The 230,686-nt window shown below is 56.6% G+C and carries 192 protein-coding genes, 5 tRNA genes, 3 other RNA genes and 10 pseudogenes (1 of these 210 cut by a window edge); 151 read left to right on the top strand and 59 right to left on the bottom strand.

Annotated elements, in window-relative coordinates; genetic code table 11:
• The 24 genes and pseudogenes from ravA to N5J69_RS17155 form a co-directional block, all read left to right on the top strand.
• A protein-coding gene (gene ravA, locus N5J69_RS17270; protein WP_279771797.1) for an ATPase RavA crosses the window boundary here: on the top strand, nucleotides 1-42 show its 3' end. Its footprint begins 1,455 nt before the window's first position; 42 of the gene's 1,497 nt are visible here — the last part of the coding sequence; its start codon lies off the left edge, out of view; it ends in the stop codon at nucleotides 40-42.
• Nucleotides 39-1,499, top strand: a complete 1,461-nt coding sequence (viaA, locus tag N5J69_RS17265) for an ATPase RavA stimulator ViaA (protein WP_279771795.1) — start codon at nucleotides 39-41, stop codon at nucleotides 1,497-1,499. Before ravA ends, viaA begins: the two co-directional genes overlap by 4 nt.
• Nucleotides 1,500-1,570: 71 nt before the next feature.
• A complete protein-coding gene (gene ovoA / locus N5J69_RS17260; RefSeq protein WP_279771793.1) occupies nucleotides 1,571-3,709 on the top strand; it encodes a 5-histidylcysteine sulfoxide synthase in 2,139 nt (712 codons plus the stop codon).
• A gap of 103 nt (nucleotides 3,710-3,812) precedes the next feature.
• On the top strand, nucleotides 3,813-4,274 hold the full coding sequence (asnC, locus tag N5J69_RS17255) for a transcriptional regulator AsnC (protein ID WP_003849496.1): 462 nt from the start codon (nucleotides 3,813-3,815) through the stop codon (nucleotides 4,272-4,274).
• 154 nt (nucleotides 4,275-4,428) lie between these two features.
• Nucleotides 4,429-4,869, top strand: coding sequence for an FMN-binding protein MioC (mioC, locus tag N5J69_RS17250; protein WP_279771791.1), 441 nt, complete (start codon nucleotides 4,429-4,431; stop codon nucleotides 4,867-4,869).
• 432 nt (nucleotides 4,870-5,301) lie between these two features.
• Nucleotides 5,302-7,191, top strand: coding sequence for a tRNA uridine-5-carboxymethylaminomethyl(34) synthesis enzyme MnmG (gene mnmG / locus N5J69_RS17245; protein ID WP_279771790.1), 1,890 nt, complete (start codon nucleotides 5,302-5,304; stop codon nucleotides 7,189-7,191).
• A 47-nt stretch (nucleotides 7,192-7,238) separates the two neighbouring features.
• Nucleotides 7,239-7,856 (top strand): 16S rRNA (guanine(527)-N(7))-methyltransferase RsmG, encoded by a 618-nt coding sequence (gene rsmG / locus N5J69_RS17240; RefSeq protein ID WP_279771789.1) that lies wholly within the window; start codon nucleotides 7,239-7,241, stop codon nucleotides 7,854-7,856.
• Nucleotides 7,857-8,567: 711 nt separating this feature from the next.
• Nucleotides 8,568-8,948, top strand: coding sequence for a F0F1 ATP synthase subunit I (gene atpI / locus N5J69_RS17235; RefSeq protein WP_279771788.1), 381 nt, complete (start codon nucleotides 8,568-8,570; stop codon nucleotides 8,946-8,948).
• 8 nt (nucleotides 8,949-8,956) lie between these two features.
• Entirely contained in the window at nucleotides 8,957-9,775 is an 819-nt protein-coding gene (atpB, locus tag N5J69_RS17230; protein WP_275766247.1) for a F0F1 ATP synthase subunit A, read from the top strand.
• 105 nt (nucleotides 9,776-9,880) lie between these two features.
• Nucleotides 9,881-10,120 (top strand): F0F1 ATP synthase subunit C, encoded by a 240-nt coding sequence (atpE, locus tag N5J69_RS17225; RefSeq protein WP_003849523.1) that lies wholly within the window; start codon nucleotides 9,881-9,883, stop codon nucleotides 10,118-10,120.
• A gap of 107 nt (nucleotides 10,121-10,227) precedes the next feature.
• Nucleotides 10,228-10,698: a F0F1 ATP synthase subunit B gene (gene atpF / locus N5J69_RS17220; protein WP_003849528.1), complete on the top strand. Its 471-nt coding sequence runs from the start codon at nucleotides 10,228-10,230 to the stop codon at nucleotides 10,696-10,698.
• 14 nt (nucleotides 10,699-10,712) lie between these two features.
• The gene (atpH, locus tag N5J69_RS17215) at nucleotides 10,713-11,246 is read left to right on the top strand and encodes a F0F1 ATP synthase subunit delta (RefSeq protein WP_003849530.1); all 534 of its coding nucleotides are present in this window, start codon (nucleotides 10,713-10,715) and stop codon (nucleotides 11,244-11,246) included.
• A 14-nt stretch (nucleotides 11,247-11,260) separates the two neighbouring features.
• On the top strand, nucleotides 11,261-12,802 hold the full coding sequence (atpA, locus tag N5J69_RS17210) for a F0F1 ATP synthase subunit alpha (RefSeq protein ID WP_279771786.1): 1,542 nt from the start codon (nucleotides 11,261-11,263) through the stop codon (nucleotides 12,800-12,802).
• A 52-nt stretch (nucleotides 12,803-12,854) separates the two neighbouring features.
• On the top strand, nucleotides 12,855-13,721 hold the full coding sequence (gene atpG / locus N5J69_RS17205; RefSeq protein ID WP_003849534.1) for a F0F1 ATP synthase subunit gamma: 867 nt from the start codon (nucleotides 12,855-12,857) through the stop codon (nucleotides 13,719-13,721).
• A 30-nt stretch (nucleotides 13,722-13,751) separates the two neighbouring features.
• On the top strand, nucleotides 13,752-15,149 hold the full coding sequence (gene atpD / locus N5J69_RS17200) for a F0F1 ATP synthase subunit beta (protein ID WP_009088209.1): 1,398 nt from the start codon (nucleotides 13,752-13,754) through the stop codon (nucleotides 15,147-15,149).
• 24 nt (nucleotides 15,150-15,173) lie between these two features.
• Nucleotides 15,174-15,593 (top strand): F0F1 ATP synthase subunit epsilon, encoded by a 420-nt coding sequence (locus N5J69_RS17195; RefSeq protein ID WP_008926374.1) that lies wholly within the window; start codon nucleotides 15,174-15,176, stop codon nucleotides 15,591-15,593.
• A gap of 160 nt (nucleotides 15,594-15,753) precedes the next feature.
• Nucleotides 15,754-17,124 (top strand): bifunctional UDP-N-acetylglucosamine diphosphorylase/glucosamine-1-phosphate N-acetyltransferase GlmU, encoded by a 1,371-nt coding sequence (glmU, locus tag N5J69_RS17190; protein ID WP_279771785.1) that lies wholly within the window; start codon nucleotides 15,754-15,756, stop codon nucleotides 17,122-17,124.
• Between the two features lie 153 nt (nucleotides 17,125-17,277).
• On the top strand, nucleotides 17,278-19,107 hold the full coding sequence (gene glmS, locus N5J69_RS17185) for a glutamine--fructose-6-phosphate transaminase (isomerizing) (protein ID WP_279771783.1): 1,830 nt from the start codon (nucleotides 17,278-17,280) through the stop codon (nucleotides 19,105-19,107).
• Nucleotides 19,108-19,252: 145 nt separating this feature from the next.
• Nucleotides 19,253-20,080: a TnsA endonuclease N-terminal domain-containing protein gene (locus N5J69_RS17180; RefSeq protein ID WP_279771782.1), complete on the top strand. Its 828-nt coding sequence runs from the start codon at nucleotides 19,253-19,255 to the stop codon at nucleotides 20,078-20,080.
• Nucleotides 20,067-22,154, top strand: a complete 2,088-nt coding sequence (locus N5J69_RS17175; protein ID WP_024014938.1) for a Mu transposase C-terminal domain-containing protein — start codon at nucleotides 20,067-20,069, stop codon at nucleotides 22,152-22,154. Before N5J69_RS17180 ends, N5J69_RS17175 begins: the two co-directional genes overlap by 14 nt.
• Nucleotides 22,147-23,757, top strand: coding sequence for an ATP-binding protein (locus tag N5J69_RS17170; RefSeq protein WP_180246356.1), 1,611 nt, complete (start codon nucleotides 22,147-22,149; stop codon nucleotides 23,755-23,757). The genes N5J69_RS17175 and N5J69_RS17170 overlap by 8 nt, the downstream gene beginning before the upstream one ends.
• Nucleotide 23,758: 1 nt before the next feature.
• Complete coding sequence (locus N5J69_RS17165; RefSeq protein WP_233985787.1) at nucleotides 23,759-25,261, top strand: TnsD family Tn7-like transposition protein; 1,503 nt, start codon at nucleotides 23,759-23,761, stop codon at nucleotides 25,259-25,261.
• Nucleotides 25,254-26,876 carry a Tn7-like element transposition protein TnsE gene (locus N5J69_RS17160; protein ID WP_094988650.1) on the top strand — a complete coding sequence of 541 codons (1,623 nt, stop codon included), beginning with the start codon at nucleotides 25,254-25,256 and terminating at the stop codon, nucleotides 26,874-26,876. The genes N5J69_RS17165 and N5J69_RS17160 overlap by 8 nt, the downstream gene beginning before the upstream one ends.
• A gap of 91 nt (nucleotides 26,877-26,967) precedes the next feature.
• Nucleotides 26,968-27,066: pseudogene (locus tag N5J69_RS17155) on the top strand (ATP-binding protein); the annotation flags it as partial.
• A 293-nt stretch (nucleotides 27,067-27,359) separates the two neighbouring features.
• Here the strand turns inward: N5J69_RS17155 and N5J69_RS17150 are convergent.
• Nucleotides 27,360-27,512: pseudogene (locus N5J69_RS17150) on the bottom strand (transposase domain-containing protein); the annotation flags it as partial.
• Complete coding sequence (locus N5J69_RS17145; RefSeq protein ID WP_001446199.1) at nucleotides 27,469-27,732, bottom strand: transposase; 264 nt, start codon at nucleotides 27,730-27,732, stop codon at nucleotides 27,469-27,471. The pseudogene N5J69_RS17150 and the gene N5J69_RS17145, both read right to left, overlap by 44 nt.
• A 14-nt stretch (nucleotides 27,733-27,746) precedes the next feature.
• Between N5J69_RS17145 and N5J69_RS17140 the strand changes: the two genes are divergently transcribed.
• From N5J69_RS17140 to N5J69_RS17025, 24 genes and pseudogenes are all read left to right on the top strand, one after another.
• Nucleotides 27,747-28,010 carry a hypothetical protein gene (locus N5J69_RS17140; protein WP_141228731.1) on the top strand — a complete coding sequence of 88 codons (264 nt, stop codon included), beginning with the start codon at nucleotides 27,747-27,749 and terminating at the stop codon, nucleotides 28,008-28,010.
• Nucleotides 28,011-28,233: 223 nt separating this feature from the next.
• Entirely contained in the window at nucleotides 28,234-28,515 is a 282-nt protein-coding gene (locus N5J69_RS17135) for a helix-turn-helix domain-containing protein (protein WP_016782886.1), read from the top strand.
• A 34-nt stretch (nucleotides 28,516-28,549) separates the two neighbouring features.
• The gene (hsp20, locus tag N5J69_RS17130; protein ID WP_034126243.1) at nucleotides 28,550-29,119 is read left to right on the top strand and encodes a small heat shock protein sHSP20; all 570 of its coding nucleotides are present in this window, start codon (nucleotides 28,550-28,552) and stop codon (nucleotides 29,117-29,119) included.
• 105 nt (nucleotides 29,120-29,224) lie between these two features.
• Nucleotides 29,225-32,074, top strand: a complete 2,850-nt coding sequence (gene clpK / locus N5J69_RS17125; RefSeq protein ID WP_233985786.1) for a heat shock survival AAA family ATPase ClpK — start codon at nucleotides 29,225-29,227, stop codon at nucleotides 32,072-32,074.
• A gap of 146 nt (nucleotides 32,075-32,220) precedes the next feature.
• The gene (hsp20-GI, locus tag N5J69_RS17120) at nucleotides 32,221-32,679 is read left to right on the top strand and encodes a small heat shock protein sHSP20-GI (RefSeq protein ID WP_016782889.1); all 459 of its coding nucleotides are present in this window, start codon (nucleotides 32,221-32,223) and stop codon (nucleotides 32,677-32,679) included.
• A gap of 21 nt (nucleotides 32,680-32,700) precedes the next feature.
• Entirely contained in the window at nucleotides 32,701-33,609 is a 909-nt protein-coding gene (gene yfdX1, locus N5J69_RS17115) for a heat resistance protein YfdX1 (RefSeq protein ID WP_233985785.1), read from the top strand.
• Between the two features lie 102 nt (nucleotides 33,610-33,711).
• Nucleotides 33,712-34,599, top strand: coding sequence for a YfdX family protein (locus tag N5J69_RS17110; protein WP_016782891.1), 888 nt, complete (start codon nucleotides 33,712-33,714; stop codon nucleotides 34,597-34,599).
• An 85-nt stretch (nucleotides 34,600-34,684) separates the two neighbouring features.
• Complete coding sequence (locus N5J69_RS17105; protein WP_000993372.1) at nucleotides 34,685-35,296, top strand: DUF308 domain-containing protein; 612 nt, start codon at nucleotides 34,685-34,687, stop codon at nucleotides 35,294-35,296.
• Nucleotides 35,297-35,394: 98 nt separating this feature from the next.
• Nucleotides 35,395-36,540: a hypothetical protein gene (locus N5J69_RS17100; RefSeq protein ID WP_029611654.1), complete on the top strand. Its 1,146-nt coding sequence runs from the start codon at nucleotides 35,395-35,397 to the stop codon at nucleotides 36,538-36,540.
• Nucleotides 36,530-36,970: a heat resistance system thioredoxin Trx-GI gene (gene trx-GI, locus N5J69_RS17095; protein WP_180246352.1), complete on the top strand. Its 441-nt coding sequence runs from the start codon at nucleotides 36,530-36,532 to the stop codon at nucleotides 36,968-36,970. The genes N5J69_RS17100 and trx-GI overlap by 11 nt, the downstream gene beginning before the upstream one ends.
• A 3-nt stretch (nucleotides 36,971-36,973) precedes the next feature.
• Nucleotides 36,974-38,680, top strand: a complete 1,707-nt coding sequence (locus N5J69_RS17090; RefSeq protein WP_034113490.1) for a cation:proton antiporter — start codon at nucleotides 36,974-36,976, stop codon at nucleotides 38,678-38,680.
• A 20-nt stretch (nucleotides 38,681-38,700) separates the two neighbouring features.
• The gene (locus tag N5J69_RS17085) at nucleotides 38,701-39,594 is read left to right on the top strand and encodes a GGDEF domain-containing protein (RefSeq protein WP_176464243.1); all 894 of its coding nucleotides are present in this window, start codon (nucleotides 38,701-38,703) and stop codon (nucleotides 39,592-39,594) included.
• Between the two features lie 28 nt (nucleotides 39,595-39,622).
• Nucleotides 39,623-39,706, top strand: a complete 84-nt coding sequence (locus N5J69_RS17080; protein ID WP_193759561.1) for a hypothetical protein — start codon at nucleotides 39,623-39,625, stop codon at nucleotides 39,704-39,706.
• A gap of 11 nt (nucleotides 39,707-39,717) precedes the next feature.
• Nucleotides 39,718-40,206 carry a phosphate-starvation-inducible PsiE family protein gene (locus tag N5J69_RS17075; RefSeq protein WP_047290147.1) on the top strand — a complete coding sequence of 163 codons (489 nt, stop codon included), beginning with the start codon at nucleotides 39,718-39,720 and terminating at the stop codon, nucleotides 40,204-40,206.
• Nucleotides 40,193-41,156, top strand: a pseudogene (locus N5J69_RS17070) (zinc metalloprotease HtpX). The gene N5J69_RS17075 and the pseudogene N5J69_RS17070 overlap by 14 nt, the downstream one beginning before the upstream one ends.
• A gap of 19 nt (nucleotides 41,157-41,175) precedes the next feature.
• A pseudogene (locus N5J69_RS17065) lies at nucleotides 41,176-41,430 on the top strand (2-alkenal reductase); the annotation flags it as partial.
• A 70-nt stretch (nucleotides 41,431-41,500) separates the two neighbouring features.
• A protein-coding gene (locus N5J69_RS17060) for an IS5 family transposase (protein ID WP_180246351.1) occupies nucleotides 41,501-42,354 on the top strand; the annotation gives its coding sequence in 2 pieces (ribosomal slippage) (nucleotides 41,501-41,842 and nucleotides 41,845-42,354; 852 coding nt in all).
• A pseudogene (locus N5J69_RS17055) lies at nucleotides 42,327-43,250 on the top strand (trypsin-like peptidase domain-containing protein); the annotation flags it as partial. The gene N5J69_RS17060 and the pseudogene N5J69_RS17055, both read left to right, overlap by 28 nt.
• 667 nt (nucleotides 43,251-43,917) lie before the next feature.
• Nucleotides 43,918-44,961, top strand: a complete 1,044-nt coding sequence (pstS, locus tag N5J69_RS17050; protein WP_279771778.1) for a phosphate ABC transporter substrate-binding protein PstS — start codon at nucleotides 43,918-43,920, stop codon at nucleotides 44,959-44,961.
• Nucleotides 44,962-45,048: 87 nt separating this feature from the next.
• On the top strand, nucleotides 45,049-46,011 hold the full coding sequence (gene pstC / locus N5J69_RS17045; protein ID WP_279771776.1) for a phosphate ABC transporter permease PstC: 963 nt from the start codon (nucleotides 45,049-45,051) through the stop codon (nucleotides 46,009-46,011).
• The gene (gene pstA, locus N5J69_RS17040) at nucleotides 46,008-46,898 is read left to right on the top strand and encodes a phosphate ABC transporter permease PstA (protein WP_013359567.1); all 891 of its coding nucleotides are present in this window, start codon (nucleotides 46,008-46,010) and stop codon (nucleotides 46,896-46,898) included. Before pstC ends, pstA begins: the two co-directional genes overlap by 4 nt.
• 44 nt (nucleotides 46,899-46,942) lie before the next feature.
• A complete protein-coding gene (gene pstB, locus N5J69_RS17035) occupies nucleotides 46,943-47,716 on the top strand; it encodes a phosphate ABC transporter ATP-binding protein PstB (RefSeq protein ID WP_279771775.1) in 774 nt (257 codons plus the stop codon).
• 17 nt (nucleotides 47,717-47,733) lie between these two features.
• Nucleotides 47,734-48,468 (top strand): phosphate signaling complex protein PhoU, encoded by a 735-nt coding sequence (gene phoU / locus N5J69_RS17030; protein WP_003849553.1) that lies wholly within the window; start codon nucleotides 47,734-47,736, stop codon nucleotides 48,466-48,468.
• Between the two features lie 107 nt (nucleotides 48,469-48,575).
• On the top strand, nucleotides 48,576-49,814 hold the full coding sequence (locus N5J69_RS17025) for an MFS transporter (protein ID WP_279771774.1): 1,239 nt from the start codon (nucleotides 48,576-48,578) through the stop codon (nucleotides 49,812-49,814).
• A 353-nt stretch (nucleotides 49,815-50,167) separates the two neighbouring features.
• Here the strand turns inward: N5J69_RS17025 and N5J69_RS17020 are convergent, their stop codons facing one another.
• The 7 genes and pseudogenes from N5J69_RS17020 to xylA all read right to left on the bottom strand — a co-directional run bounded on the left by N5J69_RS17020 (nucleotide 50,168) and on the right by xylA (nucleotide 57,045).
• Nucleotides 50,168-50,410, bottom strand: coding sequence for a hypothetical protein (locus N5J69_RS17020; protein ID WP_279771773.1), 243 nt, complete (start codon nucleotides 50,408-50,410; stop codon nucleotides 50,168-50,170).
• 402 nt (nucleotides 50,411-50,812) lie between these two features.
• Nucleotides 50,813-51,522: pseudogene (locus tag N5J69_RS17015) on the bottom strand (FGGY-family carbohydrate kinase); the annotation flags it as partial.
• Between the two features lie 381 nt (nucleotides 51,523-51,903).
• Nucleotides 51,904-52,152 carry a hypothetical protein gene (locus N5J69_RS17010; RefSeq protein WP_279771772.1) on the bottom strand — a complete coding sequence of 83 codons (249 nt, stop codon included), beginning with the start codon at nucleotides 52,150-52,152 and terminating at the stop codon, nucleotides 51,904-51,906.
• 385 nt (nucleotides 52,153-52,537) lie between these two features.
• Nucleotides 52,538-53,247: pseudogene (locus N5J69_RS17005) on the bottom strand (FGGY-family carbohydrate kinase); the annotation flags it as partial.
• Nucleotides 53,248-53,628: 381 nt separating this feature from the next.
• Nucleotides 53,629-53,877, bottom strand: coding sequence for a hypothetical protein (locus N5J69_RS17000; protein WP_279771772.1), 249 nt, complete (start codon nucleotides 53,875-53,877; stop codon nucleotides 53,629-53,631).
• Between the two features lie 385 nt (nucleotides 53,878-54,262).
• Nucleotides 54,263-55,705 carry a xylulokinase gene (xylB, locus tag N5J69_RS16995; protein ID WP_279771771.1) on the bottom strand — a complete coding sequence of 481 codons (1,443 nt, stop codon included), beginning with the start codon at nucleotides 55,703-55,705 and terminating at the stop codon, nucleotides 54,263-54,265.
• 17 nt (nucleotides 55,706-55,722) lie between these two features.
• Nucleotides 55,723-57,045 (bottom strand): xylose isomerase, encoded by a 1,323-nt coding sequence (gene xylA, locus N5J69_RS16990; RefSeq protein ID WP_279771769.1) that lies wholly within the window; start codon nucleotides 57,043-57,045, stop codon nucleotides 55,723-55,725.
• A 344-nt stretch (nucleotides 57,046-57,389) separates the two neighbouring features.
• Here xylA and xylF point away from each other — a divergent pair, with 344 nt between their 5' ends.
• The 6 genes from xylF (at nucleotide 57,390) to N5J69_RS16960 (ending at nucleotide 64,475) form a co-directional block, all read left to right on the top strand.
• On the top strand, nucleotides 57,390-58,382 hold the full coding sequence (gene xylF, locus N5J69_RS16985) for a D-xylose ABC transporter substrate-binding protein (RefSeq protein WP_279771768.1): 993 nt from the start codon (nucleotides 57,390-57,392) through the stop codon (nucleotides 58,380-58,382).
• A 28-nt stretch (nucleotides 58,383-58,410) separates the two neighbouring features.
• The gene (locus N5J69_RS16980; protein ID WP_279771767.1) at nucleotides 58,411-59,931 is read left to right on the top strand and encodes a xylose ABC transporter ATP-binding protein; all 1,521 of its coding nucleotides are present in this window, start codon (nucleotides 58,411-58,413) and stop codon (nucleotides 59,929-59,931) included.
• Complete coding sequence (gene xylH, locus N5J69_RS16975; protein ID WP_279771766.1) at nucleotides 59,924-61,108, top strand: xylose ABC transporter permease XylH; 1,185 nt, start codon at nucleotides 59,924-59,926, stop codon at nucleotides 61,106-61,108. The genes N5J69_RS16980 and xylH overlap by 8 nt, the downstream gene beginning before the upstream one ends.
• A 93-nt stretch (nucleotides 61,109-61,201) precedes the next feature.
• A complete protein-coding gene (gene xylR, locus N5J69_RS16970; protein ID WP_279771764.1) occupies nucleotides 61,202-62,380 on the top strand; it encodes a D-xylose utilization transcriptional activator XylR in 1,179 nt (392 codons plus the stop codon).
• A 335-nt stretch (nucleotides 62,381-62,715) separates the two neighbouring features.
• Nucleotides 62,716-63,612 (top strand): sce7726 family protein, encoded by an 897-nt coding sequence (locus N5J69_RS16965; protein ID WP_279771762.1) that lies wholly within the window; start codon nucleotides 62,716-62,718, stop codon nucleotides 63,610-63,612.
• A complete protein-coding gene (locus N5J69_RS16960) occupies nucleotides 63,564-64,475 on the top strand; it encodes a sce7725 family protein (protein WP_279771761.1) in 912 nt (303 codons plus the stop codon). Before N5J69_RS16965 ends, N5J69_RS16960 begins: the two co-directional genes overlap by 49 nt.
• Nucleotides 64,476-64,570: 95 nt before the next feature.
• On the opposite strand, the gene N5J69_RS16955 is transcribed toward N5J69_RS16960, so the two are convergent.
• The 5 genes from N5J69_RS16955 to N5J69_RS16935 all read right to left on the bottom strand — a co-directional run bounded on the left by N5J69_RS16955 (nucleotide 64,571) and on the right by N5J69_RS16935 (nucleotide 68,798).
• Complete coding sequence (locus N5J69_RS16955) at nucleotides 64,571-65,701, bottom strand: ROK family transcriptional regulator (RefSeq protein WP_279771760.1); 1,131 nt, start codon at nucleotides 65,699-65,701, stop codon at nucleotides 64,571-64,573.
• Between the two features lie 267 nt (nucleotides 65,702-65,968).
• Nucleotides 65,969-66,709, bottom strand: coding sequence for a DNA replication protein DnaC (gene dnaC / locus N5J69_RS16950; RefSeq protein ID WP_033734618.1), 741 nt, complete (start codon nucleotides 66,707-66,709; stop codon nucleotides 65,969-65,971).
• Nucleotides 66,709-67,245, bottom strand: a complete 537-nt coding sequence (gene dnaT, locus N5J69_RS16945; RefSeq protein ID WP_279771759.1) for a primosomal protein DnaT — start codon at nucleotides 67,243-67,245, stop codon at nucleotides 66,709-66,711. The genes dnaC and dnaT overlap by 1 nt, the downstream gene beginning before the upstream one ends.
• A 111-nt stretch (nucleotides 67,246-67,356) precedes the next feature.
• Nucleotides 67,357-68,037: a hypothetical protein gene (locus tag N5J69_RS16940; RefSeq protein WP_279771758.1), complete on the bottom strand. Its 681-nt coding sequence runs from the start codon at nucleotides 68,035-68,037 to the stop codon at nucleotides 67,357-67,359.
• Nucleotides 68,038-68,111: 74 nt separating this feature from the next.
• Complete coding sequence (locus tag N5J69_RS16935) at nucleotides 68,112-68,798, bottom strand: autotransporter (protein WP_279771757.1); 687 nt, start codon at nucleotides 68,796-68,798, stop codon at nucleotides 68,112-68,114.
• 153 nt (nucleotides 68,799-68,951) lie between these two features.
• Here N5J69_RS16935 and N5J69_RS16930 point away from each other — a divergent pair, with 153 nt between their 5' ends.
• The 9 genes from N5J69_RS16930 (at nucleotide 68,952) to N5J69_RS16890 (ending at nucleotide 78,142) form a co-directional block, all read left to right on the top strand.
• Nucleotides 68,952-69,518, top strand: a complete 567-nt coding sequence (locus tag N5J69_RS16930) for a DNA-3-methyladenine glycosylase I (RefSeq protein ID WP_279771756.1) — start codon at nucleotides 68,952-68,954, stop codon at nucleotides 69,516-69,518.
• Nucleotides 69,519-69,628: 110 nt separating this feature from the next.
• Nucleotides 69,629-70,291, top strand: a complete 663-nt coding sequence (locus N5J69_RS16925; protein ID WP_279771755.1) for an OmpA family lipoprotein — start codon at nucleotides 69,629-69,631, stop codon at nucleotides 70,289-70,291.
• Nucleotides 70,292-70,425: 134 nt separating this feature from the next.
• A complete protein-coding gene (locus tag N5J69_RS16920) occupies nucleotides 70,426-71,409 on the top strand; it encodes a LacI family DNA-binding transcriptional regulator (protein ID WP_279771754.1) in 984 nt (327 codons plus the stop codon).
• A 65-nt stretch (nucleotides 71,410-71,474) separates the two neighbouring features.
• Nucleotides 71,475-72,500 (top strand): LacI family DNA-binding transcriptional regulator, encoded by a 1,026-nt coding sequence (locus N5J69_RS16915; RefSeq protein WP_279771753.1) that lies wholly within the window; start codon nucleotides 71,475-71,477, stop codon nucleotides 72,498-72,500.
• Between the two features lie 139 nt (nucleotides 72,501-72,639).
• Nucleotides 72,640-73,389 carry a sugar phosphate isomerase/epimerase gene (locus N5J69_RS16910; RefSeq protein WP_279771752.1) on the top strand — a complete coding sequence of 250 codons (750 nt, stop codon included), beginning with the start codon at nucleotides 72,640-72,642 and terminating at the stop codon, nucleotides 73,387-73,389.
• Between the two features lie 9 nt (nucleotides 73,390-73,398).
• Entirely contained in the window at nucleotides 73,399-74,364 is a 966-nt protein-coding gene (locus tag N5J69_RS16905; protein ID WP_279771751.1) for a sugar kinase, read from the top strand.
• A gap of 32 nt (nucleotides 74,365-74,396) precedes the next feature.
• Complete coding sequence (locus tag N5J69_RS16900; RefSeq protein WP_279771750.1) at nucleotides 74,397-75,677, top strand: MFS transporter; 1,281 nt, start codon at nucleotides 74,397-74,399, stop codon at nucleotides 75,675-75,677.
• Between the two features lie 158 nt (nucleotides 75,678-75,835).
• Nucleotides 75,836-76,810, top strand: coding sequence for a glyoxylate/hydroxypyruvate reductase GhrB (gene ghrB, locus N5J69_RS16895; RefSeq protein ID WP_279771748.1), 975 nt, complete (start codon nucleotides 75,836-75,838; stop codon nucleotides 76,808-76,810).
• Nucleotides 76,811-76,891: 81 nt separating this feature from the next.
• The gene (locus tag N5J69_RS16890) at nucleotides 76,892-78,142 is read left to right on the top strand and encodes a valine--pyruvate transaminase (protein WP_279771747.1); all 1,251 of its coding nucleotides are present in this window, start codon (nucleotides 76,892-76,894) and stop codon (nucleotides 78,140-78,142) included.
• Here N5J69_RS16890 and N5J69_RS16885 read toward each other — a convergent pair.
• Nucleotides 78,139-79,590, bottom strand: a complete 1,452-nt coding sequence (locus N5J69_RS16885; RefSeq protein WP_279771746.1) for a PLP-dependent aminotransferase family protein — start codon at nucleotides 79,588-79,590, stop codon at nucleotides 78,139-78,141. The two genes, N5J69_RS16890 and N5J69_RS16885, sit on opposite strands and share 4 nt — an antisense overlap.
• 169 nt (nucleotides 79,591-79,759) lie before the next feature.
• On the opposite strand from N5J69_RS16885, the gene N5J69_RS16880 reads away from it, so the two are divergent.
• From N5J69_RS16880 to N5J69_RS16855, 6 genes are read left to right on the top strand one after another with little or no spacing between them, the layout of a single operon-like run.
• Nucleotides 79,760-81,226: a hypothetical protein gene (locus tag N5J69_RS16880; RefSeq protein ID WP_279771745.1), complete on the top strand. Its 1,467-nt coding sequence runs from the start codon at nucleotides 79,760-79,762 to the stop codon at nucleotides 81,224-81,226.
• Between the two features lie 17 nt (nucleotides 81,227-81,243).
• Nucleotides 81,244-82,518, top strand: a complete 1,275-nt coding sequence (locus tag N5J69_RS16875; RefSeq protein ID WP_279771744.1) for an ATP-grasp domain-containing protein — start codon at nucleotides 81,244-81,246, stop codon at nucleotides 82,516-82,518.
• Nucleotides 82,506-83,213 (top strand): class II glutamine amidotransferase, encoded by a 708-nt coding sequence (locus N5J69_RS16870; protein ID WP_279771743.1) that lies wholly within the window; start codon nucleotides 82,506-82,508, stop codon nucleotides 83,211-83,213. The genes N5J69_RS16875 and N5J69_RS16870 overlap by 13 nt, the downstream gene beginning before the upstream one ends.
• Before the next feature lie 5 nt (nucleotides 83,214-83,218).
• The gene (locus N5J69_RS16865) at nucleotides 83,219-84,019 is read left to right on the top strand and encodes a hypothetical protein (RefSeq protein WP_279771742.1); all 801 of its coding nucleotides are present in this window, start codon (nucleotides 83,219-83,221) and stop codon (nucleotides 84,017-84,019) included.
• A gap of 29 nt (nucleotides 84,020-84,048) precedes the next feature.
• Nucleotides 84,049-84,549 (top strand): YbaK/EbsC family protein, encoded by a 501-nt coding sequence (locus tag N5J69_RS16860; RefSeq protein WP_279771741.1) that lies wholly within the window; start codon nucleotides 84,049-84,051, stop codon nucleotides 84,547-84,549.
• Between the two features lie 21 nt (nucleotides 84,550-84,570).
• The gene (locus N5J69_RS16855) at nucleotides 84,571-85,482 is read left to right on the top strand and encodes an EamA family transporter (RefSeq protein ID WP_279771740.1); all 912 of its coding nucleotides are present in this window, start codon (nucleotides 84,571-84,573) and stop codon (nucleotides 85,480-85,482) included.
• Between the two features lie 292 nt (nucleotides 85,483-85,774).
• Here N5J69_RS16855 and ibpA read toward each other — a convergent pair whose 3' ends face one another.
• A complete protein-coding gene (gene ibpA, locus N5J69_RS16850) occupies nucleotides 85,775-86,191 on the bottom strand; it encodes a small heat shock chaperone IbpA (protein WP_003849623.1) in 417 nt (138 codons plus the stop codon).
• A 290-nt stretch (nucleotides 86,192-86,481) separates the two neighbouring features.
• Between ibpA and N5J69_RS16845 the strand changes: the two genes are divergently transcribed.
• Nucleotides 86,482-86,850 (top strand): YceK/YidQ family lipoprotein, encoded by a 369-nt coding sequence (locus N5J69_RS16845; protein ID WP_347882078.1) that lies wholly within the window; start codon nucleotides 86,482-86,484, stop codon nucleotides 86,848-86,850.
• Here N5J69_RS16845 and N5J69_RS16840 read toward each other — a convergent pair.
• The 7 genes from N5J69_RS16840 to dnaA all read right to left on the bottom strand — a co-directional run bounded on the left by N5J69_RS16840 (nucleotide 86,825) and on the right by dnaA (nucleotide 96,046).
• Nucleotides 86,825-88,084, bottom strand: coding sequence for a DUF3748 domain-containing protein (locus N5J69_RS16840; RefSeq protein WP_279771738.1), 1,260 nt, complete (start codon nucleotides 88,082-88,084; stop codon nucleotides 86,825-86,827). The two genes, N5J69_RS16845 and N5J69_RS16840, sit on opposite strands and share 26 nt — an antisense overlap.
• Nucleotides 88,085-88,200: 116 nt before the next feature.
• Entirely contained in the window at nucleotides 88,201-89,010 is an 810-nt protein-coding gene (gene yidA, locus N5J69_RS16835) for a sugar-phosphatase (RefSeq protein ID WP_279771737.1), read from the bottom strand.
• Between the two features lie 99 nt (nucleotides 89,011-89,109).
• Entirely contained in the window at nucleotides 89,110-89,589 is a 480-nt protein-coding gene (locus N5J69_RS16830) for a YhcH/YjgK/YiaL family protein (protein WP_279771736.1), read from the bottom strand.
• Nucleotides 89,590-89,781: 192 nt separating this feature from the next.
• Entirely contained in the window at nucleotides 89,782-92,190 is a 2,409-nt protein-coding gene (gyrB, locus tag N5J69_RS16825) for a DNA topoisomerase (ATP-hydrolyzing) subunit B (protein WP_279771735.1), read from the bottom strand.
• Nucleotides 92,191-92,208: 18 nt separating this feature from the next.
• A complete protein-coding gene (gene recF, locus N5J69_RS16820) occupies nucleotides 92,209-93,294 on the bottom strand; it encodes a DNA replication/repair protein RecF (RefSeq protein ID WP_279771734.1) in 1,086 nt (361 codons plus the stop codon).
• A gap of 231 nt (nucleotides 93,295-93,525) precedes the next feature.
• Complete coding sequence (gene dnaN, locus N5J69_RS16815; protein WP_279771732.1) at nucleotides 93,526-94,626, bottom strand: DNA polymerase III subunit beta; 1,101 nt, start codon at nucleotides 94,624-94,626, stop codon at nucleotides 93,526-93,528.
• 4 nt (nucleotides 94,627-94,630) lie between these two features.
• Entirely contained in the window at nucleotides 94,631-96,046 is a 1,416-nt protein-coding gene (gene dnaA, locus N5J69_RS16810; RefSeq protein WP_279771731.1) for a chromosomal replication initiator protein DnaA, read from the bottom strand.
• Nucleotides 96,047-96,643: 597 nt separating this feature from the next.
• On the opposite strand from dnaA, the gene rpmH reads away from it, so the two are divergent.
• The 6 genes from rpmH to N5J69_RS16780 all read left to right on the top strand — a co-directional run bounded on the left by rpmH (nucleotide 96,644) and on the right by N5J69_RS16780 (nucleotide 101,341).
• On the top strand, nucleotides 96,644-96,784 hold the full coding sequence (gene rpmH, locus N5J69_RS16805) for a 50S ribosomal protein L34 (protein WP_003849659.1): 141 nt from the start codon (nucleotides 96,644-96,646) through the stop codon (nucleotides 96,782-96,784).
• A 14-nt stretch (nucleotides 96,785-96,798) separates the two neighbouring features.
• Nucleotides 96,799-97,158, top strand: coding sequence for a ribonuclease P protein component (rnpA, locus tag N5J69_RS16800; RefSeq protein ID WP_008926396.1), 360 nt, complete (start codon nucleotides 96,799-96,801; stop codon nucleotides 97,156-97,158).
• Nucleotides 97,122-97,379, top strand: a complete 258-nt coding sequence (yidD, locus tag N5J69_RS16795) for a membrane protein insertion efficiency factor YidD (RefSeq protein ID WP_008926397.1) — start codon at nucleotides 97,122-97,124, stop codon at nucleotides 97,377-97,379. The genes rnpA and yidD overlap by 37 nt, the downstream gene beginning before the upstream one ends.
• A 2-nt stretch (nucleotides 97,380-97,381) precedes the next feature.
• Nucleotides 97,382-99,028, top strand: a complete 1,647-nt coding sequence (yidC, locus tag N5J69_RS16790; protein WP_013359606.1) for a membrane protein insertase YidC — start codon at nucleotides 97,382-97,384, stop codon at nucleotides 99,026-99,028.
• 92 nt (nucleotides 99,029-99,120) lie between these two features.
• Complete coding sequence (gene mnmE / locus N5J69_RS16785) at nucleotides 99,121-100,485, top strand: tRNA uridine-5-carboxymethylaminomethyl(34) synthesis GTPase MnmE (protein ID WP_279771729.1); 1,365 nt, start codon at nucleotides 99,121-99,123, stop codon at nucleotides 100,483-100,485.
• A gap of 265 nt (nucleotides 100,486-100,750) precedes the next feature.
• On the top strand, nucleotides 100,751-101,341 hold the full coding sequence (locus tag N5J69_RS16780) for a malonic semialdehyde reductase (protein ID WP_279771728.1): 591 nt from the start codon (nucleotides 100,751-100,753) through the stop codon (nucleotides 101,339-101,341).
• Nucleotides 101,342-101,411: 70 nt separating this feature from the next.
• Here the strand turns inward: N5J69_RS16780 and N5J69_RS16775 are convergent, their stop codons facing one another.
• The 5 genes and pseudogenes from N5J69_RS16775 to N5J69_RS16755 form a co-directional block, all read right to left on the bottom strand.
• Nucleotides 101,412-101,879, bottom strand: a complete 468-nt coding sequence (locus N5J69_RS16775) for a helix-turn-helix domain-containing protein (RefSeq protein ID WP_279771727.1) — start codon at nucleotides 101,877-101,879, stop codon at nucleotides 101,412-101,414.
• 119 nt (nucleotides 101,880-101,998) lie between these two features.
• A complete protein-coding gene (locus N5J69_RS16770; protein WP_347882079.1) occupies nucleotides 101,999-102,319 on the bottom strand; it encodes a DUF4440 domain-containing protein in 321 nt (106 codons plus the stop codon).
• Between the two features lie 131 nt (nucleotides 102,320-102,450).
• Nucleotides 102,451-103,351 (bottom strand): annotated as a pseudogene (locus tag N5J69_RS16765) (IS3 family transposase).
• 261 nt (nucleotides 103,352-103,612) lie between these two features.
• Complete coding sequence (locus N5J69_RS16760) at nucleotides 103,613-104,593, bottom strand: helix-turn-helix domain-containing protein (protein WP_279771725.1); 981 nt, start codon at nucleotides 104,591-104,593, stop codon at nucleotides 103,613-103,615.
• Nucleotides 104,594-104,718: 125 nt separating this feature from the next.
• Nucleotides 104,719-105,498 carry an MBL fold metallo-hydrolase gene (locus N5J69_RS16755; RefSeq protein ID WP_279771724.1) on the bottom strand — a complete coding sequence of 260 codons (780 nt, stop codon included), beginning with the start codon at nucleotides 105,496-105,498 and terminating at the stop codon, nucleotides 104,719-104,721.
• 258 nt (nucleotides 105,499-105,756) lie between these two features.
• On the opposite strand from N5J69_RS16755, the gene N5J69_RS16750 reads away from it, so the two are divergent.
• From N5J69_RS16750 to N5J69_RS16740, 3 genes are all read left to right on the top strand, one after another.
• Nucleotides 105,757-106,269, top strand: coding sequence for a GrpB family protein (locus tag N5J69_RS16750; RefSeq protein ID WP_279771723.1), 513 nt, complete (start codon nucleotides 105,757-105,759; stop codon nucleotides 106,267-106,269).
• Between the two features lie 305 nt (nucleotides 106,270-106,574).
• The gene (locus N5J69_RS16745; RefSeq protein ID WP_279771823.1) at nucleotides 106,575-106,901 is read left to right on the top strand and encodes an NIPSNAP family protein; all 327 of its coding nucleotides are present in this window, start codon (nucleotides 106,575-106,577) and stop codon (nucleotides 106,899-106,901) included.
• Nucleotides 106,902-107,439: 538 nt separating this feature from the next.
• Nucleotides 107,440-107,874: a DUF3916 domain-containing protein gene (locus tag N5J69_RS16740; protein WP_279771722.1), complete on the top strand. Its 435-nt coding sequence runs from the start codon at nucleotides 107,440-107,442 to the stop codon at nucleotides 107,872-107,874.
• An 84-nt stretch (nucleotides 107,875-107,958) separates the two neighbouring features.
• Here the strand turns inward: N5J69_RS16740 and N5J69_RS16735 are convergent.
• Nucleotides 107,959-108,544 (bottom strand): annotated as a pseudogene (locus N5J69_RS16735) (tyrosine-type recombinase/integrase).
• 104 nt (nucleotides 108,545-108,648) lie between these two features.
• On the opposite strand from N5J69_RS16735, the gene N5J69_RS16730 reads away from it, so the two are divergent.
• On the top strand, nucleotides 108,649-109,458 hold the full coding sequence (locus N5J69_RS16730; RefSeq protein ID WP_279771720.1) for an alpha/beta hydrolase: 810 nt from the start codon (nucleotides 108,649-108,651) through the stop codon (nucleotides 109,456-109,458).
• 288 nt (nucleotides 109,459-109,746) lie between these two features.
• Nucleotides 109,747-110,496: a 4'-phosphopantetheinyl transferase superfamily protein gene (locus N5J69_RS16725; RefSeq protein WP_279771719.1), complete on the top strand. Its 750-nt coding sequence runs from the start codon at nucleotides 109,747-109,749 to the stop codon at nucleotides 110,494-110,496.
• A 40-nt stretch (nucleotides 110,497-110,536) separates the two neighbouring features.
• On the opposite strand, the gene N5J69_RS16720 is transcribed toward N5J69_RS16725, so the two are convergent.
• Nucleotides 110,537-111,850 carry an NCS2 family permease gene (locus tag N5J69_RS16720; protein WP_279771718.1) on the bottom strand — a complete coding sequence of 438 codons (1,314 nt, stop codon included), beginning with the start codon at nucleotides 111,848-111,850 and terminating at the stop codon, nucleotides 110,537-110,539.
• Between the two features lie 154 nt (nucleotides 111,851-112,004).
• Between N5J69_RS16720 and yieH the strand changes: the two genes are divergently transcribed.
• Nucleotides 112,005-112,664: a 6-phosphogluconate phosphatase gene (gene yieH / locus N5J69_RS16715; RefSeq protein WP_279771717.1), complete on the top strand. Its 660-nt coding sequence runs from the start codon at nucleotides 112,005-112,007 to the stop codon at nucleotides 112,662-112,664.
• An 11-nt stretch (nucleotides 112,665-112,675) separates the two neighbouring features.
• Nucleotides 112,676-113,608, top strand: a complete 933-nt coding sequence (locus tag N5J69_RS16710; protein WP_279771716.1) for a helix-turn-helix domain-containing protein — start codon at nucleotides 112,676-112,678, stop codon at nucleotides 113,606-113,608.
• On the opposite strand, the gene N5J69_RS16705 is transcribed toward N5J69_RS16710, so the two are convergent.
• A complete protein-coding gene (locus N5J69_RS16705; RefSeq protein WP_279771715.1) occupies nucleotides 113,593-114,588 on the bottom strand; it encodes an acyltransferase in 996 nt (331 codons plus the stop codon). The genes N5J69_RS16710 and N5J69_RS16705 overlap by 16 nt on opposite strands.
• A 221-nt stretch (nucleotides 114,589-114,809) precedes the next feature.
• On the opposite strand from N5J69_RS16705, the gene glyQ reads away from it, so the two are divergent.
• Complete coding sequence (glyQ, locus tag N5J69_RS16700; RefSeq protein WP_003849680.1) at nucleotides 114,810-115,721, top strand: glycine--tRNA ligase subunit alpha; 912 nt, start codon at nucleotides 114,810-114,812, stop codon at nucleotides 115,719-115,721.
• Nucleotides 115,722-115,730: 9 nt separating this feature from the next.
• Complete coding sequence (glyS, locus tag N5J69_RS16695) at nucleotides 115,731-117,800, top strand: glycine--tRNA ligase subunit beta (RefSeq protein ID WP_279771713.1); 2,070 nt, start codon at nucleotides 115,731-115,733, stop codon at nucleotides 117,798-117,800.
• Between the two features lie 303 nt (nucleotides 117,801-118,103).
• Here glyS and N5J69_RS16690 read toward each other — a convergent pair whose 3' ends face one another.
• Genes N5J69_RS16690 through fdnG form a run of 5 tightly spaced genes read right to left on the bottom strand, consistent with a single transcriptional unit; the run spans nucleotide 118,104 to nucleotide 124,263 of the window.
• Nucleotides 118,104-118,715, bottom strand: coding sequence for a glutathione S-transferase (locus N5J69_RS16690; protein ID WP_279771712.1), 612 nt, complete (start codon nucleotides 118,713-118,715; stop codon nucleotides 118,104-118,106).
• A 21-nt stretch (nucleotides 118,716-118,736) separates the two neighbouring features.
• Nucleotides 118,737-119,660 (bottom strand): formate dehydrogenase accessory protein FdhE, encoded by a 924-nt coding sequence (fdhE, locus tag N5J69_RS16685; RefSeq protein ID WP_279771710.1) that lies wholly within the window; start codon nucleotides 119,658-119,660, stop codon nucleotides 118,737-118,739.
• Nucleotides 119,660-120,301: a formate dehydrogenase cytochrome b556 subunit gene (fdoI, locus tag N5J69_RS16680; protein ID WP_279771709.1), complete on the bottom strand. Its 642-nt coding sequence runs from the start codon at nucleotides 120,299-120,301 to the stop codon at nucleotides 119,660-119,662. Before fdoI ends, fdhE begins: the two co-directional genes overlap by 1 nt.
• Entirely contained in the window at nucleotides 120,301-121,200 is a 900-nt protein-coding gene (gene fdxH / locus N5J69_RS16675) for a formate dehydrogenase subunit beta (RefSeq protein ID WP_279771708.1), read from the bottom strand. The genes fdoI and fdxH overlap by 1 nt, the downstream gene beginning before the upstream one ends.
• Before the next feature lie 12 nt (nucleotides 121,201-121,212).
• Entirely contained in the window at nucleotides 121,213-124,263 is a 3,051-nt protein-coding gene (gene fdnG, locus N5J69_RS16670) for a formate dehydrogenase-N subunit alpha (RefSeq protein WP_279771707.1), read from the bottom strand.
• A gap of 391 nt (nucleotides 124,264-124,654) precedes the next feature.
• On the opposite strand from fdnG, the gene fdhD reads away from it, so the two are divergent.
• A complete protein-coding gene (gene fdhD, locus N5J69_RS16665; RefSeq protein ID WP_279771706.1) occupies nucleotides 124,655-125,479 on the top strand; it encodes a formate dehydrogenase accessory sulfurtransferase FdhD in 825 nt (274 codons plus the stop codon).
• Here the strand turns inward: fdhD and N5J69_RS16660 are convergent.
• Nucleotides 125,476-126,252, bottom strand: coding sequence for a DeoR/GlpR family DNA-binding transcription regulator (locus N5J69_RS16660; RefSeq protein ID WP_279771705.1), 777 nt, complete (start codon nucleotides 126,250-126,252; stop codon nucleotides 125,476-125,478). The two genes, fdhD and N5J69_RS16660, sit on opposite strands and share 4 nt — an antisense overlap.
• 206 nt (nucleotides 126,253-126,458) lie before the next feature.
• Here N5J69_RS16660 and N5J69_RS16655 point away from each other — a divergent pair, with 206 nt between their 5' ends.
• The 3 genes from N5J69_RS16655 to N5J69_RS16645 all read left to right on the top strand — a co-directional run bounded on the left by N5J69_RS16655 (nucleotide 126,459) and on the right by N5J69_RS16645 (nucleotide 129,869).
• A complete protein-coding gene (locus N5J69_RS16655) occupies nucleotides 126,459-127,799 on the top strand; it encodes an aspartate aminotransferase family protein (protein WP_279771704.1) in 1,341 nt (446 codons plus the stop codon).
• A gap of 282 nt (nucleotides 127,800-128,081) precedes the next feature.
• Complete coding sequence (gene sodA / locus N5J69_RS16650) at nucleotides 128,082-128,699, top strand: superoxide dismutase [Mn] (RefSeq protein ID WP_279771703.1); 618 nt, start codon at nucleotides 128,082-128,084, stop codon at nucleotides 128,697-128,699.
• Nucleotides 128,700-128,900: 201 nt separating this feature from the next.
• Nucleotides 128,901-129,869, top strand: coding sequence for a VirK/YbjX family protein (locus tag N5J69_RS16645; RefSeq protein ID WP_279771701.1), 969 nt, complete (start codon nucleotides 128,901-128,903; stop codon nucleotides 129,867-129,869).
• Nucleotides 129,870-129,877: 8 nt separating this feature from the next.
• Here the strand turns inward: N5J69_RS16645 and N5J69_RS16640 are convergent, their stop codons facing one another.
• The 6 genes from N5J69_RS16640 to N5J69_RS16615 all read right to left on the bottom strand — a co-directional run bounded on the left by N5J69_RS16640 (nucleotide 129,878) and on the right by N5J69_RS16615 (nucleotide 137,119).
• Nucleotides 129,878-130,240: a YibL family ribosome-associated protein gene (locus N5J69_RS16640; protein ID WP_279771700.1), complete on the bottom strand. Its 363-nt coding sequence runs from the start codon at nucleotides 130,238-130,240 to the stop codon at nucleotides 129,878-129,880.
• 103 nt (nucleotides 130,241-130,343) lie between these two features.
• Complete coding sequence (gene mtlR, locus N5J69_RS16635; RefSeq protein ID WP_279771822.1) at nucleotides 130,344-130,937, bottom strand: mannitol operon repressor MtlR; 594 nt, start codon at nucleotides 130,935-130,937, stop codon at nucleotides 130,344-130,346.
• Between the two features lie 16 nt (nucleotides 130,938-130,953).
• Nucleotides 130,954-132,102: a mannitol-1-phosphate 5-dehydrogenase gene (gene mtlD / locus N5J69_RS16630; protein ID WP_279771699.1), complete on the bottom strand. Its 1,149-nt coding sequence runs from the start codon at nucleotides 132,100-132,102 to the stop codon at nucleotides 130,954-130,956.
• Between the two features lie 96 nt (nucleotides 132,103-132,198).
• Entirely contained in the window at nucleotides 132,199-134,133 is a 1,935-nt protein-coding gene (locus N5J69_RS16625) for a PTS mannitol transporter subunit IICBA (RefSeq protein ID WP_279771698.1), read from the bottom strand.
• 433 nt (nucleotides 134,134-134,566) lie between these two features.
• The gene (locus tag N5J69_RS16620) at nucleotides 134,567-135,283 is read right to left on the bottom strand and encodes a DUF3053 domain-containing protein (RefSeq protein WP_279771697.1); all 717 of its coding nucleotides are present in this window, start codon (nucleotides 135,281-135,283) and stop codon (nucleotides 134,567-134,569) included.
• Between the two features lie 237 nt (nucleotides 135,284-135,520).
• Nucleotides 135,521-137,119: a gamma-glutamyltransferase family protein gene (locus N5J69_RS16615; RefSeq protein WP_279771696.1), complete on the bottom strand. Its 1,599-nt coding sequence runs from the start codon at nucleotides 137,117-137,119 to the stop codon at nucleotides 135,521-135,523.
• A 731-nt stretch (nucleotides 137,120-137,850) separates the two neighbouring features.
• On the opposite strand from N5J69_RS16615, the gene N5J69_RS16610 reads away from it, so the two are divergent.
• The gene (locus N5J69_RS16610; protein ID WP_010257438.1) at nucleotides 137,851-138,147 is read left to right on the top strand and encodes an HTH-type transcriptional regulator; all 297 of its coding nucleotides are present in this window, start codon (nucleotides 137,851-137,853) and stop codon (nucleotides 138,145-138,147) included.
• A gap of 38 nt (nucleotides 138,148-138,185) precedes the next feature.
• Here N5J69_RS16610 and N5J69_RS16605 read toward each other — a convergent pair whose 3' ends face one another.
• On the bottom strand, nucleotides 138,186-138,782 hold the full coding sequence (locus N5J69_RS16605) for an HD domain-containing protein (RefSeq protein WP_279771694.1): 597 nt from the start codon (nucleotides 138,780-138,782) through the stop codon (nucleotides 138,186-138,188).
• A 63-nt stretch (nucleotides 138,783-138,845) separates the two neighbouring features.
• Here N5J69_RS16605 and N5J69_RS16600 point away from each other — a divergent pair, with 63 nt between their 5' ends.
• The 17 genes from N5J69_RS16600 (at nucleotide 138,846) to N5J69_RS16520 (ending at nucleotide 161,725) form a co-directional block, all read left to right on the top strand.
• Entirely contained in the window at nucleotides 138,846-139,310 is a 465-nt protein-coding gene (locus tag N5J69_RS16600) for a MarR family transcriptional regulator (protein ID WP_279771693.1), read from the top strand.
• A gap of 95 nt (nucleotides 139,311-139,405) precedes the next feature.
• Entirely contained in the window at nucleotides 139,406-139,834 is a 429-nt protein-coding gene (locus N5J69_RS16595) for an organic hydroperoxide resistance protein (protein ID WP_013359635.1), read from the top strand.
• A gap of 317 nt (nucleotides 139,835-140,151) precedes the next feature.
• Nucleotides 140,152-141,843, top strand: coding sequence for a kdo(2)-lipid A phosphoethanolamine 7''-transferase (eptB, locus tag N5J69_RS16590; RefSeq protein ID WP_279771691.1), 1,692 nt, complete (start codon nucleotides 140,152-140,154; stop codon nucleotides 141,841-141,843).
• A gap of 125 nt (nucleotides 141,844-141,968) precedes the next feature.
• Nucleotides 141,969-142,045: transfer RNA gene (locus N5J69_RS16585), tRNA-Pro, on the top strand.
• A 33-nt stretch (nucleotides 142,046-142,078) separates the two neighbouring features.
• Nucleotides 142,079-142,194, top strand: a non-coding RNA gene (locus N5J69_RS16580) — RtT sRNA.
• Nucleotides 142,195-143,640: 1,446 nt separating this feature from the next.
• Nucleotides 143,641-145,251, top strand: a complete 1,611-nt coding sequence (gene dppA, locus N5J69_RS16575; RefSeq protein ID WP_279771690.1) for a dipeptide ABC transporter periplasmic-binding protein DppA — start codon at nucleotides 143,641-143,643, stop codon at nucleotides 145,249-145,251.
• Between the two features lie 171 nt (nucleotides 145,252-145,422).
• Nucleotides 145,423-146,442 (top strand): dipeptide ABC transporter permease DppB, encoded by a 1,020-nt coding sequence (gene dppB / locus N5J69_RS16570; RefSeq protein ID WP_279771689.1) that lies wholly within the window; start codon nucleotides 145,423-145,425, stop codon nucleotides 146,440-146,442.
• Between the two features lie 9 nt (nucleotides 146,443-146,451).
• Nucleotides 146,452-147,354 carry a dipeptide ABC transporter permease DppC gene (gene dppC, locus N5J69_RS16565; protein ID WP_279771688.1) on the top strand — a complete coding sequence of 301 codons (903 nt, stop codon included), beginning with the start codon at nucleotides 146,452-146,454 and terminating at the stop codon, nucleotides 147,352-147,354.
• A gap of 12 nt (nucleotides 147,355-147,366) precedes the next feature.
• Nucleotides 147,367-148,353, top strand: a complete 987-nt coding sequence (gene dppD, locus N5J69_RS16560; RefSeq protein WP_279771687.1) for a dipeptide ABC transporter ATP-binding protein — start codon at nucleotides 147,367-147,369, stop codon at nucleotides 148,351-148,353.
• Entirely contained in the window at nucleotides 148,343-149,365 is a 1,023-nt protein-coding gene (dppF, locus tag N5J69_RS16555; protein ID WP_279771686.1) for a dipeptide ABC transporter ATP-binding subunit DppF, read from the top strand. Before dppD ends, dppF begins: the two co-directional genes overlap by 11 nt.
• A gap of 524 nt (nucleotides 149,366-149,889) precedes the next feature.
• On the top strand, nucleotides 149,890-150,489 hold the full coding sequence (bcsO, locus tag N5J69_RS16550) for a cellulose biosynthesis protein BcsO (protein WP_279771685.1): 600 nt from the start codon (nucleotides 149,890-149,892) through the stop codon (nucleotides 150,487-150,489).
• Nucleotides 150,480-151,283: a cellulose biosynthesis protein BcsQ gene (gene bcsQ / locus N5J69_RS16545; protein ID WP_279771684.1), complete on the top strand. Its 804-nt coding sequence runs from the start codon at nucleotides 150,480-150,482 to the stop codon at nucleotides 151,281-151,283. Before bcsO ends, bcsQ (N5J69_RS16545) begins: the two co-directional genes overlap by 10 nt.
• A 48-nt stretch (nucleotides 151,284-151,331) precedes the next feature.
• The gene (gene bcsA, locus N5J69_RS16540; protein WP_279771682.1) at nucleotides 151,332-153,443 is read left to right on the top strand and encodes a UDP-forming cellulose synthase catalytic subunit; all 2,112 of its coding nucleotides are present in this window, start codon (nucleotides 151,332-151,334) and stop codon (nucleotides 153,441-153,443) included.
• A complete protein-coding gene (gene bcsB, locus N5J69_RS16535) occupies nucleotides 153,440-156,439 on the top strand; it encodes a cellulose biosynthesis cyclic di-GMP-binding regulatory protein BcsB (protein ID WP_279771680.1) in 3,000 nt (999 codons plus the stop codon). Before bcsA (N5J69_RS16540) ends, bcsB (N5J69_RS16535) begins: the two co-directional genes overlap by 4 nt.
• Nucleotides 156,440-156,450: 11 nt before the next feature.
• Nucleotides 156,451-160,269, top strand: a complete 3,819-nt coding sequence (locus N5J69_RS16530; protein WP_279771679.1) for a cellulose biosynthesis protein BcsC — start codon at nucleotides 156,451-156,453, stop codon at nucleotides 160,267-160,269.
• Nucleotides 160,266-160,709 (top strand): cellulose biosynthesis protein BcsD, encoded by a 444-nt coding sequence (gene bcsD / locus N5J69_RS16525; RefSeq protein WP_279771678.1) that lies wholly within the window; start codon nucleotides 160,266-160,268, stop codon nucleotides 160,707-160,709. Before N5J69_RS16530 ends, bcsD begins: the two co-directional genes overlap by 4 nt.
• Before the next feature lie 8 nt (nucleotides 160,710-160,717).
• On the top strand, nucleotides 160,718-161,725 hold the full coding sequence (locus N5J69_RS16520; RefSeq protein ID WP_279771677.1) for a glycosyl hydrolase family 8: 1,008 nt from the start codon (nucleotides 160,718-160,720) through the stop codon (nucleotides 161,723-161,725).
• A 128-nt stretch (nucleotides 161,726-161,853) separates the two neighbouring features.
• Here the strand turns inward: N5J69_RS16520 and bcsG are convergent, their stop codons facing one another.
• Genes bcsG through bcsE form a run of 3 tightly spaced genes read right to left on the bottom strand, consistent with a single transcriptional unit; the run spans nucleotide 161,854 to nucleotide 165,240 of the window.
• Nucleotides 161,854-163,521, bottom strand: a complete 1,668-nt coding sequence (gene bcsG, locus N5J69_RS16515) for a cellulose biosynthesis protein BcsG (protein WP_279771676.1) — start codon at nucleotides 163,519-163,521, stop codon at nucleotides 161,854-161,856.
• Complete coding sequence (locus N5J69_RS16510; RefSeq protein WP_279771674.1) at nucleotides 163,511-163,708, bottom strand: cellulose biosynthesis protein BcsF; 198 nt, start codon at nucleotides 163,706-163,708, stop codon at nucleotides 163,511-163,513. Before N5J69_RS16510 ends, bcsG begins: the two co-directional genes overlap by 11 nt.
• A complete protein-coding gene (gene bcsE / locus N5J69_RS16505) occupies nucleotides 163,708-165,240 on the bottom strand; it encodes a cellulose biosynthesis protein BcsE (protein ID WP_279771673.1) in 1,533 nt (510 codons plus the stop codon). The genes N5J69_RS16510 and bcsE overlap by 1 nt, the downstream gene beginning before the upstream one ends.
• Nucleotides 165,241-165,441: 201 nt before the next feature.
• Here bcsE and bcsR point away from each other — a divergent pair, with 201 nt between their 5' ends.
• The 8 genes from bcsR (at nucleotide 165,442) to N5J69_RS16465 (ending at nucleotide 180,088) form a co-directional block, all read left to right on the top strand.
• A complete protein-coding gene (gene bcsR / locus N5J69_RS16500) occupies nucleotides 165,442-165,639 on the top strand; it encodes a cellulose biosynthesis protein BcsR (RefSeq protein WP_279771672.1) in 198 nt (65 codons plus the stop codon).
• Nucleotides 165,639-166,358, top strand: a complete 720-nt coding sequence (gene bcsQ / locus N5J69_RS16495) for a cellulose biosynthesis protein BcsQ (protein WP_279771670.1) — start codon at nucleotides 165,639-165,641, stop codon at nucleotides 166,356-166,358. The genes bcsR and bcsQ (N5J69_RS16495) overlap by 1 nt, the downstream gene beginning before the upstream one ends.
• Complete coding sequence (bcsA, locus tag N5J69_RS16490; RefSeq protein ID WP_279771669.1) at nucleotides 166,355-168,952, top strand: UDP-forming cellulose synthase catalytic subunit; 2,598 nt, start codon at nucleotides 166,355-166,357, stop codon at nucleotides 168,950-168,952. Before bcsQ (N5J69_RS16495) ends, bcsA (N5J69_RS16490) begins: the two co-directional genes overlap by 4 nt.
• A gap of 9 nt (nucleotides 168,953-168,961) precedes the next feature.
• Nucleotides 168,962-171,253 (top strand): cellulose biosynthesis cyclic di-GMP-binding regulatory protein BcsB, encoded by a 2,292-nt coding sequence (bcsB, locus tag N5J69_RS16485; protein WP_279771668.1) that lies wholly within the window; start codon nucleotides 168,962-168,964, stop codon nucleotides 171,251-171,253.
• Nucleotides 171,246-174,713: a cellulose synthase complex outer membrane protein BcsC gene (gene bcsC, locus N5J69_RS16480; RefSeq protein WP_279771667.1), complete on the top strand. Its 3,468-nt coding sequence runs from the start codon at nucleotides 171,246-171,248 to the stop codon at nucleotides 174,711-174,713. Before bcsB (N5J69_RS16485) ends, bcsC begins: the two co-directional genes overlap by 8 nt.
• 116 nt (nucleotides 174,714-174,829) lie before the next feature.
• Nucleotides 174,830-176,836, top strand: coding sequence for a biofilm formation regulator HmsP (gene hmsP / locus N5J69_RS16475; RefSeq protein ID WP_279771666.1), 2,007 nt, complete (start codon nucleotides 174,830-174,832; stop codon nucleotides 176,834-176,836).
• A gap of 225 nt (nucleotides 176,837-177,061) precedes the next feature.
• Nucleotides 177,062-178,351 carry a dicarboxylate/amino acid:cation symporter gene (locus N5J69_RS16470; protein ID WP_279771665.1) on the top strand — a complete coding sequence of 430 codons (1,290 nt, stop codon included), beginning with the start codon at nucleotides 177,062-177,064 and terminating at the stop codon, nucleotides 178,349-178,351.
• A 246-nt stretch (nucleotides 178,352-178,597) separates the two neighbouring features.
• Complete coding sequence (locus tag N5J69_RS16465; protein WP_279771664.1) at nucleotides 178,598-180,088, top strand: pitrilysin family protein; 1,491 nt, start codon at nucleotides 178,598-178,600, stop codon at nucleotides 180,086-180,088.
• Nucleotides 180,089-180,091: 3 nt separating this feature from the next.
• On the opposite strand, the gene N5J69_RS16460 is transcribed toward N5J69_RS16465, so the two are convergent.
• Nucleotides 180,092-180,964: an alpha/beta hydrolase gene (locus tag N5J69_RS16460; protein WP_279771663.1), complete on the bottom strand. Its 873-nt coding sequence runs from the start codon at nucleotides 180,962-180,964 to the stop codon at nucleotides 180,092-180,094.
• 519 nt (nucleotides 180,965-181,483) lie between these two features.
• The gene (locus N5J69_RS16455; protein WP_279771662.1) at nucleotides 181,484-182,416 is read right to left on the bottom strand and encodes a sugar kinase; all 933 of its coding nucleotides are present in this window, start codon (nucleotides 182,414-182,416) and stop codon (nucleotides 181,484-181,486) included.
• 280 nt (nucleotides 182,417-182,696) lie between these two features.
• On the opposite strand from N5J69_RS16455, the gene pdeH reads away from it, so the two are divergent.
• A complete protein-coding gene (pdeH, locus tag N5J69_RS16450) occupies nucleotides 182,697-183,470 on the top strand; it encodes a cyclic-guanylate-specific phosphodiesterase (protein ID WP_279771821.1) in 774 nt (257 codons plus the stop codon).
• A 63-nt stretch (nucleotides 183,471-183,533) separates the two neighbouring features.
• Nucleotides 183,534-185,594, top strand: coding sequence for an AsmA family protein (locus N5J69_RS16445; protein WP_279771820.1), 2,061 nt, complete (start codon nucleotides 183,534-183,536; stop codon nucleotides 185,592-185,594).
• Here N5J69_RS16445 and ppiC read toward each other — a convergent pair whose 3' ends face one another.
• Nucleotides 185,595-185,876, bottom strand: a complete 282-nt coding sequence (gene ppiC, locus N5J69_RS16440; protein WP_279771661.1) for a peptidylprolyl isomerase PpiC — start codon at nucleotides 185,874-185,876, stop codon at nucleotides 185,595-185,597.
• Nucleotides 185,877-185,951: 75 nt separating this feature from the next.
• Here ppiC and rep point away from each other — a divergent pair, with 75 nt between their 5' ends.
• The gene (gene rep / locus N5J69_RS16435; protein WP_279771660.1) at nucleotides 185,952-187,973 is read left to right on the top strand and encodes a DNA helicase Rep; all 2,022 of its coding nucleotides are present in this window, start codon (nucleotides 185,952-185,954) and stop codon (nucleotides 187,971-187,973) included.
• 41 nt (nucleotides 187,974-188,014) lie between these two features.
• Here rep and gppA read toward each other — a convergent pair whose 3' ends face one another.
• Together gppA and rhlB are read right to left on the bottom strand one after the other, a co-directional pair.
• Complete coding sequence (gene gppA, locus N5J69_RS16430) at nucleotides 188,015-189,499, bottom strand: guanosine-5'-triphosphate,3'-diphosphate diphosphatase (protein WP_279771658.1); 1,485 nt, start codon at nucleotides 189,497-189,499, stop codon at nucleotides 188,015-188,017.
• 6 nt (nucleotides 189,500-189,505) lie between these two features.
• Nucleotides 189,506-190,798 (bottom strand): ATP-dependent RNA helicase RhlB, encoded by a 1,293-nt coding sequence (gene rhlB, locus N5J69_RS16425; RefSeq protein ID WP_013359670.1) that lies wholly within the window; start codon nucleotides 190,796-190,798, stop codon nucleotides 189,506-189,508.
• Between the two features lie 117 nt (nucleotides 190,799-190,915).
• On the opposite strand from rhlB, the gene trxA reads away from it, so the two are divergent.
• From trxA to N5J69_RS16335, 18 genes are all read left to right on the top strand, one after another.
• On the top strand, nucleotides 190,916-191,248 hold the full coding sequence (trxA, locus tag N5J69_RS16420; protein ID WP_003851963.1) for a thioredoxin TrxA: 333 nt from the start codon (nucleotides 190,916-190,918) through the stop codon (nucleotides 191,246-191,248).
• A gap of 355 nt (nucleotides 191,249-191,603) precedes the next feature.
• Entirely contained in the window at nucleotides 191,604-192,863 is a 1,260-nt protein-coding gene (gene rho, locus N5J69_RS16415; protein ID WP_003851960.1) for a transcription termination factor Rho, read from the top strand.
• A gap of 280 nt (nucleotides 192,864-193,143) precedes the next feature.
• Nucleotides 193,144-194,223 carry a UDP-N-acetylglucosamine--undecaprenyl-phosphate N-acetylglucosaminephosphotransferase gene (wecA, locus tag N5J69_RS16410; protein WP_279771657.1) on the top strand — a complete coding sequence of 360 codons (1,080 nt, stop codon included), beginning with the start codon at nucleotides 193,144-193,146 and terminating at the stop codon, nucleotides 194,221-194,223.
• A gap of 5 nt (nucleotides 194,224-194,228) precedes the next feature.
• Complete coding sequence (wzzE, locus tag N5J69_RS16405) at nucleotides 194,229-195,302, top strand: ECA polysaccharide chain length modulation protein (RefSeq protein ID WP_279771819.1); 1,074 nt, start codon at nucleotides 194,229-194,231, stop codon at nucleotides 195,300-195,302.
• A 10-nt stretch (nucleotides 195,303-195,312) separates the two neighbouring features.
• Nucleotides 195,313-196,443: a UDP-N-acetylglucosamine 2-epimerase (non-hydrolyzing) gene (wecB, locus tag N5J69_RS16400; RefSeq protein ID WP_279771656.1), complete on the top strand. Its 1,131-nt coding sequence runs from the start codon at nucleotides 195,313-195,315 to the stop codon at nucleotides 196,441-196,443.
• Nucleotides 196,440-197,699, top strand: coding sequence for a UDP-N-acetyl-D-mannosamine dehydrogenase (gene wecC, locus N5J69_RS16395; protein WP_279771655.1), 1,260 nt, complete (start codon nucleotides 196,440-196,442; stop codon nucleotides 197,697-197,699). The genes wecB and wecC overlap by 4 nt, the downstream gene beginning before the upstream one ends.
• 172 nt (nucleotides 197,700-197,871) lie before the next feature.
• Nucleotides 197,872-198,579: a dTDP-4-amino-4,6-dideoxy-D-galactose acyltransferase gene (gene rffC, locus N5J69_RS16390; protein WP_279771654.1), complete on the top strand. Its 708-nt coding sequence runs from the start codon at nucleotides 197,872-197,874 to the stop codon at nucleotides 198,577-198,579.
• Nucleotides 198,566-199,696 carry a dTDP-4-amino-4,6-dideoxygalactose transaminase gene (gene rffA, locus N5J69_RS16385; RefSeq protein ID WP_279771653.1) on the top strand — a complete coding sequence of 377 codons (1,131 nt, stop codon included), beginning with the start codon at nucleotides 198,566-198,568 and terminating at the stop codon, nucleotides 199,694-199,696. Before rffC ends, rffA begins: the two co-directional genes overlap by 14 nt.
• Nucleotides 199,696-200,946: a lipid III flippase WzxE gene (gene wzxE, locus N5J69_RS16380; RefSeq protein ID WP_279771652.1), complete on the top strand. Its 1,251-nt coding sequence runs from the start codon at nucleotides 199,696-199,698 to the stop codon at nucleotides 200,944-200,946. The genes rffA and wzxE overlap by 1 nt, the downstream gene beginning before the upstream one ends.
• Nucleotides 200,943-202,010 (top strand): TDP-N-acetylfucosamine:lipid II N-acetylfucosaminyltransferase, encoded by a 1,068-nt coding sequence (locus N5J69_RS16375; protein ID WP_279771651.1) that lies wholly within the window; start codon nucleotides 200,943-200,945, stop codon nucleotides 202,008-202,010. The genes wzxE and N5J69_RS16375 overlap by 4 nt, the downstream gene beginning before the upstream one ends.
• Nucleotides 202,007-203,350, top strand: coding sequence for an ECA oligosaccharide polymerase (wzyE, locus tag N5J69_RS16370; RefSeq protein ID WP_279771650.1), 1,344 nt, complete (start codon nucleotides 202,007-202,009; stop codon nucleotides 203,348-203,350). Before N5J69_RS16375 ends, wzyE begins: the two co-directional genes overlap by 4 nt.
• Before the next feature lie 25 nt (nucleotides 203,351-203,375).
• The gene (gene wecG / locus N5J69_RS16365) at nucleotides 203,376-204,116 is read left to right on the top strand and encodes a lipopolysaccharide N-acetylmannosaminouronosyltransferase (RefSeq protein WP_279771649.1); all 741 of its coding nucleotides are present in this window, start codon (nucleotides 203,376-203,378) and stop codon (nucleotides 204,114-204,116) included.
• Nucleotides 204,117-204,274: 158 nt separating this feature from the next.
• A tRNA-Arg gene (locus tag N5J69_RS16360) sits at nucleotides 204,275-204,351 on the top strand.
• Nucleotides 204,352-204,449: 98 nt separating this feature from the next.
• Nucleotides 204,450-204,525 (top strand) — tRNA-His (locus tag N5J69_RS16355).
• A gap of 16 nt (nucleotides 204,526-204,541) precedes the next feature.
• Nucleotides 204,542-204,628 (top strand) — tRNA-Leu (locus N5J69_RS16350).
• A 20-nt stretch (nucleotides 204,629-204,648) separates the two neighbouring features.
• A tRNA-Pro gene (locus N5J69_RS16345) sits at nucleotides 204,649-204,725 on the top strand.
• A 32-nt stretch (nucleotides 204,726-204,757) separates the two neighbouring features.
• A non-coding RNA gene (locus N5J69_RS16340) (RtT sRNA) lies at nucleotides 204,758-204,873 on the top strand.
• 32 nt (nucleotides 204,874-204,905) lie between these two features.
• Nucleotides 204,906-205,021: non-coding RNA, RtT sRNA (locus tag N5J69_RS16335), on the top strand.
• A 1,808-nt stretch (nucleotides 205,022-206,829) separates the two neighbouring features.
• Here N5J69_RS16335 and hemY read toward each other — a convergent pair.
• Genes hemY through hemC form a run of 4 tightly spaced genes read right to left on the bottom strand, consistent with a single transcriptional unit; the run spans nucleotide 206,830 to nucleotide 210,851 of the window.
• A complete protein-coding gene (hemY, locus tag N5J69_RS16330) occupies nucleotides 206,830-208,026 on the bottom strand; it encodes a protoheme IX biogenesis protein HemY (protein WP_279771648.1) in 1,197 nt (398 codons plus the stop codon).
• A gap of 2 nt (nucleotides 208,027-208,028) precedes the next feature.
• Nucleotides 208,029-209,159, bottom strand: coding sequence for a uroporphyrinogen-III C-methyltransferase (gene hemX / locus N5J69_RS16325; RefSeq protein WP_279771647.1), 1,131 nt, complete (start codon nucleotides 209,157-209,159; stop codon nucleotides 208,029-208,031).
• Between the two features lie 25 nt (nucleotides 209,160-209,184).
• Nucleotides 209,185-209,913, bottom strand: coding sequence for a uroporphyrinogen-III synthase (hemD, locus tag N5J69_RS16320; RefSeq protein ID WP_279771646.1), 729 nt, complete (start codon nucleotides 209,911-209,913; stop codon nucleotides 209,185-209,187).
• A complete protein-coding gene (hemC, locus tag N5J69_RS16315; protein ID WP_279771645.1) occupies nucleotides 209,910-210,851 on the bottom strand; it encodes a hydroxymethylbilane synthase in 942 nt (313 codons plus the stop codon). The genes hemD and hemC overlap by 4 nt, the downstream gene beginning before the upstream one ends.
• A 317-nt stretch (nucleotides 210,852-211,168) precedes the next feature.
• On the opposite strand from hemC, the gene N5J69_RS16310 reads away from it, so the two are divergent.
• From N5J69_RS16310 to N5J69_RS16270, 9 genes are all read left to right on the top strand, one after another.
• A complete protein-coding gene (locus tag N5J69_RS16310) occupies nucleotides 211,169-213,727 on the top strand; it encodes a class I adenylate cyclase (protein WP_279771644.1) in 2,559 nt (852 codons plus the stop codon).
• A 147-nt stretch (nucleotides 213,728-213,874) separates the two neighbouring features.
• A complete protein-coding gene (locus N5J69_RS16305) occupies nucleotides 213,875-214,075 on the top strand; it encodes a lipoprotein (protein WP_150013253.1) in 201 nt (66 codons plus the stop codon).
• A 28-nt stretch (nucleotides 214,076-214,103) separates the two neighbouring features.
• Nucleotides 214,104-214,928, top strand: a complete 825-nt coding sequence (gene dapF, locus N5J69_RS16300; RefSeq protein WP_279771642.1) for a diaminopimelate epimerase — start codon at nucleotides 214,104-214,106, stop codon at nucleotides 214,926-214,928.
• A complete protein-coding gene (locus N5J69_RS16295; RefSeq protein ID WP_279771641.1) occupies nucleotides 214,925-215,629 on the top strand; it encodes a DUF484 domain-containing protein in 705 nt (234 codons plus the stop codon). The genes dapF and N5J69_RS16295 overlap by 4 nt, the downstream gene beginning before the upstream one ends.
• Nucleotides 215,626-216,531 (top strand): tyrosine recombinase XerC, encoded by a 906-nt coding sequence (gene xerC / locus N5J69_RS16290; protein WP_279771640.1) that lies wholly within the window; start codon nucleotides 215,626-215,628, stop codon nucleotides 216,529-216,531. Before N5J69_RS16295 ends, xerC begins: the two co-directional genes overlap by 4 nt.
• Complete coding sequence (gene yigB / locus N5J69_RS16285) at nucleotides 216,528-217,244, top strand: 5-amino-6-(5-phospho-D-ribitylamino)uracil phosphatase YigB (RefSeq protein WP_279771638.1); 717 nt, start codon at nucleotides 216,528-216,530, stop codon at nucleotides 217,242-217,244. The genes xerC and yigB overlap by 4 nt, the downstream gene beginning before the upstream one ends.
• Nucleotides 217,245-217,397: 153 nt before the next feature.
• Nucleotides 217,398-219,560 (top strand): DNA helicase II, encoded by a 2,163-nt coding sequence (uvrD, locus tag N5J69_RS16280; RefSeq protein WP_013359691.1) that lies wholly within the window; start codon nucleotides 217,398-217,400, stop codon nucleotides 219,558-219,560.
• A 302-nt stretch (nucleotides 219,561-219,862) separates the two neighbouring features.
• Nucleotides 219,863-220,816 carry a magnesium/cobalt transporter CorA gene (corA, locus tag N5J69_RS16275; protein WP_279771637.1) on the top strand — a complete coding sequence of 318 codons (954 nt, stop codon included), beginning with the start codon at nucleotides 219,863-219,865 and terminating at the stop codon, nucleotides 220,814-220,816.
• 164 nt (nucleotides 220,817-220,980) lie between these two features.
• Nucleotides 220,981-222,033 carry an AbrB family transcriptional regulator gene (locus N5J69_RS16270; RefSeq protein WP_279771636.1) on the top strand — a complete coding sequence of 351 codons (1,053 nt, stop codon included), beginning with the start codon at nucleotides 220,981-220,983 and terminating at the stop codon, nucleotides 222,031-222,033.
• Here the strand turns inward: N5J69_RS16270 and rarD are convergent.
• Both rarD and N5J69_RS16260 read right to left on the bottom strand, forming a co-directional pair.
• Nucleotides 222,004-222,903 carry an EamA family transporter RarD gene (gene rarD, locus N5J69_RS16265; protein ID WP_279771635.1) on the bottom strand — a complete coding sequence of 300 codons (900 nt, stop codon included), beginning with the start codon at nucleotides 222,901-222,903 and terminating at the stop codon, nucleotides 222,004-222,006. The genes N5J69_RS16270 and rarD overlap by 30 nt on opposite strands.
• Nucleotides 222,904-222,923: 20 nt before the next feature.
• Nucleotides 222,924-223,394, bottom strand: a complete 471-nt coding sequence (locus N5J69_RS16260; RefSeq protein ID WP_279771634.1) for a thioesterase family protein — start codon at nucleotides 223,392-223,394, stop codon at nucleotides 222,924-222,926.
• A gap of 194 nt (nucleotides 223,395-223,588) precedes the next feature.
• On the opposite strand from N5J69_RS16260, the gene pldA reads away from it, so the two are divergent.
• The 4 genes and pseudogenes from pldA (at nucleotide 223,589) to N5J69_RS16240 (ending at nucleotide 227,996) form a co-directional block, all read left to right on the top strand.
• Nucleotides 223,589-224,467 carry a phospholipase A gene (gene pldA, locus N5J69_RS16255; RefSeq protein ID WP_279771633.1) on the top strand — a complete coding sequence of 293 codons (879 nt, stop codon included), beginning with the start codon at nucleotides 223,589-223,591 and terminating at the stop codon, nucleotides 224,465-224,467.
• Between the two features lie 24 nt (nucleotides 224,468-224,491).
• Nucleotides 224,492-226,321 carry an ATP-dependent DNA helicase RecQ gene (gene recQ / locus N5J69_RS16250; RefSeq protein ID WP_279771632.1) on the top strand — a complete coding sequence of 610 codons (1,830 nt, stop codon included), beginning with the start codon at nucleotides 224,492-224,494 and terminating at the stop codon, nucleotides 226,319-226,321.
• Between the two features lie 12 nt (nucleotides 226,322-226,333).
• Entirely contained in the window at nucleotides 226,334-226,957 is a 624-nt protein-coding gene (gene rhtC / locus N5J69_RS16245) for a threonine export protein RhtC (RefSeq protein ID WP_279771631.1), read from the top strand.
• Nucleotides 226,958-227,181: 224 nt separating this feature from the next.
• Nucleotides 227,182-227,996 (top strand): annotated as a pseudogene (locus tag N5J69_RS16240) (DUF1460 domain-containing protein).
• 60 nt (nucleotides 227,997-228,056) lie between these two features.
• Here N5J69_RS16240 and rhtB read toward each other — a convergent pair.
• Complete coding sequence (rhtB, locus tag N5J69_RS16235; RefSeq protein WP_279771630.1) at nucleotides 228,057-228,680, bottom strand: homoserine/homoserine lactone efflux protein; 624 nt, start codon at nucleotides 228,678-228,680, stop codon at nucleotides 228,057-228,059.
• Nucleotides 228,681-228,792: 112 nt separating this feature from the next.
• On the opposite strand from rhtB, the gene pldB reads away from it, so the two are divergent.
• Nucleotides 228,793-229,785, top strand: coding sequence for a lysophospholipase L2 (gene pldB / locus N5J69_RS16230; RefSeq protein ID WP_279771629.1), 993 nt, complete (start codon nucleotides 228,793-228,795; stop codon nucleotides 229,783-229,785).
• 52 nt (nucleotides 229,786-229,837) lie between these two features.
• The gene (gene yigL / locus N5J69_RS16225; protein ID WP_279771818.1) at nucleotides 229,838-230,638 is read left to right on the top strand and encodes a sugar/pyridoxal phosphate phosphatase YigL; all 801 of its coding nucleotides are present in this window, start codon (nucleotides 229,838-229,840) and stop codon (nucleotides 230,636-230,638) included.
• The last annotated feature ends 48 nt before the right edge of the window (nucleotides 230,639-230,686 follow it).

The following is a 230,686-nucleotide window of genomic DNA, read 5'->3' as shown; positions in this document are numbered from 1 at the left end:
CTTCAGGATGTGGCGGAACAGCTGAAACAGGCGCGTAAATGATCTCAGTTGAGACGCTCAGCACACTGCTTTCAGTGGGTGAGACCGAACTGATTGAAGAGCTGATTATTGCTCTGCTGGCATCCCCACAGCTGGCGCTGTTTTTTGAAAAGTTTCCCGGCCTGAAAAAAGCGCTGCTGCGCGATGTGCCACGCTGGCGGGCAGAGATCACAGCCGATCTCAAAGCCACGCCGGTTCCGGCCACGCTGGCCGAAGAGTTTCAGCTGTTTCAGCGAATACAGCTCCTCAGCGATCGTGAATTCAGCCATCAGCTGAATACAACCCTTCAGGCACTTGAAAGCCTGCCATCCCCCTTCATTGATGAAGCTAACCGGCTACTGCAGCACACTGATGTCAGCCATCTCAGCAGCGCGCAGCACCAGCTTTTTTTACAGCGCTGGCGGCTGAGCCTGACCTTACAGACCCTGACCCTGAATCAGGCGTTGCTGGAGCAGCAGCGTGAGCGCCTGCTGGCGGAACTGCAGCAGCGCATGGCGCTGAGCGGGCAGCTGGCACCGATTCTCGGCGACGATGACGAAGCCGCCGCTGGCCGGCTGTGGGACATGAGCAAAGCGTCACTGCAGCCTGGCGACTATCAGCTGATGCTGCAATATGGCGACTTTCTGGCACAGCAACCGGAATTACTGAAACTGGCCCAGCAGCTGGGCCGCAGCCGTGAGGCAAAGTCGGTGCCCTCGCAGGATGCCCCGATGGAAGCGTTTCATCATCTGGTGCAGGAGCCTGCGACCGTGCCGGAAGAAGTCAGCGGCATTCATCAGAGCGATGACGTGCTGCGTCTGCTGCCGCCGGAGTTAGCCGCACTGAGCATCAGCGAACTGGAGCTGGAATTTTACCGGCGGCTGGTAGAGAAACGGCTGCTGACCTATAAGCTGCAGGGCGATGCCTTGCATGAAAAAGTGACGATGCGTCCGGCCAGCCACCAGCAGCATGAAGAGCAGCCGCGCGGGCCGTTTATCGTCTGCGTTGATACCTCTGGTTCGATGGGGGGCTTCAATGAGCGCTGCGCCAAGGCATTTTGCCTGGCACTGCTGAAGGTTGCGCTGGCCGACCGCCGTCGCTGCTACATCATGCTGTTTGCTCATGAGGTGATTGGCTATGAGCTGACCGGTGATGACGGGCTGGAACAGGCGATTCGCTTTCTGAGCCAGCGTTTTCGTGGCGGCACCGACCTGGCAGCCTGCCTTTCTTCCGTTGTCACCCGAATGGAAGGCGCTCTGTGGCAGGAAGCTGATGCGGTGATCGTCTCCGATTTTATTGCCCAGCGTCTGCCGGAAGAGGTGATAGGTGCGATTAAAACGCGCCAGCGACATAATCAGCAACGTTTTCACGCCGTCGCCATGTCGGCCCACGGGAAACCCGGTATTCTGCGGATCTTCGACCATATCTGGCGCTTCGATACCGGTATGAAAAGCCGCCTGCTGCGCCACTGGCGCCGTTAAGTCATCTGACAGAAAAGCTTCTTTGCTATAGTGAATTACCGTTTCACTTACTCAGCAATCTGGAGCTTCCTGTGACGCTTGCTCAACCCCATCACGATCTGCCTGCACCGACGCGGACGTTATTGCTCTCCGGCCAGAACATAGAACAAAAACGTGCCGAATTGCTGGCCTATTTTCATCAGACCTGGGAACAGTATGAAAGTCTGTTCACCTGTCTGGCCGATTCACAGGCCTGGTTTACCAAAGCCATTCCGCTGCGCCATCCGTTAATCTTCTATTTTGGTCACACCGCCACCTTCTACATTAATAAGCTGATGGCCGGACGTCTTATCGACGCGCGTCTGGACGATCGCATTGAAGCGATGATGGCGATTGGTGTGGATGAGATGAGCTGGGATGACCTCAACGACAGTCATTATGACTGGCCCACCATTGACGAAATCCGCGACTACCGCGGACGTGTTAAAGCGCTGGTCAGCGATCTGATCCAGACCATACCGATCACGCTGCCGATCAACTGGGAGAGCCCGGCCTGGGTGATCCTGATGGGCATAGAGCATGAACGTATTCATCTGGAAACCTCCAGCGTGCTGATCCGCCAGTTACCGGTTGAATGGGTCAGGCCACAGGCCGCATGGCCAGTCTGTCCGATGGCGCGCCACCAGCGCGAAGCTGTTCCGGCCAACACTCTGCTGCCGATGCCGGGCGGCACCGTCACGCTGGGTAAAACCGACGATACCTACGGCTGGGATAACGAGTATGGCCGCCAGCAGGTTACGCTGCAGCCGTTCCAGGCGAGTAAAATGCTGGTCAGCAATGCGGAATTCCTGAGCTTTGTTGAGGCAGGCGGTTATCAGGATGCACGCTGGTGGGATGATGAAGGCTGGGGCTGGTGTCAGTTTGCTAAAGCAGAGATGCCCACGTTCTGGGTCGGCACGCCTGCGATGCCCGATCAGCTTAAACTTCGCCTGATGTGTGAAGAAGTGGCGATGCCGTGGGACTGGCCTGCCGAGGTTAATCAGCTCGAAGCGGCCGCTTTTTGCCGCTGGAAAGCGGAACAGACCGGCATGAGCGTTCAGCTTCCCTGTGAAGCTGAGTGGGCTCAGCTGCGCGAGCAGGTTGCGGGCGATCAGCCAGACTGGGAGCGGGCACCGGGCAACATTAACCTGGCCTACTGGGCTTCCTCTTCACCGGTCGATCTCTTCGCCCAGGGCGCGTTCTTCGATATCGTCGGTAACGTCTGGCAGTGGACCACCACGCCAACCAACGGCTTTGAAGGTTTTAAAGTCCACCCGCTCTACGACGATTTCTCTACACCGACCTTTGATGGCAAACATTCGCTGATCAAAGGCGGCAGCTGGATATCCACCGGCAACGAAGCGCTGAAATCGGCACGCTATGCTTTCCGCCGCCACTTCTTCCAGCATGCCGGTTTCCGCTACGTGGTTTCCAGCCATCAGGAGACCATGGCGCTGAATCCGTATGAATCTGACGCGATGGTGTCGCAATACCTGGATTTCCAGTATGGGCCGCGCTATTTCGGCGTGGATAACTACGCCGAAAGCCTGGTGAAGCTGGCGCTGAATTACACCACGGCGCGTGGCGATGCACTGGATATCGGCTGTGCCACCGGACGAGCCAGTTTTGAACTGGCACGCCACTTTGAACGCGTCACCGGGATGGACTACTCGGCGCGCTTTATCGATGTGGCGCTGCAACTGGCCAGCGGCGAAGACTTCCGTTATCTCCTGCCACAGGAGGGCGATCTGGTTGAGTATCGCCAGGTGCGTCTGAAAGATTTCGCCCTGGAGAGCGAACTGGCGCAGCGGATTCATTTTGTTCAGGGCGACGCCTGTAACCTTAAGCCACAGCCAGGCCGTTACGATCTGGTGCTCGCCTCCAACCTGATCGACCGCCTGCGTCAGCCCGCCCGCTTCCTGCGGGATGTCACGCCGATGCTGCGCCAGGGCGGCATTCTGCTGCTCTCATCGCCTTACACCTGGCTGGAGGATTTCACGCCGAAGGAGAACTGGCTGGGCGGCGTGCGTGAAAACGGTGAGGCGCTGACGACACTGCAGGCGCTGCAACGTCTGCTGGCGGCCGACTTCGAGCTGGTCGATGAACCGCAGGATAAACCGTTCGTGATCCGCGAAACGGCCCGTAAGTTCCAGCACACGCTGGCGCAGGTCACCGTCTGGCGCAAACGCTAAGTGAACCGGCAGCGACGCCCGTCGCTGCCGGTAGTTGCCTGAACCGCTGTTTTGCTGCACATTCACCCTTGTTTACTCAAGCAGACCAATAACGAGGATGGCCATGGCCGAACATCTGCAGCTCGATAACCTGGATCGTGGCATTCTGAATGCCCTGCTGGATAATGCGCGCACCGCTTACGCCGAGCTGGCAAAACAGTTTAATGTCAGCCCCGGCACCATCCATGTGCGCGTGGAAAAGATGAAGCAGGCGGGCATTATCCTGGGCACCCGGGTGGATATCGATCCGCGCCAGCTGGGGTTTGATGTCTGCTGTTTTATCGGCATTATCCTTAAGAGCGCACGGGACTATCCGGCGGCGCTGAGCAAACTGGATGCGCTGGATGAAGTGGTTGAAGCCTGGTACACCACCGGCCACTACAGCATCTTTATTAAAGTGATGTGCCGGTCAATCGACGCCCTGCAACAGGTGCTGATCAACAAGATCCAGACCATTGATGAAATTCAGTCGACCGAAACCCTGATCTCGCTGCAAAACCCGATCATGCGCACCATCAAGCCCTGATCCTTCCCGCCTTGTGCATAAGCTTATCCCTGACGAATGTGGCGGCTGACAACGGCTACGTTCGCATCTCCTGATCTATTAACCCTGTTTTCCACAGGTGGATCACTGCTTGATCACAGCGTACAATGCTCGCCTCAATCTCCGGGAGAGCAAGATGGCCGATATTACCTTAATCAGTGGCAGTACTCTGGGTAGCGCAGAGTATGTGGCTGAACATCTGGAAGAAAAATTACAGGAAGCGGGCTTCTCAACGCAGATGCTGCATGGCCCGGAGCTGGATGAGGTGCCGCAGGAGGGCATCTGGCTGGTGGTCTGCTCAACCCACGGAGCAGGGGATATTCCCGACAATCTGCTGCCACTGTTTGAAGCCATCCGTGACAGTCAGCCCGACCTCTCTCAGGTTCGCTTTGGTGCGATTGGGCTCGGCAATCATGAATATGATCTCTTCTGTGGCGCGATCCGCCAGATTGAAGCGCTGTTAATTGCTCAGGGTGCCCGCCCGATCGGCGATCGTCTGGAGATTGACGTGCTTGAGCATGAAATCCCTGAAGATCCCGCTGAAGCCTGGCTGGAAAGCTGGAAAAAGACGATCTGAATGGGGTCGGGGATCGCGAAATAGTGACGATCCTCAGTAGAAGATGCTGATTTTATCCTTATCATCTCTTTTATTTTGTGGATAACTACCCTCTTTTACTGCGTATAACCGGTAGTTATCCAAAGAACAACCGAAGTATGATTTTTGAGCTGTGGATAACAGCGCTTTTTGATCCCAGCTTATACGGATCAGGATCACCGATCACTCACAGCTAGTGATCGTTGCCATCCTGTTGTTTCTGTTCTGGTTCTGCCACATATCCACAGACCGGCGGGATCCTAATAAGAGATCTAACAGAAAGATCATATACAGATCTAAGATCCTTTCTTTTAAAACCGGACGATCCCGCGGCTTTCACCCCAGACGGAATTTGAGTAGAATCCACGCCCCAGGACGACGATCCTGCACGTTCATCAACCGAGGTACCACTTCATGTTTTATCAGGATCCTTTTGACGTCATCGTAATTGGTGGTGGTCATGCGGGCACCGAAGCCGCAATGGCGGCAGCCCGAATGGGTCAGCAAACCCTGTTACTCACCCATAACATTGATACGCTTGGACAAATGTCCTGTAACCCGGCGATTGGTGGTATTGGCAAAGGACATTTGGTGAAGGAAGTGGATGCCCTGGGTGGTCTGATGGCCAGTGCGATTGACCAGGCGGGTATCCAGTTTAGGATACTAAACGCGAGCAAAGGCCCGGCCGTACGGGCGACCCGTGCTCAGGCCGATCGCGTGCTTTATCGGCAGGCGGTGCGAACAGCACTGGAAAACCAGCCCAATCTGATGATCTTCCAGCAGGCGGTCGACGATCTTATCGTGGAAAACGATCGTGTGGTGGGTGCCGTCACCCAGATGGGACTGAAATTTCGTGCCAGAACCGTCGTTCTTACCGTCGGTACTTTCCTTGACGGCAAAATTCATATCGGTCTGGACAACTACAGCGGCGGTCGCGCTGGCGATCCTCCGTCCATTCCGCTGGCAAAACGCCTGCGTGCGCTGCCGTTGCGGGTAAACCGCCTCAAGACCGGTACGCCACCGCGTATCGATGCGCGCACTATCGATTTTTCAGTGCTCAGCCCGCAGCACGGCGATAACCCTATGCCGGTGTTCTCGTTTATGGGCAACGCCTCTCAGCATCCGCAACAGGTGCCGTGCTGGATCACCCACACCAATGAGAAAACGCATGAGGTGATCCGCAATAACCTGGATCGCAGCCCGATGTACGCCGGGATCATCGAGGGGATCGGGCCACGCTACTGTCCGTCGATCGAAGACAAAGTCATGCGTTTTGCCGATCGTAACTCGCATCAGATCTTCCTGGAGCCGGAAGGGCTGACCAGCAATGAGATCTACCCGAACGGCATCTCGACCAGTCTGCCGTTTGACGTGCAGATTCAGATCGTCCGGTCAATGCAGGGTATGGAGAATGCGAAGATCGTGCGTCCGGGTTATGCCATCGAATATGACTTCTTCGATCCACGCGATCTCAAACCGACGCTGGAGAGTAAGTTTATTCACGGTCTGTTCTTTGCCGGACAGATCAACGGCACCACCGGCTATGAAGAAGCAGCAGCGCAGGGGATGCTGGCGGGTCTTAACGCTGCCCGTCAGTCTGCCGACAAAGAGGGCTGGGCACCGCGTCGTGACCAGGCTTATCTCGGCGTACTGGTGGATGACCTCTGCACGCTCGGCACCAAAGAGCCGTACCGCATGTTTACCTCGCGTGCGGAATACCGTCTGATGCTGCGCGAAGACAATGCCGATCTGCGTCTGACCGAAACCGGCCGTGAACTGGGGCTGGTGGATGATGTGCGCTGGGCGCGTTTCAATCAGAAGCTGGAAGCAATTGAACAGGAGCGTCAGCGCCTGCGCGATATCTGGGTTCATCCGAAGTCAGAGCACGTGGCGGAAGTGAACACGGTACTCAGTGCGCCGCTGACCAAGGAAGCAAGTGGCGAAGATTTGCTGCGCCGTCCTGAGCTGACCTATCTGAAGCTGATGACGCTGGATGCCTTTGGTCCGGCGCTGGCTGATGAGCAGGCCGCTGAGCAGGTTGAGATTCAGGTCAAGTATGAAGGTTACATTGCGCGTCAGCAGGAAGAGATCGATCGCCAGCTGCGTAACGAGAATACGCTGTTACCGGTGGAGCTCGACTACCGTCAGGTAAACGGCCTCTCAAACGAAGTGATCGCCAAGCTGAACGATCACAAGCCGGTATCGATTGGTCAGGCAACGCGCATTTCCGGCATTACCCCGGCGGCCATCTCAATTCTGCTTATCTATCTGAAAAAACAGGGTCTGCTGCGCAAAAGCGCCTGATCTGAAACGGGGCGAGGCAACTCGCCCCCGCTGAATGGACTTATGCTGTGATCAACACACTCACGTCGCTGCTGAAAGCAGCCAGTATTTCCCTCTCCGATCAACAAAAACAGAAGCTGGTTGCCTATGTCGGCCTGCTGGATAAATGGAACAAAGCCTACAATCTGACATCCGTACGCGATCCGCAGCAGATGCTGGTACGCCATATCCTCGACAGCATCGTGGTGGCACCGCATCTGAAAGGCTCCCGTTTTATTGATGTCGGCACCGGACCCGGACTGCCAGGCATTCCGCTGTCTATCGTGATGCCGGATGCGCACTTTACGCTGCTCGACAGTCTGGGTAAGCGAGTGCGTTTCCTGCGCCAGGTTCAGCATGAGTTAGGACTCACTAACATCACTCCGGTCCAGAGCCGGGTTGAGGATTTCCCCGCTGAGCCACCCTTTGATGGCGTAATCAGTCGTGCCTTTGCCTCGCTGAACGACATGGTGAGCTGGTGTCACCATCTGCCGGGCAGGGAAGGGCGCTTTTATGCACTTAAAGGGGTTCGCCCGGACGATGAAATCGCTGAGCTGCCGGCTGGCTACCTCTCCGATGAAGTAATAAAGCTGCAGGTGCCGCAGCTGGAAGGTGACCGCCACCTGGTCATCATTCGTCATCAGTAGCCCTTCAGTTTCCAGGGGTATAGCGCTTGTCTGCCAGGGTTTTGATCGGGGCACTGATCAAAAAAGTGCAGATGATGCGCTATCAATAAAAGATTTTGATTAAGCCCTGGCTGACGGAAGGTTAAAAACGGCGACGGAAATTATCCGAAAAGCTCTGTTACATTTAACGTTTAATTCACATTCGGTTATCAGAAATATCACTTGTATAGGCGGGGCGCGGAATAAAAGTAGTCACGCCGGAAAATATATCTTGGTAATAACTTTGCGTGCGTAATATCAATTTCACGATTCTTAAGCACAGTTCGATGTCAATAGCGTGTTTCCCGTGCAAATAGTCTTGCAGGGACATTTTTAAAATTATAACTGTATGATTTTACGGCTTTAATCTGTTTTGCGGATTATTCTTAAATAGGTCAATGATAAAATTCAGTGACGTGCGAATGCTTATTATGTGATCTAAAGCACGCTTTAAAAGCAAGATTCGAGTGAATTTTCAGTCAGATTAGGGTGAATCTCTGCAGGGTAATCTTTGGAAAAATAGCCCTCCGGAAAGAAATTTAAATAATTGTTCACCTTTTCGCTACTTACCGATTGAAATCGCAGGTGCGGCCCGTATAATTTGCACGGCTTTTGCTGCTTGACTCAACTGCGCAAAGGCAGTCTTATACGACACGCGACATACCCCTAACGGGGCAGGAGAGTATCAGCGTCATGTCAGTGTCTCTTTACAGTGTAAAATTCGCCCGAACGGTGCTGATGATTCAGCTGGTGACGATAGTCATCATCGGCGCACTTTTTGCTGTTAAAGACGTCACCTGGGGTGCTTCTGCTCTTGCTGGCGGCGCGGCAGCCTGGCTGCCAAACGTATTGTTTTTGTTTTTAGCCTGGCGCCTGCAGGGGCAACCCCCCGCTTCGGGGCGAGTCGCGTGGAGCTTCGCTTTAGGTGAAATTGCTAAAGTGTTTGCGACCATCATTTTGCTCATTGTGGCGTTGGGTCTATTCGGAGCGGTCTTCTGGCCGGTCGGAATAACCTGGTTATCGGTGCTGGTGGTTCAAATGCTGGCACCGGCGGTAATTAACAACAAAGGGTAAGAGGCATCATGGCTGCAGGAGAAATCTCTACTCCGCAAGAGTACATTGGTCACCACCTGACTCATCTTCAGTTGGACCTGCGTACCTTCGAGTTAGTGAATCCGCACGACGCTCCCGCGACGTTCTGGGTATTAAATATCGATTCCATGTTTTTCTCTATGGTGCTGGGAATCATCTTCCTGGTGTTGTTCCGTAGCGTAGCGAAGTCTGCTACCAGCGGTGTACCAGGGAAAATGCAGGCGGCTATCGAGCTGGTTGTCGGTTTCGTTGATAGTAACGTGCGCGACATGTATCACGGTAAGAGCAAACTTATCGCCCCGCTGGCTCTGACAATTTTTGTCTGGGTCTTCCTGATGAACTTCATGGATCTGCTGCCAATCGACCTGCTGCCGACAATCGCTGAGAAAGGTTTAGGCCTGCCGGCGCTGCGCGTCGTACCGTCTGCAGACGTGAACATCACGCTATCAATGGCGTTGGGCGTATTTATTTTGATTCTGTTCTACAGCATCAAAATGAAAGGCATTGGCGGCTTCACGAAAGAGCTGACGCTGCAGCCTTTTAACCACCCGATCTTCATCCCGATCAACCTGATTCTGGAAGGTGTGAGCCTGCTGTCTAAGCCTGTATCACTGGGTTTACGACTGTTCGGTAACATGTATGCGGGTGAACTGATCTTTATCCTTATTGCCGGTCTGTTGCCGTGGTGGTCACAGTGGGTGCTGAATGTGCCGTGGGCCATTTTCCACATCCTGATCATTTCGCTACAGGCTTTCATTTTCATGGTCCTCACGATCGTCTATCTGTCGATGGCATCTGAAGAGCATTGATTTTTTTCTCAACACTACTTTCCCTCTTGATTCCGGGTGGCGGCGTACTCCGCTGAAGCCCGGAAGATGAAGGGAGCATTTAACTGAAACAAACTGGAGACTGTCATGGAAAACCTGAATATGGATCTGCTGTACATGGCTGCCGCTGTGATGATGGGCCTGGCGGCAATCGGTGCTGCGATCGGTATCGGCATCCTCGGAGGAAAATTCCTGGAAGGCGCTGCTCGTCAGCCTGACCTGATTCCTCTGCTGCGTACGCAGTTCTTTGTTGTAATGGGTCTGGTGGATGCAATCCCGATGATCGCTGTTGGTCTGGGTCTGTACGTGATGTTTGCTGTCGCCTAAAGCCCTGTGTTCACTCAACGCACAATGTGCAGGGGTGAACGGATTCTGCCGCTTATCACACCGATAACGGCAGAAAAGTTAAATACTCAATCTAGAGGCATTGTGCTGTGAACATTAATGCAACAATCCTCGGCCAGGCTATCGCGTTCATCCTGTTTGTCGCGTTCTGCATGAAGTACGTATGGCCGCCGCTCATGGCTGCTATCGAAAAGCGCCAGAAAGAAATTGCTGAAGGCCTTGCTTCTGCTGAACGTGCAAAGAAAGATTTGGATCTCGCGCAGGCTAATGCGACCGACCAGCTGAAAAAAGCCAAAGAAGACGCTCAGGTCATTATCGAGCAAGCGAACAAGCGTCGCGCGCAGATTCTGGACGAAGCGAAAACCGAAGCTGAAAACGAACGTAACCGTATCGTGACCCAAGCGCAGGCTGAAATTGACGCCGAACGCAAGCGTGCACGTGAAGAACTGCGTAAGCAGGTTGCGTTGCTGGCTATGGCTGGCGCCGAGAAGATCATCGAACGCTCCGTGGATGAAGCTGCTAACAGCGACATCGTTGATAAACTGGTCGCTGAACTGTAAGGAGGGAGGGGCTGATGTCTGATCTGATTACTGTAGCTCGCCCCTACGCCAAAGCAGCTTTTGACTTTGCTGTTGAGCATCAAAGTATTGAACGCTGGCAACAGATGCTGGCGTTTGCCGCAGAAGTGGCTCGCAATGAACAGATGGCTGATCTTCTCTCAGGTGCATTAGCACCTGAAGCGCTGGCAGCGTCGTTTAACGCAGTCTGTGGTGATCAACTGGATGAACCCGCGCAGAACCTGATTAAGGTGATGGCGGAAAACGGACGTTTGACAGCGCTTCCGGCTGTACTGGCTCAATACATCGAACTGCGCGACGCTCATGAAGCCACCGCTGAAGTAGATGTTATCTCCGCCAGTACGCTGAGTGACGACCAGCTGAATAAAATCAGCGCCGCGATGGAAAAACGTCTGTCACGCAAAGTTAAGCTGAATTGCAAAATTGATAAGTCTGTGATGGCAGGCGTGATCATCCGTTCGGGTGATCTGGTTATTGATGGCAGCGTACGCGGCCGTCTTGACCGTCTGGCTGACGTCTTGCAGTCTTAAGGGGACTGGAGCATATGCAACTGAATTCCACCGAAATCAGCGAACTGATCAAGCAGCGCATTGCTCAGTTCAATGTCGTGAGTGAAGCTCACAACGAAGGTACGATTGTTTCTGTAAGTGACGGTATCATCCGCGTACACGGCCTGGCCGATGTCATGCAGGGTGAGATGATTGCCCTGCCGGGTAACCGTTACGCTATCGCCCTGAACCTCGAGCGTGACTCGGTTGGTGCAGTGGTGATGGGCCCTTACGCTGACCTCGCCGAAGGCATGAAGGTTAAGTGTACTGGCCGTATTCTTGAAGTACCGGTAGGCCGTGGCCTGCTGGGCCGCGTCGTGAACACCCTGGGTGCACCTATCGACGGTAAAGGCGCAATCGACAATGACGGTTTCTCACCAGTCGAAGTGATTGCACCTGGCGTTATCGACCGTCAGTCAGTCGACCAGCCGGTCCAGACCGGTTATAAGTCGGTCGATGCGATGATTCCAATCGGCCGTGGCCAGCGTGAGCTGATCATCGGTGACCGTCAGACCGGTAAAACCGCGATGGCGATCGATGCGATCATCAACCAGCGCGACTCAGGCATCAAGTGTGTCTATGTTGCGATTGGTCAGAAAGCCTCAACCATCTCTAACGTGGTTCGTAAGCTGGAAGAGCATGGCGCACTGCAGAACACCATCGTTGTTGTGGCATCTGCTTCTGAATCTGCTGCACTGCAGTATCTCTCTCCGTACGCAGGCTGTGCGATGGGTGAATACTTCCGTGACCGTGGTGAAGACGCCCTGATCGTATACGATGACCTCTCCAAGCAGGCTATCGCTTACCGTCAGATCTCCCTGCTGCTGCGCCGTCCACCAGGCCGTGAAGCTTTCCCTGGCGACGTGTTCTATCTCCACTCTCGTCTGCTGGAACGTGCATCACGCGTAAGCGCTGATTATGTTGAGCGTTTCACCAATGGCGCAGTGACAGGACAGACCGGTTCACTGACCGCGCTGCCGATCATCGAAACTCAGGCGGGCGACGTTTCTGCGTTCGTTCCGACCAACGTAATCTCGATTACCGATGGTCAGATCTTCCTGGAGTCGAACCTGTTCAACTCCGGTATTCGTCCGGCTGTTAACCCAGGTATTTCGGTATCCCGCGTAGGTGGTGCTGCACAGACCAAGATCATCAAGAAACTGTCCGGTGGTATCCGTACCGCGCTGGCACAGTATCGTGAACTGGCGGCGTTCTCGCAGTTCGCATCTGATCTGGATGATGCAACCCGCAAACAGCTGAGCCACGGTCAGAAAGTGACCGAGCTGCTGAAGCAGAAACAGTATGCGCCGATGTCTGTCGCGCAGCAGGGTCTGGTTCTGTTCGCTGCAGAGCGTGGCTACCTGAACGACGTTGAACTGGCAAAAATTGGTAGCTTTGAAGCTGCACTGCTGGCCTTCGCCGATCGCGACCACGCTGAGCTGATGGCTGAAATCAACCAGTCGGGTAACTTTAACAACGATATCGAAGCGAAGCTGAAAGGCCTGATCGATACGTTCAAAGCAACCCAGTCCTGGTAATGTCTGGCGGCTTGTCTGAAAAGGCAGGCCGCAAGGCTTTGAGGAGAAGCTAATGGCCGGCGCAAAAGAGATACGAAGCAAGATTGGAAGCGTGAAAAACACGCAGAAGATCACCAAAGCGATGGAAATGGTCGCCGCCTCCAAGATGCGTAAAACGCAGGAACGCATGGCGGCCAGCCGTCCGTATGCAGACACCATGCGCAAAGTGATTGGTCACCTTGCGTTGGGTAATCTGGAATACAAGCACCCTTACCTGGAACAGCGCGACGTGAAGCGCGTCGGCTACCTGGTCGTTTCTACAGACCGCGGGCTTTGTGGTGGTTTGAACATTAACCTGTTCAAAAAATTACTGGCGGATATGAAGTCCTGGTCCGATAAAGGCGTACAGAGCGATCTGTCGATTATCGGTTCAAAAGGGGCGTCATTCTTCAGTGCTGTGGGTGGCAACATTGTGGCGCAAGTCAGCGGCATGGGCGATAAACCTGCCCTGTCTGATCTGATTGGCCCGGTAAAAGTGATGTTGCAGGCTTATGATGAAGGCCGCATCGACAAGCTGATGATCGTCAGTAACAAATTCAATAACACCATGTCTCAGACTCCGACCATCACCCAACTGCTGCCGTTAGCGCCAGCGGAAGGTGAAGAAGAGATGAAGGCGAAGACCTGGGATTACCTGTACGAACCCGATCCGAAAGCGCTGCTGGATACCCTGCTGCGTCGTTATGTCGAATCGCAGGTTTATCAGGGTGTGGTGGAAAATCTGGCCAGTGAGCAGGCCGCACGTATGGTGGCGATGAAAGCCGCAACCGACAACGGCGGAAATCTGATCAAAGAGCTGCAGTTGGTGTACAACAAAGCTCGTCAGGCCAGCATCACCCAGGAACTTACCGAGATCGTCTCGGGGGCCTCCGCGGTTTAACCAGGTTTGGAATTAGGTAGAGGATTCAAGATGGCAACTGGAAAGATTGTCCAGATTATCGGCGCCGTTGTTGACGTCGAATTCCCTCAGGACGCGGTACCGCAAGTGTACAGCGCCCTTGAGGTGATGAATGGTGATGCGCGTCTGGTGCTGGAAGTACAGCAGCAGCTGGGCGGCGGCGTAGTGCGTACCATCGCAATGGGTACGTCTGACGGCCTGAAGCGTGGTCTGAACGTCAACGACCTGCAGAAACCGATTCAGGTTCCAGTCGGTAAAGCGACCCTGGGCCGTATCATGAACGTTCTCGGCGAGCCAATCGATATGAAAGGCGAGCTGAAAGAAGAAGACGGCAGCGCAGTAGAGATCGCCTCTATTCACCGCGCAGCGCCTTCTTATGAAGATCAGTCTAACTCACAGGAACTGCTGGAAACCGGCATCAAGGTTATCGACCTGATGTGTCCGTTTGCTAAAGGCGGTAAAGTGGGTCTGTTCGGTGGTGCGGGTGTAGGTAAAACCGTCAACATGATGGAACTGATCCGTAACATCGCGGCTGAACACTCAGGTTACTCTGTGTTTGCTGGTGTGGGTGAGCGTACTCGTGAGGGTAACGACTTCTACCACGAAATGACTGACTCAAACGTTATCGATAAAGTTGCGCTGGTCTATGGCCAGATGAACGAGCCGCCGGGTAACCGTCTGCGCGTGGCACTGACCGGTCTGACCATGGCGGAAAAATTCCGTGATGAAGGCCGCGACGTTCTGCTGTTCATCGATAACATCTACCGTTATACCCTGGCCGGTACAGAAGTATCTGCACTGCTGGGTCGTATGCCATCTGCGGTAGGTTACCAGCCAACGCTGGCAGAAGAGATGGGTGTGTTGCAGGAGCGTATTACCTCCACCAAAACCGGTTCAATCACTTCCGTACAGGCCGTTTACGTCCCTGCGGATGACCTGACTGACCCGTCACCAGCAACCACCTTTGCGCACCTGGACTCAACCGTTACGCTGAGCCGTCAGATCGCCTCTCTGGGTATCTACCCGGCCGTTGACCCGCTGGACTCTACCAGCCGTCAGCTGGATCCGCTGGTTGTTGGTCAGGAACACTATGATGTTGCGCGTGGCGTTCAGTCACTGCTGCAGCGTTATCAGGAACTGAAAGACATCATCGCCATCCTCGGTATGGATGAGCTGTCTGAAGAAGACAAACTGCTGGTGGCACGTGCGCGTAAGATTCAGCGCTTCCTGTCTCAGCCGTTCTTCGTTGCGGAAGTATTCACCGGTTCACCGGGCAAATACGTTTCCCTGAAAGACACTATCCGTGGCTTTAAAGGCATCATGGAAGGTGAGTTTGACCACCTGCCAGAGCAGGCCTTCTACATGGTTGGTGCCATCGAAGAAGCCGTGGAAAAAGCGAAGAAACTGTAATAACGGTTTCCCGGGAGGAAGATTATGGCTATGACTTATCACCTGGATGTGGTCAGCGCAGAGGAGCAGTTGTTCTCTGGTCTGGTACAGAAAATTCAGGTGTCAGGTAGCGAAGGTGAACTGGGGATTTTCCCTGGCCATGCGCCGCTGCTGACTGCCATTAAGCCTGGAATGATCCGTATCGTGAAACAGCACGGCGAAGAGGAGTATATCTACCTCTCTGGCGGCGTGCTGGAAGTGCAACCGGGCAGCAGCACCGTTCTGGCCGATACCGCAATTCGCGGTACCGATCTGGACGAAGCGCGCGCTCTGGAAGCAAAACGCAAAGCAGAAGAGCACATGAACAGCAGCCACGGCGACGTGGACTATGCTCAGGCCTCTGCCGAGCTGGCGAAAGCCATTGCTAAACTGCGCGTGATCGAACTGACCAAAAAAGCGATGTAATCCAGCTTTATGCGTCACGAAATGCCAGCCCTCGGGCTGGCATTTTTTTTGTCTGTGGCGACCAGACAGCCTCTCCGCCTAATTTCGGCCTGAGAAAAATGTAGTAATCTCAACCCCAAACCGTTTTACTTTCACCCGTAAAAATTCACTCAGGATAGTTATGTCTAACAGTGCGATGAGTGTGGTGATTCTTGCCGCTGGCAAGGGCACCCGTATGTATTCCGATCTGCCTAAAGTTCTGCATACGCTGGCAGGCAAACCGATGGTTCAGCATGTGATTGACGCCGCCAAAGGGCTGGGTGCGCAGCAAATCCATCTGGTTTATGGTCACGGCGGCGATAGTCTGAAGGCCACCCTTACTGACAGCACGCTTAACTGGGTGCTGCAGGCCGAGCAGCTCGGCACCGGCCACGCCATGCAGCAGGCCGCGCCTGCCTTCGCAGATGATGAAGATATCATGATGCTTTACGGCGACGTGCCGCTGATCTCGCAGGCGACATTACAGCGTCTGCGCGAAGCAAAACCGCAGGGCGGCATTGGCTTACTTACCGTGGTACTGGACGACCCGACCGGCTATGGCCGCATTGTGCGTGAGAACGGCATCATCACCGGCATCATCGAACAGAAAGATGCCAGCCCGGCACAGCTCGCCATTAACGAAATCAACACCGGTATCCTGATTGCCAACGGCGGCGATTTAAAACGCTGGCTGGCGCAGCTTACCAATAACAATGCGCAGGGTGAGTACTACATCACCGATATCATCGCGCTGGCACATCAGGAAGGTCGGGTCAACAGTGCGGTCCATCCGGCACGCATCAGTGAAACGGATGGCGTAAATAACCGGCTGCAGCTGGCGACATTAGAGCGCACCTGGCAGGCTGAACAGGCGGAAAAACTGCTGCTGGCTGGCGTGATGCTGCGCGATCCGGCCCGCTTTGACCTGCGCGGAACGCTGACGCACGGGCGGGATGTTGAAATCGACACCAACGTCATTATTGAAGGTCAGGTCACGCTGGGCGCGCGCGTTAAAATCGGCGCAGGCTGCATCATCAAAAACAGCGTGATTGGCGATGACTGTGAAATCAGCCCCTATACCGTGATCGAAGATGCCACGCTCGCCACCGCCGTTACCGTCGGGCCGTTTGCCCGTCTGCGTCCCGGCAGCGATCTGGCGCATGCCGCCCACGTGGGCAACTTTGTCGAAATGAAAAAAGCACGTCTGGGCAGGGGATCGAAAGCGGGTCACCTCTCTTATCTTGGCGATGCGGAGATTGGCGACAACGTTAACATCGGTGCAGGCACCATCACCTGCAACTATGATGGCGCGAACAAGTTTAAAACGGTGATTGGCGATGACGTGTTTGTAGGCTCGGATACGCAGCTGGTCGCGCCGGTCAGCGTCGCGTCAGGTGCCACCATTGCGGCAGGCACCACTGTCATGAAGGATGTGACCGGGGCGGGACTGGTCTATAACCGTAAAGAGCAGAATCACAAAGCAGACTGGCAGCGTCCGGTGAAGAAAAAATAATTTTTTTACGGCCCGCTTTTTGCGGGCCGATGCAGTGCAGTGCCAAAACTATAATCCCCACTCTCTACAAGGCTCGGGGAACCGGCAACGCCGGATATCAGGTCGCATGACAACAGAAGTGGCGAAAAGCCATGTAGTCAGGAAAACATCATTATGTGTGGAATTGTTGGTGCAGTAGCGCAACGCGATATCGCAGAGATTCTGCTGGAAGGTCTGCGTCGTCTTGAATATCGCGGATATGATTCGGCCGGTCTGGCCGTGGTCGATCGTCAGGGGCACGTCACGCGCCTGCGGCGGTTAGGGAAAGTGCAGAAACTGGCGGAAGCCGCTGAACAGCAGCCGCTGATTGGTGGCACCGGCATCGCGCATACGCGCTGGGCAACCCATGGCGAGCCGTCGGAAGCGAATGCGCATCCGCACGTCTCAGAGCACATCATCATTGTGCACAACGGCATCATTGAAAACCATGAGCCGCTGCGTGCAGAGCTGATCGCACGCGGCTACGTCTTTGCTTCTGAAACGGACACCGAAGTGGTGGCGCACCTGGTTCACTGGGAGCAGAAGCAGGGCGGTTCGCTGCGTGAAGTGGTACTGCGCGTGATTCCGCAACTGCGCGGTGCCTATGGCATGGTTATCATGGATAGCCGCGATCCGTCGCTACTGGTGGCGGCCCGTTCCGGCAGCCCGCTGGTCATTGGTCGCGGTATGGGCGAAAACTTTATCGCCTCGGATCAGCTGGCTCTGTTGCCGGTGACCCGCCGCTTCGTCTATCTGGAAGAGGGAGATATCGCCGAGATCAGCCGTCGCGATGTGACGGTGGTTGACCGTGAAGGCAACACCGTGAACCGTGCCGAGATCGAGTCGAACCTGCAATATGATGCCGGTGACAAAGGCATTTACCGTCACTACATGCAGAAAGAGATCTACGAACAGCCGATGGCGCTGAAAAGCACCCTGAGCGGTCGCTTTAGTCAGGGTCAGGTTGACCTCAGCGAACTGGGCGCGGGCGCAGAAGCGCTGCTGAGCCAGGTGGAGCACATCCAGATTATCGCCTGCGGCACCTCCTACAACTCCGGCATGGTGTCACGCTACTGGTTTGAGTCGCTGGCTAACATTCCCTGTGATGTGGAGATCGCCTCGGAGTTCCGCTACCGCAAGTCAGCCGTTCGCAAAAACAGCCTGCTGATCACCCTGTCGCAATCGGGTGAAACGGCCGATACCCTGGCGGCGCTGCGCCTCTCTAAAGAGCTGGGCTACCTGGGTTCGCTGGCGGTCTGCAACGTTGCCGGTTCGTCGCTGGTGCGTGAGTCTGACCTGGCGCTGATGACGAAAGCAGGCACCGAGATTGGCGTCGCCTCGACTAAAGCGTTCACGACCCAGTTAGCCGTGCTGCTGATGCTGGTGGCGAAACTGGGCCGTCTGAAAGGGATGTCTGCTGACACTGAGCATGAGATTGTTCATGCGCTGCAGGCGTTGCCGAACCGGATTGAGCAGATGCTGGCGCAGGATAAGCTGATTGAGAATCTGGCAGAAGGCTTCTCTGACAAACATCACGCTTTGTTCCTGGGCCGTGGCGATCAATACCCGATCGCTATGGAAGGCGCGCTGAAGCTCAAGGAGATCTCCTACATTCATGCGGAAGCCTACGCCGCTGGTGAGCTGAAACATGGCCCGCTGGCGCTGATTGATGCGGACATGCCGGTGATCGTGGTAGCGCCTAACAACGAACTGCTGGAGAAACTCAAATCCAACATCGAAGAGGTACGCGCACGCGGCGGCCTGCTCTATGTGTTTGCCGATCAGGATGCGGGCTTCAGCGACAGTGACGGGATGAAGATTATCCCGCTGCCGCACGTCGAAGAGGTGATTGCGCCTATCTTCTACACCGTGCCGTTGCAGTTACTGTCCTATCACGTCGCCCTGATAAAAGGCACTGACGTCGATCAGCCTCGTAACCTGGCAAAATCGGTTACCGTGGAATAACCTGGTGGGCCCCGTCGCGGGCCCATGTGGGATGCAAATAAAGGTTCATCCGTATAAATAAAGTATCATCCGTATAAATAAAGTTTCATTCTGAGCCTGCATCCGCTATGTTGAGGTCATCGACACAGCGGGGGCAGGCTTTCTCATGTCTGGAACATTCAAGGGGCTGACCCAGGCCCAGATCGATAGAAGGCTCAAGGACGGGCGTGGCCAAGGCCAGGGATCAGACTACAAGCCGTTCATCTACACCAGGGACGTGTCCTCGCTGGGTCGCTCCCACCGCCTGCCTGGCAGCAAGACCCGGCGTTTACACCATCTTCTATCCGATCTTGAACTGGCCATCTTCCTGACCTTGGATCGGTCTCCCCATGTCACCGATATCCGTGAACAGTTTCCGATGCGGGTCGAAGATACGGTGCGCATCGCCGAGGAGCTTGGCCTGCCCCACGGTTGTTACAAGGGTACCCAGCAGGTACTGACCAGCGACTTTCTGGTGGATTTCGAAGATCCTCAGCGCCCGAGCATCGCGATTCAGGCCAAGTACAGTACCGACCTGCAGAAGCCTGAAGTTATCGAGAGGCTTGAACTTGAAAGGCGCTACTGGCAGGAAAAAGGTATTCCCTGGGTCATCGTCACTGAGCGCGAGGTATCCAGGGTGGCATTTGCCAATATCCAATGGCTCTATCCTGCCCATGCTGAAGGCGACATCGCTCAGGACGATCTCGCCCATTACCAGCAGCTGTTTCTGCTCGAGTTTCAGCGTCACCCAGACCGGAAGCTGACCGCTATTGCCCAAGGACTGGATACCTCCGGCCAGCTGGAGGCCGGTCAGGCGCTCTATTGGCTACGCCAGTTGCTGGCCCGGCACTGTTTCCTTTTCGATCTTGACACTCCTTACCGGGAGCTGAAGCCGAAAGACCTGGTTGCCAACTCTCATCAAATGCATCAGGAGCTGAGCAGTGTTGCCCGTTAATCAGGTGTTCCGGATGGGGGAACTGCGAAAGCGCCTGCTTTGGTCCGGTACCGAGCAGGCAATCTGGATCGATATCGATTCGGACACGGCGTTGCCCGAACCGATATCGATTGTAGAGCTGGAGCGTCTGATCATGGAGCGGGAGCTGGAGAGCATTGCCGATCCCTTCGAGGAAACAGTCCTACGGGAGGTTGAGGAAGGTTCCCTTGATCAGCAGAAGCGTGATGAAGCTTGGGGAATGCTGGCGGATTTTGTGCACGACCCCCAGCTTTTCGTGCGGCGCCCCAGAGGGCTCATTGTCAGAGGCATCATGGAGCGCCATGGTGTCACCAATCAGACGGTGTATAGGTTACTGAGGCGCTACTGGCAGCGAGGCATGTGCAGGAATGCCCTCTTGCCGGACTATGTCAACTCGGGCGCCCGTGGCAAGCGCAGAAAGCCGAACCAGGCCAAGCTGGGCAGGCCCAGAGTGGTGATGGAGGGGAAAGGGAGCAATGTCACGCCGGACATCGAGCGCATTTTTCGCCGGGTCATCGAGGAACGTTTGCTCAAGGAAAAACATCCGTCCATTCCTGATGCCTACGCCGCCGGGCTGAATCTGCTCCGTGCTGTTCTGACGGAGCTGCCGACCTTCGAACTGCCTACATTGGGGCAGTTCCGTTACTTCTATGGGCGCGAATATCACTTCACCGACACCTTGCCATGCAGGGTGTCCGCAGTGGATTTTGCCAAGGACTTCCGACCGCTCAGCAGTACATCGACGACCGAGGCACTGGGGCCCGGATACCGCTACCAGATCGATGCCACCATCGCCGATATCTATCTGGTTTCAGAACATGATCGCAGCCTTATCGTCGGCAGGCCTGTCGTTTACATGGTGATCGACGTGTTCAGCCGCATGGTCGTTGGTATGTACGTCGGATTCGAGGGACCTTCCTGGGTCAGTGCCATGGTGGCATTGGCCAACACGGTCGCCGACAAGGTTGAGTATTGCCGCCAGTATAGCGTGGAGATCGATGCCAGCGACTGGCCGGTCAAAGGCTTGCCGGATGTGGTGCTGGCCGATAAGGGCGAACTGAATGGCACCAAGGTGGAAGCATTTTCCCAAGCCTTCGGCGTTCGCATCGAGAATGCACCGGCCAGGCGAGGAGATGCCAAGGGGATCGTCGAGCGTTATTTCCGGACGGTGCAGGAGCGTTTCAAGCCCTATGCCAGCGGTGTGGTCGAGGACACCACCAGCCGGAAGCGGGGTGGCCACGACTACAGACTTGATGCCAGTCTGACCTTGCCCGAGTTCACCCAGATCATCATTGCCGGCATCCTCTACCACAACAACTTTCATACCTTGAGCAAATACGACAGAACCTCTGGTATGCCGGGCGATCTGCCAGCCATCCCGGTCATGCTGTGGAACTGGGGCTTGGCCAACTTGACCGGCCGGTTACGTACTGCGCCCGAGGAGCTGGTGCGGATAAATCTCTTGCCCCATGAGTCGGCCACGGTTTCGGAGCTGGGAATCAGGCTGTTCGGCTGCTTCTACACCTGCCAGGAAGCAATCAGGGAGGGTTGGTTTCACCGAGGCCAGGGGCGCCGGCCGACAGGGGTAACGGTCGCATACGATCCGCGTAGCGCCGACCACATCTACCTGCGGCCGTCCAATAGTCTCAAGGACTACTGGGTTTGCGATCTTGCCGACCGCAGTCGACGCTTCAGGGGGATGACCTTCTGGGATGTCTGGCTGCTGTCCAGAGAGGAACGGCGTAGCGATACCAACGCGGCGGCGGAAGCTTTGGTAGAGAGAGGCAATCTTCTGAAGCAGATCGAGTCCATCGTTGCCCAGGCAGAGGATGCCAGTCCGGTCAAAACGGGTATGACCACGAAGGATCTGGGAACCCAGATCCGCGAGAACAAGCAGCAGGAAAAGCGCCAGGAACGCCAGAAAACAGCATTCAAACCGGATAAAGCACAGCAGGAAAAGCCAGCCGAGGTGATCCCACTGCGGGGTGAGAAGCAGGAAGATTATGCCTTCCCAGATCTCAGTGACCTGATATTCAAGGAGGAAGAGGATGACTGAAGAATTCCAGCGCGGAGTCATTCCCCTGGCGCGTTACCAGGAGCAGCAGCTTCCCGAGTATCAGGACAATCCGCTCATCAGCGCATTGCCTCCGATTCCTGATCTGCAGGAGGTGGTCGATCTATTGCAGCAGCTTCCCGGTTTCGAGCCGCAGGAGGCGCTTCTGGATGGTCGGCTCAGGGCACATGCGATTGCCCGCCTGTTGCACGGCTTCTTCCAGCCGCTGAGCCATCACTTGGAGCTGGAGAGCAAGATCAGCCTGATGATCCGTCAAGGGTACATCGGTCGGAATCCGGCCAGCGGTGCCTGGTATGCGCACCTGCAGAATGGCTATCGCCGTGTCGAGGAGGAGGATCTGGATGCGGCGGTGTACCAGAGTGTCTCCTCTACGGCCAACAGCCTGTCGCTGTTCGGCTGCTCCGGTTGCGGCAAGACGCGCACGCTGGAGCGGATTCTGGGCATGTACCCCCAAGCTCTCCATCACCCTGATTACAACATCACCCAACTGGTCTACCTGAAGATCGACTGCCCAATTGACGGTGACTTGGATGAGCTGTGCCTGAGCTTCTTCAACGAAGTAGACAAGATCCTGGGTACCCACTACAGCCGTAGCCACGGACGCAAGAAGCTGGGTACCAAACGTCTGCTGGCATCCATGTGCCAGGTGGCCAATCTGCACACGCTCGGAGTGCTGATCATCGACGAGGTTCAGAACCTCAACGAGGCACGCTCCGGTGGTGCCGAAAAAATGCACAATTTCTTCGTGTCGCTGGTGAACACCATCGGTGTTCCGATCATTCAGGTCGGCACCCACCGGGCCAGCAAGTTCTTCCAGCGCACGTTCCGGGCTGCTCGGCGGGTCTCCGGGTTGGGCAGCATCCGCTGGGATAGGTTGCCTCGGGACGAGCATTGGAAGCGTCTGTTGAAGCGGCTTTGGAAGTATCAGTGGCTGCGAAATGCGGCGCCGCTGGATGATGAACTGGAGGCTACGATGTACGACCTCACCCAAGGGGTCATGGACATCGTCATCAAGCTGTTCGCGCTGGCGCAGATCCGGGCGATAGTGACAGGTGTCGAGTGCATTAAGCCGCTGTTGCTGCGCAGGGTTTTCGAGGACGAGTTCAAACCGGTCCATCCGATGCTGGCGGCCTTGCGGAGCGGTAGGCCCGAGCTGATCGCCAAATATGACGACCTGCTGATGCCAGAGATCGAGGGACGGTTGCTGACCCTGACTCGCTCTCTGGATAGCGTCCCCCAACCTAAACCATCGGCCCCTCCGGCTGATGACAAGGCAAAGCGGTTGGCCGCCCTGCTCGAAGGTATGGAAATCCCGAGGGACATCGCCATTCCCATGGCCGATGAATTGTTGGCGGAGAATCCGGACATCCCGCTGGCGGCCCTGATTCACAAGGCCACGGCCTACCTCGCGCAGGACGCTCCCAAGAGGCCCGGCATTTCCAGAGTTAAGCGGACGGAGTGGGGGTGCCTATCCGAGGAGGATCTGCGCCGACGTTATGCCGATGGGCCTGAAAGCGAGGCCTATGACAGATTCAAGCAGGCTGGCTTGATCCTCGATCTGCGGCCTCTGCTGAGAGCGAGCTGACATGTACTTCCCCAGGCTCTACCCGGACGAACTGCTTTACAGCGGTATTGCCCGGTGCCGGGTACATCTGGGGATAGGCAGCCACAAGACCTTGCTGCACATGCTTTTCGGTGACAGCAAGGTTGCCGCGATCACCGATCTGCCCACACACCTGACTGCGTTGGCGATCAACACGGGCTTGGATGCGGAAGGCATGATCCTGAATCACACGCTGTTCCCGCTCTATGCCCCTTTCATTCCGCCGGAGCGCCGTACCGATCTTTTTCAGGCCATGCTTGCTCCCGACCGGCCGACGATTGGTCTGTCTGGGGCCTCGACGGCCTTGGTCAAGTGGCCCGATTGGCTGCGTTACTGCCCGATCTGCTTTGAAGATATGTCTGCGCGCTACGGTGAACCCTACTGGCGGCGTAGCTGGCAGATTCAAGGGATAGATGCCTGTCCCGAGCATGGCTGTCAGCTCCTGAACTCACCTATCCCGTTCCGTCGAGCGCAGCGGCACGAGTTTCATACAGCCTCTCCACTGTTTCTGCCCCGTGATCTTCGCGTGAGTCCCGTGGGCGAAGAGGCTATCAGGCTCGCCAAGGCTGCTATGCAGCTGCTGGCGCTCGAAGAGGTGCAATCGCCTGGCTACGGACGCTGGACCAACCTGTACCGGTACCTGGCTACAGAGTGCGACGCCAGGCGAGGCCGGCAGGTCAGGGCTGAAGTCATCTGGGAGAAGATCCTGGCATCCCATCAAAGGGATTGGCTTGCTGCGAACGGTCTGCTGACATCCGGAGAGCCTCCACCTTGGCTGTTGGCGATGTTCAGGAAGCATCGCAAGGGATTCAGTGCGCTGCAGCATCTGATCGTCTGGACCAGCCTGCGCCCTGGCCAGCATGCTGGCGAGCTGATCAGCGAGGCGAAGACTCGCCAGGTCGACCTTGCCTCCGAGCGGTCAGTGCAGCTGCTCCCTGCTGAGTTTGAGCAAAAGCAGCAGTACCGAGCCATTTGGCTGCAAGCACTGGCTAATCACGGTGGAGCCAAGGCAGCCAGGCAAGACGGAGCAGGGGCATGTTACGCCTGGCTCTATCGTCATGACCGACACTGGCTGATGGTTGCGAACCAGGTCAGGCAGCGCCGACAGGGCAACAACAGCCACATCGACTGGCGAGCGCGTGACATAAGGTGGGTGCGCCTGCTGATCCGGATTGGTAGAGGTAGCGAAGAAGACCTGGGCCTTCCGCGCAGGAGTCGCAACTGGTTCCTGCAGCAGCTACCCCATCGGGCATCAGTCGAGCACCGTCTCGATCAATTGCCTCTTTGCTGCACCTTCCTGGATCGCTATGCCGAGTCCGTCGGCGAGTATCAGATCCGTCGCCTGACTGCAGCGATGCTGAAGGATGTACAGACAGGCATAACGTCTAGGCGCTGGGAGCTGGAAAAGCGTTGTGGATTGGAAAAAAGCAGGGTGGCACCACTGACCACTGCGTTCATTCGATTGATAGGAAGATGGATTGAATAGGACAGTATTTCGTCAGATCCCGAACGGATCCAGGTTGCTGGCCGTTGGAAATTTTTTCAGGGCCAAGACTCCGGCGGCCCAGTGGCAGTTGGCGGCTCTCTTTGAGCGTAACGGTCAGCTGCAGCTGCAGCGGTTCGCACAGGAGATGTCGTGTGTCTTGGCCGTTGGTCGCGAGTTTCTTGGCGAAGAAGGGGCTCCTTATCGTCCCAGTGGTTTCAAGAAGACGGTGGTGCTTCCTGCAATAGATACCTGGCGGGAAAGGCAGTTGGGTGAGTGCCCACGTCTGGCCAGAAGGCTTGCTGCAAATCCTGAGATATCTGGACAGCGATGCTTTGTGTTCGAGGTCGATGGTCTGACCGTCTGGCTGCCGAAATTCGAGCTGGCACGAAAAATGTTCTTCCACGCAGCCTTCGCCGTTCGTGCAGCCTTCGCACCGAATGGCTTGGACATGGCCTTCACGATCTACAGAGAGGGCGATGTTGTTCATATCCATACGCCCCCGAAGACGGGGGCCCCAAGTCAGCTTCTCAAAATCAAGGGATACAGAGACCATTTCAGTTGGCTGCTGCTGAATCAGGATGTGAGGCGATCCTTCGAGTCAATCTGGCAAAGCCTCAATCAAAGGCAAGAGCGGGTACTGCAAGAGTTGGCGTATGCCAGGTGGCAGTTCGACTTTCAGGCACCCACTTCCCTCGCGGGTACCACCATGGATGTGCGAGGCCCCTTTGATCCGGAAAGCAACGAATTGCTGGTCTGGGAGATCGAAAAGCTTCAGGGGCTCCGGTTTAGCCATCGCGGTGATATTTTTTTCCATCACCCTGCTCTCAAGTTACCCGTCAGGGGAGAGAACACAGGCTGTGTATCCGTGCCATCGGGAGCGAAAGAGTTGGAGGTGGATGCTGACGAAGAGCCGACTGCTGCCAAGGAGCAGAGGTTGATTCATCTGCCCGTTGAGGGAGTCACGTTTGATGCTCAGCTGCGCACCAAGATCGCCTACAACGGGGAGCGTGCCAACGGTCATGGCAAGAAGGTCGACGACGAGCAATGCCCGAGCAGAGAAAGCCAACTCTTCGGCGTGGCTGATCCTGTGAGCGAGGGCAGCATAGCGTCAGGAGAATTCCAACAATTGGGTGAGGGAGAGGGTGATGGGGACGAGCATGAACGGCTTGCAGATCGCTTCTCGCTGCTCCGAGAGATTCTTGAACAAATCACCCAAGAGTCTGGAGTTGCGCTGGTAGCACTGGAAGTGAGGCCTCTGCCGCCCGTTCCACGTTGCAGCTACCACATGATTGATCACGAAAAATCACGCTGCTATCTGCTGGCAAGGTTCAAGCTGCAAAACGGCGATCAACGCTACCTTCTAGAAATAGATACCTCAGACAACCGGAAGACCATGTCAACGCGGATCATGGGCTTCAAAGCAGGTGTTGAGGCAGGAAAATGCATAGACAGGATCTTGAGGGAGACAGTGAAAGGCTCGTTGCGTTGGCCAGGCACCATGGCGAAGTACTGTGAGCCTTTGCACTCTGTGCATCACCCGAAAGAAAGCTCATCTGGGGCCAACCATGCCCGGGTGTTCGACTGGAAGCAGCGGATACGCGCGGCCCTAGGCTGATTGCAGAATACACCGCAGTTCGGCTGCGATACATCTTGTCGCGCACTGCGTGCAGCCTCCCCGAAACTGCCCGGAGCCGTGCCAAGGCGATATAGGCCCCTTGGGAGTCGGCAAGACGCATCTGGCCATCGCACTGCGCTATCGGGCGGCGCAGTGCGGCATCAAGACCCGCTTCATCACTGCGGCCGACCTTGGTGCTGCAACTGGGCGCGGACCAGCGTAACCGTCCGGGCATCCCGGCTGGCTTGACCCCGCCAAGCTAAGAGATGGTGGCAGTTCGTGGATGCCGTTTCCCGGGTGCACGCGATCCGAGACCACGCGATCAAGCAGGAAAACGAGCACCTGGGCTTGCCTGACTGACCGCAGGCCGGCGACGACAAGGTGGAAAAGTTCGGCGTGTGGCTCTGGCGGCAACGATCCCGCGAAGGGCGGACGGTGCTTGAGCTGTTGAACGTAAGCGTGCGGGCAAACCGTCTTGCGCGACTATGCCGGATGCCACCTATGCGGCAGCAGCTCTGCAATCTCACTCGCCCGCTGCGTCGGCAACCGTGTCAGCACATCCTTGAGATAGGCATACGGATCGTGCCCATTATTACGGGCCGACTGGATCAAACTCATGATCGCAGCAGCGCACTTGAGCATGCGATCCCGCGCCGAGCATTTGAGAAGGCAACGGGATGAACGCTGGCTGGATAGCCGTGGTTTTCTGGGTATGCAGCCGAATCCATTTGTGGACGAGGTTGGCATTGAGGCTGTAGCCCAAGGCGATGTTTGCGATGGAGGCACCGGGTTCAGAACACTCCTGAATGACCTGGGCCTTGAAAGATTTGCTGTAGGTACGGCGCTGAGGGGGCATGGAAAATCCGCTTGATGGGCCATGGCCTTCGGCGGCGGTGTCGGGAAGGTGTGTTGGACGGACGGATACTGTTGAACTACGCTGTCTGGGGCAACGGAAGTGTTTCGGCCCGACTCTGGAACGCGATCCGCAGCGACGACTGGGCAATTCCGCACGTTGGCCTGAGCAGCCTCGGGGAAAGCGTCGGCTGGGCGCGCCCAGACGAGTTTCCGCCAAGGAACATGCAGACGAGCAAGGGGCTGCGGGCACTCGGCTACAACGTGAGGATCGGTGTTTGATCGAGGCGCCTGTGGCACACGCAGGCTGACGAGCCAGGCGCTGTCCATGGCCTGATCAGGCCGCCCCGCTGCGCCTTGCCTGAGCAGTTGACCTGCATCAATGGGGCGGGAGATCGCTGTACATTGACTCTTGAAGTTTGTCCTGGTAAGCGCAATATCTTGCAAAGTCTTGCAAGGATTTCCTTGGCCGGAACCGCAAAGCGACGCGATTGGAGAGGGTGAGATGAAAGCGCACCTACAGGTGATTTTCACGCTCGATGAATTGGCTGCGTACTTGAAAGTCGGCAAGCGGACGCTTTATCGGCTCGCCGCGCACGGGGAAATTCCGGCTTTCAAGGTGGGCGGGACGTGGCGGTTTCGTCAAAGTGAAATCGATCAGTGGATCAATGATCAGACCCGAGCCGGAGCAAAGAAGGAGGTGATGCGCAAGCGTGAACAGCAGAAGTCATCCGAGCAGCCCGTGTCGCCTGGGCGCACTGCCCGTCGCAGCAGGCAAAGGGCTTGAGTAACTCGTTTTTCAATTTTTCTGGAGGTATGACATGGACATCGATTTCAAGAAGTTGGCTCCCTGGAACTGGTTCAAGAACGAGCAGCAAGAGCAGCAGACCGCCTCTTCCCTGCCGGTGCAGCGCAATGACCTGCCAGCGGCGAGCGGGCCAGTCAGCCCGATCCTGCAACTGCATCGCGAGATCGACCGGCTGTTCGATGACGCGTTCCGGGGCTTCGGTTTTCCGGCGCTGGCCATGCCGCGGCTGCCATCCGATTGGTCGGGCATGCTGAAGCCGGCCCTGGACATCCAGGAAACCGACAAGCAGTACAAAATTGCCCTGGAAGTGCCCGGTGTCGAGGAAAAGGACATCCAGATCACCCTCGACAACGACGTGCTGGTGGTGCGTGGCGAGAAGCGCCAGGAACAGGAGAAGAAGGAAGGTGGCTTCCACCGTGTGGAGCGCACCTACGGCAGCTTTCACCGCGCCTTGAACCTGCCTGACGACGCCAATCAGGATTCGATCAAGGCATCGTTCAAGAACGGGGTGCTCACGGTCACGATCGACAAGCGCGAGGTCAGCGCGCCGAAGCAGGGACGTTCGATCCCGATCAACAGCTGACGTCGCCGGCTCGTTCGTCACAAGAAAAACCCGGTACGAGACGAGGTGTCGCGGCTCGCGATGCCTCGTCGCCTCAACCTTGTCAACCTTCTCAGGAGCATCAGCATGGCCAGAAAACAATGCCAGGTCTGCGTCCAACCCGCCACCGTGCGGGTGGAAGCCAATCTCAACGGGCGTCACAGCACCATGCTGTTGTGCGACGACCATTACCGCCAACTGGTGCGCCAGCAAAAACGCACCGTCTCGCCGCTGGAAGCCTTGTTCGGCTCGCGCAGCGGCCTGTTCGAGGACTTCCTCGGCAGTGACTTCTTCCGCATCGGCGACGACGCGACGCCCTTTGCCGCCGATACCGATGACGTGGTCGATGCCGTGTTTGGCGAACCCGCCGCCGCAGGTTCGGGTGCACCGCGCCGGCGCGGCAGTGGGCTGGCCAGCCGCATCAGCGAACAGTCGGAAGCCCTGCTGCAAGAGGCCGCCAAACACGCTGCCGAATTTGGCCGCTCCGAGGTGGATACCGAACATCTGCTGCTGGCGCTGGCCGACAGCGACGTGGTCAAGACCATCCTGGGTCAGTTCAAAATCAAGGTCGATGACCTCAAGCGGCAGATCGAGTCCGAGGCCAAGCGCGGGGACAAGCCGTTCGAGGGCGAGATCGGCGTGTCGCCGCGCGTGAAGGATGCGCTCAGCCGCGCCTTCGTGGCCTCCAATGAACTCGGCCATTCCTATGTCGGTCCGGAGCATTTCCTGATCGGTCTGACCGAGGAAGGCGAAGGGCTGGCCGCCAACCTGCTACGCCGCTACGGCCTGACGCCGCAGGCGCTGCGCCAACAGGTCAGCAAGGTGGTCGGCAAAGGCGCCGAGGATGGCCGCGCCGAGACGCCGACCAACACGCCAGAACTCGACAAGTATTCGCGCGACCTCACCAAGATGGCGCGCGAGGGCAAGCTCGATCCGGTCATCGGCCGTGCGCAGGAGATCGAGACCACCATCGAGGTGCTGGCCCGGCGCAAGAAAAACAACCCGGTGTTGATCGGTGAGCCCGGCGTCGGCAAGACCGCCATTGTCGAAGGACTGGCGCAGCGGATGGTCGCCGGCGAAGTGCCCGAGACGCTGCGCGACAAGCGTCTGGTGGAACTCAACATCAACGCCATGGTGGCCGGCGCCAAGTATCGCGGCGAGTTCGAGGAGCGCGTGCAGAAGGTGCTCAAGGAAGTGACCGAGCACCAGGGCGAGATGATTCTCTTCATCGATGAAGTGCACACCATCGTCGGTGCCGGCCAGGGTGGCGGCGAAGGCGGGCTGGACGTGGCCAACGTGTTCAAGCCGATGATGGCGCGCGGCGAGCTGAACCTGATCGGCGCCACCACGCTCAACGAGTATCAGAAGTACATCGAGAAGGACGCCGCGCTGGAGCGTCGTTTCCAGCCGGTGATGGTGCCCGAGCCGACGGTAGCGCAGACCATGATGATCCTGCGCGGCCTGCGCGACACCTTCGAGGCGCACCACAAGGTCAGCATCACCGAGGATGCGATCATCGCCGCCGCCGAGTTGTCGGACCGCTACATCACCGCGCGCTTTTTGCCTGACAAGGCCATCGACCTGCTTGACCAGGCGGCCGCACGCGTGAAGCTGTCGGCCACGGCTCGCCCAGTGGCCGTACAAGAGCTGGAGTCCGAACTGCACCAGTTGCGGCGTGAGCAGGACTACATGGCCTCGCGCAAGCAGTACGACAAGGCCGCCGAGCTGGGCAAGCGCATCGAGGCAAAAGAGGCCGAACTCAAGAAGCTCATCGAAGATTGGGAGCGCGAGCGCGCCTCGGGCAGCGCCGAAGTCAAGGCCGAGCATGTCGCGCAGATCGTCTCGCGCCTGACCGGCATTCCGGTCAACGAGCTGACGGTGGAAGAACGCGAGAAGCTGTTGCATCTGGAACAGCGGCTGCACGAGCGCCTGGTGGGCCAGGACGAAGCGGTGCGCGCGGTGGCCGATGCCGTGCGGTTGTCGCGCGCGGGGCTGCGCGAAGGCGGCAAGCCGGTGGCGACTTTTCTGTTCCTCGGGCCGACCGGCGTGGGCAAGACCGAGCTCGCCAAGGCGCTGGCCGAGTCCATCTATGGCGATGAAGGTGCGCTGCTGCGCATCGACATGTCCGAGTACGGGGAACGCCATACCGTGGCACGCCTGGTGGGCGCGCCTCCGGGTTATGTGGGCTATGACGAGGGCGGCCAGCTCACCGAGAAGGTGCGTCGCAAGCCCTACAGCGTGTTGCTGCTGGACGAGATCGAGAAGGCTCACCCCGACGTCTACAACATCCTGCTGCAGGTGTTCGACGACGGGCGGCTCACCGACGGCAAGGGCCGGGTGGTGGATTTCACCAATACCATCATCATCGCCACCTCGAACTTGGGCTCGGACATCATCCAGCGTCGGCTGAAGGCCCGTAGCGCCGCCGGCGAGGAATACGAGAAGACCAAGTCCGAGGTGATGGACGTGCTGCGCGGACACTTCCGCCCCGAGTTCATCAACCGCATCGACGAGATCATCGTCTTCCATGCGCTGGGCAAGGAGGAGATCCGCCATATCGTCGGCCTGCAGCTCGATCGTGTGGCCCGCAACGCCGCCAGCCAGGGCGTGACGCTGACCTTCGATCAGACCTTGATCGACCACTTCGCGGAGGAAGGCTACAAGCCCGAGTTCGGTGCGCGTGAACTCAAGCGCCTGATCCGCAGCGAGCTGGAAACCGCGCTGGCACGCGAGATGCTCGGCGGCGGAATCGGCAAGGGCGATCACGCCAGCGCACGCTGGGACGACAAGGCCGAACGGGTGGTCTTCGAGCGCCAGGAGCCACCCGCAAAGCCGGCCGAGCCTGAGAAGCCCGATGCCGCGAACGTGGCCGAGACGCCGCCGAGCGAGGCGAGCAAGCCTGCGCGCAAGAAAAAGTCAGCGGGCGGCGAATCTTGAGTCATGGGGAGGCTGTCGTGATCCTTCAATTGACCCAAGGACTTGTTCTTGATGGAAACGAAAAGTAGCAGGCGCTATTCAGAGTGCGCCGGCGGCTCTGTTCGGTGCGTCATCCAATTCGCCGGCATTGTTCAAGGAGAACCGATATGTCTGCATTGACTCCGTGGGACCCCTTCCGGGAACTGGATGAATTGCAAAACCGCCTGGCGACGATGTTGGGACGGCCCCCCCAGCGACAGGGCGCCCGTACCGGCAACGAAGCCATGACCACGGCGGACTGGGCACCAATGGTGGACATCAGCGAGGATGAGAACGCATTCCTCCTCAAGCTGGATCTGCCGGAGGTCCCCAAGGATGCCGTGCGCGTCAGCGCGGAAAACGGCGTACTCACCATCAGCGGCGAGCGCAAACTGGAAAAAGAGGAGCAGGGCAAGAAATTCCACCGCATCGAACGTGCGTATGGCCGCTTTGTGCGCAGCTTTGTCTTACCTGACAACGTTGATCCGACCAAGGTGACGGCTTCGATGAAAGACGGCGTGCTGGAAGTGCGGCTTGTCAAGGCCGAGCAAGCCAAGCCGAAGCAGATTGAAATTTCAGTCAATTAACTTCAATTGGAGTCCAACATCATGAATATCAAACAGCCCCAATACATCCGTTCCGCACTTGCCCTGGCGGTCTGCATCGGACTGAGTGGACCGGTTTTGGCCCAATCGGCGGCAAGTCCAAGCGCTGCAGCGCCCTCTGTCGCACCCAAGGCGGCGCAGCCACAAGTAGACGACAAGGCCGCCCAGGAAGCCGAAAAAAAGCGTTCCGAGCTCACTCAGGACGCCATCACGGCGCTCACCAAGACCCAGGAGGCTTTGACCCTCCTTGATGCAAATAAGACCAAGGAGGCGCTCGCTGCGCTGGAACTGGCCACCGGAAAGCTGGAACTGGTATTGGCACGCGACGCCAAACTTGCTTTGGCGCCGGTCGATGTACGCGTCATCACCCATGATATCCACGCCAACGTGGAATCGGTAAAGAAAGCGGTCAAGTTGTCTCGGGAGTTGTTGGGTGATGGCGAGGTGCAAAAGGCCCGGCCCATCGTTGCCAATCTGGCCAGCGAAATCGTGATCGAAACCGACAACCTGCCCATGGCAACGTACCCGGCAGCGATCAAGTCGGCTGCACGGCTCGTCGACAGCGGCAAGATCGACGAAGCCAAAGCAGAGCTCGCCCGAGCACTGAACACGCTGGTGGTCATCCAAGTTGTACTCCCTCTGCCCGTGCTACGGGCCGAGGCCACGATAGCAAAAGCTGAAAAGCTGGCCGAGACTGACAAGCGCGATGCCAAGCAGAACGAGGAGCTCAGCACCTTGCTGTCGTCCGTGCGCACGGAGATCGAGCTGGCGCAAATCCTGGGTTATGGCAAGAAGGAGGACTTCAAACCCATCTTCGATCAGGTGAAGTCCATTGAGCAAAAGTCGGCTGGTGGCAAAAGCGGCAATGGATGGTTCGACGAGTTGAAGACGCGCATCCAAAAGCTGTTTTGAGGTGATGAAGGGGCCGACTGCTCCATCGGTCAGTCTCGCGATATTCGCAGTCGGCCCCAATAGATTCCCCTATTTTCACTATCTCATACGAGGCATATCACCATGAATGAGCAAACATCGAATCCCAACGCGATCAACGAAGGCACGAACGAACAGGCCGCGGTAAGCAGCCTTCCTGCCAGACCAGAGCCCAAGCCTGAAGTCGTCACGGAGGTACAGCCTGAGGTTCAGAAGGAAACGGACTCGCAAGCGGCAGACAAACGTAAACAAGTCCTCGATGAGGCCGTCTCGGCCTTGGCGCTGACCAAATCAGCGCTGGCGGCCCTGGACGAAAAAGAATCCGCGCGAGCACTGGCAACGCTGGCCGAAGTGACGGGAAAGCTGGAGCTGATCGTTGCACGCGAACCCACGCTCGCCCTGGCCCCCGTTGATGTGCGCACCATCGTGCACGACTTGTTCGCCAACACGGAAACCGTTGAGGCGATGACTGACGAGGCGCTGGATGCCCTCAAACATGGCGAGGTGCAACGCGCTCGTCGCGTGTTGGCATTGCTGGCCAGCGAAATCGTGATTGCGGTCACCAACATCCCTCTGGCGACTTACCCGGCAGCCGTGAAATCCGTCGTGCCGCTGATCGATCAGGGCAAGATCGAAGAGGCCAAGGCCGCGCTGCAGTTGGCGCTCGGCACGCTCGTCGAGACACTCAGCGTCATCCCGCTGCCCATCCTGCGCGCCAAACTGCTCGTCAAGCGCGCCGAGACCTTGACAGAAGATGGCCAGCGCAGCGAGGCGTCCGGTGAACGCCTGCAGGACTTGTTAAACGAAGCCCGGCAGCAGTTGGAAATGGCAGAACTGCTGGGCTATGGCAAAAAGAAGGACTTTGAGCCCCTGTACTCTGAACTCAAGAAAGTCAAGGAAAAGACGGCCGGAGGCGGGAGCGGAAAAGGCTGGCTCGATGAAATCAAGGCGAGACTGTCAAAGCTGTTCTAAAACCGCAAGAGAGGGGCGAATAGCCCCTCTCTTCGCCATGAAGGCTTGATTTTCCTGATCTCATGATCCATCAAGGAGATATCGCATGAATGCAAATACCATCGCCGATTCGAATGCGGATAACCCTGCCGATGCCGTGTGTTCACTGACCCAAAATTGGTGGTTGTTTGCGCTGCGCGGCATATTCGCGTTGATTTTTGCAGTCCTCGCATTCTGGATGCCACACTCGGCTTTGTTCGCCATGACGATAGTGTTCGGCGCATTTTCTTTGGTCAATGGTGCGTTCAACCTGGTTGCAGCGGTGCGGCAAATGCGGCAAAAGCAGCGCTGGGGCTGGCTGTTGTTCAGCGGCATCGTCGGCATACTCACCGGTGTCGTTGTGGTAGTTGCCCCTCTGGCTGCCACTTTGGCGTTGGCCTATTTCTTGTGGGTAAGCGTGGCATTCTGGGCAATTTTCACCGGTATGCTGGAGATATCCGCCGCCGTTCGTCTGCGCCGGGAAATCAAGGGCGAGATCTGGCTTGCCCTCAGCGGGCTGCTTTCCGTGCTCCTCGGTGCGATCATCCTATGGATGTTTTTTACCCGCCCGATCGAATCATTTCTGGCCGCGGGCTGGGTATTGGGTTTCCATGCTGCGATCTTCGGTATGACTCTTTTGCTTCTTAGTTGGCGTTTGCGCAAAGCGCGTCAGCGGTAAGGGCGTGAAAAACCAAACCGTAAGATCATCTTTGAAAATCAACATATCCAATCACCCGGGTCCACTCACCTGGGCGGACAACCCTAAAGGGCTTGAGCATGCGTATACAATATAGCTATCGACTCGTCGAAAAAGAATTTCATGAACCTTGGCGAATGTCTGTAGAAAAAGCGGTTGAACCCGCTCTCAAGCCGCTGATCGAAAAGCGCTCCGAAGATTCGGTACGTCTTCAAATCGTCCTCGAACGCGCGAAAAAAGGATCTCGCTTAACGGCCAGTGGCCACATGCACTTGCCGGGCAAAAAAATCGTCAGCGTCACTGCATCGCATAACGATCTGACGCCTCTCGCGCACATGCTAGCGCAGGCGTTGTTCCGGCAGGCCAAGAAGCACTTTGATCGGCTGAGCGCTCAGGATCAAATCAAGCGTAAGGCGCGTCGTGAACGCTTGCGCGAGCTCAAGGCGCGGATCGACACTCAACCTGCCTCTGTCGTCCAGCAAGCACGCGGGATAATCGAGACGCTGCTGCCGAAGGTTGAGGCCGTTGCGCAACGCGAGTTGGCTTATCTGCATGCCGCCGGTGATTTGCCTCGCGATTATCCGACGCTGCACGACGTGGTGGACGAAGCGATTGCTCTGGCTGAATCGGTATGGACATCCGTTCCAGAAGAAAATGCCGCTTACCTCGATCTTTTGAAACATCTTTTTGCCGTCATTGATCGCGAAGTGGCAAACAGCCGGCAATATGGCGAGGCCGTTTCGCTGGATGCGCCGGTCGAAGCGGATGCGCAGGACATGGCGGAGGCCATGGTAGAGGAAGAGTTCTACGAGTTTTATCAGCCTGATGACGCACTCAGCCTGGCCGACGTCATGGCTGATAGTCGGCTTCCCGACCCAGCAGCAATCGCCGAACAGGAGGAAATTGGTGACAGATCGAGCGAATTCGCATTTGCATTCGACCTGATGAAGGGTATGCCGCACTTGTGGCGCCGCATTTTTCTGCTTATCCGGGTGGATGGGCTGGATGCAGGCTGCGCTGCTGAAATCCTGCGGATGCCTAATAAGATAGATGCTGTCAGAGCGGGGCTCATTCAAGCCGAAGCCTTCATTGCGGCTCACGTGGAAGATGCCGGCGTGAGCGAAGACGGGAACGATTGGATCAAAGGCGTAAATTGGTCGGCGATGTCGGTGATCCGAAGCGAGGCAACCTCACCGCAGTCCAAGGAAGCGAACCATGAAAAATGAACTCCACATCGTCTGCCCACATTGCCAGTCCATCAACAGCGTGCCGGCCGCCAAGCTCGCGGATCGTCCCAACTGCGGCCGCTGCCAGCAGCCCTTGTTCACCGGCGAGCCCATCGAGTTGACGACGGCGACGTTCTCGCACCACGTGGAGCGCAGCGATCTGCCGCTGCTGGTCGATTTCTGGGCGCCCTGGTGCGGGCCGTGCAAGATGATGGCGCCGCAGTTTCAACAAGCCGCGCGCCAGCTCGAACCCGGGATCAGGCTGGCAAAGGTGAACACCGAGGCTGAGCCCCACCTGGCCGCGCAGTTCGGTATCCGCAGCATTCCGACGCTCGCCCTGTTCCAGGGCGGACGTGAGATCGCCCGCCAGGCAGGCGCCATGGGCTCGCAGGACATCGTGCGCTGGGCCTCTGCACAGGTGGGACGCTGACCGATGCAGGATTTGCTCGGCACTACCCTGATCCTGCTGGCGGCGTGCAGCCTCGCGGTGGTGGCGACGGCGGCGTTCAGAGTACCCGCCTTGCTGGGTTACCTCGCCGTCGGCGCCTTGCTGGGCCCCTCGGTCAGCGGTGTGATCGCGCCGGGAGAGGCGTTGACTTTCATATCCGAACTGGGTGTGGCCCTGCTGCTGTTCATGGTCGGACTGGAATTCTCGCTGGGGCACTTCTGGCTCACTCGCAAGACCGTACTGGCGTCCGGCAGCTTGCAGATGGTCGTCGTGGCCGCGCCACTGACCCTGGTGCTGATCGGGTTGGGTCAGCCAGCTCAGAGCGCTGCACTGCTCGGCGCCGCAGCGGCCATGTCGTCCACGGCGCTGGTCAGCCGACAGCTGGCCGACCAAGGCGAGCTCACCACCCGCCACGGCCGCAGTGCCATCGCCGTGCTGGTCTTTCAGGACCTGGCCAGCGTGCCCCTGCTGGCCCTGCTGGCGATCTGGGCGCGCGGCGACTCGCCGAAGATCGAGAGCGTGCTGCTCGAAGTGTTGGGCGTGCTGGTGTTGTTCGCGGCAGCGGCGGTTGCCTCGCGTCGTCTGTTGCATGGCCTGCTGGGCTGGGTGGCGCGGCAGGGCCACGAAGAATCCTTCGTGCTGGTCTCCTTGTGCGTGGTCGTGGCGGCAGCCGCTGCTGCACACGCCGTCGGCGTATCCGCCGCCCTGGGGGCCTTTCTCGCCGGCATGGTCCTGGGCGAGAGCGACTTCCGGCACCACATGGAAAGCCACCTCAAGCCCTTTCGTGATGTGCTGTCGGGCCTGTTCTTCGTGACCATTGGCCTGCAGCTGGACACCGCGCAGATCGTGGCCGCACCGCTGGCGGTACTGGGTTGGCTGTTGGCCTTGGTGCCTCTCAAGATGGGGCTGAACTTTCTGGCGCTGCGCGCAACCCGCCTGTCGGCGCTCGACGCCTGGCGCGCAGGCATCGTGCTGGGTCATGGCGGCGAGTTTGCGCTGCTGCTCCTGGGCATGGTCATGCAGCAGCACCTGATCGCCGCCACCATGGTGCAACCGATGCTGGTGGCGCTGGTGTTGAGCATGGGGTTGGCACCGCTCCTGATCCGACACCATGACCGATGGGCGCGGGCTTTCAGCCGCTCGGGCGCACTCGGTCAGCCACCGCAGGCCGAAGAAGGCGAAGTCGCCGAGCGGGCGCGGTCGTTACGCGACCATGTGATCATCTGTGGGGCGGATGACGTCGGGCTGCTGCTGAGCCGAACGCTGCGCCTGGCAGGCATACCGCATTTGCTGCTGGAATCGGACCGCCAACGGGTCGAAGCGGGGCGTGCGATGGGGGCGCCGGTGTCGTATGGCGATGCCAGTCGGCTCGACACCCTGGCCGCCGCCGGATTGGCCCATGCCCGCCTGGTGGTGCTGACGTTTGCCCGTCCGCAGACGGCCCTGCGTATCGCTCAGGCGGTTCTCGACCGCCGCCTGAGCTTGTCCGTGGTGGTGGCCACTGAGCGCGTAACGGATGCCCAGCTTTTGCGTAATCTGCCCAATGTCAGACTGTACCCGTTGTACCTGGCTGCGGGACTGGGACTGGCCGAGCAGGTACTGTTGATGTTGGGCATCAACGCCGACCAAGTCGACCACCGGATCGAGGAATTACGGCAGACACTCAGTGAGTCAGGTGGGGATAGACCATGAACGGGCCGACCATTTGACTGATGGTGTCGCTACTTGCCAATATTGGCATGGCGGTTGCGCTATGGCGTTTTGTTCGTACCAATCGCCAGAGGCGTGACGAGCTGAAGCATCGCCAACAAGCGCAAATCGATGACAAGGAACGGATCGCCATCGCCCTGGAGGGCGCAGGGCTGGGATTCTGGGAGTGGGATATCGCTACCGACAGCTTCAGGCTTTCTGCCCGCAGTCTGGCGATGTTCGGCTTGACCTCCGACGAGGAGGTTGGCGCCACCCATGCCGCATGGCAAGCGCGTACTCACCCGGAGGATTTGCCGGTCGCTCTGGCAAAGGTGCGCGCTTACCAAGAAAACCCGTCGGAGCGATTGGAGTGCGAGTACCGCGTTCGTCATCGATCTGGCGTTTGGATTTGGGTGCTGGATCGCGGCCGTTGGCTGGGTGGCGCGGGCAGGCAACTGATAGTCGGCACTCTGCTCGACATCTCTTCTCGCAAGGAAATGGAGCAGCAGTTGCTGCGTATGGCGATCACCGACCCCTTGACCGGCTTGTCGAACCGGCGGGCTTTTAACGAACGATTACAGCTGGAATGGGAGCGCCTCAAACGCAGCACCGAGATACAAGCAGCACTTGTGCTCTGCGACATCGATCACTTCAAGCGTATCAATGACACCTATGGACACGGATGCAGCGATGAGGTGCTCAAGCACTTTGCTTCACGGTTGAGGGAACATGTTCGCGCAACCGACATGGCTGCCCGGATTGGGGGGGAGGAATTCGCTGTGTTGTTGGAAGCGGCATCGATAGAAGACGCCCAAGTATGGGCGGAGCGATTTCGTCAGGACACTGCGGCGACAGCGGTGGTGTGTGGAGAGGTGTCGATCAGCTATAGCGCCAGCATGGGGGGAGGCTCTCCTTGACCCCCGTTTGCACTCTGTCGAGCAGGTGATGCAGCAGGCGGACAGCGCGCTCTACCAGGCAAAAAGACAAGGGCGCAACCAAGTTGTGGGTGCACAAGTATTTCAGAATTGAGAGGAGTGGCGATGAAGGAAAAGCAAGCAGACCCGATCAAAACATTTCGCGCCCAATGGGCAGTGATGACGTTCTACGAGCGCTTCGAACAGGTGATCGCGCTCGCGCTGTCCGCAATCATTGCCGTGATTATCGTGGTCTCGCTGCTGCAGCTGATCTCGATCGTCTTCAGCCTGCTGATCATTGATGCGTTCAATCCGCTCGATCACAAGGTCTTCCAGACCGTGTTCGGCATGATCATGACGCTGCTCATCGCCATGGAGTTCAAGCATTCCATCGTGCGGGTGGCCTTGCGGCGCGACAGCATCATCCAGGTCAAGACGGTGATCCTGATCGGGCTGATGGCCCTGGCGCGTAAATTCGTGATCCTCGACCCGGAGACCGGCCCCGCCAAGGTCGCGGCGCTCGCAGGCGCGACACTGGCCCTCGGGGCGACTTACTGGCTGCTGCGCGAGCGCGATGACCGGACAGCCGGGGAAAGCTCAGATGATCAGTCGTGATCTGCGCCACGCGCAGAATGTCGGCGCGCGGCATCGCTGGCTCAATCGCCTGCAAACCGCGCTGTTGGTGCTGACCCTGCTCGGGATTGCCGCCGTCGCTGGCAGCCTGCTGTTGGGTGACGGCGGGCTTTGGCTGGCGCTTGCGGCCGCGGGGTTCACCCTGCTGCTCGAACCGGCGGCCGCCTCCGGGCTGACCTTGCGGCTGTATGGCGCACGCCCCCTGCACCCGGATGAAGCGCCCGATCTTTGGGCTGTGTTGCGCGGAACTGGCGGCGCGGGCCGGGCTGCCTGCCGTGCCGGTACCGCACTACGTGCCCAGCGGGGTCGTCAACGCCTTCGCCACCGGTTCGAAGCATCACGCGGCCATCGCGCTGACCGACGGCCTGTTGCGTAGCCTCACGCCCCGCGAGTTGACCGGCGTGCTCGGCCACGAAATCGCGCATATTGCGAACGAGGATTTGCGTGTCATGGGCTTGGCCGATTCCATCAGCCGGCTCACCCATCTTCTAGCCTTGTTGGGGCAGCTTGCGATCGTGCTCAGCTTGCCAGCGCTATTGCTTGGAGTCACGGAAGTCAATTGGCCCGCGTTGCTTCTACTGGCGGTCGCGCCACAGCTGGCCTTGCTGGCTCAGTTGGGCTTGTCCAGGGTGCGCGAATTCGACGCCGACCGGCTCGCTGCCGAATTGACCGGCGACCCGCACGGGCTGGCCTCGGCGCTCGCCAAGATCGAGCGGGTGAGCCGCTCCTGGCGCGCCTGGCTGCTGCCCGGATGGGGCAATCCGGAACCCTCCTGGTTGCGCACGCATCCGGCGACGGCTGAACGCATTGAGCGCTTGCTGGAACTTGCTCCGCCGCCCGCGATGCCGCCGTTTCCATCGGCCCGTTTCGTCCCCGAGGTGACCGTATCACCACGTCCGCCACGCTGGCGCACCGGCGGCCTTTGGCGCTGATTTCAACATGGAGAATGACGTGACCTACCCCGACCCCTACAGCCGCCCGGCGCCGGATCGATTCATCCGGCGCTGGCTCGTCATCACTGGCTGCATCGCCGCACTCATGCTGCTGTGGCAGTTCCTGCCCGCCATCGAAGCCTGGTTCAGTCCCCACGAAACGCAGGAGCGCACGGTGACGCCGCGCGGCGACCTGGCCGCCGACGAAAAAACCACCATCGAGCTGTTCGAGAAATCGCGCGGGTCGGTGGTTTACATCACCACGGCACAACTAGGCTCTGTACGTAAACCCAAGAAATACGATTTTCTGTAAAATACACCGCCATTAAAGCCAGGAGGCCAAGATGGCAAAGCGGTATGAACTCCCCGACGCAGCCTGGGATCTGGTTGCAGATATCTTCACCAAAAATCAGCGCACCGGGCGCCCTCGGGCCGATGATCGCCTGATGCTAAACGGTATTCTCTGGGTGCTTTGCTCTGGCGCAGCCTGGCGAGACATGCCCGAACGATTCGGCCCTTGGTCAACGATCTATCAACGGTTCCGGGGATGGCGTGATTGCGGAGCTTTTGATCAGATGCTCAAGCGTCTTCATATCCGATTGAATGAGCAGGGTTTGATTGACTTGGAAACATGGATGATCGACTCCACTGCCGTACGAGCAACCCGGGCCTCATCAGGTGCCGGGAAAAAAGGGGATTTGAAGAACCGCAAGACCACGCGCTCGGGCGCAGCCGGGGTGGCCTGACGACCAAGATTCACATGCTGTGCGACGCCAATGGTGTGCCTCTGCGTTTCCTGTTGTCAGGCGGACAAGCCAGCGATATAGCCTATGCCCAACCGCTACTCGATCAGGCTTGCATACCCAGCCTGCGCGGTCGCCCACGCAAGCGTTGCCGCTGGTTGCTGGCTGACAAGGGTTACGACGCTGAAGCGCTGCGCCAGTATTGTGATCGTTATCGCATGCAGCCAGTCATTCCGTTGCGAAGCATGAAGCGCAAAACCAAGCCAGGATTGCCTCGACTTTTTGATCGCCCCAAATATCGGCAGTGCAACATCATCGAACGCATGTTTGGCTGGCTGAAGGAGAACCGTCGCATCGTGACGCGCTTCGACAAGCTCGCAACAAGTTTTGCGGCGATGGTCTCATTGGCCTGCGCTATGCGGTGCTTGCGACAATACTTTACGTACAGAGCCTAGTGCGTGACGTCTGGTCGCGCAATGTCTTTTCCGTGCCGCGCGGCACCGGCTCCGGCTTCATCTGGGACGATGCCGGCCACGTGGTGACCAACTTCCACGTGATCCAGGGGGCATCGTCTGCCACGGTCAAACTGGCCGACGGTCGCGATTATCAGGCTGCGCTCGTTGGCGCCAGTCCTGCGCACGACATCGCGGTACTCAAGATTGGCGTCGGCTTCAAGCGCCCGCCGGCGGTGCCGGTGGGCACCAGTGCCGATCTCAAGGTGGGGCAAAAGGTCTTTGCCATTGGCAATCCCTTCGGGCTCGACTGGACGCTCACCACCGGCATCGTCTCGGCGCTTGACCGCACCCTTTCCGGCGACGCCAGTGGCCCGGCCATTGACCACCTGATCCAGACCGACGCCGCTATCAACCCCGGCAATTCCGGTGGCCCGCTGCTCGATTCGGCTGGGCGGCTGATCGGCATCAATACCGCCATCTACAGTCCGTCTGGCGCCTCGGCCGGCATCGGCTTTGCGGTGCCGGTCGATACCGTCATGCGCGTGGTGCCGCAACTCATAAAGACCGGCAAGTACATCCGTCCGGCGCTGGGCATCGAGGTGGATGAGCAGCTCAACGCGCGTCTGCAGGCGCTGACCGGCAGTAAGGGCGTATTCGTATTGCGCGTGACGCCGGGCTCGGCGGCGCACAGGGCCGGGCTCGTCGGCGTCGAGGTCACCGCAGGCGGCATCGTGCCCGGCGATCGCGTTATCAGCATCGACGGTATCGCCGTCGACGACGTCACCACATTACAGGCCCGGCTAGACGACAAGAACGTTGGAGATGTTGTGGTCTTGTTAGTGGAGCGGGCCGGCAAGACTCGCGAGATGCTTGTGGAACTACAACCGGGAGTTTGATGGAAAGTGGGTCATGGATCTGCACAGCGAAGCAGCCAAGCGACTTCAGCCTTGCGCCGAACTACGAGCCCTAGCTAGTGCAGTGGGGGGAAGGCTGTTTAGGTTAAATGGATATAAGGGAGTCATTTTTGATTGTGTTTTTAAAAGAAGGTGTTGATTTTTTTGGGTAAGCATTTAGGGCGTCCAAGGGTTGGAGCAGTTGGCACGGATGAGAGAGCTCAATGCTCGCTAGGGATTGGATCTATGTGTTTTTTCTGACTGACTGCTTACATGTTGGAACGGGCAACATCGGAAAAGGATGAATCTTTATTTTCACCATTTACCGTATTTTTCGAGCCTGGGCGAAAATTAGGATGATACTTTAGCGCCCTTAATCACTCTCCCATGAAAGGCAAAACGATCCAGTCTCGGGTGTAAGTGCTCACAACATACTGATATAAAAGGGATTTTTTATGAATAGGAGAGCGCGCGACGTTTCTCTCTGTTTTTAGGGTTAGGATGAAACTTTATTTGCATCCCACAGCCCACTTCATTCTGGCCCTCTGTCACATAACTGTCATATTTCGTACATTTCACTGTCATCAAACTGTCCTATTTTCCCTCCTGCAGCAATCACAGACTCTTACTAAAACGGCCCCGAGCCTGACTTTTCTCCCCTGGAGGGAACATGACACTGATGCGTAGCACCGTAGCCCGAATCCTCGCCACCACCTTCGCCGTAAGCGCGGTATCTGCTTTTGCGGCCACCGATCTCACTGGCGCTGGCGGGACGTTCCCGGCACCGGTTTATGCCAAGTGGGCAGCAGAATATCAGCAAGCCACCGGTAGCAAAATTAACTACCAGGGTATCGGTTCATCTGGCGGCGTGAAACAGATCATCGCCAAAACCGTCGATTTCGGTGCATCGGATGCGCCAATGAAAGATGAAGATCTGCAGAAAAATGGTCTGTTCCAGTTCCCTACCGTGATTGGTGGCGTGGTGCTGGCAGTTAACCTGCCCGGTATCAAGTCAGGTCAGCTGACGCTGGATGGCAAGACCGTCGGTGATATCTACCTGGGCACCATCAAAAAGTGGAACGACCCGGCGATCGCTAAACTTAACCCAGGGGTAAAACTGCCTGAAACCAACATCAACGTGGTGCGTCGCGCTGATGGTTCTGGCACCTCGTTCGTCTTCACCAGCTATCTGGCAAAAGTGAACCAGGACTGGAACAGCAAGATTGGTAAAGGCAACACGGTTAACTGGCCGGTGGGTCTGGGCGGCAAAGGCAACGACGGCGTCGCCGCCTTTGTTCAGCGTCTGCCGGGTTCAATCGGCTATGTGGAATATGCCTATGCCAAACAGAACAACCTGACCTACACCAAACTGATGGATGCGGATGGCAAAGCGGTTGCACCAAGCGAAACCAGCTTCAGTAATGCGGCGAAAGGCGCTGACTGGAGCAAATCGTTCGCACAGGACCTGACCTTCCAGAAGGGCGCGGATGCCTGGCCAATCTCCTCAACCACCTTCATTCTGATTTATAAAGATCAGGCGAATGCGGCGAAAGGCGCTGAAGTACTGAAGTTCTTTGACTGGGCGTACAAAAGCGGCAGCAAAACGGCCACCGCGCTGGACTATGCTGCGCTGCCAGAGAGCGTGACACAACAGATTCGTGCCGCCTGGAAAGCGAACATCAAAGACAGTTCTGGTAAAGCGCTTTATCAGTAATTGACCGACCCTGACCGGACAGCGGTTTGGTCAGACCCTACGGGCGGCGTCCTGCCGCCCTGATAACCTCTGAAGACTGAGACTTCTATGGCTGCAACGAAGCCGGCATTCAAAGCCCCGGGCAAACAAGGTGACAGAATTTTTGGCGCGCTGGTCAGGCTGGCTGCGCTGATTGTGCTGTTACTGATGGGTGGCATTATTGTCTCCCTGATCATCTCCTCGTGGCCCAGCATCCAGAAGTTTGGTTTCGCCTTTCTGTGGACCAAAACCTGGGATGCTCCCAACGAACAATTCGGCGCACTGGTTCCGATCTACGGCACCCTTGTGACGTCTGTCATCGCCCTGATTATCGCCGTGCCGGTGAGTTTTGGTATCGCGCTGTTCCTGACGGAACTCGCGCCAGGCTGGCTGCGTCGCCCGCTGGGCACCGCCATTGAGCTGCTGGCTGCTATCCCGAGTATCGTGTATGGCATGTGGGGCCTGTTTGTTTTCGCGCCACTGTTTGCCGAATATTTTCAGACGCCGGTTAACGACGTGATGTCGGGCATTCCGATTGTCGGCGAGCTCTTCTCCGGTCCCGCTTTTGGTATCGGCATCCTCGCAGCGGGGGTGATTCTGGCAATCATGATCATCCCTTACATCGCCTCGGTCATGCGCGACGTCTTTGAGCAGACCCCGGTGATGATGAAAGAGTCAGCCTACGGCATCGGCTGCACCACCTGGGAAGTGATCTGGCGCATCGTCCTGCCCTTTACCAAAAATGGTGTGATTGGTGGCGTAATGCTGGGACTGGGGCGTGCGCTGGGTGAGACCATGGCCGTGACCTTTATTATCGGCAACACCTACCAGCTCGACAGCCCGTCGTTGTTTATGCCGGGTAACAGCATCACCTCGGCGCTGGCCAACGAGTTCGCGGAAGCGGAATCGGGTGTGCATGTCGCTGCGCTGATGGAGCTGGGGCTGATCCTGTTTGTGATTACCTTTATCGTACTGGCGATTTCAAAGCTGATGATTATGCGGCTGGCGAAAAGTGAAGGAGCGCGCTCATGACCACGATTGAAATTCAGGCGCGCGCCGAACTGGACGCATCACGCCGTAAAATGCAGTCCTGGCGCAGCACGAAAAATAAAATTGCGCTGACGCTGTCGCTGCTGACCATGGCGTTTGGCCTGTTCTGGCTGGTGTGGATTCTGTTCACCACCGTGTCGCGCGGCGTGGACGGACTCTCCTGGTCCCTGTTCACCGAATCAACGCCACCACCGAATACCGCAGGCGGCGGTCTGGCGAACGCCCTGGCGGGCAGTGGCTTACTGATTTTCTGGTCGACCTTCTTCGGCACACCGCTGGGCATCATGGCGGGCATCTATCTGGCGGAATATGGGCGTAAGTCGGCCCTGTCAGAAGTGATCCGCTTTATTAACGACATTCTGCTTTCGGCACCCTCCATTGTGGTCGGGCTGTTCGTTTACACCCTGGTGGTGTCGCAGATGCAGCACTTCTCTGGCTGGGCCGGGGTGATTGCGCTGGCGTTACTGCAGGTGCCGATTGTGATTCGTACCACCGAAAATATGCTGCGGCTGGTGCCAGACAGCATGCGTGAAGCAGCTTATGCGCTCGGCACGCCCAAGTGGAAGATGATCTCGGCCATCACCCTGAAAGCGTCGGTCTCCGGCATCATCACCGGCGTGCTGCTGGCGATTGCCCGCATCGCCGGGGAAACGGCCCCGCTGCTGTTTACGGCGCTGTCGAACCAGTTCTGGAGCACCGACATGATGCAGCCGCTGGCGAACCTGCCGGTGACCATCTTCAAATTCGCCATGAGCCCGTTCGCCGAATGGCAGAGCCTGGCCTGGGCGGGTGTGCTGATTATTACCCTCTGCGTGCTGCTGCTGAACATTGTGGCGCGGGTCATTTTCGCCAAAGGTAAACACGGTTAACTTCCGGCGCGGCCCTGTGCGGCGCCGTATAAGAGAGATGAATTATGAGTATCGCGACGGCATCAGCCGATAAAATTCAGGTCCGTAATCTGAACTTCTATTACGGCAAGTTTCATGCGCTGAAGAACATCAACCTGGATATCGCTAAGAATCAGGTCACCGCGTTTATCGGGCCATCGGGCTGTGGTAAGTCAACCCTGCTGCGGACCTTCAATAAAATGTACTCGCTCTACCCGGAGCAGCGGGCCGAAGGGGACATTCTGCTGGATGGCGAAAACATTCTGGCGACACAGCAGGATATTGCGCTGCTGCGTGCCCGCGTCGGCATGGTGTTCCAGAAGCCTACGCCGTTCCCGATGTCGATCTATGACAACATCGCCTTTGGTGTTCGCCTGTTTGAAAAGCTGTCGCGGGCCGATATGGATGAGCGCGTACAGTGGGCGCTGACCAAAGCGGCGCTGTGGAATGAAACCAAAGACAAGCTGCATCAGAGCGGTTACAGTCTCTCCGGTGGTCAGCAGCAACGCCTTTGCATTGCCCGTGGCATTGCGATTCGTCCGGAAGTCCTGCTGCTGGATGAGCCCTGCTCCGCACTGGATCCCATCTCTACCGGCCGTATTGAAGAGCTGATCACCGAGCTGAAACAGGATTACACCGTGGTGATTGTGACGCACAACATGCAGCAGGCGGCGCGCTGCTCTGACCATACCGCTTTCATGTATCTGGGCGAACTGATTGAGTTCAGCGACACCGACACGCTGTTCACCAAGCCCGCACAGAAGCAAACCGAAGACTACATTACTGGCCGCTACGGCTGATCTGACAGGAGATCGACATGGATAATCTGAATCTGAATAAGCACATCTCCGGTCAGTTCAATGCCGAACTGGAGCACATCCGCACCCAGGTAATGATCATGGGTGGCATGGTCGAGCAGCAGCTGACCGATGCGATTACCGCGATGCACAACCTGGACGGGGAACTGGCGCAGCGGGTCATCGACGGCGACCAGAAGGTGAATATGATGGAAGTGGAGATTGATGAAGCCTGCGTGCGCATCATCGCCAAACGCCAGCCAACCGCGATTGATTTGCGTCTGGTGATGGCGATCATCAAAACCATTTCTGAGCTGGAACGCATTGGTGACGTGGCCGAGAAGATCAGCCGCACGGCGCTGGAGAAGTTTGGTCAGCAGCATCTTCCGCTGCTGGTTAGCCTTGAGTCGCTGGGTCGTCACACCGTGCAGATGCTGCATGACGTACTGGACGCCTTTGCACGGATGGATCTCAATGAAGCGATCACTATCTACCGTGAAGATAAGAAGGTGGATAAAGAGTACGAAGGTATTGTGCGTCAGCTGATGACCTACATGATGGAAGATCCGCGCACCATTCCCAGCGTGCTGACGGCGCTGTTCTGTGCCCGCGCCATCGAGCGCATCGGCGATCGTTGCCAGAACATCTGCGAAATCATCTTCTATTTCGTTAAAGGTCAGGATTTCCGTCACGTTGGCGGTGACCGGCTTGATGAATTACTGTCGGGCGATGACGGCAGCAACAAACCTTCCTGATACAGGGCTTCCCTGCGCCCGACTGGCGCAGGGATAAGCCTTTTCAATTGGTCACATCCTGAACTCTCTTTATAATTGCGGCACTTTTCTCTCAGAGGTGCGCAACGATGTCCCCTTCTCCCCAATCTGTGCCGGGCGTAACGCCGGGCAAAGCGATGCTGGCTGCGGTCAGCGGTTATGCCATGGATGGATTTGACCTGCTGATACTTGGCTTTATGCTGCCAGCTATCAGTGTTTCGCTGGCGCTCAATCCTTCACAGGCGGGATCGCTGGTGACCTGGACGCTGATTGGCGCGGTTGTCGGTGGCATTGTTTTCGGTCATCTCAGCGACCGTTACGGGCGTATCCGCATGCTGACCGTCACCATTCTGGTTTTCTCAATCTTTACCGGCCTGTGTGCGGTGGCGCAGGGCTACTGGGATCTGCTCGCCTGGCGAACGCTGGCGGGCGTCGGGCTGGGGGGCGAATTTGGTATTGGCATGGCGCTGATTGCTGAGGCCTGGCCTGTTGAGAAGCGCAATCGCGCATCCGCGTGGGTCGGTATTGGCTGGCAGCTGGGGGTGCTGATGGCCGCGTTTATCACGCCGCCGCTGCTGGAAATCATCGGCTGGCGCGGCATGTTCCTGGTCGGTTTATTGCCTGCACTGGTCTCGTTTGCCATTCGTCGCGGCATGGGCGAACCGGAGGCGTATCAACGGCAGGTTAAACATGTGCCGTCACTCTCTTTCCCGGCGCGCCTGAAGCTGCTGGTGCGCGATCGCGCTACGGCCAAAGCCAGTCTCGGTATTTTTATTCTCTGTTCAGTCCAGAACTTTGGTTACTACGGGCTGATGATCTGGATGCCGAGCTACCTCTCTTCCAGTTTTGGCTTCAGTCTGACGAAGTCGGGCCTCTGGACTGCGGTAACGGTTGTCGGGATGACCTTTGGCATCTGGCTGTTTGGCGTGCTGGCCGACCGCTTTGCGCGCTGGAAAATCTTCCTGCTCTATCAGTTCGGCGCTGTGGTGATGGTGGTCGTTTATGCGCAGCTGCGCGACCCGACTGTCATGCTGTTTACCGGCGCGATTATGGGGATGTTTGTTAACGGCATGATTGGCGGCTACGGCGCGCTGATTTCCGATACCTTCCCGCCACAGGTGCGTGCCACTGCGCAAAACGTCCTGTTTAATCTTGGACGAGGCGTGGGCGGCTTTGGCCCGGTGGTAATCGGTCTGCTGGCGAGCCAGTTCTCATTCACGGCGGCGATTACCCTGCTGGCACTGATTTATCTGCTGGATATTGCCGCGACGCTATTTCTGCTGCCGAAAAAGCAGGGTCAGGAAGATACGCTGGGTGCCATTGGCTGACGCTGCTGAAAACAGTGCGCTGACCTGTATCGCCGGGATAAATGTTATCCCGGCGATGAGCGTCAAATAAGACAGCATTCATCATGCTCACTGTTTTACCTTATTCGTTAATTGCTTTTTTACGGTTAAGTGCATAGCGCTATTGTATTTTTGCTATTAGGATTAACTGATTTAACTGGCAATTAAAATATATTTAACGCGTTATTTTATTATTAGGGATCAGCAGGGTTATGCGTGCAGCACTACAGGAAGGCTAAGCTAAAAGATAAAGCAGTGGGGGAGTGTAAACAGGGGATTAAAAAAGGTTGCTATAAACCTATAGCAACCCCGACATTTAGTTTTAAAACTAAGATTTACTTAGCGAAAACAGACAGAAAGCTGGAGATGCCAGTCATCAGATAAGAGACAGCACTCAGGCCAAACTGCTTATAAGACAGAAAGATAGTTTTACCGTTGCTGGTAGAGTTTTCCAGCGCTGCGCTGGTTGCTACTAATTCGGTGTTTACCTGACTGATAGCGGTATTCAGACCGGCCAGAAACGCAGTCAGACCAGCGCCGCTTACCATTTCGATTTCATTGGTTTTTAATTCTTTCATTGTCATATCCTTATTTACATTTTTACATTAAGCCCCGTGTCGGGAGGGCTAATTTATATCGGCAAAAAGTCAAAGTAAATAGAATTTAAATAGAGATTAATCATTTCAGTGCTTCAGGCTTAATAATAAATAAATCAATAGTAAAAAGGCCATAATTAAATTTCTAATCCTGCTCAGGGGTTTTAATTCAAGTCAAACGGTTATAATTAGGGTGTTGGCGGGATGTTATTTCCGGGCAGGCTTGTCTGTTGCTGGTTTTATTCTGACTGCGTGGTTTTCAACAATGTTAATATAAAGCTGGCGTCTCGTTGTTGTGTGTTTTACCGCGCAAAGCACCGTCAACGCCATGAGCCGTTGCAGAGCGGTAAAGGTCAGGATGCCGTTCCGGGCATCCTGTCGGGTTCAGTTCATCAGCGGCAGGAGCTGCTGAAAGAGCGTGGCAAAAGTCTCCCGACGCGTCTGGTAGTGCGCCAGCCTGTCCGGATCGGGCTGATGTCGCTGTATCCGCGCCGGGGTCGGAATAACGACCTGTGCATCCCGTGCCTGCTGCGCCAGCCTTGCGGCACCCAGGGCCGGACCCACGTCACCGCCGTGGCAGTAATCCAGTGTCTGACCGCTGATATCTGCCAGCATCTGACGCCACAGGGCACTGCGTGCGCCACCACCAATCAACATAATGCTCTTTGGCTGCACGCCACACTCATGCAGCACGTCCATGCCCTGCGCCAGGGCAAACCCTACGCCCTCCAGTACCGATCGTGCCAGTTCAGGACGGCCATGCTGGTGGGTGAAGCCAAAGAAAGCGCCTCCCGGGATTGTTATGCGGCGTGCGTTATACGGAAAGATCACAGCGCGGGCACATCCTCCCAGGCACGCTCCGCTTCCGCCAGCAGCTCAGTCGCTGTGAAGCCAGGCATCATCAGGTTGCCGGTGATCAAACGTGAATCCGGCACCTTCTGCTCCAGCTCACGACACTGTGCCTCGCTGTGCCCGTCATTCCAGAGCATGGCCGGACGTAATACCTGGTGAGCGCTGTCGGGCAGCATTGCACCAGGCATCTGCCCGCTCAGTCCGATAGCCTGCAGCGTCCGCAGATCCTGCTGCCGAAGAAGCAGGGCCAGGAAGATACGCTGGGCACAACTGGCTGATACTGTAATAAGAGCGATGCTGGGATGTGTATGCTCCCTGCATTTAAGAATCTGAGACTCTCTGTGCTGACTTTGTTCATCACCTGAATGTCTGAAATTATGCGGGAGATCTTAGGCTGTATGAATGTAACCTGAAATATTCAGGATTTAACGCAATAAAATGCAGAGGAGTAATATCAATCCTCCCGATATACAGAGGATAAATACTTTACGTTTTAAAATAGGCTCAGTGAAGCACTAAAGATGTTTAATATGATATTTAATGAAAGATAAGGTTGTTATAGTCAGCCTGTAACAACCTTAATGTTCATTATCATCATGAAGACAATAGTGAAAGTTTATTTATTATGCTGCGGTATTCAATGAAGACAGGGCGTTATACAGACCTGTCATATGACCAGAAGCGATACTCAGGCCAAATTTCTTATGGCTCAGGCCGATGGTCTGACCGATGCTGGTTGAAGCCTCTAGCGCTGTGGTAGTGTCAGTCAGTGCAGTATTAACATTGCTAATTGCCTTATTCAGGCCAGCCAGAAACTCAGTCAGACCTGCACCGCTCACCATGTCGATTTCGCTGATATTTAATTCTTTCATTGGTGTGTCCTTATTTAGTTTATCTCCTGAAGTGGAGTGGCTTATTTATATCGCAATGAAAAAATATGTAAACCGAAGATAAATAAACTTTAAGGGAGTCAGCATCAATTGCTAATTAATCGGCAGGTGGGATAGTAAATTATCCATTTTTAAAACCAGGCTGCTCAGATATTTTAAGTTAAGTCAATATTTCCTGCCTGACGTATGCAGTCCTGAATATAGAACAGTAGAAATATTAACGCTTTCTTTGCGGGAAGGAAATTATTTAATTTTCTTTTTTCAGTTCTCATAAATAAAAGAATTACCTGTTTACAACAGAATAAGCTGCAAGAGCCGGACGCTATACCACGCAAAGCCTGTTATCAGGCAGAGCGTCCGGGCCTCTTTACTTCATCAGTGGCAGGAGTTGCTGATAGAGCGTGGCAAAAGTCTCCCGACGCGACTGGTAGTGCGCCAGTCTGTCCGGATCGGGCTGATGTCGCTGTATCCGCGCCGGGGTCGGAATAACGACCTGTGCATCCAGTGCCTGCTGCGCCAGCCTTGCGGCACCCAGGGCCGGACCCACGTCACCGCCATGGCAGTAATCCAGTGTCTGACCGCTGATATCCGCCAGCATCTGACGCCACAGGGCACTGCGTGCGCCACCACCAATCAACATAATGCTCTTTGGCTGCACGCCACACTCATGCAGCACGTCCATGCCCTGCGCCAGGGCAAACCCTACGCCCTCCAGTACCGATCGTGCCAGTTCAGGACGGCCATGCTGGTGGGTGAAGCCAAAGAAAGCGCCTCCCGGGATTGTTATGCGGCGTGCGTTATACGGAAAGATCACAGCGCGGGCACATCCTCCCAGGCACGCTCCGCTTCCGCCAGCAGCTCAGTCGCTGTGAAGCCAGGCATCATCAGGTTGCCGGTGATCAAACGTGAATCCGGCACCTTCTGCTCCAGCTCACGACACTGTGCCTCGCTGTGCCCGTCATTCCAGAGCATGGCCGGACGTAATACCTGGTGAGCGCTGTCGGGCAGCATTGCACCAGGCATCTGCCCGCTCAGTCCGATAGCCTGCAGCGTCCGCAGATCCTGCTGCCGAAGAAGCAGGGCCAGGAAGATACGCTGGGCACAACTGGCTGATACTGTAATAAGAGCGATGCTGGGATGTGTATGCTCCCTGCATTTAAGAATCTGAGACTCTCTGTGCTGACTTTGTTCATCACCTGAATGTCTGAAATTATGCGGGAGATCTTAGGCTGTATGAATGTAACCTGAAATATTCAGGATTTAACGCAATAAAATGCAGAGGAGTAATATCAATCCTCCCGATATACAGAGGATAAATACTTTACGTTTTAAAATAGGCTCAGTGAAGCACTAAAGATGTTTAATATGATATTTAATGAAAGATAAGGTTGTTATAGTCAGCCTGTAACAACCTTAATGTTCATTATCATCATGAAGACAATAGTGAAAGTTTATTTATTATGCTGCGGTATTCAATGAAGACAGGGCGTTATACAGACCTGTCATATGACCAGAAGCGATACTCAGGCCAAATTTCTTATGGCTCAGGCCGATGGTCTGACCGATGCTGGTTGAAGCCTCTAGCGCTGTGGTAGTGTCAGTCAGTGCAGTATTAACATTGCTAATTGCCTTATTCAGGCCAGCCAGAAACTCAGTCAGACCTGCACCGCTCACCATGTCGATTTCGCTGATATTTAATTCTTTCATTGGTGTGTCCTTATTTAGTTTATCTCCTGAAGTGGAGTGGCTTATTTATATCGCAATGAAAAAATATGTAAACCGAAGATAAATAAACTTTAAGGGAGTCAGCATCAATTGCTAATTAATCGGCAGGTGGGATAGTAAATTATCCATTTTTAAAACCAGGCTGCTCAGATATTTTAAGTTAAGTCAATATTTCCTGCCTGACGTATGCAGTCCTGAATATAGAACAGTAGAAATATTAACGCTTTCTTTGCGGGAAGGAAATTATTTAATTTTCTTTTTTCAGTTCTCATAAATAAAAGAATTACCTGTTTACAACAGAATAAGCTGCAAGAGCCGGACGCTATACCACGCAAAGCCTGTTATCAGGCAGAGCGTCCGGGCCTCTTTACTTCATCAGTGGCAGGAGTTGCTGATAGAGCGTGGCAAAAGTCTCCCGACGCGACTGGTAGTGCGCCAGTCTGTCCGGATCGGGCTGATGTCGCTGTATCCGCGCCGGGGTCGGAATAACGACCTGTGCATCCAGTGCCTGCTGCGCCAGCCTTGCGGCACCCAGGGCCGGACCCACGTCACCGCCATGGCAGTAATCCAGTGTCTGACCGCTGATATCCGCCAGCATCTGACGCCACAGGGCACTGCGTGCGCCACCACCAATCAACATAATGCTCTTTGGCTGCACGCCACACTCATGCAGCACGTCCATGCCCTGCGCCAGGGCAAACCCTACGCCCTCCAGCACCGATCGTGCCAGTTCAGGACGGCCATGCTGGTGGGTGAAGCCAAAGAAAGCGCCTCTGGCTCCGGGATTGTTATGCGGCGTGCGTTCTCCTGAAAGATAGGGCAGAAACCACAGCGCGGGCACATCATCCCGGGCACGCTCCGCTTCCGCCAGCAGCTCAGGGACATCCCTGCAACCGGTCAGCGCGGCTGCCCAGTCCAGACAGGAGGCCGCACTGAGCATCACCGACATCAGATGCCAGCGCTGCGGCAATGCGTGACAGAAGCTGTGAACGGCACGCTGCGGATTGCTGAGATAGCCGTCGCTCACCACAAAGTAGACGCCGGAGGTGCCCAGCGACAGCATGCCCTGGCCCGGTTCAGTCATGCCGACGCCAACTGCGCCTGCGGCATTATCGCCTCCGCCTGCCGCCAGCGGCACCGCGTTCATCTTCCAGCGGGCGGCCAGTCCGGCATGCAACGTGCTGGTCAGGGCATTGCCCTCATAGAGCTGCGGCATCTGATCGCGGCTGAGATCGCAGGCGTGAAGCATCACATCGCTCCAGTCACGCTGCGCCACATCCAGCCACATCGTGCCTGCGGCATCTGACATATCGGTGGCGAAGTCGCCACTCAGTCGCCAGCGCAGATAATCTTTGGGCAGCAGCACGTGAGCAACCCGACTGAAGATGTCCGGTTCATGTTGCTGCACCCACAGCAGCTTAGGCGCCGTGAAGCCAGGCATCATCAGGTTGCCGGTGATCAAACGTGAATCCGGCACCTTCTGCTCCAGCTCACGACACTGCGCCTCGCTGCGCCCGTCATTCCAGAGCATGGCCGGACGTAATACCTGGTGAGCACAGTCGAGCAGTGTTGCACCATGCATCTGTCCGCTCAGTCCGATAGCCTGCACCGTCCGCAGATCCTGCTGCGCGCTCATAGCCTGCATGGCTGAATCCAGTGCCTGCCACCAGCTTTCGGGATCCTGCTCGCTCCACAATGGCTGCGGCCGCGAAACCTGTAGTGGCGATGTTTCTGTCGCCACCACGTTGCCTTGTGCATCCATCAGCACCACTTTGACGCCAGAGGTGCCTAAATCGATCCCGATAAACATGCTCTGCTCCTGAAGGGTTAAAAATCAAACAGGTAGTGATTGACCAGGTTTTCCAGCTGCTCCTGACGTCCGCTCTGATGCTGCGGATTGAGCTGATGCTGCTGAGCATGCGCCGCCAGCGCCTCCAGTGAAAACTCACCTTTTAAAATTTGCTGGCCGAACTCACCATTCCAGCCGCTGTAGCGCTGTGCCACACGCTTATCCAGCTCGCCATCGCCTATCATGCGAGCCGCCACCTTCAGCGCCAGCGCCATGGTGTCCATTGCGCCGATATGCCCGTAAAAGAGATCATATTTATCCGTGCTCTGACGACGCACTTTGGCATCAAAGTTTAAGCCGCCGGTGGTAAAGCCGCCCGCCTTAAGAATTTCGTACATCACCAGCGCATTCTCTTCCACGCTGACCGGGAACTGGTCGGTATCCCAGCCGCACTGCGGATCGCCGCGGTTAGCATCCACGGAACCAAAAATACCCAGCGCAATGGCCGTCGCGATTTCATGATGGAAAGAGTGGCCGGCCAGCGTGGCGTGGTTCGCCTCAACGTTAACCTTGATCTCTTTCTCCAGGCCGAACTGTTTCAGGAAGCCATAAACCGTGGCGACATCGTAATCATACTGATGTTTAGTCGGCTCCTGCGGTTTCGGTTCAATCAGCAGCGTCCCCTGGAAACCAATTTTATGCTTATGCTCGACCACCATCTGCATAAAGCGGCCAATCTGCTCGCGCTCCTGGCGCAAATCGGTATTCAGCAGGGTTTCGTAGCCTTCACGGCCGCCCCACAGCACATAGTTTTCGCCGCCCAGCGTTTTCGTCGCCTGCATGGCGTTGCAGACCTGCGTCGCAGCCCAGGCAAAGACGTCCGGATCGGGATTAGTGGCAGCACCGGCACCGTAGCGCGGATGGGTAAAGCAGTTGGCCGTGCCCCACAGCAATTTCACGCCGGTTTCCTGTTGTTTCTCCAGCAGTTTATCGGTCATGGCGGCAAAGTTTTCTTTGTAGCTGTGCAGCGAATCGCCTTCTGGTGAGACATCAACGTCATGGAAGCAGTACCACGGCACATTCAGCTTGTGGAAAAACTCAAAGGCCACATCCGCTTTCAGTTTTGCCTGCTGCAGCGCATCGCCGTTTTTCTGCCAGGGGCGATCGAAGGCACCGACACCAAACATGTCCGCGCCATTCCAGCAGAAGGTGTGCCAGTAACAGGCGGCAAAGCGCAGATGCTCCGCCATGGTCTTGCCGAGAATCACCTCATCGGGATTGTAATGGCGGAAAGCGAGAGGATGCGTCGACTGGGTGCCTTCATAACGAACCCGATCGATCTGATCGAAATAAGCGTGCATGGTTTGCTCCTTAGCATCAGTACCCGGATGGTCTGCGTTGAAGCAATATTTGATATTGGCTGTTACCCCGGCTCAATTACGATATTTCATTACCGGTGTCAGATAATTATTATTTGTGCGCTGGCTCGCAAAATATTGTTATTTACCTGTCGGTTTTTCATTGCCACTCTCTTGTCCGAAAAAGATGAAACCTCGATCGCGCTCATAAAAAAAGAAATAAACTAAAAAACATAATAGCCAGATAAAAATCAGTAATTGCTGCAACAGGAAAAGAAGGGCAACAATTCATCCGCCTGGTTTATCGGCCTGCGATAACAATAGCCTCCACCTACAGGATGATCACAATGAAGATGAAACATGCACTGTTCGCCGCCTGCGCGGCACTGGCGCTGTTCAGCCAGACCAGCGCGGCAAAAGAAGTGAAGATCGGCATGGCAATTGACGATTTGCGCCTTGAGCGCTGGCAGAAAGACCGCGATATTTTCGTTAAACAGGCAGAGACGCTGGGCGCTAAGGTGTTTGTTCAGTCAGCCAATGGCAACGAAGAAACACAGATGTCGCAGATTGAAAATATGATCAACCGCGGTGTCGATGTGCTGGTGATTATTCCCTACAACGGTCAGGTATTGAGTAACGTTGTTGCTGAAGCGAAACGGGAAGGCATTAAAGTGCTGGCCTATGACCGGATGATAAATAATGCTGACATCGATTTTTATATCTCTTTCGATAATGAAAAAGTCGGTGAATTGCAGGCCGAAAGCATTGTGAAGCAGGTGCCTGAGGGTAACTATTTTTTAATGGGCGGATCGCCGGTGGATAATAACGCCCGTCTGTTCCGCGCCGGACAGATGAAAGTGTTAAAACCTTATATTGATAAAGGCAGCATTAAAATTGTCGGCGATCAGTGGGTCGATGCCTGGCTGCCAGAAAATGCCCTGAAAATTATGGAAAACGCCCTGACCGCTAACAGCAACCATATTGATGCGGTCGTGGCCTCTAACGATGCTACCGCAGGCGGTGCGATTCAGGCCCTGAGTGCTCAGGGGCTGGCAGGAAAAGTGGCAATCTCAGGTCAGGATGCTGACCTGGCCGCAATTAAGCGTATCAAAGCGGGCACTCAGACCATGACGGTTTACAAACCGATCACCGAACTGGCCACCGAAGCGGCGAAGATTGCCGTCGAGCTGGGCGATGGCAAAACACCCGCCAGCAACAGCAAGCTCAATAACGGCCTGAAAGAGGTGCCATCACGGCTGCTGAAGCCGATTCCGGTTAACAAAGACAATATCGAAAGCACCGTGGTCAAAGACGGTTTCCACAAACAGAGCGAACTCTGACCGCGCATAGCGTGAGGGAGAACAGTCGATGCTGCTGGAAATGAAAAACATCACCAAGCGTTTTGGTGCCGTAAAGGCGCTGAATGATGTCAGCCTCCAGCTGGAGGCAGGCGAAGTGATGTCGCTGTGCGGTGAGAATGGATCGGGCAAATCGACGCTGATGAAAATCCTGTGCGGACTCTATCCGCACGGCGATTTTGACGGGCAGATTCACTTCTCTGGCGACGAGATTCAGGCGCAGACCATTCGCGACACCGAGCGCAAAGGCATTGTGATTATTCATCAGGAGCTGGCGCTGGTGCGGCAACTCACGGTGATGGAGAACATCTTCCTCGGTGCCGAACTGAGCCGTTTCGGCATCGTGGATGATGAATCCATGACCCTGCGCTGCCAGCAACTGCTGGCGAGGGTCGGGCTGAACGTCTCTCCGGCGACGCGGGTGGGTGAGTTAGGCCTGGGCCAGCAGCAGCTGGTTGAGATCGCCCGCGCCCTCAACAAACAGGTCCGGCTGCTGATTCTGGATGAGCCAACCTCATCCCTGACCGAGCAGGAGACCGATGTGCTGCTGGGCATCATCCGTAATCTGCGTGAACACGGCATCGCCTGCATCTATATCTCCCACAAGCTGAATGAGGTTAAAGCGATCTCCGACACCATCTGCGTGATCCGCGACGGTCAGCACATTGCCACCCGTCCGGCGGCGGGCATGAGCGAAGATGACATCATCACCATGATGGTCGGACGCGAGCTGACCGCGCTTTATCCTCACGCACCGCATCAGATTGGCGATGTGATACTCAGCGTCGATAACCTTACCGCCTGGCATCCGATCAACCGCCACATCCGCCGCGTCAACAACGTCTCATTCACGCTCAGACGCGGTGAAATTCTTGGCATCGCCGGGCTGGTGGGGGCGGGCAGGACCGAAACGGTGCAGTGCCTGTTTGGCGTCTGGCCAGGGCGCTGGCAGGGCGATATCCGGGTCAATGGCCAGCAGGTCAGCATCACCGATTGCCGCGCCGCCATTGCGCATGGCATCGCGATGGTGCCGGAAGATCGCAAAAAGGATGGCATCGTGCCGCTGATGGCGGTGGGCAAAAATATTACCCTGGCGGCGCTGGACCAGTTCAGCCACCGGCTCTCTACCCTCGATGAAGCGCAGGAGCAGCAGGCGATTAATGATGCGATCAGCCGGCTGCGGGTCAAAACCTCCTCATCAGAACTGCCGATTGGACGGTTAAGTGGCGGCAACCAGCAGAAAGCGATTCTGGCGAAGTGCCTGCTGCTTAATCCCAAAATCCTGATCCTGGATGAACCCACACGCGGTATTGATGTGGGCGCACGTCAGGAGATCTACCTGCTGATCAATGCGCTGGTGCAGCAGGGTATCGCGGTGATTGTGATTTCATCTGAGCTACCGGAAGTGCTGGGCCTGAGCGATCGGGTGCTGGTGATGCATGAAGGGCAGATCAAAGCCGATTTGATTAACGATAACCTGACTCAGGAGCAGGTGATGGAAGCTGCCCTGCGGAGTGAACATTATGCTTAAAAGTGAAAGTACCCAAAGCCGCCTTACCGGCACGCCGGGCAAACCGTCACCGGGCAGGTTCACGCTGCCCAATCTGCAGGTCATGGTGATGCTGGGCGCGATTGTGCTGATTGCGCTGTTCTTTACCTGGACCACCGACGGCGCGTGGCTCAGTGCGCGTAACGTCTCCAACCTGCTGCGTCAGACCGCGATCACCGGCATCCTGGCGGTTGGCATGGTGTTCGTGATTATCTCGGCGGAGATCGACCTGTCAGTGGGCTCCATGATGGGCCTGCTGGGCGGCGCAGCAGCGATATTTGACGTCTGGCTCGGCTGGCCGCTGCCGCTGACCATCGTGGTGACGCTGGTGATGGGGCTGCTGCTCGGCACCTGGAATGGCTGGTGGGTGGCCTACCGTAAAGTGCCGTCGTTTATCGTGACGCTGGCGGGAATGCTGGCTTTCCGCGGCATTCTGGTCGGGATTACGGATGGCACCACGGTTGCGCCGATTACGCCGGGCATGTCGCAGATTGGTCAGAGCTATCTGCCGGGCGGGGTGGGTTTTGGCTTTGGCGTTGCCGGTCTGGCGCTGTTTATGCTGTGGCAATGGCGGTTACGCCTGCGTCGTCAGCAGCTCGGGCTGCCGCAGGGCGCAGCCAGCGGTACTGTGGGGCGTCAGGCGATCACCGCAATCTTAGTGCTGGGTGCCATCTGGCTGCTCAACGACTATCGCGGTGTGCCGACCCCGGTATTGCTGCTGGCCGTGCTGTTGCTGGCGGGCATGTTTATGGCCACCCGCACCGCCTTTGGCCGGCGTATTTATGCTATCGGCGGCAACATTGATGCTGCGCGCCTCTCGGGTATTAACGTGGCGCGCACCAAACTGGCGGTCTTTGCCATCAACGGTGTGATGGTGGCGATTGCCGGGTTGATCCTCAGTTCGCGGCTGGGCGCAGGCTCGCCGTCGGCGGGCAACATCGCCGAGCTCGACGCTATCGCCGCCTGCGTCATTGGCGGCACCAGCCTGGCGGGAGGCGTGGGGTCGGTGGCGGGCGCGGTGATGGGAGCCTTTATCATGGCCTCGCTGGATAACGGCATGAGCATGATGGATGTGCCGACCTTCTGGCAGTACATCGTCAAAGGCGCGATCCTGCTGCTGGCGGTGTGGATGGATACCGCAACGCGGCGTCGGGTGTAATCGCGCGGGCGATCACATTGTGGCGCAAACAATTTTTTCGCCCCTTTCAGCCGTGTTATGCAATGCGCTGAGGATTTAAGGGAACGCGCCACTATGCATGATAAACGTTACCGCATTACGCTGTTGTTTAACGCCAATAAAGTGTATGACCGCCAGGTTGTGGAGGGCGTCGGTGAGTATCTACAGGCGTCGCAGACGGACTGGGATATCTTCATCGAAGAGGATTTCCGCTGCCGCATCGACAACATCCGTGAGTGGCTGGGCGATGGGGTGATTGCTGATTACGACGATCGCTCCATCGAAAGTCTGCTGTCGAATGTCTCAGTGCCGATTGTCGGCGTTGGCGGCTCTTACCATCGGCAGGAAGATTACCCTCCGGTGCATTACATCGCCACGGATAACGCCGCGCTGGTGGAGAAGGCCTTTCTGCATCTGAAAGAGAAGGGCATCAACCGCTTTGCCTTTTATGGTTTACCGGCCTCCAGCGGCAAGCGCTGGGCACAGGAGCGGGAACAGGCATTCCGTCAGCTGGTGGGGCGCGAGCGCTATCAGGGCGTGGTTTATCAGGGCATGGAGACCGCGCCGGAAAACTGGCAGCATGCCCAGAACCGGCTCGCCGACTGGCTGCAGACGCTGCCGCCGCAAACCGGCATTATCGCCGTGACAGATTCGCGGGCGCGGCACCTGCTGCAGGCGTGTGAACACCTGAAAATACCGGTGCCGGAGAAGCTTACGGTGATCGGGATTGATAATGAGGAGCTGACCCGCTATCTGTCACGCGTGGCGCTCTCGTCCGTGGCGCAGGGCTCACGACAGATGGGCTATCAGGCGGCCAAGCTATTGCATCGGCTGCTGGATAAGCAGCCCCTGCCGCTTCAGCGCATTCTGGTGCCGCCGGTAAAAGTTATCGCCCGGCGCTCGACAGATTTCCGCTCGCTGCGCGATCCGGCGGTGATTCAGGCGATGCACTACATCCGCTTCAACGCCTGTAAGGGCATTAAAGTGGAGCAGGTACTGGATGCGGTTGGATTGTCGCGATCTAACCTGGAAAAACGCTTTCGCGATGAGACCGGCGACACCATTCATGCCATGATCCACCGCGAAAAACTGGAAAAAGCCCGCGAACTGCTGGCGTCGTCGTCGCTCAACATCAACGAGATCTCACAGATGTGCGGCTATCCTTCCCTGCAATATTTCTACTCCGTGTTCCGCAAAAGCTATGACACCACGCCGAAAGAGTATCGCCAGCATTATGGCGAGAATGTGTTGTAGGGGTGAGGTTGTTTACTGTGAGGCTTTAATGTGCATGCCTTAAAAGTGGGTAGAAGGCAGGCCGCAGCTGAGTAAAAATATTAAAATGGGGATGTATGCATGGCTTCTTTGAGCGTTCGCTAATTATCATCCACAGACAGTCACATAACTATCTCCCTCACGTTTATCTAGAGATAATAGGTTACAAGCACGAGTTAAGCATGAAAAAGTTTGAGTTAGGACTCTCTATGTTGCTTACATATTAGTCTTGAGAGTATCAGACAAATTACGCTAATCTTAACGTTTGCTCATGCTGTTTTTTTGACTAAAGGTTTACCAGCGAGATTGATGTTAAAATGAAGAAATATAGAGATATCGGACAACTATTCACGAGTCAGGCTATAAATGCTGTTGCAGATGGTGACTTTTCCTTACTCCATGAGTTAGCTGCGAATACTTTAACTCCTGAATTTTTTCCTGTTAAGGTTTCAGAAATATTCGACATTGCTTTTAGAAAGCTTTCTCGTGAATATAAATCAGAGTATTTTTTCAAAAACATCATAGCAAATGAAGTGTTTTTGAAAAAACATAAGAAAAATGAATCTGTAATGCTCTCTGAGTTTAGAGTTGGTACAAGTAAAGCAGATTGCGTAATACTTAACGGGTTATCAATTTGCTATGAAATAAAAACGGAATTAGATAATTTAAAGAGGCTTCCTGAGCAATTAAACTCCTATGTTAATTTATTCGACAAGGTTTATGTTGTGGCGGCTAAAACTCACTTGGAAAAAATAAGGCTTATCATTCCAGCATCTGTTGGGATCATTCAATTAACAGAAAAAAATAGGCTGGATGAAATAAAGCCTGCTTTAGTCATCGATTCAGAAATAAATCCAAAGCTAATGATTAGTTCTATGAGAGTTGCTGAGTACAAGTACATGGCTGAAAAAATAACTGGGATTAGAATCGATCTTCCAAATATGGATATATATAATTTTTGCCTCAATGTCTTTGAGAAGACCGAATCTCAAACCTTAAGAAAGTACTTCCGTGAATCAATAAAAACTCATAGAGAAAATGATATTAGCTTCATTAATACGCTACCTAGATCACTAAAATCTTCACCAATTAGTTTTAGTATCACTCAGTCTCGTCAGAGATCACTGACCAAAATACTATCAAGCTACATTGAAAAGGATGACATATGTACTTCCCTTTACTCAGAGGTAAACAGTTCGAGCTTACAGCATTAAGAGAACTATCCGCTGTTTTACAAAGCAGCCATTTCAGACCAGTTATTGAGCCCGTTCGAGAAAGCACTAAGCAACTTGAGACTACGATTAAGTCTTTGAATAAGATAAATATTAAGCCAATTATTATTATCAACTCAGAGATAGGAAAACTCAAAGGAAAGACGGACAAATTTATTGATGAATTATATGGAATTAAAGATATATCTTTCATACCATGTGTTAAATATATTGATAACATTCATGAATTCGATAGGTTAAGAAATCGTATAGATGGAGAAAAAGCATCATATGTCGAAAGTGGAGTAAGCCGAGATTTACTTTCCCGGCTAAGTGAATTTTCTATTAATATCATTCCCGAAGGTTCTCCAAAGATAGTACTACAGCAATTATCTAACATTGTACTAATGAATGATCCTTTTAAAAAGAAAAAAAGGAATGCTGATTATCCATCAAATTCTTACTTCTCTGACCTACATGTCAGATATAAAGGTATCCACGATTCAGTAATAGGGTTTGGGGATTTTAATATTGCGGGTTCAGATTATGCTGAATCTGGTGGTCCTGCATATGTGGTTACTATTCATGCAAGTTATTTGGATGGTAATGAATTTGATGCAATGTCTATCAAACATTTTTCATCAATCGATGATGGTACCCCATCGAATCAAACAGGTAAATTCCAACAAGCTCTAGAAAAACTCGTAGTACATCATCAAACTTACCCCGGTTTCTTTGATGATACATTAGGTCTGCGTGAGTTCAGTAAACTTCATTTACGCAGACATTTTCCTGGGCTAGGTCAAGTTAAGCAATTTTCTATGCAACATCACATCGAAACAATCTGCAACTATATAGCAATCTAGTATAAAAATATAAATAGAAGTGCAAAGCTTGGCGGTTATCACTTAGATTGAAAAAAATATTTCATTGGGGTAGCCGCCAATAACGTTTTCTAACATCACACCCGCTGCTCACTCTGCTCCAGTACCGCCAGCGCCAGCCCGTTAGCCGGATCAATCCGGTTTTCCGGGAAGTGCAGCTGGGTATGCGCGGCGGTAAAGGCCAGCGCGTTGCCATGCGCCGTATCGCGCACCGCCTTGCAGAAGCGCTCACTGGCGTTCCACGGACAATCAATGATGATGGTGGCGGGATTGAGCAGCAGCATAATCTGACTCAGCGCCGCGCCAAGATAGCCCCCTGCCTGCGCCATCACCTCATCCACGACGCGCGGCGCGCTGTCGCGGTTCTGCCAGTTCAGGCCAGGCTGACGCTGCGCCAGCTGCTGATTCACTGCGGGCTTGCTGACCAGCACTTCCAGACACCCCCGGCGGCCGCAGCTGCAACGTGGTCCTTCAGGCTGGACAACAAGATGTCCTGCCTCGCCCGCCGTCCAGCTGTGCCCGGTAAATACCTGCCCCTGCTGTACCAGTGCGCCACCTATCCCTTCGGAAATACGCAGATAAAAGTGACCGCTCTCCGCCGACAGGCCACGCTGCTCAACAGCCAGGAGTGCAGCAGCTTTAACGTTGTTCATAATGCGAATGGGCAGACGGACGTGCTTGCGCAGTGTGGTCAGCAGATCAACATCCTGCCATTCCAGCGGCAAAGAAATATGCATCCAGCCGCGCCGGGGATCGACGATACCGGGGAAGCCAAGGCCAATGCCGAGCAGATCGGGATAATGTTCGATCAGTTCCCGGCACAGCATGGCCAGTTCAGCCAGCAGGCGGGTCGGGTTACTGGTATCGGTGCGGAGCGTCGCTTCAGCCAGCACCTGTGAAAAGTAGTCGCATACCCGCCAGTGAATCACGTTGCGTTCTACCATGATGCCGGCGCTCTTAAGCTTTTCCGGCCGCAGGGTTATCCCGATTTTGGGCCGCCCGGCGGCCGCGACGCTGACCGGGCCCAGCTCCTCAATCAGACCCTGTTCCAGCAGATCATCAATGATTAATGAGACCGTGTTTTTGCTGAGGGTCAGCGCCTCCGCCAGATCCTGACGCGACGTCACACGCAGCTTACGCAGCTGACTCATCACCCGTTTCTGATTATTCAGGCGCAGTAGTGCAGGGCCTTTGCCGTTCGTTTTCATCACGGATTCACCCAACTGAGGAGTAATAACTGAGTGTATCAGCCCCGGCGTATTCGTCATCCCACACTTTTGCGGGCTGTTTCACACAACCCGATCGCCTGTGGCTGAGATCGTGACGGCGATCAGATCGCCGGATGACTGCCGGGATTACTGGCAGCGGCGGTGGCTCAACGTGGGCCACCGCTGCTGTGCGTCCGGCTGCGCCGGGCAGGGTGGAAAGGCAGAGGCTGGATAGCTGATGGCAATAAGGTGCCCGGCAATGGCGGGTTAATATTCGTCGCCACGCACCCGACTGCGATAGCTTTCCCAGTCGAAACGCACCCACAGGCTGTTGCCCAGGCGCATACGGTCCATCACGCGTTCGCCCAGCAGCGCATTCATGCCTGCATGGTCGAGGTTGGATAACATGCCGGTCGGGCGCTTCGACGAAGAACGGCGATCGACAATCTGATTGATAATCACCTTTTCGTAGCGCGATTCGCTCTGCATACCGATTTCATCAATCACCAGCAGATCAACACTGCTGAGATCCTGAATCAGCCGTTCTTCGGTGATGCCGCTGCTGCCGCTGAAGGTGCCTTTCATGCTCGACATCAGGTCGGCGACTGTGACAATCAGTACGCTTTTACCGCGCAGGATCAGGTCATTACCGATCGCGGCAGCCAGGTGGTTTTTACCGGTGCCGGGACGGCCTGAGAAGACAAAGCTGGCGATGCTGCCATCAAATTCGGCGGCATACTGACGTGCCAGCTCCAGCGCTTTGCGCTGTCCCTCGTTCTCTACCCGGTAATTATCAAAGGAGCAATTCATGTGCAGCTCGCGAATGCCGGAACGGCCCATCACGCGCTGCATTTTCATGGCGCGGTTCTCACGCACAATCGCCTCTGATCGCAGGCGGCCCTGCTCCTGATTCCACGCCAGCAGCTCTTCGCCATTGGCAAATTTAGGGCGGGTGCCCGCAGGCATCATTCTTTTCAGACGGTTAAAGAGATCATCTGGCGTTTTCATCATTCACCTCGGAAACCATCGGGAATGGTACGGTCAGGATCAGGCAACTGCGTGATGTCACGCTTCGGTTGCCCGCCATTTGCGGCACGGTTCATCTGAATACTGCGCGCCAGCTTCTGTTGCCACTGTACATGATGGAACATCCGGCCTTCTGCCTGCCAGTAGGCGACAAAGGCCGCCAGCTCGCCAGGCGTAACCGGTTCACCCAGCGCCACGCCCCAGATGGCAGCCTGGCGCGTAAAATCGGCATCCGGCTGCCAGCCCTGATACATCGCGAACTTGCCTGCCGGTGTGTGGATCGCGGCGGGCGCATCGTCATACAGGCTGTCATCCAGCGCCACATCATTCGGCTGCCGTGCGGCGGCTTCCAGCGCCAGCAGCTCAGCCAGACGCGCCGGGGTGATGGCGTACATCACCGGCGCATAATTATCTAACACTGCCAGCGTACCCTTTTCTGCCTGCTGCAGGGCAGTCAGCGGGTCCTGTCGGAAGGCATCCAGGCCAATGAGCGTTGAAGTTAAGATTTTAGCTGACATGAAAAGACCTGAGGTTAACGAACACCTTGCGCCGGGAACCTGTCGCCAGCGCAGAAGTATTTATTGTACCTGTTTTAAGAGTGCGGATCGCTTAAAAAGCAAGACTGCGGATCAGTGCGAGGTGACCGGAGAGGGGATGTGGCGGGCCGGTGCAGAGTCGGTGGCACGCTCGCTGACGACAGCGGCGGCCGGACGGGTCTGCCATAAATAGCGAACCGAGGCGAGCCAGCACAGGCTGTATCCCAGAAGCTCGGTGCCCTCTTCGGCCATGTTTTTCACCACGCGGTTGTAATCTCCCAGCATCAGATGCTGCCACAGCGCATGAATACCGAACAGTCGTGAGAAGACCAGCACCACCAGAAAGCCGGAGGCCATTACCGGCCAGCTGCGGTGCTGCACGAGGGCAGCCAGCGCATGCACGGTTTTTTTCGGCGTGCGCAGCGAAACGGCCAGCGAACCTGCCGTGACGGCCAGCGCAAACCAGATCCAGCTGCCGTGCTGGATGGTATCAAAAACGAAGTCGAGTTCCCGAATCAGCATACAGCTGTAAAAGCCTGCGACTAAGGTCAGTGCGCCGCGCTGGGCGGGACGGCGGCGGGCCGCAATGAAAAACAGGGCGGCGGTCATCGCCAGCATGATTTCCTGGGTGGTTTCGGTAAAAGAGGTTTCGTGCAGCGCGTCGTTCATCCAGGCCACATCAATGTAGACGGGGACGATCGTTAACGCGAGAACCAGGGCTGCCAGCAGGAAGACCGCTATTTCGTGGCCAATAATTGTCAAATCGTTGCGCATTTTGTTACCAGTATAATGATTAGCGGACTCATTATATTTTAAATACCCGATTCCCTTTCTCTTTTTATGCCCCGCTAGAAACTGGCGCTGAAGCCAAAGGTGTAAAGTTGCTGCGCCTGATTATTCAGCGCTTCGTTTTGTGAAAATGCGGCAAAAGCCGCCAGATTCGCGTTCAGGGGCATTTGCGCACCGATGCTCAGGTCGATGCCGTCGGACTGATCCGAGCCGTTCGTTACCTCGCGCCGGGGAGTCTGCGGCGTGTCCGCCACCAGATAGTAATAACTCAGCTGCGCCCAGGGGGATATCCATCCCTGCTGCGAATCGATGCGCCAGCCTACACTGGCGCTCTGCTCACGGCTCTGCTGATCGCTGTAGTCACATTGCAGACAGTTCATCTGCTGCGGATCGACTGCATACTGCGCCACCGGTCCGGTAGTCAATGACCCGGCAATGGGCAGGTCAACGCCCGCCCGATAGCGTTTTCCCAGCGGGGTGGTGCCTGTGCTGCCGGTTTCACTGTGCAGGGCGATGGGGGACGCGGTGGGTGAGTTGATTGCCGCTTCAAACAGGGCACGGCTTTCATCGCTGAAGGCAAGTGGGGTCAGGGCGATCTTCTCCGCCAGAATCGTGTCGTAGTCGGGAAGAAAGTCAGCGTGCTGAGGCGCAGAGGTGCCGCCGCGGGCAAACGTCGGTTGCGTTAAGAGTAACAGCCCTAAAGCACAGCAGGTCCGCAGACCTTTCCAACCGCTTCTCGGCAACATCGCTTCTCCAGGCACGGCTGAAGTTATTATCCGGCGTCTTAATTAAATGTTCGGCCCGTCTCTGATATTTAACCGCTGATCGTTTAACTATCAACCGATTAATTCTAAGATCAAGCGGACCGCTAAAATATTCTCGTGATTAAAGGAAAAACGATGCAACGATGTGGCTGGGTAACGCAGGACCCTCTCTATCTGGCTTATCACGACAGGGAGTGGGGCGTGGCGCAGAGAGACCCCCGTGCGCTGTTTGAGATGCTCTGTCTGGAAGGACAGCAGGCGGGATTATCCTGGATTACCGTGCTGAAAAAGCGCGAAAATTATCGGGCTGCGTTTCATCAGTTTGATCCGCAGTCTATTGCGCAGATGCATGCTGCCGACATCGACGCGCTGATGCGCAACAGCGGCATTATCCGCCACGCGGGTAAAATCGCGGCCATTATCGCGAATGCCCGCGCTTTTCTTGAGATGGAAGCGAAAGGCGAGGATTTCAGTCACTTCGTCTGGCAGTTTGTCGATAACGTGCAAATTGTTCACCGTTACCCGGATTACAGTCAGGCACCCACCACCTCAGAGCAGGCCGTTGCGCTCTCGAAGGCGCTAAAGCAGCGTGGTTTCAAATTCATCGGCCCTACAATTTGCTACGCGTTTATGCAGGCCTGCGGGCTGATAAACGATCATCAGAGCAACTGTTTTTGCCACCCTGACAATCAAAAGGGGTGATTCCCGGTAAATCAGGATTTTTCCGTACTACATTCCCGGTCACCAGGCGGCATAATCGTGCCACTTATGGGAAAGGTTTTTCCCTGTGTGTCGAATGTAAGGGAACAAAAATGCAGAAGAAATTAATCGCCATCACCTTGTTATTAAGCGGCAGTCTGGCCCTGCCAGGCTGTACCACCAATCCTTACACCGGCGAATCGCAGGCGGGTAAGTCAGGCGTTGGCGCGGGCCTGGGGGCCTTAGTGGGTGCCGGTGTCGGCGTGCTCTCTTCGTCGAAGAAAGATCGTCGTAAAGGTGCGCTGATTGGTGCCGCAGGCGGCGCGGCGCTGGGCGGTGGCGTGGGTTACTACATGGACGTGCAGGAAGCCAAACTGCGCGACAAGATGCGCGGAACCGGCGTCAGCGTGACCCGTAATGGCGATAACATCGTCCTGAATATGCCAAACAATGTCACCTTCGACTCCAGCAGCAGCAGTCTGAAACCTGCCGGTGCGAACACCCTGACCGGGGTTTCAATGGTGCTGAAAGAGTATCCGAAAACAGCGGTAAACGTTGTGGGTTACACCGACAGCACCGGCACCCGTGCGCTGAACATGCGTCTGTCACAGCAGCGTGCTGAAAGCGTCGCCAGTGCGTTAATCGTGCAGGGTGTCGCCAGCGATCGCCTGCGCACGCAGGGTGCAGGCCCGGATAACCCGGTTGCCAGCAACAGCACGGAAGCAGGCAAAGCGCAAAACCGCCGTGTTGAAATCACGCTCACCCCGCTGGGATAATCGCGGTCGCCCCCGTCAGGGGGCGTGCCTTTTCTGTAAAGCTTCACGTTAAAGGCGCCAGTAATGTCTCTGCAGATAGAGCCAGCAGAGGCCTTATGGTAGTCTGATCAAAAATTGATCAGTGGACTTGTCCCATGTCTCTTAAAGCCATCGCTGCAGTTTTAGGCCTTTCCGTCACCACTGTCAGCCGCGCCCTCAACGGTTACCAGGATGTCGCTCAGGAGACGCGTAAACGCATTGAAGAGGAAGCGCAGCGGCGCGGCTACCGGCCTAATGCGGCGGCCCGGCGTCTGAAAACCGGACGCGCTAACGCAGTGGGGCTCGTTTATCCGGTTATTGACTCTTCCCTGAGTGGCAGCGACTTCAGCGACATGCTGCTGGCGCTGGATCATCACCTTGCCCGCCATGAAATCAACCTGCTATTGCTGGCGGATAAGCAACAGCAGAGTCAGGCGACCCTGACGCGCCTGTTGCGCAGTGGGGCGGTCGATGCCCTGATCGTCGGTCACACCACGCCGGAAGACAGCCGGCTTCATGCACTGCTCCAGACCAGCTTTCGTTTTCTGGCGCTGGGCCGCAGCAATCTGCCATCCACCTACGCCTGGTTTGATGTTGATCACTTTGCCGGTTCACAACTGGCGGTGGGCTGGTCGCTGGCGCAGGGACGGCAGCGGATAGCCTGGCTTGGCAGCAATGAGAACAGCACGCGGGTGCGCGACCGGCGTCAGGGGTATCTGACGGCGCTGGGGGACGTTGCGCCTTATGCGATGGCGGCGGTCCCAGCGTCGCGCCGCGCGGGCTATCACCAGACGCGTGAGTGGCTGGCAGAGGAACCCGCGCCGGAAGTGATTATCACCGACTGCGCCGCCCTGGCTGAAGGCGCCGCGCTGGCACTGCAACAGGCGGGACGGTCTGCGGGGGAGCGGGCCATTCTGCTGGCGGGCTGGGAGGGATTGCCGCGGGATGCGATTCTCGATCACCCCATTGCGGCGATTCGCCAGGCAACACCGCATCAGGCCGGTGAACAGGTGGCTGAAATGGTCATGCAACTGATCAATGGCGCACCGCCAGAAACGTTACAGACCCTGTGGCAACCCTGGCTGCAATTACCGGCGTAGCACTTTTTGCGCCAGGCTTCGCTTGTGCTAGTCTCTGCCTGGTTTCTAATTTCGCAGGATATCTCATGAAAATCAGGCCGCCTCGCGCCACCATCAGCGATGTTGCTCACGCGGCACGAACCGGTAAAACCAGCGTTTCACGCTACCTCAATGGGGAACTGCATCTGCTCTCTGCCGATTTAAAAGCGCGGATTGAACAGGCCATTGCGGATCTCAGCTATCGTCCGAGCCAGATGGCGCGCGGCCTGAAGCGCGGACGGACCCGACTCATCGGGCTTATTATCGCCGATATCACCAATCCCTATTCCGTTGATGTGATGAGCGGCATTGAAGCCGCCTGCCGGGAGCAGGGTTTCACGCTGCTGATGTGTAACACCAACAATGAAGTGGATCTTGAGCAGCATTATCTGCAACTGCTGAGCAGCTATCAGGTAGAGGGGATCGTGGTTAACGCGGTCGGGATGCGTGAAGAGGTGCTGAACCATCTGCAACAGTCCCTGCTGCCGATGGTACTGATTGACCGCAAAATTCCTGACTTCCCCTGTGATGTGGTGGGCCTGAACAATGCGGAAGCAGCCGAAACGGCCACCCGCCATCTGGTCGACAATGGCTATGACGCCCTGCTGTTTCTCAGTGAGCCACTGGGCAGTGTTAACACACGCCGCGAGCGTCTGCAGGCTTTCCGCCAGCTGCTGTCGGCGCATCCGCAGGTTGAACATGAGAATGTGGAAGTGCCGCTGCATCAGCCCGCCGCACTGGACCAGGCGCTGCTGGCCTTCCATCAGCAGTACAGCGGCAAACGCTGTGCGGTAATGGTCGCCAACGGAGCACTGACGCTGCAGGTTGCGCGATCGCTGCAACGCCTTAACCTGCACTGGGGCCGTGATATCGGCCTGCTCGGTTTTGACGAACTGGAGTGGGCAGCGCTGGCCGGGGTCGGGATCACCACGCTGAAACAACCGACGTGGCAGATTGGCTTTAGCGCGCTGGAGCGATTGATTGCACGCATCGAGGGCAGCGAATTACCCGTTGCTGAGCAGGTATTCTCTGGCGAACTGATTGTTCGCGGCTCCAGCCAGCCTCTCGCCTGAATTTCAGATTTAACCTTCCGTTTACGTGCTCGCTTCGTGAGCACGATCATAATTTCACAGATTGCTGCTTTGCTTTGGAACCGGTTCCATTTAGGGTTTTTCTATTCGTTATGGGCAGAAGACTGCCGTGGAGTAGAACATGAAACCTGACATCATCGTGGTGACCGCCGCTTATGGCCACGCACAGATTGCCGCACTCGGCGGTCAGCGTGCGCTCTTGCCGATTATCCAGCAGGCGGGCGCTGACGGGGTCGAAATCCGCCGCGAACTGCTTGATGACGCGGCGCTGGCCGATCTGCCTGCGCTGGCCGGGGCGATAGCTGAGCATCAGTTGCAGGCCAGCTATTCCGTGCCGGATACGCTGTTTTGTGACGGCGGCGAAATCAATCCACGCATAACCCACTACGTTGAAGAAGCACGCCAGCTAAACGCTCAGCGGCTGAAGCTGGCGCTGGGAGACTTCCCGGGCGTGCTGCCTGGCGAAACGTTGCAGGCGCAGCTGTCGGATCTGCCGTTTCAGCTGACGGTGGAAAATGACCAGACCGAACAGGGCCGCCTGGCACCGTCCGTCGCGTTTTTCACGGCGGTCAGGGAGGCCGGACTGCCGATCAGCATGACCTTTGATATGGGTAACTGGTGCTGGACCGGCGAAAACGCCGACGAGGCCGCACAGCAGCTGGCTGCGCAGGTAGGCTATGTGCATGTCAAAGCCGCAGTGCCCCATCATGACAGTTTCCGTGCGATTGCGCTGGATGAGGCTGACGACCACTGGCGCACCCTGTTGCAACAGCTGCCCGCCCGCGCGCCGCGCGGTATTGAGTTTCCGCTGGAAGGCGACGATCTGACTGCGGTGACACGCCACTATGTGTCGCTGCTGCGTAACGTGTAAGGAGTGAAGATGACGACGCATCACACTATGCATCACAACGGTCCGCTTGATGTTGTCACCATCGGTGAAGCGATGGCGATGTTCATCGCCCGTGAAACCGGCGACCTCGCCGCAGCAGAGACCTTTGTTAAACGCGCGGCGGGCGCTGAACTCAATGTGGCGACCGGCCTGGCCCGTCTTGGTTTGAAAGTGGGCTGGGTCAGCCGTATCGGCGATGACGCTTTTGGCCGGTTTATCTGCCAGCAGCTGGAAAAAGAGGGTGTCGACCACGCCCGCGTAACGGTTGATAAGCGCTATCCCACCGGTTTTCAGCTCAAGTCAAAAGTTGATGACGGCTCGGATCCGCTGGTGGAATATTTCCGTAAAGGCTCTGCCGCCAGCCATCTGTCGGTTGATGATTTTGATGCGGACTATTTTGGCTCGGCGCGTCATCTGCATCTGAGCGGTGTGGCGGCGGCGCTGTCAGAGAGTTCGCTGGAACTGCTGAAGCACACCGCCAAAGAGATGCGCGCACGCGGTAAAACCATTTCGTTTGACCCTAACCTGCGGCCGGTGCTGTGGCGCAGCGAAGAGGAGATGCGTAAGCAGCTCAATCTGCTGGCGGAGTATGCCGACTGTGTACTGCCGGGTGAAAAAGAGGGGCTGATTCTGACGGGCTATCGTCAGCCGGAAGCGATCGCGGATTTCTATCTCGACAGGGGAGTGAAAGCCGTGGTGATCAAAACCGGTTGTGACGGTGCCTGGTATAAAACCGCACAGGGCGAACAGGGTCAGGTTGCGGCGGTGAAAGTCGACAATGTCGTGGACACCGTCGGTGCCGGTGACGGCTTTGCCGTTGGTGTGATAAGCGCCCTGCTGGAAGGTCAGTCGCTGCCGCAGGCGATTCGTCGTGGCAATAAAATTGGTTCGATGGCAATTCAGGTCATTGGTGACAGCGAAGGTCTGCCGACGCGTCAGCAACTGGGCGACGTGTAGTTCGCGCCCCTCTACAGACACAGGAGTTCCCGATGAAAAAGCAGACAATCGCGCCAAAACGCTGGTGGTTCATCATGCCCATCGTGTTTATCACCTACAGCCTGGCGTATCTCGATCGTGCAAATTTTAGCTTCGCTTCTGCTGCCGGGATTAATGACGATCTCGGCATCACCAAAGGCATGTCCTCGCTGCTGGGTGCGCTGTTCTTCCTGGGTTACTTCTTTTTCCAGATCCCGGGTGCGATTTACGCCGAACGCCGCAGCGTGAAAAAACTGATCTTCGGCTGCCTGATCCTGTGGGGTGGCTGCGCTTCGCTGACCGGCGTAGTCAGCAACATTCCCATGCTGGCGGCTATTCGCTTTGTGCTGGGCGTGGTGGAAGCCGCGGTGATGCCTGCGATGCTGATTTATATCAGCAACTGGTTTACCAAATCGGAACGTTCCCGTGCCAACACCTTCCTGATTCTGGGAAATCCGGTCACGGTACTGTGGATGTCGGTGGTGTCGGGCTATCTGATTGAATCATTTGGCTGGCGTGAGATGTTTATCTTCGAAGGGATTCCGGCGGTGATCTGGGCGATTGCCTGGTGGTTCCTGGTGCAGGATAAACCCGCACAGGCGCGCTGGATGAGCGACGCTGAGAAAGCGGCATTGCAGGCGGAACTGCAGAAAGAGCAGGAAAACATCAAGGCGGTGCGTAACTACGGTGAAGCGTTCCGTAACCGCAACGTCATCATTCTCTGCCTGCAATATTTCGCCTGGAGTATCGGTGTGTACGGCTTTGTGCTGTGGCTGCCGTCGATTCTGCGCAACGGCACGCAGATGGGCATGGTTGAAGCGGGCTGGCTCTCAGCCGTCCCTTATCTGGCGGCGACCATTGCGATGGTGGTGGTCTCCTGGGCGTCGGACAAAACCCAGAACCGTAAGCTGTTCGTCTGGCCGCTGCTGCTGGTGGGCGCGCTGGCCTTCCTCGGCTCTTATCTGGTGGGGTCGAATAATTTCTGGATGTCCTACACGCTGTTAGTGATTGCCGGTGCCGCAATGTATGCGCCTTACGGACCGTTCTTCGCCATTATTCCTGAGATGCTGCCACGCAATGTTGCCGGTGGCGCGATGGCGCTGATCAACAGCATGGGTGCGCTGGGGTCGTTCATCGGTTCATGGATTGTCGGCTATCTTAATGGTGCCACCGGCAGCCCGTCGGCGTCTTACATCTTCATGGGATCGGCCCTGCTGGTTTCGGTGTGGCTGACGCTGATTGTGAAACCGGCGCAGAACAAAGCACCGCCGCTGCAGGGTGCGAAACCGGCCTGAAAGCGTAAACGCTGAAGGGTGTTGCTCCGCGAGGCTTTGCTACCGGTGTCAGCGCCCATCGCATTTGCCAGGAAAGCAGGCTGAAAGCGAAAGCGTTAACCTCTGTTTCTCCGGGCGGCCTGCAAGCCGCCCGCTACTTATTGACCGGGAGCCACCGAATGAAACCCGCTGTAATTCTTTATAAAAAACTGCCTGACGATCTCTATGCGCGCCTGGCTGAACAGTGTGACGTGACGGAAATCAGCGATCTTTCGCCGGAAAGCCAGCAGCAGCACGCTGAGGTATTTCAGCAGGCAGAAGGTCTGCTGGGATCGGGCGGTAAAGTGAATGGCGATTTGCTGGCGAAAATGCCTAACCTGCGCGTCTGCTCCAGTGTCTCTGTGGGCTACGACAATTTTGATGTTGATGCACTGAATCAGCGTCATGTGGTACTGATGCACACCCCGACCGTGCTGACCGAAACCGTGGCCGACACCATGATGGCACTGGTGCTGAGCACGGCGCGCCGGGTGCCGGAGCTGGATGCCTGGGTTAAAGCGGGCAACTGGCAGAAGAGCATTGGTCCGGCACAGTTCGGCATCGACGTGCACCATAAAACGCTGGGTATTCTCGGCATGGGACGTATCGGCATGGCGCTGGCGCAGCGCGCGCACTTTGGCTTCGGCATGAACATCCTTTACAACGCCCGCCGCGAACATGAAGAGGCGCAGTCGCGCTTTGGCGCCCAGCGCTGCGAGCTGGAGGCGCTGCTGAAGCAGAGTGATTTCGTCTGCATCAGCCTGCCGCTGACAGAAGAGACGCATCATCTGATCGGCGCTGCCGAACTGGAACTGATGAAGCCCGATGCGGTGCTGATCAACGCCGGTCGCGGGCCAGTGGTGGATGAGAAGGCGCTGATCGCCGCGCTGCAGGCGGGCAAACTGCATGCCGCCGGGCTGGATGTGTTTGAGCAGGAGCCGGTCGCTGCCGACTCTCCGCTGCTGTCGCTGCCCAACGTGGTCACGCTGCCGCACATCGGTTCCGCCACCCATGAAACCCGCTACGGCATGATGCAGGATGCGGTTGAGAATCTTATCGCTGCGCTTGGCGGCAGCGTCGAAAAAAACTGCGTGAACCCGCAGGCGCTGAAGTAATCCCCACGCCTTTCCATTGCGCCCGCCGATGGCGGGCGTTATGGTGGACCCCCGATTCGCTATCACAAATATTTAACCGCTATGTCCTTTTCTCAGTTCGGCGACAAATTTACCCAACATTCCGGCATCTCACGTCTGATGGAAGATATGGGCGCGGGCCTGCGCACGCCTGGCACCATCATGCTGGGCGGCGGCAATCCGGCGCAAATTCCGGCCATGAACGACTACTTTCAGCAGCTGCTGCAGCAGATGCATGAGGAAGGCAAACTCAGCGAGGCGCTGTGCAATTACGACGGTCCGCGTGGCAAGGCGACGCTGCTGGCGTCACTGGCCGGGCTGCTGAGCGAGCAGTTTGGCTGGCCGATTACGGCACAGAACATCGCCCTGACGAATGGCAGCCAGAGCGCCTTCTTCTATCTGTTTAACCTGTACGCTGGTCGCCGGGCTGATGGCAGCAAAAAGCGGGTGCTGTTCCCGCTGGCACCCGAGTATCTTGGCTATGCGGATGCGGGTCTGGAAGAGGCGCTGTTTGTGTCGGCGAAGCCGAACATTGAGCTGCTGCCGGAAGGTCAGTTTAAATATCATGTTGATTTCGAGCATCTGCCGATGAACGATGATGTCGGCCTGATCTGCGTATCGCGCCCGACTAACCCTACCGGCAACGTGATCACCGATGATGAGCTGATGCAGCTTGATGCGCTGGCACAGCAGCATGACGTGCCGCTGCTGATCGATAACGCGTATGGCCTGCCGTTCCCCGGCATCATCTTCAGTGACGTGCGTCCGCTGTGGAATCCCAACATCATTCTCTGCATGAGCCTGTCTAAGCTCGGCCTGCCCGGTGCGCGTTGCGGCATTATTATCGCTGACGAGAAGACTATCTCTGCGCTGAGCAACATGAACGGCATCATCAGCCTGGCGCCCGGCAGTATCGGCCCGGCCATCGCCAATGAGATGATCTGTCGCGGCGATCTGTTGCGGCTCTCCGAAGAGGTGATCAAGCCGTTCTATCAGCAGAAGGTGCAGCAGACCATTGCGATTCTGCGGCGTTATCTGCCGGAAGAGCGCTGCCTGATCCACAAGCCGGAAGGGGCGATTTTCCTCTGGCTCTGGTTCCGCGATTTGCCGGTTAGCACCGAAACGCTCTATCAGCGACTGAAAGCGCGCGGCGTGCTGATGGTGCCGGGCCACTTCTTCTTCCCGGGGCTGGAGCAGGCGTGGCCGCACACGCATCAATGCATGCGGATGAACTACGTACCGGATGCAGAGAACATCGAGCGGGCGGTGCAGATTCTGGCAGAAGAGGTTGAGAACGCCTGGCGCGACAGCTAATCCTGCGGATCGGTTAAGGAGCGCTGGCACCACTGTGCCAGCTGCTGAATCGCCTGTTCAACCTCTGCATTCCAGCCGAAACCGGCATTGAGCCGGAAACAGTGATCGTAGCGCTGATCGGTGGCAAAAATGTGGCCGGGTGCAATTCCGATACCTGCGTTGCGTGCTTTCAGAAACAGCTCGCGCACGTTCAGCGCCCCTGGTGGCATCTCGACCCACAGCACATAGCCGCCTTCCGGATCGGACACCCGGGTTCCCGCCGGAAATTCCCGCAGCACCGACTGACGCATTTCACGGATTTGCCTCGCGAGTTCACGCCGTAATTTGCGCAGGTGAGCATCGTAGCCGCCGCTTCGCAGCAGTTCCGCCACCGCCGCCTGTGACAGCACGGAGGTGCCCATCGTCGAGGTGTATTTCAGTGAGGCGATTTTGCGCATGTAGTTGACGCTGTGAACCCAGCCAATGCGAATGCCCGGTGCCACGGTTTTAGAGAAGCCGCTACAGAGAATGGCGTTGGGGCTGAAGGCGCGCATCGGGAAGGGGCGACGCTCACCAAAGGCCGTATCGCCAAAAATATCATCCTCAATAATCACCACATCGTTTTCATCCGCCTGCCGGGCAATATAGGCTTTATGCTCGTTGGGAATGCTCTTGCCCAGCGGGTTATTGACGTTGCACAGGGTGAGAAAAACCCGCACCGCCTTGCGCTGAAACAGCCCGGTGAGCTTCGCGATATTCACATACCCTTCCGGCCCGGCTTCCACTTCAATCACCCGTAAATTCAGGTTATGCAGCATTTGCAGCAGCACGAAATAGCAGGGTGACTCCACCGCTACCACGTCGCCTGGCTGGGTGGTGGCGCGCAGCGACAGCGAAATCGCCTCAATGCAGCCGTTGGTAATCAGAATATCGTCGGCGCTGATATTGCAGCCATAACCCACTGCGCGGCGGGCAATTTCTGTTTTCAGCGGCGCATAGCCGGTGCCCTTGACGGTATTCCCGAGCAGGGCCGGTTTGCTGTAGCCCATCTGGCGCATCAGCAGGCCGATGCGTTTGACCGGATAGAGCGCGCTGTCGCCGTTGGCCAGATCGAGACGCACCCGGCAGTCGGAGCCGAGCATCGCCAGATGCAGTTCTGTCTGCTCATCAAGCGGCGCAATGGCACGCGGCTGTTCGCTGACGGCGGGCAGCTGATGCGATGAAGGCCGCAGCGGGGCGACAAAAAAGCCCGATTTGGGACGGGCAATGGCGTAGCGCTCATCCTCCAGCGTGCGCAATGTTTTCAGGGCGGTAGTGAGGCTGACATTGTACTGCGTCGCCAGCGTGCGCACCGACGGCAGACGGCTGTCGGGTGCCAGCGAACCGGCATGAATGGCCTGCTTGATCTGTTCTGCTATCTGGCGGTAACGACTGTTCTGACTTGCCTGTTCCCCGATAACATCGGCCATCTGTTCCACCCCATATCGCGCTGATCTGTGCATATTCAACAGAGTACATTCAAAGTACTTTAGGCTGCATCTCTTAATTATTCATGACGCTAAACGGCACGCTGACCCCCGGCAACCGCAGGGCTGAAAGCCACAAAGTGATGCTGTTCACCTGAGGAAAACGTGAAAAATGAATAATTTGCCCGCCATGATGAAGGAGATTGACGCGTATCTGTCACCCGCAATTGTTGAGTCGGCTCAGCGCTGCTCCGCCCGCCTGCTGGCGGCGCTACCGGATAAGCGGCAGCTGGAGAACAACCGTGTGCTGCTTGCCTATGGCGGTGGAAAAGACAGCAGCTACATGGTGGCTTACGTGCGTTACATTCAGGGGCTGATCTGGCAGCAGCAGGGCAGCACTTTCTCTCTGCGGGTCAGCACTAACCGTCATGCGGCAATGAACCAGAGCGTGATGGAGAACATCCATCGCGTTTACCAGGCGCTGGCGATGCATGACGATGAGCGGGCGGAATGTCTGGTGGTGGATGGTCTGCTGATCCGGCCGTTTGCCCGTGATTTGCCGATGCCGGAGAGCGTGCGGCAGCAGAACCGCCATGACGTGCTGATGAATGGCCATCGCTTTCGCGCCGATGCGCGTTCAACCTTCTGCAACGCCTGTAATCTCAGCATGGTGAACTCCTTTGGCCTGGCGGCAGACTACAACGGCGGCGTCGATCTGATTATGACCGGCGACTCGCCACAGGAGCAGGCCGCCTATGTCGCCTGGGCGCGGCACCTCTCGCGGCTGTTTGATGCGCCCGTCGCCAGTAAAAGCCGCGGCTTCAGCGGATTTCTTCAGACGCTGGACGGGGTGGCTGAGCGCTACTTCAGCGATGTTTACGGCACCGATCAGCTCACGCCCGCCCACCGCATCACCCACCAGCTGGCCCGCGATCCGCTGTTTTTCAACATCTATCAGGACACCGCTTATGAAGCGGGCGCGCACTGGGCGCTGCTCACCGAATTTATGCGCTTCCGCTTTGATGAACTCATGTTCAGCTTTTCTGAATCCGACTGCGGTAATCCGACGCTGATGGCTCACCTGCGCGGGCTGCGGGCAGAGACGCTGCTGCAGCGCAACTATGCCGAAGGGATCCGCGAATATGTGCGCTTTGCGCTGGGGCTGATGGTGAAGAAAGATTTTCCGCCACAGCTGATTGATGAGATGGCGGCACGCTATCAGGACGACCACGCCATTCAGCAGCAGCGGCAGCGTGCAGCCGCGTTCGCCCTGCAGGCGTTTGATCTTAGCGAAGACCAGCTGATCTGCATGATCTACTCACCGTTCCTGGCACAGGGAGAGCAGCTTGGACAGTGGCTGTCGCAGCAGCAGATTGCGCTGAAAGAGGATGCCATCCGTGATCTGCTTGAGCAACGCCACGAGGACCCCGCGCTGGCACAGCAGCTAACGCAGCTCTCTGCCCTGACGCTGACGCAGATGCGGCACTGCTGGCAGCGTCAGCCGGTCAGTTCGCTGCTGGCGGGTAAAAGCAGCGATCCGCTGTCACGCGTTCTGCGTTTCGATCCCCACAAAGCGGTGATTCAGGTCAATAACGGTGTGCTCAACGACATCGTGACAGAAATCATTTCCGGGCGTTAATCCGGTAAGGCGAGGCGATGAAAAAGATTTTCCTGCAAATTGGCGCCCCTCGCGACGGCCAGAACCCGTACTGCGAAGTGGCGAAGCGCGATGGCTATTTCACCGTGCTGGCGGAAATGGGTGATTTTGTCGATTACCAGTCATTAAGCCTGTCGCTGCCGTTTGATCTGATCATTCGCCTCGATCGCCCTGAGAATCCGTGGGCGGTGATGCAGGCTTATCTGCACGCCGGTTTACTGGCGCATCCGCTGGTGGTGCTGGCGGGCTTTGAAGCCTACAACGCCAGTGCCGGACGGCTGCGCGAGATGCTGGCCGGGCCGGACGCGCCCGCCGCTTTTATTCCGCTGGACAAATATGCGCAGCGCATGGCGCTGAAAAAAGCCTGGCCGCGCTTTCCGCAGCCGGAGTTCCGCTTTTTCGCCTCGCCGCTCAGCATTCTTGATGCTGAACAGGCGCTGATCTATCCCTGCGTCGTGAAACCGGTGGATGGCGGCGGCGGGCTGGGCATCTGGCTGATTGAATGCGCCGATCAGTTGCACAGCGTGGTAAAGCAGCTGGTGCAGACCATGAACTACGGCGGACGCGGCTTCAGCGGCTTTATTGTGGAAAGTGCCTTGATCGGCGATGAGTTTTCGTTGCAGGGCGTGGTGCATCAGGGCCATCCCCTGGCGCTGACCTGCTGTCAGAAAGTGATTGAGCAGCACCGGGACAGCGAAGGCTGCGTCAGCTTTTATGAGTCGGGGCATGTGGCGCTGGCGGCGGCGGCACTGCCACCCTCGTTCAGCAGTCTGATGACGTTCTGTTGTGAAACCTTTGGCTATCGTCAGGGCGCGTTTCATATCGATTTTATTGTGGTTAACGGCGTGCCGCATTTCCTGGAGATGGGGTTCCGGCTCTCCGGCATGGGCGTCGCGAGCCTGGTGCAGGCGACGACGGGCATTAACTGGGCGGAAGTCACCTTCCGGCTGGAGGCGGGCGACGCTATGCCCGCCTTTGCCTTCACCACCCCCGGTGCTGCTGGTCAGCTGCGGTTGCGCCAACCGGCGCAGCTGCTGGCGGCCGAACGCTGGATCGAGCAGCATCAGCAGGGCGCGCTGTTGCCAACACTCAGATTACCTGCCTTGCAGATTTCACCCCGCTCCTCTCTTTATGCCGATCTGACCCGTCACGCAGGCATTCTGGCGACGTTCAGCCTGACGGCCTCCACGCGTGAGCCCATTATGACCGTGTTTCAGCAGGTGATTGCCGCACAGTCAGTCACAGCAGGGAGAGACAAAGTATGTGCAGGATGATTCTGGCGCATGGCCAGTTCGACAGCGCACAGATACTGGAAGCGGCACGCGTCATGAGCTGCGGTGAAAGTGCTGAACACGATGGCCCGATTAAATCGCATCCCAACGGCTGGGGCTGCCTGTGGCTGGAAGAAGGCGAGATTCGGACCCTGCACGGTACCGGCCCGTTCGCAGATGCCCTGCCGGGTATTGATGTGGATCGCCTCCGCAGCCGGTTTCTGGCCGTGCATGTGCGCCACGCCACCCTGAGCAAAAATCAGGGACTGGAATTTTCTCATCCGCTGTGGCGCAACAGCGCCGGACATCAGTGGTACATGATGCACAACGGCTTTCTGCCGACCATTTACCGCCAGCTCGGTCTGGCGGAATCACGCTTCGACTCCGAAGAATATCTGCGCTATCTGGTGGATCAGACCACGCCCGCCGATTTCACCCGCGACTATCTGCGCACAAAGATGGCGCAGATTGAGCCGGGCGGCAGCGCAGGCAATGCCATCTTCGTCACCCGCGATAAAGCCTGGGCGTGGCAGTGGTATCCGCACGACACTCCCTGGCCCGACTATTTTACGATGCATTTTCGGCAACAGGACGGTTGCACGCTGATCGCCTCTGAACCCGTGGCAATACCAGGCAGCGCCAGTAGCTGGCGGCGAATGAACAATCATGAACTCTATGAAATATCGTTTAGGGAGTGATAAACATGGCTATTTTCAATCAGTTCCGCGTGATTAATCCTAACATGTTTGTGGAATCTGCCTGGCTGGATGACATCGTCACCGCACGGGTGCCGCTGCTGGTGCTGCGCAATTTCCTGACGCCAGAGGCGCGGGAAACGGTGGTGGCTGACCTGCAGCGCTGCCGGGAAAAGATCCGTGTCTCTCACTATCCCAATGGCGCACTGACCACGCTTGGCCCCTATCTGGCCCGCCACACTGCGGCACCGGATAACTACTTTACTGAGCTGCGTGATATCCAGCCAGCGTTGCCCCCCTCGCTGAACACACTGCGCGAACAGATTTACCGCTGGGTTCAGCATGCACTGCGGCTGGAAAGCTTAAACATCGCCCATGAACCGGGTTGTGGTGACTACGCCGGTTCTATCGTGCGCTTTCACGCCAATGGCGTCGCTAACCCGCTGCATAACGACAATATCGTGCGCGACGCTGCCCGGACCTCGCTGGTGGTGACGCAGATCCTGCATCAGCTCAGCTGCGTGGTCTGCCTGCAGGAGTGCAATGCGGGCGGGGCGCTGCGTATCTACAACAAAAAGTGGTCGCCGGAGGATGAGCGGTTCAAGACCGCCGGTGAACTGGGGTATCGCAGTGGGGTGATTGATAACAGCGAGATCTGCGAATTTTCCCCCCGCAGTGGTGATATCTACCTGTTTAATCCGGCTTTTTATCATGAGATTGATCGGGTTGAAGGCGATACCCGCATCACTATGGGGTTCTTTTTCGGCCTGACCGACAAAAAAATGAAACACGCTATCGCCTGGAGTTAATCCGGTCCGGGCCAGACAAGGAGAGGGAGATGACAACGTTTGAGAAAATTACTGCGCTGCTGGATCAGCATCAGGCCAGCTACCGCGTGGTGGAGCATGAGGCGGCAGGGCAGACCGAACAGATCAGCCAGATCCGCGGCAACGCGCTGGGTCAGGCCGCCAAAGCGATGGTGCTGGAGGTGAGCATGCCGGACGGTGCGCCGTCGCGACAGCTGCTGGCGATTGTGCCCGGCGACTGCCGGATCAATTTCAAAAACGCGGCGCGCGCCATCGGCGGCAAAAAATCCTCGTTTGCCGCCCCGGCGCTGGCACAGGCCCTGACCGACTGTGTGATGGGCGCGGTGCCGCCGTTTAGTTTTGATGACCGGCTGGCGCTGCGGGTGGATACCCGGCTGCAACAGGCGGGAACGTTATGGTTTAACGCGGGCGAGCTGGAGAAGTCGATCGCGCTGGCTGCAGATGATTATTTTCGCATTGTGGGTGACGCGTGCTGTGCAGATATCGCCTCCCCGATTGCGATCACCGCCTGACGGCGGGACAAGGAGTTTAAGATGTCGGTAAAAGATATGCTGTTAGCGCTGTGCGTGGTGGTGGCGTGGGGCGTGAATTTTGTGGTGATCAAGCTGGGGCTGCAGGGTATGCCGCCTTTCCTGCTGGCCGGGCTGCGTTTCGCTCTGGTCGCCTTTCCCGCCATTTTCTTTGTGCGACGCCCGCCGATCCCGCTGCGCTGGCTGGTGGTTTACGGGATGACCATCAGTTTTGGTCAGTTTGCGTTTCTGTTTCTGGCGATCAAGCTCGGCATGCCAGCCGGTCTGGCGTCACTGGTGCTTCAGGCGCAGGCCTTCTTTACCCTGTTGCTGGGCGCGCTGCTGCTGGCGGAGAAACTGCGCTGGAATCATATCGTCGGGATTATCATCGCCACGCTGGGGATGTTTATGCTGGCGACGGCGGGGATGGAGGGACAGACCAGCGCCGGTATCACGCTGACCACCATGATGCTGACGCTGTCGGCGGCGCTGTCATGGGGGCTGGGCAACATCACCAATAAGATTATTATGCGGAACCGCAGTGTGCCGATCATGTCGCTGGTGGTATGGAGTGCGCTGGTGCCGGTCATTCCTTTCTTTGCCTGTTCGCTGCTGTTTGAGGGGCAGGCCGCCATCGTTAACAGCCTGCTGCACATCGATCTGCAGACCGTGCTGGCGCTGTTCTATCTGGCGTTTGTTGCCACCATCGTTGGCTACGCGATCTGGGGAAATTTACTGAGCCGCTATGAAACCTGGCGCGTCGCGCCGCTGTCGCTGCTGGTGCCGGTGGTAGGGATTATTACCGCCGCGCTGGTGCTCGATGAGCATCTTTCCGGGCAGCAGATGCTCGGTGCGGTGGTGATTATTCTGGGGCTGCTGGTGAATGTGTTTGGTGGCGTGCTGGGTCAGCGCCTGGCGATGCGAACGCAGCCGTAAGGGCAAGGCTGGCGTCAGATATAAGGGCAAAAAATATCGCCTTGATGTCAGGTGACAGGCTCAGGGAGCATACGCCTTTCGCAAAGACGCAATAGACGCCATCCCTGGCATGCTCAGCGCGGCCCATCCTTGGTCCGCGATGCTTTGCTACAGGCGTATGCTCCCATCGCTTTGAACTTATCAGCCGTCTGAAACAGGGGATCGGAGCAACAATTTTTGCCTTATGAATCTCCACTGATCTTAAAAACGACAAACGCCGCATTAGCGGCGTTTTTTATGGTTACTTCAGAAATTACTTCAGAATCTCAATACGGCGTGGTTTCGCCTCTTCCGGCACCAGTCGTTCAAGATCGATGCTCAGCAGACCATTTTCGAGACGGGCATCGCGCACCACAATGTGGTCGGCGAGCTGGAATTTACGCTCAAAGTTACGCTCGGCGATTCCCTGATAGAGGTACTTACGCTCGGCCTGCTCTTCCGGGTGGGCACCCCGCACGATCAGCACGTTATCGTGCGCCGTGATATCCAGTTCGCTCTGAGAAAAACCAGCCACCGCAATCGTAATGCGATAGTGATTTTCATCGACCAGTTCAACGTTATAGGGAGGATAGCCGCCATTGCTCTGATTCTGATTAGATTCGAGCAGGTTAAACAGGCGATCAAAACCGATAGCAGAGCGATAAAGTGGGGTGAGATCAAAGTTACGCATATTAAGACTCCTGAATGTCAGCAAGTTTTGGCAACCTTCCACAATTGGACAGGCTGTATACGGCACCTCACTGTCCCTTGCGGCGACGGTGAGTGCGTCCGTAAGCTAAAAATGGGTGTGACAAAACGTTTTTCAAGAGGGTGAAATGCAATTTTTTTCGCCAAATTGTGGAAATGACATACACTCAGGACTACTTTTGCCAGACGCAGACGGACTTCGCCCCAGAGTGTTGACGTTGTCTGGCAAGCCAACTCAGTCAGGCCTGTGCCATGACTGAAGGGATGATGATAATGAAATTGATGAAGACCTTACCTCTGGCTGGAATGGTGTGCTGCGCAATGGCAACAACAAGCTGTTCCAGCGTGATGTCTCATACCGGTGCGAGTCAGGGATACTACGCCGGCACCCGCGCCAGCGCTGACATGCTGACGGACGGTGATACCAGCTGGGCGCTGAAACCGCTGGCGTTAATCGATCTTCCTTTCTCTGCCGTGCTGGATACGCTGCTGCTGCCGTGGGACTACTATCGCAGCGACAAAGACAAATCTCTCGACTCCCCGCGTGAACGCATCCTGCAGAGCGAAAGGCTGGCGCATACGCAGGAGAGCCTGGCGCAGGCGCAGCCAATGCCGCCTATGCGTTCACAGCCGCAACCGTAAAGAGCTGCCGCCAGCCATTCACTTCACGCATAAAAGCAATCTGTGTACCGTCAGGTGACCAGACCACCGCGTCACCTGACGGGGCGTCTTCCGTTCTGCGGGTCAGACGCTGACACGCGCCGCTCTCAACGTCACATCGCATCACACTGTTATCGCAGATAAAGGCGATTGACTGGCCGTCAGGATGCCAGCTAAAGGCGGACTGAATGCTGTGGCTGAGTCGGGTAATCTGACGCGGTTCGCCGCCGTTGGGAGAGACCGTCCAGAGCTGGATCACCGCCTGGGCATCCGCCATCAGAAACGCAATCTGGCTGCCATCGGGCGCGCTACGCAGCCAGTGGCGCGGTTGTAATGCCACGCCCCGGCTGTGCGTCAGGCGACGCTGCTGCACGCCAGCCGGGGGCGCGGGTAACTGCTGGCTGCTGCCCTCCAGCGGCCTCTCTCCCGCGCGGGCATACTCCTCCAGCGCGTCAGGCAGATCGACAATGAAAACGTCGGAGCGCTTCTCGCCCTGGGCCGTCAGCGTGTCGCCAATAAAAGCAATGGCCCAGCGCTGCCAGCTGCCATCCGCTTTCTTGTAGCCACGATCACCCACCCAGCACTCCTCAAAGGCACGATTGATCTGGTCACTGCCGGGCTCGGGTTCCGGGTGTGTCTGGCTCACCAGCAGGCAAAAATATGTGCCACCATACTCACGTGGATGCTGCTTTTCCGGCGTCACCGCACGCAGCGGCACCGCGATACCGACATTGCGCAGATCCAGACGGCTATCCAGCGCATGCATCACATGGTCGTTGTAGGTAAAGCTGAGGCGTGAACCGTCAGGGCTGAAGACATGCACATGTGAGCCGCCGCGCAGCGCGCCAGGGGTAAAGGGCGGCGTGATATCGCAGGCATCCAGATTCACCGCCTCGCCGTTCTGAACGATCACACCGCGCCGGTGGTGGAAGTCATACTGCCAGCCCGCATCGGGATGTTCAGGACCATGAATGCAGACGTAGCGCGGGGGCAGATCGGGGCTGACCGTGACGACGCCGACATGGGCTCCGTCACGTGCCTGATAGAGCACCTCAACCTCACCGGTCATCACATTGACCCGCTCAATGGTCTGGCTGGTAAATGATGCGCCCGATGGACGAACGTCAAACGCCAGCCACTGGCTGTCGGCCGTCCAGACATTGATATTGGTGAGCTGATGCTGACGGGCAGCAAAGGTGATCTGTTTTTCTGACATGATGAAACCCACGGAGAAAGCGTTGCCCGACAACTTACGCGATTCCGTTTTGCCGTGCAGCTTTTTTGGCGGGTTAAGAGAGCCGGGCCGCGGCGGCCCGGCAGAGAACAGCAGCGTTACAGCACTAACTCTTCAATGGCATGCGCGACGCCATCTTCCATATTGGTTCGGGTGATGAACTGGGCGATTTTTTTCACCGACTCAATGGCGTTACCCATCGCGACACCTGTCCCGGCGTATTCAATCATCGCCAGGTCATTCTCCTGATCGCCAATCGCCATCACTTCTTCCTGCTTCAGGCCGAGCTTCTCCGCCAGCATTTTGACGCCCTGACCTTTATTCACCCGACGATCGAGGATTTCCAGGTAATAAGGCGCGCTTTTCAGGATGGTGTAAGTCTGATGAGCGTGTTCCGGCAGGCGGGCAATCGCCGCATCAAGCAGGGCGGGCCGATCAATCATCATCAGTTTCGGGAAGCGCATGGCGCGATCCATCTCTTCCACCGCACGATAGCGCACCGGAATGCCGGTCAGGCTCGCTTCATGGATGGTGTATTCACTGATGTCTTTGTTCGGCGTGTAGAGATGAGATTTGTCGAACGCCTGGAAATGCACGCCAAGCTCACGCGCCAGATTCTCAATGTAGAGGTAGTCGTCAAAGGTCAGCGTCACTTCTGCGACACACTCACCATCTGCGGCCTGATGAACCAGCGCACCGTTGTTGCTGATCGCATACTGGCCGGGTGCCTGCATATCCAGCTCCATGAGGTAGCGCTGAATACCCACAAATGGCCGTCCGGTGGTCAGCACAATCGACACGCCCTGCTGGCGGGCGCGATCCAGGGCAGATTTTACCCCCGGCGTGATCTCATGTTGCGGATTGAGCAGGGTGCCATCCATGTCGATAGCGATCAATTTAATAGCCATAGAGTCCTCGTTGCGTCTGGGTTTTATTCAATGCTAGCGCGATTCCGCGCACATTGACCAGTTTCCTGGCAGGCGAGAATGGCTGGCAAACCGCCAGCATCAGGCGGTAAAGAGATCGCGGTGGATTTTAATCACGGCTTTTCGGATTGTTGCGGGCTCACCAGGTGCGCAGCAGGGGCGATGGATATCGTGCGGGAAAAAGAGCGCGAACATGCCCGGCAGCAGCGTAATCACCGACTCGTTCGACAGCGTCTGATAAAACACGACGTCACGCTGTCCGGCGAAATCTTCGGTAATTTTCTGGCCGGCATGGGCGCGGGCCACACCGATATCCTCGGTACCTGCCAGCAGATACTGAATATCGATGTAGTTAAAGTGGGACTCTGCCCGGCGTGCGCTGGCCTGTTCGGTCATCATCTCCTGCACCAGACAGAACATGTTGTTGTCAGGCAAAATTTCATATTTGCCGGTTTCCAGCTGGCTGAAATCGGTTCCGGCAATCCAGCGTATCGCCTGATCGATTACCGGATGAAAGGCGTGCCGTTCTCTGTCCCAGTCGTGACGATCGCAAACAATCATGGTGTAACTCCCTGTAATAATGCGTGCGCCGGAATAGCGCAAAGAGAGGCAAGAGTAAGGGAGCTGACGGGGTGAAAACGTGATCGGGGTCGCAGCATGCGGGCAGGAGGAGGTACGCTGGCCGATTTTCGCTCATACGGTACAAAAAAAAAGGCCATCACCTGAGTGATGGCCTGTGATGTCCGCTGACGGTTAAATATCGATGTTGGCCGCTTTCAGCGCATTCTCTTCGATGAAGGCGCGGCGCGGTTCTACCGCATCGCCCATCAGGGTCGTGAACAGCTGGTCAGCACCAATCGCATCTTTAATGGTGACGCGCAGCATACGACGGCTGTCCGGGTCCATCGTGGTTTCCCACAGCTGATCCGGGTTCATCTCGCCCAGACCTTTGTAGCGCTGGACCGACAGGCCGCGACGCGACTCTTTAACCAGCCACTCCATCGCCTGCTCGAAGCTTGCCACCGGCTGACGACGCTCACCACGTTCAATGTAAGCATCTTCTTCCAGCAGACCACGCAGTTTGCTGCCCAGAGCGCAGATTTTGCGGTACTCAGGTCCCTGAATAAACTCGGCTTCCAGCGGATAGTCGGTATCCACACCGTGGGTACGAACGCGCAGCACCGGTTCGAACAGGTTGAGTTCGCGGTTTTCACGCACCTGTGCCAGCCAGGTGCTGCCGTGCGCTTCACGTTCAGTCAGATAGCTCACCAGACCGTTCAGCCAGGTTGTGACCTCTGCTTCGTTGCTCAGGTCGCTGAGCGTGTCGTGATAAATCATCGCACGCAGCATGGCCATCGGATAACGGCGTTCCATACGCTTGATCATCTTCTGGGTGCTGTTGAAGTCAGAGACCAGCGACTCCAGCGGCTCACCGCCCAGCGCAGGCGCGCTGGCATTGGTGTGCAGCGTCGCACCATCAAGCGCGATAGCGATCTGATACTGGTCCATCGCCTCGTCATCTTTGATGTACTGCTCCTGCTTGCCTTTCTTCACTTTGTAGAGCGGCGGTTGGGCGATATAAACGTGGCCGCGCTCAATGATTTCAGGCATCTGACGATAGAAGAAGGTCAGCAGCAGCGTACGGATGTGTGAGCCATCAACGTCGGCATCGGTCATGATGATGATGCTGTGATAGCGCAGCTTGTCCGGGTTGTACTCATCGCGACCAATGCCGCAACCCAGTGCGGTGATAAGCGTGGCCACTTCCTGCGAGGCGAGCATCTTGTCGAAACGCGCTTTCTCAACGTTAAGGATCTTACCTTTCAGCGGCAGAATCGCCTGGTTTTTACGGTTACGGCCCTGTTTGGCCGAGCCGCCTGCGGAGTCACCCTCCACCAGGTAGATTTCAGACAGCGCCGGGTCGCGCTCCTGGCAATCTGCCAGTTTGCCTGGCAGGCCAGCCAGGTCCAGCGCACCTTTACGGCGGGTCATCTCACGGGCGCGACGGGCTGCTTCACGGGCACGCGCGGCGTCGATGATTTTGCCTACGACGATTTTGGCGTCTGACGGGTTCTCCAGCAGGTATTCGGCCAGCAGTTCGTTCATCTGCTGCTCAACGGCCGATTTCACCTCAGAGGAGACCAGTTTGTCTTTGGTCTGTGAGGAGAATTTTGGATCCGGCACTTTCACCGAAACCACGGCGATCAGACCTTCACGTGCGTCATCACCGGTGGCGCTGACTTTGGCTTTCTTGCTGTAACCCTCTTTATCCATGTAAGCATTCAGGGTACGGGTCATCGCCGCACGGAAACCGGCGAGGTGCGTCCCCCCATCGCGCTGCGGGATGTTGTTGGTAAAGCAGTAAATATTTTCCTGGAAGCCGTCGTTCCACTGCAGTGCCACTTCCACGCCAATGCCATCTTTCTCGGTAGAGAAATAGAACACGGTAGGGTGAATCGGCGTCTTGTTTTTGTTGAGGTACTCAACAAACGCCTTGATGCCGCCTTCGTAATGGAAGTGATCAGTTTTGCCATCACGCTTGTCTTCCAGACGAATCGACACGCCTGAGTTCAGGAATGACAGTTCGCGCAGGCGTTTTGCCAGGATGTCATACTCGAAATCGCGCACGTTGGTAAAGGTTTCGTAGCTTGGCCAGAAACGTACGCGTGTACCTGTAATGTCGGTATCACCGGTGACGGCGAGCGGTGCCTCTGGTACGCCGTGGACGTAAATCTGCTGATGCACTTTGCCTTCGCGACGAATGGTCAGCTCCAGCTTCTGTGACAGGGCGTTAACCACCGAGACGCCCACGCCGTGCAGGCCGCCGGAGACTTTGTAGGAGTTATCGTCGAACTTACCGCCCGCATGCAGCACGGTCATGATCACTTCAGCGGCGGAAACGCCCTCTTCTTCGTGAATACCGGTAGGAATGCCGCGTCCATCATCCTGCACCGATACGGAGTTATCCGCATGGATGGTGACCACAATGTCACTACAGTGACCAGCGAGCGCTTCGTCGATTGCGTTATCCACGACCTCGAATACCATGTGATGCAGACCGGTACCGTCATCGGTATCGCCGATATACATGCCCGGGCGTTTGCGTACCGCATCAAGCCCTTTCAGGACTTTAATACTTGAGGAGTCATAAGAATTCGACATCAACGTTTCTCGCTCATTTTAATCTTCAGGTTGAACCGCTATTTTACCCTGTTCCACGCGGAACATCTTGCCCTTTTCGTCGCTCATGTCGATTACATGTCCGGCAGAAATGGCGCTGACAAACACCTGAGCCTGGGTCGCTTTTAACCGTTCCGCCAGCAGGCGTCGGCGGCTTTCATCCAGCTCAGAAGCAAAGTCATCAATGAGGTAAATACAGCGGCGTCCGCTCTGGCTTGTCAGGAACTCGCCCTGTGCCAGACGCAATGCACACATCAGCAGTTTTAACTGCCCGCGTGAGAGTAAATCTTCCACCGGCGTCCCTTCAGCCCGAATACGAAAATCAGCTTTATGGGGGCCGCTGGCGGTATAGGTCAGGGCGCGATCGCGCTCAAAGTTACGTTCCAGCAGGTCGGCGTAGTCGCTCTCTTTGTCCCAGCCACGCTGGAAGGAGAAGCGCAGCGCAAACTCCGGCAGAAACTGGGCACAGGTAGCGGTAATCTCCGCTGAAATTGCCGCACTGTATTCCGCCCGCCACTGGCTGATCTGTTCAGCCAGCGGGACCAGCTCCTGATCCCAGTGACGAATCTGGCTGTAACGGGAAACCTGGCGCAGCGCCGCGTTCCGTTGTTTAAGCAGGCGACGCAGCGTGTTCCAGGCGTTAAAGAAGCCGGGCGTGTTATGAAAGCAGCCCCAGTCCACATACGCTCTGCGGTATTTGGGGCCGCCATTGAGCAAACTAAAGCCTTCAGGGGTAATTAACTGCATCGGCAGCAGTTGCGCCAGCTCTGCGACTTTGTGGCCATCGCTGCCATCAATGCGCACTTTGCTGTCACCCGCCCGGTTTTTAGTCAGCCCGACGGAGATCTCCCGCTCTTTGCTTTCCAGTCGCCCGTGCAGCACAAACGCCGCCTCGTCGTGACGGATGACGCGTCCCGCCTGCAGACTGCGAAACGACCGGCCATGCCCCAGCGTATGAATCGCCTCTAAAACGCTGGTTTTCCCACTGCCGTTGACGCCGACCAAGAAATTAAAGCCGGGTGCCAGCTGCAGGTCAGCCTGCTCGATATTACGAAAATCTTTGATAAGAAGGCGGGTTAAAGCCATGAATCAATCCAGCGTGAAGGGCAATAGTCGGGATGAAATGGGTTTTGCCTTTTAGCGATCCAGTGCGTTGACGGCGAAGCAGGTTTGCCCGATATCGCTGTCACCAGGCCGTCGGCGTCGACGCCAGTCTGGTTCAGGCCAGCGCGCAGACCCTGGGAGCATACTGAAGTATGTGACCAGGGGCGAGCACTGCCCGGAATCAGAATGGCAAGTAAGCCAGGCCGATATATCCTATAAGCGCATGGGCATGACGACATAGGCCGCTGCGGGACTCGCCACATCCTCAATCTGCACGCTCGACACCGAATCGGTCAGCAGCAGGCGGACGTTTTCGCACTTCAGCGCGTTCAGTACATCCAGCACGTAACTGACGTTGAAGCCTATCTCCAGCTCAGTGCCGTTGTAGCTGACATCCAGCATCTCTTCCGCTTCTTCCTGTTCAGGGTTATTGGCGGTGATCTTCAGCTGATTTTCGGTGATATAAAGGCGAACGCCGCGGAACTTCTCATTAGAGAGGATCGCCGCACGGGCAAACGCCTGTTTAAGCAGATCGCAGCCCGCTTCCAGCGCTTTGTCGGGATTCTTCGGCAATACGCGGCGATAATCGGGGAAACGACCATCAACCAGCTTAGAGGTAAAGATATAGTCGCCGACGTGCGCACGGATATTGCTGCCGCCAATCTGTACCTGCAGCGGGGTATCGCCTCCATCCAGCAGACGCAGCAGCTCGATCACGCCTTTACGCGGCACAATCACGGAGTGACTCGGCAGCGCCTGACCAATCGGCATAGCGCAGACGGCCAGACGGTGACCGTCCGTAGCGACAGTGCGCAGCTCTTCCCCTTCGGTTTCGAACATCATGCCGTTGAGGTAGTAACGCACATCCTGATGCGCCATCGAGAACTGGGTCGCTTCAATCAGCCGTTTCAGCGTCGCCTGCGGCAGGGTGAATTCAACTTCACTCTGCCAGTCGTCAAGGTTCGGGAAGTCACTGGCGGGCAGGGTAGACAGCGAAAAACGGCTGCGGCCTGAGCGCACCAGCATGCGATCGCCTTCCAGCGCCAGCGTAATTTCTGCGCCATCGGGCAATCCGCGACAGATATCGAGGAATTTGCGCGCGGGCACGGTGGTGGAGCCAGGCTCATGTGCCTGCGTCAGCGCCACGCGTGCGACCATCTCCATTTCCAGATCGGTGCCGGTCAGCAGCAGCGACCCTTCTGTTACCTGCAACAGCAGGTTTCCAAGGATCGGCAACGTCGGACGACCGCCCAGCGGGCCACTTACTTGCTGCAGCGGCTTCAGCAGCTGCTCACGTTCAACAATAAATTTCATAGCGTCAGGAAGATAATGTTCTGATGAGATTAGAGAAATCTTCTTTGATATCGTGGCTCTCTTCACGCAGCTGCTCAATCTTGCGGCAGGCATGAAGCACCGTTGTGTGGTCGCGACCCCCAAAAGCATCGCCAATTTCTGGCAGGCTGTGGTTCGTCAACTCTTTGGCCATCGCCATCGCCATCTGGCGCGGACGCGCTACCGAGCGCGAACGGCGCTTGGACAGCAGATCCGCCACCTTAATCTTGTAGTACTCAGCCACGGTCTTCTGAATATTATCGATGGTGACCAGCTTTTCCTGCAGCGCCAGCAGATCGCGCAGCGCTTCGCGCACGAAATCAATGGTGATCGCCCGGCCGGTAAAGTTGGCGTTGGCGATAACGCGATTCAGTGCGCCTTCCAGTTCACGCACGTTAGAGCGTAAACGCTTGGCAATAAAGAAGGCGACTTCACCCGGCAGACGGATGTCATTCTCATCCGCTTTTTTCATCAGGATCGCCACGCGCGTTTCCAGCTCAGGCGGCTCGATGGCCACCGTTAAACCCCAGCCGAAACGTGACTTGAGACGATCTTCCACCCCGTTGATCTCTTTTGGATAACGATCCGAGGTGAGGATGATCTGCTGATTACCTTCTAACAACGCATTAAAGGTGTGGAAGAACTCTTCCTGCGAGCGCTCTTTGTTCGCAAAGAACTGAATGTCATCGATCAGCAGCGCATCCACCGAACGGTAATAACGTTTGAACTCTTCAATGGCATTGTTCTGCAGCGCTTTAACCATATCCTGCACAAAGCGTTCGGAGTGCATGTAAACCACTTTTGCATTGGGTTTACGCGCAATGATGCCGTTGCCGACTGCGTGCAGCAGGTGCGTTTTACCGAGACCGGTGCCGCCATACAGAAACAGCGGGTTGTAAGCGCCGCCTGGATTATCCGCCACCTGACGTGCCGCCGCGCGCGCCAGCTGGTTGGATTTACCTTCGACAAAGTTATCGAAATTATGACGGTTATTCACATTCGAGCGATACGTTACGTCGGCCGGTGCCGGGACATTATCCCAGCTGGGACGCACGATCTGCGTCGGGGCCGGACGAATATGGCTCTGCACGGGCATCACGGGTGCGCTGACGCTGGCCATTACGGGCTGGCTGACCGCTGCCGCAGGCTGCTGAACCGGGCGCGTACCCACTTCAAAACGCAGGGCAGGCACATTCGGACCACAGAATTCATTCAGCAGTGCATTGATACTGTTAAGGTATTTGTCCCGGACCCAGTCGAGTACGAAGCGATTTGGAGCATACAAGGCAAGCGTATTGTCGTTTAACTCAGCCTGCAGTGGACGGATCCACATGCTGAATTCGGTGGCAGGAAGCTCATCCTGCAAACGGGCAAGACACTGTTGCCAAAGCGTAAGTGACACGGCGGACTCCACTCGTACAAATTCGATAAGAATAGTAGGCGTTACTCTAAGAAACGTTCATTTTTGACACAGACACTAAGAAAGCGCCTGCGACCGCTATCAGCGGTTTCCCGTCCTGCAATCATCGGAGGATCGTCAGCGGAAGGGCGGATCATAGCGCAAAGCGAGGCAGAGATCTTCCCTTTCTACACAGTTTTGATCGTTTTTATCCACAGGCCCGAGACGCGCAAAGAAGTTTACGCCAGTTGCGGGAAAAACCAGAAGGGATCTGCCGAAATGCATTAAATTTTCGGGCGACATCTCATTTTATCCCCAGGATCCGGCAAGCCGATCGCAATAAGATCCCGTGCGATCCTTGCGCTTTAGTGCGGAGCCCGTATAATTCTCCACCCGACATTGCGCCATCAGGTACAACGTCGGGACTCAGCGGGCTGTAAGCGGGTTTTCGGGTACCGTTGCACGCGAAGTAAATTGACTCCGGACTGTACAATTATTACAATCCCGCCTCTTTATTAAAGACACATTGAGGCGTAGGTCGATTTACTGGCCCGAAACGCGTCACCCAGTGAAAATTTTCAAGTTTAGGTAGAAACCGCCATGAAACGCACTTTTCAACCGTCCGTACTGAAGCGCAACCGTTCACACGGTTTCCGTGCTCGTATGGCAACAAAAAATGGTCGTCAGGTTCTGGCACGTCGTCGTGCTAAAGGCCGCTCTCGTCTGACCGTTTCTAAGTAATAAAGCAAGCCCTGATGGGTAAGCTCGCATTTCCCAGGGAGTTACGTTTGTTAACTCCCACTCATTTCACTTTCGTCTTCCAGCAGCCACAACGGGCTGGCACGCCGCAAATCACTATTCTCGGCCGCCTTAACGCGCTGGGGCATCCCCGCATCGGTCTCACCGTCGCTAAAAAACATGTGAAACGCGCCCATGAACGCAACCGGATCAAGCGATTGACCCGCGAAAGCTTTCGTCTGCGTCAACATGAACTGCCGTCGATGGACTTCGTGGTGGTTGCGAAGAAGGGGGTTGCCGATCTGGATAACCGTATGCTGGCGGAAGCGTTGGAGAAATTATGGCGTCGTCACTGTCGCCTGGCGCGCGGCTCCTGATCGTCCTGATACGCGTCTATCAACGCGGTATCAGTCCATTACTGGGACCACACTGTCGGTTTCACCCGACCTGCTCTCATTACGGAATTGAGGCGTTACGCAGGTTTGGCCTGATAAAAGGCAGTTGGTTGACATTAAAACGCGTATTAAAATGCCACCCCTTGAACCCGGGTGGTGACGATCCTGTGCCGCCAAAAACCTTTGATACCAGAGAACATTAACGATGGATTCGCAACGCAATCTCTTTCTCATCGCTTTTCTGTTCGTGACCTTCATGATCTGGCAAGCCTGGCAGACGGACCACGCTCCGCAGCCTCAGCAGACGCAGACCACACAAGGCACAAACAGCGTAGCGGGTGATACCGCCAGTCAGGGTGTACCGGCCAGCGGTCAGGGCCAGACGATCACCGTTAAGACTGATGTCCTGTCATTGAATATCAACACCCGAGGCGGTGATGTTGAACAGGCACAGCTGCTGACTTTCCCGGACAAACTGGGTTCAGACCAGCCGTTCCAGCTGCTTGAAACAACGCCAGCGTTCCTTTATCAGGCGCAGAGTGGTTTAACCGGTCGTAATGGCCCGGATAACCCGAACAACGGCGCACGTCCGCTGTTCACCACTGCACAGGATCATTTCGAGATGGCTGATGGCCAGTCCGAACTGCGTGTGCCGATGACCTATACCGCTGAAAATGGCGTGGTTTACACCAAAACCTTCATCTTCAAGCGTGGCGAATATGCCGTTAATGTCGATTATCATGTCAACAACACCACCCAGCAACCGCTGGAAGTGTCGCTGTTTGGCCAGCTGAAGCAGACGATTGACCTGCCTAAGCACCGTGATACCGGCAGCAACAACTTTGCTCTGCACACCTTCCGTGGCGCGGCCTACTCCACCAGCGAGTCGAAATATGAGAAGTATAAATTCGACACCATCGCGGATAACGAGAACCTGAACGCTACCACCAGCAATGGCTGGGTTGCGATGCTGCAGCAGTACTTTGCAACGGCATGGGTTCCGCGCACCGAAGGCACCAACACCCTTTACACCAGCAACCTGGGTAACGGCGTGGCGGCGATTGGCTATAAATCTGCACCGGTCACCATTGCCGCGGGCGCACAGCAGAATCTGGGCGCAACACTGTGGGTCGGCCCGGAAATTCAGGACAAGATGGCCGCGATTGCGCCGCACCTTGATCTGACCGTGGATTACGGCTGGTTGTGGTTTATCTCTCAGCCGCTGTTCAAACTGCTGAAATTTATCCACAGCTTCATCGGTAACTGGGGCTTCTCCATTATCGTCATCACCTTCATCGTGCGTGGCATCATGTACCCGCTGACCAAAGCGCAGTACACCTCGATGGCGAAGATGCGCATGCTGCAGCCGAAAATTCAGGCCATGCGTGAGCGTCTGGGTGATGACAAGCAGAAACAGAGCCAGGAAATGATGGCGCTGTATAAAGCAGAGAAAGTGAATCCGCTGGGTGGCTGTCTGCCGCTGGTGATTCAGATGCCAATCTTCCTGGCGCTCTACTACATGCTGTCAGGCTCGGTTGAACTGCGTCATGCGCCATTTATTCTGTGGATCCATGACCTGTCAGCGCAGGACCCGTACTACATCCTGCCAATTCTGATGGGCATCACCATGTTCTTCATTCAGAAGATGTCACCGACCACCGTGACCGATCCGATGCAGCAGAAGATCATGACGTACATGCCGGTTATCTTCACCGTCTTCTTCCTGTGGTTCCCGTCAGGTCTGGTGCTGTACTACATCGTCAGCAACCTGGTGACCATTCTCCAGCAGCAGCTGATTTATCGCGGCCTGGAAAAACGTGGTCTGCACAGCCGCGACAAGAAGAAAGCGTAAGCGATGCAAAGCGGGAGCCATCCCGCCTTGAAATAGTCTATCCTCAGGCGGTCAAAGCGACCGCCTGTGTTTTTTGTAGCGAGAGAAAATTTATGAGCCACAGCGATACCATTGTTGCCCAGGCAACGCCGCCCGGACGCGGCGGCGTAGGCATTCTGCGCGTCTCTGGCGCACAGGCGGCAGAGGTCGCCCGCCAGCTGCTGGGCAAGCTGCCTAAGCCGCGCTACGCCGATTATCTGCCGTTTACCGACAGCGACGGCAGCGTGCTGGATCAGGGCATTGCGCTGTGGTTTCCCGGTCCCCACTCTTTTACCGGCGAAGATGTGCTGGAGCTGCAGGGCCACGGCGGCCCGGTGATCCTCGACCTGCTGCTGAAGCGCATTGTGGCGCTGCCGGGCGTGCGTATTGCTCAGCCCGGTGAGTTTTCAGAGCGAGCGTTTCTGAACGACAAGCTCGATCTGGCGCAGGCCGAAGCGATTGCCGATCTGATTGATGCCAGCTCTGAGCAGGCGGCGCGTTCGGCGGTTAACTCGCTGCAGGGCGCTTTCTCCGCCCGCGTTAATCACCTGGTGGAAGCACTTACTCACCTGCGCATCTACGTTGAGGCGGCGATCGACTTCCCGGATGAGGAGATCGATTTCCTCTCTGACGGCAGAATTGAAGCGCAGCTGAATACGGTGATCGGTGACCTGGATGCGGTTCGTGCCGAAGCGCGTCAGGGCAGCCTGCTGCGTGAAGGGATGAAAGTGGTGATTGCGGGTCGGCCAAATGCGGGCAAATCGAGCCTGCTGAATGCGCTGGCGGGACGTGACGCCGCTATCGTCACGGACATTGCGGGCACCACCCGTGATGTCCTGCGCGAGCACATTCATATTGATGGCATGCCGCTGCATATCATCGACACCGCCGGTCTGCGTGAGGCCAGCGACGAAGTGGAACGCATCGGGATTGAACGTGCCTGGCAGGAGATTGAACAGGCTGACCGCGTGCTGTTTATGGTGGACGGCACCACCACCGATGCCACGGAAGCGGCGGCTATCTGGCCCGATTTCGTCTCCCGTCTGCCGCCGGAACTGCCCATTACCGTGGTCCGCAACAAGGCGGATGTCACCGGTGAAACGCTGGGCCTGACAGAAATCAATGGTCACACACTGATTCGCCTGTCGGCACGCACCAGCGCGGGCGTTGACGCGCTAAGGGATCACCTGAAGCAGAGCATGGGGTTCGCTGGCAACATGGAAGGTGGCTTCCTGGCGCGTCGCCGTCATCTGCAGGCGCTGGAGCTGGCAGCCACGCACTTACAGCAGGGCAAAGCGCAACTGCTCGGTGCCCGCGCCGGTGAATTACTGGCGGAAGAGCTGCGTGTTGCTCAGCAGGCGTTAAGCGAGATCACCGGCGAGTTCACTTCTGACGATCTGCTGGGCCGCATTTTCTCCAGCTTCTGCATCGGTAAATAACGCCTCAGGCCTGACGGCAACACGCTGTCAGGCCTGATTTCCCGCCACGCTCGCTTCCCTGTTATTCCCGCCTCTGCGTTGATTCTTGCTGATATGTTATTTTGCGACGGCATCGCATTGTCGTATAACGGTAGATGCGCCGGGCAGACGTGCGGCTTCGGATTGCGGTGAGTGATACCCGCTTCATCCCGCCGTGTGGGCCGGACGCACACCCTATACGTGAACACCTTCAGGTGAACGTTTTCGCCTGTAACAGGAGAGTTGCATGAGTACACCGCTTGACACTGCCGCACTGGATACGCTGTTTAATGATGCCCGCACCCACAGTTACTGGCAGGATAAGCCGGTTGATAACGCCCTGCTGGAACAGCTCTATACCTTAACGGCGCTGGGCCCGACGTCGGCGAACTGCTCGCCTGCGCGTTTTGTTTTCGTGACATCGGCAGAAGGCAAAGAGAAGCTGAAACCGGCCCTCTCTTCCGGCAATCTGGATAAAACCATGAGTGCGCCGGTGACGGTGATTGTGGCCTGGGACCGTGAGTTCTATGAGCAGCTGCCTGCGCTGTTCCCACATGCGGATGCACGCAGCTGGTTTACCGGCAGCCCGGAAGCGGCGAAAGAGACCGCTTTCCGTAATAGCAGCCTGCAGGCGGGTTACCTGATCCTGGCGGCCCGTTCGCTGGGGCTGGATGCCGGTCCGATGTCCGGTTTTGATCCGGCCAAAGTTAATGATGCCTTTTTCCCTGAGGGTCAGTATCAGGTTAACCTGCTGATTAACCTCGGCTATGGTGATGCCTCAAAACTGCATCCGCGCCTGCCGCGACTGAGCTTTGAGCAGGCGAGCCGCTTCGCCTGATGCTGCCCGCGTCGCGATCCGGATCGCGACGCGGATGACCTTGTGAACAGCGTGTTTGCGGGTCATCCCCTTACCGTCGCAGCATTTTTTGCAGGCGCTTCTGCTGCCAGCGCTGCGTCAGCCCGTGAAAAACAAAGGTCCGCATCGCCCGGACAGCCAGCAGCGTTCCCCAGATTGCAGCCACCCAAAGCGACCAGCGATTATCCGGTGCCGTCATATGATTAAGGATAAACAGCAGCCCGCAAACCATCACCGCCGTAATCAGAGATCGGTAAAAGCGTGCTTCACCGGCGATCCTGCGGCGCGCATCAACAATCCGCTGATCCAGCGCCTGATCCTCTCCGTTCTGCGGACCGGTCAGATCAGCAACGTTCACTTCGAAGACCGCCGCCAGCGCACTCAGGGTTTCCAGTCCTGGTCGTTCGCCATTTTCAATCCGCTGCACGGTGCGGGTGCTCAGTCCTGCCATTTCTGCCAGCTGTTCCTGTGACCAGGCTCGTGCCAGGCGATGTTCTTTAAATCTGTTGATGCTGCTCATTCGCATTCTCCAACGTAACAGACAGGGGAACAGTGTGCGGCGGAACAGAGGGCAGCAACACGATCCTGACCCGACAGCAGCCTGACACCCGCATGACAGGGGTGCCAAAGTCCCTGTTGTCAGCCAGAAGGCTGATCAGGCGCGCGGATAAGACCCGGTTCTGCGGCAGGCGTCCCCTGATGAAACACCATTCGCCAGTTCTGATCCTCGCACCGCCAGTGTGACGCACGAAGTGCGGCCCGACTGCCATCGGCGTCACAGCTCTGGTAATACAGTATCAGACTCATCTCGCCCGTCCTCACCAGGTGAAAATCATGACTGAGTATTTCCGGCAGCGTTTCTTCATTGATTAACGCCTCGATGGTCTGTGCGCGAGTGACAACGTGTCCTGACCGGGTTATCTCACAAAAATCAGGATGAAGTATCTGCTCCAGCCACACCCGCTCCTGCCGCCCGTGGTATCCAACCTGCTCTGAATGCCTCGACTTTGACAAGTCACGGCTCAATCACATGGACCGATGGCGACAGAATCTTTGTTGAGGTGACCTGCCTCCAATATTAGATACAACCATCAGCTAGTAATATCGGTTTGTTTACCTTCTGAATTTCCACTTCGCCAGCCTGCTGCAAATTCTGCCGGCGTCTGATAATTCAGCGATGAATGAGGTCTGGACTTGTCATAGTCCTGCCGCCAGTCATTAATGATTTTCCGGGCATGAAGAACATCGCTGAACCAGTTTTCATTCAGACATTCATCCCGAAAGCGGCCGTTGGAACTCTCAATAAATCCATTCTGCGTTGGCTTACCCGGCTGGATAAGTCGCCGCTCCACACCATGCTCAAAAGCCCATTGATCGAGCGCACAGCAGGTAAATTCCGGATCCTGATCTGTTCTTATCGTTGCCGGATAGCCACGAAATAGTGCAATGCTGTCCAGAGTACGTGCTACCTGAACGCCTGAAACACCGAAAGCGGCAGTTATCGTCAGATACGCCTTCGTGAAATCATCCACGCAGGTCAGGCACTTAATCCGGCGGCCGCTGGCAGGTGCATCCATGACAAGATCCATCGACCATGTCAGGTTCGGCGAATCCGGGCGAAGAAGCGGAAGCCGCTCAGTCGCCAGCCCCTTACGGCGTCGTCTGCGCTTCACACTCAGGCCGTTAAGGTGATAAATGCGCTATACCCGCTTGTGGTTGACGTGAAGGCCCTCCCGACACAATAACTGCCCGATGAGCCGTTAACCAAAGCGGCGGTGTTCAGCCAGTTCTGTGATGCCTGGAGACAGCTGCGCATCAGCAGCCGGACGCTGAGCTGAATAACGGCAGGTTGAAAGGAACAGACCTGCCAATCTGCAGGCACGACGTTGCGACAGACCTGCGGCCTCTGAAATAGCATGCCTGCGGCAGAGTTTCCGGGCCGAAATCGCGGAGAATACTGATGATCTTTTCGTCGGAAAATCGCGTCTTCATGGGGATGTCCTCATGTAATTGATGAAGACATTACTGACATCACGATGTATTGATTAACGGGGAGCAGGTCAATCAAATAAAGACACCGGAACCGGTAAATTTTTAAAGTAATAGCCGGAGCAGGCTTAAAAACCCGTCATCCAGCCATGGACCGTTAAAACTTACATAGTTGATTGGCTAATGGGACCATGAAGGCGATGGTGCGATGAACCCTAAACCTGCTTTGCAGTATTAGTAAAAATTAAAGGCCCGAATTCGTTATTATGCCAGGTCGCTTTGTCGGTCAACCAAATCAGGGCCCCGGAAAGCCCGGCGCCATTCGCTGGGACTCACGCTGAATTTTGACTTAAAACTCTGGCGGAATGATACAGGTGACTGAAATCCGGCCATCCCGGCAACCTTTTCAATACTGTGGCTGGTCGTTTCCAGCAGTTCCTGGCTTCGCTGAAGTCGTTCCGCGTTAATCCAGTCTGCCAGAGTAGTACCGGTGGCCTTCTGAAAGTGACGTGTCAGCGTTCGCCGGCTCATGCTGACACATCCAGCCAGAGAATCCAGGTCGTGAGGTTTGTCCAGATTGCGGCGCAGATAATCCATTAATTCATTCATTTTGCTGTCCCGCGTGGTTTCCGGGACAGGACGCTCTATAAACTGAGCCTGGCCACCTTCCCGGTAAGGCGGAACCACCATTCTTCGGGCCACCCTGTTGGCAACGGCTGAACCGTAATGATCCCGGATAATACTCAGACAGCAATCGATACCCGCAGCCGTACCGGCAGAGGTAATCAGTCGTTCGTCGCTGGTATATAGCGAATTACTGTCCAGGTGAACGTCTGGAAAGCGTGCTGTGAAATCCTGTTCATACTCCCAGTGTGTGGCGGCCCGATGTCCGTCAAGCAGACCCGCATAAGCCAGTACGTAGGTGCCCAGACAAAGGCCCACCACTTGTGCGCCACGTTGCCACGCGCTTATCAGCTTCTCCAGCAGTACCTGAGCAGGCTTTTCATCAGGATTGTTCCAGTAAGGCACGATGATAATGTCAGCAACATCAAGCTGGTCCAGTCCGTGTTCCACATTGATAGACAGTCCTATATCAGACTGCACTAAGCCTGATCGGTGGGCACAGATTTCGACACGGAACAGATCCGGTTCTGGCATTGAGGGACCGAAAATAATGCAGGGTACTGAAAAGTGAAACGGGCTGAATCCTTCAGTAACAATGACGGCAACTGTCAGAGCAGACATTATATTAACCTTTCGTCAGTCACAGCGACCGTAAATCCAGTCGCTGACACGTTGATGCAGACCGGCTAAGCGTCAGCAGTGGCCGGTCATCAGAGTATTTTCCGGAACGGAGGTATTGTGGCCCGTCAGAAAACGAGGGTCTCGCCGTCAGCCGGAATAAGCACATGTTCTTCAATGCCGTGCTCAAGGGTATATTCTCGCAGCTCGGCGCGAGTTAGCAGACAGTGGTTAATCGCCTCCATGTGAGAAGCAACAATAGTTGTCTCCGGCAGCATCTTAAGGGTACGCAACGTGTCCTCTTTACCCATAATGATCTGTCCGTAAAGATCGTTGACGGCATAGCCGGTATTCAGCACCACAACGCCCGGCTGGAAACGCTGCAGGCTTTTTACATAAGGTTTCACCCAGACGGTATCACCTGCGATATAAAGAGTTTTTTCGGCCTGGTGCGTAAATACCAGCCCGCAGGCATCACCCAGTAATCCGCCCCATACTGTATCAGCGTAGAGTTCATTACTGCCATGCTGACCGTCAGTTTTGTAAATCGTCAGGCCATCCACGAAGTGGTTTTCATCTTTCAGCAGGCGAATATTAATAAATCCCTGAGAACGGATAAGTGATGCATCATTTTCATCCTGAGTATAAATAAGCATGTCTTTGGGTACCGCTTTCTGTGCCGCTTCGTCCCAGTGGTCAGTATGCGTGTGCGTCAGGATCACCGCATCTGCATTCAGCAAATCCTCAATTGCCACAGGCAGCGGCACCATGGGGTTGCGAAGGTGTGGACGCGCATTTCCGGCAAAACCATCCCAGGCGTCTTTTTCTGCCAGCATTGGGTCGATAAGGAATTTTTTACCAGCGTATTCCAGCATAAGGGTGGCATTACGGACTTGCGTTAACTTCATTTCTTTCTCCAATAATTCATCAGGTTTTAAGTCACAGCCCGCCTGCTGTGAACAGATAACTGTGTGGCGAGTGGGTTTACTTTAAACGTTGATCCCTGAGGAACGTGACATGCTCGCAGGTCATTAGTCGATGAAATCAGGTCAATATATGATCGTCAGCTGAGCCAGCGGGGGACGCTATTTTTCACCAGGGAGCGCCGACGTCAGACACAGAGGTTCAGGGATGAGTTACATACTCAGTGCAGAGAGGATGTCTTTATGCGGACGGTAATAGTTGTGCCATACGATGATAAATGGCCTGAGATGTTTGAAGCGGAAAGTTTACTGATAAAGTCAATGCTTGGTGGAGTGGCTAAAGATATCCATCACATTGGCAGCACATCCGTGCCTGGTCTTTCAGCAAAGCCCATAATCGACATATTGATGGAAGTCTCCGACATCAATGAACTGGATAGATACAATAATGCAATGGCCCACGCCGGTTATGTTGTCCGCGGTGAGAACGGGATGTCAGGGCGCAGATATTTCATTAAGGGTGGCGATCAGCGTAGTCATCAGGTGCATGCATTTGCTAGTGGCGATATGCAGATATTAAGACATCTTATTTTCCGCGATTATTTACGAAAAAACTCAACCATCGCAGGGATGTATGCTGAGCTGAAACATTCAGCAGCACGACTCAGCAGGAACGATGCTCATCGCTACAGCGCACTCAAAGCGAACTTTATAGCGCATCATTTACGACTGGCCCAGGCTGAGTCAGAACAATAAGGAATGAATTCATTGCGGGATAGCATGATTAATGTGGCGGAGCCACACTGTCATCATGATTTTCATGTCCGCTTTATGCCAGGAGCTGACGTTTCCAACATCAGCGAGCACTAATCAGTGGAGAATACATCTCACTGCTAACCATTCAGACGCGCCGTAATCATCAGAAGAGTTTTCAGGATTCTTGACGGAGAAATATGGCGGAAACGCCCTCTGGCCGCAGAATCGCGCTGAGTGCGCCTGAGGCGGTGCGGCCAGGAAGTCTTATGTTAAATTTAAGCATGTATGCCAATGGAGTCGAACTGATGAGAACAGTTGAGTTACTGCAGTACATCCTGCAACCAGGTACCGGGCAGGAATTCCACGAAATCATGGTCAGGAAAAGTGCGCCTCTCCATCGTGAGGCTGGTATCGACATCGTTGCCTTTGGCTGCTCCCTGCATGATGAGGATTCGTACTACTTGCTCCGGGCATTCAATAATATTGAGCATATGAAGACATCGCAGGAAGCATTTTACGGAAGTGAGGCATGGCAGAAGGGGCCAAGAGTGGCAATCATAGAACGGATCAAAATCAGCGTGAAGTCAGTCATGACCCTACCTGAAACGGTGATAGATGGGTTGAGGAGTTGAGCAACACAACCACTTTGCCGCTGGGTTGTTATGTTTAATATGGCAGAACCTCCCTGCCGCTATCTTTTTGACGTCCGATTTTTGCTCATAGTGGACATATCTGATTTTTGGACTGAGTGAATTGAACAGCACGAAACTAACTAACGTTTATCACCACTCAGATCGTTGTTCGACACGACGACGATAGGCTTACCGCGCAGATCTGGCCTGAACACGGTTTCACAGGACTCCATACTAATCAGCATTATATAACTCCTGATATGAGTATAAGACGCTACAGGTAGCAATGCTCAGATGTGCGAGCCAGGGTCTGCTATAAGCGAAAAGCGGCCATAAGGCGTTTCAAATCGAGAAAGATGAGTTACTTTAATACTTAACGATTAGCTGAACACAGCTTAAATCATTTGAAAGGGTGAAAGTTAAAATACTCATGAGCAGACGGCTTAACAGACATCATCGAACCAAAATCAGAAATATTCCACGGCGCTTTAAAGCTCTTAACCGTTGGGCTGATTCTTTTCATAACCCTGAACGAAGCATGTTTTCCGAAGATGAGCACTATTGGAATTTCAAAATCCCGGTAGAGATTAATCTTGTCCAGGGAAAGCACAGCACGCTCAAAACCAAAGCAGATTGCGCGCAAGCCATGATTAATGCTTGTTCAAATCTCATAACGGCAACTGCAGGTATGAATTACAGCCCCCGGATTACTGCGGTTATATGCCTTCCAGATATGTTTACGAGCGAAATCTGTCTCTATCGTTCAGAAGACTATTACCAAAGCTTTATTACTGAACACCGTTCTGAAAATGGTGCCTCCGCTTTGATTAAAGAGCGCAGCCTTGCTGCTGAGTGGGGACTATTTCTTCCAGCCAATGTGCAGGAACTGGGTATAACGCTCGAATACTACGGAAGCGAGGATCGTGATGAATGGTTCTCGGGAGAGCGTTGGTATTATGGTCAGGTCATGTAATAGCGCTGTTATTAATATCTAAATGAATGTCCGCTCCTGGCATAGAGCTGCTGTTGCAGTCCTGACAAGTTAGACTTCAATCGACTATGATATCTCCAGGGCATCATCTAATTCGATATCTAGATAACGTACTGTGCTTTCGAGTTTTCATGACCCAAAAGTAACTGGATCACACGAAGATTTTTCGTTTTTTATAGATCAGATATGGCTTACTTCTGCGCATGGAATGCGTACTGTAGAGCGTCTCATCGAGACCCAGCTTCTCAATCCATCCATGAAAAATACGATTATATTGTCTGGTTGAAATGTGTCCTGAAGAACCAATGCGGGACTGAAAAAGATAGTCGTTACTGCGTAGCTGAGCCATTTTGATCCATGTGGCTACAGCCTCTCTGGTTCCCTTCGTCAGTTCAAACTGGACAGGGCTGCCCGTTTTTTGCTGCAGCACAGTCGCTCTGCCCGAAACAGTGTGCCCATAGGCCACATCAGAAACTTTCAACTTAACCAGATCACAGCCCCGAAGTTTACTGTCCACAGCCATGTTAAACAGAGCCAAATCGCGGATTTTTCCTTCCAGCTCAAGACGGATACGAATCCCCCAGATATGAGAGATCTGAAGTGGTCGTTTCTGGCCAATAATGCGGCTTTTGTTCCAGGGGGATATTGTCATGTTCAATCTCCATTGGGTTAGGAGATGTGATTATGGCTGTCTCATTTAGGCGAAAAGCGAACGGTCATAACATTATTCATTGAGCAGCTTGTGAGGAGGCGTGTATGCTTTCTGTCCAATCTAAAGTTAAAGGGACTTATATGCTACTTACGTCAGGAATACCTCGATTGTCATATGTTTCCGAAGGAAAAGGGCCATTAGTTATAATGCTTCACGGTCTCCTGATGAACGGGAAATCATGGCTAAATAATGGATTTAGCTCCTTTTTTAGTCCATTCTTTCACGTTGTTTGTCCGGACCTTTTAGGCCACGGCATAAGTGAAAAGGCGCAATTGCAGGAATTATATACACAACAAAATCAGGCATTTTCCATTATTAAAATTATGGATGAACTGGGTTATGAAAAAGCGCATGTCATAGGGTATTCCTCTGGCGCATGGACAGCATTAGGCCTGCTGAACCACTACTCAGAACGGCTTAACTCTGTTGTTCTGGGCGGATGGGACTTCAGGAATGGCCTTCCTGAAACATCAGAAGGTAAACTTAGCTTTGATATGTTTATGTCTTATGCAAGAAGCACAGCGCCAGAGCTTACCTCTGAGCTTTCGCTGGACGATCAAGAAAGTGCAAGATGCTTGTTCAATGAATTGAGAAAGTACTCTGAAAAAAAAGAAAGCTTATTCCCTTATAAAACACCAATTTTGCTTTGGGCGGGTGCTAGCGACCCTTACTACACCTCTATGTCTGAGACAGCACAACAATATGGTTTATCAATGATCACTGGAGGAGGAGATCATTTGAGTGAATTAAACCACCCGGAAAAAGCATCAATAAATGAAATTTTTAAATTTATTGAATACCAGGAGGTTTTGAAGCCACCTGTAGTCTGCTTATCAAAATATCAATTCCGGTAGCTATGCTAACGACCGCGCCCGGCGGACATCGTTCAGGCAGGAAAAATGGTGGCGGAGTCGGTAAAAACCTACAACGGTCAGCGCCCGCATCTGTCGCTGAAATACAAAATGCCTGATGCAGTGCATCAGGCGTTTTAACAGCATAACGCGTTAACCTATGCCCGGACTCGTCACCCTTGCTCATCCTATTCCGAATTTAGCCTGATCTGTGCGTTGCCGGGTGCATTGAGGTAAGAAAATTCCTACAATACTTCTGATGATTATCTGACCATTTTCACGGAGCGACAGATGGCTGGTCATTTTGTACGCTGGACGGGCGATCCCGGCTTCCCGGCTAAAGAGATGTGCATTCCCCAGGCGATCACCGACACGGCACAGCAGTTTGCTGACAAGCGCCGTGGGCGATTTCTTGCCGCACGAACGCTGCTGGCACAGCTGATGCTGCGGGTTTATGGCATTCAGGAGTTGCCGCGCCTGATTATTCAGAGCAACGGACGCCCCGTGTTTGCTGACAGCGATCTGCCCGATTTCAGCATCGCGTATGCGGGCAATACGGTGGGGGTGCTGCTGGCTGAAGAGGGGGGACGTGCCGGTCTGGATATGGAGATTGTGCATGCGCGGAGCCGTCAGACGCAGGCGCAGCTGATTCAGGGATTAACCTCGGGCGAGATTGCCTGGATTAATGCCCAGCAGGATGCCCTGGAAGCCGTGACGCAGATCTGGACGTTGCGCCAGAGCATTCTCAAGCTGACGGGAGAGACCGATCGGGGTCTGGATTCATTGCGCCTGTTGCCCGGAGCGGGTCGGCTGCGATCTTCCCTTTATCCCGACATTCAGGTGGTGTGTGATGCGGAGCCTGTGCTGGTCTGGTCGTGCGCGCTGTCGTCTGCGACGCAGCGTCTGCATCTGTGGGAGATGGATAGCGCCTGTGAGTGGCGTGCATTGCGTGAAATAGAGATGGGCAAGCCCAACATCGGGCCTCATGCCCTGCGGCTGACCAGCCTGCCCAGCGAGCGCAATCTGCATCCTGAAATGTAAAAAGCCGCAACCCAAAGGTTGCGGCCCTTAATCACCGCGCTTAGTGCGCGTCGACAAAAATAATCTTCAGCACAAACAGCAGAGCAACGATCACCACGCAGGGGCTGATTTCACGCCAGCGGCCGGTGCCCAGTTTCATTACGCAATAAGCGATAAAACCCAGCGCAATGCCTTCGGTGATGGAAAAGCTGAAGGGCATCATGGCGGCGGTAACAAACGCCGGCACCGCTTCGGTTAAATCATCCCAGCGCACACGCGACAGACTGGCAGTCATTAACACACCCACGTAAATCAGTGCGCCTGCGGCAGCATAGGATGGCACCATCCTGGCCAGCGGTGACAGGAACGTTACCAGCAGGAACAGCAGACCGGTCACCACGGCCATCAGGCCGGTACGGCCACCAATCGCCACGCCCGAGGTGCTTTCGATATAGGCGGTCACGGATGAGGTGCCCGCCAGCGCGCCACTCACCGAACTGACGCTGTCGACATAGAGCGCCTGCTGCATCCGCGGGAAGGTGCCGGTTTCATCGGTCAGGCCCGCTTTGTCGGTGACGCCGATCAGCGTGCCGGAGGAGTCGAACAGATTGACCAGCATAAACGAGAAGATCACGCCCGCCATGCCAATGTTAAACGCACTTTTGATATCAACCTGGCCGACAACCGACGTTACCGACGGTGGCGTGGAGAACAGGCCGACAAACTTCACGTCGCCCAGCATCCAGCCAATACCGGTCGTGATCACCATGGAGATCAGCACTGCTGCATGGATATTGCGCGACGCCAGAATGGCAATAATAAAAAAGCCCAGTGCGCCCAGCAGCACGCTGTGTGAGGTCAGATTGCCCACGGAGACCAGGGTATCGGGATTCGGCACGATAATACCGGCATTCTTCAGCCCCATCATGGCGATAAACAGACCGATACCGGCGGTAATGCCGACGCGCAGGCTCATCGGAATAGTGGCAATCATCCAGTAACGCACCCGCAGTAGCGTCAGGATCAGCAGGCCGACCGCACCCCAGAAGATGGCCCCCATGCCGACCTGCCAGGAATAGCCCATTGCGCCAACCACCACAAAGGCGAAGAAGGCGTTCAGCCCCATGGCGGGTGCCAGTGCTACCGGCAGATTGGCAAACAGCCCCATCAGAATGCTGCCGAAAGCGGCAATCAGACAGGTGGTCACAAACACCGCCTGAGTATCCATGCCAGCAACGCCCAGGATCTGCGGATTGACGAAGACGATATAGACCATCGTCAGAAAGGTGGTGATACCCGCGATCACTTCGGTACGCACCGTGGTGCCATGTTCCTGCAGCCTGAAAATGCGCTGCAAAACGCCTTGCTTGCTCATGCCATCCATCCAGAAGAAAAAATCATCGGCGCGTATCCTGGCGATTTTACCGGGGCAATACAATGATTTTTCGCAACCGATTGCCACTCTCGCAATCTGCGCTGAGTGCGGTAAAGTGGGGAACCCCCACACCTGAATCCAGGGATTGAGTCTGATGTCAGTAGAATGCGTCTTTTTTGATTGTGATGGCACGCTGGTGGACAGTGAACTGCTTTGCACCCAGGCCTACGTCAACACCTTTGCCCGATACGGCCTTGAGCTGTCGCTGCAGCAGATGTTTGAAAAGTATAAAGGCGTCAAACTCTACGACATCATTCGTGACGTGGGCGACGCGCATCAGGTCACGCTGCCGATGGAAGAGGTCGAAACGGCTTATCGTGCGGAAGTTGCCAGACTGTTTGATGAGCAATTACAGCCCATCCCTGGCGCGAAAGCACTGGCAGAGCAGATCAAGGTGCCGATGTGCGTAGTCTCAAACGGGACGGTAAAAAAAATGCAGCATTCGCTGGGCTTAACCGGCATGCTGCCGCTGTTTGCAGAGCACCTTTACAGCGGCTATGACATTCTGCACTGGAAACCCGATCCGGAACTGATGTATCACGCGGCGGAACAGATGCAGGTGCCGATTGAGCGCTGCATTCTGGTGGATGACTCCGAGGCGGGTGCCCGTGCCGGAATTGCTGCCGGGATCCCGGTCTACTACTACTGCGCTGACCCGCACAACCCTGAACTGGATCATCCCCTGGTGACGCGCTTCGACGACATGGCACAGTTGCCTGCGCTGTGGCGCGCCCGTGGCTGGGATCTGGTGTAGCCCGGGTCAGCATGACACATACCGTCTGGTTTTTAACCCTGCCCGGCGTGATGGCGCTGGATCTGACCGGCCCGGCCGAGACGCTGAAGCTGGCGGGCGATCATTTTACGCTGCGCTACATCGGCCCTCAGCCGGAGGTCGTCTGCTCCACCGGCATGACCATTGGCGGTATCGAACCGTTACCGGAAATATTACCGGCTGGCAGTCTGCTGGTGGTGCCGGGCGTCTATGATTCGCAGATCTGTTACGCCACGCCGCAGGCCAGAGAAGCACGTGAATGGCTGATGCGCCAGCATGCCGCGCTGCGCACGCAGACCTTTATGCTGTTCTGCGTCTGCTCAGGTGCGCTGCTGGCGGCACAGGCGGGTATGCTGGATGACGTACTCTGCACCACTCATCATGATGTGATTGCCCGGCTGAAAGCTGCGGCTCCGCGTGCACGGGTGCAGGAGAACCGGGTGTTTGTCGGGCAGGAGAATATCTGGACTAGCGCGGGCATCACGGCGGGAATCGATCTGGCGCTGCATCTGGTTAATCAGCTCTGTGATACGGCCACTGCGCTGGCGGTGGCGCGTGAAATGGTGGTCTGGTTCCGCCGTGCCGGGGACGATCCGCAGCTTTCACCCTGGCTGCGTTACCGTAACCACCTGCATCCGGCCATTCACCGGGCGCAGGATCTGATGATTGCCCATCCTGAGCACGGCTGGACCCTGACCGAGCTGGCCGGACGCACCCACGTCAGCAGCCGTCATCTGGCGCGGCTGTTTCGTCAGCATCTGGGGATCAGCGTGCGGGAATACCATGAGCAGCTGCGGGTGGGTGTGGCGCGCCAGCGTCAGCAGCAGGGAGAATCTGCTGAGAAAGCGGCGCTGGCCGCAGGATTTTCATCGGCGCGCCAGCTACGACGCGCCCGCCAGCGCGAAGCCAGTCAGCTGACAAAGTGACGGGTATCGACGCGTTTCAGCGCCATCCCCAGCAGCAGGCTGCCGCCCAGCGTCAGCCCGAATACCCAGGGCAGGTCGAACCACGGGCGTGACATGTCATCGTAGTGATGCGTGCGCAGATAGTGAATGAACAGCGCGTGAAAGCCGTAGATCGGCAGGGAATAGCGGGCAATCACCGTTAAACCGGGCAGGGTGCGCTGGTTCAGGCTGTTTTTGAACACGATCAGCAGGCTGATAGCCGCAATAAACACCAGCGGTCCGCAGTAGAGATACCAGGTATCGTTAAACGCGCCGTTAACGATCAGCGCCTTCTTCGTCCCCAGCGTAATGCCAATCACACAGGCGATAAACAACCCGGCTGCCAGCGGCGTCAGGCCGCGCCGGGTCGTGTCCATTGTACCGATAGCCCGTCCCAGCAGCGCATAGAGCAGGTAGTAAATGCTGTCACCGCTGACATACAGATTAACCGGCAGAAAATGGAACGGACCCAGCGACTGGCTGACCGTATTCGGGTTAGCGAGCACCGCCAGCACCAGCACCAGCAGCGCCACATAACGCGCCTGCACGGTTTTCACCTGAATCAGCGGCGACAGCAGATAGATGCCCGTCAGCGCAAAGAAGAACCACAAGTGATAGAACACCGGCTTCTGCAACATTCTGAGGATCGAACGTCCTTCGCTGATCGGCGTCAGCCAGGAGATATAGATCAGCGACACCGCGCTGTAGAACAGCAGGCAGAGCACCAGTCGCAGCATATGGCGCGGCTGGGCGCTGCGTTCGCCAAAAAACAGAAAGCCGGAGATCATAAAAAAGAGCGGAACACAGACGCGTGATGCGGAGTTCAGCAGATTGGCCACATCCCAGGTGGTGCCCGTCACCGCCATCGGCCCGGTGATATACCAGGTGGTGGTGTGAATCACGATCACCATCAGGCAGGCAACTGCGCGTAAATTATCGATCCAGTAAATCTTCTGCGGCATGGCGTCCTCTTGCGCATAGCGTCCGTGCGCAAAAGGGTAGCCAAATGCGACCAGAGCAACAACTGCTGCCAGCAGGATTCGGAGCCATCTGTATGCCAGCCCGCAGAATACGTGTGAAAACGCGCCGGAACCGTCTGGGATTTACGGCTGCACATCGCGCGGTCAAAGGGTATACTGTCGGCCTCTTTTTTTAATCTAACCGAAGCGCGTGCACACTCAACATGCAAAAGTTTGATACCAAAACCTTTCAGGGGCTGATCCTGACCTTGCAGGATTACTGGGCGCGTCAGGGCTGCACCATTGTTCAACCGCTGGACATGGAAGTGGGCGCTGGCACTTCACACCCGATGACCTGCCTGCGCGCACTCGGCCCGGAGCCGATTGCCGCCGCCTACGTGCAGCCATCACGCCGTCCTACCGATGGCCGCTACGGTGAAAACCCGAACCGTCTGCAACATTACTACCAGTTCCAGGTGATCATCAAACCGTCACCGGACAACATTCAGGAGCTCTATCTCGGCTCGCTGAAAGAGCTGGGTATGGATCCGACGGTGCATGACATTCGCTTCGTGGAAGATAACTGGGAAAACCCGACACTGGGTGCCTGGGGACTCGGCTGGGAAGTGTGGCTCAACGGCATGGAAGTGACGCAGTTCACCTACTTCCAGCAGGTTGGCGGCCTGGAGTGTAAACCGGTGACTGGTGAGATCACCTACGGTCTGGAGCGTCTGGCGATGTACATCCAGGGCGTCGACAGCGTTTACGATCTGGTCTGGAGCGACGGCCCGCTGGGCAAAACCACCTACGGCGACGTGTTCCACCAGAACGAAGTGGAGCAATCCACCTATAACTTCGAATACGCCGACGTCGATTTCCTCTTTACCTGCTTCGAGCAGTACGAGAAAGAGGCGCAGCATCTGCTGGCGCTGGAAAAACCGCTGCCACTGCCCGCCTACGAACGCATTCTGAAAGCGGCGCACAGCTTTAACCTGCTGGATGCCCGCAAAGCGATCTCGGTAACAGAGCGTCAGCGCTATATTCTGCGCATTCGTACCCTGACCAAAGCCGTGGCTGAAGCTTACTACGCCTCTCGCGAGGCAATGGGCTTCCCGATGTGCAATAACAAAAAGTAAGAGGCAGCCATGACTGAACAAACCTTCCTGGTGGAGATCGGCACCGAAGAGCTGCCACCAAAAGCCCTGCGCAGCCTGGCAGAAGCCTTTGCCGCGCAGGTCACCGCTGAACTGGATGCTGCCAACCTGAGCCATGGCGAGGTCAGCTGGTTTGCTGCACCGCGTCGTCTGGCGCTGAAAGTCGCCAGCCTGAGCGCTTCGCAACCCGATCGGGAAGTGGAGAAGCGCGGTCCGGCAGTTGCGGCGGCATTTGACGCTGACGGCAACGCCACCAAAGCCGCCGAAGGCTGGGCGCGTGGCAACGGCATTACTGTCGATCAGGCTGAACGCCTTGCGACCGATAAAGGCGAATGGCTGGTTTATCGCGCACAGGTGAAAGGCGAAGCGGCCCAGGCGCTGCTGCCAGGGATGATCGCGACGGCACTCAGCAAGCTGCCGGTGCCAAAACTGATGCGCTGGGGCGACAGCGATGTGCAGTTCGTTCGTCCGGTTCACACCGTGACGATGCTGCTGGGCGATGAGCTGATCCCGGGCACCATTCTGGGCATCGCGTCAGACCGTATTATTCGTGGTCACCGCTTTATGGGTGAAAGCGAAATCACGCTTGAAAGCGCCGATCACTATCCTGATGTGCTGGAAAAACGCGGCCAGGTCATTGCCGACTATCAGGTCCGCAAAGCGATGATCAAAGCCGATGCTGAAGCGGCTGCCCGTCGTTTAGGCGGTAACGCCGATATCAGCGACAGCCTGCTGGAAGAGGTGACGTCGCTGGTGGAGTGGCCGGTTGTCCTGACCGCGACCTTTGAAGAGAAATTCCTCAAAGTGCCTGCGGAAGCGCTGGTCTACACCATGAAAGGCGATCAGAAATATTTCCCGGTGTATGACAATGACGGCAACCTGATGCCGAACTTCATTTTCGTCACCAACATCGAATCCAGCGATCCGCGCCAGATCATCTCCGGCAACGAAAAAGTGGTACGTCCACGCCTGGCCGATGCGGAGTTTTTCTTTAACACCGACCGCAAAAAGCGTCTGGAAGATAATCTGCCGCGTCTGGAGACGGTGCTGTTCCAGAAAGAGCTGGGCACGCTGCGCGATAAAACCGATCGCATTCAGGCCCTGGCGGGCTGGATTGCGGGTGAAATTGGGGCCGATGTGAATCACGCCACCCGCGCAGGCCTGCTGTCGAAGTGTGACCTGATGACCAACATGGTCTTCGAGTTTACCGATACGCAGGGCGTGATGGGCATGCACTACGCACGTCACGACGGCGAAGCCGAAGACGTGGCGGTTGCGCTGAACGAGCAGTATCAGCCGCGCTTTGCCGGTGACGATCTGCCGTCCAGTCCGGTCGCCTGTGCGCTGGCGATTGCCGATAAAATGGATACGCTGGCCGGTATTTTCGGCATTGGTCAGCATCCGAAAGGCGACAAAGATCCGTTCGCACTGCGTCGTGCGGCGCTGGGTGTGCTGCGTATCATTGTTGAGAAGAACCTGCCGCTCGATTTGCAGACTCTGACCGAAGAAGCGGTGCGCCTGTACGGCAGCAAGCTGAGCAACGCCCGCGTGGTGGATGATGTGATCGACTTTATGCTGGGTCGCTTCCGCACCTGGTATCAGGAAGAGGGTCACAGCATTGATACGCTGCAGGCGGTTCTGGCGCGTCGTCCGACCCGTCCGGCTGACTTTGATGCACGTATGAAAGCGGTGTCGCACTTCCGTACGCTGGAAGCCGCCGCAGCACTGGCCGCAGCGAACAAACGCGTCTCTAACATTCTGGCAAAATCGACCGAAACGCTGAATGAGAGCGTGCAGGCGTCGCTTCTGAAAGAAAATGAAGAGATCCAGCTGGCGACGTTTGTCACCGCGCTGAGCAGCAAGCTGCAGCCTTACTTTGCCGAAGGCCGCTACCAGGATGCGCTGGTCGAACTGGCGCAACTGCGAACCGCGGTAGACAACTTCTTCGATAAAGTTATGGTTAACGCCGACGACCCGGCGGTGCGGGTCAATCGCCTGACGCTGCTGTCAAAACTGCGTGAACTGTTCCTGCAGGTTGCGGATATCTCGCTGCTGCAGTAAGGCTATACGCTGTGCGAAAAAGGGACGAGCAATCGTCCCTTTTTTTATGGGCCTGGCCCGTCCTGACGCGCATTGGCACATTTTCCGTGATTTAAAAAGAATGCAACAGGACGTTAAACGCACGCAACGCGACTGCTCGCTGTCCTTTAAACGCGCCGCCGCTGAGCCGAATAAAAAGGCGAAATAACAGCCTGTCAGGCTCAGGCGCTAAGGAATGCGCCACCGTCCTGACCTGGCTGCGTAAAAATGTGGCACTCTTCCGCAACAATCAGCGCCAGTGGGGCCTGCCAGCCACGGCACCCATCACGCCGCAGGCGGCATCGTCCGCGCAAAACTCTCGCGCTGAAACAGCGTTTCCGCCAGCTTCACCAGCGCCGGTCGCCCCACACACCAGTTCGGTACTACGCGGCGGAAGTTGAGATAGCCGATCATGCAGCCGGTGGCGATATCCGCCAGCGTGAGCTGGCCGTTGTTAAGCCATTTGCCCTCGGCGGCCCTGGCTTCTAGCAAATCGAGACCGCGCTGGATCTTTTCACGATGACGCAGCAGCACCTCTTCAGACTGCAAATCGCCCGGTCGCATCTGCTCGCGCACAATCACCAGCGCAGCATCGCTGACGCCATCCGCCAGCTTCTCCAGCTGACGGATAGTAAGCGACTCAAGCGGATCGGCAGGCAGTAAAGCCGGTTCATCGCCGCGCAGTTCCAGAAATTCGGCGATAATGCTGGAGTCGAACCAGATTTGCTTATCGTCAGCAACCAGTGCCGGAACCTTGCCCAGCGGATTGTAGTGCGGTACGTGGCTGTCATCGCTGTAAGGCGATGCGTTAACGAATTCAAACGTAATGCCTTTTTCCAGCATGATAATCGAAATTTTACGCACAAACGGGCTGGTATAGCTGCCAATCAGTTTCATCGGGTTCTCCGGATTCAGGGATTATTCGCCAGGAAACATAAAGGGATTGAGGCTGCTGCGTGCGAAGCCTTCCTGCTCCATCCGGGCATCCAGTATCAGCGACGCCAGATCATCGGCCACCGGTTCAATGGCCGGATCTTTCTCCTGATAGAGCATCTTCAGGTAAGTGCCACAGTCGCCACAGCTCTCCGCCTTTACCGCTGCCTGCTCGCTGTCGAGCGACCAGTAGTGCAAATCACGGGACTGTTCGCACTGGGTGCATTTGCTGCGCACCACGTGCCATTCACTTTCGCACAGATTGCAGTGCAGATAACGTGCGCCCTCCTGGCTGCCCATATGCACCACGCTGGCGACCGGCATACTGGCGCAGACCGGACAGAACTGACGCTGATCGCCCATCTCAGCGCGGGCTTTGCCTGGGATCAGGGCCGCCATCTGCGCCCAGTAGAGCGAAAGAGCCGCCCAGATAAAGGGCGCTTTATCGCTGCTGACCAGCGCATAATCGCCGGTAAACAGCGCGCTGGCCAGCGTCTCCAGCTCGGTGGCTGAAGCCTTCTCCAGATTCTCCAGCACCGCCAGCGCCTGACCGCTCATCTCGGGCTTCAGCTCGGCAATCAGCGAGTGCAGCAGCCGCTGCCAGTGCGGATCGCGTGGCAGGGTGTGAATGTTCAGTGGCGGCTTGCCCTCGCGGGCGCTCTGCGTGAGTCGGGGATGCAGGTCAATGTGCAGCGGATGGTCGTACAGCACGATCTCCTGCGCTTCCGCAATCACCGCCGCAAATCGCAGATAGTCGCCGAGTGGGTTTTTGGCCGCCAGGTCGCGCAGTCGCGCGGCACGACGGCTGTATAAATTTTTCAGCCGTGGAAAAAGTAACGGCGGAATCATCTCCGCCGTTGTCTTTTCGCCTTTCTCCAGCTGGTCCTGCGGGATTATGCGAATACTCATCAGGGGCGTTTTTCCTGTTTTATTGGCGGATTACGCTGCTCACGATACCAGCGAGGATGATGCTGTCTGGCCCATTCAGCGCTGACCCAGCCTTCAACCATCGCGGTCAGTGTGCCTTTGACCCACAATGCAGCATAAATGTGCACCATAATGACGATGATCAGCGCCACCGCTGACACCGAATGCACAAGCAGCGCCAGACGAATCAGCGGAATGGTAAAGGCATCCGCGAAGTAAGGCCGCCAGATCACAATGCCGCTGGCAAGCAGCAATACTAAGCTGATGATAGCAGCCCAGAACACACACTTCTGACCAAAGTTATATTTACCGGTATCGCCCACCTCTTCATTCATCGCAACCCGGTGAATATTTCTGGCCCAGTTAAGGTCATCGCGATTGATGAGATTGTGTTTCCAGTAACGCAAAAACATCAGCATAAAAGCGGCAAACATCACAACGCCCACAAAAGGATGCAGAATACGCGCCAGTTGTGGCGTGCCAAATATCTGCATCAGCCAGTTAAACGACGGAAAGAAAAACCCTAATCCGCTTAACGCGGCCATGACAAAGCAAATCGCGACGATCCAGTGATTGATGCGTTCAGGTGCGCGGTAACGCACCAGATGATCGGGCTTTTTCATTATTGATGCTCCTCGGGCTGATCGTCGTTGTCGTCGTGCGCTTCAGCGACGCGATTCGGGCCAACGCCAACGTAGTGGAAGATTGAGGCGGCAAACGTAGCGGCAAATCCCACCGCCGCCAGCGGTTTCCAGATCCCCTTCCAGAAGGTCACGGTCGGGCTGATGCCCGGATTAGCAGGCAGCCCGTGATAGCGTTCAGGCTTGTCAGCATGATGCAGCACATACATGACGTGGGTGCCGCCCACGCCTTCCGGGTTGTAGAGGCCAGCCTGCGCAAAGCCGCGTGACTTCAGCTCCGCCACGCGTTCCTCCGCCAGCGTCAGCATGTCGCTTTTGCTGCCGAAATGAATCGCGCCGGTCGGACAGGTTTTCACGCAGGCGGGTTCCTGGCCGACGCTGACGCGATCCACGCACAGGGTGCATTTATAGGCGCGGTTATCCTCTTTGTTCAGCCGTGGCACATTGAACGGACAACCGGCGATGCAGTAGCCACAGCCGATGCACTGCTCAGACTGGAAATCGACGATGCCACTGGCGTACTGAATGATGGCACCCGCCGACGGGCAGGCTTTCAGGCAGCCGGGATCGGCGCAGTGCATACAGCCATCTTTGCGAATCAGCCAGGCCAGCCTGCCGTTCTCTTCGACTTCTGAAAAGCGCATCACCGTCCAGGATTTGGCCGTCAGATCGGTGGGATTGTCATACACCCCGATGTTGTGGCCGACGTCATCGCGGATGTCGTTCCACTCGGCGCAGGCGACCTGGCAGCCTTTGCAGCCGATACAGGTGGTGACGTCGATAAGCTTCGCCACTTCGCGCTGGTGATCGCGCGCCTGCGGCGGCGGGGTAAAGCCATTGGTCGCAGAGCGACGGATAATATCTTGTGATTGATAAGCCATTGTCTTCTACCGTTACGCTTTTTCGACGTTCACTAAAAATCCTTTGTACTCCGGGGTCTGCGAGTTGGCGTCGCCTACCGAAGGCGTCAGCGTATTGGCAAGGAAGCCTTTACGCGTGGTGCCTTCAAAGCCCCAGTGACAGGGAATACCCACGGTATCAACCGGCCTGCCGTCAATCATCAGACGCTGCAGACGGCGCGTGACCACCGCTCTGGCTTTGATATAGCCACGGCGTGACGTGACTTTGACGCTGTCTCCGGCCTGAATGCCTTTCTCCGCTGCCAGTTCGGTGCCGATTTCGACAAACTGCTCCGGCTGCGCAATCGCGTTCAGCAGGGCGTGTTTGGTCCAGTGGCGGAACAGTTCGGTGATGGAGTACGTGGTGGCGACGCAGGGGTAGTCAGCGGCTTCGCCCAGCTGTGCGGCATCGCTGCTGAACAGACGGACCACCGGGCTGTGACGCTGCTGCGGGTGCAGAGGGTTGTCGGCAAGGGGGCTTTCCATCGGTTCGTAATGTTCCGGGAACGGACCGTCGGCCATTTTATCCAGCGCAAACAGGTGGCCGAGGCCATCGGGCTGCATGATAAACGGACCGGCCTGCTGCTGCGGCGACAGCGTCACCGGATAATCCGGGACGTCGATGCCCTGCCAGCGTGAGCCATCCCACTCAATCAGGCGGCGCTGTGGATCCCAGGCTTTACCCTGTGCATCAGCGGAGGCGCGGTTATAAAGAATGCGGCGGTTAGCAGGCCACGCCCAGGCCCAGCCGGAGACCGCGCCCAGTCCTGACGGATCGGCGTTGTCGCGTCGTGCCATCTGGTTGCCTTCCGGCGTCCAGCTGCCGCTGTAGATCCAGCAGGAACTGGCGGTGGTGCCGTCGTTTCGCAGCTCCGCGAAGCTGTTAAGCTGCTGGCCTTTTTTCAGCAGCAGCTTGCCGCTGGCATCATAAATGTCGGCCAGCGCCTGCCCGTTGTTCTCCTGCGCGACTTCTTCCGGCTCAGGATTGTACGGATCGCGGTAGTCCCAGCGCATCGCCATCAGCGGCTCAGGGGCGGTACCGCCTTCCAGGCGATAGAGCGTGCGCAGACGCATGAACAGATTGCCGAGTATTTTACCGTCGTGCAGCGCTTCAGCGGGTGGTTCAGCGGCTGCCCAGTGCCACTGCAGCCAGCGCGATGAGTTAGCCACCGAGCCTGACTCTTCCGCGAAGCAGGAAGAGGGCAGGCGGAACACTTCGGTCTGAATGGCCGACGGATCGACGTCGTTGAACGCTTCGTGATGTTGCCAGAAGCTGGCGGTTTCGGTGCGCAGCGGATCGATCACCACCATATATTTGAGGCGGGAAAGCGCCCGGACCGCTTTGTTTTTGTCCGGGAAGGCGGCCAGCAGGTTGAAGCCCTGAATCAGGCAGCCATTCAGCGCGCCCTGTTCCATCATCTCTGCCTGCGCCATGCAGTCGTAGCTCTTGTCCCACTTCGGCAGCCAGTCGTAGCCCCACTGGTTCTCCGCCGTGGCATTATCGCCGTAGAAACTCTTCATCAGGCTGACAAAAAACGTTTCGGTGTTTTGCCAGTAGTTGACCTGGTCCGGCAGCGGCGAAACGGGTGTGGCCTGCTGCAGCCAGCTTGCCAGCGTGGTCATCTTTTCGGATGGCAGCGGCAGATAACCCGGCAGGCTCTGTGCCAGCAACCCGAGGTCGGTATAACCCTGAACGTTGGAGTGCCCGCGCAGCGCGTTAATGCCGCCACCCGGCATACCGATGTTGCCCAGCAGCAGCTGGATCATCGCCGCGGTGCGGATAATCTGTGAACCGTTGGTATGGTGGGTCCAGCCTAGCGCATAGAGGAGGGTTGCCGTGCGATTTGGCACACAGGTGGAAGCGAGCTGCTCACACACCTTAATAAAGTCTTCCTGCGAGGTGCCGCACAGACGCGTCACCATTTCCGGGGTGTAACGGCTGGCGTGGGTTTTCAGCAGGTTCAGCACACAGCGTGGATGGCTGAAGCTTTCATCGCGTCGGGCATGGCCGTTTTCATCCAGCTCATAGTGCCAGCTCTGGCGATCGTACTGACGGGTTTTTGCATCGTAGCCGCTGAATAACCCGTCGCTGAAGCTGTAGCCTTCGCTGACAATCAGGGGGGCGTTGGTGAAGGCGCGAACATACTCCTGCTGAATCTGATTGTGTTGCAGCAGGTAGTTGATTACCCCCATCAGGAACACCACGTCACTGCCCGCACGCAGGGGCGCGTAGAAATCGGCGACCGCAGCAGAGCGGTTAAAGCGCGGATCGACCACGATAACCTGCGCATTGTTATGGATTTTGGCTTCAATCACCCATTTAAAGCCAACCGGATGCGCCTCGGCGGGGTTGCCGCCCATGATCATCACCACATTGGCATTTTTGATGTCATTCCAGCTGTTGGTCATCGCCCCGCGACCAAAGCTGGGGGCCAGCGCAGCCACGGTCGGGCCGTGACACAGGCGCGCCTGGTTTTCCAGCGCCAGAATACCCAGCGAGCGGGCAAATTTCTGATCGAGCAGGCCGGTTTCGTTACTGGCGGCAGAGGAGCAGAACATGGAGGTCGTCGGCCAGCGGTTAACCGTCACGCCAGCGGCGTTGGTGGCCTGGAAATGCGCATCGCGATCCTGCTTCATCAGGCGGGCAATCCGATCAAACGCCTCCTCCCAGCTGATGCGCTGCCATTTGTCTGAGCCCGGTGCGCGGTATTCGGGGTATTTCAGACGTTGTTCGCTGTGAATAAAGTCGAGCACGCCAGCGCCTTTAGGGCAGAGCGATCCCCGGCTGACCGGATGGTCCGGGTCGCCCTCTATATGGTAAATCGAGGCGCTGGCATTTTTAGAACCATCCCCCAGACTGTAAATCAGCATGCCGCAGCCGACTGAACAGTAGGTACAGTTATTACGTGTTTCTCTGGCGCGAATGAGTTTGAATTCCCGGACGCTGGCTAACGCTGTGGCAGGGGCAAAACCGAGTAACGCCGCGCTGGTGCCCGCCAGCCCGCCAGCACAGATTTTGAAAAAACTGCGTCTGTTAATCTGCATTTTATCGTTCTTCTTTATTGGCTCCATTGCGAAGCCTTGCAAAATAGCAGCCCTGATTGCCTCTAAATTGACCAGGGTCAACAGGTTAGTCATTAGTAATTCTTTTTCTCAATTTTGTTAAAAAACCTCGGTGGTGCAGTCCCGCTGCAAGCAGATTTTCAGGGCAGCCGATGATTATTGTTGTTTTATGGTTACCGATGTTAATGCTCAAAAAATAACCCTCGGTATTCCTGCCGCCAGCAGGTGTTGCTGCCTCTCTAGAGGAAAACCGCATGAATTGCCCCGCTGTTTATTTGCGCTACAGGGGGCTAAAAGGCAGAATCAGGGCACGTCAGTGCTCTGCTGTATCGGGCACTGAATTACATAATTTATTAACAACAGGTCGACCTTTTTGAATGCTAACCAGCCTGGCTCAGGCGAAGATTTAACAATTCAGACCGGCGTCAGCACGACGCAGGTGTGGCAGCGCGCCGATCTCACCGCGGCACAGGATGACTGGCTGGCGGACGAAGTTCCGGTAGCGCTGGTGTATAACGGCATCTCGCACGTGGTGATGATGACCACGCCCAACGATCTGGAGGCGTTTGCGCGGGGATTCTCCCTGTCAGAGGGCATTATCGACGCACCAGGCGACATCTTCGGCATGGACATCGTGCCGGGCTGTCACGGCATTGAAGTGCAGATTGAGCTTTCCAGCCGCCGCTTTATGGCGCTGAAAGAGCAAAGGCGCGCACTGGCAGGACGGACCGGCTGCGGCGTGTGTGGCGTGGAACAGCTGGACCAGATTGGCAAGCCGCTCTCGCCGCTGCCGTTTACCCAGACCTTCGCGCTGGATCAGCTGGATCGGGCGCTGGGCCAGCTGAAAGATTATCAGCCGGTCGGACAGAAAACCGGCTGCACCCACGCCGCTGCGTGGATCCAGCCTGATGGTCATCTGGCTGGTGGCTGTGAAGATGTGGGGCGTCATGTGGCGCTGGATAAGCTGCTGGGCTATCGCAGCCTGGCAGCCTGGGGGCCGGGTGCCGTTCTGGTCTCCAGCCGCGCCAGCTATGAAATGGTGCAGAAATCTGCCATGTGCGGCGTCGAAATTCTGTTCGCGGTCTCGGCAGCAACCCGTCTGGCGGTGGAAGTGGCTGAGCGCTGCAACCTGACGCTGGTCGGCTTCAGTAAACCTGGCCGGGCCACGGTCTACAGCCATCCCCAGCGGCTGCGTTAAACCACCATCACCTCTGGCAGCATCTGCTGCAACGCCTCAAGGGCGGCACTGCTGTCGCCGCCACTGTCAGTAATCAGCATGGTGATCGCCTGCGGTGGCGCGTAAACGGTGCGGCTGACCACGCCCAGTTTGGTGTGATCGGCCAGCAGATAGCAGGCAGCGGATTGCTGCACCATCGCTCTGGCAATGGCTGCTTCGTGCGGATGAAAACTGCTGGCACCACGACTCGCCTCAATGCCGACCGGCGACAGCAGCGCCACATCGGCGCGATAGCGGACAATCTCACCTACCGTGATTTCGCCGCGCGTCTGTTGCGCACCGGCCGTCATCATCCCACCCAGCAAAATGATCTGATTATTCAGCGGCTGACCTTCTTCACCGGCGCTCAGCGCCAGCGCGGCCTGCAGGCTGTTGGTCACTATCGTCAGGCCGGAAAGGGCGTGAAGCTCCTCTGCCAGCAGCGTAGTGGTGCTGCCCGCATCCAGAAACAGCGTCTGTCCGGACTGCAGCAGCTGCGCGGCGGCGCGGGCAATAGCGCGCTTCTCGCGGGTCTGGGTGCTGCGACGTTCCGTCAGTGGCGGTTCAGCTGCTGTTTCAATCGCCACCAGGCCGCCGTGAACGCGACGCGCCAGACCCAGCGCTTCCAGCTCAATGATATCGCGGCGCGCCGTTTCGCGTGACACCCCCAGCTCCCTGATGATGCGCTCGGTACTCACCTGATTAAGCCGGGTCAGTAAGGCACGGATGCGATGAAGGCGCGTTTCCTGCAGCATAGCGGTTTCCTTTTAAAGCGCGAAGAGCACGGATGATACGCCAGTGACGCGAAAGAGTCCGTGTGAATCAGAGGCAAGCTTAGCGTGAGGATGGGCCTGCGTCATGTGTATTTTATTGCGTTTGTGTATTTTGTTGCATTTTAGAATCAGGCAGGCATGATACAGGAGTCCGCTCTTCCTCCTTCATCCTTGTAACGGGAGTCATTATGGCCACGCGTTCCACCATTATGGATACCAACAGTTTCCGTGCCGAACATGCCGATGCGCTCGACAGTGAGACGCGCAAACTGACTGATAAACGCAGCAAAGTGCTTGGCGAATCCTATCGCCTGTTCTATCGCAAACCGGTGCATCTGGTGCGGGGTGAAGGGCAGTATCTGTGGGATGCGGCGGGCGACAAATATCTCGACGTTTACAACAACGTGGCGAGCATCGGCCACTGTCATCCGGCTGTGATTGAGGCGGTGACACAGCAGATGAAAATGCTGAATACCCATACCCGTTACCTGCATGAAAATATCCTTGATTACAGCGAAGCACTGCTGGCGACCACGCCTGCGGCGATCGATCGTGCGATGTATATGTGCACCGGCTCAGAAGCCAATGATCTGGCGATTCGCGTGGCGCGTGCCTTCAGCGGCGGCACCGGCATCATTGTCAGTAAAGAGGCCTATCACGGCACCAGTGAGCTGACCTCCGGTGCTTCTCCGGCGCTGGGCAGTGGACAGCCGCTGGCACCCACGACGCGACTGGTCATGCCACCGGATGCGTATCGTGTAGATGCGCCGGATCTGGGCGACTGGTTCGCTGACCAGATTCAGCAGCAGATTGATGATATGGCAGCGAACGGCATCAAATTTGCTGGTTTCCTGGCGGATTCGATCTTCTCCTCGGATGGTGTGCTGCCCAATCCGCGTGGTTTCCTGAAAAAAGCGGTCGATGTGGTGCATGCCAACGGCGGCATCTTTATTGCCGATGAAGTACAGCCTGGCTTTGGCCGTACCGGCGATGCGTTCTGGGGCTTTGGTCGCCACGATGTCGTGCCTGATGTGATTACCACCGGCAAGCCAATGGGCAACGGCATTCCGGTTTCCGGGCTGCTGGCAAAAAGCGACGTGCTGGCCGCCTTCAGCGACGCGATCCCCTACTTCAATACCTTTGGTGGCAATCCGGTGGCGATGGCGGCGGCGCAGGCGGTGCTGAAAGTGATCACCGAAGAGGGATTACAGGAGCACAGCCGCGTGGTCGGCGCGAAGCTGCTGGCGGAGCTGCGGACGCTGATGGACCGTTACGAGTGTGTGGGAGATGTACGCGGAGCCGGACTGTTTATCGGTTTTGAACTGGTCACCGATCGTCACAGCAAAACGCCGGACAAAACGCTGGCGCTGAATCTGATTGAGAAGCTGCGTGAACACCGTGTGCTGACTTCGGTCGCGGGCCCGTATGGGAATGTACTGAAACTGCGTCCGCCATTGGCTTTCCAGGAAAGCGACATCGACTGGCTGACGGGCGCACTCGACAGCGCGCTGCGCGAGCTGGGTCAGTAAGGCGCAGGGCAGAGCAGGCGCGGCGTGCGGGCGGGATGTGTGTGCGCTGGCGGCGTTGCCTCAGCGCGCCGCTCTCCCTGTCTGATAAGGCTGAAAAGGCAGAGTCAGCAACAGCATCCTGTAAAAACAACGGGTTGCTTTTGCCAGATTTCTCAAATCCTTATGGTTAATAGGGCATTGATTACGCTTTTACGCTACATGAATTTAACTATAATGATTCGACTGCTTACGCGGCACGTCCCGAATCCGCCGTGCTGCTCAAACTAAATGGAGAGGAAGAACATGAGTTATTCACTGCCATCCCTGCCTTACGCATACGACGCACTGGAACCGCATTTCGACAAGCAGACGATGGAGATCCATCACACTAAACACCACCAGACCTACGTGAACAACGCTAACGCGGCGCTGGAAGGTACTGAATTTGCAAATCTGCCGGTCGATGAGCTGATCACCAAACTGGATCAGCTGCCAGCAGACAAAAAAGGCCCACTGCGTAACAACGCAGGCGGTCACGCTAACCACAGCCTGTTCTGGAAAGGCCTGAAAACCGGCACCACGCTGCAGGGCGACCTGAAAGCGGCTATCGAGAAAGATTTTGGTAGCGTGGAAAACTTCCAGGAAGCGTTCGAGAAAGCAGCAGCCACCCGTTTCGGTTCTGGCTGGGCGTGGCTGGTTAAGCAGGGCGACAAACTGGCTGTGGTTTCTACCGCAAACCAGGACAACCCGCTGATGGGTGAAGCGGTCGCCGGTGTTTCTGGCTTCCCGATCATCGGTCTGGATGTGTGGGAACACGCTTACTATCTGAAATATCAGAACAAGCGTCCTGACTACATCAAAGCGTTCTGGAACGTGGTTAACTGGGACGAAGCAGCAGCCCGCTTCGCAGCTGCTCAGTAAGTTAACCAAACGTAAACGTAATGAAGATAAACCGGTGAAATCTATTTTGCCGGTTTTTTTTATTCTTATTTTATGTATTGCCAAATAACACTAAAAAAGGTCAGTTATCAGTTTTAAGGCTATTCCACATTAACCTGCCGTTGAGATTAGCTATGTTATTTTCAGTGACATTCCCGCTTACCTCACGGTGTGTTGCTGACTATGTCAATTATCACTACTCACGAAAATACGACCGAATCCTCTGCGTCCCTTTTTTTCCAGTTAATCAGTGGGAAATACATTCCGGATAAACTCTGGATGAGTAAACGTTTCCGGCTGAAATTTGTGTTAAGAACCTTACTATCGCCGCTGACTACGCTGCATTACCTTGATGCGCTGTCGCACCTGCCGCAGCTCCCTTTGCTGATGAGCACCCAGGGACTGCTGCCAGCCAAGCTGCACCGGCCCTATCTGCGTTCAGGGATGAGCATTGCTGCGCGTGCGCAGGCCATTCTCGATCATTACACCCTGATGAATAATCTGGATACCCCGGCGCTGCGTCAGCTTCTGCAGAGCGCTACGGATAATCCGCTGGCCACGCTGACCGGAAAAAATGGCGAGGCCTTTTTACTCTCCTGCAGTTCCGGTTATTTCGATCGTGAAGGGGAAGTGACGCTGGTATTACGTTATAACGACGAAGTTATTGCTTCACTTTCTTTTTCAATTCTCAACGAGAATAACCAGCGGACCTTATTAATCGGCGGATTACAGGGTCCGCGGAAACATATCAATAATGACGTTATCCGCGAGGCGACCAAAGCGGCTCACGGTCTCTTTCCAAAACGCCTGTTAATGGAAGCGGTATTTATTGTGGCGAAGCAGTGCGGCGTGGAAAATATTCTGGCGGTGGGCGATGAGACGCATGTATTCCGCAGCCTGCGCTATCGCCACAGTAAAGGCGATAAGTTCTTTGCCAGTTACAGTGAATTCTGGCTGTCGCTGAGCGGTGAAGCGCGCAAAGATGGGATGTTTACACTGCCGCTGAGCCTGCCGCGTAAAACGCTGGAGGAGATCGCCAGTAAGAAGCGTGCAGAGTACCGCCGCCGCTATGAACTGCTGGATGGGCTGGCGGAGCAGGTTTATGCCGCCGCCGGCGAACGCAAAGCGGATGTCGATCAGGCAGCCGCCTGATCGACCCGTCAGAATGCGGTTCTGGCGAAGCCGGTCATCACCTTCAGACCCATCTCACGTCCCAGCGCGGTCATTGGATGCACCACCACCAGGCCGCGCACGCTTTTTTTCAGCGCACCCAGGTTTGCCTGCTCTTTTTTGGTGATTTCGCGGCTGAAGCCCATTTTCTGCAGCTTCTGCGCTTCGGCACTGAGTTTTTCAACCCGCTGACCGCGCAGGCGCTCAATCTCAATCACCAGTGTTTCTTTCTCTTTCAGCAACGCGCCCAGTTTCTCGGCATCACCCGATTCCAGTAACTGCGGCTCTTTGCGGTTCAGTGCGTCCAGCTTATCGCTGAGAAGTTTGATTTCGTTCTTTTCTTGCTCTTTCATGACAACAACTCGTTGAGGAAAACAGGGCAAGGATACACCAAATCTGGCGCACATTCCCGGTCAGGTTAAGACGAATAAGGCGTCATGATGACGCCTGACAGGATTAGCTGCCGGACTTTTTAAACGCCTGCTTCATACTGATGCGGGCGATTAGCTCAGTCAGCGACAGCACCATCGTGGATCGTACCATTTGCAGATAGCGCTGCTGCTGCATGCTGCGCAGCTCTGCATCGTCAGTGTGGAATACCGGCGCGGGTGGCCAGGCGGTCACGCAGTGCAGCTCACCAAACGGGCCGAGGATCTCATCGTCGGTAAAACGGTAATCGCCGCTGTCGTGATTCAGCTCTTCGCGCAGCGCCAGCAGCAGTTCACCATCTTCATATTCATGCCGGCTGATAACGCCCAGTCCGTAAATCAGCTTCAGGCGAACCGAGAGTTCGCCCAAAGGACCATCGCCCAGCAGCAGCGGTTCTACCGCATATTTCACCGCATAGTCATCTTTACGAAACACCTGCAGCACCAGCAGATTGACGGCTTCAGCCAATAGCTCCACGGCGGCGATCAGAAAGCTTCTCACCGAACGACCGGCGTTCAGGCGCTCAAGCACCCGGTTTTCAAAAGCCTGCTTCTCTTCCATTATTGCCTGCATGGGTTCAGTACAGCCGTTGGGCGCAGGCGAACTGCGCCCGGCTTGCATCACTAACACGCGCGCATTATGCCATAGCGTGCCAGGCGCTCACCACAGAAGCCACCACTTCGCTGTCGGCATCCAGCCCTGAAATCTCAGCCAGCGTCGCCTGTGGGCCTTTTTCTGCCAGCAGCAGGGCCAGTTCCTGCGCCTGTGGATCCTGATCGCTGCGATAGTGCATCGCGGCAGCAATACCCTGCACCAGGCTGGCGTGCGGTAAACCATACTCCAGCGTACCCAGCGTCGGCTTGATCAGGCGATCCCCTGCGCTCAGTTTACGCAGCGGCTGACGCCCCACGCGCTCAACATCATCTTTCAGATAGGGGTTTTCAAAACGACCCAGAATCTTCCGGATGTAGGCTGCATGTTTTTCCGCATCAAAACCGTAGCGCTTGATCAGTACTGCGCCGCTCTCTTCCATCGCCCCTTTCACTGTGGCCCGGATTTTTTCGTCGAGGATGGCGTCACGAATGGTCTGATGACCGGCCAGCTGGCCGAGATAGGCGGTAATGGCGTGGCCCGTGTTCAGGGTAAAGAGTTTGCGCTCAACAAATGCCATCAGATTATCAGTCAGCTCCATGCCCGGAATGGTAGGCAGGTCGCCTTTGAACTGGGTTTTATCGACAATCCATTCGCTGAAGGTTTCAACGGTGACTTCCAGTGGATCGGTGCTGCCTGCTTCAGAAGGCGGCACGATGCGATCGACAGCGGAATCCACAAAGCCGACATGCTGCTCCAGCCAGGCGTGATAGTGCGCTGGCAGAGCCTTCAGCACATGCTGTTTCAGCTGGCTGGTGCCGCGCACCATATTCTCACAGGCGATGATATTTAACGGACGGGTGTTACCGTTGTCGCTGCGTTTTGCCAGCCCTTTAGCCACACTGGCGGCAATACGTTCCAGAATCTGCGGGCCTACGGCGGTAGTGACCAGATCAACCTCTGCAACCAGAGTGATAATCTCATCGCTGGTGCTGTTCACCGCACTGACGCCTTTGACGATTTCTGTTTTGGCCTGCTCGCCAACCACATGAACGGGGTACTCATGACGCGCGTTCAGTGCATCCAGCACCGCCTGATTCACATCAGCAAAAACCAGTTCGATACCTGCATCAGCCAGTAATTTGCCGATAAAGCCGCGACCAATGTTTCCTGCTCCGAAATGTAACGCTTTCATAATTTTTGACCCATATCAAATGACGATGGGGCGGGCAAACCCGCCCCAGGAAATCGGGACGGGCATGACCGCCCCAGGGAAAGTAATGGCTATAAATTACGCGACAGCTGGCTTGCCTGACAGCAGATCCAGCACTTCCTGCACGCTGGTGGTGTGCGCCAGCCTTTCAATCACGCTGTCATCATCCAGTGCATTCGTCAGGCTGGTGATGACCTGAATGTGCTCGTTGTTACGGGCCGCAATACCAATCACCAGGCGCGCCACATCGTCTGCATCTTCGCCGAACAGGACGCCTGCCGGATACTGGCAGAAGACCACGCCGGTTTTAAGCACGCGATCTTTCGCTTCAACCGTGCCGTGCGGCACCGCGATTGACTCGCCAAGGTAGGTGGGTGTCAGTTTCTCACGCGCCAGCATCGCATCAACATATTCAGGCTCTACATAACCCCCTTTCACCAGCTGTTCACCAGCAAAACGAATGGCCTGCTCTTTGTTGCTGGCGGTCAGGCGGAGGAAGACGTTATCTGCGCCCAGTTTAAACAGGTGCGCATTGCCTTCATCGTAGCTGTCAGAAAGCGCGGTGTTCACGGCATGACGATGTACGTCGCTGCGGTTAGCCGCCACCAGACGTTCGGTCAGCGTGCTGTAAAGCGCGCTGTCGAGGAAGTTATTCAGCGAGATATGCTGCGCATGAGGTGCCTGACGAATGGCACGTTCAGTCAGGTCACGGTGCGTAATCACCAGATCAACATCACCCGGCAGGGCGTTGATCGCGGTGTTGGTCACCGACACATTGCTCAGACCGGCATCCTGCACTTTCTTACGCAGCACGCCTGCACCCATGGCGCTGGAACCCATACCGGCGTCACAGGCAACGATGATTTTACGCACGTGATGCAGCTCAACGCTCATGGCATCGCTGGCGACTGCGCCGCTCGCTGTGCTCTGGCCTTTCGACTGCGCTTTCATCTCATGCATGCGCTGTGTCGCGGCTTCAATATCATCGTCTTCTTTGACTTTGCTGGTTTTCAGCAGAATAGCGGAGACCACGAACGAGACAGCAAAGGCTGCAGCGATAGCCGCGATGTTCGCGAAGTAGGCACCTTTTGGCGTCATTGCCAGCACGGCCAGGATAGAACCGGGTGAGGCAGGAGAGACCAGACCACCGTTCAGCACGGTCAGCGTGAAGACGCCGGTCATCCCGCCAAGGATAACCGCCAGCAGCAGGCGAGGGGCCATCAGCACATACGGGAAATAAATCTCATGGATGCCGCCGAGGAAGTGGATGATCGCCGCACCGCCCGCAGACTGTTTCGCACTGCCACGGCCAAAGAACATGTAAGCCATCAGCACGCCCATACCCGGACCCGGGTTGGCTTCGATCAGGAAGAAGATCGATTTGCCCGCTTCACTCGCCTGCTGGATGCCCAGCGGTGAGAAGATACCGTGGTTAATCGCGTTGTTCAGGAACAGGATTTTTGCCGGCTCAACGAAGATTGAGGTCAGCGGCAGCAGGTTGTTCTGCACCATCAGATTCACGCCTGCGGCGAGAATGTGGGACAGACCTTCAACCAGCGGACCGATTGCCAGGAATGCCAGCAGCGCCAGGATCATCCCGATAATACCGGCCGAGAAGTTGTTAACCAGCATCTCGAAGCCGCTTTTGATTTTGCCGTCAATCGCCCGGTCAAACGACTTAATTGCCCAGCCGCCCAGCGGACCGGCAATCATGGCACCGAGGAACATCGGCATATCCGCACCGACAATCACACCCATGGTGGTAATCGCACCCACCACGCCACCGCGATCGCCGCCCACCAGACGCCCACCGGTGAAACCGATCAGCAGGGGCAGCAGGTAAGTGATCATCGGGCCAACAAGTTTGGCCAGCGTTTCGTTAGGGATCCAGCCAGTTGGAATAAACAGTGCGGTGATGATACCCCAGGCGATAAACGCCCCGATGTTTGGCATCACCATATTACTCAGAAAGCGACCAAAGCTCTGTACTTTGACCTTCACTGATGAGGACATAAACCCACCCCTTATTGAGACGCGCTGCAATAGGAGAGCGCGCTTGTTTTTGTTTAGCCACCCCGACCTGAAGCCGGTGGTATTACTGTATGCACGCGGACTCTATCATGCGAATTTGACACTGCGTAGCGCACGGAATAAGTGTGATCCATATCACTCATTAAGGGTGGTGGCAGGGGTAGTTAGCGTGACTTTGATCACATTTTAGTGAGCGTTAAGGGTTGTTTTGCCTGAATTTTAATCGGGCTTACCGGTTATCTGTGAGATGGGTCACACTATGAGAAAGGCAGTTTGTTATGTAAATGTGACTCAGATCACAAACTATTTTTGGTCGAAAATGCGCCAGATCACACTTCGTTCAGCCGGTGAACGGACGAGAGAAGAAAAGGGGAATGAGGCGGGCAGACGAATAACGGCTGCCCGTAAAGCGGGGTTACTGCAGACCGCCCTGGACGGCAGCCTGGGCCTGAGGAAGCGCCTGCGCGTTGGCTGATAAGGTGCTCATCAGCGCGTTATATTGCGAAGCCTGATCCTGGGTCGGGAACTGCACGCCGCCATCGTTGAAGCTGACACGGGTTCCCTGTGTTTGCAGGAAATCGCCGGTCTGCACGGCAGCCTGGCTCAGCGCCTGGAGTGTTGGCAGCAGCGGAATCAGCTGATTCGCGGGCACCGTCACCACTTTGTTATAGGCGGTGTCGTAGACTTTTTTCAGGTCTTCCGACTGCTTCAGGGCCGCTTTGCTGCTGTCAGCCTGCATTTTTGCGCTTTCAATCTGCTGGGTGACGATCACCAGTGCGCTGTTCGCCTGACGCAGGGAGTCACGACGGCTGAGATAATCCTGCGGCACGCGAATGGCAGAAAGCTCATCCACCACCGGACGCATCCCCTGTTCAACGGCTTTGTTCGCCTGCTGAGAGAAGCCATACAGGATGGCGTAATCGCTGGCGAAATTGCCAAAGCTCTGCTTCTGATTTTCGCTGAGGCTGGGCAGATGCTCGCCGCTGCGCATCACGGTGTTCTGGAGAAAATCGATAAATGCTTTGCGCTGCTCGCCTTCTTTATCACCGCACGCGGTGAGTTGCAGTACAATCAGCGCGCCAGCGAGCATCATGCCGCCGCGTGCCATAAGGCGTGTAAGTCCTGAAGCCATGGGTTCAACTCCTGTCGGTGATACTGTCGGATGTCCAGGTAAGAATGGCCTAAAGAATAGAACAAACCCGCGTCACGGCACAATGTGAAACGGCCTGTAAAGCAGAGGCATTCTGAAACGTTGTTTGCAGAACGGGATCGGCTGCACGTCCGGGCGCGCTGCTTTTCCTGCTATCGCGGGTTTCAGCGTGCAACGCTGAAAAGCGCGTTCAGCGGCCTGACGCCTGCGGGCGTGGCGTTAAAACACCACCGCCTGACCATCTTTGCGACTCTCGCTGGCTGCAATATAGAAGCCCTGTGGATCGCGTACGATGGCCTGAGCACCCCCAAAGTTGTAGTTGCTCAGCGGGTCTTCCAGCACCACGTTGTGCCCCATGCGGCGAAGGGTACTCAGTGTATTGCGGTCGAGTGTGGATTCAAGCACCACCTCACGTCCCTGCACCACGCGCCAGCGCGGCGCATCAATCGCGGCCTGCGGATTCTGGCGATGCAGCATAATGCGCAACGCCAGCTGAACGTGTCCCTGCGCCTGCATCGGGCCGCCCATCACGCCAAACGCCATCAGCGGCTGGCCCTGCTGATCCAGTGCAAAGGCCGGAATGATGGTGTGGAAGGGCCGCTTACCGCCCGCCACGACGTTGGGGTGATTAGGGTCGAGTGAAAAGCCTGCGCCACGGTTCTGCAGGCTGATGCCGGTATCAGGAACGACCACGCCGGAGCCAAAGCCCATGTAATTGGATTGAATGAACGAGACCATCATGCCGCTGGCATCCGCTGCCGCAACATAAACCGTGCCGCTTTGCTGCGGTGATCCAAAGTGAAAATCACCCGCTTTTTCAGGATCAATCAGCGCTGCTCGCTGACGGATATAGGCGTGACTCAGCAGATGTTCCGCCGGAAATTCAAGGTGATCTTCATCGGTGACATAACGTTCCAGATCAACCAGTGCCAGTTTCATCGCTTCAATGGAGAGATGCAGCCACTGCGGCGAATCGGGCGCATAGCGGTTGATCTCCCACGCTTCCAGAATGCCGAGCGCAATTAACGTTGCGATGCCCTGACCATTCGGCGGCAGCTCCTGAACCGATCCCCCGGCAAACGGGTGAGATAGCAGGGTAACCCAGTCGGCGCGATGATTTTTTAAATCCTCCAGCGTCAGCGCCGCACCATGCTCACGGGCGAAGGCCGCTATCTTCTGCGCCAGTGCGCCGCGGTAAAAACTGTCGCCCTGGGTCTCTGCGATCTCCTGCAGGGTGCGGGCCTGTGCCGGATTGCGGAACAGCTCTCCTGTGCGGGGTGGGCGTCCCTGCGGCGCAAAGGCGTCGCTGAAGCCGGGCTGGTCCCGCAGCCTGTCATAGCCGCGCTGCCACAGCTGACCAATCAGCGGCGATACCGGAAAGCCATCACGCGCATAGTCAATGGCCGGTTGCGCCAGGGTGGTCAGCGGCAAGGTGCCGAAGCGCTGCGCCAGCGTGACCCACGCCGAGACAGCCCCGGGCACGGTGACGGACTCCCAGCCGGTTTCAGGCATTGCACTCAGGGCGGCAAATCGTCCGGGGTGCCAGGCGGCGGGCGCACGGCCTGAAGCGTTTAATCCATGCAGCTCGCTGCCGTCCCAGACAATAGCAAACGCATCACTGCCGATACCGTTTCCGGTTGGCTCCAGCACGGTTAAGGCGATGGCCGTGGCGATAGCCGCATTCACGGCGTTGCCTCCCTGCTGCAGCATACGCAAACCCGCCTGCGCCGCCAGCGGTTGCGAGGTCGCGACGGCATTACGGCCCATCATCGGTACGCGATGAGAGGGGTATCCGACGTTAAAATCTGTTTCACGCATCGCTTTTCCTTACAGGGATCAGGTGTCTGTTTACCCGTCCTCAGGGGATACCACGGAGATGCACTTTTACTGCGCATCAGCGCGTTTGTGGACGGGTTTCTGCACCGGCATGAGGCGTCAGCCGTTTCGTTAGGGTAACTGCTATTTCATCCGGGGATAAAACGGTGTTCAGCATAAAAGATTTACCCGTACTGCACTGTGAGCCGCGCCGCGCCAGGGTTCAGGCTTTAACCAGGAGTAATCCTAAATCAATCAGAACTGTGAATATAAGTGTTCAGGAAGTAAACCATTGGCGTATATTTTGCACTCATAAGGTGAAGGGTGTAGTGCTTCACAGAAATGAGAATGTGGCCGGGAAAATCTTGATGGCATTCGCATAAATAGCAAACACCATTTGATTTTTTTGTGCGCTATACAGGCACAAAAATCAACTTCCTCAGCGGGTTAGAGGCGCGGGAACTTTTCCGGCAAACCTTAGTGAAAAAAATAATTATAAATTGCGCGGCAAATAGTCAGGTCTCTATCCATACTTAGTCTCCCGGCATTTGTTGCATTGACCTGACATCTTTAAAAGCAGTGCACCGCAGGCTGTGTCCCGTAATGGTTTCTCTCATAACAAAAACAAACCCTTGCGGGATCCAGCCTGAAACAGGCCCGGTTTCAGAGTCCTGACTTCAGGCTCGTACCTCTCTACTTTCACGTGCTTCATAGCGAGTTTTAAGGAGTTCTCTATGGAATTAAAAGACCCGATGTTTGAATTGCTCAGTAGCCTTGAGCAGATTGTTTTGACACGTGATGATCGCGCCGCCGAGTTACTTATTCAGCGTCAGCAGCCCGCCCAGCCAGAGCCTCAGCGTCTGCGCGAAATGACCGGTATGCAGGTTGATGAGTTTGCAAAAGTGATGGGCGTGAGCGTTTCTTCCGTGAAAAGCTGGGAAGCCCGGCGTACCCGTCCTTCCGCGACGGCGCAGAAATTAATGAAGTTGTTGCATGCCAATCCCTATCTGGGACGGCAGTTGCTTGAATAATCAGGCATCACGAAGAGAACCCGCCGCTGGCGGGTTTTTTACGCGCGCAATTCGCTGTATTTAGCGGCCTGTTTCACAAACCAGCTCTCTGGCACGCTGTACGGCGGCTCCCGCAGCTGGGCAAGTCCGCTTTCAATGATCGTCGAGGCCTGTTGCCATAGCTGCGCATCACCCTCTTTCAGCAGCGCAATCTGTATCTGCTTTTCGACCAGGTAGACCCGCGCAAAGTCAGGATCAAAACGCACAATCGCCCGGGTATTGTCGATGATGTCAGCCAGTTTGATGGTCTGGGCCTCAGGACTGGCGCTGGCGGTATGGCGAAAGTGAGCCAGTTTACGGGCCGCCCGATTTTTGGCCGCCGTGGGTGTGCTGTCGGTCAGCATCTCCACCAGGCTGGCCACGCGCGCACCAAAGTGGGCTTCGATGTCCCCCTGCGTGGCAGAGGTATCTTCTACGGTGTCGTGCAGCCAGGCCGCTGCTAACATGGCATCGTCATGGGTGACGCTGCGTACCAGTTCCACCACCGCAGCCGGATGAACAATGTAAGGCTCATCGGTATATTTGCGGCGCTGACCCGCACTGGCATGTGCCTCAGTGGCGAAGCGACGCGCCTGTTCTTCCAGTGAATCCTGCATGCTTTTCCTCCTGACAAAAAAGTTTGCTTGCAATTATCTAGCGCGCTATCTATATTAATCACCATGAACTGTGATCAAGATGACAAAAAAGTGAAAACGATGCCACTGTTGGTCGATCAGCAACTCTGCTTTGCGCTTTATTCTGCCAATCTGGCGATGAATAAAGTCTATCGCCAGTTGCTGAGCCAGCTCGATATCACCTATCCACAATATCTGGTGATGCTGGTGCTGTGGCAGAAAGATGATGTCACGGTGTCAGAAATTGGCGAGCAGCTTTTTTTAGACTCGGCGACCTTAACGCCGCTGCTGAAGCGGCTGGAAAGCGCAGGTCTGATTAACCGCCAGCGTACCCGTCAGGATGAACGCCAGGTTGCGGTAACGCTGACTGAGGCGGGCCGGGCGCTGCATGAGAAAGCGAAGTCCATTCCTGAAGCGATTAAATGTGCCGCAGCCTGCGACGATGACGCATTGCTGGCGCTGAAATTACAGCTGGATGGGTTGCGGGATAATCTGAATCAGTCACGATAAATATTGCTGACGGGTGCGCTGCACCCGTTGTACCTCACCGCCTGATTACGGTTAAATAAGTAGCGGGCGATTAAATAGCGTAACGGAGAAATGTCATGTCTTTAGAACAAGTGGTTTACCGCGCCAAAGCCAAAGCAACCGGTGGTCGTGATGGTCGTGCAACCTCTTCTGACGGTGTACTGGACGTGAAACTGGGCGTGCCAAAAGAGATGGGCGGTGCAGGCGGTGAAGTGACCAACCCTGAGCAGCTGTTTGCTGCGGGCTACTCTGCCTGCTTCCTGGGCGCAATGAAGTTTGTTGCGGGCCGCGACAAAATTGCGATGCCAAAAGATGCATGGATTGAAGGTGAAGTGGGTATCGGCCCCATCCCTGACGGCTTTGGTATTGAAGCGACGCTGAACATTCATCTGCCAGAGATGGATGAAGCCGAAGCGCAGAAGCTGGTTGATGCAGCGCATATCGTCTGTCCTTACTCAAACGCCACCCGTAACAACATCGACGTAACGCTGAATATTATTCGCTAAGCGTACTGCGGGTCTGGCACCATCAGACCCGCACTGTTTTCCTTCATCACATCCCTTCCCGCTGCTTTCTGCGCCAGCAGGCTGACAATTGCTGTCAGTTATGGACAAAAAATGTGCTAATCCGGTCGACAAAGATTATTTTCTGGTCTATCGATCGCGACCATGTTTTACTGGGCCACCTCGCGTTATAACCTGTAAATCCGTTCAGAATTTTCCTTCATCTTGTCCGGTCCGCTTATTCAGCGAACTCTGCTGCGTTTCGGTAGTCACATAAAAGATTTGGTCAAGCGCTTCACACCGGAGAAAACCCTTTTTTCATGAATTATATTAAAACCCTGACTCAGCAGAAGTTATCGCTATTTCTGGCGCTCTACCTCGGTATTTTGCTGAACTTACCGATTTTCTATCGTCGTTTTGACGGTTTTCTCAGGCAATCCACGGTAACGAACTGGCTCACTGCCGTCACCGAGGTCGTGGCCATCGTGCTGCTGACTTTCTTCCTGATGCGTCTGCTGTCGCTGGGCGGAAAATGGTTTTATCGGGTGCTGGCCACGCTGATTGTTCTGATTTCTGTTGCCGCTGCTTATTACATGGCGTTTTTCAACGTCGTCATCGGCTACGGCATTGTGGCTTCGGTCATGACCACTGACACTGACCTGTCCAAAGAGGTGGTGGGCTACCATTTCATTCTCTGGATGGTGCTGGTCAGCGCGCTGCCGCTGCTGATGATCTGGCGCAACAAACTGAGCATGACGCTGAATGAGCAGCTGCGTACGCCAGGACAGCGCCTGAAACCGACCCTGATTATGCTGCTGTGCGTGGCGCTGGTCTGGCTGCCAATCCGTTATTTCGACAAGCTCCAGAAGCATAACGAAGAGATTACCAATATTGATTTGCCGAGCTACGGCGGTGTGGTCGCACACTCGTATCTTCCTTCTAACTGGCTGGCGGCTGTGGGCCTGTTTGCCTGGACCCGCGTAGATGAGTCGCTGCAAAACGAGGAACTGCTGGATCCGGCGAAGAAGTTTACCTACGTCGCACCTGCCGGGCTGGACGACACCTATGTGGTGTTTGTGATTGGCGAAACCACGCGCTGGGATCACATGGGGATGCTGGGCTACGAGCGTGACACGACGCCAAAGCTGTCGAAAGAGAAGAACCTGGTCGCGTTCCGTGGCGAATCCTGTGATACCGCAACCAAGCTGTCGCTGCGCTGCATGTTCGTGCGCGAAGGTGGCACCATGGATAATCCGGGCCGCACGCTGAAAGAGCAGAACGTGTTTGCGGTGATGAAAGAGCTGGGCTTCACCTCAGAGCTGTTTGCGATGCAGAGCGAAGTCTGGTTCTACGACAACATCAATGCCAACAACTTTGCTTTCCGTGAGCAGATTGGTTCAGAGAAGCGTAACCAGGGCAAAGCGGTGGATGACATGCTGCTGGTGCCAGAGATGAAAGCGTCACTGGATCGTTTCCCGAAAGGTAAGCATCTGGTGGTGTTGCACACCAAAGGTTCGCACTACCTCTATTCACAGCGTTACCCGCGCAGCTTCGCGAAATATCAGCCGGAGTGTATGGGCGTCGATGAGACCTGCAGTAAAGCGCAGTTGATCAACGCTTATGATAACTCGGTGCTTTATGTCGATAGCATGCTGGATAGCGTGCTGGATCAGCTGCGGGATAAGAAGGCCATTGTTTTCTATGCCGCCGACCACGGTGAGTCGATCAGCGAGAATATGCACCTGCACGGTACACCACGTGAGATGGCACCGCCGGAGCAGTTCCGCGTACCGATGATGGTCTGGGCGTCAGATAAGTATCTGGCAGACAGCCAGAACCGCAGTAACTTCGAGCGCCTGCAGGCGCAGCAGCGTGTGGGCCGGACCCATCGTCACGTTGAGCTGTTCGATACCATCCTGGGTTGTCTGGGGTATACCTCGCCCGATGGCGGTATTAACCCGGCAAATAACTGGTGTCAGGCACCCGCTAAAAATCAGGCTAAATCACTGTAGTCGTGGTCTGAAAGGATAATGCAGGCGGTTGATTCCCGGTAACCGCGTGCTTTCCAGGCGATTAGCGGCAAAAGCATAAAAAGCGGTTGACGCTGATCGGGGTGAGCAGTAACATGCGCCCCCATCGGCGAGTAGCGCAGCTTGGTAGCGCAACTGGTTTGGGACCAGTGGGTCGGAGGTTCGAATCCTCTCTCGCCGACCATATTTAAGAAACCTGTCTGAAAAGACAGGTTTTTTTTCGTCTGTCGAAAAGAGGATGAGGACCTCCGAAGGAGGTTTGAGCCGAGCGTAGCGAGACAACGTTGCTTCAGCAACGGCCCGCAGGGCAGGGTAATCCTCTCTCGCCGACCATATTTAAGAAACCTGTCTGAAAAGACAGGTTTTTTTTCGTCTGTCGGAAAGTGATTTGCAGGCAAAGAATTAGCACTGTGCGGGCTTCAGACGGCTGACAGATCTAAACCCGGATGCATCTGACCGCAGCGCATAAATTCAAGGCGGAGGGAACACGGGCAGAGGAGGAAAGCGTCCCACGCCACGGACAAAAACGCCGGGAGCGTTTTTGAACAACGCAACGCGTTGGCCCGGAGACGGGCGCACCTCAGGGATGAGGTGCGTAGCCGCGTGGGCCGAGCGTCCAGGGATGGTTTAAGCGACTTTCCGATCTGCCCGTGTTCCTGAAGCAGATCTCAATCTGACCGCTAAGCATTCACACTCTTGCCTGCTGAGCAGGCTTCAGGGAGCATACGCCTTCCGCAAAGACGCAAAACCGCCATCCCTGGCGGGCTCAGCGCGGGCCATCCATGGCCCGCTATGCTTTGCTGCAGGCGTATGCTCCCTTCGCTTCACGTCTGGCAGACTCATCGGATACCCACACAGGCATTTCGGATGGCTGGGAGATCCAAAGCCAGGTGCATCTGACCGCAGCGCATAAACTCAAGGCGCAGGGAACACGGGCAGAGGAGGAAAGCGTCCCACGCCAGGGACAAAAACGCCGGGAGCGTTTTTGAACAACGCAACGCGTTGGCCCGGAGACGGGCGCACCTCAGGGATGAGGTGCGTAGCCGCGTGGGCCGGGCGTCCAGGGATGGTTTAAGCGACTTTCCGATCTGCCCGTGTTCCCAAAGCAATCTCGATCTTAACGCCACTCCCGCTTGCCACCTTTTGTTTTGTTGCCCGCCTCGCCACCTTCCAGAAAGTTCCAGTAAAACCCCTCCGCCACGTGTTTCGCTTACCAGCCCCTATTATCGCCACTTTCCCGCTGGCAGGCCTTGCCCTGTAAGAGATGCCACCATAATTCGCGACACATTCTTCTTATGACCGAAAGCGGCAACATGCTGATTTCTTATGCTTCTTTACCAGCATATTCCGCTGGATGAACGTCATAACGCACGGTGAATCGTTCAGTTATTCAACATTTGCCGGTAAAAGTTTTAAGTTTTTTAGCGGTGAGAATCACTAGCGAAAGAGCAACCACCCAGCACAATGCACGGAATTCAGGCCAGCTTCGCTGTGCATTGTATGGCTTTTGGACGGAAACGGTTTTTATTACCGTTGCATGCTATTCCTCACACTCTGTGTAAATAAGTAACGGTTGTATTGACGTTCTTTGCAACTGTTGACAAATTGATGCGTCAATAAACGCGCAGTTACGGAATTTTCTGAATGCTCTTTCTGCATCCGAAAAAACATAAAAAACGTAGCGTACGTTAACCACCTGTTCGGTGGTACGCCTGAACCGCATAAAAAAATCAGAGGTCGGGCAATACACACAACATCACATCACAATGGAGCAAAAGCATGATCAACTCCCTGGCTAAATCCGGGATGCTGAAGGTCGGTCTGAGCCTGATTGCTATGACTGTCGCCGCCGGTGTTCAGGCAAAAACCCTCGTTTACTGTTCTGAAGGTTCTCCGGAAGGCTTTAACCCGCAGTTGTTCACTTCGGGCACCACCTACGATGCCAGCTCACGTCAGATCTACAACCGACTGGTTGAGTTCACTATCGGCACCACCGAACTGCATGCGGCTCTGGCAGAGAAGTGGGATGTCAGTGAAGACGGAAAAACCTACACCTTCCACCTGCGTAAAGGTGTGAAGTGGCAGACCACGAAAGATTTCAAACCAACGCGCGACTTCAATGCGGATGATGTGGTGTTCACCTTTGAGCGCCAGCTGGATAAAAACAACGCCTACCACGGCGTCTCCGGCGGCAGCTACGAATACTTCGAAGGCATGGACATGCCGAAGCTGATCAGCAAAATCGAGAAAGTGGACGACTACACCGTACGCTTCGTGCTGACTCGTCCTGAATCGCCGTTCCTTGCTGACCTTGGCATGGACTTCGCTTCGATTCTGTCAAAAGAGTACGCAGACAACATGCTGAAAGCGGGCACCCCGCAAAACGTTGACCTGAACCCGGTCGGTACCGGTCCGTTCCAGCTGCTGCAGTACCAGAAAGATTCGCGCATCCTCTACAAAGCGAACCCGAACTACTGGGGCACGAAGCCAAAAATCGATCGCTTAGTCTTCTCCATTACCCCGGATGCGTCGGTGCGTTACGCCAAGCTGCAGAAGGGCGAATGTCAGGTTATGCCTTATCCAAACCCGGCTGACATCGCGCGTATGAAGCAGGACAAAAACATCAACCTGTATGAGCAGGCTGGCCTGAACGTCGGCTATCTGTCGTACAACGTTGAGAAAAAACCGCTGGATAACCTGAAAGTGCGTCAGGCACTGACTATGGCGGTCAATAAAAAGGCGATTATCGACGCCGTTTATCAGGGAGCAGGCCAGCCTGCTAAAAACCTGATCCCGCCAACAATGTGGGGCTATAACGACGACGTAAAAGATTATGCTTACGATCCTGAGAAAGCCAAAGCACTGCTGAAAGAAGCGGGCATGGCAGACGGATTCTCAATCGACCTGTGGGCGATGCCGGTTCAGCGTCCTTACAACCCGAACGCACGCCGCATGGCTGAGATGATCCAGAGCGACTGGGCGAAGATTGGCGTGAAAGCCAAAATCGTAACCTACGAGTGGGGCGAATATCTGAAACGCGCCAAAGCCGGTGAGCACCAGACCGTCATGATGGGCTGGACGGGCGACAACGGGGATCCGGATAACTTCCTGGCCACCCTGTTCAGCTGTTCTGCCGCCAAAGATGGCTCTAACTACTCGCGCTGGTGTGATAAATCCTTTGAGGATCAGATCCAGCCAGCTCGCGCCACCGCCGATCAGGCGAAGCGCATCGAGTACTACAAACAGGCACAGGTTGTGATGCATGACCAGGCACCGGCGCTGATGATTGCGCACTCAACGGTATACGAACCGGTCAGCAAGAAAGTCTCCGGGTACAAAGTCGATCCGCTGGGCGGACACTACTTTGCTCAGGTAGACATTAAAGAATAATTGTCGCCTTTTCCGGGGCGGCTGCGCGTCGCCCCGGCTTTTTCTCCCTGTTTTACTGGAAACGGTAGAGGCGCAGCCTGTCTGCGTCGCGGTCGGGCCTACCCGATCGTCAGATGTAAGCAATAACAACCCACGCGGCGACGGTCGCGCGGACAAGAGAGAACCCGGATTATGCTGCAGTTCATACTCCGACGTCTGGGCCTTGTCATCCCAACGTTTATCGGTATTACATTACTCACCTTCGCGTTTGTTCACATGATCCCCGGCGACCCGGTGCTGATCATGGCGGGCGAGCGCGGTATTTCTCCTGAACGTCATGCACAGTTAATGGCACTGTTAGGGCTGGATCAGCCGCTGTGGAAACAGTACCTGCACTACATTAACGGCGTATTACATGGCGACCTGGGCATTTCACTGAAGAGCCGCATCCCGGTCTGGGATGAGTTTGTTCCGCGCTTCAAAGCGACACTGGAGCTGGGTATCTGCGCCATGATATTCGCCGTGGCCGTGGGCATTCCGGTTGGGGTCCTGGCGGCGGTAAAGCGCGGGTCAATTTTCGATCACACGGCGGTGGGTATCTCACTGACCGGCTACTCCATGCCGATTTTCTGGTGGGGCATCATGCTGATCATGCTGGTTTCGGTTCAGCTCAACCTGACCCCGGTTTCCGGGCGGGTCGGCGACACCGTCTTCCTGGATGACAGTATGCCGCTGACCGGCTTTATGCTGATCGACACCTTCTTCTGGGGGGAGCCAGGCGACTTCCACGATGCGGTGATGCACATGATTTTACCGGCCATCGTGCTGGGCACCATCCCGCTGGCGGTGATTGTGCGTATGACGCGATCGGCGATGCTCGAAGTGCTGGGTGAAGATTACATCCGTACGGCACGGGCTAAAGGCCTGACCCGGATGCGCGTCATCGTGGTCCATGCGCTGCGCAACGCTATGCTGCCAGTGGTGACGGTGATCGGCCTGCAGGTCGGCACGTTGCTGGCCGGCGCGATTCTGACCGAAACCATCTTCTCGTGGCCGGGTCTGGGTCGCTGGCTGATTGAAGCGTTGCAGCGCCGTGACTATCCGGTGGTGCAGGGTGGTGTGCTGCTGACCGCAGTACTGATTATTCTGGTCAACCTGCTGGTTGATCTGCTGTATGGCGTGGTTAACCCGCGCATACGTCACAAGAAATAAGGGGGCATCATGTCTGTTGTTGATCCCGGCAGCGTTACCGTTGCACCCAAGCCGATGACCCCGTTTCAGGAATTCTGGCACTATTTTAAACGTAACAAAGGCGCTGTTGTGGGCCTGGTGTACATCATCATTGTGCTGCTGTGCGCGATTTTTGCCGATGTGCTGGCCCCGCATGCACCGGCTGAGCAGTTCCGCGATGCGCTGCTGCATCCGCCGGTCTGGCAGGAAGGCGGCAGCTGGAGCTACATTCTGGGCACCGACGACGTTGGCCGCGATGTGCTGTCGCGCCTGATGTACGGTGCGCGCCTGTCGCTGCTGGTGGGCTGTCTGGTGGTGGTGCTGTCACTGATTTTCGGCGTGATATTTGGTCTGCTGGCCGGTTATCTCGGCGGTGTGGTCGATGCCGTCATCATGCGTGTGGTCGATATCATGCTGGCGCTGCCCAGTCTGCTGCTGGCGCTGGTGCTGGTCGCCATCTTCGGTCCCTCAATTGTTAACGCCTCTATCGCACTGACGTTTGTGGCGCTGCCGCACTATATCCGTCTCACGCGCGCCGCCGTGCTGGTGGAAGTTAACCGCGACTATGTGACCGCGTCCGGCGTAGCCGGGGCCGGTATGCTGCGCCAGATGTTCGTGAATATTCTGCCTAACTGCCTTGCTCCGCTGATCGTGCAGGCGTCATTGGGTTTCTCCAACGCTATCCTGGATATGGCGGCGTTGGGCTTTCTCGGTATGGGTGCGCAACCGCCAACGCCGGAGTGGGGCACCATGCTCTCCGACGTCCTGCAGTATGCGCAAAGTGCCTGGTGGGTGGTGACCTTCCCTGGATTGGTCATCCTGCTTACCGTGCTGGCATTTAACCTGATGGGCGATGGTTTGCGTGATGCACTCGACCCGAAACTCAAGCAGTAAAGAGGCACCGAGATGGCGTTATTAAATGTAGACAAACTGTCGGTGCATTTCGGCGACGACAAAGCACCGTTTCGTGCGGTTGACCGCATCAGTTATCAGGTGGAGCAGGGCCAGGTCGTCGGTATTGTCGGCGAGTCCGGCTCCGGCAAGTCGGTGAGCTCACTGGCGATCATGGGGCTGATCGATTTCCCCGGCAAAGTGATGGCAGAAAAGCTGGAGTTCAACCAGCGCGATCTGAAACGCATCTCCGAAAAAGAGCGCCGCCAGCTGGTAGGCGCAGAAGTGGCGATGATTTTTCAGGACCCGATGACCAGCCTGAACCCCTGCTATACCGTGGGGTTCCAGATCATGGAAGCGATCAAGGTGCATCAGGGTGGCAATAAACGCACCCGGCGTCAGCGGGCAATCGACCTGCTGAACCAGGTTGGCATTCCCGATCCCGCGTCGCGGCTCGACGTCTATCCGCACCAGCTGTCGGGTGGCATGAGCCAGCGTGTGATGATTGCTATGGCAATCGCCTGTCGGCCGAAGCTGTTAATCGCCGATGAGCCGACCACCGCGCTCGACGTGACCATTCAGGCGCAGATCATCGAACTGCTGCTGGAGTTACAGCGGCAAGAGAACATGGCGCTGATCCTGATTACGCACGATCTGGCGTTAGTGGCGGAAGCCGCGCACCACATCATCGTGATGTATGCCGGTCAGGTGGTGGAGAGCGGTAAAGCGACGGATATCTTCAAAGCGCCGCGCCATCCTTACACGCAGGCACTGCTGCGTGCCCTGCCGGAGTTTGCGGCAGATAAAGCACGTCTGGCCTCGCTGCCTGGCGTGGTGCCAGGCAAATATGACCGTCCGGCTGGCTGTCTGCTTAACCCACGCTGCCCCTATGCGACCGATCTGTGTCGTCAGGAAGAACCGGAACTGCGCACCATTCCAGGACGCCAGTCCAAGTGTCACTATCCGCTGGACGATGCCGGGAGACCCACTTATGCGTCATGAAACCACGAAAGATCAGTTCCTGCTGCAGGCGATTGATCTGAAGAAGCACTACCCGGTGAAGAAGGGACTGTTTGGTCAGGAACGTCTGGTCAAAGCGCTGGATGGCGTCTCTTTTAATCTGGAACGCGGCAAAACGCTGGCGGTCGTTGGCGAGTCCGGCTGTGGTAAATCCACGCTGGGCCGTCTGCTGACGATGATTGAAACGCCAACAGAGGGGCAGCTGTACTGGCACGGCCAGGATTTGCTAAAGCACGATCCCCAGGCGCAGAAGCTGCGTCGTCAGAAAATTCAGATCGTCTTTCAGAACCCGTACGGCTCACTCAATCCGCGTAAAAAAATAAGCCAGATTCTGGAAGAGCCGCTGGTGATCAATACCCAGCTGACCAAAGCGGAACGTCGCGAGAAGACGCTGGAGATGATGGCGAAAGTCGGCCTGAAAACCGAGCACTATGACCGTTACCCGCACATGTTCTCAGGTGGTCAGCGCCAGCGTATCGCAATCGCCCGTGGGCTGATGCTCGATCCCGATGTATTGATCGCCGATGAGCCGGTTTCGGCGCTCGACGTTTCAGTGCGTGCTCAGGTGCTAAACCTGATGATGGATCTCCAGCAGGATATGGGGCTCTCTTACGTCTTTATCTCGCACGATTTGTCGGTGGTGGAACACATTGCCGATGAGGTGATGGTGATGTATCTCGGCCGTTGCGTGGAAAAGGGCAGTAAAGAGGCGATTTTTGCCAACCCGCGCCATCCCTATACCCAGGCTTTGCTGTCGGCCACGCCGCGTCTCAATCCTGACGACCGTCGTGAGCGCATCAAGCTGACCGGCGAGCTGCCCAGCCCGCTTAATCCGCCGCCAGGCTGTGCCTTTAATGCGCGCTGCCATCGACGTTTTGGCACCTGCGTGCAGCTGCAACCGACGCTGAAAAACTATGGCGGACAGGAAATTGCCTGCTTCGCGGTGGATCAGGATGAGAACCAGCCGGTCGGTGTGGCAGAAAAAGCCAGCTGAGCCTGCCCGCTATCTTTTCTCCAGCCTAAGGCTCCTTTCTGGAGCCTTTTTTTATCTCAATTCGGCGGCAAGCCGCATGGCGGGCGGGTCAGCGATCGCCTGCGGGCTAATCCCCCCTCTTTTTCCTTCATCATTTTTAACCTGTTTTTCCCTGGCGATATTTGCAGCGGAAAAGGATAAAGGTCATCAATCCCTCCGGTCAGCGATCGGCTTTTTTAATGCCTGAGGCAATGTGATATTTGTCTTTAACGGCGATTATATTCGCCACCCTGGCTGGGCCAGTGGTTGCCAGAGCGGCGTTTTCTTAAAAAATTAATAAAACAGCGCCAACAATTTAACTTAAGATTAACTTATTAATTATAAGGGGGCGTGACCCGTAAAAGGCTTTATTCCGTCATTAATCAATCTTTATGATTAACTATTTTTATTTAATCTGCTTTATTTCTAATCAGGTTTTTCTGAACAGCATTAAAGGGATGTGTTATATTCCAGGAAAATTCCCTCCCTGTTGCAGGCCACGGTCAATGAAGAATAATTACGATGATTTGCAGCGTTTTAAAGAGAAAACGCAAACGCTCGACATCGACTTTAAAGATATGTCTGGCCAGACGCAGGAAGCGGCGGAACACAGTAAATGGGCATTGATTCGCCAGCTGGCGAAAGAGGAGCAGCAGACACCATTCGGCAGCGGCCAGCGTATTGACCTGCCGCAACCTCAGCCGCTGCGCGGTGATGAGTTTACGGCGCCTCCGCCTGAGTTACCGGTACGCCCCGCGACACTCAGTGCGCAACCGGCAATGGCAGCCCGCACTTCGATCCTCGATAGCCTTTCAGGCAGCAACATGCCCGCCGCCAGTAAGACTGAACGCGGTCCTTCGTCACTCTTTCCGCCACCGCTTCTGGAAAAAGTGGCTGAGGCTGTGCCACGTGGTGAGCCTGCGGCCATGCCGCGTGCTGAGCGGGTCCGGCCCGCCACGGTAGCGGACCTCCAGCCTGTTATCCCACCCGCCCCATCCCATTCTGAGCCGGAACGGTTTGGTGCGCTGTTCCGCTCGCGCGACACTCATCTGCCGAAAGAAACCTTACTCAAACCGTTACTGGAGAAGATTGCGCTATGCCGTTAGTTTGTGTGTGCTCGCCGAAGGGAGGCGTGGGAAAAACCACGCTGGCGGCGAATCTGGCCTGGAGTCTGGCGCGTTCCGGTAGCAAAGTTCTGGCGATTGATTTCGATGTGCAGAATGCCCTGCGTCTTCACTTTGGCGTACCGCTGCATGATGGCCGTGGATTTGTCGCACGCTCAGAAGAGCAGGCGGACTGGAGTCAGTCGATTCTGACCACCGGCGGCAATATCTTTGTCCTGCCTTATGGCGACGTCACCGAGCCGCAGCGCGAACGGTTCGAAGAGAACCTGATGAAAGATCCGCACTTTATTAAGCGCGGTCTGGATACGGTACTCAACTACCCTGGCCTGGTCATTGTGGCCGATTTTCCGCCTGGCCCGGGTCCTGCCCTTAAAGCAATGACGGCGCTTGCCGATATGCATTTAGTGGTGATGCTGGCGGATACCGCGTCTGTGTCGCTGCTCCCGCAGATTGAAGAGAACCGGATGATCGGCAAACCCCTCAATACTAAGCAGGGTCACTATTTTATTCTGAACCAGTGTGACAACCGCCGGAATATTAACCGCGATGTCACCGCCTTTATGCAGCAGCGCCTGGGCGATAATTTACTGGGCGTGGTTCACCGTGATGAAAGTGTGGGTGAAGCCAATGCCTCTCAGCAGTCTGTTTATGATTTCAGCCCTGCCTCGGCAGCGGCATTTGATATTGAACTGATCGCGAAACGGGTCAGCAGCATTCTGAATATCACCGTGGGTAATGGCGAAGTTCAGGCTTCCATCCGTACCAACCACTTTTAATCGGCTGCGACAAGCGACTGACTTACACAGCTCTTCTCAGGGTGAATCATGAGTAAAATCGGGTTTTACCTGCTGCTGCTGGTGCTTGCACCGGTTGCTGCGGTGATCATCATTACGCCGATGGACAGCCAGAAACAGTATATTTTTGGTCTGATCAGCATCGGCATGATGTTTTTATTGGGTTTCAGCAAGAGCCGCAAAATAACCGTGGTGATGGTGATTTTCTCAGCCCTGATGTCCAGCCGATATATCTGGTGGCGCACCACTGAGACGCTGCACTTTAATTCCGAAGTTGAGGCGATATTAGGGATTGGCTTATATCTGGCGGAGCTTTACGTCTGGCTGATCCTAATTCTCGGCTTCCTGCAAACCACCTGGCCATTAAAACGCACCATTGAACCGCTGCCGGACGATACCCGCCTGTGGCCGACGGTCGATATTTATGTGCCGTCTTACAACGAAAGCCTCGAAGTCGTGCGCGACACCGTGCTGGCGGCGCAGTGTATTGACTACCCGCGTGACAAGCTCAAAGTCTATCTGCTGGATGATGGCAAGCGCAGCGAATTTGCCCGCTTTGCAGCAGATGTCGGGGTCGGTTACATCACCCGCGACGACAACAAACATGCCAAAGCCGGTAACCTCAACCATGCGATGAAAATCACCAAAGGTGAGCTGATCTGCATCTTCGACTGCGACCATGTGGCGACCCGCACCTTCCTGCAGGCGACGGTGGGACCCTTCCTGAAAGATCCGAAACTGGCGCTGTTGCAGACGCCGCACTACTTCTATTCGCCCGATCCCTTTGAGCGTAACCTGCGTGCGGCGCGCAGCATCCCGAATGAAGGCGCACTGTTTTATGGCCCGGTACAGCAGGGTAACGACAACTGGAACGCCACCTTCTTCTGTGGTTCCTGTGCGGTGATCCGTCGTTCGGCGCTTGAAGAGATTGGGGGGTTTGCCGTTGAGACCGTGACCGAAGATGCGCACACCGCTCTGAAAATGCAGCGCCTGGGCTGGGGCTCAGCCTTCCTGTCGATTCCGCTGGCGGCCGGTCTGGCGACCGAGCGTCTCGGTCTGCATGTCATCCAGCGTACCCGCTGGGCGCGCGGCATGACGCAGATTTTCCGCGTCGATAACCCGCTGTTTGGCCGTGGTCTGAAGTGGCAGCAGCGCCTTTGCTACCTCAACGCCATGCTGCACTTTCAGTTCGGCCTGCCGCGGGTTGCCTTCCTGACTGCGCCACTAGCTTACCTGCTGTTTAATCTGAATATTATTCACTCGTCGGCGTCGCTGATTTTTGCCTACGTGCTGCCGCATCTGGTGATGTCACTCTATGTTAACTCCCGCATGAATGGCCGTTTCCGTTACACCTTCTGGGGTGAGATTTACGAAACGGTGATGTGCTTCCATCTGGTGATCCCGACCCTCCTGACGCTGATCTCGCCGAAACACGGGAAATTTAACGTGACCGACAAAGGCGGCGTGCTGGATCAGGGCTTCTTCGATTTCCACATCGTGCGTCCGCACGTGATTGTGGCGCTGCTGCTGGGCGTCGGGATTGTCGCTGGCGTGGTACGTGCCGTAATGCATGACTATTTTGGCGTCGATCCTTACGTTATTGCGCTCAACGTCGGCTGGGCCATCTTCAGCCTGATTATCCTGATGGCGGCGATTGCCGTGGCACGTGAAACCCGACAGGTGCGTAAAACCATCCGTGTTGAAGTGCAGATTCCGGCGATCATTCACTACGCCAGCGGTATCTCATCGCGCACCCAGACCAGCAACCTTTCGATGGGCGGTGCGCAACTCGATGCACCGGATGGGCGTCATGAGACCGATGAGATCGAAGAGATTGATCTGCTGCTGAAATCCGGCGCGATCACCATCCCTGTCAGTAAGATTTCCGGGGATGATGAGAGCATTCGCCTGCGCTTCGAAGCGATGCCGCTGGCGCGTCGTCGCGAACTGGTGCGTGTGGTGCTGGCGCGTGCAGATGCCTGGATCCAGCCGGAGTATAAGCAGGACAACCCGCTGATTTCACTGGGCACCATTATCCGTACCGTATTTGAGCTGTTCTGGCTGACCTGGAAGGGCCGCCACGATAAACGTAATAAAGTCGACCCGGTTGCCGCGGCGGCGAAAGAGGATGGCGCGGCATGAAGATCCTGACGCAAACTTTGCTGGCCAGTTCACTGACCGCAGCGTTATGGCTGACGCCCGCTGGCGCAGAAACGCCGCTGGTGGATAACAGCCGTGCCGCGCCGGTAAACAGCCCGGCTCCGGTGCCGACTGATGCGGCGTCTGCCACGCAGCCTGCGGATGCAGCCAGTGCGCCGGTGAACAGTGCGGCTCCGGTGCCGTCTGATGCGGCGTCTGCCACACAGCCAGCTGATGCAGCCAGTGCGCCGGTAAACAGCGCCGCTCCGGTGCCGTCTGAAGCGGCGTCTGCCACGCAGCCAGCGGATGCCACTGCCGGTGCGCCGGTAAACAGCGCCGCTCCGGTGCCGTCTGAAGCGACTTCCGCCACGCAGCCTGCTGATGCCACTGCCAGTGCGCCAGCCGAAAATCAGGCTCCGGCCAGCGGTGCGGCTTATGCAACGCCCTCTGTGACGCCGGGTAATGACGCCGCCACATCCTCTGCCGGTTCATCGCAGGTGACGGCCCCGGTCAGCAGTGGGGCGTCTGCCACGCAGTCAGTGCCTTTCGCGGCCCCGGTGACTCAGCCCGCGGGATCAGTACCAGCCCCGGCGGGTGACGCGGCAGCACAGGCGCAGCCATCCGTAACCGGTGAGGCAGCATCTGCCCCGACCAGCACGCCAGTCATAAACAACGGAGCCGTGACACAGGACAGCAGCGCGCTCTCTGCGGTGCCGCTGCCGCAGGGGCTGAGCAGTGCCGATCCCGCGCTGGAAGCAGCCGCCAGTGCGCTGCCCTATGCCCCAGGCCAGACAACTGCGCCGGTTGCAGAACCGCAGTTGCCGATCACGGCGGCCATCAATCAGCCGATCAGCAGCGTGATCTCCGTCGCCCAGATGGGCCAATCGCGGGGCATCACGCTGACCGGCGGTCAGCTACAGTCGGGCATCACCTTTACTCTGCCCGGCGATGAAGTGATTACCAATGCGCGACTTAATCTGACACTGCGCGTCTCGGCCGCACTGGCAGCCCGTAATACGTCGCTGCAGCTGATGCTGAATGGTCAGCCGCTCGGCACGCTGCCGCTGGGTGCCACGGACAGCGACGTCAGTGACTATGAGCTGGATATCCCGGCGGCGATGGTGGTGTCGAACAACAACCTGAGCTTTAAAATCAACGATGCGGACAAGTTGCTGTGTGAGAAAGAGAGCGCACAGCAGTATCAGGTCACCATACTGCCGAATACCTCGCTGCACCTTGAGGGCCAGCAGCTCAATATCGGCACCAGCCTGCGCAATTTCCCGCGTCCCTTCCTGGACCCTCAGCGGATGACGGCCTCCACCATCACGGTGGGCTTTGCCCGTAACGTCTCACCGGATGCGGTCAGCGCGGCGGCGCTGGTGGCGTCCTGGCTCGGCATCCAGAGTGATTATCGCGGAATTGGTTTCCCGGTGGTGCGCGGCGAACTGCCGGAAAACAACGGCATCCTGTTTGGTCATCCAGGCGACCGGATCGGCACGCTGACGTTCCCGGCCACTAACGGGCCGATGTTGCAGGTGATGGATAATCCCAATAACCCGGTTTACAAATTGCTGCTGGTCAGTGGCAACAATGACGACCAGCTGCGTCAGGCGGCGAACCGGCTGACGCAACCATTTACCACCGATGAGAGCCATCTGCAGGTTCCTGTGCAGACCATTAGCGACCGCAAACCTTACGATGCGCCGCGCTGGATTAACACTGACCGGCCGGTGCGCCTGAGCGAACTGCTGCGTAAAGATCAGAGTCTGACCAGCAGCGGCATCTGGCATGATGCGCTGCGCGTGAACTTCCGCGCCGCGCCTGACCTGTTCCTGTGGGATGGGAAAACGGTGCCGGTCAATCTGCACTACCGCTTCCCGTCGGAAAGCTGGATTGATGAGGACAACTCGTTCCTTAACGTCATGCTCAACGGCACTTTCCTGCGCAACCTGACGGTTAACAAAGTCGGCCTGCTGGAGAGCGCCTGGCATCGGTTAGGCGGTGATGCGCGTCAGGAGCAGTATCAGCTGAATCTCGAACCCTATCTGATCTATGGCGACAACCAGCTGGCGCTCTACTTCAATATCAAACCACGGGCCGACGCGCCCTGCGGCGTGCTCCTGAACAACAACATCAAGAGCCGGATTGAAGAAGACTCGTGGATCGATCTGAGCCATACCCGCCACTTCAGCATGTTGCCGAATCTCTCTTACTTTGTGGGTGCCTCATTCCCGTTCTCGCGGCTGGCTGACTTTGGCCAGACCACGCTGCTGCTGCCGGAATCCCCCAGCGATGCTGAGCTGTCAACGCTGCTGGATCTGGCGGCGCGGGCCGGTACCGCCACGGGCGTAGCGCTGACGCAGAATCAGGTGCTGTTTGGTCTGCCCACTGGCGGCACCCATCTGGCGCGGATACAGCAGAGCGATCTGCTGGCGGTCAGCACCACGGGCAACAGCGCCTTTAATCAGGCGATGCTGGCGGCGTCACCCTATGACGCCACCGGCAGCACCTTTGGGGTGAAAGAGCCCGATACACTGGAAAAATTACGCGGCTGGCTGACCGGCGACTGGAGTCGTCAGCAGCTGGATGCCGATCGTTACTTCTCCTCCAACGAAGCGTGGCGTGGCTTCCTCAGCTACCGATCGCCGTGGAACCGTGACCGGCTGGTGGTAATGACGATGGCCACCAGCGACGATCAGCTGTTACGACTGCACAACGATTTACGTTCGGCGCAGATTAACGCCGCAGTGCGTGGCGATACCGCGATTATGACCGACGAAAACGGCATCCGCAGTTTCCGTGTCGGCGCACAGTTCCCTAGCGGGGAACTGCCCTGGTACATGATGGTGGTGTGGTATGCCAACCAGCACTCCGTGCTGCTGGCGGTGGCGGCAATGCTGCTCTCTGCGCTGGTGGGCAGTGCGGCCTGGGTGATGCTGAAGCGTCACGCCTGGCGGCGTCTGAATCCAAAGCAGGGCCATGATTCCGGCACGAAGTAAGGACAACAATAATGAAAAAAAATCTGTTAAGTGCCGGTATCCGCCATGCGTTGCTGCTGGGCAGTGCGCTGGCCCTGTCACCGCCGCTGCTGGCGGCGGAAAGTACCAATCCGGCATTGCAGGCGCTGTTCGATCAGGCCTCTTACTGGCATCAGAAAGCGCATGACGATCTGGCGAAAGCCTCACTGCAAAAGGTGCTGATGGTTGAACCCGGCAACACCCAGGCGCTCTATTTGCTGGCGCTCTATTCACAGCAGGGTGGCGACACGGCTGCCGCAGCGCAGTATCGCGCCCGTCTGAGTCAGGTCTCCCCCAGCGATCCGCATCTGAGCGAGCTGGATAATGCACGCCAGATGCAGACCATTCCGCAGGCGCAGCTTTCGCTGGCGCGTCAGCAGGCGCGCAGCGGCAACATTCCGGCGGCGTTACAGACCTGGCGCAACACCTTCAGCGGCAATGAGCCGCCACCCAGCGTTGCGGCGGAATATTATCTCACTATGGCGGGCGATCGCACGCTGCTGCCGCAGGCCGTTGAGGCGCTGCGGCAGTTTGCCGCTCAGCACCCGCAGGACACCGGCGCGCGCCTGGCGCTGGGTAAAGCGCTGACTTATCAGGAATCGACCCGTCGCGAAGGGATTGAGGTGCTGAGTTCGCTGGCGAGTGGTAATCAGGATGCCGACCGCTCACTGCGGCAGGCGCTGCTGTGGCTGGGTCCACAGCCGTCAGATGCGGCGCTCTATCAGACCTGGCAGCAGCGTCATCCGCAGGACTCTGCCGTCGTCGACTACTATCGTAAAAACGTTGGCGGCGCAGAGAAAGGGGCCGGATTCAGCGCACTGAACAGCGGTGACGTCGGCGGGGCGCAGACCAGCTTTGAAAAAGTGCTGGGGGCAAATCCACAGGATGCCGATGCGTTAGCGGGGATGGGCTACGTGGCCCAGCGTGCCGGGCGTTATCAGGAAGCAGCCGATTATCTGCAGCGGTCTGCTCAGCTGGGCGGCGATCAGGGTTCAGCGCGTCAGCAGCAGGCTGACGACGCCCGCTTTTATGCTCAGCTGGCCAGCGCGCAGCAGGCGCTGAAAAGCGGAGACAGTGCGCAGGCGCTGACCTTAAGCGAACCGCTTGTTCAGGCTGAAGGCGAAAAAGGGCTGGCGGCGAAGCTGTTCCGTGCCGACGTGCTGCGCCGCACCAGTCAGCCAGAGCAGGCGGAGCAACTCTACCGCTCCATTCTGCAAAGCGATGCGGATAACCGCAGCGCCAAAGAGGGGCTGTTCTACGTTCTGCGTCAGCAGAATCGTGCTGCCGAAGCTAACACGCTGCTGGGGGCATTGCCGGAGAGCGTACGGCAGAGCGTCACGCCACGGGCTAACGAAGCCGATGCGCTGCGCCAGCAGGCAAAACGTCAGCTGGCGACCGGGAATAACGCCGCTGCCATCGCGACGCTGCAGCAGGGCATCCAGCGCTATCCTACCGATGGCTGGCTGCGGCTCGATTTAGCCCGGCTCTACCGTCAGCAGGGCGACACGCTGCTGGCGGCCAGCGTGATGCAGCCGGTGATGCGCAACGGGGCCAGTATCAGCGAGCTGTATGCAGGCGCACTCAACGCCAGCGAAAGCGGCGGCTGGCAACAGGCCAGCGCCTTGCTGTCGCGTATTCCCGCGAACGCCCGGACGGCGGCGATGCGTGAACTGGCGCAGCGGGTCAATTTCAACCTGCAGATGAGCACGGCCGATCAATATCTGGCGCAGGGCGCGACGGCCGCCGCCGCCAATACCCTGAAAGCGCTTACGGCTACACCACCTGCTAATCCGGTGGATGCCGGAAACCTGGCCCGGAAACTGGCGCAGGCGGGCGACCTCACCAGCGCGGTGTCGGTGGTGCGGACTAACCTGCAGCGAGGCGTGCAGGGCAATGCGGGCGATTATGCGGCGCAGATGGCGGTGCTGAATCAGGCCGGTCTCAGCAGTGAGGCGCAGCGCTTCCTCAGCAACCCGGAACTGCAGGCGCGAAGTACCCCGACGCAGCTGGCCGGTATTCGTAACGGCTATCTGATTAACGAAGTGGATCGCCTGCGGCAGCAGCGTCAGTACGCGGCAGCCTATGACAAGCTGATTGGGGCGCTGCAACAGGATCCACAGAACCGCGATCTGATGTTCGCCATGGCCCGTCTCTATCAGGACGGCAAGATGAACCGGGATGCCGGTGTGGTGTATGACTATCTGATGACCCAGGATACGCCGACGCAGGATGCACGCGTCGGGGCGATTAACGTCGCGCTGGCACAGAACAATGTGCCGCGTGCTAACGAACTGAGTCGCGGACTCAATAACACGACACCGACCCCGGATCGCCTGCTGCTGCTGGCGCGTGTCGCCGAAGCCAATGGCGAACATGCGCAGGCGATGGCGTATCTGCGTTCGGCGCGCGGGCAGCTGATTGGCCTGCAGGGTGCGCAGCCTGGCAGCACGCCGACCGTGGGCGGACTGGCGCTGGCGGATAATCCGTTTATCAACCGCAACACCTCGCCGGTGGGACGTTCACCGTCCAGCTACGGCACCGTGATGCCGTGGCAGGCGGCACCCGCAGGCGTGGCAGCGGATGTGACGACGCAGGGTGAACCGGCAGCAGGCAGCAAAACCGTTTCTCAGCAGTCACAGATCCTGCACGACGTCGACACCATGATGGATTCGCTGCAGGAGAAAACCGGCACCTGGAGTCAGGGCATGGTTCAGGTGCGCGGGCGTGATGGTGAATCGGGCCTGAGCAAGCTGACGGAAGCCAGAGCGCCGCTGACGTTCTCTACCGTGCCGTTTGACAAGGCGCGCTTCGACTTTACTGCCACGCCGGTCTCACTGACCGCAGGCAGCGGCGCAGGCGATGCCTGGCGGCGTTTTGGCACCAATGCGCTGAGTCAGGGCAACGTGGTGGCCGCAGGCGGCGCGACGGTAAATGACGTACCCAGCGCCACCACCGATTCGCAGACTGCCTCGGGTGTGGAGCTGAATCTGGCACTGAAGGGCGACCGCTACAAAGTGGATATCGGCAGCACGCCGCTGGGCCAGGATCTCAGTACGCTGGTCGGTGGGGTGCAGTGGTCACCGAAACTCACCGACTTCCTGACGCTGATCCTGACCGGTGAGCGTCGCGCGATCACTGACAGCCTGCTCTCCTACGTTGGCGCAGAAGATAAAACCAGCGGCAAACGCTGGGGACGCGTCACAAAGAACGGCGCGAACGCCCTGTTAAGCTACGATAATGGCGATGCGGGCTTCTATGCGGGCGGTGGCGCTTACAGTTATCTGGGCGAGAATGTCGCCAGCAACAACAACCTGCAGGCAACGGCCGGGGCTTATGTTCGTCCGTTCCACACCGACGACCGCGAGCTGAAAGTGGGCATGAGCCTGGCGTGGATGGACTTCTCGAAAAACCTCAGCTATTTCAGCTACGGGCAGGGCGGTTACTTCAGCCCGCAAAACTATGCGTCGGTCTCGTTCCCGATAGAGTTCTCACGCAAATTTGATGATCTGAACGTTAATATTGGCGGTGCCGCCGGTTATCAGACCTACAGTCAGGATAAAAGCGCGTACTTCCCGGCAGATGCCAGCCTGCAGTCACAGCTGGAATCCCTGGCCGCCAGCGGCAGCGTAAAAGAGGCGTATTACACTGGCAGCAGCAAAAACGGTGTCGGCTACAACCTGCACGCCGGTGCTGATTACAAACTCAATAAAGATGTGACGATTGGCGGCCAGCTGGGTTATGACACCTTTGGTGACTACAACGAAAGCAGTGCGCAGCTTTATGTCCGTTATCTGTTCGGAGACAAGGAATGAGTGAGCATTCGGGAGGATCACATCCTTATCAGCCGGGCTGGTTTGACCTGGTCAGCGTGCTGATTAACGGGATGATTGCCAACGCCGGTCAGCAGGAGGCGGAAGCCTTTCTTTACCGGATGGGTGAATCGCTGGCGACCCGCTATCCTTTACCCGCGTCACGCACCGTGCAGGATCTGGAGCGGGAGTGTAATCTGCAGCTGGCGCGGTTTAACTGGGGCTTTGTGCAGCTTCAGCCGGAAGAACAGGCGCTGCTGATTGCGTATCACGCCTTACCGGCAGGCGACAACATCCTTTCCCCGGCTGACTGGCAGGCGGCGTTTGGTGCGGTCATCGCCGGGCTTTTTTCGGGCTGGTTACAGGGCCAGGGCGGCAGCAGAAAGGTGCCGGTTACGCTTGAACTCAACGATGGCAGCACGCTGCACTATCGATATCAATAGGATCAGAAATGAAACGTAAGCCACTCTGGATCGGCTGGATCTGCTCTGTTTTACTGCTGGCCTGCAGCGCACAGGCCAGTGCCAGCGGCTGGGACACGTTTAAAAGCCGTTTTATGACCGCCGAAGGGCGCATCACCGACACCGCCAATAACAATGTCAGTCATACCGAAGGTCAGGGATATGGCATGTTGCTGGCGGTGGCCAACAACGATCGCGCCACCTTTGACAGGCTGTGGCAGTGGACGCGCACCCAGTTGCGTAATCCGCAGACCGATCTTTTCTACTGGCGCTATGTGCCGGGCAGTGACAACCCGGTTGCCGACAAAAACAACGCCTCCGATGGCGATGTGCTGCTGGCCTGGGCGCTGCAGCGTGCCGCGCAGAAATGGCAGGTTGAGAGCTACCAGCAGGCGTCTGACCGCATCCAGCGCGCCATCATCAAACTGGATGTGACGCACTTTGGCGGCCATACCGTCCTGCTGCCGGGCGCGCAGGGGTTCAATAAAACCAGCTATGTGGTGCTTAACCCCTCGTACTTCCTGTTTCAGGCGTGGCGGGAGTTTGGCGAGCGCAGCCATCTGCAGGTCTGGGATAAGCTGATTAACGACGGTTTTGATCTGCTGGGTAAGCTGAGCTTTGGTAAAACCGGTCTGCCGCTGGACTGGGTTGCCCTGAATGCTGACGGTTCGGTTGCTCCGGCTGTCGGCTACTCAAACCGCTTCAGTTACGACGCGATTCGCGTGCCGCTGAACATCTGGTGGTACGATCCGCACAGCCTGGCACTGGTGCCGTTTCAGCGCGTCTGGCAGGGCTACAGCCGCATGCTGACCCCCGCCTGGTTTGATGTGCTGGCAAATTCGCCTGCACCTTACCATCTTGAGGGCGGTCTGCTGGCGGTGCGTGACCTGACGCTGAATGAAACCGGCTATCTGAGCGATAAGCTGGCTGCGGATCAGAACTACTTTTCAGCCAGTCTGCAGTTGCTGACCTGGCAGGCGTTTCAGGAGAAGCGCTGATGACGGGCAGAACGGCGGCGCTGGCCGCTGTTCTGCGTCCGACTGCCACACGCTTAACCGCGGTCAGGCGCTGAAACACGCCTGACCCGCTCTTCACTGCCGTGCCCGTGCCTGACCCGGGTCACCCGTTACTGCGGGTAAGGCACCCAGTCACCGCCGTTAAGCCGGATCCAGGGCTTGCCCTGATACATCATCACAACCGCACCGTCGTTTTCCGACACCACAGGGGTCTGTGGCAGCTTGTCAGTCAGCACAGCCATGTTCACGTTCGGCGCGTTAAATACCTGTCCATCCACCACGCGTGACACAATTTCTGAGACCGCCAGCAGGCTGGTCGGCGCATCAATATTGAGGGGCTGCCCCTGATGCGGTGCTTTCATGCCAACAAACTTAATCCCCACCGGCACGTGCGTAATGTCAGGGCTGGGAATGTCCCGCAGGCCAGACATCTGCATCTTATCCCCCTGGAGCGCAGCGCCATGCTCCGGCACCACCAGTACCATCACCCGACGGCCTGACTTCTCCAGCTGGGTGAGGAACGCGTCGAGCTGATCAAACAGCAACTGAGCACGCGGCTTCCACGGGGCCGTTTTGGTGCTGCCCAGGTCGCGGGTGCCGTCGTGCAGCGGAATCAGGTTGTAGAAGGTGGCGCTGCGTGCATCGCTGCTCTTGCTGCGATCGTCGAGCCAGCGCTGCATCAGCTGGGCATCGTTAAACACCGGCGAGCTGTCAAACGAGGTCAGCTCCGGCGCAATACCCGTCTGTGGCATCAGCGGTGCCTGAATATCGCCCCCCTCACGCAGCTCCTTAAGGTAGTTACCGAACACGCCCGTGTGATCCATCATCAGCTGCTCTTTAAAGCCCAGCTTCGCCAGATTATCGAACAGATAGCAGCGTGAGTCGGTGGGCTTGTAGAGGTCGCTGTGCGAGGTCTGACCGCAGCTGGCGCGCAGCAGGCGGATACCGGCTGGCCCGCTGTAGCTGGTCGCGGAGTTATAGTTGGTCAGCATGATGTCGAAGTGCTGCCACAGCGGATGATTACGCAGCTGGGACGCATCCATATCGGACCAGGAGAGCGAACAGATGTTGATCACCAGAATGTCGAACGGCTGCGAATCAGCAGGCAGGCTGTCGGGGAAGTGGGTGACGCGCTTGCGTTCACTTTCATAAAACCGGCTGAGCCAGGCGGTCAGGCTGGCGCTGGTTGGCGCAGCTGACTGATCGAGCCCGTCCGGTACTGCAGCGGCCTGGCTGGTGGTGGCGGCAGGCGTCTGATTCAGGACCACCTGCGGGGTAGCGGCGCGGGTTGGCAGCAGCGACATCGCCGGGCCTGCAATCGTCAGCACGTTGAGCCAGATCATCATCAGTGAGACCAGCACGGTGATGCGAATCCAGGGGGAAATAAACAGGTAGAGAACCAGCAGTACAAACAGAGCACCCAGCATCTGCCAGTTAATAAAGCGGTCTGCCAGATCGAGCAGGTACGCGCCCGAGAAGCCCGCCAGCTGATCGCCCTGGCTGAGAAGGCTGCTCAGTCCGGGCAGCCAGGTGTCATGCCAGAAGAGCGCCAGACCTAACGGTAACGAGACCCAGTGGCGAAGGCGATGCAGGCGTACCGACGGCAGCGGGAACAGCAGCCAGGCGAGAAACACCAGATTGCTCAGGGCGTGAAAGTTAAGGTAGCCGTACCAGAGCAGGGCGAACTTGACTAAGAAGTAGAAATTCCAGCCGCCCAGTCCGCGCCAGCAGGACCACAAACGGGAAGAGTGGGCCGCAGCGGGTTGATCATTTTTCATTAATTTTTGCATCCGTTTTTGGAGATTGACGCTGCCAGTAACCTTCAGACTTTAGTGCGCGGGCAGGCAACAGCCGGTTCAGCAGGCCGTTCCAGCGACGCGGCAGCCACTGCTGCCAGACAGGCTTTAAAATCAGCAAAATGAAAACAATCAGCAGTGCAATCTGTACCCAATCCATCAGGTTCATCAGGATTCTTTCTCCGGCAGTAAAGTGATGGGCTGCGGTATCGCGCGTTCAGGGAGATCAGCCGTCTTACGGGATTCACGCCCCGGCTCCGGCAGCGGCGTCAGCGCCTGCAGGGCCATCGGCGTCATTTTTCTGATATTGCTGATTTCAGCCAGAATCTGGTTATCCTCAAACCAGATAATGCGGTTCGCAAACAGCTCGTCATGCGGCAGTGAAAAGATAAATTTCAGGGCTTTATCCAGGTCGTTGTAACGACAGGAGGAGAGGAACAGAATGACACGATCCTCCAGCACCGTAACCAGATCGCCAAAGCGGCGCGGTTTGCAGAGCGTCAGCACCTGCTGAGGCGAGAGCTGCGGCACCGGGCGCAGGGCCACCAGCAGGCCTTTATCATTTTCCGGCAGCAGCGTGTTGCTGATTAACTGGCCGACCGACTGACAAAACGCATCCAGACGCAGATAGCCCTTTTCATGCAGCGGCTGGAGTGAGGCGATAAGCGCGTCCAGACTGGCGGGAACGCGGCGACTGAACCGCTGTCCCTGAACCCCTTCCAGCATGGTGAGAAAGCGCGACATCGCCGCCGTGGTTGGCACGATAGTGTTCACACCGCAGGCCTGCAGCAGGCGCTCGTCGCTGTAACGCAGGCTGACACCCATCTCGCGCACCACAATCTTCAGTCCGTTTCCGCGGGTGCGGCGCAGGCTATGCACGATTTTTGCCAGTTCACCGATCTGTTCACTGTGCGTCAGGCTGAAAATAACGGTGGCGGCATTGGCCTGCTGCGCCTGCAGCCAGACCTGCTGATTGTCGTCGAACAACTGCCACTGGCGGGAAAGTGGCGGCGCACCTTCAAGCACGCTTTTCTCTGCCAGATAATGCTGTTCATCATTCAGGCTTAGCGGTTCCTGGGTTTCTTTTAAGGCGAAGAATTGTTCATCTTCACAGCCCAGACGCAGCGTGCGATCGGCGAGGAGTCTTTCAGCGGCGTACCACCAGCTTATTTGATATTGCCAGCTGTCCTGCTGAAAGGTTAAATAAGCCAGCCCGTCCATCCGGCGAAAATAACGCTGAAGATTATTGGTCTGGTTAAATTGCGTGATACCGGACGTGACGATTAGAAGCGTCATCTTTCTTTTATGCAGCAGCTGACGGATACGCGTTATCCAGCGGCTTAATTCCGGCTCGTTTAATTTATCCCATTGCGCTGAACGGCTGCTAAAGATCACCAGCCCATTCTTATTACCCAGCGTGCGGGAAAAATCGCGTTCCAGCTGCAGCAGGCTTTTTTTATTTTCGGGCAATGAAAAAAGTGGAATGCGGTCGGGACCACTGACCGGATCCGGTGTCAGCAGCTCGCGGGGCGACTGACCGGCGCTGATTAGCGTGACGGATTGCTGATGCGCAATGACCTGACGAATAAAGACGCGGGCATCCTGCTGACGTGCGCAGGTAACCCAATAACAGCCGGGGTTTTGCAAAGTTGTGACTTCAGGCTGAACCTGCAACAGCCCCAGCGAAAAAGAATTTTTCATATTGAATTCATTATTGTTCCAGCCCAGGCTAGTTTATTATAGTCAACACAGGTTGTAACCTGACTAATTAAAAATTACTGCAGACAGGCCATTTACCCTTTTTTTTGTCATTGTCCCCATTTCGGAAACCCCTTTCCGGAAAAAGGGCAAATGTAACTGTCCCTGACTCTGACGCTGTTTTATTCGTGGCGAACAATAGAAATGAAAAACCAGGATGTTTATACGCCGGTCGTAGCTCACGGTGAACCTCTGGATGATATCAGCGCGCTGCGTGACGCCTTTTCACTGCACGCGTTCAGCTATGTGGATATTGCCCGTGAAGATCGTCTGAAAGAGGTGGTGGCACGCTGGCCGCTGTTAGCGGAAACCGTCACGACACCGCCGGGACGTCATCACTGATGCCGCAGATTGCGCTACAGGGCATCCGTGGCGGTGTCGGCACGACGTCTCTCTGCGCGGGCCTCGGCTGGGCGCTGACCGCATTGGGTGAGCGGGTCCTGCTGATTGACGGCTCGCCAGCCAGTCAGCTGGGTGCGCACTTTAATCTGCCCGTGCACACCGGGCAGGGCTGGATGCAGGCATTGTGTGACGGCGGCGACTGGCAGCAGAGCGCACAGCGCTATCCGCAGGGGCCCGATCTGCTGCCCTACGGCCTGATCTCGTCACCTGTCAGCGTTCAGGATGGGGCTATTGCTATGCCATTGCTGGATGCGCTACCGGCGCTGAGCGCCCGCTACTCCTGGATTATTTTTGATCTGCCCGCAGAAACAACGCCGTGGCATGAAACGCTCTGGCCGCAGCTTGACGGTCTGCTTTGCGTGACCACCCCCGACGCCAACTGCCATTTACGTCTGAGCCGTCACCGTTTTCCGGCTGCGACCCGCTTTCTGATCAACCAGTTTAATGCCAACAGCCGCCTGCAGCAGGATCTGCATCAGCTCTGGATGGCGTCGCTCAATCCGCTGATTCCGTTGCTGATTCACCGTGATGAGGCGCTGGCAGAGGCGCTGATGATGAAGCAGCCGGTGGGCGAATACCGGCCCCATGCGCTGGTCAGCGAAGAGATCACCACGCTGGCCAGCTGGCTGTTGCTGCATCTGAAAGGCGATCGCGCGTGAATCCGCTGCGCTGGCTGCTGACCGGCCCCGCCTGGCAGGCGTTGCAACGTCGCTACACCACTGCGCGGGGGAATGGCGCATCCCGCTTCGCCAGTGCCTTTAATCTGTTCTGGTGCGGGCTGGCGGTGATGCTGTTCCGTGTTGAGATGCCGGGCTGGCAGCGCATTATCCGGCAGCGCCGTCGGCTCTATCCGCATATTTCGCCCGAGCGTCCGCAGCCACTCGATTTTCTGCGCTATCTGCTTCAGACGCTGTGGCTGGTGGTTGTCCTGCCGCGGGATGACAATCGCCCCCGTGCGAACGGCTTTACTGCGCTGATTCGCTGGCGGCAGCAGGGCTACCGCTGGCTGGAAAGGCGCGCTAAACGTGCAGAGGCGCAGCAGCTCGGCGCACGTGCTGAACGGCGGCTGAAGCGATTGCCGCCCCTGATGCGCTATGCCCTGTTCATTGGAATAGGACTGTTCGCGTCGCTGCTGGCGCTGCTCTGTATCAGCCAGCCCTTTGATTTGATGACGCAGTTTATCTTTGTGCTGCTGCTGTGGAGCCTCGCGATGGTGGTGCGGCGCGTGCCGGGCCGCTTACCGACCATGATGCTGATTGTGCTGTCGCTGACCGTATCCTGCCGCTATCTGTGGTGGCGATACACCTCGACGCTGAACTGGGATGATCCGATGAGCCTGGTGCTGGGTCTGCTGCTGATTGCCGCAGAAACCTACGCATGGGTGGTCCTGGTGCTGGGCTATTTTCAGACGCTGTGGCCGCTTAACCGGCAGCCGGTTTCTATGCCCGCTGACCGTTCGCTCTGGCCATCGGTGGATCTGCTGGTGCCGACCTATAACGAGCCGTTGAGCGTGGTCAGGCCGACGCTCTATGCCGCGCTGGGCATCGACTGGCCGAAAGACCGCCTTAACATCTATCTGCTCGATGACGGCAACCGCCCGGAATTCCGCGAATTTGCCGCCAGCATTGGCGTCAATTATGTGGTGCGTCCGTCTAACGAACATGCCAAGGCGGGTAACATCAACCATGCGCTGAAAAAATACTGCCGCAGCGACTTTGTGTCGATCTTTGACTGTGACCATGTGCCGACACGCTCATTTTTACAGATGACCATGGGCTGGTTTATCAAAGACCCCCAACTGGCAATGCTGCAGACGCCACATCACTTCTTTTCGCCCGATCCGTTTGAGCGCAATCTGGGGCGTTTTCGTCGCACGCCCAATGAGGGCTCGCTGTTCTACGGGCTGGTTCAGGATGGTAACGACATCTGGGATGCCACCTTCTTCTGCGGCTCCTGCGCCATTCTGCGCCGCACCGCACTGGAAGAGATTGGCGGTATTGCGGTGGAAACCGTGACAGAAGATGCCCACACCTCGCTGCGCCTGCATCGACTCGGCTACACCTCCGCCTATATTCGCATTCCCCAGGCGGCCGGGCTGGCAACCGAGAGCCTGTCGGCGCATATCGGTCAGCGTATCCGCTGGGCGCGCGGCATGGTGCAGATTTTCCGTCTCGACAATCCACTGTTCGGCAAAGGCCTGAAGTGGGTGCAGCGCCTCTGTTATGCCAACGCCATGCTGCATTTCCTCTCCGGTATCCCGCGGCTGGTGTTCCTGCTGGCACCGCTGGCGTTTCTGCTCTGCCATGCCTACATCATCTATGCCCCGGCACTGGCGATCGCCGTCTATGTGCTGCCTCATATGCTGCACACCAGTCTGACCAACTCGCGCATTCAGGGACGCTGGCGGCACTCGTTCTGGAGCGAAGTCTATGAAACGGTGCTGGCGTGGTATATCGCCCTGCCGACCACCGTTGCACTGATCAATCCCCACAAGGGCAAGTTTAACGTGACCGCCAAAGGTGGACTGGTAGAGAAGCGGCATCTGGACTGGGTGATTACCCGGCCTTACATGCTGCTGGTTCTGCTTAATCTGGCGGGTGTGGCGATGGCATTCTGGCGGATGCAGCACGGTCCGGCCAACGAAGTGCTGACGGTGTGGGTCAGCCTGGTGTGGGTGATCTACAACATGGTGATTCTGGGCGGCGCGGTCGCCGTCTCGGTTGAGGCAAGGCAGATTCGTGAGGCGCACCGGGTCGAGATTGCGATGCCTGCGGCGCTTTCACGCGAAAACGGGCACATGCTGCCCTGTACGCTGCGTGACTATTCGGACGGCGGTGTGGGGCTGGAGCTGCGTGAATCGGATGCGCTGCAGGAGAATGAAAAAGTCTGGCTGCTGCTGCGTCGCGGGCAACAGGAGTTCAGTTTTCCCTGCACGGTGCAGCGCGTCTTTGGCCGCCGGGCGGGTGTGCGTCTCGAACAGCTGACCACCCGGCAGCACATCGATTTTATCCAGTGTACCTTCGCCCGTGCCGATACCTGGGCGTTATGGCAGGACGGTTTCCCTGAGGATAAACCGGTGCAGAGTCTGGCCGATATCATGATCCTCGGCTTTAAAGGTTATCTGCGCCTGGCGGAGTATGGCCCGCCGCAGTTACGTCGGTTGTTTAACCTGCTTACCGCTGGGGTAAGCTGGCTGGCTTCGCTGTTGCCGCACGGCATCACGCGCGCGCCCGCCTCAAAAAATCTGCATTGAGTTGATGATATGACGACAACAGGAATAAACAGGTGGGTCGCTGCGCTGCTGCTGGGTTCCGCAACGTTAAGCGGCGCGCAGGCGCAGGACAATGTGCCGGTCAGTGCCGCCGGAGAAACCGCAGTGCTCGCTTTGACGCAGCCGCCCGTTGCGCCGCTGCGTAACAGTCAGCTGAGCTTTGCTAAGCTGGCACCGCCGCCGGGCAGCATGATGCTGAGCGGAACACGCACCAGCGGGCAGATTGAGTTCGGCGTGCGGAGCGATGAGGTGGTGACGCGTGCGCTGCTCACGCTCAGTTACCGGCCATCGCCTGCGCTGCTGCCTACCCTGTCGCAGCTGAAAGTCTATCTCAACGACGAGCTGGTGAGCCTGATCACCCTGACACCGGAACAGATCGGTAAACAGAATCAGGTTCAGCTGGCGATCGATCCGCGTTTCATCACCGACTTTAACCGCGTGCGCTTTGAGCTGGTCGGTCACTACGCTAACATCTGCGAAAATCCGGCCAACAGCACCATCTGGCTCGATATCGGCAAAGAGAGTGGACTGGATCTGACGCTGCAAAAACTGCCGCTGAAAAATGACCTGTCACACTTCCCCGAACCCTTTTTTGATGCGCGTGACACGCGACCGCTGACCCTGCCCGTGGTGTTTGCTGCCCGGCCCGATGTTAACCAGCAGCGTGCCGCCGCGATCCTCGCCTCCTGGTTCGGCAGCAAAACCGGCTGGCGCGGACAGCGTTTTCCGGTGCTCTACAATCAGCTGCCGCAACAGCAGCATGCGGTCGTCTTTGCCACCAACGATGCGCGCCCGGATTTCCTGAAAAATCTGCCGCCGGTGATGAAGCCGACCGTGGCGATGATGAGTCAGCCTGACAGCCCCTATGAAAAAATGCTGCTGATCCTGGGACGCAACGACGATGACCTGCTGACGGCGGTGCAGGGGATTGCGCAGGGTGAGTTGCTGTTACGCGGCGACAGCGCGACCATCGATCGCGTCACGCTGCTGGCCCCGCGCCAGCCTTATGATGCGCCAAACTGGGTGCAGACCGATCGCCGCACCACGTTTGCTGAGCTGACGCAGTATGAAAACCAGTTACAGTCTGACGGCCTGCAGCCCAACCCGATCAGCCTGACGCTGAATCTGCCGCCCGATCTCTTCCTGGTGCGGGCGCGCGGCATCGATATGGACCTGAGCTATCGCTACACCTCGCCTGTCCAGCAGGACGGCTCACGGCTGGCGGTAAATCTGAATAATCAGTTTATTCAGGACTACCCGCTGCAGCCAAAAAACACCGCCGGTCAGCAACTGCTGCGTATTCCCCTGCTTCAGGGGATGCAGGACAAGAATCATGAGCTGCTGATCCCGGCGTTACGGCTGGGCGTGCTGAACCAGCTGCGTTTCGACTTTGATTATGCCAACACCTTTATAGGTGGCACCGCTGACGGGCGTTGTGAAACCGTGACGCCGGTCGGCCATCATGTGGTGCTGGACGACAGCTCCAGCATCGACTTTTCTGGCTATCGGCATTACATCGAAATGCCGTCGCTGCAGACCTGGGCGAATGCAGGCTTTCCGTTCAGCCGCTACGCCGATCTGGCCCAGACGCTGGTACTGGTACAGCCAGACCCGGATGCACAGCAGGTCAGCACAATGCTGAATGCGCTGGGCAATATGGGCGCACAGACCGGTTATCCGGCGCTGCGCGTGCAGCTCACCGACGACTGGCGCACGGCGCAAAAGCAGGATGCGGATCTGCTGATGATCGGCGGCATCCCCAAAGATCTTCAGGATGACAGCCGGATCGCCGCGCTGGTTGATGCCACGGCCAGCTGGCTGAAAACCCCGGCGCGACAGACTGCTCAGCATACTTTGCCGCTCAGCGAGGCTGAACGCGCTGCCGAAAGTAACACCGCCATTGGTTCCCGTGGCCCGCTGGCGACCGTGATCGGTTTCCAGTCGCCGTTTTACGATCAGCGCAGTGTGGTGGCGCTGCTCGCCGATGGCAGTCCGCGCAGCTGGCAGCTGCTTGATGAGGCCCTGGAAGACAGCGGCAAACGCAGTGCGATCGCTGGCTCTGCCGCACTTATCCGTGAGTCGGGCGTCAATAGCCTGCGGGTCGGAAAGACCTACTTTGTGGGCCATCTGCCGTGGTGGGAGCGGATCTGGGCGATGCTGGCGGCGCATCCCTTCTGGCTGGCGCTGTGTGCCGTGTTTGTCGTGGTGCTGTTTGCCATGCTGGTCTGGCGTCTGATGCGTCTTATCGCGAACCGCCGTCTGCTTGAAGATGACGATGAATAAGTTTCCTCTGCTGCGGTCGGGTGTGCTGCTCGGCGTGCTGGCTGCGCTGCCGGGGCAGGCTGCCCCTGTGTCCGGGCCACAGGTTTCGCCGGTTGACTGGCTGCTGACCCAGGTGCGCATCGGCGAATCCACCAACAAGTATGAGCTGGTGCAGCAGTCGCTTTACCGGCTGGAGAAGATGGACCCGGATAACCCCCAGGTGCTGGCGGCGCGTCTGCGCCTGGCACTGCATCAGGGTGATATCACCACAGCGCAGACGCTGCTGGATCAGCTCAACAGGCTGGCACCCGACTCGGCTGCGGCGCGGGAGTCTGCTGCGGGCCTGCGCATGATGTCGCCTGAGGGCCGACAGCAGCTGCAGCAGGCGCGTCTTCTTGCCACCTCCGGCCGTCTGGCAGAGGCGAAAAGCGCGTATGATGCGCTGTTCAATGGCGTCTTTCCCGATCCAAATACGGCGCTGGAGTACTGGCGGCTGCTGTCACGCCTTCCCGGTCAGGAAAATGTCGTCTGGCAGCAGCTTCAGGCGCTGGAGCAACGCTATCCTGGCAATGTCGGGGTCGGGCTGCAGATTGCCCGCATGGCATTTGATCGGCAGCAGCCTGGTCAGGCGATAGCCCAGCTGAAGCGGCTGGCGGAGAGCGGGGGCGGGCGTAATGCAGCGGCCGACCTCTGGTTGCAGCAGATCAACAATCAGCCGATCAGCGATGACAGTGTGGCGCAGCTTAAGGCTTATCTGGCGGTGTTCACCGAGGGCGAAGCACACCAGCAGGGCGCAGAAGCGCTTGCGAAGCAGCAGACGACGCTGGCCGATCCCGCTTATCGTGCGCGGATGCGGGCGCTGGCGCTGGTCGACGCAGGCGACGTGAATAACGCCATGGCTTCCCTTAACCGGGCGCTGAAAGCGAATCCCGATGATGCCGAATTGATGGGCGCGATGGGGCAAACCCAGGCCCGGGCAGGCCATCGTGATGCCGCGATTCTCTGGCTGGAACGTGCCATTAAAGCGGGTCAGCAGAGCACGCTGATCGGCAAATGGCAGTCACTGTTGCAGAGCAATCGCTACTGGCTGGCGATTGAGCAGGGCGATAAAGCGCTGGCGCAGCACGATGTCGAGGGTGCCGGACAGCACTACCGTGCGGCGCAAAAAATTGACAGCAGCGACAGCTATGCCCTGATTGGCCTGGGTGATGTGGCGATGGCGCGCAAAGACATGGCGGCAGCTGAACAGTTGTGGCAGCGCGCCCGGCGGCTGGATGGCACCAATATCACGGCGGTGCGTCGGCTGGCGGGCCTGTATCAGGCGGAGTCGCCCGCCCGCGAGATGGCATTTATTGATACCTTACCTGCCGCCCAGCAGCGTGCCCTGGCCGACACCATCCGGGCCCTGCGCAGTGACAGCCTGCGGGCCGAGGCCGATGCCCTGGCGCAGCAGACGCGCTGGTCGCAGGCCGCAGAGAAATATCGCCAGGCACTCGCGCTGGCACCGGATGACGTCTGGCTCAGTTACCGGCTGGCTGGCGCGCTGCGTAACAGCGGAGCCGGACAGCAGGCGGATGCGGTGATGCGTGCAGTGCCGCAGCGGCATCCGCAGGACGCCACCGCACTGTATGCGACCGCACTCTGGTATTCGGGCAATGACAACAACAGCGAGGCAATAGCCACGCTGCACCGTCTGCCCGACGCGCAGTGGAGCAGCGATATGCGCCAGCTGGCTGATCGCCTGAAGCAGGATCAGATCTTCGCTCAGGCCGGTGCGCTGCGTGCTACAGGGCAGGAGCAGGCGGCAGTGACATTGCTGGCGCAGCAGCCCGTTTCCAGCCGACGCGACCTGATGCTGGCCGACTGGGCGCTGGAACGCGGTGACGCGCAGCAGGCGCTGACGCATTATCAGCAGGTGCTCTCGCGCCAGCCGGATAACGGCGACGCGGCGCTGGGGCGTGTCGAGGCGCTGATTGCCCTGCAGCGCATCCGCGAAGCACGACAGGCTCTGGCGCAACAGCCGCCGGTGCAGGCGAGTGTTAATCAGGATCGCCGCGCTGCGCTGGCGTGGCAGGCCGTGGGAGAAACTACGCGGGCTGCGGTGCTGTTTGCCGATCTGAAACAGCGCGTCGCCTCGCTGCCGCCTTCGCAGGATAAAGCGCTGGTGTTCCGTGATGCGGCACGGCTGGCGCGTGCGCAGCAGCAGCCTGAACGGGCGCTGGACGATTATCGTCAGGCGATGACGGCCAGCGGTATCGACAGCCGGGATAACCTCAGTCGTGCGACCCGCAACGATCCCCAGGATGACTGGCTGAAACGCAGCCTGCGCAGCGACACGGCGGATCTCTACCGTCAGCAGCAGCCTACGCTGACGGTGCAGCAGGATTATTCCCGTAACAGCGGCACCGGCGGCATCTCTGATTTTACGGCGCACACCACCATGCTGCAGGCGGAACATCCGTTTGCCGATGGCCGTGGCTTTTTCCGTCTTGATCGGGTGGACGTCTCTGCGGGCACATTTACCACCCAAAACGGCAGCTTCGATGAGCTGTTTGGCAGCTGCGACGACGCCAGTTCGGGCGGCTGCAGTCGCCAGACTCACCAGCGCGATAAGGGCACGGCGCTGGCTGCTGGCTGGCATAACGCGACCTGGTCGGCCGATCTCGGCACCACGCCGCTGGGCTTCGAGGTCACTAACTGGACCGGCGGGCTGAGCTGGAAAACGGATGTAAAACAGCTGGGTGTGACGCTGACCGCTTCACGCAGGCCGATTGCCAGTTCATTGCTTTCTTATGCCGGCACGCGCGATCCCGCCGTCAACGGTGGCAAAAGCTGGGGCGGCGTGGTGGCAACGGGCGGCAGCATCGGACTGAGTTACGATCAGGGCGGCGCACATGGCGTCTGGGGTGACATCAGTGCGCATCAGATCACCGGTAAAAATGTCGCTGATAACAGCCGCGAGCGCCTGATGGGCGGCTATTACTACAAGCTGATCAACAGCGACAACCGGCGTGCGACGGTCGGGCTGAACAGCATGCTCTGGCACTATCAGAAGGATCTCAGTGATTACACCTTCGGCCAGGGCGGCTACTACAGTCCGCAGCAGTATCTCTCCTTTTCTGTGCCGGTGACCTGGCGGCAGCGCACGGAAAACTGGTCGTTTGATCTGGGCGGGTCGATCTCCTGGTCGCATTCGAAAACCGATGCACAGCAGCGCTATCCGGTGAATCCGGGTTATACCCTTGCCAGTAATCCCGTTTCTGCCAGCAGTACCGGCGGCGGGGTGGGCTACACGCTGCAGGCGGTGGTTGAGCGACGACTGACGTCAGACTGGTTTATCGGTGCGGGTGTCGATATTCAGCAGGCGAAGGATTACACGCCGAGCCACGGTCTGCTTTATGTGCGCTATGCTGCCGGCGGCTGGGAAGGGGATCTGGATATGCCGCCACAGCCGCTGATCCCTTACGCAGATTTTAAATAACCCGGACCGGTAAAAAGCAGGACTTTTCAGACGGTAAAAAAGTCAGTTTATGGGATATACTGGCGGGCCTGTACTGTCTGCTATCTGAGCTTTTTTCATCGTCGGGAGAGAATTTTTTGCGCGTAAGCCGGTCACTTACGATAAAGCAGATGGCGACAGTTTCGCTGGTTGCGGTTATCACCATCAGTATCTTTATCGTCATCCAACTGTTTCATTTTGTGCAGCAGCGCAGGATTGACTACGCCCAGCAGATGGAAAATATTGCGCACACCGTCCGCCAGCCGCTGTCGGAAGCGGTGCTGCGCGCCGACATTCCTCAGGCCGAACATATTCTTCATTCACTGAAACCTGCCGGTATTTTATCGCGTGCCGATGTGGTGCTGCCTAACGCATTCCAGGCACTGCATGCCGACTTTGAGACGGAAAAACCGGTGCCGCTTCTGGTGGCACGCCTGTTTGAGCTGCCGGTGCAGATTACGCTGCCGCTCTATTCCATTGAAAATACCGGGATGCCGAAACCGCTGGCCTATCTGGTGTTGCAGGCGAACTCAACGCGTGTCTACCAGTTTATTCTCAGCACGCTCTCGACCATGATCATCACCTATCTGCTGCTGGCGCTGATTCTTTCCGTGGCGATCAGCTGGTGCATCAACCGGCTGGTGGTGCATCCGCTGCGCAATCTCTCACGGGAGCTACAGGAGCTGCCACCGCAGTCGATTCTGACGCACAAACTGACACTGCCGCAGAGCCACCGCGATGACGAAATCGGCATGCTGATCCGCAGCTACAACCGTAATCAGCAGGTGCTGGAGTCGATTCATGACGAGATGAGCCGGCTGACCACCCATTTTGCTGTTACCGATCTGCCTAACCGTACCCTGTTTCTGGCGCTGGTCGATCAGTTCATGTGCAACCCTGAACGGCCACTGGGTCTGATGGTGATCCGCGTTGAAACCCTGCAGGAAGCTAACGGCGTATTGAGTGATGAACAGCGCGATACGCTGATGCTGACGCTGGTGGAGAAAATCCGGAATACGCTGGATGACCACACCCTGCTGGCGCAGACCGGTGTCAGTGACTTCGTGCTGTTAATGAAGCGCGCCAGTAACCCGTTCCGGGCGCTGCGCCTGGCGCGTAATCTGATGATTCGGCTTAATCAGCCGGTCAATCTGCATCAGCTCCAGCTGCGTCCTAACGTCAGCATCGGTCTGGCGCTGCGCGACGATCAGCCGCTGAGCGCTAACGAGCTGCTTGATCGTGCGACCTCGGCGATGATGTCGGCCCGTCATCAGGGCAAAAATCAGATTCTGTTCTTTGACGCTGCCCTGACCGAGCGGGCGCAGAAGCGTCTGACCCAGGAGCATGACATTCTGCAGGGGCTGCACGATGAGCAGTTTGCCCTCTACCTGCAACCCCAGGTTGATATGCGCACCGGCGCGTTAACCGGTGCAGAAGCGCTGCTGCGTATGCGCCAGCCTGATGGCAGTTTTGGTCTGACCGAAGAGTTTATTGCCAGTGCTGAAGAGATTGGTGTGATCACCGCGATTGGCCGCTGGGTGTTCGAAGAGGCGTGCCGCATTCTGGCAGGCTGGCAGCGACAGGGCATTTTGCTGCCGCTGAGTGTGAATATTTCCGCGGTGCAACTGCGGGATACCGGCGTGGTTTCTCATCTGCAAGCCCTGCTGACGCGCCACCGTATCGCGCCAGGCACCCTGGTGCTGGAAGTGACAGAAACGGCGCAGCTTGACGATGCGGAACAGGCGATGCTGATGCTGCGCATGTTGCAGCAGACCGGCGTGGCAGTGGCGCTGGATGATTTCGGCATGGGCTACTCCAATCTGAACTATCTCCATCAGCTGAAAGCATTGCCGGTTAACAAACTGAAGATGGATCGCAGCTTTGTGGCGGCACTGCCGCATGATGACACCATGGTCCGCATCGTGGCGGCCATCGCCGAGATTATCCATCTGGAAGTGATTGCTGAAGGCGTGGAAACCGCAGAGCAGCGCGACTGGCTGCTGGCACGCGGTATCGCTATCGGTCAGGGCTACCTCTACGCAGAAGCGCTGCCGGTGAGCCGATTCAACCAGACGTGGATAGCAAACTCCTCACCGCCGCAATAATTGCCTGATTCATTGATTTTGCGAGATTTTTAGTTACAAAACCCCCTGCTGAAGCGTTTCAGTTCAGAATTACGATCCCAGGGTTTCCTGGGCGTTTGTCACCCTGTATTAATCACGTAAACAGAGTGTTATTTTCGGGTTACTGTCAGGCGCCACCTCTGCTGCCCGCCAGTCACAATAACGAATCCGACAACATCACCTCACGGCGTTAGTGGACACCTGTTTATGAAAACCTCACTTTTTAAAAGCCTTTATTTCCAGGTGCTGATGGCGATTGGCATCGGCGTTTTGTTAGGCCATTTTTACCCGGAGTTAGGGACCCAGATGAAGCCGCTGGGAGATGGCTTTGTTAAATTAATCAAGATGATTATCGCCCCGGTGATTTTCTGTACCGTGGTGACCGGCATTGCCGGTATGGAAAGCATGAAAGCGGTAGGGCGGACCGGCGCAGTTGCCCTGCTCTATTTTGAAATTGTCAGCACCATCGCGCTGATTATCGGCCTGATCGTGGTGAACGTGGTGCAGCCAGGTGCCGGGATGAACGTTGATCCTGCCACGCTGGATGCCAAAGCCGTGGCGATTTACGCCCAGCAGGCAGAGCAGCAGGGTATCGTCGCTTTCCTGCTGGACGTGATCCCTAACAGCGTGATTGGCGCGTTTGCCAGCGGCAACATTCTGCAGGTCTTGCTGTTTGCCATCCTGTTTGGTTTTGCCCTGCATCGCCTGGGTAACACCGGCACGCTGATTTTCAACGTGATTGAGAGCTTCTCGAAAGTCATTTTCGGCATCATCAACATGATCATGCGTCTGGCACCGATAGGGGCATTTGGCGCGATGGCATTCACTATCGGTAAGTATGGCGTGGGATCACTGGTGCAGCTTGGCCAGCTGATTATCTGCTTCTACATTACCTGTGTTCTGTTTGTGGTCATCGTACTGGGGCTGATTGCGCGTCTGTTTGCCGGGTTCAGCATCTTTAAGTTCATTGCCTATATCAAAGAAGAGCTGCTGATTGTGCTGGGTACTTCCTCTTCCGAGTCTGCGCTGCCGCGCATGCTGGATAAGATGGAGAAGCTGGGCTGTAAGAAATCGGTAGTCGGGCTGGTGATCCCCACCGGTTACTCCTTTAACCTTGATGGCACCTCGATTTACCTGACGATGGCGGCGGTCTTTATCGCTCAGGCGACCAATGCCCACATGGATATCTTCCATCAGATTACGCTGCTGGTGGTGCTGCTGCTCTCCTCGAAAGGCGCAGCAGGGGTAACCGGAAGCGGGTTTATCGTCCTGGCGGCAACGCTCTCTGCGGTGGGCCATCTGCCGGTGGCGGGTCTGGCGCTGATACTCGGTATTGACCGCTTTATGTCCGAAGCCCGTGCGCTGACCAACCTTATCGGTAACGGTGTGGCGACCGTGGTGGTGGCGAAGTGGGTCGATCAGCTGGATCAAAAACAGCTTAACGACACGCTGGCTGGCCGTAATAAGGAGAATAAAGCGTCTGAATCTTCAATTTAATCATTGAATTTCACTTAAATCCTCACAAATGCCCGCTGTCGCTTGCCCTGACAGCGGGCATTTGCATAATGAACCCCACTTGTTTTTTTTGACGTTTTTCACTTCGTTGCGCGACATCCTGAGCTTCCTGTGGTCAAACACTTTGTTGTTGGATAACAGCGCGATTCGGCATCAGCCGATTCGTTAATAACAGCGGCAATATGCGCCAGTGATGACGATATTTGAATTATTTGAGTAGGGGTTCACATGCAGGGCACCAGAATTCGGCTTTTGGTTGGTGGATTAGTGCTGGCAGGCAGCTTTGGTCTCCAGGCAGAAACGCTGCAACCGGATCCGGCCTGGCAGGAAGGCAAGCTGGATAATGGATTTAACTGGCAGCTACTGGCCACACCGCAGCGCCCCAGTGACCGTATTGAACTGCGGCTGGTGGTGAATACCGGTTCGCTGGTTGAAAGTGCGCAACAGACCGGCTTCAGCCATCTGCTGTCGCGTCTGGCGATGGTGCATAACACTGCACTTGATACCCAGCAGCAGCGTGCGCTATGGCAGCAGGCGATGGATCCTCAGCATCCGCTGCCGCCCGTCATCGCCTCCTATGATTCCACCCAATATAATCTGAGCCTGCCGAATAACCGCCCCGAGCTGCTGAAAGAAGCGCTGAACTGGCTGGCGGCCACGGCAGGCAATATGGCGATCACCGAAGAGGTGGTTAACACCGCGCTGAAAGCGTCTGATCCGGTGGCGACCTGGCCGAAAGATCCCCAGGATGTCTGGTGGCGCTACCGCCTGAAAGGCTCCGCGCTGCTGGCACATGACCCGGCAGCACAACCCCGTGCGCCGGTTGATTTAACGCAGCTCAGCGATTTTTACCATCAGTGGTATACCCCGGATGCGATGACGCTCTACGTGGTAGGGAACGTTGACAGCCGTAACCTCTCTGAACAGATCAACAAAACCTTCTCGGCGTTAACCGGCAAACGTGAAACCCCTGCGCCACTGCCCACCTTGTCGCCGCTGCCACACGAGCCGGTGAATCTGGTCAGCAGCAACATGACGCAGGATCGTCTGTCACTGGTATGGGATACGCCGTGGCAACCGATTCGTGACTCCCAGAATCTGCAGCGTTACTGGCAGGGTGATCTGGCCCGTGAAGCGCTGTTCTGGCATGTCCAGCGTGCGCTCAGCGACAGTAAAGCGCAGGGTATTCAGGTAGGATTTGACTGCCGTGTGCTGTATCAGCGTGCGCAGTGCTCCATCAACATGGATGGGCGCAACGAAAATCTGGCGCAGAACATGAACCTGGTGGCGCGTGAGCTGGCAAACGTGCGTGATAAAGGCTTACCGCAGGAGGAGTTTGATGCGCTGATGGCGCAGAAGCTGCTGGAGCTGAACAAACTGTTTACCACCTATGCGCGCACCGACACCGATGTTCTGATGAGCCAGCGTCTTCGCTCTCAGCAGAACGCCGTGGTCGATATCGCACCAGAGCAGTATCAGAAGCTGCGCCAGACTTTCCTGGCTGGCCTGACCCGTGAACAGCTCAACCAGGAGCTGCGTCAGCAGCTGACGCAGGAGCTGATGATGGTTCTTATTCAGCCGGAAGGCGAAGCAGAGACCAACGTGAAGAGCCTGCAAAACAACTGGGACAAAGTAATGGCACCGCCAGCGGCACCGGCGACCAGCAATGAAGCCAGTCCGCCGGATAGCAACGTCAAAGACGTTCCGCCAGCCGCTTAACGGTCAGGTTTTTGCCCTGAGCCACTCGGTCACTAACATCGGCCAGCTGGCAAGGGGCAAATCGGCGACGCCGCGAATACCAAATCCGTGCCCGCCTTTCTGATAGAAATGGACTTCAGCCGGAACGTTATGCTCACGCAGCGCGCCGAAAAACGCCATGCTGTGATTCACGGATACGGACTCATCGTCAGCGGCGTGGATCAACAGCGTCGGCGGCACCAGCGGATGAACCCGGGTTTCCATTGAGTAGGCTTCAATGGTTTTCTGATCGGGCCAGGCACCCAGCAGTCGGGTTCTGGCTCCTTCATGGGCGATGCCGTCACGCATGCTGATCAGCGGATAGACCAGGATCATCGCATCCGGGCGCGGCGAGAAGTTTTCTGCGCTATCCTGCACCGGATAAAGTTTCTCAGCAAAACGCGTTCCCAGACTGGCCGCTACGTGGCCGCCCGCCGAAAAGCCCATCATCACAATGTACTTACCGTTCAGGCCACGCTGAGCCCGTTCACGCAGAACGCGAACCGCACGCTGCGCATCCGCCAGCGGGGCATCGGCACCTTCATGATGACCATCATAAGGCAGACGATAAGTCATGACGGCCAGGGTATAGCCCATCGATGTAAAGAAGGTTGCCAGAGCGCTGCCTTCACGGTCGATCATCACGCGCTGATATCCCCCGCCCGGTGCGACCAGCAGGGTAATGCCGTTTGATTCGACCGGATGCCAGATCGCCATCTCCGGGCAACGCACGCCGGTAGCGGCGCGATCGTAAGGCTCATATTCTTTTGCCATATCGACAATCTGCGGCTCGGCGCGTGAGTCGCTGGCGCCTGGCGCATCACCGTGTGGCCAGATATTAATAATTTCTGTGTGCATAAATAGATCCTGATGCGGGGAATATTTTAATTGTTTTGTTCGCGGCCGGAGAGAACAGCGTCCTGCTGTCTTTTGATTAAAAGATGGTCTTTTTTCAGGCGGTCGTCCATCCGAAAAGGGCGAATATGACCAGATTCGGACTATGCCTGGTGGTGGATCTGTTTATGTAAATAATTAATTTTAATCAATAAATTATAAGAGGGATTAACGGGGATTGCCGCAGGGGGACGGTGATTAACCACTAATTTTCAGCCTAAGGTAAATGGCTGGCACGGCCCGCTTTATTAGCCGCAATTTACCGGATATCACGCTGCCTGCTGTTAAGTCGGCATAATGATTTTTAGCGCCGGATCACACCCGCCACGATACCGGGGCTAACGTACCGTTCAGGTCCGGGACTGGCCGGGATGGGTTATCCCGGACCTGACGTTGCCCGTAACCGCAAAAAATGCGCCAGAGGGCGCATTTTCTTCGTGTCTGAACTTCACGTCCCGATCAGCGGCGCTGGCTGCCGCCGCTTCAGTCAGGCATTGCCGCTGCCGGAATGATGGCGCCGCGATGCTGAATCACGGTACTGGCAGTCAGGTGCCCGCACTGTGCGGCGGCCTCTGCTGAAGCCCCGGTCAAACGGCGTGCCAGATAACCGGCACTGAACGAATCGCCAGCGGCCGTGGTATCAACCACTTTCTCTTTCGCCAGAGAGACCGCAGGCACATCAATCAGCGGCGCATCGCCGATGGCTACCAGACAGGAGTCGGCACCACGCTTGATCACGATTTCGCTGGCACCGGCCTGACGGGTACGCGCAATAACCTCATCCAGCGGCTGTTCACCCCACAGCAGATGTTCATCATCCAGCGTCAGGAAGGCGATATCGGTGCAATTGAGCATGGCGCGATAAGCGGCCTGCGCACTGGCGAGGTCGGCCCATAAACGCGGGCGGTAGTTGTTATCAAAAATGACCCTGCCGCCCTTCGCCCGGCAGCGGGCCAGCAGCGCCATCAGCTTCTCACGACTGGCAGGCGGCAGAATGGCCAGGCTGATGCCGCTGAGATAAAGATAATCGTAGTGCGACAGCTGTTCGGCTATCTCTGCTGATTGCGGGCTGTCGAGCCAGTAACGCGCGGCGGCGTCGCTGCGCCAGTACCAGAAGGTGCGCTCGCCATCGGCATCGGTTTCAATCACATACAGGCCCGGCATTTTATTATCCAGCCGCTGAATCAGGGCGGTATTCACCTTCTCCTGCTGCCAGGCCGCGATCATCTGATCGCTGAACGAATCCGTTCCCAGCGCGGTGACATAATCGACCCGCAACTGCTGCTCATCAACCTGGCGGGCGAGATAAACGGCCGTGTTAAGGGTATCACCGCCAAAGCCACGCTTAATGTTCTCACCCTTTTCGGACAGCTCAATCATGCATTCGCCGATGATGGCGATTTTCTTCTGCGTCATGGTTTAAGACCTGTAGTGAAATATCGGCCTAGTCTCGCGTCTGGTATGGAAGACGTCAATGATTTTAAAACGGCGTTTTAATTTAACTTAAGGTCAGGAATAGCCCCAGTCTGGCAGATTAGAGTGGCTAACATCAGCCTGTTTAGCCGATTATATTAGCGAAACGGCTGGTAAACTCGCCGCTTCATATCGCCAGGTCGTTCATCTCTCTATCACAGGCACATTTGATAATCGCTTCAGTCACCCGTTTTGGGGGCTGGTTACCAACCAGGAAAATAGCATAGTGATGGAGAGTATTAGCCAATGGCTGCCGTCTTCAACCGACCTTAATCTCCACACGGAAACGCCGCTTTTCTGGCAACAATGTCACCGACGGTATCGGTTTCAGCCGATCTACCGGGTCACCGGTCGATTGCTCGCCATTGAACTGCTGACCGCCGTTTATCATCCCATGGCACCAGAACGGAATCTCTCCCCTGAAGCCTGGTTTGACGGACTCGACATCGCTCAGCGCCTGAACGTCGTGTATGAGCAGCTTGAATTGCTTGCCGAGTGGACTGCCTTTTTTGAGCGCAATGACGTAGTCGCCTCGGTCAACATCGATGGGCCCTCACTGCTCGCCATTCAGCACCGGCCTGCTATCCGCCAGCTCATTGCCCGTCTGCCCTGGATACGCTTTGAACTCACCGAGCATCAGGCGCTGCCGCAGAAGGAGAAAGTGGCGAAGATACCTGAGCTGGGGCCGCTGTGGCTGGATGACTTTGGTTCGGGCATGGCGAATTTTTCGGCGCTGACCCAACTTAACTATGATTACATCAAGCTGTCGCGCGACCTGTTTACCCTGCTGGGCACCACGGATGAAGGGCGCAGCCTGTTTTCGATGCTGCTGGCGCTGATCAATCGCTACTGCAACGGCGTCATTGTTGAAGGCGTAGAGACAGAAGCGCAATGGCAGCAGGTGAAAGCGTCGCCCGCTATTGCTGCCCAGGGCTACTACTTTTCGCGGCCGGTCCCATTTTCTGAACTGAATCATCTCACTCTCCAGCTTCCCTGATGCCGTTGCGCGCCGTCTCGACTATCTTTAACGCAGACCGTGAATGTGCAAGGAGAAAGCGTGATGTCGCGTACCGGGAAAATAGTCAGCTGGGTAGCAGGAATTCTGGTGTTGTTGATCGTGGTGATTATCGTCGTCATCGCCACCTTTGACTGGAATCGCCTGAAGCCCACCATCAATCAGAAAGTCTCTGCCGAATTAAACCGTCCCTTCGCGATACGGGGCAATCTGGGTATCGACTGGGCACGAAATCGCGACGAGGCTGGCTGGCGGCGCTGGGTGCCGTGGCCGCAGGTGCATGCGGAAGATATCATGCTGGGTAACCCGCCGGGTATTCCTGACGTCACCATGGTGCATCTGCAACGTGTGGATGCCACGTTGTCACCGCTGTCGTTACTGCATAAAGAACTGTTCATCCCGTGGATCAAGCTGCAGCGTCCCGATGCCCGGCTGATCCAGACCGCAGATAAAAAGAACAACTGGACCTTTACCCTGGCCGATAGCGGCAAAGACGAGAAAAATGCCGCACCGTCTGCCTGGTCTTTCCGTCTGGATAATATCCTGTTTGATCAGGGGCAAATCCGCTATCGCGACGCCGTTAACCGTGCAGATGTTACGGTGCAGGTTAATCCACTGGGTAAACCGGTGCCCTATGCGCAGATTGCTGGCGGCAATGACCAGCAGAAGGGTGCAGGCGACTTTGTGTTTGGCTGGCAGGCTACCGGCACCTATAACAATGAGAAACTCAGCGGTGAGGGCAAAATCGGCGGCATGCTGTCGCTGCGCAGTCAGAACACCCCGTTCCCGATTCAGGCCGATCTGCGCAACGGTACCACGCGTGTGCAGGTCACCGGCGGTCTGCAGGACCCGATGAACCTCGGCGGCCTGAATGTGCGACTGCGCTTCTCCGGCGATACGCTGGCGAATCTCTATGGGCTGACCGGCGTCCTGTTGCCTGACACACCACCTTATGAAACCGATGGCCATCTGATTGCTAAATTCAATGGCGAAAAGGGCGCGGTCTATCGCTATGAGAAATTCAACGGCCACATTGGCGACAGCGATATTCATGGCTCGCTGATTTACACCCAGGGCAAACCCCGTCCGACACTGACTGGCGAACTGACCTCGGAGCAGCTGCGCATGGCCGATTTGGGGCCGCTGATTGGTGTGGACTCAGGCAAAGGCAGTGAGAAGACCGCGCAGGCTAAAGCGCGTCGCGGTGAGAAATCGACTCAGCCCGCCGACCGCGTGTTGCCACACGACAAGTTTGAAACCAAAAGCTGGGACGTGATGGATGCCGACGTGAAGTTCAGCGGCAAACGTATCGAGCACAGCAACTCACTGCCGTTAAGCGATCTCTACACCCATTTACAGCTCAAAAACGGTGACCTGCTGCTGGACCCGCTGCGCTTTGGTGTAGCGGGCGGCAATCTCAACAGCACCATCCGGCTGGAGGGCGATCGCTCACCCATGCGCGGCCGGGTTGACCTTCATGCGCGTAAGCTGCGACTGCGCCAGCTCTTCCCGGATGTGCAGGCGATGCAGAACAGCCTCGGTCAGCTTAATGGTGATGCCAGCTTTACCGGCACCGGAAACTCAGTGGCCGATTTGCTGGCGACCAGTAATGGTCAGCTTAAGCTGCTGATGAACGATGGTCTGATCAGCCGCAGCCTGATGGAAATTGCCGGACTGAATGTCGGTAACTACGTGGTAGGCAAACTGTTTGGCGATGACCAGGTGCGTATCAACTGTGCCGCCACCGACATCAAACTGCAGAACGGTCTGGCGACGCCAAACCTGTTTGTGTTTGATACCGAGAACGCCATTATCAACGTGACCGGCAACGCGAACTTTGCCAGTGAGCGGCTGGATCTTTCAGTGAATCCGGAAAGTAAAGGCATCCGCATCGTGACGCTGCGTTCACCCCTCTACGTGCGCGGCACCTTTAAAAATCCTGATGCAGGCGTGAAAGCGGGGCCACTGCTGGCGCGTGGAGCGGCGGCCGTTGCGCTGGGTGCGGTTGTCGGCCCGGCAGCGGCGCTGCTGGCACTGATCTCACCAAGTGATAACGAAGACAATCAGTGCAGCACCGTCCTGCAGCAGATGAAGCAGAAGAAGTAATTAGCTGCGGTAGAGCACTTTGATAATGTGATAACCAAAGCCGGTCTTTACCGGCCCGTAAGGCGTCAGCAGCGGGCAGGTAAAGACCGCTTTATCAAACGCTGGCACCATCTGTCCCTGACGGAATTCGCCCAGATCGCCACCCTTACGGCCGGAAGGACAGGTTGAGTGCTTCTTTGCCAGCTCCTGAAAATTACCGCCTTTCGCCAGTTTCGCCAGAATCTCTTTTGCCAGCGCTTCCTCTTTGACCAGGATGTGTAAAGCCGCCGCGGTTTTCGCCATGTTGGTATCTCGGTTGTGTATAATTGCCGCCCAGTATAAACCCCTTTCTTTTGATTCAGGCAGGCGATTTCTTTTATGCGTTTAAACCCCAGCCAACAACGTGCCGTCGAATTTGTTACCGGTCCCTGTCTGGTACTGGCGGGTGCGGGATCGGGTAAAACCCGCGTGATTACTAACAAAATCGCCCATCTGATTCGTGAATGCGGCTATCAGGCCCGCCACATCGCCGCCGTCACCTTTACCAATAAAGCCTCACGTGAAATGAAAGAGCGTGTGGCGCAGACGCTGGGCCGTAAAGAGGCGCGCGGCCTGCTGATCTCAACCTTCCATACGCTGGGACTGGAGATCATCAAGCGCGAAACAGCGGCGCTGGGCATGAAGTCCAACTTCTCGCTCTTCGACGATCAGGATCAGCTCGCCCTGCTGAAAGAGCTGACCAGAGAGTGGCTGGAAGAAGATAAGACGCTGCTGCAGCAGCTTATCTCCACCATCTCGAACTGGAAAAATGATCTTATCGATCCGCAGGGCGCTGCCGCGCAGGCGCGATCGCAGCAGGAGTCTATTTTTGCTCACTGCTATGCCCTCTATAGCCAGCATCTTAAAGCGTGCAACGTGCTGGATTTCGACGATCTGATTCTGCTGCCGACGCTACTGCTGCAGCGTAATCAGGAAGTGCGCGAGCGCTGGCAGCAGCGTATCCGCTACTTGCTGGTGGATGAGTATCAGGACACCAACACCAGCCAGTATGAGCTGGTTAAGCTGCTGGTTGGCGCACGCGCGCGCTTCACGGTGGTGGGCGACGATGATCAGTCAATCTACTCCTGGCGCGGTGCGCGACCACAGAATCTGGTGCTGCTGAATCAGGATTTCCCGGCGCTTGAGGTGGTGAAGCTGGAGCAGAACTACCGCTCTTCCCAGCGCATACTGAAAGCCGCGAATATCCTGATTGCCAACAACCCGCACGTCTTTGAGAAGCGGCTCTTTTCGGAGCTGGGGCAGGGCAGCGAGCTGAAAGTGCTGACCGCCAACAGCGAAGAGCATGAGGCGGAGCGGGTGACCGGTGAACTGATTGCGCATCACTTTATCAACCGCACGCAGTATAAAGATTACGCGATTCTCTATCGCGGCAACCATCAGTCACGCACCTTTGAAAAGTTTCTGATGCAGAACCGCATCCCTTATCGCATCTCCGGCGGCACCTCTTTCTTCTCACGGCCTGAGATCAAAGATTTGCTCGCCTATCTGCGCGTGCTGACCAATCCTGAGGATGACAGTGCGTTTCTGCGCGTCGTGAATACGCCGCGACGTGAGATTGGTCCGGCCACGCTGCAGAAGCTGGGCGAGTGGGCCAATTTGCGCAGTAAGAGCCTGTTTAACGCCAGTTTTGATGTCGGTCTGGGGCAGACGCTGAGCGGCCGCGGTCTGGAACATCTGCAGCGCTTCACCCACTGGCTGAATGAGATTATCCAGCTGAGCGAGCGGGAGCCGGTGAACGCAGTGCGCGATTTGATTCGCGGCATTGACTACGAGAGCTGGCTGTTTGAAACCTCCGGCAGTCCGAAAGCCGCCGAAATGCGGATGAAGAACGTCAACACGCTGTTTCAGTGGATGACCGAAATGCTGGAAGGCAGCGATCTCGATGAGCCGATGACGCTGGCACAGGTGGTGACGCGCTTTACCCTGCGCGACATGATGGAGCGCGGGGAAAGCGATGAAGAGCTGGATCAGGTGCAGCTGATGACGCTGCACGCCTCTAAAGGGCTGGAGTTCCCCTATGTGTTCCTGGTGGGCATGGAAGAGGGCCTGCTGCCGCATCAGAGCAGCATCGATGAGAACAACATCGAAGAGGAGCGTCGTCTGGCTTACGTGGGCATCACGAGGGCGCAGAAAGAGCTGACCTTCACCCTGTGTCGCGAACGCCGGCAATATGGCGAGTTAATCCGGCCGGAACCGAGCCGTTTTCTGCTGGAGCTGCCGCAGGATGATCTGCAATGGGAGACCGAGCGCAAGGTGGTCAGTGCGGAAGAGCGGATGAAAACCGGGCAGAGCCGGGTTGCCGGTCTGCGGGCGATGCTGGATAAGGCGAAAAAGAGTTAACCTGGCAGGAGGCGAAGGGTATTCGCCTCACGCGTGCAGGATTACGACAGCGTTAATAACCAGTGGACGTAGGACTGATAGTGGCTTTCCTGCTCAAGCAGTTCGCTGCGCAGCGGGTGCGCTTCCAGCCAGCCCCCAGGCAGGGTCAGATGCAGGGCATCGTCGTCCGCCCGCAGCCTGACGGCAGGCAGGGTGTCGTCGCGACGGCGGGTGGAGAAAATAATCGCCAGCCGCAGCAGGCGGCACATCCGTTCCGCCAGACGGGGCGGCAGGGCGTTTTGCTGAGTCAGCAATGCCAGGTCGATGCTGCCGCTCTGGTTTTGCAGTAAACAGGCCAGCAGCTTTTTCTGCGCCGGTGTGAAGCCGGGCAGATCGAGGTGACGCACCAGATACGCCGCGTGCTGCGGCGCATGACGGAAGTCGACGCTCAGGCCAATCTCATGGATCGCGCAGGCGCTGAGCAGCAGCTCACGACAGCGCTGATCCAGCTTCCACGGCGAAGAAACCTGCCGGAAAAAGCTTTCGGCCAGCTGACGCACGCGGTCTGCCTGCTCGACATCAATGCTGAAACGGCGCTGGACGTTGTGCAGCGTGCGGGTCCGGATATCGCGGTCGACCGGCAGATGGAGCATGCCGTAGACCAGGCCTTCGCGCAGGGCACCCCCTGCCAGCGTCATGCTATCGATGCTGAGTTCCTGGAAGATAGCGATCAGGATCGACAGGCCGCTGGGGAACACCAGCGCCCGTTCCAGCGTCAGTCCTTCAATTTCCAGCTCTTCCAGTTTGCCGCACTGAATGGCGCGCTGCTTCAGCTGCTGCAGTTTACTCAGCGTGATGCGCTCATCCATACCCTGCGCCACCATGATCTCCTGCAGCGCCTGAACCGTGCCTGAGGCACCCACACAGGCCTGCCAGCCCTGCGCACGCAGTTGCGCGGCAATGGGCTGAATCATCTCACGTGCCGCCAGCTCAGCCTGGTCAAAATTCTCTTTTGCCAGATGACGATCGCTGAAAAAGCGCTCCAGCCACGTCACACAGCCCATCGAAAGGCTGAACAGCACGGACGCGTGTGAGCCATCGCCGGTTGCCAGTTCGGTGCTGCCCCCGCCGATATCGACAACTAAGCGCTGGTCAGATCCCCCGGTGGTATGTGCCACGCCCTGATAAATCAGGCGCGCCTCTTCCTCACCGCTGATGACGTTGATGGTACAGCCGAGAATCTGCTGGGCGGTGTCGAGGAATGTCTGCGCATTGGCCGCCAGACGCAGCGTGGCGGTCGCCACCACACGAATCTGATCGGGGGGAATATCCTGCAGTTGTTCAGAGAAGAGTCTGAGGCATTGCCAGCCACGCGACATCGCGTCGGCTGACAACAGGTTATTTTTATCCAGACCGGCAGCAAGGCGAACCTTGCGCTTAATTTTTGCGATGGTCTGAATACTGCCAGAGACTTCGCGCACCACCAACATATGAAAGCTGTTAGACCCTAAATCGATCGCTGCATAAAGTGACGATGCGCTTAGCATGGTGCCCTAACCTGAACGTTTGCGGTTGTTGTTGCGTGGGGCACCGCGACGATTGGCGTTATTCCCTCCGCGACGCTGGCCATTGCCGGTACGGCTGCGTTGCAGACGCTTAGGCGGCGGTAAATCGGTTAACAGTGCTTCGCTGCTGTACTTGCTGACCGGAATGCTGTGGCCAATGTACTCTTCAATTGAAGGCAGGTTCAGCGCGTACTCTTCACAGGCCAGGCTGATAGAGTGCCCGCTGGCACCCGCACGACCGGTACGGCCAATACGGTGAACGTAATCTTCACAGTCGTCGGGCAGATCGTAGTTAAAGACGTGCGTTACCGCCGGGATATGCAGACCGCGAGCCGCTACGTCGGTGGCGACCAGAATATCCACATCCCCTTTGGTGAAGTCATCCAGAATGCGCAGACGCTTCTTCTGAGCCACGTCACCCGTCAGCAGGCCAACGCGGTGTCCATCGGCAGCCAGGTGGCCCCAGATATCTTCACAGCGGTGCTTGGTGTTGGCGAAGACAATGGCACGATCGGGCCACTCTTCTTCCAGCAGGGTCTGCAGCAGGCGCATTTTCTCTTCGTTAGACGGATAGAAAAGCTCTTCCTGAATGCGATGGCCGGTTTTTTGCTCCGGTTCCACTTCCACATATTCAGCGCTGTTCATGTGCTCAAAGGCCAGTTCACGAACGCGGTAGGAGAGCGTCGCCGAGAACAGCATGCTCAGACGCTGCGTTGCAGGCGGCATGCGACGGAACAGCCAGCGAATATCTTTAATAAAGCCGAGATCGAACATGCGATCGGCTTCGTCCAGCACCATGACCTGAATGGCACCCAGATTGACGTGATTCTGCTTCGCGTAATCGATCAGGCGACCGGTGGTTGCCACCAGAATATCAACGCCCTGCTCCAGCACTTTCAGCTGTTTGTCATAACCGTCTCCGCCATAGGCGAGACCCAGTTTCAGGCCGGTTGAGGCGGTAAGGGGTTCAGCATCGGCATGAATCTGCACAGCAAGTTCACGCGTCGGCGCAAGAATTAAAGCCCGTGGCTGGTTAACCTGACGACCTTCTGCCGCAGGATGAGAGAGAAGATGATGAAACGTTGACGTCAGAAACGCCATCGTTTTGCCGGTACCGGTTTGCGCCTGGCCTGCAACATCACGCCCTGAAAGCGTAAAAGGCAGAGCTAACGCCTGAATCGGCGTGCAGTATTGAAAGCCTTTACTATCAAGGGCTTCCACCACTTTTGGGTGCAGGGCGAAGTCGGAAAACTTCTGTTCAGTTAAGTGTGTTTTGCTCATAGTGTGGTAGAATATCAGCTTACTATCGCTTTACGAAAGCGTATCCGATGAAATAAAGTCAACCTACATTGGTATATTTTACGCCAATTCGCCAGGCATAATCTTGTGGAGTAAAACATGAGCAGCGATAAAATCGTTCATCTGACTGATGACAGTTTCGACACCGACGTGCTGAAAGCCGACGGCGTTACACTGGTAGATTTCTGGGCTGAATGGTGTGGTCCTTGCAAAATGATCGCGCCAATCCTTGATGAAGTTGCAGAAGAGTATGATGGCAAGCTGACCATCGCTAAGCTGAATATTGACGATAACCCAGGCACGGCACCGAAGTATGGCATTCGTGGTATCCCGACGCTGCTGCTGTTTAAAAATGGCGAAGTCGCCGCGACCAAAGTGGGCGCGCTGTCTAAAGGCCAGCTGAAAGAGTTCCTGAACGCCAACCTGGCGTAATTCAGGGCTGAACGTCTGGCAGTGGTGAATTTATCTCCTGCTGCTGGACGTTCGCTTTCGGGCGTGCTAAGTTACTAATACTGCATTACGAACTTACCTTGTAGTTTGCATCTAAAGTTTTCCCTTGTTGAACCCTGTCGCCCTGTACCTTATAAAGATAGATAGAACGGTTCAGCAATCTTACGGTTAGCTCCAACTCTGGCATCACATTCGGACATCTGCCTGCATACCGATCGCCATTTCATACGATGATCGTCGGGAAGAGCCGAAAAGAGCCATTAACGGCATGGATTAATTGCCATACCACTCACGACAAACATTCCGAGTATTACCCCGAGTTTAAGAACCCATCACTATGAATCTTACCGAATTAAAGAATACGCCGGTTGCTGAGCTGATTACTCTCGGCGAAAATATGGGGCTGGAAAATCAGGCTCGCATGCGCAAGCAGGACATTATCTTTTCAATCCTGAAGCAGCACGCGAAAAGCGGCGAAGACATCTTCGGTGATGGCGTGCTGGAGATTCTTCAGGATGGATTTGGTTTCCTCCGTTCCGGAGACAGCTCCTACCTCGCCGGCCCTGATGATATCTACGTTTCCCCCAGCCAAATCCGCCGCTTCAACCTCCGCACTGGTGACACCATCTCTGGCAAAATCCGTCCACCAAAAGAAGGTGAACGTTATTTTGCGCTGCTGAAAGTTAACGAAGTTAACTACGACAAGCCGGAAAATGCGCGTAATAAGATTCTGTTCGAAAACCTCACGCCGCTGCACGCTAATAAACGTCTGCGTATGGAGCGGGGTAATGGCTCAACGGAAGATTTAACCGCTCGCGTACTCGATCTGGCGTCGCCAATCGGTCGTGGTCAGCGTGGCCTGATCGTAGCACCACCGAAAGCCGGTAAAACCATGCTGCTGCAGAATATCGCGCAGAGCCTGGCGTATAACTACCCGGATTGCGTGCTGATGGTGCTGCTGATTGATGAGCGCCCGGAAGAAGTGACCGAGATGCAGCGTCTGGTAAAAGGCGAAGTTATCGCCTCAACCTTCGATGAACCAGCGTCGCGTCACGTTCAGGTTGCTGAAATGGTTATCGAGAAAGCCAAGCGCCTGGTTGAGCATAAAAAAGATGTCATCATCCTGCTCGACTCCATCACCCGTCTGGCGCGTGCCTATAACACCGTGGTGCCTGCCTCAGGTAAAGTCCTGACCGGTGGTGTGGATGCCAACGCCCTGCATCGTCCAAAGCGTTTCTTTGGTGCTGCACGTAACGTGGAAGAGGGCGGTAGCCTGACCATCATCGCGACCGCGCTGGTTGATACCGGTTCGAAGATGGATGAAGTGATTTACGAAGAGTTTAAAGGTACCGGTAACATGGAACTGCATCTCGCCCGTAAAATTGCTGAAAAACGCGTCTTCCCGGCAATTGATTACAATCGCTCTGGTACGCGTAAAGAAGAGCTGCTCACTTCTCAGGAAGAGCTGCAGAAGATGTGGATCCTGCGTAAGATTATTCACCCGATGGGCGAAATCGACGCAATGGAATTCCTCATCAACAAGCTGGCGATGACCAAAACCAATGATGAATTCTTCGATATGATGAAGCGTTCATAATCCGATACTGCCTGGCCGAACCACAGATTTGGCTTTTTTAGTTCAAATGCGCAGAAAATCGACCTTACGCCACGTCCCGACGTGGCGTTTTTCATTTGTGAGCTATAGGATTGAACACTGGCAGGAGCATTTATAATGACTGTGGTAGCGATGGCGAATTTTTGACCGTTCGTCTGTCTCTTTATGCAGAATTCGGAATCCGACACCGCGATAAGCGCGCTTTTTCGCGTATTGTGGTGCGGGATGTTAGCTGAGAGCGTTTAACGTGAATTTACTCACTATGAGTACTGAGCTTGGTTTAATTTTTCTCTTTTCCCTGGCTTTCCTCTTTTTTGCTCGAAAAGCAGCTAAAAAAATTGGTTTAGTTGATAAGCCTAACTCTCGTAAACGCCATCATGGCGCGATTCCGTTGGTGGGCGGCATTTCTGTGTTCGCAGGCATCTGCTTTGCGTTTGCCATTACGAATTACTATCTGCCACACGCGCTGCTCTATCTCGGCTGCGCCGGTATCCTGGTGCTGGTCGGCGCACTGGATGACCGTTTCGACATCAGCGTTAAAATTCGTGCGGTGGTGCAGGCGATTGTTGCCCTGGTGATGATGTTTGGTGCAAAACTCTACCTGCTCAGTCTGGGCTTTATCGTCGGCCCGTTCGAGCTTATCGTGGGGCCATTTGGCTATGTGCTGACGCTGTTTGCCGTCTGGGCTGCCATCAACGCCTTTAATATGGTGGACGGCATCGACGGCCTGCTGGGCGGACTCTCCTCGGTCACCTTTGCCGCGATGGGAATCATCCTCTATTTCGACGGGCAGACCAGCCTCGCGATGTGGTGTTTTGCGATGATTGCCGCCACGCTGCCCTATATCCTGCTTAACCTCGGCTTCCTGGGCCGTCGCTTCAAGGTCTTTATGGGCGATGCCGGCAGCACCATGATCGGCTTCACCATTATCTGGATTCTGCTGGAAACGACGCAGGGTCTGAGCCATCCCATTACACCCGTTACCGCACTCTGGCTGATCGCCATTCCCCTGATGGATATGGTGGCGATTATGTATCGCCGCCTGCGTAAAGGCATGAGCCCGTTCTCAGCCGATCGTCAGCATATCCACCATCTGATTATGCGTGCCGGTTTTACCTCGCGTCAGGCCTTTGTGCTGATTACCGTTGCGGCGGCCATCCTCGCAGGGATCGGGGTACTGGGCGAATATCTGGCGTTCATCCCGGAGTGGGTGATGCTGCTGCTGTTCCTGGGCGCTTTTATGGTTTATGGCTACTGCCTGAAGCATGCGTGGCGCGTGGCGCGACGTATCCGGCGCATCAAGCGTCGTCTGAGCCACCATCGCGAAGCAAAAAATAAATGAACCCGATGCTGAAAAAGGATAACTCTGCCATGCCTGCTGACGTTGTGGACAACGAACTGGATATTCGCAGCTTCTGCTGCCGTTTATGGCGTGGCAAGCGCTGGATTGTCGGGCTGGCGGTGCTGTTTGCGCTGATCGCCTGGCTGGCTACGCTGCTGCTGAAACAGGTCTGGAGTACCACAGCAATCACCGATCGTCCTACCGTGAACATGCTGGGCTCTTACTATGCGCAGCAGCAGTTCCTGACCAATCTGGATGTCCGAAATAATGCCCTGACTCTGGCTGCACCTTCGCCGACGGTGATGGATCAGGTTTATCAGGAGTTCACGATGCAGCTCGCCTCCTGGGATACGCGTCGGGAGTTCTGGCAGCAAACGGATTACTACAAAAACCGTAAAACCGGCAATGCGCATAACGACGCCGCGCTGCTCGACGATATGATCGGCAATATCCTGTTCACGCCCGCTGACGCCGCGCATAACCTGCCCGATAGCGTCAAACTCAAAGCGGAAACCGCTGGCGACGCAAACAACCTGCTGCGTCAGTACATCGCTTACGCCAGTGAACGCGCCGCACGTCATCTGAATGATGAGTTAAAAGGGGCCTGGCGGGCGCGCACCGACCAGTTGCAGGCGCAGGTGAAACGTCAGGAAGATGTGGCTAACGCGGTGTTCCAGCGCCAGCAGCATCGGCTGGAGCAGGCGCTGAAGATCGCCAGCCAGCAGGGGATTAACGAGAAACAGGCGCGTGAAGCGGGTGAGAACCTGGCAGACAGTGACCTGTTCCTGCTGGGCCAGCGCGTTTTACAGGGACAGCTTGATACCCTGCGTGCCACCGGTCCGGGGTTTGATATCAGCTATGATCAGAACAGAGCCATGCTGAGTACGCTGCAGACCGGACCCAAACTGAACAGCCAGTTCCAGACCTACCGTTATCTGCGTACGCCGGAAGAGCCGGTATCACGTGACAGTCCGCGACGTCTGTTCATGATGATTATGTGGGGTGCCGTTGGCGCATTAACAGGTGCGGGTGTGGCACTGGCACGTCGTCCGCGTCTGATGTCAGACACGCATGATTGAGAGAAACAGTGTGAAAGTTCTGACCGTATTTGGTACTCGTCCGGAAGCGATTAAGATGGCACCGCTGGTGCAGGCGCTGTCGCAGGATCCCGCTTTTGAATCGCGACTGTGCGTGACCGCACAGCATCGCGAAATGCTCGATCAGGTGCTGCGTCTGTTCAAGCTTGAACCGGACTATGATCTCAACATTATGCGTCCTGAGCAGGGGCTGACCGAGATCACCTGCCGCATTTTAGAGGGCATGAAAACCGTCCTGCTCGACTTTAAACCGGACATTGTGCTGGTGCATGGGGATACCACCACCACGCTGGCGGCCAGCCTGGCCGCTTTTTATCAGCAAATTCCGGTCGGGCATGTAGAGGCGGGTCTGCGTACCGGCGATCTCGCTTCGCCCTGGCCGGAAGAGGGGAATCGTAAGCTCACCGGCCATCTTGCCCGTCTGCACTTCACGCCCACCTCCCGGTCACGTCAGAACCTGTTACAGGAGAATCTGCCCGATGCGCGCATTATCGTCACCGGCAATACGGTCATTGATGCGCTGCTGTGGGTTCGCGATCGGGTGCTGGATGACAGCAATCTGAACGCACAGCTGGCGGCGCGCTATCCGTTTCTCGACCCGGATAGAAAACTGGTGCTGGTCACCGGTCACCGGCGTGAAAGCTTTGGCGGCGGCTTTGAGCGCATCTGCAGTGCGCTGGCGCAGATTGCCCGCCAGCATCCCGAGGCGCAGATTGTCTATCCGGTGCACCTCAATCCCAATGTCAGCGAGCCGGTTAACCGGATACTCAGCGGCATTGAAAATATCATCCTGATTGAACCCCAGGAGTATCTGCCTTTTGTCTGGCTGATGAACCGCGCCTGGCTGATTCTGACCGACTCCGGCGGCATTCAGGAAGAAGCGCCTTCACTGGGCAAGCCGGTGCTGGTGATGCGCGACACGACCGAGCGTCCTGAAGCGGTTGATGCCGGTACCGTCAGACTGGTGGGAACAGATGTCGCCAGAATTGTGGCCAGTGTCAGCGAATTGCTGAGCGACGACGCTGCCTGGCAGGCGATGAGCCATGCCCATAATCCCTATGGCGATGGCAAAGCCTGTGGTCGTATTTTACAAGCCTTAAAAGATAACCGAGCCGAATTATGAGTTTTGAAACCATCTCCGTGATTGGACTGGGATACATTGGGCTGCCGACGGCAGCCGTTTTTGCCTCAAAGGGAAAAAAAGTGGTGGGCGTGGACATCAATGCCCGCGCCGTTGAAACCATCAATCGTGGCGCAATCCACATCGTGGAACCCGATTTGGATCAGGTCGTGCATGCCGCTGTAACGCGCGGTGACCTGCGTGCCACTACGCAGCCCGAAGCCGCTGACGCCTTTCTTATTGCCGTACCGACGCCATTCAAAGATGATCATCAGCCCGACCTGCGCTTTGTCAAAGCGGCGGCAGAGTCGATAGCACCGGTACTGAAAAAGGGCGATCTGGTGATTCTGGAGTCGACCTCACCGGTGGGCAGCACGGAACAGATGGCCGACTGGCTGGCTGCGGCGCGTCCCGATCTGCGCTTTCCGCAGCACGGCGAGACGCCCGATATTTTTGTCGCCTACTGCCCGGAGCGCGTGCTGCCTGGTCAGGTGATGGTTGAACTGATCAACAATGACCGGGTGATTGGCGGCATGACGCCCGCCTGCTCCGCCCGTGCCAGCGAGCTGTATCGTCTTTTCCTGAAAGGCGAATGCGTGGAAACCAACGCCCGTACCGCCGAGATGTGCAAGCTGACAGAAAACAGCTTCCGCGATGTGAACATCGCCTTTGCCAATGAGCTGTCGCTGATCTGTGCCGATCAGGGGATCAACGTCTGGGAGCTGATTGCGCTGGCGAACCGCCATCCGCGTGTCAACATTCTGCAGCCAGGGCCGGGCGTCGGCGGTCACTGTATTGCCGTCGATCCCTGGTTTATCGTGGCGCAGAATCCCGAGTTAGCCCGCCTGATCCGCACGGCGCGTGAGGTGAATGACGCCAAGCCGCAGTGGGTGCTGGACCAGGTGAAAACCGCCCTGGCGGACTGCCTGACGCAGACCGGCAAGCGTGCCAGCGATATCACCATCGCCTGCTTTGGCCTGGCTTTTAAACCCAATATTGATGACCTGCGCGAAAGCCCGGCGATGGGCGTGGCACAGAAGATTGCAGAATGGCACAGCGGCACCACCTGGGTGGTTGAACCGCACATTGAGCAGCTTGCTGATTCCCTGGCTGATAAAGCCGGACTGGTCTCCTGCGAACAGGCGCTGGCAAAGGCCGATATTCTGGTGATGCTGGTCGATCACCGCGCCTTCCGCGCCATTGATGCCGCCTCTGTTCAGCAGAACTGGATTGTCGACACCAAAGGTGTGTGGCGATAACGGATCACCGGCGGTGCCGGTTTTATCCGTTGTAAACTGGTGCGCTTTACCCTTTGAACGGCTGACCTGTGGGGCCGACTGGCGTACAACTGGCTGAGCGATGCACAGCTGCGGGCCGCCGGCGAAGCGCTGATGAAAACCGGCTACGGCCACTACCTGCTGGATTGATTGCATGCCCGTCCACGTCAATATTCATCCCCTTAGCTGGGAAAGTGCGTTCTTCGGTGTTGAAACCGTGCGGCTGGAGCCGGAAGGTGACATTCCGCTGGAGCAGGCGCTGCAACACCCCTGTACACTGATGCAGATGAAGGTGGATGCCAGCCAGACGGCGCTGATTGATACGCTGCAGCAGCATCAGTTCCAGCTGGCAGAAGGTGAAGCGGACCTGACGCTGACGGTTGAACAGACGGCGCGACAGGCGGGGATTCGGATTGCGCGTGAAGCGCAGATCCCACAACTGCGCGATGCGGCGTCTCAGCTCTTCAGCCAGAGTCGTTTCCGTGCGCCCTGGTACGCGCCGGACGCCAGCGGACGCTTCTACGCGCAGTGGATTGAAAATGCGGTGCGCGGGACGTTTGACGATCAGTGCCTGGTGGCCAGTGATGCCGCCGGTCAGCTGCAGGGTTTTGTTTCGCTGCGCGCAGTGGACGGCGATGCCCGCATTGGCCTGCTGGGCGTGCTGCCTGACGCGCAGGGGCAGGGGCTGGGTCAGCGGCTGATGCTTGCGGCGGCCGACTGGGCGCGGGTAAGACAGTTGTCTCAGCTTCGGGTAGCCACCCAGCTCAGTAATCTCACGGCGATGCGCCTCTATTCACGCAGCGGTGCCCGGCTCGACAGTACCGCCTACTGGTTTTACAGGAAAGGTCATGATTCCATTTAATGCGCCCCCCGTTGTGGGCACAGAAATTGAGTATATGCAGTCGGCGATGAACAGCGGCAAGCTGTGCGGTGACGGCGGATTTACCCGTCGCTGTCAGCAGTGGATGGAGCAGCGTTTTGGCAGCAAAAAAGTGCTGCTGACCCCCTCCTGCACCGCTTCGCTGGAGATGGCGGCGCTGTTAATCGATCTGCAGCCCGGCGATGAAGTGATCATGCCGAGCTACACCTTTGTCTCTACCGCCAACGCCTTTGTGCTGCGCGGTGCGCGTATCGTGTTTGTCGATGTGCGCCCGGACACCATGAACATTGACGAAACGCTGATTGAAGCGGCCATCACGGAAAAAACCCGCGCCATTGTGCCGGTGCATTACGCAGGCGTGGCCTGTGAAATGGACACCATTATGGCGCTGGCGGCAAAGCATAAGCTGTTTGTGATTGAAGATGCGGCGCAGGGCGTGATGTCACGCTACAAAGGCCGCGCACTGGGCACCATTGGTCATATTGGCTGCTTCAGTTTTCACGAAACCAAGAACTACACCGCTGGCGGCGAAGGTGGCGCAACACTGATCAACGACGCCAGCCTGGTTGAGCGCGCCGAGATCGTGCGGGAAAAAGGCACCAACCGCAGCCAGTTCTTCCGGGGTCAGGTTGATAAATACACCTGGCGTGATATGGGATCGAGCTATCTGATGGCCGATCTGCAGGCCGCCTATCTCTGGGCGCAGCTGGAAGCTGCTGAACGTATTAACCAGCAGCGGTTACGCATCTGGCAGCGCTATTACGATGCACTCCAGCCGCTGGCAGCGAAGGGCCGCATCAGCCTGCCGGTGATTCCCGCCAGCTGCGAACACAATGCGCACATGTTTTACATCAAACTGCGCGACCAGGACGATCGCCAGGCGCTGATCGACTGGATGAAAGAGGCCGAGATACTGACGGTGTTCCACTATATTCCGCTGCACAGTTCGCCTGCTGGTGCGCGTTTCTCACAGTTTGCGGGCGACGATCGCTTTACCACTCGTGAAAGTGAACGTCTGCTGCGCCTGCCGCTGTTTTATAACCTGTCGGATAACAATCAGAGCACGGTTATCAGCTCGCTGCTGAGCTTCTTTTCCTGATGTCATTAGCCAGAGCCTCAGTGTGGACCGCGTCGTCCACGCTGGTAAAAATTGTGTCTGGTCTGCTGGTGGTCAAACTGCTGGCGGTCAGCTTCGGACCTGAAGGGGTAGGCCAGGCGGGTAACTTCCGTCAGTTGATCACCGTGCTGGGCGTACTGGCGGGCGCGGGCATCTTCAACGGCGTTACCACCTATGTGGCGCAGTATCAGCAGCAGCCCGGACAACTGCGGGCGATGGTGGGCACGGCATCGGCTATGGTGCTGGGCTTTTCAGGTGTGCTGGCGTTGCTGTTTCTGCTGGCGGCAGCACCCATCAGCATCGCGCTGTTCGGACATGACCGCTATCAGGGCGTCATCCGCGTCGTCGCCTTTCTTCAGCTCGGCATCGCCTGGGCCAACTTTACCCTTGCACTGCTGAAGGGCTATCGCGATGCACGCGGTAATGCGCTGGCGCTGATTCTCGGCAGTCTGACTGGCGTGGCGGGCTACCTGCTCTGCTGGTGGCTGGGCGGCTATCAGGGTGCATTGATTGGTCTGGCGCTGGTGCCAGCCTTGCTTCTGCTGCCTGCGTTACTGATGCTGAAACGCCGTGCGCCGCTGCCGCTTAGCTGGCTGCGACCACAATGGTATCCTGAGCTGGCGCGTAATCTGGCAAAATATACGCTGATGGCGCTGATCACGGCCGTGACCTTACCGGTTGCCTGGGTAATGATGCGTAACCTGCTTGCAGAGCAGCAGGGCTGGGCGCAGGTCGGATTGTGGCAGGGCGTGACCAGCATTTCCGATGCCTATCTGCAGTTTATCACCGCAACGTTTAGCGTCTGGCTGCTGCCGACGCTGGCGCGGCTGGACACCAAACGCGACATTGCGCGTGAGATTGGCCGCGCACTGCGCTTTGTTCTGCCCGCCGTGGCGGTTGCCAGCTTCGGCGTCTGGGTGCTGCGTGATATCGCCATCAGCCTGCTGTTCTCTGAGGCTTTTCGCGGAATGCGCGATCTCTTTGTCTGGCAGCTGTGCGGCGATGTTTTTAAAGTCGGTGCCTATGTTTTCGGATATCTGGTTATCGCCAAAGCCTCGCTACGCTTTTATGTTCTGACTGAGATCAGCCAGTTTCTGCTACTGACCCTGTTCTCACGCTGGTTGATCCCGTTACAGGGCGCGACGGGGGCGGCGCAGGCCTATATGTTTACCTATATGGCTTACTTTGCCCTGTGTTGTGGCGCTTTTATTGTTTACTGCCGGAAAAAATGACTTTAATTCACGTTTTGGGATCGGACATTCCCCACCACAATCTGACGGTGCTGCGCTTTTTCAACGACGTACTCAGCGTTGAGCAGCCTGTCGCTTCGCCACGCCATTTTATGGTGGTTACACAGCAGCCTGAAAATCTGGCACCGTTCAGTGCATTGCAGATCGAGTGCTTTGCCAGCAAGAAAGCGCTGGCACAGGCGGTACTGCAGCGGGCGAGAGATCGTCAGCAGCGGTTTTTCTGTCACGGTCAGTTTAATCCGTGGATCTGGCTGGCGTTACTCAGCGGTCAACTGCGCCGTTCACAGGTGTTCTGGCATGTCTGGGGGGCCGATCTCTATGAAGATTCGCGCAGCCTGAAGTTCCGTCTGTTCTATCGGGTTCGCCGGATAGCCCAGGGACGTGTTGCACAGGTTTTTGCGACCCGTGGCGACCTGCATCACTACCAGCAGCGCCATCGCCGCGTGCCCGGCTCACTGCTCTATTTTCCGACCCGAATGCCCGATGCTGCCGTCGGGCAGACTCCCGCTGAGCCCTTTACGGTGCTGCTGGGCAACTCAGGCGATCCGGCTAACCGACACATTGACGGCTTAAAAGCGATTCACGCCCGGTTTGGCGAGCAGGTTCGCATCGAAGTCCCGCTGGGCTATCCGCCAGACAATCAGGCGTATATCAGTCAGATTCAGGCCGCAGCCGATGCGCTATTTCCGGACGGTCAGGTGAATCTGGGGCGTGAGAATCTGGCATTTGATGATTACTTAGCGCTGCTGGCGCGCTGCCATGTCGGCTATTTCATGTTTGAACGTCAGCAGGGGGTGGGAACACTCTGCCTGCTCATCCAGGCCAACGTGCCGTTTGTCCTGACGCGTAAAAATCCATTCTGGCGTGATGTGACCGAACAGCAGCTTCCTGTATTGTTCAGCGAAGATGCGCTGTCGCCTGCGGTGATTGCCGAGGCGCGCCGTCAGCTGATGCGCTGTGATAAACAGGCGATTGCCTTTTTTGCGCCGGGTTATCTGGCAGGCTGGCGGGCAGCGTTACAGCTCAGCGAGGGGGAGTTGTCATGAGTTTTATGCAGTTTGGCGGCCTGCTGGTGGTCTATCTGCTGTCGCTGGTTTTTATTCTGACGCTGACCTGGCGGGAGTTTAAGCGCGTCCGTTTTAACTTTCACCTGTTCTTCACGCTGCTGTTCCTGCTGACCTTTTACTTCGGCTTCCCGCTGACCGCCGTGCTGGTGTTTCGCTTTAATGTGGAGGTGATGCCGGTTGAGAGTCTGCTGGAGGCGCTGCTGTCGGCCACGGCGTTTTACGCCATTTATTACGTCAGTTATAAAGTGCGGCTGAAACCGGCCAGTGCGCCTCCGGCGAAACCCTGGCTGCAGATGAACCGGGTTGAAACGCACCTGACCTGTGTGATTCTGGCGCTGGTGGCGCTGGGCACCGTGACGGTGTTTTTCATCCACAACGGTTTTCTGCTGTTCCGTCTGACCGCCTATAACCAGATTTTCTCCAGCGAAGTGTCGGGCGTGGCGCTTAAGCGCTTTTTCTATTTCTTTATTCCGGCCATGCTGATCCCCTACTTTTTGCGTCCGACGCGCCGCAACTGGCTGCTGTTCCTGGTGGTGACCGTGGCGTTTGGTTTACTGACCTACGCACTGGTGGGGGGAACCCGCGCCAATATCATTATTGCGTTTGCCCTGTTCCTGTTTATCGGGATTACCCGTGGCTGGATTACCTTGTGGATGCTGGCAACCGCAGGTGTGATGGCGATTGCCGGGATGTTCTGGCTGGCGCTGCGCCGCTATAACCTGGATGTCATGGGCGATGAAGCGTTCTATACGTTCCTGTATCTGACGCGTGATACCTTCTCGCCGTGGGAGAATCTGGCCCGACTGCTGGATAACTACGACAAAATTGAGTTTCAGGGGCTGGCACCGCTGTGGCGTGATTTCTACGTGTTCATTCCGACCTGGCTCTGGCCGGATCGCCCGCTGGCGGTGTTAAACAGTGCGAACTACTTTACCTGGGAAGTGCTGAACAACCACTCTGGCCTGGCGATTTCACCCACGCTAATCGGCTCACTGGTGGTGATGGGGGGCGTCTGGGCGATTCCGATCGGTGCCGTCGCGGTAGGGATGATTATTAAAGCCTTTGATGCGATCTACCAGCGTGGCTGCCTTGAAGCCAATCGTTATACCGGTGCCATTCTGCAAAGCTTCTGTTTTGGCGCGGTGTTTAACATGATTGTGCTGGCACGCGAAGGTCTTGATGCGTTTGGCTCACGTGTGGTCTTTTTCTGCCTCATTTTTGCCATCTGTCTGGGCATGGCTAAATTACTTTTCTGGTTACTGGATCGCGCAGGTTTAATCCGCGACCGCAGCAGGCGGGTGTTGCATAGCCCGCTCTGATTAACCTCTGGGATTGACGGAAGATATGACAAAGTTAACTGAGACGCCGCAGTACCGGATTCGCGGCGTTGAGTTGTATGGCTTCGAAAACATGCCGTCGGCGGTAGATTTTCTGATGCCGCCGCAGAGCGTTCGCAGCGGTATTTTAGTGGCGATCAATGCAGAGAAGATTCTGACCGCTGAGCGGGATGAGGGATTGCGCACGCTGTTAGCCCAGGCGGAATATGCGTATGCCGACGGCATCAGTATCGTGCGCTCGATTCGTAAAAAATACCCGCAGGCGTCAGTGCAGCGCATTGCAGGGGCAGACTTATGGGAAGCGCTGATGGAACGCGCCGGGCGGGAAGGGACGCCGGTGTTTCTTATCGGTGGTCGGCAGCAGGTGCTTGATGAAACCTGCAATAAGCTCCGTCGCCAGTGGAACGTGAATATTGTCGGGGCGCAGGATGGTTATTTTGCGCCAGCCGATCAGGATGCGCTGTTTGCACGGGTTGCGGCCAGCGGCGCGAAGCTGGTGACCGTGGCACTGGGCTCGCCGCGTCAGGAGCTGCTGATGCTGGCGTGCCGTGCATACTGGCCTGATGCGCTCTATATGGGGGTGGGTGGAACCTATGATGTGTTCACCGGTCGCGTGAAGCGCGCTCCTAAAATATGGCAGCGGCTGGGGCTGGAGTGGCTCTATCGTCTGATTCGGCAGCCCGCCCGCCTGCGCAGGCAACTAAAACTGCTTAAATATTTGCGCTATCACTGGCGTGGCGATCTCTGATATTGCTGATAAATGCCGCATTTTTGCGCGTTGCGCGTGTGGAAATGCACTATTTGTCGACGAAATGCACAAAGCGTAATCAAACGCGTCTTTTTATTTAAAAAGCACTAGACACGATGGGCGCTTATCTCTAGTATGCACATCCGCAACGGCGCTACGCGCCCGTAGCTCAGCTGGATAGAGCGCTGCCCTCCGGAGGCAGAGGTCTCAGGTTCGAATCCTGTCGGGCGCGCCATATCGTTTGTGCGCATGAGCTTCGGTGGTTGATTTACCGCGGTTGGCAGTAAAGATTTAAATGCTGCAGGTTTTAAACTTGTAACATTAAGAATAGTGGTGGCTATAGCTCAGTTGGTAGAGCCCTGGATTGTGATTCCAGTTGTCGTGGGTTCGAGTCCCATTAGCCACCCCAGATTTTGCTGGGATACGCGAAGGTGGCGGAATTGGTAGACGCGCTAGCTTCAGGTGTTAGTGTCTTAACGGACGTGAGGGTTCAAGTCCCTCTCTTCGCACCAGGCAAAACAGTTAAAAAAATCGGCGAGTAGCGCAGCTTGGTAGCGCAACTGGTTTGGGACCAGTGGGTCGGAGGTTCGAATCCTCTCTCGCCGACCATTTTTAGAAACCTGTCTGAAAAGACAGGTTTTTTTTCGTCTGCTGAAAAGAGGATGAGGACCTCCGAAGGAGGTTTGAGCCGAGCGAAGCGAGACAACGTTGCTTCAGCAACGGCCCGCAGGGCAGGGTAATCCTCTCTCGCCGACCATTTTTAGAAACCTGTCTGAAAAGACAGGTTTTTTTTCGTCTGTCAAAAAGAGGATGAGGACCTCCGAAGGAGGTTTGAGCCGAGCGTAGCGAGACAACGTTGCTTCAGCAACGGCCCGTAGGGCAAGGTAATCCTCTCTCGCCGACCATTTTTAGAAACCTGTCTGAAAAGACAGGTTTTTTTTCGTCTGTCAAAAAGAGGATGAGGATTTCTGCGGAAGATATGGATCGGGTTAGGTGCTGTGGAACAAGGTTGCTGTGAGTCTGAGCTTGCGAAGGGAACACGGTCAGATCGGAAAGTCGCTTAAGCCATCCATGGCCGCTCGGCCCACTGTGGGACGCTTTGCTCTTCTGCCCGTCTTCCCTGCGCGTTGAGCATAGTTATTGGTGCAAGAGTCACTTTGCTTTGGGCCCGCCAGTCGTCTGAGATGCCCATGTAAGTTCCCGATGCGTCTGCCAGACGTGAAGCGAAGTGAGCATACGCCTGTAGCAAAGCATCGCGGGTCAGGGATGGCCCGCGCTGAGCCTGCCAGGGATGGCGTCTTTTGCGTCTTTGCGGAAGGCGTATGCTCCCTGAAGCCCGCACAGCGGTGAGTACGCACGGGCGAAGGGAACACGGTCAGATCGGGAACTCGCTTAATCCATCCATGGCCGCCGGGCCAACACCGTCCCTGGCGTGGGACGCTTTCCTCCTCTGACCGTGTTCCCTGCGCGTTGAGCATAGTTATTGGTGCAAGAGTCACTCTGCTTTGGGCCCGCCAGTCGTCTGAGATGCCCATGTAAGTTCCCGATGCGTCTGCCAGACGTGAAGCGAAGGGAGCATACGCCTGTAGCAAAGCATCGCGGGCCAGGGATGGCCCGCGCTGAGCCTGCCAGGGATGGCGTCTTTTGCGTCTTTGCGAAAGGCGTATGCTCCCTGAAGCCCGCACAGCGGTAAGTGCGCACGGGCGAAGGGAACACGGTCAGATCGGTAACTCGCTTAAGCCATCCATGGCCGCTCGGCCCACGCCGTCCCTGGCGTGGGACGCTTTCCTCCTCTGACCGTGTTCCCTGCGCGTTGAGCATAGTTATTGGTGCAAGAGTCACTCTGCTTTGGGCCCGCCAGTCGTCTGAGATGCCCATGTAAGTTCCCGATGCGTCTGCCAGACGTGAAGCGAAGGGAGCATACGCCTGTAGCAAAGCATCGCGAGCCAGGGATGGCCCGCGCTGAGCCTGCCAGGGATGGCGTCTTTTGCGTCTTTGCGGAAGGCGTATGCTCCCTGAAGCCCGCACAGCGGTAAGTGCGCACGGGCGAAGGGAACATGGTCAGATCGGTAACTCGCTTAAACCATCCCAGGCCGCCGGGCCCACTGTGGGCCGCTTTGCTCTTCTACCCGTCTTCCCTGCGCGTTGGGCTTCTTCATTGCGGCTCAATCACGCTGCTTTGATTTCGCCCGCAGTAAAAGCAGAAGCGGTAGCGTCGTGAATTGCCGACAGATAACCCATTGTTATTGTTAAGTTAACGGTAAGGATGACCTTGCTGTCTCCATTAAGAGACAGCGAAATTCGCTGCTGTCGCCGGATACCGACACTTCCTGCCGAACCGTGCTAAGTCAAAACGTAGTAGCCTGATTAAAATAATGATTTATAAGGACTTTAAAAATAAATCTTAACCTGGCACGGCGTGTGCAATACTCTTGCTGTAGATGCTCATTCCACCTCTTATGTCTGCTGATGCTGCATAAACCTGGGAATGATGCAGAGCCAATTTTGGGTACCTGTTGTCTGCCTGCCTGTATCGCGTAAGCCTTACAGGGTTAACAGACACCACGTTGAGTCGGGTACCTCCCGGTTGTCTTACCGACCTGATCTTACACCTGCCACTGGCAGGTGTTTTTTTTGCCTGCGTAAAGCTGCAGGCAAATTGCGGGCACAAAAAAGCCGGGCGAACCCGGCTTTGTCCTGTCTGGGAACAGCATCAGACGCCAGAATTCGTCTTCAGCGTCAGCAACAATCCTTCACGGCGCATTTTTGCGGCCTCTTCAGGACGATGCAGGCGATCATACACATCCGCCAGCCACGCATAATCAAACGCATCCGGACGCTGTGCCAGCGCCTGCTGCAGCGCGTCTGCGGCCTGCTGCCATTCGCCATGACGCATCAGCAGCTGTCCCAGCGTACTGTGCAGCAGCGGCGTTGCGCCATGCTGTTTGATCTGCTGGCGCAGTGCCTTCTCCAGCGCTTCCGGATTACCGCTTTTAATGCGAGGCATCAGCAGAACCAGACGGTCGTCATAATGACGCTTCAGGCCTTCCAGCACGATCGACTGTGCGGTGTCGTGATCGTCGCACTCAATCAGATGATCCGCCATCGCTACCTGCAGGGTCGTATCCTGACGGGTTTTGCGGCTCAGCGTGCTCCACCAGCGCTTCAGGCCATCACTGCCCTGGTCGGCCATTGCCTGATTCATCAGGCCCAGCCAGGCCTGCTGCTGTAACGCATCACGATGCAGCTCATCACCAACCTGTGACTTCTGCATGGCAGGCAGAATATCCAGCAATGCACTCCAGGCACCCGTACGGACGTAAGCCTGTTCGGCCAGACGCAGCACTTCAGGATGACGCGGAGCCACTTCCAGCAGGCGGTCAATGCTGTGACGCGCCGCGTGATCTTCATTGCGGGCCAGCTGAATACGAGCGCGGGCAATTTCTACCGGGATAGTATTGCTTTCCGACAGCTCTGCAGCACGTTCAAGATGCTGATTGGCGCGGATTTCATCACCACGCTGCTGGGCGGCTTCCGCGGCAAGCAGGTAGTTCGCTACAGGCACATCGGCGTGATCGGCATCTTTAGAAAGCAGTTTTTCTACCTGACGGTGATCGCCTTCTGCAAGCTTCATCAGCGCTGACTGGGTATGACGCTGGGCGCGACGGCGCTTACGTCCGGTAAACCAGCCACGGGTACGCGCCCCGGTATGCAGCACGCGGCGCAGCAGCCATTCCACCGCCAGAATCACCAGCAGGCTGATGATCAGGATAATCACCAGGCCGGTAACGCTGGTTTCGATATTCCAGTTATCGGTCTGGATCAGCACATAGCCCTGATGACCGGCAATCATCGGTCCCAGCACCACGCCAGCAATCAGCAGGATAAAGAGGATAAATACCTTAAGCATGCTTAGCCTCCCTGCTGATTAGCAGCAGACGGTTGCGCTAACAGGTTCCGCACGCGGGTCTGCATCAGCTGTTCCAGCAACGGCTGACTTTCCAGGTTATCCGGCAGATCCATATTAATGTTCTGCTGACTCAGCTCATCCAGCTGGGCAAGGAAGGCTTTGGTGGCGGCATCGTTGGTGTCGTACCAGGCGCGAACCCAGGCGGACACGGTGTCGATAGATTGTTTATAAATCTCATCCTGATGGCGCGGAACGGCCTGCGCAGCAATCAGCAGACGCGAGCGGATATTCTCACGCAGGTAAACATCCTGATTGGGGGCCAGCAGCGGCTGTGCGGTGTTATCGCGACGGCGGATGGTAATAAAGTCATCCATAAAGTTATGCCAGCTTTTCACCAGATTCTGACGCCATTCGCGCACCGAGCCTGACAGTTCACCGCCATCGCTGTCCATTGGCGCATCATCGCTGTCATTATCGGCCAGACGCAGATTATCGACGTTATTCGACAACTGATTCAGCTTAAGGATCACACCGTCGTAGTCGACCTGCGTAACAGACGAAAGGTTACTGATATCCTGAGTCAGGGCACGACGCACATTCATCACGCTGGGATCGTTCATGTCGGCCAGGCTGGCATCGGCGCTTTTCAGCAGGGCAGCCGCGGTGGTGACATCCTGATCGCTCCAGAGTTTGCGGCCAGCCAGTTTCACCAGATAGTCCGCCTGTGCCAGCAGCCAGCTGCGCACGTCGTTCCCGGAGATCACCGCCACTTTTTCACGGAGCGTTTCCAGCTCTTTTGCCGACGCGGTCTGCTGCTGCTGTGCTGTCTGAAGGGCAGTTTCAGCGCCACTCAGTTGCTGTGTCAGCTGCTGTTTATCGCTGCTGGCCTGCTGCTGCAACGCACTTAGCTGGTCACTCAGCTTCTGATTGGTTTGTGCCTGTAAATCAGCCTGATGTTTCCCGTTAAGGTATAAACCCGCACCCATTGCCAGTGCGATGACAATCGCAACCGCACCCAACACCATGCCACCTTTTTTCGCATCACGCGGTGGTGTGCTGTTGCTGGAAGGAGAGCGGTCGACCGCTGGGGTGGTTTCTTCAACCATGGCGGAGGAGTCTTTTTGTTCCGTCATATGTGGCACATCCCATTGTTAAAGTTCAGCGTAACGCGCGCAGCAGCGCATCGTTATCGGCACCATCGGCTACCTGAATATCCTGCCAGCCTAATCCTGCGGCCAGGGTAGCCAAACGTTCACTGACGACGATCAGTCGGCAGTTGAGCAGCCATTCCTCGCGATCAACTGCGGGGAACAGCGAAAAGAGCTGTTGTAACATTTCACCGCTGGTCACCACCAGCACAGAGACGCCGCGATCGCGCCAGCGGCGGCCTTCCACCGGCCCGTCATAATGCTTCTGGCAGCGCTGGTAGCAGGCAGCAAACGTAACCTCAGCACCCCGCCGGGTTAATGTCTCTGCCAGCAATTCCCGTCCGGGATCGCCACGCAGGATCAGCGCACGTTTACCGGCAATCTGCTGGAGTGTATTCAGCTGGATCAATTCCTCACTGGTTTCATGCGCATGAGGCCAGGTGACCTGCTGGCCGCTGACGGTATGAAACGCCAGCGCGGTACTGCGACCAATTGCATAATAGTCCAGCTCCGTGGGCCATGCTTTAATCGCGTGCTGTGCGTAGTGAATAACCTGCTGAGAAAGGATAAAGACGAGGTCGCCGGCACGAAGTCCGGCGAGCTTGCGGGGCAGGGAATCGAGGTCAGCGCCCGGCGCAAATTCGATCAGCGGCAGGCTCCACGCCTGCTTGCCGAGGGCATGCAGGCGTGACACCAGCTCTGCCGCTGCGGGTTCCGGGCGCGTCACCAGGATGGTCATGCTGGCGGCTGCCCCTGATAAACGTCTTTCAGAATTTCACGTGCGCCGCCGTTCAGCAGTTCATCGGCCAGTGAAATGCCCATCTCTTCAGCCTGAGCGCGTGAGCCACGACGTTCGCCGCTGACCATAACCCGGCCATCGGGCGCACCGACCATACCGCGCAGCCAGAGTTCATCACCTTCCAGCACCGCAAAACTGCCGATTGGCACCTGACAGCCGCCCTCTAAGCGAGTATTCATGGCGCGTTCTGCTCTGACACAGACTGCGGTGTCATCGTGATTCAGCGCCTGCAACAGGTCAATTAAGACGCTGTCGTCCAGACGGCATTCAATGCCGACCGCACCCTGACCCACGGCGGGCAGAGAGACTTCAGCAGGCAGGGCCTGGCGAATACGATCTTCCAGTCCCAGACGTTTAAGCCCGGCGACGGCAAGAATAATCGCGTCATACTCGCCGGCATCGAGCTTGCCAAGGCGGGTTCCGACGTTGCCACGCAGCGAGCGGATCACCAGATCCGGACGGCGCGCACTAATCTGGCACTGACGACGCAGGCTGGAGGTGCCGACAACGGCACCCTGTGGCAGCGCATCAATGGAGTCATAATGATGAGAAACGAACGCATCGCGCGGATCGTCGCGCTCGCAGATAGTTACCAGGCCCAGACCTTCAGGGAAACTGACCGGCACATCTTTCATGGAGTGCACCGCCATATCGGCACGTCCATCCTGCATGGCCAGCTCAAGCTCTTTGACAAACAGCCCTTTGCCACCCACTTTTGCCAGCGGCGTATCAAGGATAATGTCGCCTTTGGTGACCATAGGCACCAGCTCAACGCGCAGTCCCGGATGGGCACTCATGAGTCGTTGCTGTACATAATGTGCCTGCCATAATGCGAGCGGGCTTTGTCTTGTAGCAATTCTGAAAATTTTGTCTAACATGCTGTTAACCATTTTTATCGTTCACTGAATATCCTATCATCTCTGGGTGAATACTGTCAGTTTCAACGGATTGAAAACGGCCTGTGTGCGCTTTCAGGCCCGGTTTATCAAGCCATCACGTGGGAACCAGTGCTGAAAAGGCGGGAAGCTGGTAAGAACGTGCTAAACTGTTATGTAGCGCAACTTTCTTTACGGTCAATCTGCCGAGTGATAGATTGATCACGTTTCCAGCAATTATCTGCCCACTTTTTTTACTATATAAGCGGCAGAGCGAGGAAACAGGGTGCTTAAACACTGGGACAATCAGGCGAAACGTCTTGTACCTCTACATTGAGACACTGAAACAGAGACTGGATGCAATCAACCAGCTGCGCGTTGATCGTGCGCTGGCTGCCATGGGACCCGCTTTTCAGCGCGTCTACAGTCTGCTGCCAACCTTATTACATTATCAACATCCGCAGATGCCGGGTTACCTTGAAGGTAGCGTTCCACATGGCATCAGCTTCTTCACGCCTGATGAAAATCAACGCCAGCTGCTGGCCGACCTCACTGGCGACAGCGATCTGCGCCATGCCGATGCACCGAAAGGCGAAATGCCGATCACGGCCATCTACTCTATGGGCAGCACCTCCTCTGTCGGCCAGAACAGCATCTCCGATCTTGATATCTGGGTCTGCCATCAATCCTGGCTTGATAATGAAGAGCGCCTGAATCTGCAGCGTAAATGCACGTTGTTGCAGAAGTGGTGTGTCTCAATGGGTGTGGAAGTCAGTTTTTTCCTGATTGATGAGAACCGCTTCCGTCATAACGAAAGCGGCAGCCTGGGCGGCGAAGATTGCGGCTCAACCCAGCACATTTTATTGCTGGATGAGTTTTACCGTACTGCGGTTCGTATGGCGGGCAAACGCATCCTGTGGAATATGGTGCCGGGCGAAGAAGAGCATCACTACGACGACTACGTGATGTCGCTGTACGCCAAAGGCGTGCTGACGCCCAATGAGTGGCTCGATCTTGGCGGTCTCGGCACGCTGTCGGCGGAAGAGTATTTCGGTGCCAGCCTGTGGCAGCTCTATAAAAGCATCGACTCGCCTTATAAAGCTGTCCTGAAAACGCTGCTGCTGGAAGCCTACAGCTGGGAATACCCGAACACGCAACTGCTGGCGATGGACATCAAACAGCGCCTGCACGACGGCGAAATCATCTGTTTCGGCCTCGATCCTTACTGCATGATGCTCGAACGCGTCACGCACTACCTGACCCGCGTTGACGATCAGCCGCGCCTTGATCTGGTGCGCCGCTGTTTCTATCTCAAAGTGTGCGAAAAGCTCAGCACCGAAGACCATCAGCACCGTACCGGCTGGCGTCGCGAAATTTTATCGCAGCTGGTTAAAGAGTGGGGCTGGAGCGACGAGAAGATCGCCATTCTGGACAATCGTGCCGAGTGGAAAATTGAACGGGTGCGCGAAGCCCATAACGAATTACTGGATGCGATGATGCAGAGTTATCGCAACCTGATCCGCTTTGCCCGCCGCAACAACTTAAGCGTTAGCGCCAGCCCGCAGGATATCGGTGTGCTGACCCGTAAACTGTATGCCGCGTTTGAAGCGCTGCCGGGCAAAGTGACGCTGGTCAATCCGCAGATTTCGCCTGATCTCTCTGAACCGAATCTGACCTTTATTCATGTGCCGCCTGGCCGCGCCAACCGTTCCGGCTGGTATCTCTATAACCAGGCACCGGACATGGATTCGATCATCAGCCATCAGCCGCTGGAATATAACCGCTATCTGAACAAGCTGGTGGCGTGGGCGTGGTTCAATGGTCTGCTGACCCGCAAAACCCGGCTGCATATTAAAGGCAATGAAATTTGCGATCTGGCGCGTCTGCAGGAGCTGGTCAACGATGTGTCCAGCCACTTCCCGCTGCGTCTGCCCTCGCCGACGCCGAAAGCGCTCTACAGCCCCTGTGAAATCCGCCACCTGGCGATTATTGTTAACCTTGAGCACGATCCGACGGCGGCCTTCCGCAATCAGGTGGTTCACTTCGACTTCCGCAAGCTGGATGTCTTTAGCTTCGGTCAGCAGCAGCAGTGCCTGATTGGCAGCATCGATCTGCTCTATCGCAACTCCTGGAATGAAGTTCGTACGCTGCATTTCAGCGGTGAACAGGCGATGATCGAAGGGCTGAAAACCATTCTCGGCAAGATGCACCAGGATGCCGCCCCGCCGGACACGGTAGAAGTATTCTGCTACAGCCAGCATCTGCGCGGGCTGATTCGGACTCGCGTGCAGCAGCTGGTCTCAGAATGCATAGAACTGCGCCTTTCCAGTACGCGTCAGGAGCCGGGTCGCTTTAAAGCGCTGCGTATGGCAGGCCAGACCTGGGGACTTTTCTTCGAGCGCATGAGCGTCTCGGTGCAGAAGCTTGAAAACGCGGTGGAGTTCTACGGCGCGATTTCCAACAACAAACTGCATGGGTTGTCGATCAAAGTCGAAACGAATCAGACGCCGCTGCCACCGGTGGTTAACGGTTATGCCAGCGAAGGCATCATTCAGTTCTTCTTTGAAAACACCACTGATGAGCGCGGCTTCAACATCTATATCCTTGATGAGACCAATCGGGTTGAGGTTTATCATCACTGTGAAGGCAGCAAAGAGGAGCTGGTGCGCGACGTCAGCCGCTTCTACTCCTCATCACACGATCGCTTTACCTATGGGTCGAGCTTTATCAACTTCAACCTGCCGCAGTTCTACCAGATTGTGAACACCGGTGAGCGATTCCAGGTGATTCCGTTCCGCAGTCAGACGCTGACGCAGCTCTGTACGTCGCAGCCTGACAACGACAACAGCGACTATCAACCGCGCTATCAGGTGCATTGATGCTGACGGGCTGCCTGCGCTCTGCAGGTGGCCGCTATCTTCCTGACCTGTCACCCGGTTCACGCTATTTGCGGGGATTTCCTGTTGCTTTTCCACCTTCAACTGCGATGATAAGCATCCAGGTAAAGGACATTAAGAGCATAAAGAATGAAGAAAGTAATAAGCCTGTTGGCCATGACACTGGCAGTAATCAGCCTTGCAGGTTGTGGTCTGAAAGGACCGCTCTACTTCCCGCCGAAGGACCAGCCGAAGAAACAACAAGCCCCAACCGAACGCCAGAAAGCGGATGCCTCTAAAGCCGATGTCGGCGGGCTGGTTACCGGCAATTCAGGCGTAAAAGCGAACTAATCTGATGGCTTATCCGGCGGAGCAAAAAATGCAGTTCTCCAAAATGCACGGTCTCGGCAACGACTTTATGGTTGTGGATGCGGTGACACAAAACGTCTTTTTTTCGCCGGAATTGATCCGCCGGCTGGCCGATCGTCATCTTGGGATCGGATTTGATCAGCTGCTGATTGTTGAACCGCCTTACGATCCCGACCTCGATTTTCACTATCGCATTTTCAACGCTGACGGCAGTGAAGTGGCCCAGTGCGGCAACGGTGCGCGCTGTTTTGCCCGCTTTGTTCAGCTGAAAGGGCTGACCAACAAAACCGATATCCGGGTCAGTACCCAGAATGGCCGCATGGTGCTGACCGTGACGCCGGACGACCACGTGCGTGTGAACATGGGCGAGCCAAACTTTGAGCCTCAGCAGGTGCCGTTCCGCGCCAACAAAGCCGAAAATCTCTATCTGCTGCGCGTTGCCGAGCAGACGGTGATGCTGGGGGCGGTGTCGATGGGCAATCCCCACTGCGTCATCCAGGTCGACAGTGTTAAAACCGCGCAGGTTGAACTGCTGGGCCCGATTCTGGAGAGCCATGAGCGCTTCCCGGATCGCGTCAATGTCGGTTTTATGGAGATCATCAATCCCGAGCATATCCGCCTGCGCGTTTACGAACGCGGCGCGGGTGAAACGCAGGCGTGCGGCAGCGGCGCCTGTGCTGCCGTTGCATGCGGCATTCAGCAGGGCATTCTGGCATCGAAAGTGCGTGTCGATCTGCCCGGCGGAACCTTGCACATCTCCTGGAAAGGTGCCGGTCAGCCGCTCTATATGACCGGACCTGCGACACACGTCTACGATGGGTTTATTCATCTATGAAAAATATCGAAGAGCAGGCTGACAGTTCGGTTCTGCTGGACGATCAGGCCGTCAGTGATTATCTGCGGCAGAATCCCGATTTCTTTATCCGCAATGCCCGCGACGTTGAACAGATGGCCGTGCCGCACCCGGTGCGCGGCAGCGTGTCACTGGTCGAGTGGCATATGGCGCGGCAACGCAACCACATCCAGCGGCTGGAAGAAGAGATCACGCTGCTGATGGAGCAGGCCAGCGCTAACCATGAACTGTTTGATCGTCTGCTGTCGCTGGAGAGTCATCTGGCTGCGGCGGACTCGCTGCAGGATATGCTCAACCGTCTGCATCGCTGGGCGCGTGAGCTGGGCCTGGCGGGAGCCAATGTGCGGCTGTTCAGTGATAAATGGCTGCTGGGCGCACCCTCTGATTTCTTCCAGCTTAGCCTGTCGCGTCAGGCGTTCGAACCGCTGCGTATTCAGCGCTTCGGTAACCAGCATCACTATCTTGGCAATATTAATGGACCGGAACTGCTGTTGCTGCTGCCACAGGCTAAAGCAATCGGCTCGGTGGCCATGTCGCTGATGGGCGACGAGGGCGATCTCGGCGTGCTGGTGTTCAGCAGCCGCGACAGCCAGCACTATCAGTCAGGCATGGGAACGCTGCTGTTACAGCATCTGTCACAGATGATGCCGGGTCTGCTTTCCCGCTGGGTAGAACGCGCATGAGCAGCGCGCTGCAGGAGGCCGTCGAGGGATTTCTGCGCTACCTGAAAGTGGAGCGCCAGCTCAGTCCGTTAACCCAGAGCAGCTATGCGCGTCAGCTGGCTGCGCTGGTGGCGATTGCTGACGAGATGAAGCTCGGCAGCTGGGCACAGCTGGAACCGGCGCAGGTCCGCAGCATGGCGGCGCGCAGCCGTCGCGGCGGACTCTCTGCCAGCAGCCTCGCGCTGCGTCTTTCCGCCCTGCGCAGTTTTCTTGACTGGCAGGTGAGCCAGGGTCTGCTTAGCGCGAATCCGGCTAAAGGGGTGATGACGCCGCGTAAAGCGCGTCATCTGCCGAAAAATATCGATGTTGATGAAGTTAATCAGCTGCTGGAGATCGACCTTAACGATCCGCTGGCGGTGCGTGACCGGGCGATGCTGGAAGTTATGTATGGCGGCGGGCTGCGTCTCTCGGAGCTGGTGAATATGGATTGCCGCCACGTCGATCTCGCTTCCGGCGAAGTGTGGGTCGTGGGGAAGGGCAGCAAAGAGCGCCGCGTCCCCATTGGCCGCACGGCGGTCACCTGGATCCAGCACTGGCTGCCGCTGCGGGAAACCTTCGGCGGTCAGGATGATGCGCTGTTTCTGTCGACGCGCGGCAACCGCATCTCGCCACGCAACGTGCAGAAACGCTTTGCTGAGTGGGGCATCAGACAGGGTGTGGCCAGCCATATTCATCCGCATAAGCTGCGACACTCTTTTGCCACGCACCTGCTGGAGTCCAGCGGCGACCTGCGCGCCGTGCAGGAGTTACTGGGTCATGCGAACCTCTCGACCACCCAGATCTATACCCATCTCGACTTCCAGCATCTGGCTTCGGTGTATGACGCTGCGCATCCCCGCGCCAAACGAGGAAAGAACGAATGAAGTTTTATCGTCCGCTGTCGGCCATTAAAGCCATGACCTTCGACCTTGATGACACGCTCTACGATAACTACCCGGTGATCCGTCGAACCACGCTGGAATCGCATGCTGCACTGCAGGCTTTTCATCCGGCGCTGCGTGACTTCACGCCGCAGGATTATCAGCAGTTACGCGATCACCTGCTGCAGCGTGAGCCTGACATTTATCATGACGTTTCGGAGTGGCGTCGCCGTTCGGTGGAGCTGGCGATGCTGAATATCGGTCTTTCTGCTGCGGAAGCGACCGCGGGCGCGGCAGAGGTGATGGCGGTGTTTCATCAGTGGCGGAGTCAGGTCGAGATGCCGGATGAGACGCATCAGACGCTGAAGGCGCTGGCGGAAAAAATTCCGCTGGTGGCGGTCACCAACGGCAATGCCAGCCCGGAAAAAATGGGCATCGCTGACTATTTTCAGTTCACCCTGCGGGCCGGACCAGATGGCCGTGCGAAGCCGTGGCAGGATATGTATCAGCTTGCCGCACAACGCCTGAATATCGCGCCGCACCATATTCTGCACGTGGGTGACGATCTCACCACAGACGTAGCCGGTTCACTGCGCTGTGGCATGCAGGCCTGCTGGATTAACCTGCGGCAGGGCAACCTGATGCATATCCCGGATGCGCGTCTGTTGCCGCATGTCGAAATTTCGCGGTTGGCATCACTCACCTCACTGCTATAATGGCTGTAAATTTATCCAGTCGTCACCTCTTTTCTGCTTTGCCGCCGTACTTTGTCCGGCATCTGTCCGCCGCCTGAACTGCGGCGGACATGCGTCAGGGCAGGCGGAATAAACAGCGCGACGACGGCGTTTTTTCTTTGGTAACCGGTGCTTATGGACGTTTCTGAACTGCTCGATGGTTTAAATGACAATCAGCGCGCTGCCGTTGCGGCTCCGCGCAGTAACCTGCTGGTGCTGGCAGGCGCGGGCAGTGGTAAAACGCGGGTGCTGGTGCATCGCATTGCCTGGCTGATGTCGGTGGAGAACTGCTCACCCTATTCGATTATGGCGGTGACCTTTACCAACAAAGCGGCAGCAGAGATGCGTCACCGCATCGAGCATCTGATCGGCACCAGTCAGGGCGGGATGTGGATAGGGACTTTCCACGGTCTGGCGCACCGCTTACTGCGCGCCCACCATCTGGACGCCGGTCTGCCGCAGGATTTTCAGATCCTCGACAGTGAAGACCAGCTGCGTCTGCTTAAACGCCTGATCAAATCGATGAACCTTGATGATAAACAGTGGCCTGCGCGTCAGGGCATGTGGTACATCAACGGCAAAAAAGATGAAGGCCTGCGGCCAAAGCACATTGAAAGCTACGGCAATCCGATCGAGCAGACCTGGCTGCGCATCTATCAGGCCTATCAGGAAGCCTGTGATCGTGCCGGCTTAGTGGACTTTGCTGAACTGCTGCTGCGTGCCCATGAGTTATGGCTGAATAAGCCGCACATCCTTAATCACTACCGTGAACGCTTTACCAACGTGCTGGTGGATGAGTTCCAGGATACCAACAACATTCAGTACGCCTGGATTCGGATGCTGGCGGGCGACAGCGGCCGGGTGATCATCGTGGGCGATGATGACCAGTCGATCTACGGCTGGCGCGGGGCGCAGGTCGAGAATATTCAGCGCTTCCTGCAGGATTTTCCCGGCGCGGAAACAATCCGTCTGGAACAGAACTATCGCTCGACTAATAACATCCTGAAAGCCGCCAACGCCCTGATCGCCAACAACAATGGCCGTCTGGGTAAAGAGCTCTGGACCGAAGGCAGCGATGGCGAACCCATCTCCATCTACTGCGCCTTTAATGAGCTGGATGAAGCACGCTTTGTCGTGAACCGCATTAAAGTCTGGATGGAAAACGGCGGGGCACTCAACGACTGCGCCATTCTCTATCGCAGCAACGCCCAGTCACGCGTGCTGGAAGAGGCGCTGCTGCAGAGCAGCATGCCGTACCGTATTTATGGCGGCATGCGCTTCTTCGAACGTCAGGAGATCAAAGATGCGCTCTCCTACCTGCGTCTGATGGCAAACCGCAATGACGACGCAGCGTTTGAGCGTGTGGTGAATACCCCAACGCGCGGCGTGGGCGATCGCACGCTCGACGTGGTGCGTCAGACCGCCCGTGAACGTCAGATGACATTGTGGCAGGCTACGCGTGAACTGTTGCAAAGCCGTGCGCTGGCTGGCCGTGCCGCGTCGGCGCTGCAACGCTTCTGTGAGCTGGTCGATTCACTGGCGACCGAAACCGCCGATTTGCCGCTGCATGTTCAGACCGACCGTGTTATCAAAGACTCCGGCCTGTGGCTGATGTATGAGCAGGAAAAAGGCGAGAAAGGCCAGGCACGTATCGAAAACCTTGAGGAGCTGGTGACGGCAACGCGTCAGTTCAGCTATCAGGATGAAGATGAAGATCTGATGCCGCTGCAGGCCTTTTTATCCCATGCTGCTCTGGAAGCGGGCGAAGGTCAGGCAGACAAGTGGCAGGATGCGGTTCAGCTGATGACGCTGCACTCGGCAAAAGGGCTGGAGTTCAGTCAGGTCTTTATTGTCGGCATGGAAGAAGGAATGTTTCCAAGCCAGATGTCGCTGGATGAAGGTGGCAGACTGGAAGAGGAGCGTCGTCTCGCATACGTTGGTGTCACCCGTGCGATGCTGAAACTGACGCTCACCTACGCGGAAACCCGCCGACTCTATGGTAAGGAAGTGTATCACCGGCCTTCCCGTTTTATCGGTGAGCTGCCCGAAACGTGCATTGAAGAAGTGCGGCTGCGCGCCAGCGTCAGTCGTCCGGTCAACCATCAGCGGATGGGGGCACCGGTGACCAAAAATGACAGCGGATTCGCGCTGGGCCAGCGTGTTCATCATGCAAAATTTGGCGAAGGCACCATCATTAATCTGGAAGGCAGCGGTGAGCACAGCCGTCTGCAGGTGGCGTTTCAGGGGCAGGGAATCAAGTGGCTGGTGGCGGCTTACGCGAAGCTGGAAACGCTTTAGTGCGCGGTTGACGGCTTTTTCGTCTCAGCGTAACATGCGCCCACTATTATCATGAGAGGACAATGCCTTGGACACGCCCAGTCGATGCTGGCTCAATGACCTGGATATCAGGCATAACATCTAAGGCTACCTCTTTACGCGGGTAGCCTTAGCGGTTATCAGCGACCTCCCTTTTTGATTCCGTCGCGCGAGTCAGCACTGATTTATCTTTGAAACTCTGTTTCCGTGTTCAGGCTGCCCGTTCCTTACAGAGGAATGGCCGACCGCTTTGTCCCATTAAGTCTGCAATGGGGAGTATTGCTATGCTGAGCGCATTTAAACTGGATCACAGCCGCCTGACGCGACTGGAGCTGGAAGACGAAAACGACAAACTCACCACCTCCGTCTGGGTCGATCTGATCGAGCCGGAAGAGGGCGAGCGTGACCGGGTGCAAACGGAGCTGGGTCAGAGCCTGGCAACACGGCCTGAGCTGGAAGATATCGAAGCCTCGGCACGTTTCTTTGAAGATGAAGATGGTCTGCACATCCACTCCTTCTTTTTCTATGAAGATGCTGACGATCACGCCGGTAACTCCACCGTGGCATTCACCATCCGTGAAGGCCGCCTCTACACGCTGCGCGAACGCGAACTGCCCGCTTTCCGCCTCTATCGTATGCGCGCCCGTAACCAGGTCCTGATCGATGGCAACGCCTTTGAACTCCTGCTCGACCTGTTTGAAACCAAAATTGAACAGCTGGCGGACGAGATCGAGAACATCTACAGCGCGCTGGAGAAACTCAGCCGGGTTATCATGGAAGGTCAGCAGGGCGAAGAGTACGATCAGGCGCTGTCACGCTTAGCGGAACTGGAAGATATCGGCTGGAAGGTGCGTCTCTGTCTGATGGATACCCAGCGTGCGCTGAACTTCCTGGTGCGTAAAGCCCGTCTGCCGGGAAATCAGCTGGAGCAGGCGCGGGAAATTCTGCGCGATATCGAGTCGCTGCTGCCGCATAACGAATCGCTGTTTCAGAAGGTCAACTTCCTGATGCAGGCGGCGATGGGCTTTATCAACATCGAGCAGAACCGCATCATTAAGATCTTCTCGGTGGTCTCCGTGGTGTTTCTGCCGCCGACGCTGGTGGCCTCCAGCTACGGGATGAACTTTGAATTTATGCCGGAACTGAAGTGGAGCTTTGGTTATCCAGCGGCCATCGGGCTGATGATTCTGGCCGGACTGGCACCTTATCTCTACTTCAAACGCAAAAACTGGCTGTAAAAAAGCCACAGGCCATCATTGATGGCCTGTCTGACGCATGACCTGTGCCTGCGCGATTTCATCGCCAGCCGCAACACGCAGGGTCAGCCGTTTCTGTTCTGCTGGCCCCCGCTTCCATTTCTGCGTAATCTGACTCTCCTGTTTTTACAAATAATTAACTTCTTATGGACGCTTTTTCGTTGCGCGTGCAGTGGACGCTGCTGCTGCTGATCTCAGTATTGCTGGGCGCGGTGCTGCACTATTTTCATGTGCCTGCTGCGCTGTTACTGGGACCGATGATTGTGGGCGTGGTGATGGGGCTGTCGGGTGCCACGCTGCGCATTGATAAACGGTTCTTCCTGCTTGCTCAGGCCGTACTGGGTTGCATGATTGCGCAGAGCCTGTCGCCTTCCATTCTGACACCGCTGATTCAGGACTGGCCAATCGTGCTGGCGGTGCTGCTGCTGACGCTGGCGGCCAGCGGCTTGTCCGGTTTTCTGCTGGTGCGCTTCAGTCATCTGCCAGGTCCGACCGGCGCATGGGGATCGTCGCCGGGCGGGGCATCAGCCATGGTGGCGATGGCGGGCGACTTTGGTGCTGACGTGCGGCTGGTGGCATTCATGCAGTATCTGCGGGTGCTGTTTGTCGCTTCTGCCGCCGCGCTGGTGGCGCGAATCGGACTGGGAGATGAGGCGCACAGCGTCTCGCTGCTCTGGTTTCCCGCGCTGAATCGCGGCTTTGCGATTACCCTGGTGGTGATGCTGACGGGCGCATGGCTGGGTACCCGACTGCGTATTCCTTCCGGTGCATTGCTGCTGCCTGCGCTGGCAGGTGCCGTGCTGAACAGCAGCGACATTGCGGTATTGCAGGTGCCGGAATGGCTGCTGGCCGTGGCCTATGCGCTGATTGGCTGGAGCGTGGGATTACGCTTTACCCGCCCGATTTTTCTGCTGGCACTGCGCACGCTGCCGCAGATGCTCGCCTCGATCTTCGGGCTGATGCTGTTGTGTGGCGGGCTGGCGTGGATGCTGACGCAAATGCTGGATATCGACCTGATGACGGCCTATCTCGCCACCAGTCCGGGTGGACTGGACACGGTGGCGATTATTGCTGCAGGAACCCAGGTTAACATGGCGTTTGTGATGGCGATGCAGACGTTGCGTCTCTTTACCATCCTGCTGACCGGCCCGGCTTTAGCGCGCTTTATTTCACGCTACGCGCGCCCGGGAGCGGAATGAAAACGCCACCGCATCGCAGATAAACACCAGCAGCGCCAGCCAGATAAAGCCAAACGTGACCATCTTGTCTGGCGTGATGGTTTCGCCATAAAACGCCACCGCCAGGATAAACATCAGGGTCGGGCCGAGATACTGAAAGAAGCCGACTGTGGAGAGACGCAGCCGGGTGCAGGCCGCCGCAAACAGCATCAGTGGAATGGTGGTGACGATGCCCGCTGCAATCAGCTTCAGGTTGAGACTCAGCGGATTCGCCGTTAAATGACTGGTGGCGCTGTCGGCAAAGCCAAACAGATAAATCGCCGCCAGCGGAAACAGCCACAGGGTCTCAATCAGCATGCCGCTTTGTGCATCGACCTGAATTTTTTTGCGCATCAGACCATAAACGGCAAAGCTCAGGGCCAGGCCCAGCGCGATAACCGGTAGTGATCCAAACTGCCAGAGCTGCACCAGTACGCCGACGGTGGCCAGCAGCACGGCCAGCCACTGCAGGCGGCGAAAACGTTCGCGCAGAAACAGCATGCCGAACACCACATTGATCAGCGGGTTGATAAAGTAGCCCAGGCTGGCTTCCAGCATATGCTGATTGTTGACCGCCCAGATAAACAGCAGCCAGTTACCGCCAATCGTCAGCGCCGTTATCGCCAGTAACAGCACTTTGCGCGGCTGGCGCAATACGCGCTTAACGCCGGGCCAGCTGCGGCTCAGTGTAATCAGCACCAGCATAAACAGCGCAGACCAGATTACCCGGTGCGTCATGATTTCCGTCGCGGGAACCTGTTTCACCAGCTTGAAATAAGCGGGCGCAATGCCCCAGATAAAGTAAGCGCCCAGTGCAAAGCCAATGCCCTGGCGGGTTTGTTGCGTATCCATATGAGATCCAGATGCCGGAGTTAGCCGATAAGATAGGTGGCGGTGGCCGTAGCAATATAGTCGCCCTGCTGATTGTGCAGCTCTACGCGGGCCACGGCGACTTTGTTACCGGCGCGCAACAGGCTGCTGGTCGCGGTGAAGCGCTCGCCGCGTCCGGGACGCAGATAGTCGACGCGCATATCAATGGTGCCCATACGTGACAGGCGCTGGCGCAGTTCCGCTTCGCTGATGCTCTCCTGGCGGGTTAACGCGTTGCTGACGCAGACCATGCCTGCCGCTACATCCAGGACCGACGCAATAACGCCACCGTGCAGAATCTGCTGCGCCTGGTTGCCCACCAGCATGGTTTTATTATTGAAGCTGATTTCAGCGTAGTCAGCGTCAAGGCGCATCAGCTCCAGGCCCAGCGCCTGATTAAACGGCATGTGATAAACGAAAATTTCGCCGACCAGCTGGCGAGCGTCCTGCGGTGTCAGCACGGGTGATGACATGATGATGTGTCCTGAAAAAATCGGGCCAGAGGGGCGCGTAACATAAACGAGTTGTGTATTCTATGCCGCCTGCGAGGGTGTTTCCAGTTTAAGAAATCAGCACTCATGCTCACTGCCATTTGCGTGTAGAATGGCCTGCTTTTTACAACACCCTTTCAGTTATTCTGATACGCAGCTGCTCACCGGAGAATTTTATGCGTAAGCATCGCGCCTTGCTGGCGGCAATGTTGATATTTCCTGCGCTGGCGCAGGCGGATGAAGCCCGGATTAAAGAGGTTCATGACGCGCCACAGGTTCAGGGCAGCATCATTGCTAACCTGCTGGAGAAGCATGATAACCCGTTTGTTCTCTATCCTTACGAGAACAACTATCTGCTCTACACCTACACCAGCGACCTCAACAAAGAGGCGATCTCCTCTTATAACTGGGGAGAAAATGCCCGCAAAGATGAAGTGAAATTCCAGCTCAGCCTGGCGTTTCCGCTGTGGCGCGGTATTCTGGGCGACAACTCCGTGCTGGCCGCTTCTTACACCCAGCGTTCCTGGTGGCAGCTGTCGAATAGTGCTGAGTCATCACCTTTCCGTGAGACCAACTATGAGCCGCAGGTTTTTCTCGGCTGGGCAACCGACTATTCGCTGGGTGGCTGGACGCTGCGTGATGTCGAACTGGGTCTGAATCACCAGTCCAACGGACGAAGTGACCCCACTTCGCGCAGCTGGAACCGTGTGTATGCACGCCTGATGGCAGAGAACGGAAACTTCCTGGCAGAGATCAAACCCTGGTATCGCATCCCTGAAGGGGCGAGCAGCGATGATAATCCTGATATCACCAAATATATGGGTTACTACCGCACGCGGCTGGGCTATAAGCTCGGCGACAGTATCTTCAGCGTAGAGGGCAACTATAACTGGAACAGCGGTTATGGCGGCGCGACGATGGCCTGGAGCTACCCTATCAGTGAGCACGTTCGCTTCTATACTCAGGTATTTAGCGGCTACGGTGAATCACTGATCGATTACAACCATCGCCAGACGCGTCTGGGTGTGGGTGTAACCCTTAACGACTTGTTCTAATCCCTAACGTAAGACAGGAATCGCGTGGCAACCTCGGCAGTTCTTAATCAGGAAGCGCTGGCTCACCAGGTATTGCAGGATACCTTCGGCTACCAGCAGTTTCGTCCCGGTCAGCAGACGATCATCAATCAGGCGCTGAGCGGGCGCGATTGTCTGGTGGTCATGCCCACCGGCGGCGGTAAATCGCTCTGTTATCAGATCCCGGCGCTGGTGCGCGAAGGGCTGACACTGGTGGTGTCGCCGCTGATCTCGCTGATGAAAGATCAGGTCGATCAGCTGCTGGCGAACGGCGTGGCGGCAGCGTATCTGAACTCCACCATGACGCGCGATCAGCAGCAGACGGTGATGGCTGACTGCCGCACCGGCCGGGTAAAGCTGCTCTATATCGCCCCTGAACGCCTGATGATGGATAACTTCCTGGAAAGTCTGGCGCACTGGCAACCCGCAATGCTGGCGGTGGATGAGGCGCACTGTATTTCTCAGTGGGGCCACGACTTCCGCCCGGAATATGGTGCGCTGGGCCGGTTGCGTGAGCGCTTCCCGGAATTACCGGTAATGGCGCTGACGGCGACAGCGGATGAAACCACCCGCAACGACATCGTTAACCTGCTGCACATGCAGGATCCGCTGATTCAGATCAGCAGCTTTGACCGCCCCAATATCCGTTACACGCTGGTGGAAAAATTCAAACCCACCGATCAGCTGCTGCGCTATGTTCAGGATCAGCGCGGCAAGTGCGGCATTATCTACTGCAACAGCCGGGCGAAGGTGGAAGACACCGCTGCGCGACTGCAAAGCCGTGGGTTCAGCGTCGGGGCATACCATGCCGGAATCGACAGCGAACAGCGCGCCCGCGTGCAGGAAGCGTTCCAGCGTGACGATCTGCAAATCGTCGTGGCGACCGTGGCTTTTGGCATGGGCATCAACAAGCCCAACGTCCGTTTTGTGGTCCACTTCGATATTCCGCGCAACATCGAGTCCTATTATCAGGAAACCGGGCGAGCCGGTCGTGATGGTCTGCCCGCCGAAGCGATGATGCTTTACGATCCGGCCGATATGGCCTGGCTGCGTAAATGTCTGGAAGAGAAAGTTCCGGGGCCGCTGCAGGACATTGAGCGCCACAAGCTCAACGCAATGGGCGCGTTTGCTGAAGCACAGACTTGTCGCCGCCTGGTGTTGCTGAACTACTTTGGCGAGGGTCGCCAGCAGCCGTGCGACAACTGCGATATCTGTCTCGACCCACCCAAGCGTTACGACGGCCTTGTGGAAGCACAAAAAGCGCTCTCCGGCATCTATCGCGTGGGTCAGCGTTTTGGCATGGGCTACATCGTTGAAGTGCTGCGCGGCTCCAATAACCAACGCATCCGTGAACAGGGACATGACAAGCTGCCGGTCTATGGGCTGGGCAAAGATCAGAGCCATGAACACTGGGTCAGCGTGTTACGTCAGTTAATTCATCTGGGGCTGGTGACGCAGAACATCGCTATGCATTCTGCACTGCAACTGACCGAAGCGGCCCGGCCGGTGCTGCGCGGTGAGGTGCCACTAATGCTGGCGGTTCCGCGTTTAATCACGGCAAAGACAAAAAGCAGCGGTCCGGCGAAGTTTCACGGTGGCAACTACGATCGCAAACTGTTTGCCAAGCTGCGTAAGCTGCGAAAAGCGATCGCCGACGAAGAGAATATTCCGCCTTACGTGGTGTTCAACGACGCCACACTGATAGAGATGGCAGAACAGATGCCGGTCAGCGCGTCGGAGATGCTCAGCGTCAACGGCGTGGGCCACCGTAAACTGGAGCGCTTTGGCAAACCTTTCCTGGTGATGATCAAAGAGCATCTTGATGATGAAGAATAAAGGACACTGATTATGCTGATATTATTTGCCACTGTGGCGCTGGTGCATCTGGTGGCGCTGATGAGCCCCGGTCCCGATTTCTTTTTCGTGTCACAAACCGCCGCCAGTCGTTCGCGCAAAGAGGCGATGATGGGTGTACTCGGCATCACGCTGGGTATTGTGGTCTGGGCGGGTGTGGCGCTGATGGGGCTGCATCTGATCCTGGAAAAAATGGCGTGGCTGCATCAAATTATCATGGTCGGTGGTGGCCTTTATCTGCTGTGGATGGGCTGGCAGTTAATGCGCTCGGCGCGTCAGCGTCATCAGCAGCCGCAGCAGGATGAGCCGGTGGCAGAGCTGCCGAAACGCGGCATGAGTTTTCTCAAGGGGTTGCTCACCAACCTCTCGAATCCAAAAGCAATTATCTATTTCGGCAGCGTTTTCTCGCTGTTTGTCGGCGACGATGTCGGCTCGGCGGAGCGCTGGGGTCTGTTCCTGTTAATTGTCGGTGAAACCTTCGCCTGGTTTACGCTGGTGGCGGCTATCTTTGCGCTGCCGTGGATCCGCGCTAAATATCAGCGGCTGGCGAAGTGGGTCGATGGCATGGCCGGTGTCCTGTTTGCCGGGTTCGGTATCCACCTGATTATTTCGCGTTAAGCTCTGTCTTTGCCTTTGCTGCCGGATCGCGCGTTGCGCATCCGGCAGAAACGTCATTTCCTGTCGCCTCTCTCTGAACTTCGTCATTGTGACGGCTGTCACAATCTGCACCTGTTAATGCCTTGCTATTGCAACTGCAGCTAAACAGTCACCATTCGTTAATTAATGAAACCATCACCTCCGGTATGGTCGTGTCGACGGACTATTTTTTCATGGAGAGAATGATGCGAGTAAAACACCTGTTCCTGTTATTTATCATGGCCTGTATCAGCGCCTGCGCCTCGCCGGATGCTGCCCACTACCGCGTCCCGAAACCCGCGAAAGGGGATAAGGTGTCGGCTATTCTGGCGCAGACTCCCCTTTCAGTGCAGCCGCAGGGCGAAAGAATCAGTCAGATCTCGGCCGCGTTTCTTGGCACACCTTACCAGGCGGATACGCTGATCGGCTCGCCTGATACCCCGGAAGCGCTGGTGATCAATTTCAGCGGTGTGGATTGTTTCACGCTGCTTGATTACGTCCAGGCGCTAAGCCGCAGCCATGACCGTGTCAGCTTTCAGGCTAACCTGATTCGCACCCGCTACGCGGATGGTGAGATGAGCTACCTGAAGCGTCGCCACTTTTTTTCCGACTGGTTCGCCGTGAACCCGCGTAATGCCGATGATGTGACCGGGACCCTCAGCCCGGATGCGGTGACGGTGGTGAAGCAACTCAATCATCAGGCCAGAGGAAAAGAGCAGGTGCCCGGTCTGGGAGTGATTTCCCGCCGCGTGACCTACATTCCGGCGCGGGCGATCACACCAACGGTGCTGGCACAGATCCAGACCGGCGATTACGTCGGGGTTTACACCTCCGCTCAGGGGCTGGATGTCACGCATACCGGAATAGCGGTCCGGCATGATGGCCGGTTGTGGTTCAGAAACGCCTCTTCGCTGGCCGCTCATCGCAGCGTTGTCGATGCGCCGTTCAGGGAGTACATGCGGTCAAACCGGGCATCGTCGTGTTGCGGGCAGTGCCGCTGTCTGCGCCATGGCAGAAATAGCGAAGAGGGGATTAGGCAGGGCGTGTTTGCGCCGACCCCAGAGTGCCGGCGCGTAAGGTCTCAGGCGATTTTTCTGGCGCTGGCCAGCAGTGCGCCCACCGCCATAAACAGCCCGCCGAAAATGCGGTTCATTAACTTCATCTGTCTGGGTCCTTTAATCCAGCCAGCAATCCGCGTTGCCAGCGTGGCGTAGCCAATCATCACGATGATATCGACCACCACGGTGGTCACACCCAGTACCAGATACTGCATAAACAGCGGCTGATGCGGCTGGATAAACTGCGGGAACAGGGCAGCCAGAAAGACAATGCTTTTCGGGTTGGTCAGATTAACCAGCACGGCACGTTTGAACAGGCGACGACGCGGCATGGCTTTGGCAACGGCATCCAGATCGATGCCACCCGCTGAGCGCCACTGCTGAATACCCAGCCAGACCAGATAGGCCGCGCCAGCCCATTTGAGAATTTCAAACGCCAGCAGCGACTGCGAAAAAAGCGCCCCCAGCCCGATACCGACCAGCACGATATGCAAGGCCAGTCCGACCTGCAGACCTGAGATCGAGGCCACCGTGCCGCGATAACCGTGGCTGATACCGGTACTCATGGTGTTAATTGCGCCCGAACCAGGCGACAGGCTGAGAATTGTGGTGGTAAGCAGGTAGGTCAGCCACCATTCGATGGTCATGGGTCAGGCTCTCTTTAATCGCGGATTTGTGACACAATACGCCAGAAATAAGCGCGGCGCTACGGCCTGCGCATGGCGTTCAGGACTCTGGATCCGGTCATCAGGAGGGCGAATGAATCCACACAAAGCCAGTTGGCTGCGACGAGAAAAAGCCTTTGCTGCGTTCGCCACCGGGCCGCTGCTCGACTTCTGGCACAGTCGTGAGGAGCTTGAGTTTACCGGCGTCGGCAATCTGACGCTGCGTTATGTCCGCTTCACATCGCCGCAACACAAGCGTGTGATTCTGATTGTGCCGGGACGCATCGAGAGTTACATAAAATATCCTGAGCTGGCATACGATCTGTTTCACTGTGGATTTGATGTGGTGATCCTGGACCATCGGGGTCAGGGACGTTCCGATCGCCTGCTGGAAGATTCACACCGTGGTCACGTGGCGGAATTTACCCATTACGTTGACGATCTTGAAACGCTCTATCTGAAAGAGATTGTCAGCGGCCACTACCAGCAGCGCTATGCGCTGGCTCATTCAATGGGCGGCGCAATCTTAACGCTGTTTCTGGCACGTCAGCCGCAGGCGTTTCATGCGGTTGCCCTTGTGGCACCGATGTTTGGCATCGCCTTACCGTTACCCTCTTTTCTGGCCCACCGGATTCTGGACTGGGCAGAGAAGCGTCCGGCCTTGCGCGATGGCTATGCCCTCGGCACCGGACGCTGGCGCGCGCATCCGTTTGGCATTAACCGGCTGACGCACAGCGCCGAGCGTTACCGGCGGAGCCTGCGGTTTTATGCGGACGATCCGGCGATTCGCGTGGGCGGGCCGACCTATCACTGGGTACGCGAAGGCATCCATGCGGGGCGCAACATCATCAGTCAGGTTGATAAAATCACCACGCCGCTGCTGCTGTTACAGGCCAGCGACGACCGGGTGGTCGACAATCGTTCGCAGGACCTGTTTTGTGCCGCGATGGCTGCGGCGGGTCATCCGTGTGAAGGCAATACGCCACGGGTGATCGACGGTGCGCGTCATGAGATCCTGTTTGAAAAAGATGAGATGCGTGCCGAAGCACTCAATGCAGTGGTCGACTTTTTTTCATCGCATCACTGACGTTATTTATCCGGCCGGTGAAGACCGGCAGAACCAGATACCCGAGGTTTTCATGTATCACATCGTTGCATCCGATCTGGATGGCACGCTGCTTTCTCCCGAACATCGTCTGACCCCTTTTGCGCGTGAAACGCTGCAGCAGCTGGTCGCAAAAGATATTCACTTCATTTTCGCGACCGGGCGTCATCATATCGATGTCGGACAGATGCGCGACAGCCTGGCGATTCCGGCCTATATGATCACCTCGAACGGCGCGCGCGTACACAACGCAGAAGGTGAGCTGGTGTTCAGCCATAATCTGGATGAGGATATCGCCAGCGACCTGGCTGGCCTGCAATATCATCACAGCGATATTCTGACGCACATTTACCGTGACGATGAGTGGTTTGTCAGCCGTTCAAGCCCGGCTGAGCAGGACTACTTCCGCGAGTCGGTGTTCAACTATCAGGTCTATGAACCGGGTCTGCTGCCAGCCAGTAACATCAGCAAGGTTTTCTTCACCTGTGAAAATCCGGAGCATCTGATCCCGATGGAGCAGGCGATTGAAGCGCGCTGGGGCGATCGGGTTAACGTCAGCTTCTCCTTGCCTACCTGTCTGGAAGTGATGGCGGGCGGCGTGTCGAAAGGGCATGCGCTGGAAGCGGTCGCGAAACAGCTTGGTCACTCGCTGGAAAGCTGCATCGCCTTTGGCGACGGTATGAATGATGTGGAAATGCTGAGCATGGCGGGTAAAGGCTATATCATGCAGAACGCCCATCAGCGGTTGAAAGATACGCTGCCGGCGCTGGATGTGATTGGTTCAAATGCCGATGATGCAGTACCGCAGACGCTTCGCACGCTCTATCTTGCGTAAGCAGTGAGCGTTAAAAAGGGCCGGTTATCCGGCCCTTTTTTGTTGCTG

The sequence above is a fragment of the Pantoea sp. GD03673 genome, from assembly GCF_029844725.1.
In the GTDB taxonomy this organism is placed as follows: domain Bacteria; phylum Pseudomonadota; class Gammaproteobacteria; order Enterobacterales; family Enterobacteriaceae; genus Pantoea.
The sequence above is the reverse complement of the archived record's forward strand: the minus strand, read 5'-3'. Positions and strand labels throughout refer to the sequence as shown.

Bases quoted from the DNA above. Each gene is read 5' to 3' on its own strand.
- N5J69_RS16305 (WP_150013253.1), top strand. From the start codon at position 213,875: ATGAAGAAAGTAATAAGCCTGTTGGCCATGACACTGGCAGTAATCAGC.
- bcsC (WP_279771667.1), top strand. From the start codon at position 171,246: ATGAATAAGTTTCCTCTGCTGCGGTCGGGTGTGCTGCTCGGCGTGCTG.
- hemD (WP_279771646.1), bottom strand. From the start codon at position 209,913: ATGACCATCCTGGTGACGCGCCCGGAACCCGCAGCGGCAGAGCTGGTG.
- N5J69_RS16910 (WP_279771752.1), top strand. From the start codon at position 72,640: ATGAAACCTGACATCATCGTGGTGACCGCCGCTTATGGCCACGCACAG.
- phoU (WP_003849553.1), top strand. From the start codon at position 47,734: ATGGATAATCTGAATCTGAATAAGCACATCTCCGGTCAGTTCAATGCC.
- dppB (WP_279771689.1), top strand. From the start codon at position 145,423: ATGCTGCAGTTCATACTCCGACGTCTGGGCCTTGTCATCCCAACGTTT.
- rnpA (WP_008926396.1), top strand. From the start codon at position 96,799: ATGGGTAAGCTCGCATTTCCCAGGGAGTTACGTTTGTTAACTCCCACT.
- rep (WP_279771660.1), top strand. From the start codon at position 185,952: ATGCGTTTAAACCCCAGCCAACAACGTGCCGTCGAATTTGTTACCGGT.
- gyrB (WP_279771735.1), bottom strand. From the start codon at position 92,190: ATGTCGAATTCTTATGACTCCTCAAGTATTAAAGTCCTGAAAGGGCTT.
- N5J69_RS16455 (WP_279771662.1), bottom strand. From the start codon at position 182,416: ATGACGCAGAAGAAAATCGCCATCATCGGCGAATGCATGATTGAGCTG.
- N5J69_RS16655 (WP_279771704.1), top strand. From the start codon at position 126,459: ATGGCCACGCGTTCCACCATTATGGATACCAACAGTTTCCGTGCCGAA.
- N5J69_RS16610 (WP_010257438.1), top strand. From the start codon at position 137,851: ATGGAATTAAAAGACCCGATGTTTGAATTGCTCAGTAGCCTTGAGCAG.
- eptB (WP_279771691.1), top strand. From the start codon at position 140,152: ATGAATTATATTAAAACCCTGACTCAGCAGAAGTTATCGCTATTTCTG.
- N5J69_RS16960 (WP_279771761.1), top strand. From the start codon at position 63,564: ATGTACTTCCCTTTACTCAGAGGTAAACAGTTCGAGCTTACAGCATTA.
- rhtB (WP_279771630.1), bottom strand. From the start codon at position 228,680: ATGACCATCGAATGGTGGCTGACCTACCTGCTTACCACCACAATTCTC.
- atpE (WP_003849523.1), top strand. From the start codon at position 9,881: ATGGAAAACCTGAATATGGATCTGCTGTACATGGCTGCCGCTGTGATG.
- N5J69_RS16600 (WP_279771693.1), top strand. From the start codon at position 138,846: ATGAACTGTGATCAAGATGACAAAAAAGTGAAAACGATGCCACTGTTG.
- N5J69_RS16725 (WP_279771719.1), top strand. From the start codon at position 109,747: ATGGCTGGTCATTTTGTACGCTGGACGGGCGATCCCGGCTTCCCGGCT.
- hsp20-GI (WP_016782889.1), top strand. From the start codon at position 32,221: ATGTCTGCATTGACTCCGTGGGACCCCTTCCGGGAACTGGATGAATTG.
- atpD (WP_009088209.1), top strand. From the start codon at position 13,752: ATGGCAACTGGAAAGATTGTCCAGATTATCGGCGCCGTTGTTGACGTC.
- dnaC (WP_033734618.1), bottom strand. From the start codon at position 66,709: ATGAAAACGCCAGATGATCTCTTTAACCGTCTGAAAAGAATGATGCCT.
- hemC (WP_279771645.1), bottom strand. From the start codon at position 210,851: ATGTTAGACAAAATTTTCAGAATTGCTACAAGACAAAGCCCGCTCGCA.
- N5J69_RS16465 (WP_279771664.1), top strand. From the start codon at position 178,598: ATGCAGGGCACCAGAATTCGGCTTTTGGTTGGTGGATTAGTGCTGGCA.
- N5J69_RS16595 (WP_013359635.1), top strand. From the start codon at position 139,406: ATGTCTTTAGAACAAGTGGTTTACCGCGCCAAAGCCAAAGCAACCGGT.
- N5J69_RS17085 (WP_176464243.1), top strand. From the start codon at position 38,701: ATGGTGTCGCTACTTGCCAATATTGGCATGGCGGTTGCGCTATGGCGT.
- N5J69_RS16925 (WP_279771755.1), top strand. From the start codon at position 69,629: ATGCAGAAGAAATTAATCGCCATCACCTTGTTATTAAGCGGCAGTCTG.
- glyQ (WP_003849680.1), top strand. From the start codon at position 114,810: ATGCAAAAGTTTGATACCAAAACCTTTCAGGGGCTGATCCTGACCTTG.
- N5J69_RS16260 (WP_279771634.1), bottom strand. From the start codon at position 223,394: ATGTCATCACCCGTGCTGACACCGCAGGACGCTCGCCAGCTGGTCGGC.
- dppC (WP_279771688.1), top strand. From the start codon at position 146,452: ATGTCTGTTGTTGATCCCGGCAGCGTTACCGTTGCACCCAAGCCGATG.
- N5J69_RS16520 (WP_279771677.1), top strand. From the start codon at position 160,718: ATGAAACGTAAGCCACTCTGGATCGGCTGGATCTGCTCTGTTTTACTG.
- N5J69_RS17195 (WP_008926374.1), top strand. From the start codon at position 15,174: ATGGCTATGACTTATCACCTGGATGTGGTCAGCGCAGAGGAGCAGTTG.
- rpmH (WP_003849659.1), top strand. From the start codon at position 96,644: ATGAAACGCACTTTTCAACCGTCCGTACTGAAGCGCAACCGTTCACAC.
- N5J69_RS16460 (WP_279771663.1), bottom strand. From the start codon at position 180,964: ATGCACACAGAAATTATTAATATCTGGCCACACGGTGATGCGCCAGGC.
- N5J69_RS17020 (WP_279771773.1), bottom strand. From the start codon at position 50,410: ATGAAAGAATTAAAAACCAATGAAATCGAAATGGTAAGCGGCGCTGGT.
- xylB (WP_279771771.1), bottom strand. From the start codon at position 55,705: ATGTTTATCGGGATCGATTTAGGCACCTCTGGCGTCAAAGTGGTGCTG.
- N5J69_RS17080 (WP_193759561.1), top strand. From the start codon at position 39,623: ATGCAGCAGGCGGACAGCGCGCTCTACCAGGCAAAAAGACAAGGGCGC.
- N5J69_RS16965 (WP_279771762.1), top strand. From the start codon at position 62,716: ATGAAGAAATATAGAGATATCGGACAACTATTCACGAGTCAGGCTATA.
- bcsB (WP_279771680.1), top strand. From the start codon at position 153,440: ATGAAGATCCTGACGCAAACTTTGCTGGCCAGTTCACTGACCGCAGCG.
- wecA (WP_279771657.1), top strand. From the start codon at position 193,144: ATGAGTACTGAGCTTGGTTTAATTTTTCTCTTTTCCCTGGCTTTCCTC.
- N5J69_RS16980 (WP_279771767.1), top strand. From the start codon at position 58,411: ATGCTGCTGGAAATGAAAAACATCACCAAGCGTTTTGGTGCCGTAAAG.
- N5J69_RS16645 (WP_279771701.1), top strand. From the start codon at position 128,901: ATGTCAATTATCACTACTCACGAAAATACGACCGAATCCTCTGCGTCC.
- asnC (WP_003849496.1), top strand. From the start codon at position 3,813: ATGGCCGAACATCTGCAGCTCGATAACCTGGATCGTGGCATTCTGAAT.
- N5J69_RS17075 (WP_047290147.1), top strand. From the start codon at position 39,718: ATGAAGGAAAAGCAAGCAGACCCGATCAAAACATTTCGCGCCCAATGG.
- N5J69_RS16930 (WP_279771756.1), top strand. From the start codon at position 68,952: ATGCAACGATGTGGCTGGGTAACGCAGGACCCTCTCTATCTGGCTTAT.
- atpG (WP_003849534.1), top strand. From the start codon at position 12,855: ATGGCCGGCGCAAAAGAGATACGAAGCAAGATTGGAAGCGTGAAAAAC.
- bcsD (WP_279771678.1), top strand. From the start codon at position 160,266: ATGAGTGAGCATTCGGGAGGATCACATCCTTATCAGCCGGGCTGGTTT.
- N5J69_RS17105 (WP_000993372.1), top strand. From the start codon at position 34,685: ATGAATGCAAATACCATCGCCGATTCGAATGCGGATAACCCTGCCGAT.
- xylH (WP_279771766.1), top strand. From the start codon at position 59,924: ATGCTTAAAAGTGAAAGTACCCAAAGCCGCCTTACCGGCACGCCGGGC.
- hsp20 (WP_034126243.1), top strand. From the start codon at position 28,550: ATGGACATCGATTTCAAGAAGTTGGCTCCCTGGAACTGGTTCAAGAAC.
- mioC (WP_279771791.1), top strand. From the start codon at position 4,429: ATGGCCGATATTACCTTAATCAGTGGCAGTACTCTGGGTAGCGCAGAG.
- N5J69_RS17110 (WP_016782891.1), top strand. From the start codon at position 33,712: ATGAATGAGCAAACATCGAATCCCAACGCGATCAACGAAGGCACGAAC.
- hemY (WP_279771648.1), bottom strand. From the start codon at position 208,026: ATGCTTAAGGTATTTATCCTCTTTATCCTGCTGATTGCTGGCGTGGTG.
- wzyE (WP_279771650.1), top strand. From the start codon at position 202,007: ATGAGTTTTATGCAGTTTGGCGGCCTGCTGGTGGTCTATCTGCTGTCG.
- bcsE (WP_279771673.1), bottom strand. From the start codon at position 165,240: ATGAAAAATTCTTTTTCGCTGGGGCTGTTGCAGGTTCAGCCTGAAGTC.
- glyS (WP_279771713.1), top strand. From the start codon at position 115,731: ATGACTGAACAAACCTTCCTGGTGGAGATCGGCACCGAAGAGCTGCCA.
- hemX (WP_279771647.1), bottom strand. From the start codon at position 209,159: ATGACGGAACAAAAAGACTCCTCCGCCATGGTTGAAGAAACCACCCCA.
- N5J69_RS17140 (WP_141228731.1), top strand. From the start codon at position 27,747: ATGGGCCATGGCCTTCGGCGGCGGTGTCGGGAAGGTGTGTTGGACGGA.
- N5J69_RS16270 (WP_279771636.1), top strand. From the start codon at position 220,981: ATGGACGCTTTTTCGTTGCGCGTGCAGTGGACGCTGCTGCTGCTGATC.
- N5J69_RS16875 (WP_279771744.1), top strand. From the start codon at position 81,244: ATGAAAAAGATTTTCCTGCAAATTGGCGCCCCTCGCGACGGCCAGAAC.
- N5J69_RS16955 (WP_279771760.1), bottom strand. From the start codon at position 65,701: ATGAAAACGAACGGCAAAGGCCCTGCACTACTGCGCCTGAATAATCAG.
- atpA (WP_279771786.1), top strand. From the start codon at position 11,261: ATGCAACTGAATTCCACCGAAATCAGCGAACTGATCAAGCAGCGCATT.
- N5J69_RS16470 (WP_279771665.1), top strand. From the start codon at position 177,062: ATGAAAACCTCACTTTTTAAAAGCCTTTATTTCCAGGTGCTGATGGCG.
- N5J69_RS16855 (WP_279771740.1), top strand. From the start codon at position 84,571: ATGTCGGTAAAAGATATGCTGTTAGCGCTGTGCGTGGTGGTGGCGTGG.
- N5J69_RS16830 (WP_279771736.1), bottom strand. From the start codon at position 89,589: ATGATTGTTTGCGATCGTCACGACTGGGACAGAGAACGGCACGCCTTT.
- wecC (WP_279771655.1), top strand. From the start codon at position 196,440: ATGAGTTTTGAAACCATCTCCGTGATTGGACTGGGATACATTGGGCTG.
- gppA (WP_279771658.1), bottom strand. From the start codon at position 189,499: ATGCTAAGCGCATCGTCACTTTATGCAGCGATCGATTTAGGGTCTAAC.
- yidD (WP_008926397.1), top strand. From the start codon at position 97,122: ATGGCGTCGTCACTGTCGCCTGGCGCGCGGCTCCTGATCGTCCTGATA.
- clpK (WP_233985786.1), top strand. From the start codon at position 29,225: ATGGCCAGAAAACAATGCCAGGTCTGCGTCCAACCCGCCACCGTGCGG.
- N5J69_RS16605 (WP_279771694.1), bottom strand. From the start codon at position 138,782: ATGCAGGATTCACTGGAAGAACAGGCGCGTCGCTTCGCCACTGAGGCA.
- yigL (WP_279771818.1), top strand. From the start codon at position 229,838: ATGTATCACATCGTTGCATCCGATCTGGATGGCACGCTGCTTTCTCCC.
- N5J69_RS16845 (WP_347882078.1), top strand. From the start codon at position 86,482: ATGAAATTGATGAAGACCTTACCTCTGGCTGGAATGGTGTGCTGCGCA.
- N5J69_RS17165 (WP_233985787.1), top strand. From the start codon at position 23,759: ATGTACTTCCCCAGGCTCTACCCGGACGAACTGCTTTACAGCGGTATT.
- trx-GI (WP_180246352.1), top strand. From the start codon at position 36,530: ATGAAAAATGAACTCCACATCGTCTGCCCACATTGCCAGTCCATCAAC.
- wecG (WP_279771649.1), top strand. From the start codon at position 203,376: ATGACAAAGTTAACTGAGACGCCGCAGTACCGGATTCGCGGCGTTGAG.
- pldA (WP_279771633.1), top strand. From the start codon at position 223,589: ATGCGTAAGCATCGCGCCTTGCTGGCGGCAATGTTGATATTTCCTGCG.
- N5J69_RS16920 (WP_279771754.1), top strand. From the start codon at position 70,426: ATGTCTCTTAAAGCCATCGCTGCAGTTTTAGGCCTTTCCGTCACCACT.
- N5J69_RS16780 (WP_279771728.1), top strand. From the start codon at position 100,751: ATGAGTACACCGCTTGACACTGCCGCACTGGATACGCTGTTTAATGAT.
- N5J69_RS16860 (WP_279771741.1), top strand. From the start codon at position 84,049: ATGACAACGTTTGAGAAAATTACTGCGCTGCTGGATCAGCATCAGGCC.
- pldB (WP_279771629.1), top strand. From the start codon at position 228,793: ATGAATCCACACAAAGCCAGTTGGCTGCGACGAGAAAAAGCCTTTGCT.
- ppiC (WP_279771661.1), bottom strand. From the start codon at position 185,876: ATGGCGAAAACCGCGGCGGCTTTACACATCCTGGTCAAAGAGGAAGCG.
- N5J69_RS17000 (WP_279771772.1), bottom strand. From the start codon at position 53,877: ATGAAAGAATTAAATATCAGCGAAATCGACATGGTGAGCGGTGCAGGT.
- N5J69_RS17090 (WP_034113490.1), top strand. From the start codon at position 36,974: ATGCAGGATTTGCTCGGCACTACCCTGATCCTGCTGGCGGCGTGCAGC.
- N5J69_RS16690 (WP_279771712.1), bottom strand. From the start codon at position 118,715: ATGAAACTGATTGGCAGCTATACCAGCCCGTTTGTGCGTAAAATTTCG.
- xerC (WP_279771640.1), top strand. From the start codon at position 215,626: ATGAGCAGCGCGCTGCAGGAGGCCGTCGAGGGATTTCTGCGCTACCTG.
- viaA (WP_279771795.1), top strand. From the start codon at position 39: ATGATCTCAGTTGAGACGCTCAGCACACTGCTTTCAGTGGGTGAGACC.
- mtlD (WP_279771699.1), bottom strand. From the start codon at position 132,102: ATGAAAGCGTTACATTTCGGAGCAGGAAACATTGGTCGCGGCTTTATC.
- atpH (WP_003849530.1), top strand. From the start codon at position 10,713: ATGTCTGATCTGATTACTGTAGCTCGCCCCTACGCCAAAGCAGCTTTT.
- dnaT (WP_279771759.1), bottom strand. From the start codon at position 67,245: ATGTCAGCTAAAATCTTAACTTCAACGCTCATTGGCCTGGATGCCTTC.
- pstA (WP_013359567.1), top strand. From the start codon at position 46,008: ATGACCACGATTGAAATTCAGGCGCGCGCCGAACTGGACGCATCACGC.
- recF (WP_279771734.1), bottom strand. From the start codon at position 93,294: ATGGCTTTAACCCGCCTTCTTATCAAAGATTTTCGTAATATCGAGCAG.
- N5J69_RS16530 (WP_279771679.1), top strand. From the start codon at position 156,451: ATGAAAAAAAATCTGTTAAGTGCCGGTATCCGCCATGCGTTGCTGCTG.
- N5J69_RS16775 (WP_279771727.1), bottom strand. From the start codon at position 101,879: ATGAGCAGCATCAACAGATTTAAAGAACATCGCCTGGCACGAGCCTGG.
- N5J69_RS17135 (WP_016782886.1), top strand. From the start codon at position 28,234: ATGAAAGCGCACCTACAGGTGATTTTCACGCTCGATGAATTGGCTGCG.
- dnaN (WP_279771732.1), bottom strand. From the start codon at position 94,626: ATGAAATTTATTGTTGAACGTGAGCAGCTGCTGAAGCCGCTGCAGCAA.
- fdoI (WP_279771709.1), bottom strand. From the start codon at position 120,301: ATGAAAAAGCCCGATCATCTGGTGCGTTACCGCGCACCTGAACGCATC.
- N5J69_RS16885 (WP_279771746.1), bottom strand. From the start codon at position 79,590: ATGGCCGATGTTATCGGGGAACAGGCAAGTCAGAACAGTCGTTACCGC.
- N5J69_RS16865 (WP_279771742.1), top strand. From the start codon at position 83,219: ATGGCTATTTTCAATCAGTTCCGCGTGATTAATCCTAACATGTTTGTG.
- wzzE (WP_279771819.1), top strand. From the start codon at position 194,229: ATGCTGAAAAAGGATAACTCTGCCATGCCTGCTGACGTTGTGGACAAC.
- N5J69_RS17180 (WP_279771782.1), top strand. From the start codon at position 19,253: ATGTCTGGAACATTCAAGGGGCTGACCCAGGCCCAGATCGATAGAAGG.
- atpI (WP_279771788.1), top strand. From the start codon at position 8,568: ATGTCAGTGTCTCTTTACAGTGTAAAATTCGCCCGAACGGTGCTGATG.
- mnmE (WP_279771729.1), top strand. From the start codon at position 99,121: ATGAGCCACAGCGATACCATTGTTGCCCAGGCAACGCCGCCCGGACGC.
- dppF (WP_279771686.1), top strand. From the start codon at position 148,343: ATGCGTCATGAAACCACGAAAGATCAGTTCCTGCTGCAGGCGATTGAT.
- N5J69_RS16705 (WP_279771715.1), bottom strand. From the start codon at position 114,588: ATGCCGCAGAAGATTTACTGGATCGATAATTTACGCGCAGTTGCCTGC.
- pstS (WP_279771778.1), top strand. From the start codon at position 43,918: ATGACACTGATGCGTAGCACCGTAGCCCGAATCCTCGCCACCACCTTC.
- N5J69_RS16905 (WP_279771751.1), top strand. From the start codon at position 73,399: ATGACGACGCATCACACTATGCATCACAACGGTCCGCTTGATGTTGTC.
- N5J69_RS16750 (WP_279771723.1), top strand. From the start codon at position 105,757: ATGCGGACGGTAATAGTTGTGCCATACGATGATAAATGGCCTGAGATG.
- N5J69_RS16720 (WP_279771718.1), bottom strand. From the start codon at position 111,850: ATGAGCAAGCAAGGCGTTTTGCAGCGCATTTTCAGGCTGCAGGAACAT.
- fdxH (WP_279771708.1), bottom strand. From the start codon at position 121,200: ATGGCTTATCAATCACAAGATATTATCCGTCGCTCTGCGACCAATGGC.
- xylA (WP_279771769.1), bottom strand. From the start codon at position 57,045: ATGCACGCTTATTTCGATCAGATCGATCGGGTTCGTTATGAAGGCACC.
- N5J69_RS16935 (WP_279771757.1), bottom strand. From the start codon at position 68,798: ATGTTGCCGAGAAGCGGTTGGAAAGGTCTGCGGACCTGCTGTGCTTTA.
- N5J69_RS16625 (WP_279771698.1), bottom strand. From the start codon at position 134,133: ATGTCCTCATCAGTGAAGGTCAAAGTACAGAGCTTTGGTCGCTTTCTG.
- bcsQ (WP_279771670.1), top strand. From the start codon at position 165,639: ATGCCGCAGATTGCGCTACAGGGCATCCGTGGCGGTGTCGGCACGACG.
- N5J69_RS17170 (WP_180246356.1), top strand. From the start codon at position 22,147: ATGACTGAAGAATTCCAGCGCGGAGTCATTCCCCTGGCGCGTTACCAG.
- yigB (WP_279771638.1), top strand. From the start codon at position 216,528: ATGAAGTTTTATCGTCCGCTGTCGGCCATTAAAGCCATGACCTTCGAC.
- bcsA (WP_279771682.1), top strand. From the start codon at position 151,332: ATGAGTAAAATCGGGTTTTACCTGCTGCTGCTGGTGCTTGCACCGGTT.
- N5J69_RS16445 (WP_279771820.1), top strand. From the start codon at position 183,534: ATGTCGCGTACCGGGAAAATAGTCAGCTGGGTAGCAGGAATTCTGGTG.
- dppD (WP_279771687.1), top strand. From the start codon at position 147,367: ATGGCGTTATTAAATGTAGACAAACTGTCGGTGCATTTCGGCGACGAC.
- xylF (WP_279771768.1), top strand. From the start codon at position 57,390: ATGAAGATGAAACATGCACTGTTCGCCGCCTGCGCGGCACTGGCGCTG.
- N5J69_RS16890 (WP_279771747.1), top strand. From the start codon at position 76,892: ATGTCCTTTTCTCAGTTCGGCGACAAATTTACCCAACATTCCGGCATC.
- N5J69_RS16755 (WP_279771724.1), bottom strand. From the start codon at position 105,498: ATGAAGTTAACGCAAGTCCGTAATGCCACCCTTATGCTGGAATACGCT.
- rhtC (WP_279771631.1), top strand. From the start codon at position 226,334: ATGCTGATATTATTTGCCACTGTGGCGCTGGTGCATCTGGTGGCGCTG.
- glmS (WP_279771783.1), top strand. From the start codon at position 17,278: ATGTGTGGAATTGTTGGTGCAGTAGCGCAACGCGATATCGCAGAGATT.
- pstC (WP_279771776.1), top strand. From the start codon at position 45,049: ATGGCTGCAACGAAGCCGGCATTCAAAGCCCCGGGCAAACAAGGTGAC.
- N5J69_RS17025 (WP_279771774.1), top strand. From the start codon at position 48,576: ATGTCCCCTTCTCCCCAATCTGTGCCGGGCGTAACGCCGGGCAAAGCG.
- N5J69_RS16880 (WP_279771745.1), top strand. From the start codon at position 79,760: ATGAATAATTTGCCCGCCATGATGAAGGAGATTGACGCGTATCTGTCA.
- N5J69_RS16760 (WP_279771725.1), bottom strand. From the start codon at position 104,593: ATGTCTGCTCTGACAGTTGCCGTCATTGTTACTGAAGGATTCAGCCCG.
- mnmG (WP_279771790.1), top strand. From the start codon at position 5,302: ATGTTTTATCAGGATCCTTTTGACGTCATCGTAATTGGTGGTGGTCAT.
- rffA (WP_279771653.1), top strand. From the start codon at position 198,566: ATGATTCCATTTAATGCGCCCCCCGTTGTGGGCACAGAAATTGAGTAT.
- mtlR (WP_279771822.1), bottom strand. From the start codon at position 130,937: ATGCAAGCCGGGCGCAGTTCGCCTGCGCCCAACGGCTGTACTGAACCC.
- atpB (WP_275766247.1), top strand. From the start codon at position 8,957: ATGGCTGCAGGAGAAATCTCTACTCCGCAAGAGTACATTGGTCACCAC.
- N5J69_RS16940 (WP_279771758.1), bottom strand. From the start codon at position 68,037: ATGCGCAACGATTTGACAATTATTGGCCACGAAATAGCGGTCTTCCTG.
- yieH (WP_279771717.1), top strand. From the start codon at position 112,005: ATGTCAGTAGAATGCGTCTTTTTTGATTGTGATGGCACGCTGGTGGAC.
- ghrB (WP_279771748.1), top strand. From the start codon at position 75,836: ATGAAACCCGCTGTAATTCTTTATAAAAAACTGCCTGACGATCTCTAT.
- bcsB (WP_279771668.1), top strand. From the start codon at position 168,962: ATGACGACAACAGGAATAAACAGGTGGGTCGCTGCGCTGCTGCTGGGT.
- N5J69_RS16900 (WP_279771750.1), top strand. From the start codon at position 74,397: ATGAAAAAGCAGACAATCGCGCCAAAACGCTGGTGGTTCATCATGCCC.
- N5J69_RS16740 (WP_279771722.1), top strand. From the start codon at position 107,440: ATGTTTTCCGAAGATGAGCACTATTGGAATTTCAAAATCCCGGTAGAG.
- N5J69_RS16915 (WP_279771753.1), top strand. From the start codon at position 71,475: ATGAAAATCAGGCCGCCTCGCGCCACCATCAGCGATGTTGCTCACGCG.
- bcsQ (WP_279771684.1), top strand. From the start codon at position 150,480: ATGCCGTTAGTTTGTGTGTGCTCGCCGAAGGGAGGCGTGGGAAAAACC.
- N5J69_RS16510 (WP_279771674.1), bottom strand. From the start codon at position 163,708: ATGAACCTGATGGATTGGGTACAGATTGCACTGCTGATTGTTTTCATT.
- rhlB (WP_013359670.1), bottom strand. From the start codon at position 190,798: ATGAGCAAAACACACTTAACTGAACAGAAGTTTTCCGACTTCGCCCTG.
- N5J69_RS16620 (WP_279771697.1), bottom strand. From the start codon at position 135,283: ATGGCTTCAGGACTTACACGCCTTATGGCACGCGGCGGCATGATGCTC.
- bcsO (WP_279771685.1), top strand. From the start codon at position 149,890: ATGAAGAATAATTACGATGATTTGCAGCGTTTTAAAGAGAAAACGCAA.
- N5J69_RS17010 (WP_279771772.1), bottom strand. From the start codon at position 52,152: ATGAAAGAATTAAATATCAGCGAAATCGACATGGTGAGCGGTGCAGGT.
- wzxE (WP_279771652.1), top strand. From the start codon at position 199,696: ATGTCATTAGCCAGAGCCTCAGTGTGGACCGCGTCGTCCACGCTGGTA.
- yfdX1 (WP_233985785.1), top strand. From the start codon at position 32,701: ATGAATATCAAACAGCCCCAATACATCCGTTCCGCACTTGCCCTGGCG.
- N5J69_RS16730 (WP_279771720.1), top strand. From the start codon at position 108,649: ATGCTTTCTGTCCAATCTAAAGTTAAAGGGACTTATATGCTACTTACG.
- N5J69_RS16745 (WP_279771823.1), top strand. From the start codon at position 106,575: ATGAGAACAGTTGAGTTACTGCAGTACATCCTGCAACCAGGTACCGGG.
- N5J69_RS16840 (WP_279771738.1), bottom strand. From the start codon at position 88,084: ATGTCAGAAAAACAGATCACCTTTGCTGCCCGTCAGCATCAGCTCACC.
- uvrD (WP_013359691.1), top strand. From the start codon at position 217,398: ATGGACGTTTCTGAACTGCTCGATGGTTTAAATGACAATCAGCGCGCT.
- ibpA (WP_003849623.1), bottom strand. From the start codon at position 86,191: ATGCGTAACTTTGATCTCACCCCACTTTATCGCTCTGCTATCGGTTTT.
- rho (WP_003851960.1), top strand. From the start codon at position 191,604: ATGAATCTTACCGAATTAAAGAATACGCCGGTTGCTGAGCTGATTACT.
- N5J69_RS16615 (WP_279771696.1), bottom strand. From the start codon at position 137,119: ATGCGTGAAACAGATTTTAACGTCGGATACCCCTCTCATCGCGTACCG.
- fdhE (WP_279771710.1), bottom strand. From the start codon at position 119,660: ATGAGTATTCGCATAATCCCGCAGGACCAGCTGGAGAAAGGCGAAAAG.
- fdnG (WP_279771707.1), bottom strand. From the start codon at position 124,263: ATGCAGATTAACAGACGCAGTTTTTTCAAAATCTGTGCTGGCGGGCTG.
- corA (WP_279771637.1), top strand. From the start codon at position 219,863: ATGCTGAGCGCATTTAAACTGGATCACAGCCGCCTGACGCGACTGGAG.
- yidA (WP_279771737.1), bottom strand. From the start codon at position 89,010: ATGGCTATTAAATTGATCGCTATCGACATGGATGGCACCCTGCTCAAT.
- N5J69_RS16660 (WP_279771705.1), bottom strand. From the start codon at position 126,252: ATGCTGCAGGAAACGCGCCTTCATCGCATCCGTGCCTTACTGACCCGG.
- dppA (WP_279771690.1), top strand. From the start codon at position 143,641: ATGATCAACTCCCTGGCTAAATCCGGGATGCTGAAGGTCGGTCTGAGC.
- N5J69_RS16295 (WP_279771641.1), top strand. From the start codon at position 214,925: ATGAAAAATATCGAAGAGCAGGCTGACAGTTCGGTTCTGCTGGACGAT.
- N5J69_RS17100 (WP_029611654.1), top strand. From the start codon at position 35,395: ATGCGTATACAATATAGCTATCGACTCGTCGAAAAAGAATTTCATGAA.
- rarD (WP_279771635.1), bottom strand. From the start codon at position 222,903: ATGGATACGCAACAAACCCGCCAGGGCATTGGCTTTGCACTGGGCGCT.
- bcsR (WP_279771672.1), top strand. From the start codon at position 165,442: ATGAAAAACCAGGATGTTTATACGCCGGTCGTAGCTCACGGTGAACCT.
- pstB (WP_279771775.1), top strand. From the start codon at position 46,943: ATGAGTATCGCGACGGCATCAGCCGATAAAATTCAGGTCCGTAATCTG.
- bcsG (WP_279771676.1), bottom strand. From the start codon at position 163,521: ATGAAAAATGATCAACCCGCTGCGGCCCACTCTTCCCGTTTGTGGTCC.
- yidC (WP_013359606.1), top strand. From the start codon at position 97,382: ATGGATTCGCAACGCAATCTCTTTCTCATCGCTTTTCTGTTCGTGACC.
- N5J69_RS16375 (WP_279771651.1), top strand. From the start codon at position 200,943: ATGACTTTAATTCACGTTTTGGGATCGGACATTCCCCACCACAATCTG.
- rffC (WP_279771654.1), top strand. From the start codon at position 197,872: ATGCCCGTCCACGTCAATATTCATCCCCTTAGCTGGGAAAGTGCGTTC.
- trxA (WP_003851963.1), top strand. From the start codon at position 190,916: ATGAGCAGCGATAAAATCGTTCATCTGACTGATGACAGTTTCGACACC.
- N5J69_RS17145 (WP_001446199.1), bottom strand. From the start codon at position 27,732: ATGCCCCCTCAGCGCCGTACCTACAGCAAATCTTTCAAGGCCCAGGTC.
- N5J69_RS16870 (WP_279771743.1), top strand. From the start codon at position 82,506: ATGTGCAGGATGATTCTGGCGCATGGCCAGTTCGACAGCGCACAGATA.
- glmU (WP_279771785.1), top strand. From the start codon at position 15,754: ATGTCTAACAGTGCGATGAGTGTGGTGATTCTTGCCGCTGGCAAGGGC.
- xylR (WP_279771764.1), top strand. From the start codon at position 61,202: ATGCATGATAAACGTTACCGCATTACGCTGTTGTTTAACGCCAATAAA.
- N5J69_RS16710 (WP_279771716.1), top strand. From the start codon at position 112,676: ATGACACATACCGTCTGGTTTTTAACCCTGCCCGGCGTGATGGCGCTG.
- N5J69_RS16640 (WP_279771700.1), bottom strand. From the start codon at position 130,240: ATGAAAGAGCAAGAAAAGAACGAAATCAAACTTCTCAGCGATAAGCTG.
- dapF (WP_279771642.1), top strand. From the start codon at position 214,104: ATGCAGTTCTCCAAAATGCACGGTCTCGGCAACGACTTTATGGTTGTG.
- sodA (WP_279771703.1), top strand. From the start codon at position 128,082: ATGAGTTATTCACTGCCATCCCTGCCTTACGCATACGACGCACTGGAA.